203 protein-coding genes, 3 tRNA genes and 4 pseudogenes (1 of these 210 only partly in view) are annotated in these 230,686 nt (G+C 66.3%); 97 read left to right on the forward strand and 113 right to left on the reverse strand.

Annotated features, from left to right (window positions below):
* The first annotated feature begins 349 nt into the window (after nt 1-349).
* The 24 genes from EBN1_RS18680 (at nt 350) to EBN1_RS18795 (ending at nt 23,667) form a co-directional block, all read left to right on the forward strand.
* The gene (locus EBN1_RS18680; RefSeq protein WP_197531831.1) at nt 350-1,258 is read left to right on the forward strand and encodes an AAA family ATPase; all 909 of its coding nucleotides are present in this window, start codon (nt 350-352) and stop codon (nt 1,256-1,258) included.
* Nucleotides 1,258-2,460, forward strand: a complete 1,203-nt coding sequence (gene mcrC / locus EBN1_RS18685) for a 5-methylcytosine-specific restriction endonuclease system specificity protein McrC (RefSeq protein WP_011239545.1) — start codon at nt 1,258-1,260, stop codon at nt 2,458-2,460. Before EBN1_RS18680 ends, mcrC begins: the two co-directional genes overlap by 1 nt.
* Before the next feature lie 119 nt (nt 2,461-2,579).
* Complete coding sequence (locus tag EBN1_RS18690; RefSeq protein ID WP_011239546.1) at nt 2,580-3,107, forward strand: hypothetical protein; 528 nt, start codon at nt 2,580-2,582, stop codon at nt 3,105-3,107.
* A gap of 157 nt (nt 3,108-3,264) precedes the next feature.
* Nucleotides 3,265-3,801 (forward strand): lytic transglycosylase domain-containing protein, encoded by a 537-nt coding sequence (locus EBN1_RS18695; protein ID WP_011239547.1) that lies wholly within the window; start codon nt 3,265-3,267, stop codon nt 3,799-3,801.
* Nucleotides 3,798-4,478 carry an OmpA family protein gene (locus EBN1_RS18700; protein ID WP_011239548.1) on the forward strand — a complete coding sequence of 227 codons (681 nt, stop codon included), beginning with the start codon at nt 3,798-3,800 and terminating at the stop codon, nt 4,476-4,478. The genes EBN1_RS18695 and EBN1_RS18700 overlap by 4 nt, the downstream gene beginning before the upstream one ends.
* 134 nt (nt 4,479-4,612) lie before the next feature.
* Nucleotides 4,613-4,960: a hypothetical protein gene (locus EBN1_RS18705; RefSeq protein ID WP_041646593.1), complete on the forward strand. Its 348-nt coding sequence runs from the start codon at nt 4,613-4,615 to the stop codon at nt 4,958-4,960.
* Between the two features lie 28 nt (nt 4,961-4,988).
* The gene (gene traL / locus EBN1_RS18710; protein WP_041646594.1) at nt 4,989-5,288 is read left to right on the forward strand and encodes a type IV conjugative transfer system protein TraL; all 300 of its coding nucleotides are present in this window, start codon (nt 4,989-4,991) and stop codon (nt 5,286-5,288) included.
* 15 nt (nt 5,289-5,303) lie between these two features.
* Nucleotides 5,304-5,870 (forward strand): type IV conjugative transfer system protein TraE, encoded by a 567-nt coding sequence (traE, locus tag EBN1_RS18715; RefSeq protein ID WP_011239550.1) that lies wholly within the window; start codon nt 5,304-5,306, stop codon nt 5,868-5,870.
* Nucleotides 5,871-5,904: 34 nt separating this feature from the next.
* Nucleotides 5,905-6,729, forward strand: a complete 825-nt coding sequence (locus EBN1_RS18720) for a type-F conjugative transfer system secretin TraK (RefSeq protein ID WP_241762769.1) — start codon at nt 5,905-5,907, stop codon at nt 6,727-6,729.
* Nucleotides 6,726-8,087 (forward strand): TraB/TrbI/VirB10 family type IV secretion system protein, encoded by a 1,362-nt coding sequence (locus tag EBN1_RS18725; protein ID WP_011239552.1) that lies wholly within the window; start codon nt 6,726-6,728, stop codon nt 8,085-8,087. The genes EBN1_RS18720 and EBN1_RS18725 overlap by 4 nt, the downstream gene beginning before the upstream one ends.
* Nucleotides 8,074-8,877, forward strand: coding sequence for a DsbC family protein (locus tag EBN1_RS18730; RefSeq protein WP_011239553.1), 804 nt, complete (start codon nt 8,074-8,076; stop codon nt 8,875-8,877). Before EBN1_RS18725 ends, EBN1_RS18730 begins: the two co-directional genes overlap by 14 nt.
* Nucleotides 8,874-9,461 carry a type IV conjugative transfer system lipoprotein TraV gene (gene traV, locus EBN1_RS18735; protein ID WP_011239554.1) on the forward strand — a complete coding sequence of 196 codons (588 nt, stop codon included), beginning with the start codon at nt 8,874-8,876 and terminating at the stop codon, nt 9,459-9,461. Before EBN1_RS18730 ends, traV begins: the two co-directional genes overlap by 4 nt.
* 7 nt (nt 9,462-9,468) lie before the next feature.
* Nucleotides 9,469-12,027 (forward strand): type IV secretion system protein TraC, encoded by a 2,559-nt coding sequence (gene traC / locus EBN1_RS18740; protein ID WP_011239555.1) that lies wholly within the window; start codon nt 9,469-9,471, stop codon nt 12,025-12,027.
* Nucleotides 12,024-12,404: a hypothetical protein gene (locus tag EBN1_RS18745; RefSeq protein WP_011239556.1), complete on the forward strand. Its 381-nt coding sequence runs from the start codon at nt 12,024-12,026 to the stop codon at nt 12,402-12,404. The genes traC and EBN1_RS18745 overlap by 4 nt, the downstream gene beginning before the upstream one ends.
* The gene (traF, locus tag EBN1_RS18750; protein ID WP_011239557.1) at nt 12,401-12,991 is read left to right on the forward strand and encodes a conjugative transfer signal peptidase TraF; all 591 of its coding nucleotides are present in this window, start codon (nt 12,401-12,403) and stop codon (nt 12,989-12,991) included. The genes EBN1_RS18745 and traF (EBN1_RS18750) overlap by 4 nt, the downstream gene beginning before the upstream one ends.
* An 11-nt stretch (nt 12,992-13,002) precedes the next feature.
* Entirely contained in the window at nt 13,003-13,404 is a 402-nt protein-coding gene (locus EBN1_RS18755; protein WP_011239558.1) for a hypothetical protein, read from the forward strand.
* Nucleotides 13,401-14,033 carry a type-F conjugative transfer system protein TraW gene (gene traW, locus EBN1_RS18760; RefSeq protein ID WP_173361278.1) on the forward strand — a complete coding sequence of 211 codons (633 nt, stop codon included), beginning with the start codon at nt 13,401-13,403 and terminating at the stop codon, nt 14,031-14,033. The genes EBN1_RS18755 and traW overlap by 4 nt, the downstream gene beginning before the upstream one ends.
* Before the next feature lie 17 nt (nt 14,034-14,050).
* Entirely contained in the window at nt 14,051-15,055 is a 1,005-nt protein-coding gene (gene traU / locus EBN1_RS18765; protein WP_085938658.1) for a conjugal transfer pilus assembly protein TraU, read from the forward strand.
* Nucleotides 15,042-15,791 (forward strand): type-F conjugative transfer system pilin assembly protein TrbC, encoded by a 750-nt coding sequence (gene trbC, locus EBN1_RS18770; protein WP_011239561.1) that lies wholly within the window; start codon nt 15,042-15,044, stop codon nt 15,789-15,791. The genes traU and trbC overlap by 14 nt, the downstream gene beginning before the upstream one ends.
* Nucleotides 15,792-15,881: 90 nt before the next feature.
* Nucleotides 15,882-18,233 (forward strand): type-F conjugative transfer system mating-pair stabilization protein TraN, encoded by a 2,352-nt coding sequence (gene traN, locus EBN1_RS18775; RefSeq protein ID WP_011239562.1) that lies wholly within the window; start codon nt 15,882-15,884, stop codon nt 18,231-18,233.
* Nucleotides 18,224-18,601, forward strand: a complete 378-nt coding sequence (locus EBN1_RS18780; protein ID WP_241762770.1) for a hypothetical protein — start codon at nt 18,224-18,226, stop codon at nt 18,599-18,601. The genes traN and EBN1_RS18780 overlap by 10 nt, the downstream gene beginning before the upstream one ends.
* Nucleotides 18,602-18,610: 9 nt before the next feature.
* Nucleotides 18,611-19,456, forward strand: coding sequence for a conjugal transfer protein TraF (gene traF, locus EBN1_RS18785; protein WP_011239564.1), 846 nt, complete (start codon nt 18,611-18,613; stop codon nt 19,454-19,456).
* Between the two features lie 11 nt (nt 19,457-19,467).
* On the forward strand, nt 19,468-20,928 hold the full coding sequence (locus EBN1_RS18790) for a conjugal transfer protein TraH (protein WP_011239565.1): 1,461 nt from the start codon (nt 19,468-19,470) through the stop codon (nt 20,926-20,928).
* A 33-nt stretch (nt 20,929-20,961) separates the two neighbouring features.
* A complete protein-coding gene (locus EBN1_RS18795; protein WP_011239566.1) occupies nt 20,962-23,667 on the forward strand; it encodes a conjugal transfer protein TraG N-terminal domain-containing protein in 2,706 nt (901 codons plus the stop codon).
* Nucleotides 23,668-23,738: 71 nt separating this feature from the next.
* On the opposite strand, the gene EBN1_RS18800 is transcribed toward EBN1_RS18795, so the two are convergent.
* The 4 genes from EBN1_RS18800 to guaB form a co-directional block, all read right to left on the reverse strand.
* Entirely contained in the window at nt 23,739-24,059 is a 321-nt protein-coding gene (locus tag EBN1_RS18800) for a hypothetical protein (RefSeq protein ID WP_041646596.1), read from the reverse strand.
* Nucleotides 24,060-24,192: 133 nt separating this feature from the next.
* Complete coding sequence (locus tag EBN1_RS18805; RefSeq protein ID WP_011239569.1) at nt 24,193-25,470, reverse strand: tyrosine-type recombinase/integrase; 1,278 nt, start codon at nt 25,468-25,470, stop codon at nt 24,193-24,195.
* A 218-nt stretch (nt 25,471-25,688) separates the two neighbouring features.
* Nucleotides 25,689-27,254 carry a glutamine-hydrolyzing GMP synthase gene (gene guaA / locus EBN1_RS18810; RefSeq protein ID WP_011239570.1) on the reverse strand — a complete coding sequence of 522 codons (1,566 nt, stop codon included), beginning with the start codon at nt 27,252-27,254 and terminating at the stop codon, nt 25,689-25,691.
* A gap of 57 nt (nt 27,255-27,311) precedes the next feature.
* The gene (gene guaB, locus EBN1_RS18815; RefSeq protein ID WP_011239571.1) at nt 27,312-28,772 is read right to left on the reverse strand and encodes an IMP dehydrogenase; all 1,461 of its coding nucleotides are present in this window, start codon (nt 28,770-28,772) and stop codon (nt 27,312-27,314) included.
* 89 nt (nt 28,773-28,861) lie between these two features.
* On the opposite strand from guaB, the gene EBN1_RS18820 reads away from it, so the two are divergent.
* Complete coding sequence (locus EBN1_RS18820; RefSeq protein WP_041646597.1) at nt 28,862-29,356, forward strand: DUF4124 domain-containing protein; 495 nt, start codon at nt 28,862-28,864, stop codon at nt 29,354-29,356.
* Nucleotides 29,357-29,374: 18 nt separating this feature from the next.
* Here EBN1_RS18820 and EBN1_RS18825 read toward each other — a convergent pair whose 3' ends face one another.
* Together EBN1_RS18825 and EBN1_RS18830 are read right to left on the reverse strand one after the other, a co-directional pair.
* Nucleotides 29,375-29,698, reverse strand: a complete 324-nt coding sequence (locus tag EBN1_RS18825; protein ID WP_011239573.1) for an RnfH family protein — start codon at nt 29,696-29,698, stop codon at nt 29,375-29,377.
* Nucleotides 29,699-29,700: 2 nt separating this feature from the next.
* Complete coding sequence (locus EBN1_RS18830; RefSeq protein ID WP_011239574.1) at nt 29,701-30,138, reverse strand: type II toxin-antitoxin system RatA family toxin; 438 nt, start codon at nt 30,136-30,138, stop codon at nt 29,701-29,703.
* 108 nt (nt 30,139-30,246) lie between these two features.
* Here EBN1_RS18830 and smpB point away from each other — a divergent pair, with 108 nt between their 5' ends.
* Nucleotides 30,247-30,693, forward strand: coding sequence for an SsrA-binding protein SmpB (smpB, locus tag EBN1_RS18835; protein WP_011239575.1), 447 nt, complete (start codon nt 30,247-30,249; stop codon nt 30,691-30,693).
* A 75-nt stretch (nt 30,694-30,768) separates the two neighbouring features.
* Here the strand turns inward: smpB and EBN1_RS18840 are convergent, their stop codons facing one another.
* From EBN1_RS18840 to EBN1_RS18865, 6 genes are all read right to left on the reverse strand, one after another.
* On the reverse strand, nt 30,769-32,340 hold the full coding sequence (locus tag EBN1_RS18840; RefSeq protein WP_011239576.1) for a protein adenylyltransferase SelO: 1,572 nt from the start codon (nt 32,338-32,340) through the stop codon (nt 30,769-30,771).
* A gap of 26 nt (nt 32,341-32,366) precedes the next feature.
* Entirely contained in the window at nt 32,367-34,595 is a 2,229-nt protein-coding gene (ligD, locus tag EBN1_RS18845; RefSeq protein WP_011239577.1) for a DNA ligase D, read from the reverse strand.
* Nucleotides 34,592-35,125, reverse strand: a complete 534-nt coding sequence (locus EBN1_RS18850) for a Ku family protein (RefSeq protein WP_011239578.1) — start codon at nt 35,123-35,125, stop codon at nt 34,592-34,594. The genes ligD and EBN1_RS18850 overlap by 4 nt, the downstream gene beginning before the upstream one ends.
* 66 nt (nt 35,126-35,191) lie before the next feature.
* Nucleotides 35,192-36,622: an ABC transporter permease gene (locus EBN1_RS18855; RefSeq protein WP_011239579.1), complete on the reverse strand. Its 1,431-nt coding sequence runs from the start codon at nt 36,620-36,622 to the stop codon at nt 35,192-35,194.
* 4 nt (nt 36,623-36,626) lie between these two features.
* Nucleotides 36,627-37,604, reverse strand: coding sequence for an ABC transporter permease (locus EBN1_RS18860; RefSeq protein WP_011239580.1), 978 nt, complete (start codon nt 37,602-37,604; stop codon nt 36,627-36,629).
* On the reverse strand, nt 37,604-39,775 hold the full coding sequence (locus EBN1_RS18865) for an ABC transporter substrate-binding protein (protein WP_011239581.1): 2,172 nt from the start codon (nt 39,773-39,775) through the stop codon (nt 37,604-37,606). The genes EBN1_RS18860 and EBN1_RS18865 overlap by 1 nt, the downstream gene beginning before the upstream one ends.
* 153 nt (nt 39,776-39,928) lie before the next feature.
* On the opposite strand from EBN1_RS18865, the gene EBN1_RS18870 reads away from it, so the two are divergent.
* A complete protein-coding gene (locus tag EBN1_RS18870; RefSeq protein WP_011239582.1) occupies nt 39,929-40,720 on the forward strand; it encodes an enoyl-ACP reductase FabI in 792 nt (263 codons plus the stop codon).
* A gap of 76 nt (nt 40,721-40,796) precedes the next feature.
* Here EBN1_RS18870 and EBN1_RS18875 read toward each other — a convergent pair whose 3' ends face one another.
* Together EBN1_RS18875 and clpB are read right to left on the reverse strand one after the other, a co-directional pair.
* Entirely contained in the window at nt 40,797-42,698 is a 1,902-nt protein-coding gene (locus tag EBN1_RS18875) for a SurA N-terminal domain-containing protein (protein ID WP_011239583.1), read from the reverse strand.
* A gap of 210 nt (nt 42,699-42,908) precedes the next feature.
* Nucleotides 42,909-45,491 (reverse strand): ATP-dependent chaperone ClpB, encoded by a 2,583-nt coding sequence (clpB, locus tag EBN1_RS18880; RefSeq protein ID WP_011239585.1) that lies wholly within the window; start codon nt 45,489-45,491, stop codon nt 42,909-42,911.
* A 279-nt stretch (nt 45,492-45,770) separates the two neighbouring features.
* On the opposite strand from clpB, the gene EBN1_RS18885 reads away from it, so the two are divergent.
* A complete protein-coding gene (locus EBN1_RS18885; protein WP_011239586.1) occupies nt 45,771-46,280 on the forward strand; it encodes a phasin family protein in 510 nt (169 codons plus the stop codon).
* Between the two features lie 146 nt (nt 46,281-46,426).
* Here EBN1_RS18885 and moaE read toward each other — a convergent pair whose 3' ends face one another.
* The 18 genes from moaE to EBN1_RS18975 form a co-directional block, all read right to left on the reverse strand.
* A complete protein-coding gene (gene moaE / locus EBN1_RS18890; protein WP_011239587.1) occupies nt 46,427-46,912 on the reverse strand; it encodes a molybdopterin synthase catalytic subunit MoaE in 486 nt (161 codons plus the stop codon).
* A gap of 3 nt (nt 46,913-46,915) precedes the next feature.
* Nucleotides 46,916-47,170, reverse strand: coding sequence for a molybdopterin converting factor subunit 1 (moaD, locus tag EBN1_RS18895; RefSeq protein ID WP_011239588.1), 255 nt, complete (start codon nt 47,168-47,170; stop codon nt 46,916-46,918).
* Between the two features lie 4 nt (nt 47,171-47,174).
* Nucleotides 47,175-48,380: a molybdopterin molybdotransferase MoeA gene (locus EBN1_RS18900; protein ID WP_011239589.1), complete on the reverse strand. Its 1,206-nt coding sequence runs from the start codon at nt 48,378-48,380 to the stop codon at nt 47,175-47,177.
* Between the two features lie 3 nt (nt 48,381-48,383).
* On the reverse strand, nt 48,384-48,881 hold the full coding sequence (gene mobB, locus EBN1_RS18905; protein WP_011239590.1) for a molybdopterin-guanine dinucleotide biosynthesis protein B: 498 nt from the start codon (nt 48,879-48,881) through the stop codon (nt 48,384-48,386).
* 43 nt (nt 48,882-48,924) lie between these two features.
* Entirely contained in the window at nt 48,925-50,265 is a 1,341-nt protein-coding gene (locus EBN1_RS18910; RefSeq protein ID WP_041646598.1) for a hypothetical protein, read from the reverse strand.
* Nucleotides 50,266-50,297: 32 nt separating this feature from the next.
* Nucleotides 50,298-52,253 (reverse strand): DNA repair helicase YoaA, encoded by a 1,956-nt coding sequence (locus EBN1_RS18915; protein ID WP_011239592.1) that lies wholly within the window; start codon nt 52,251-52,253, stop codon nt 50,298-50,300.
* Nucleotides 52,254-52,437: 184 nt separating this feature from the next.
* Nucleotides 52,438-53,055 (reverse strand): class I SAM-dependent methyltransferase, encoded by a 618-nt coding sequence (locus EBN1_RS18920; RefSeq protein ID WP_011239593.1) that lies wholly within the window; start codon nt 53,053-53,055, stop codon nt 52,438-52,440.
* A gap of 107 nt (nt 53,056-53,162) precedes the next feature.
* Nucleotides 53,163-54,275, reverse strand: a complete 1,113-nt coding sequence (gene zapE, locus EBN1_RS18925) for a cell division protein ZapE (protein WP_011239594.1) — start codon at nt 54,273-54,275, stop codon at nt 53,163-53,165.
* A gap of 88 nt (nt 54,276-54,363) precedes the next feature.
* Nucleotides 54,364-55,794 carry a dihydrolipoyl dehydrogenase gene (gene lpdA, locus EBN1_RS18930; RefSeq protein ID WP_011239595.1) on the reverse strand — a complete coding sequence of 477 codons (1,431 nt, stop codon included), beginning with the start codon at nt 55,792-55,794 and terminating at the stop codon, nt 54,364-54,366.
* An 80-nt stretch (nt 55,795-55,874) separates the two neighbouring features.
* A complete protein-coding gene (odhB, locus tag EBN1_RS18935) occupies nt 55,875-57,059 on the reverse strand; it encodes a 2-oxoglutarate dehydrogenase complex dihydrolipoyllysine-residue succinyltransferase (RefSeq protein ID WP_011239596.1) in 1,185 nt (394 codons plus the stop codon).
* Nucleotides 57,060-57,108: 49 nt separating this feature from the next.
* Nucleotides 57,109-59,937, reverse strand: coding sequence for a 2-oxoglutarate dehydrogenase E1 component (locus tag EBN1_RS18940; RefSeq protein WP_011239597.1), 2,829 nt, complete (start codon nt 59,935-59,937; stop codon nt 57,109-57,111).
* A 138-nt stretch (nt 59,938-60,075) separates the two neighbouring features.
* A complete protein-coding gene (gltA, locus tag EBN1_RS18945; protein ID WP_011239598.1) occupies nt 60,076-61,371 on the reverse strand; it encodes a citrate synthase in 1,296 nt (431 codons plus the stop codon).
* A gap of 61 nt (nt 61,372-61,432) precedes the next feature.
* Nucleotides 61,433-61,669, reverse strand: a complete 237-nt coding sequence (locus tag EBN1_RS18950) for an FAD assembly factor SdhE (protein WP_011239599.1) — start codon at nt 61,667-61,669, stop codon at nt 61,433-61,435.
* Complete coding sequence (locus EBN1_RS18955) at nt 61,666-62,376, reverse strand: succinate dehydrogenase iron-sulfur subunit (protein ID WP_011239600.1); 711 nt, start codon at nt 62,374-62,376, stop codon at nt 61,666-61,668. Before EBN1_RS18955 ends, EBN1_RS18950 begins: the two co-directional genes overlap by 4 nt.
* A gap of 19 nt (nt 62,377-62,395) precedes the next feature.
* Nucleotides 62,396-64,189, reverse strand: a complete 1,794-nt coding sequence (sdhA, locus tag EBN1_RS18960; RefSeq protein WP_011239601.1) for a succinate dehydrogenase flavoprotein subunit — start codon at nt 64,187-64,189, stop codon at nt 62,396-62,398.
* Nucleotides 64,190-64,191: 2 nt separating this feature from the next.
* A complete protein-coding gene (gene sdhD, locus EBN1_RS18965) occupies nt 64,192-64,539 on the reverse strand; it encodes a succinate dehydrogenase, hydrophobic membrane anchor protein (protein WP_011239602.1) in 348 nt (115 codons plus the stop codon).
* A complete protein-coding gene (gene sdhC, locus EBN1_RS18970) occupies nt 64,533-64,922 on the reverse strand; it encodes a succinate dehydrogenase, cytochrome b556 subunit (RefSeq protein WP_011239603.1) in 390 nt (129 codons plus the stop codon). Before sdhC ends, sdhD begins: the two co-directional genes overlap by 7 nt.
* Before the next feature lie 106 nt (nt 64,923-65,028).
* Nucleotides 65,029-65,757 (reverse strand): GntR family transcriptional regulator, encoded by a 729-nt coding sequence (locus EBN1_RS18975; protein WP_011239604.1) that lies wholly within the window; start codon nt 65,755-65,757, stop codon nt 65,029-65,031.
* 217 nt (nt 65,758-65,974) lie between these two features.
* Here EBN1_RS18975 and EBN1_RS18980 point away from each other — a divergent pair, with 217 nt between their 5' ends.
* Together EBN1_RS18980 and EBN1_RS18985 are read left to right on the forward strand one after the other, a co-directional pair.
* The gene (locus EBN1_RS18980; protein ID WP_011239606.1) at nt 65,975-66,964 is read left to right on the forward strand and encodes a malate dehydrogenase; all 990 of its coding nucleotides are present in this window, start codon (nt 65,975-65,977) and stop codon (nt 66,962-66,964) included.
* Between the two features lie 115 nt (nt 66,965-67,079).
* Complete coding sequence (locus EBN1_RS18985) at nt 67,080-68,066, forward strand: HpcH/HpaI aldolase/citrate lyase family protein (RefSeq protein ID WP_085938659.1); 987 nt, start codon at nt 67,080-67,082, stop codon at nt 68,064-68,066.
* Between the two features lie 37 nt (nt 68,067-68,103).
* Here EBN1_RS18985 and infA read toward each other — a convergent pair whose 3' ends face one another.
* Nucleotides 68,104-68,364 (reverse strand): translation initiation factor IF-1, encoded by a 261-nt coding sequence (gene infA / locus EBN1_RS18990; protein ID WP_011239608.1) that lies wholly within the window; start codon nt 68,362-68,364, stop codon nt 68,104-68,106.
* Nucleotides 68,365-68,621: 257 nt separating this feature from the next.
* Between infA and EBN1_RS18995 the strand changes: the two genes are divergently transcribed.
* Complete coding sequence (locus EBN1_RS18995; protein ID WP_241762771.1) at nt 68,622-69,641, forward strand: adenylate/guanylate cyclase domain-containing protein; 1,020 nt, start codon at nt 68,622-68,624, stop codon at nt 69,639-69,641.
* A 77-nt stretch (nt 69,642-69,718) separates the two neighbouring features.
* Here EBN1_RS18995 and EBN1_RS19000 read toward each other — a convergent pair whose 3' ends face one another.
* On the reverse strand, nt 69,719-70,186 hold the full coding sequence (locus EBN1_RS19000; protein ID WP_157866654.1) for a hypothetical protein: 468 nt from the start codon (nt 70,184-70,186) through the stop codon (nt 69,719-69,721).
* A gap of 260 nt (nt 70,187-70,446) precedes the next feature.
* Here EBN1_RS19000 and EBN1_RS19005 point away from each other — a divergent pair, with 260 nt between their 5' ends.
* Together EBN1_RS19005 and EBN1_RS19010 are read left to right on the forward strand one after the other, a co-directional pair.
* Nucleotides 70,447-72,243: an ABC transporter transmembrane domain-containing protein gene (locus EBN1_RS19005; RefSeq protein ID WP_041646600.1), complete on the forward strand. Its 1,797-nt coding sequence runs from the start codon at nt 70,447-70,449 to the stop codon at nt 72,241-72,243.
* A 401-nt stretch (nt 72,244-72,644) separates the two neighbouring features.
* On the forward strand, nt 72,645-74,840 hold the full coding sequence (locus EBN1_RS19010) for an FAD-dependent oxidoreductase (RefSeq protein ID WP_041646601.1): 2,196 nt from the start codon (nt 72,645-72,647) through the stop codon (nt 74,838-74,840).
* A gap of 159 nt (nt 74,841-74,999) precedes the next feature.
* Here the strand turns inward: EBN1_RS19010 and EBN1_RS19015 are convergent, their stop codons facing one another.
* From EBN1_RS19015 to EBN1_RS19050, 8 genes are all read right to left on the reverse strand, one after another.
* Complete coding sequence (locus EBN1_RS19015; protein ID WP_041646602.1) at nt 75,000-75,935, reverse strand: mechanosensitive ion channel family protein; 936 nt, start codon at nt 75,933-75,935, stop codon at nt 75,000-75,002.
* A gap of 258 nt (nt 75,936-76,193) precedes the next feature.
* Complete coding sequence (locus tag EBN1_RS19020; RefSeq protein WP_011239616.1) at nt 76,194-76,925, reverse strand: hypothetical protein; 732 nt, start codon at nt 76,923-76,925, stop codon at nt 76,194-76,196.
* Nucleotides 76,926-76,939: 14 nt separating this feature from the next.
* The gene (locus tag EBN1_RS19025; protein ID WP_011239617.1) at nt 76,940-77,812 is read right to left on the reverse strand and encodes a hypothetical protein; all 873 of its coding nucleotides are present in this window, start codon (nt 77,810-77,812) and stop codon (nt 76,940-76,942) included.
* Nucleotides 77,813-78,360: 548 nt separating this feature from the next.
* Nucleotides 78,361-78,828 (reverse strand): RES family NAD+ phosphorylase, encoded by a 468-nt coding sequence (locus EBN1_RS19030; protein WP_011239619.1) that lies wholly within the window; start codon nt 78,826-78,828, stop codon nt 78,361-78,363.
* Nucleotides 78,828-79,253, reverse strand: a complete 426-nt coding sequence (locus tag EBN1_RS19035) for an antitoxin Xre/MbcA/ParS toxin-binding domain-containing protein (RefSeq protein ID WP_011239620.1) — start codon at nt 79,251-79,253, stop codon at nt 78,828-78,830. The genes EBN1_RS19030 and EBN1_RS19035 overlap by 1 nt, the downstream gene beginning before the upstream one ends.
* 275 nt (nt 79,254-79,528) lie before the next feature.
* Entirely contained in the window at nt 79,529-81,829 is a 2,301-nt protein-coding gene (locus EBN1_RS19040; RefSeq protein ID WP_011239622.1) for a hybrid sensor histidine kinase/response regulator, read from the reverse strand.
* Nucleotides 81,826-82,749 (reverse strand): ABC transporter substrate-binding protein, encoded by a 924-nt coding sequence (locus tag EBN1_RS19045; RefSeq protein WP_083783001.1) that lies wholly within the window; start codon nt 82,747-82,749, stop codon nt 81,826-81,828. The genes EBN1_RS19040 and EBN1_RS19045 overlap by 4 nt, the downstream gene beginning before the upstream one ends.
* 63 nt (nt 82,750-82,812) lie before the next feature.
* Nucleotides 82,813-83,523 carry a response regulator gene (locus EBN1_RS19050; RefSeq protein WP_011239624.1) on the reverse strand — a complete coding sequence of 237 codons (711 nt, stop codon included), beginning with the start codon at nt 83,521-83,523 and terminating at the stop codon, nt 82,813-82,815.
* A gap of 307 nt (nt 83,524-83,830) precedes the next feature.
* Here EBN1_RS19050 and EBN1_RS19055 point away from each other — a divergent pair, with 307 nt between their 5' ends.
* The 4 genes from EBN1_RS19055 to EBN1_RS19070 all read left to right on the forward strand — a co-directional run bounded on the left by EBN1_RS19055 (nt 83,831) and on the right by EBN1_RS19070 (nt 87,969).
* Complete coding sequence (locus EBN1_RS19055; protein WP_011239626.1) at nt 83,831-84,766, forward strand: hypothetical protein; 936 nt, start codon at nt 83,831-83,833, stop codon at nt 84,764-84,766.
* Nucleotides 84,767-84,867: 101 nt separating this feature from the next.
* Nucleotides 84,868-85,404 (forward strand): DUF3455 domain-containing protein, encoded by a 537-nt coding sequence (locus tag EBN1_RS19060; RefSeq protein ID WP_011239627.1) that lies wholly within the window; start codon nt 84,868-84,870, stop codon nt 85,402-85,404.
* Between the two features lie 77 nt (nt 85,405-85,481).
* Complete coding sequence (locus EBN1_RS19065; RefSeq protein ID WP_011239628.1) at nt 85,482-86,342, forward strand: class I SAM-dependent methyltransferase; 861 nt, start codon at nt 85,482-85,484, stop codon at nt 86,340-86,342.
* Between the two features lie 241 nt (nt 86,343-86,583).
* On the forward strand, nt 86,584-87,969 hold the full coding sequence (locus EBN1_RS19070) for an FAD-binding oxidoreductase (protein ID WP_011239629.1): 1,386 nt from the start codon (nt 86,584-86,586) through the stop codon (nt 87,967-87,969).
* Nucleotides 87,970-88,104: 135 nt separating this feature from the next.
* On the opposite strand, the gene EBN1_RS19075 is transcribed toward EBN1_RS19070, so the two are convergent.
* Complete coding sequence (locus EBN1_RS19075) at nt 88,105-88,797, reverse strand: TetR/AcrR family transcriptional regulator (RefSeq protein ID WP_049780387.1); 693 nt, start codon at nt 88,795-88,797, stop codon at nt 88,105-88,107.
* A 201-nt stretch (nt 88,798-88,998) separates the two neighbouring features.
* Between EBN1_RS19075 and EBN1_RS19080 the strand changes: the two genes are divergently transcribed.
* From EBN1_RS19080 to EBN1_RS19090, 3 genes are all read left to right on the forward strand, one after another.
* The gene (locus tag EBN1_RS19080) at nt 88,999-90,066 is read left to right on the forward strand and encodes an HlyD family secretion protein (protein ID WP_011239631.1); all 1,068 of its coding nucleotides are present in this window, start codon (nt 88,999-89,001) and stop codon (nt 90,064-90,066) included.
* A 101-nt stretch (nt 90,067-90,167) separates the two neighbouring features.
* Entirely contained in the window at nt 90,168-92,981 is a 2,814-nt protein-coding gene (gene rbbA, locus EBN1_RS19085; RefSeq protein WP_173361295.1) for a ribosome-associated ATPase/putative transporter RbbA, read from the forward strand.
* A 42-nt stretch (nt 92,982-93,023) separates the two neighbouring features.
* Nucleotides 93,024-94,163: an ABC transporter permease gene (locus EBN1_RS19090; protein WP_041647666.1), complete on the forward strand. Its 1,140-nt coding sequence runs from the start codon at nt 93,024-93,026 to the stop codon at nt 94,161-94,163.
* A 161-nt stretch (nt 94,164-94,324) separates the two neighbouring features.
* Here the strand turns inward: EBN1_RS19090 and EBN1_RS19095 are convergent.
* Nucleotides 94,325-94,453, reverse strand: a pseudogene (locus EBN1_RS19095) (IS3 family transposase); the annotation flags it as partial.
* Between the two features lie 44 nt (nt 94,454-94,497).
* Nucleotides 94,498-94,779 (reverse strand): annotated as a pseudogene (locus EBN1_RS22915) (hypothetical protein); the annotation flags it as partial.
* Here EBN1_RS22915 and EBN1_RS19100 point away from each other — a divergent pair.
* Nucleotides 94,778-96,907 carry a molybdopterin-dependent oxidoreductase gene (locus EBN1_RS19100; RefSeq protein ID WP_011239635.1) on the forward strand — a complete coding sequence of 710 codons (2,130 nt, stop codon included), beginning with the start codon at nt 94,778-94,780 and terminating at the stop codon, nt 96,905-96,907. The pseudogene EBN1_RS22915 and the gene EBN1_RS19100 overlap by 2 nt on opposite strands.
* Before the next feature lie 336 nt (nt 96,908-97,243).
* Here EBN1_RS19100 and EBN1_RS19105 read toward each other — a convergent pair whose 3' ends face one another.
* Nucleotides 97,244-98,467, reverse strand: a complete 1,224-nt coding sequence (locus tag EBN1_RS19105) for an IS110-like element ISAzo28 family transposase (RefSeq protein ID WP_011239636.1) — start codon at nt 98,465-98,467, stop codon at nt 97,244-97,246.
* A gap of 238 nt (nt 98,468-98,705) precedes the next feature.
* Between EBN1_RS19105 and EBN1_RS19110 the strand changes: the two genes are divergently transcribed.
* Nucleotides 98,706-99,119 carry a cupin domain-containing protein gene (locus tag EBN1_RS19110; RefSeq protein WP_011239638.1) on the forward strand — a complete coding sequence of 138 codons (414 nt, stop codon included), beginning with the start codon at nt 98,706-98,708 and terminating at the stop codon, nt 99,117-99,119.
* Here EBN1_RS19110 and EBN1_RS19115 read toward each other — a convergent pair.
* From EBN1_RS19115 to EBN1_RS19125, 3 genes are all read right to left on the reverse strand, one after another.
* Nucleotides 99,112-99,309 carry a hypothetical protein gene (locus tag EBN1_RS19115; protein WP_157866655.1) on the reverse strand — a complete coding sequence of 66 codons (198 nt, stop codon included), beginning with the start codon at nt 99,307-99,309 and terminating at the stop codon, nt 99,112-99,114. The genes EBN1_RS19110 and EBN1_RS19115 overlap by 8 nt on opposite strands.
* Nucleotides 99,310-99,346: 37 nt before the next feature.
* Nucleotides 99,347-99,787, reverse strand: a complete 441-nt coding sequence (locus tag EBN1_RS19120; RefSeq protein ID WP_011239640.1) for a carboxymuconolactone decarboxylase family protein — start codon at nt 99,785-99,787, stop codon at nt 99,347-99,349.
* Between the two features lie 65 nt (nt 99,788-99,852).
* Entirely contained in the window at nt 99,853-100,314 is a 462-nt protein-coding gene (locus EBN1_RS19125) for a carboxymuconolactone decarboxylase family protein (RefSeq protein WP_011236103.1), read from the reverse strand.
* Nucleotides 100,315-100,422: 108 nt separating this feature from the next.
* Here EBN1_RS19125 and pdxR point away from each other — a divergent pair, with 108 nt between their 5' ends.
* Entirely contained in the window at nt 100,423-101,829 is a 1,407-nt protein-coding gene (gene pdxR, locus EBN1_RS19130) for a MocR-like pyridoxine biosynthesis transcription factor PdxR (protein ID WP_011236102.1), read from the forward strand.
* A 133-nt stretch (nt 101,830-101,962) separates the two neighbouring features.
* On the opposite strand, the gene EBN1_RS19135 is transcribed toward pdxR, so the two are convergent.
* A complete protein-coding gene (locus EBN1_RS19135; protein WP_011239641.1) occupies nt 101,963-102,607 on the reverse strand; it encodes a rhomboid family intramembrane serine protease in 645 nt (214 codons plus the stop codon).
* A gap of 196 nt (nt 102,608-102,803) precedes the next feature.
* On the opposite strand from EBN1_RS19135, the gene ilvD reads away from it, so the two are divergent.
* From ilvD to EBN1_RS19160, 5 genes are all read left to right on the forward strand, one after another.
* Nucleotides 102,804-104,507 carry a dihydroxy-acid dehydratase gene (gene ilvD, locus EBN1_RS19140; protein ID WP_011239642.1) on the forward strand — a complete coding sequence of 568 codons (1,704 nt, stop codon included), beginning with the start codon at nt 102,804-102,806 and terminating at the stop codon, nt 104,505-104,507.
* Between the two features lie 48 nt (nt 104,508-104,555).
* Complete coding sequence (locus EBN1_RS19145) at nt 104,556-104,789, forward strand: hypothetical protein (protein WP_241762772.1); 234 nt, start codon at nt 104,556-104,558, stop codon at nt 104,787-104,789.
* 62 nt (nt 104,790-104,851) lie between these two features.
* On the forward strand, nt 104,852-105,940 hold the full coding sequence (gene istA, locus EBN1_RS19150) for an IS21-like element ISAzo17 family transposase (protein ID WP_011236050.1): 1,089 nt from the start codon (nt 104,852-104,854) through the stop codon (nt 105,938-105,940).
* On the forward strand, nt 105,937-106,716 hold the full coding sequence (istB, locus tag EBN1_RS19155) for an IS21-like element ISAzo17 family helper ATPase IstB (protein ID WP_011236051.1): 780 nt from the start codon (nt 105,937-105,939) through the stop codon (nt 106,714-106,716). The genes istA and istB overlap by 4 nt, the downstream gene beginning before the upstream one ends.
* A gap of 179 nt (nt 106,717-106,895) precedes the next feature.
* A complete protein-coding gene (locus tag EBN1_RS19160) occupies nt 106,896-107,807 on the forward strand; it encodes a cytochrome P450 (RefSeq protein ID WP_011239643.1) in 912 nt (303 codons plus the stop codon).
* A gap of 341 nt (nt 107,808-108,148) precedes the next feature.
* Here the strand turns inward: EBN1_RS19160 and tnpA (EBN1_RS19165) are convergent, their stop codons facing one another.
* From tnpA (EBN1_RS19165) to EBN1_RS19195, 7 genes and pseudogenes are all read right to left on the reverse strand, one after another.
* A complete protein-coding gene (gene tnpA, locus EBN1_RS19165) occupies nt 108,149-108,583 on the reverse strand; it encodes an IS200/IS605 family transposase (protein WP_011239644.1) in 435 nt (144 codons plus the stop codon).
* A gap of 511 nt (nt 108,584-109,094) precedes the next feature.
* Entirely contained in the window at nt 109,095-111,908 is a 2,814-nt protein-coding gene (gene acnA / locus EBN1_RS19170) for an aconitate hydratase (RefSeq protein ID WP_011239646.1), read from the reverse strand.
* 183 nt (nt 111,909-112,091) lie between these two features.
* A complete protein-coding gene (locus tag EBN1_RS19175; protein WP_197531833.1) occupies nt 112,092-112,631 on the reverse strand; it encodes an FAD-dependent oxidoreductase in 540 nt (179 codons plus the stop codon).
* Between the two features lie 73 nt (nt 112,632-112,704).
* Nucleotides 112,705-112,977: pseudogene (tnpA, locus tag EBN1_RS19180) on the reverse strand (IS200/IS605 family transposase); the annotation flags it as partial.
* Nucleotides 112,978-113,207: 230 nt separating this feature from the next.
* Nucleotides 113,208-114,343, reverse strand: a protein-coding gene (locus EBN1_RS19185; RefSeq protein ID WP_085938645.1) for an IS3-like element ISAzo18 family transposase whose coding sequence is annotated in 2 segments (ribosomal slippage) — nt 113,208-114,091 and nt 114,091-114,343 — 1,137 coding nt in all. Because the reading frame shifts where the segments join, the coding sequence is not laid out codon by codon here.
* A gap of 90 nt (nt 114,344-114,433) precedes the next feature.
* Nucleotides 114,434-114,604 (reverse strand): annotated as a pseudogene (locus tag EBN1_RS19190) (transposase); the annotation flags it as partial.
* 346 nt (nt 114,605-114,950) lie between these two features.
* Nucleotides 114,951-116,057 (reverse strand): MraY family glycosyltransferase, encoded by a 1,107-nt coding sequence (locus EBN1_RS19195; protein WP_011239650.1) that lies wholly within the window; start codon nt 116,055-116,057, stop codon nt 114,951-114,953.
* Nucleotides 116,058-116,531: 474 nt separating this feature from the next.
* On the opposite strand from EBN1_RS19195, the gene EBN1_RS19200 reads away from it, so the two are divergent.
* The 3 genes from EBN1_RS19200 to EBN1_RS19210 all read left to right on the forward strand — a co-directional run bounded on the left by EBN1_RS19200 (nt 116,532) and on the right by EBN1_RS19210 (nt 118,801).
* The gene (locus EBN1_RS19200) at nt 116,532-116,810 is read left to right on the forward strand and encodes a type II toxin-antitoxin system RelB/DinJ family antitoxin (RefSeq protein ID WP_011239651.1); all 279 of its coding nucleotides are present in this window, start codon (nt 116,532-116,534) and stop codon (nt 116,808-116,810) included.
* Between the two features lie 155 nt (nt 116,811-116,965).
* A complete protein-coding gene (locus tag EBN1_RS19205) occupies nt 116,966-118,228 on the forward strand; it encodes a hypothetical protein (protein ID WP_011239652.1) in 1,263 nt (420 codons plus the stop codon).
* Between the two features lie 60 nt (nt 118,229-118,288).
* Nucleotides 118,289-118,801 carry a hypothetical protein gene (locus EBN1_RS19210; RefSeq protein WP_011239653.1) on the forward strand — a complete coding sequence of 171 codons (513 nt, stop codon included), beginning with the start codon at nt 118,289-118,291 and terminating at the stop codon, nt 118,799-118,801.
* Nucleotides 118,802-118,931: 130 nt separating this feature from the next.
* Here the strand turns inward: EBN1_RS19210 and EBN1_RS19215 are convergent, their stop codons facing one another.
* The 8 genes from EBN1_RS19215 to EBN1_RS19250 form a co-directional block, all read right to left on the reverse strand.
* Nucleotides 118,932-120,503, reverse strand: coding sequence for a J domain-containing protein (locus tag EBN1_RS19215; protein ID WP_011239654.1), 1,572 nt, complete (start codon nt 120,501-120,503; stop codon nt 118,932-118,934).
* Nucleotides 120,500-122,785: a GumC family protein gene (locus tag EBN1_RS19220; RefSeq protein WP_157866656.1), complete on the reverse strand. Its 2,286-nt coding sequence runs from the start codon at nt 122,783-122,785 to the stop codon at nt 120,500-120,502. The genes EBN1_RS19215 and EBN1_RS19220 overlap by 4 nt, the downstream gene beginning before the upstream one ends.
* 33 nt (nt 122,786-122,818) lie before the next feature.
* Nucleotides 122,819-123,523 carry a polysaccharide biosynthesis/export family protein gene (locus tag EBN1_RS19225; RefSeq protein WP_011239656.1) on the reverse strand — a complete coding sequence of 235 codons (705 nt, stop codon included), beginning with the start codon at nt 123,521-123,523 and terminating at the stop codon, nt 122,819-122,821.
* A 90-nt stretch (nt 123,524-123,613) separates the two neighbouring features.
* Nucleotides 123,614-124,414 (reverse strand): tyrosine-protein phosphatase, encoded by an 801-nt coding sequence (locus EBN1_RS19230; protein ID WP_011239657.1) that lies wholly within the window; start codon nt 124,412-124,414, stop codon nt 123,614-123,616.
* A gap of 73 nt (nt 124,415-124,487) precedes the next feature.
* A tRNA-Leu gene (locus tag EBN1_RS19235) sits at nt 124,488-124,572 on the reverse strand.
* 73 nt (nt 124,573-124,645) lie between these two features.
* Entirely contained in the window at nt 124,646-125,758 is a 1,113-nt protein-coding gene (locus tag EBN1_RS19240) for a lipocalin-like domain-containing protein (protein ID WP_011239658.1), read from the reverse strand.
* Nucleotides 125,758-128,304, reverse strand: coding sequence for an ABC transporter permease (locus EBN1_RS19245; RefSeq protein ID WP_011239659.1), 2,547 nt, complete (start codon nt 128,302-128,304; stop codon nt 125,758-125,760). Before EBN1_RS19245 ends, EBN1_RS19240 begins: the two co-directional genes overlap by 1 nt.
* Nucleotides 128,305-128,335: 31 nt before the next feature.
* Entirely contained in the window at nt 128,336-129,013 is a 678-nt protein-coding gene (locus EBN1_RS19250) for an ABC transporter ATP-binding protein (RefSeq protein WP_041646604.1), read from the reverse strand.
* Nucleotides 129,014-129,263: 250 nt separating this feature from the next.
* Here EBN1_RS19250 and hpnC point away from each other — a divergent pair, with 250 nt between their 5' ends.
* The 3 genes from hpnC to hpnE are packed head-to-tail and all read left to right on the forward strand — an operon-like array spanning nt 129,264 to nt 132,284.
* Entirely contained in the window at nt 129,264-130,097 is an 834-nt protein-coding gene (gene hpnC / locus EBN1_RS19255) for a squalene synthase HpnC (RefSeq protein WP_011239661.1), read from the forward strand.
* Complete coding sequence (hpnD, locus tag EBN1_RS19260; RefSeq protein ID WP_011239662.1) at nt 130,094-130,927, forward strand: presqualene diphosphate synthase HpnD; 834 nt, start codon at nt 130,094-130,096, stop codon at nt 130,925-130,927. The genes hpnC and hpnD overlap by 4 nt, the downstream gene beginning before the upstream one ends.
* A gap of 34 nt (nt 130,928-130,961) precedes the next feature.
* Complete coding sequence (gene hpnE / locus EBN1_RS19265; RefSeq protein WP_041646605.1) at nt 130,962-132,284, forward strand: hydroxysqualene dehydroxylase HpnE; 1,323 nt, start codon at nt 130,962-130,964, stop codon at nt 132,282-132,284.
* On the opposite strand, the gene EBN1_RS19270 is transcribed toward hpnE, so the two are convergent.
* Nucleotides 132,281-133,006: an ABC transporter ATP-binding protein gene (locus EBN1_RS19270; RefSeq protein WP_041646606.1), complete on the reverse strand. Its 726-nt coding sequence runs from the start codon at nt 133,004-133,006 to the stop codon at nt 132,281-132,283. The genes hpnE and EBN1_RS19270 overlap by 4 nt on opposite strands.
* Between EBN1_RS19270 and EBN1_RS19275 the strand changes: the two genes are divergently transcribed.
* Nucleotides 132,990-133,601, forward strand: coding sequence for an arylesterase (locus EBN1_RS19275; RefSeq protein WP_011239665.1), 612 nt, complete (start codon nt 132,990-132,992; stop codon nt 133,599-133,601). The genes EBN1_RS19270 and EBN1_RS19275 overlap by 17 nt on opposite strands.
* A gap of 30 nt (nt 133,602-133,631) precedes the next feature.
* Here EBN1_RS19275 and selD read toward each other — a convergent pair whose 3' ends face one another.
* Nucleotides 133,632-134,672 (reverse strand): selenide, water dikinase SelD, encoded by a 1,041-nt coding sequence (gene selD / locus EBN1_RS19280; protein WP_011239666.1) that lies wholly within the window; start codon nt 134,670-134,672, stop codon nt 133,632-133,634.
* Between the two features lie 55 nt (nt 134,673-134,727).
* On the opposite strand from selD, the gene mnmH reads away from it, so the two are divergent.
* A complete protein-coding gene (mnmH, locus tag EBN1_RS19285) occupies nt 134,728-135,822 on the forward strand; it encodes a tRNA 2-selenouridine(34) synthase MnmH (protein WP_011239667.1) in 1,095 nt (364 codons plus the stop codon).
* On the opposite strand, the gene EBN1_RS19290 is transcribed toward mnmH, so the two are convergent.
* Complete coding sequence (locus EBN1_RS19290; protein ID WP_011239668.1) at nt 135,791-136,357, reverse strand: class I SAM-dependent methyltransferase; 567 nt, start codon at nt 136,355-136,357, stop codon at nt 135,791-135,793. The genes mnmH and EBN1_RS19290 overlap by 32 nt on opposite strands.
* Before the next feature lie 329 nt (nt 136,358-136,686).
* Here EBN1_RS19290 and EBN1_RS19295 point away from each other — a divergent pair, with 329 nt between their 5' ends.
* The 13 genes from EBN1_RS19295 (at nt 136,687) to EBN1_RS19355 (ending at nt 155,746) form a co-directional block, all read left to right on the forward strand.
* The gene (locus tag EBN1_RS19295) at nt 136,687-138,336 is read left to right on the forward strand and encodes a sensor histidine kinase (RefSeq protein WP_162014371.1); all 1,650 of its coding nucleotides are present in this window, start codon (nt 136,687-136,689) and stop codon (nt 138,334-138,336) included.
* 235 nt (nt 138,337-138,571) lie between these two features.
* Nucleotides 138,572-141,259 (forward strand): bifunctional acetate--CoA ligase family protein/GNAT family N-acetyltransferase, encoded by a 2,688-nt coding sequence (locus tag EBN1_RS19300; protein WP_011239670.1) that lies wholly within the window; start codon nt 138,572-138,574, stop codon nt 141,257-141,259.
* An 86-nt stretch (nt 141,260-141,345) separates the two neighbouring features.
* Nucleotides 141,346-142,194 (forward strand): D-hexose-6-phosphate mutarotase, encoded by an 849-nt coding sequence (locus EBN1_RS19305; protein ID WP_011239671.1) that lies wholly within the window; start codon nt 141,346-141,348, stop codon nt 142,192-142,194.
* A gap of 118 nt (nt 142,195-142,312) precedes the next feature.
* The gene (locus tag EBN1_RS19310; RefSeq protein ID WP_011239672.1) at nt 142,313-144,661 is read left to right on the forward strand and encodes a Tex family protein; all 2,349 of its coding nucleotides are present in this window, start codon (nt 142,313-142,315) and stop codon (nt 144,659-144,661) included.
* Between the two features lie 31 nt (nt 144,662-144,692).
* Nucleotides 144,693-145,574, forward strand: a complete 882-nt coding sequence (hslO, locus tag EBN1_RS19315) for an Hsp33 family molecular chaperone HslO (RefSeq protein ID WP_011239673.1) — start codon at nt 144,693-144,695, stop codon at nt 145,572-145,574.
* Nucleotides 145,575-145,717: 143 nt separating this feature from the next.
* Nucleotides 145,718-146,500, forward strand: a complete 783-nt coding sequence (gene minC, locus EBN1_RS19320; RefSeq protein ID WP_011239674.1) for a septum site-determining protein MinC — start codon at nt 145,718-145,720, stop codon at nt 146,498-146,500.
* A 31-nt stretch (nt 146,501-146,531) separates the two neighbouring features.
* Nucleotides 146,532-147,347, forward strand: a complete 816-nt coding sequence (gene minD, locus EBN1_RS19325) for a septum site-determining protein MinD (RefSeq protein ID WP_011239675.1) — start codon at nt 146,532-146,534, stop codon at nt 147,345-147,347.
* A gap of 1 nt (nt 147,348) precedes the next feature.
* The gene (gene minE, locus EBN1_RS19330; RefSeq protein ID WP_011239676.1) at nt 147,349-147,615 is read left to right on the forward strand and encodes a cell division topological specificity factor MinE; all 267 of its coding nucleotides are present in this window, start codon (nt 147,349-147,351) and stop codon (nt 147,613-147,615) included.
* 242 nt (nt 147,616-147,857) lie between these two features.
* Nucleotides 147,858-149,366, forward strand: a complete 1,509-nt coding sequence (gene lysS, locus EBN1_RS19335; RefSeq protein WP_011239678.1) for a lysine--tRNA ligase — start codon at nt 147,858-147,860, stop codon at nt 149,364-149,366.
* Nucleotides 149,367-149,434: 68 nt separating this feature from the next.
* Entirely contained in the window at nt 149,435-151,348 is a 1,914-nt protein-coding gene (gene mnmC, locus EBN1_RS19340; protein WP_011239679.1) for a bifunctional tRNA (5-methylaminomethyl-2-thiouridine)(34)-methyltransferase MnmC2/FAD-dependent 5-carboxymethylaminomethyl-2-thiouridine(34) oxidoreductase MnmC1, read from the forward strand.
* Between the two features lie 450 nt (nt 151,349-151,798).
* Nucleotides 151,799-154,282: a PAS domain-containing protein gene (locus EBN1_RS19345; protein ID WP_011239681.1), complete on the forward strand. Its 2,484-nt coding sequence runs from the start codon at nt 151,799-151,801 to the stop codon at nt 154,280-154,282.
* Nucleotides 154,279-154,926, forward strand: a complete 648-nt coding sequence (locus EBN1_RS19350; protein WP_011239682.1) for a response regulator — start codon at nt 154,279-154,281, stop codon at nt 154,924-154,926. The genes EBN1_RS19345 and EBN1_RS19350 overlap by 4 nt, the downstream gene beginning before the upstream one ends.
* Before the next feature lie 199 nt (nt 154,927-155,125).
* Entirely contained in the window at nt 155,126-155,746 is a 621-nt protein-coding gene (locus tag EBN1_RS19355; RefSeq protein ID WP_241762773.1) for a phasin family protein, read from the forward strand.
* 219 nt (nt 155,747-155,965) lie between these two features.
* Here the strand turns inward: EBN1_RS19355 and gltX are convergent, their stop codons facing one another.
* The 6 genes from gltX to EBN1_RS19385 all read right to left on the reverse strand — a co-directional run bounded on the left by gltX (nt 155,966) and on the right by EBN1_RS19385 (nt 160,187).
* Nucleotides 155,966-157,363 (reverse strand): glutamate--tRNA ligase, encoded by a 1,398-nt coding sequence (gene gltX, locus EBN1_RS19360; protein ID WP_011239684.1) that lies wholly within the window; start codon nt 157,361-157,363, stop codon nt 155,966-155,968.
* A 137-nt stretch (nt 157,364-157,500) separates the two neighbouring features.
* Nucleotides 157,501-157,575 (reverse strand) — tRNA-Val (locus EBN1_RS19365).
* A gap of 28 nt (nt 157,576-157,603) precedes the next feature.
* Nucleotides 157,604-157,678: transfer RNA gene (locus EBN1_RS19370), tRNA-Val, on the reverse strand.
* Between the two features lie 96 nt (nt 157,679-157,774).
* Nucleotides 157,775-158,245 carry a hemerythrin domain-containing protein gene (locus EBN1_RS19375; RefSeq protein ID WP_011239685.1) on the reverse strand — a complete coding sequence of 157 codons (471 nt, stop codon included), beginning with the start codon at nt 158,243-158,245 and terminating at the stop codon, nt 157,775-157,777.
* Between the two features lie 179 nt (nt 158,246-158,424).
* Nucleotides 158,425-158,898: a DUF2269 family protein gene (locus EBN1_RS19380; RefSeq protein WP_011239686.1), complete on the reverse strand. Its 474-nt coding sequence runs from the start codon at nt 158,896-158,898 to the stop codon at nt 158,425-158,427.
* The gene (locus EBN1_RS19385; protein WP_011239687.1) at nt 158,880-160,187 is read right to left on the reverse strand and encodes an NAD(P)H-binding protein; all 1,308 of its coding nucleotides are present in this window, start codon (nt 160,185-160,187) and stop codon (nt 158,880-158,882) included. The genes EBN1_RS19380 and EBN1_RS19385 overlap by 19 nt, the downstream gene beginning before the upstream one ends.
* A gap of 95 nt (nt 160,188-160,282) precedes the next feature.
* On the opposite strand from EBN1_RS19385, the gene EBN1_RS19390 reads away from it, so the two are divergent.
* The 3 genes from EBN1_RS19390 (at nt 160,283) to serA (ending at nt 162,657) form a co-directional block, all read left to right on the forward strand.
* Nucleotides 160,283-160,768, forward strand: a complete 486-nt coding sequence (locus tag EBN1_RS19390) for a hypothetical protein (protein ID WP_011239688.1) — start codon at nt 160,283-160,285, stop codon at nt 160,766-160,768.
* Between the two features lie 88 nt (nt 160,769-160,856).
* The gene (locus EBN1_RS19395) at nt 160,857-161,357 is read left to right on the forward strand and encodes a CinA family protein (RefSeq protein WP_041647673.1); all 501 of its coding nucleotides are present in this window, start codon (nt 160,857-160,859) and stop codon (nt 161,355-161,357) included.
* Nucleotides 161,358-161,427: 70 nt separating this feature from the next.
* Nucleotides 161,428-162,657 (forward strand): phosphoglycerate dehydrogenase, encoded by a 1,230-nt coding sequence (gene serA / locus EBN1_RS19400; RefSeq protein ID WP_011239690.1) that lies wholly within the window; start codon nt 161,428-161,430, stop codon nt 162,655-162,657.
* Nucleotides 162,658-162,755: 98 nt separating this feature from the next.
* Here the strand turns inward: serA and EBN1_RS19405 are convergent, their stop codons facing one another.
* From EBN1_RS19405 to EBN1_RS19480, 16 genes are all read right to left on the reverse strand, one after another.
* A complete protein-coding gene (locus EBN1_RS19405; RefSeq protein ID WP_011239691.1) occupies nt 162,756-163,415 on the reverse strand; it encodes an FAD-binding oxidoreductase in 660 nt (219 codons plus the stop codon).
* 160 nt (nt 163,416-163,575) lie between these two features.
* On the reverse strand, nt 163,576-163,863 hold the full coding sequence (locus EBN1_RS19410) for a type II toxin-antitoxin system RelE/ParE family toxin (protein ID WP_041646609.1): 288 nt from the start codon (nt 163,861-163,863) through the stop codon (nt 163,576-163,578).
* Nucleotides 163,853-164,089 carry a CopG family ribbon-helix-helix protein gene (locus EBN1_RS19415; protein ID WP_011239693.1) on the reverse strand — a complete coding sequence of 79 codons (237 nt, stop codon included), beginning with the start codon at nt 164,087-164,089 and terminating at the stop codon, nt 163,853-163,855. The genes EBN1_RS19410 and EBN1_RS19415 overlap by 11 nt, the downstream gene beginning before the upstream one ends.
* Before the next feature lie 111 nt (nt 164,090-164,200).
* The gene (locus tag EBN1_RS19420; protein WP_011239694.1) at nt 164,201-165,430 is read right to left on the reverse strand and encodes an AfsR/SARP family transcriptional regulator; all 1,230 of its coding nucleotides are present in this window, start codon (nt 165,428-165,430) and stop codon (nt 164,201-164,203) included.
* 48 nt (nt 165,431-165,478) lie between these two features.
* Nucleotides 165,479-165,685: a hypothetical protein gene (locus EBN1_RS19425; RefSeq protein WP_011239695.1), complete on the reverse strand. Its 207-nt coding sequence runs from the start codon at nt 165,683-165,685 to the stop codon at nt 165,479-165,481.
* Nucleotides 165,686-165,786: 101 nt separating this feature from the next.
* Nucleotides 165,787-166,266: an MgtC/SapB family protein gene (locus tag EBN1_RS19430; RefSeq protein WP_011239696.1), complete on the reverse strand. Its 480-nt coding sequence runs from the start codon at nt 166,264-166,266 to the stop codon at nt 165,787-165,789.
* 125 nt (nt 166,267-166,391) lie between these two features.
* Nucleotides 166,392-166,955 carry a hypothetical protein gene (locus EBN1_RS19435; RefSeq protein WP_011239697.1) on the reverse strand — a complete coding sequence of 188 codons (564 nt, stop codon included), beginning with the start codon at nt 166,953-166,955 and terminating at the stop codon, nt 166,392-166,394.
* A 54-nt stretch (nt 166,956-167,009) separates the two neighbouring features.
* Entirely contained in the window at nt 167,010-169,730 is a 2,721-nt protein-coding gene (locus EBN1_RS19440; RefSeq protein WP_011239698.1) for an ABC transporter transmembrane domain-containing protein, read from the reverse strand.
* A 110-nt stretch (nt 169,731-169,840) separates the two neighbouring features.
* The gene (locus EBN1_RS19445) at nt 169,841-170,290 is read right to left on the reverse strand and encodes a PRC-barrel domain-containing protein (protein WP_011239699.1); all 450 of its coding nucleotides are present in this window, start codon (nt 170,288-170,290) and stop codon (nt 169,841-169,843) included.
* Between the two features lie 75 nt (nt 170,291-170,365).
* Nucleotides 170,366-171,337 (reverse strand): BON domain-containing protein, encoded by a 972-nt coding sequence (locus EBN1_RS19450; RefSeq protein ID WP_011239700.1) that lies wholly within the window; start codon nt 171,335-171,337, stop codon nt 170,366-170,368.
* 199 nt (nt 171,338-171,536) lie between these two features.
* Nucleotides 171,537-174,527: a hybrid sensor histidine kinase/response regulator gene (locus tag EBN1_RS19455; protein WP_241762774.1), complete on the reverse strand. Its 2,991-nt coding sequence runs from the start codon at nt 174,525-174,527 to the stop codon at nt 171,537-171,539.
* 113 nt (nt 174,528-174,640) lie between these two features.
* Nucleotides 174,641-175,045, reverse strand: coding sequence for a hypothetical protein (locus EBN1_RS19460; protein WP_041646611.1), 405 nt, complete (start codon nt 175,043-175,045; stop codon nt 174,641-174,643).
* Complete coding sequence (locus EBN1_RS19465; protein ID WP_085938661.1) at nt 175,042-175,434, reverse strand: phage holin family protein; 393 nt, start codon at nt 175,432-175,434, stop codon at nt 175,042-175,044. Before EBN1_RS19465 ends, EBN1_RS19460 begins: the two co-directional genes overlap by 4 nt.
* Nucleotides 175,435-175,456: 22 nt before the next feature.
* Nucleotides 175,457-175,756 carry a hypothetical protein gene (locus tag EBN1_RS19470; RefSeq protein WP_011239703.1) on the reverse strand — a complete coding sequence of 100 codons (300 nt, stop codon included), beginning with the start codon at nt 175,754-175,756 and terminating at the stop codon, nt 175,457-175,459.
* A gap of 93 nt (nt 175,757-175,849) precedes the next feature.
* The gene (locus tag EBN1_RS19475) at nt 175,850-176,218 is read right to left on the reverse strand and encodes a hypothetical protein (protein WP_041646612.1); all 369 of its coding nucleotides are present in this window, start codon (nt 176,216-176,218) and stop codon (nt 175,850-175,852) included.
* Between the two features lie 157 nt (nt 176,219-176,375).
* Entirely contained in the window at nt 176,376-177,803 is a 1,428-nt protein-coding gene (locus tag EBN1_RS19480; protein WP_011239705.1) for a sigma-54-dependent transcriptional regulator, read from the reverse strand.
* 196 nt (nt 177,804-177,999) lie between these two features.
* Here EBN1_RS19480 and EBN1_RS19485 point away from each other — a divergent pair, with 196 nt between their 5' ends.
* From EBN1_RS19485 to EBN1_RS19510, 6 genes are all read left to right on the forward strand, one after another.
* On the forward strand, nt 178,000-178,527 hold the full coding sequence (locus tag EBN1_RS19485; RefSeq protein WP_011239706.1) for a DUF421 domain-containing protein: 528 nt from the start codon (nt 178,000-178,002) through the stop codon (nt 178,525-178,527).
* A 161-nt stretch (nt 178,528-178,688) separates the two neighbouring features.
* Complete coding sequence (locus EBN1_RS19490; RefSeq protein WP_011239707.1) at nt 178,689-179,948, forward strand: glycosyltransferase; 1,260 nt, start codon at nt 178,689-178,691, stop codon at nt 179,946-179,948.
* Nucleotides 179,945-180,682 (forward strand): SDR family oxidoreductase, encoded by a 738-nt coding sequence (locus EBN1_RS19495; protein ID WP_011239708.1) that lies wholly within the window; start codon nt 179,945-179,947, stop codon nt 180,680-180,682. The genes EBN1_RS19490 and EBN1_RS19495 overlap by 4 nt, the downstream gene beginning before the upstream one ends.
* Nucleotides 180,673-181,320: a D-glycero-alpha-D-manno-heptose-1,7-bisphosphate 7-phosphatase gene (locus tag EBN1_RS19500; RefSeq protein WP_011239709.1), complete on the forward strand. Its 648-nt coding sequence runs from the start codon at nt 180,673-180,675 to the stop codon at nt 181,318-181,320. The genes EBN1_RS19495 and EBN1_RS19500 overlap by 10 nt, the downstream gene beginning before the upstream one ends.
* Nucleotides 181,308-182,459, forward strand: a complete 1,152-nt coding sequence (gene waaF, locus EBN1_RS19505; protein ID WP_011239710.1) for a lipopolysaccharide heptosyltransferase II — start codon at nt 181,308-181,310, stop codon at nt 182,457-182,459. Before EBN1_RS19500 ends, waaF begins: the two co-directional genes overlap by 13 nt.
* 20 nt (nt 182,460-182,479) lie before the next feature.
* On the forward strand, nt 182,480-183,433 hold the full coding sequence (locus EBN1_RS19510) for a glycosyltransferase (protein ID WP_011239711.1): 954 nt from the start codon (nt 182,480-182,482) through the stop codon (nt 183,431-183,433).
* Between the two features lie 53 nt (nt 183,434-183,486).
* On the opposite strand, the gene glgA is transcribed toward EBN1_RS19510, so the two are convergent.
* The 8 genes from glgA to EBN1_RS19550 all read right to left on the reverse strand — a co-directional run bounded on the left by glgA (nt 183,487) and on the right by EBN1_RS19550 (nt 199,018).
* Nucleotides 183,487-184,971, reverse strand: coding sequence for a glycogen synthase GlgA (glgA, locus tag EBN1_RS19515; protein ID WP_011239712.1), 1,485 nt, complete (start codon nt 184,969-184,971; stop codon nt 183,487-183,489).
* A complete protein-coding gene (locus EBN1_RS19520; protein ID WP_011239713.1) occupies nt 184,968-190,343 on the reverse strand; it encodes a malto-oligosyltrehalose synthase in 5,376 nt (1,791 codons plus the stop codon). Before EBN1_RS19520 ends, glgA begins: the two co-directional genes overlap by 4 nt.
* Nucleotides 190,344-190,399: 56 nt before the next feature.
* Nucleotides 190,400-192,226 carry a malto-oligosyltrehalose trehalohydrolase gene (gene treZ / locus EBN1_RS19525; RefSeq protein WP_041647679.1) on the reverse strand — a complete coding sequence of 609 codons (1,827 nt, stop codon included), beginning with the start codon at nt 192,224-192,226 and terminating at the stop codon, nt 190,400-190,402.
* 113 nt (nt 192,227-192,339) lie between these two features.
* A complete protein-coding gene (locus tag EBN1_RS19530; RefSeq protein ID WP_011239715.1) occupies nt 192,340-193,554 on the reverse strand; it encodes a glucose-1-phosphate adenylyltransferase in 1,215 nt (404 codons plus the stop codon).
* A gap of 3 nt (nt 193,555-193,557) precedes the next feature.
* Complete coding sequence (locus tag EBN1_RS19535) at nt 193,558-194,703, reverse strand: DNA topoisomerase IB (protein ID WP_011239716.1); 1,146 nt, start codon at nt 194,701-194,703, stop codon at nt 193,558-193,560.
* Nucleotides 194,687-196,990, reverse strand: a complete 2,304-nt coding sequence (gene glgX, locus EBN1_RS19540; RefSeq protein WP_011239717.1) for a glycogen debranching protein GlgX — start codon at nt 196,988-196,990, stop codon at nt 194,687-194,689. The genes EBN1_RS19535 and glgX overlap by 17 nt, the downstream gene beginning before the upstream one ends.
* Nucleotides 196,991-197,081: 91 nt before the next feature.
* Nucleotides 197,082-198,203 carry a mechanosensitive ion channel family protein gene (locus EBN1_RS19545; RefSeq protein WP_011239718.1) on the reverse strand — a complete coding sequence of 374 codons (1,122 nt, stop codon included), beginning with the start codon at nt 198,201-198,203 and terminating at the stop codon, nt 197,082-197,084.
* A gap of 128 nt (nt 198,204-198,331) precedes the next feature.
* Complete coding sequence (locus EBN1_RS19550; RefSeq protein WP_011239719.1) at nt 198,332-199,018, reverse strand: DUF4142 domain-containing protein; 687 nt, start codon at nt 199,016-199,018, stop codon at nt 198,332-198,334.
* A 423-nt stretch (nt 199,019-199,441) separates the two neighbouring features.
* Here EBN1_RS19550 and EBN1_RS19555 point away from each other — a divergent pair, with 423 nt between their 5' ends.
* Genes EBN1_RS19555 through EBN1_RS19570 form a run of 4 tightly spaced genes read left to right on the forward strand, consistent with a single transcriptional unit; the run spans nt 199,442 to nt 203,485 of the window.
* Nucleotides 199,442-200,884: an RNA polymerase factor sigma-54 gene (locus EBN1_RS19555; protein ID WP_011239720.1), complete on the forward strand. Its 1,443-nt coding sequence runs from the start codon at nt 199,442-199,444 to the stop codon at nt 200,882-200,884.
* A 15-nt stretch (nt 200,885-200,899) separates the two neighbouring features.
* Nucleotides 200,900-201,475, forward strand: a complete 576-nt coding sequence (locus EBN1_RS19560; protein WP_011239721.1) for a hypothetical protein — start codon at nt 200,900-200,902, stop codon at nt 201,473-201,475.
* Between the two features lie 55 nt (nt 201,476-201,530).
* Nucleotides 201,531-202,637: a glycosyltransferase gene (locus EBN1_RS19565; RefSeq protein ID WP_011239722.1), complete on the forward strand. Its 1,107-nt coding sequence runs from the start codon at nt 201,531-201,533 to the stop codon at nt 202,635-202,637.
* Nucleotides 202,638-202,663: 26 nt separating this feature from the next.
* Nucleotides 202,664-203,485, forward strand: a complete 822-nt coding sequence (locus tag EBN1_RS19570) for a DUF2334 domain-containing protein (RefSeq protein ID WP_241762776.1) — start codon at nt 202,664-202,666, stop codon at nt 203,483-203,485.
* Here the strand turns inward: EBN1_RS19570 and EBN1_RS19575 are convergent.
* Both EBN1_RS19575 and EBN1_RS19580 read right to left on the reverse strand, forming a co-directional pair.
* Nucleotides 203,404-203,952, reverse strand: a complete 549-nt coding sequence (locus tag EBN1_RS19575) for a phosphatase PAP2 family protein (RefSeq protein WP_041647685.1) — start codon at nt 203,950-203,952, stop codon at nt 203,404-203,406. The two genes, EBN1_RS19570 and EBN1_RS19575, sit on opposite strands and share 82 nt — an antisense overlap.
* Entirely contained in the window at nt 203,930-205,111 is a 1,182-nt protein-coding gene (locus EBN1_RS19580) for a glycosyltransferase family 4 protein (RefSeq protein WP_157866657.1), read from the reverse strand. Before EBN1_RS19580 ends, EBN1_RS19575 begins: the two co-directional genes overlap by 23 nt.
* Before the next feature lie 301 nt (nt 205,112-205,412).
* Here EBN1_RS19580 and EBN1_RS19585 point away from each other — a divergent pair, with 301 nt between their 5' ends.
* The 5 genes from EBN1_RS19585 (at nt 205,413) to EBN1_RS19605 (ending at nt 210,584) form a co-directional block, all read left to right on the forward strand.
* Nucleotides 205,413-205,985: a ferritin-like domain-containing protein gene (locus EBN1_RS19585; protein ID WP_011239726.1), complete on the forward strand. Its 573-nt coding sequence runs from the start codon at nt 205,413-205,415 to the stop codon at nt 205,983-205,985.
* Between the two features lie 20 nt (nt 205,986-206,005).
* Nucleotides 206,006-208,228, forward strand: a complete 2,223-nt coding sequence (locus EBN1_RS19590; protein ID WP_241762880.1) for a VTT domain-containing protein — start codon at nt 206,006-206,008, stop codon at nt 208,226-208,228.
* Nucleotides 208,200-209,015, forward strand: coding sequence for an endonuclease/exonuclease/phosphatase family protein (locus EBN1_RS19595; protein ID WP_011239728.1), 816 nt, complete (start codon nt 208,200-208,202; stop codon nt 209,013-209,015). The genes EBN1_RS19590 and EBN1_RS19595 overlap by 29 nt, the downstream gene beginning before the upstream one ends.
* A gap of 50 nt (nt 209,016-209,065) precedes the next feature.
* Complete coding sequence (locus tag EBN1_RS19600) at nt 209,066-209,467, forward strand: ChaB family protein (RefSeq protein WP_011239729.1); 402 nt, start codon at nt 209,066-209,068, stop codon at nt 209,465-209,467.
* Nucleotides 209,468-209,783: 316 nt separating this feature from the next.
* Nucleotides 209,784-210,584 (forward strand): apolipoprotein A/E/C3, encoded by an 801-nt coding sequence (locus EBN1_RS19605; RefSeq protein WP_011239730.1) that lies wholly within the window; start codon nt 209,784-209,786, stop codon nt 210,582-210,584.
* A gap of 72 nt (nt 210,585-210,656) precedes the next feature.
* Here EBN1_RS19605 and EBN1_RS19610 read toward each other — a convergent pair whose 3' ends face one another.
* The gene (locus EBN1_RS19610; RefSeq protein WP_041646614.1) at nt 210,657-210,932 is read right to left on the reverse strand and encodes a hypothetical protein; all 276 of its coding nucleotides are present in this window, start codon (nt 210,930-210,932) and stop codon (nt 210,657-210,659) included.
* Between the two features lie 456 nt (nt 210,933-211,388).
* Between EBN1_RS19610 and EBN1_RS19615 the strand changes: the two genes are divergently transcribed.
* Nucleotides 211,389-212,912, forward strand: a complete 1,524-nt coding sequence (locus EBN1_RS19615; RefSeq protein ID WP_157866659.1) for an NAD(P)/FAD-dependent oxidoreductase — start codon at nt 211,389-211,391, stop codon at nt 212,910-212,912.
* 24 nt (nt 212,913-212,936) lie between these two features.
* Here EBN1_RS19615 and EBN1_RS19620 read toward each other — a convergent pair whose 3' ends face one another.
* Nucleotides 212,937-213,110, reverse strand: coding sequence for a DUF1328 domain-containing protein (locus EBN1_RS19620; protein WP_041646615.1), 174 nt, complete (start codon nt 213,108-213,110; stop codon nt 212,937-212,939).
* A gap of 268 nt (nt 213,111-213,378) precedes the next feature.
* On the opposite strand from EBN1_RS19620, the gene EBN1_RS19625 reads away from it, so the two are divergent.
* Together EBN1_RS19625 and EBN1_RS19630 are read left to right on the forward strand one after the other, a co-directional pair.
* On the forward strand, nt 213,379-213,894 hold the full coding sequence (locus EBN1_RS19625; RefSeq protein WP_041646616.1) for a hypothetical protein: 516 nt from the start codon (nt 213,379-213,381) through the stop codon (nt 213,892-213,894).
* A 12-nt stretch (nt 213,895-213,906) separates the two neighbouring features.
* Entirely contained in the window at nt 213,907-215,088 is a 1,182-nt protein-coding gene (locus tag EBN1_RS19630) for an AI-2E family transporter (protein WP_011239735.1), read from the forward strand.
* Between the two features lie 46 nt (nt 215,089-215,134).
* Here EBN1_RS19630 and EBN1_RS19635 read toward each other — a convergent pair whose 3' ends face one another.
* The 4 genes from EBN1_RS19635 to EBN1_RS19650 form a co-directional block, all read right to left on the reverse strand.
* On the reverse strand, nt 215,135-216,502 hold the full coding sequence (locus EBN1_RS19635) for a phospholipase D-like domain-containing protein (RefSeq protein WP_041646617.1): 1,368 nt from the start codon (nt 216,500-216,502) through the stop codon (nt 215,135-215,137).
* Between the two features lie 61 nt (nt 216,503-216,563).
* Nucleotides 216,564-216,869: a BON domain-containing protein gene (locus tag EBN1_RS19640; protein WP_241762777.1), complete on the reverse strand. Its 306-nt coding sequence runs from the start codon at nt 216,867-216,869 to the stop codon at nt 216,564-216,566.
* A 195-nt stretch (nt 216,870-217,064) separates the two neighbouring features.
* Nucleotides 217,065-217,442 (reverse strand): BON domain-containing protein, encoded by a 378-nt coding sequence (locus EBN1_RS19645; protein ID WP_011239738.1) that lies wholly within the window; start codon nt 217,440-217,442, stop codon nt 217,065-217,067.
* Nucleotides 217,443-217,507: 65 nt separating this feature from the next.
* Complete coding sequence (locus EBN1_RS19650) at nt 217,508-217,669, reverse strand: DUF1328 domain-containing protein (RefSeq protein ID WP_041646618.1); 162 nt, start codon at nt 217,667-217,669, stop codon at nt 217,508-217,510.
* A 114-nt stretch (nt 217,670-217,783) separates the two neighbouring features.
* On the opposite strand from EBN1_RS19650, the gene EBN1_RS22920 reads away from it, so the two are divergent.
* On the forward strand, nt 217,784-218,089 hold the full coding sequence (locus EBN1_RS22920) for a DUF3309 family protein (RefSeq protein ID WP_011239739.1): 306 nt from the start codon (nt 217,784-217,786) through the stop codon (nt 218,087-218,089).
* Between the two features lie 108 nt (nt 218,090-218,197).
* Here EBN1_RS22920 and EBN1_RS19660 read toward each other — a convergent pair whose 3' ends face one another.
* The gene (locus EBN1_RS19660; protein ID WP_041646619.1) at nt 218,198-218,623 is read right to left on the reverse strand and encodes a CBS domain-containing protein; all 426 of its coding nucleotides are present in this window, start codon (nt 218,621-218,623) and stop codon (nt 218,198-218,200) included.
* A gap of 157 nt (nt 218,624-218,780) precedes the next feature.
* Here EBN1_RS19660 and EBN1_RS19665 point away from each other — a divergent pair, with 157 nt between their 5' ends.
* The 5 genes from EBN1_RS19665 to EBN1_RS19685 are packed head-to-tail and all read left to right on the forward strand — an operon-like array spanning nt 218,781 to nt 223,273.
* Nucleotides 218,781-218,999, forward strand: a complete 219-nt coding sequence (locus EBN1_RS19665; RefSeq protein ID WP_041646620.1) for a hypothetical protein — start codon at nt 218,781-218,783, stop codon at nt 218,997-218,999.
* A gap of 20 nt (nt 219,000-219,019) precedes the next feature.
* Nucleotides 219,020-219,757, forward strand: coding sequence for a cysteine peptidase family C39 domain-containing protein (locus EBN1_RS19670; RefSeq protein WP_041646621.1), 738 nt, complete (start codon nt 219,020-219,022; stop codon nt 219,755-219,757).
* Nucleotides 219,754-221,223 carry a RimK family alpha-L-glutamate ligase gene (locus EBN1_RS19675; RefSeq protein WP_011239741.1) on the forward strand — a complete coding sequence of 490 codons (1,470 nt, stop codon included), beginning with the start codon at nt 219,754-219,756 and terminating at the stop codon, nt 221,221-221,223. The genes EBN1_RS19670 and EBN1_RS19675 overlap by 4 nt, the downstream gene beginning before the upstream one ends.
* Nucleotides 221,220-222,527 (forward strand): carboxylate-amine ligase, encoded by a 1,308-nt coding sequence (locus EBN1_RS19680; protein ID WP_011239742.1) that lies wholly within the window; start codon nt 221,220-221,222, stop codon nt 222,525-222,527. Before EBN1_RS19675 ends, EBN1_RS19680 begins: the two co-directional genes overlap by 4 nt.
* Nucleotides 222,488-223,273 carry an N-formylglutamate amidohydrolase gene (locus EBN1_RS19685; protein WP_011239743.1) on the forward strand — a complete coding sequence of 262 codons (786 nt, stop codon included), beginning with the start codon at nt 222,488-222,490 and terminating at the stop codon, nt 223,271-223,273. The genes EBN1_RS19680 and EBN1_RS19685 overlap by 40 nt, the downstream gene beginning before the upstream one ends.
* Here the strand turns inward: EBN1_RS19685 and EBN1_RS19690 are convergent.
* The 5 genes from EBN1_RS19690 to EBN1_RS19710 all read right to left on the reverse strand — a co-directional run bounded on the left by EBN1_RS19690 (nt 223,270) and on the right by EBN1_RS19710 (nt 227,650).
* A complete protein-coding gene (locus EBN1_RS19690) occupies nt 223,270-224,109 on the reverse strand; it encodes a hypothetical protein (protein WP_041646622.1) in 840 nt (279 codons plus the stop codon). The genes EBN1_RS19685 and EBN1_RS19690 overlap by 4 nt on opposite strands.
* Before the next feature lie 193 nt (nt 224,110-224,302).
* The gene (locus EBN1_RS19695) at nt 224,303-224,647 is read right to left on the reverse strand and encodes a four-helix bundle copper-binding protein (RefSeq protein ID WP_011239745.1); all 345 of its coding nucleotides are present in this window, start codon (nt 224,645-224,647) and stop codon (nt 224,303-224,305) included.
* 92 nt (nt 224,648-224,739) lie between these two features.
* Complete coding sequence (locus EBN1_RS19700) at nt 224,740-225,606, reverse strand: SDR family oxidoreductase (protein WP_011239746.1); 867 nt, start codon at nt 225,604-225,606, stop codon at nt 224,740-224,742.
* Nucleotides 225,607-225,668: 62 nt separating this feature from the next.
* Nucleotides 225,669-226,418 (reverse strand): ferritin-like domain-containing protein, encoded by a 750-nt coding sequence (locus EBN1_RS19705; protein ID WP_011239747.1) that lies wholly within the window; start codon nt 226,416-226,418, stop codon nt 225,669-225,671.
* 71 nt (nt 226,419-226,489) lie between these two features.
* Complete coding sequence (locus tag EBN1_RS19710; RefSeq protein ID WP_011239748.1) at nt 226,490-227,650, reverse strand: hypothetical protein; 1,161 nt, start codon at nt 227,648-227,650, stop codon at nt 226,490-226,492.
* A gap of 497 nt (nt 227,651-228,147) precedes the next feature.
* On the opposite strand from EBN1_RS19710, the gene EBN1_RS19715 reads away from it, so the two are divergent.
* On the forward strand, nt 228,148-228,702 hold the full coding sequence (locus EBN1_RS19715; RefSeq protein ID WP_011239749.1) for an acyloxyacyl hydrolase: 555 nt from the start codon (nt 228,148-228,150) through the stop codon (nt 228,700-228,702).
* Between the two features lie 127 nt (nt 228,703-228,829).
* Here EBN1_RS19715 and treS read toward each other — a convergent pair whose 3' ends face one another.
* Nucleotides 228,830-230,686, reverse strand: the 3' portion of a protein-coding gene (treS, locus tag EBN1_RS19720; protein WP_011239750.1) for a maltose alpha-D-glucosyltransferase. It continues 1,488 nt past the right edge of the window; 1,857 of the gene's 3,345 nt are visible here — the last part of the coding sequence; its start codon lies off the right edge, out of view — the gene reads right to left on this strand; it ends in the stop codon at nt 228,830-228,832.

Raw genomic sequence — 230,686 nt, forward strand, 5'->3', positions numbered from 1 at the left:
TCCGTGGATTTATGGACGATGCGCTTCGCGCACCGGGCCGCTTGCCGTGGAAAAGTCTGACGACTTTCCCACCGCGCAGCCCTTCGCCCACAAGCTCCACCGAGCTCGAACCGATTTTTATAAAATATGAGAAAGTCAAAACCAACCCAGACCTCGGGCCCCCGGCCCTAACCGGCAAGGCTCCACTTATCGAACCGGATTCCCTGTCCAGACAATCGGGGCCACCTCTCTGTCTCTGGCTTCCTGGCTCTACAAAGATCCCGCCGACGAGGCTGTTCCAGCCGGTAATCTTGTCGATGATGTCGCGGAGGATCAGGCAGCTGTAGGTGAGGTTGGCGAAGCCGTCCAAGTGGCTGCGCCGATCGTTCCGTATTCGGTCGAGGACATTCTCAAGGACGGATGCTTCCTCGAGCGGCCCGAGATCGATCTGCTGCTCGATCGGCTGCGCACCAAGAAGAACTTGATCCTTCAGGGCCCTCCGGGCACGGGCAAGACCTGGCTCGCCAAGCGGCTGGCGTTTGCGTTGATGGGACAGAAGGACGACAGCAAGGTCCGCGCTGTGCAGTTCCATCCCAACCTGTCCTACGAGGACTTCGTTCGGGGCTGGCGCCCGACCGGCGAAGGCAAGTTGTCGCTGGCGGACGGCGTTTTCATGGAGGCGATCAAGGCTGCGAGCAAAGACCCGTCCGCTAGGTTTGTAGTGGTGATCGAGGAGATCAACCGTGGCAACCCGGCGCAGATCTTCGGGGAGCTGTTGACGCTGCTGGAGGCTGGGAAACGCACGCCCAACGAGGCCTTGGAACTCTGCTATCCCGATGCAGATGGCAAGCGTCGTCCCGTCCACATTCCCGAGAATCTCTATGTGGTCGGCACCATGAACATCGCCGACCGATCACTTGCGCTGGTCGATCTGGCACTGCGTCGCCGCTTTGCTTTCGTTGGACTGGAGCCGAGGTTGAGCCCTGCTTGGCGGGATTGGGTGGTCAAGGAGTGTGCTGTCGATCCAGCCCTGGTGGCGGATATCGAACGCCGAATCGCCGAGCTGAACGACCAAATCGCGGCGGATGCGCGTCTTGGTAAGCAGTTCCGGATTGGCCACAGCTATGTCACACCTGCGCATCGGCTGGAAGCAGGAGACACGAAGAACTGGTTCCGGCAGATCGTGGAGACGGAGATCGGCCCGCTGTTGGATGAATATTGGTTCGACGCGCCCGACGAAGCACAAAAGGCAATTGCACGGCTGACGCAGGGCTGGTGATGAACGCTGTCGCAGAAGAGGCAGAAGATTCGTCCGCGACTGCTGAGGGGTTCATCGGACACATTCCGGTGCGCAACATCTGGCTGCTGATGCTCTATGCCTCGGACCTGTTCCGCACTCACGGTATCGGCAAGGTCGGTCTGGAAGACAGCCCGGACGAGCTGCCAGACCTGGTCGCCGAGATTCTTGCCCATGCGGTTGAGGTTCGACAGCGTCGTCGCTTAAGTCTCGGCTATCGATCTCGTGACGCCGTGCTCAACCGCGTGCGTGGTCGCATCGATGTTCTGGCCACCGAGCGTCATCAATTGCTGGATCGGGGTTTGGTGGCATGCCGGTTCGACGAGCTCACCATCGACACCCCGCGTAATCGCTTTGTCCGTGCAGCTTTGGAATCCGTATCCAGGGTCGTGCGGAGGAAGGACGTTGCCCATCGGTGCCGGTCACTTGCAAGCGGCATGAAAGCAATGGGTGTATCTGGCGATGCGCCGACACGGGCCCAAATGAGCACAGATCGTTTTGGCCGTAACGATGTGGACGACCGGTTCATGGTGGCAGCTGCGAAGCTGGCGTTCGATCTGGCGCTTCCCACGGAGGCATCGGGCGCGAATGTGCTCTCTTTACCGGATCGTGAAGCGACCTGGGTACGTCGACTGTTCGAGCGAGCGGTGGGCGGGTTCTACGACGTGGTGTTGAGCCCACGAGGATGGCGGGTGCTGTGCGGCGGCACTATGGGCTGGCAGATTGAGCAGAAGACTGCTGGGATCGAAAAGATCCTGCCGACGATGCGAACCGATGTCGTGCTCGACCATCCGTCATCTGGACGGCGGATCGTCATCGACACTAAGTTCACGTCGATCGTGACAACTGGCTGGTACCGTGAGGAAACCCTGCGTAGCGGCTATGTGTACCAGATCTATGCCTACTTGCGTTCTCAGGTGGGGCGCGGCGAGGCGCTTGCCGATTGCGCCAGCGGGTTGTTGCTGCATCCAGCGATCGGTCAGATGGTCGACGAGACGGTGGTGATCCAAGGACACCATATTCGGTTTGCCACCGTGAATTTGACGGCGTCGCCGGCGGACATTCGATCGCAACTGCTGCGACTCTGCGAGCCAACTGCGACTCTGCGAGCCAATCCAGTCAGTGACGACGGGTTCGTGAAAATCATGGGCAGAATCAGCATCGACACCTCGACCTCGCACTGATACCGAAACCCCCCTCAGAAGGCCTTCATTCCTGGGAGACTCCTCAAGCCGGCAAGACCTACTCTTCGAGCCATACGATTGCAGCAGCGATCGACAGCCATCGACCCGAGGTCAACATCATGCTCATCGATACGCCGAAGGAATATCCGAGCAAGGCCAAGTCTGAGTCACCAAGAATCGATCGGCAGGACATCGTCGAAACGCGACTGTGGCTCGAGGAACACGACTGGCTCTACAGCCTGCTGCGCAGCGACAAGAACGTGTCACCGACGTTCCGCTTCCCGGACCTCATCAGTTCCTGCGTCTCGCTTGTCTTCACGCGCCAGGATGCGTCTGCGTGCATCTTCCAGTTTCTCGGGACCGAACTCATTCTTCGATCTCCCCAGACACCGCGCCGCCGTGAATCGATGTGGCGGCAGCAGTACCAGTTGCTGTTGGAGCTACAACGTTCCCCCGCCAACCGACACCCCAACCCCAAGTTTCAACTCGACCAACTGACGACGGCCTGCGTCGCCCTGTGCCGGACAGCGGATCCGTCAGGTGCCGCCATTCTGCAGCAGGCGCGCCGCAACATGGCCGAAAGAGCCCATCACGGGTGGGATGCGCCGCCCGGTCGAGGTTTCGCTCACCTCAACGGTTGTTCCTGATCGGCATCTACCCGTTCCTGACCCGCTCGCTCACCTCGCCCGGCCAGACGCCGGACCGACCCGAACCCGACCCTGACCGTCTGCGCACCGCCGACGGCCCAGACCTCGCTGCCCGCTTCCCTGCGGGCCGTTCCGGTTTCGTTTGGAGAGGTGATCCATGGGTCGACTGCCGCAATTTGCTGCCCTGGCTGCCTTCGCCTTCCTGGCGCTCGCGCCCACCGGGGCGCAAGCCTGCTGGGAGGAGGCTGCCAAGCGCTACGGCATCTCGGCCGACCTGCTCTATGCCATTGCCCGGGTCGAGTCGAACCTGAATCCCCTGGCGGTCAATCGCTCACACGTCCGGCGCACCGGGTCCTACGACATCGGGCTCATGCAGATCAACAGCGGACACCTGCGGACCCTATCCCGTCACGGTATCCGGGAAGCCGATCTCTTCGAGCCCTGCACCAACATCCATGTCGGTGCCTGGCTGCTCGCGGACAGTTTTTCGCGGCGAGGCGCGACGTGGGATGCCGTCGGCGCCTACAACGCGGCCTGCTCGCAACTCAGGGGCCAGGACTGCGCCGAGGCCCGCGCCAAATACGCCTGGCGGGTGTACCGCCAGTTGCCTCGGCAACGCGGCCCACGCTCGAGTTCGCAGACGGTATCGACGGTGGCGACCCCCGGCCTAATGTCGGCGAGGGTCTCGCCATGATGGCTCGCGTTATGCGTCGCACCGGTTGGCTCGCCGTTGTCGGCTGCTGCACGGCCCTTGCAGCGTCGTGCAGCCTGTTCCGCGCGCAGGAGCCGCTCGATTCCACAACCGGACGGCACCCGACAGCACCCGCACGGTTGGCCCAACTCGACTTCGGCCGCGACGCCGTGTTCGCGCAGTGCGTGCCCCCAGCCTGCCCCACGCGCACGCCCAAGAGCCTGGCCACCGAAGCGCCCAAGCAGTCGATCGACCCTGCCGCGTCACCCGCCCCAGCCGAACCCGTCGCGCCCACCCCCGTGCAGCCCGCTCCTGCGACGACGGCGCCGTCCTCGCGCACGGTCATTGTGCAGTTCGCCCTGGGCAGCGCGAAGCTGAGCCGCGCCGCGCGTTCCCAGCTGAATGCGGCCATGGACGATCTACTCCAAGTGCGCCGCATCACGATCATCGGCCGCACCGATAGCACGGGGCCCCTGGCGTTCAACCAGGACCTCGCCCTGGCGCGCGCCCTCGCGGTTCGCGACCACCTTCGCAGGACGCATCCGGCGCTGGCCGCGACGCTGACCCTGCGCGCCCGTGGCGCGTGCTGCTTCATCGCCCCGAACGACACCCTGGCCGGGCGCGCCCAGAACCGCCGGGTCGAGGTGGTCTTCCAGATGAACGAGGAGCACCAGCCATGACCTCGTGCCGGTCGTTCGCCGATCTCGAACTCCTTCACCCGTCGAGCGCTCGCGCTCCCACCCGCCGGCGCCCTCACACGCCCACCCGTCTCCCCTACCCCCGTTCAACGCTCAATCCATTCCCGGAGGTTTTCATGAACACTGCAGTGCTCATTGCTCCCCGCGTTTCTTCGCGCAAGCCGGCGACCGTCGCGATGCTGTTCGCGACCATCGTGCTCGGCCTCGGTGCCGCCTTCCCCGGCTACGCCCTGGACCTGGTCGCCTTCACCGGCATCACCGGACCGCTCACCTCGGCCCTGACCCAGCTCGCCGATCTGGGGCCGGGAATCAAGGCGCTGGTCGGCTTCATCGGCTTCGTCGTCGCGCTGATTTCTCTCTCCGCGCTGCGCAACTTCGGTCCCGTTCTGTTCTACGTCGGCCTCGCCATCTTCGGCGCCGTCGGCCTGGTGATCGCCGGCGCGATCATGGGCGCGGTGGTCTGACGCCTGCCTCGACCCCTGGGAAACCGGCATGCGCACCGACACCTACATTCCCCGTCGTCTGGACGACCAGTGGAAGATCGGCTTCTGGGACGTCGATGTCGCGGCGCCGGTCGTTCTCATGTTCTTCGTCGGCTACCTGTCCGGCACGAGGATGTCCTTCGCCATCTGCCTGGCGACGGGCATCTTCCTCTCGCGCTGGATCTCGCGGCTGAAGGCAGACAAGCACCCGGCCTATGCCATCCACTGGCTGTACTGGCATCTGCCCGCGAGCCCCCTGACCGCGATGCGGGCCACCCCGCCCTCGCACCTTCGCCGCATGGTCGGTTGAGCCCGGAGAGCGCCCATGGACTTCGAACGGCTCAACGGCGACATCAAGGAGATGCGGCGCCGCAATCGCGGGCTCGGCCTGGCGGTCGGCGTGCTGGCTGCCGGCCAGATCCTTGCCCTGGTGGTCATCCTCAATCTGCTGGGAACGGTGCGCACGGTCGTCGTGCCGCCCGCCCTCAACCAGACTTTCTGGGTCACCCGCGACCAGGCCAGCCACGAATATCTAGAGCAGATGGGCAGCTTCATCGCCTGGCTGATCCTCGACGTAACGCCGGCGTCGATCGACTGGAAGAAGGGCGTCCTCTTGGGCTACGTCGAGCCCGAGCAGTACGGCCCGCTCAAGACGCGGCAGGAAGTGGAGGCCGAGCGCCTGAAGCGCATCAACGCGGCCACCGTGTTCGCGCCCCAGCAACTCGTCCCCAGCGAGGCGGCGCAGAGCGTCGTCATTCGCGGGCGCCTGCGCACCCTGGTCAACGGCTTCGAGACGGCCAACGAACTCAAGGCCTACCTGATCGAGTTCAGCTATGCCGGCGCGCGCATGCACCTGAAGGCCTTCAAGGAGGTGCCCTATGCGAGCAAATAGATCAGCAAGTCATCCAGCCACGACACCGCTACCAGTGCAGCGCATCGGACAGGCATTGTCGGCGATCGCTACGGTCGCCGCGGTGATCCTGGCAGCGCCCGTCCATGCCCTGCAGCTCGTCGAGGCCAGCGACGGCGTTTCCGTCGAAGCCATCCTCTCGATCAAGGAGCCGACGCGCATCCGCATCGAGAACGCGCCGATCACCGACGTATTCGGCAACATTCTGTCGAGCAACTGCGGCCCGTCTCCGGCGCTGCCCACGAACCCCGGCACCACGGCGCCCGGGGCCGGCCTGCCGACGATCAATCCGGGCGGCGAGATCGTGCTGGAGTGCGACCGCGACAAGGGCGAGGTCTATATCCGCCCGGTGGGCGACTCGGCAAAGCCGGTCAACCTGTTCGTCTCGTCGGCCGACGCCACCTACACGCTGCTGTTGCGCCGTGCCGACACCCCAGCCGACACCATCGTCATCCGCGACAAGACGCCCAAGGCGTTCAGGGCGACGGGGGCGGCTCAGGCGGCGGCCGGGCCGTCGCCGAATCCCATCCGGGCGATGAAGGCCCTGCTGGTGGCGATGACCACGGACCGTGTGCCGGCGGACGTCCAGGTGGAGGAAGCCCACCGCACGATCCAGCTTTGGACGGAAGTGCGCTTCTCGTTGGTACGCCAGTACGAGGGGCGCGGTCTCATCGGGGAGAAGTTCCTGCTGCAGAACGTCGGCACCGAACCCATGGTGTTGGCGGAGCAGGAGTTCGACCGAGACGGCGGTGAGGTCGCCGGAATCGCCATCGAGCACCACAACCTGCGCCCCGGCGAGAGCACCAGCGTTTACGTGATCCGGCGCGGAGGTGGGCGATGAACGCGCCGCGCCAACCCGCCCACGCCCTGCGCGCCCTGGCGGAACGCCTGTCGCCCAAGCAGCGCCAGTACGCGATGCTGGGGACCATCGTCGCCGGCGGCGTCGGCATCCTCTGGCTGATCTTCGCCTTCACCGGCTCCAGTGCCAGGAACGGCGAGGCCCGCACTGCCGCTGGGCAACCCGGCACCGTCACCAACATAGGCGTCATGCCGCCCGGCGGCCAGGTCAACCCGGTGGACCAATGGGTCGGCACGGCAGGACGCAAGCTCGCCCAGTACGAAGCCGAGCGCGAGGAGCAAGCACGGCTCAACAAGGACCGCCAGGCCTTCGAGGCGAAGACCCTGCAGCGCTTCGCGGAGCTGGAACAACGGCTCACCTCGGCCCAACAGGCCGCCGCCACACCGGCTCCGCCGAAGCCGGCAGATCCGCCGACATCCATGCCGCCGGCGCCACCGCCGCCCAAGGCAGTATCGGCGGGCGCGATGCCTCCCGGCGCCCCGGGGAATCTGCCCCCACCCGCGATCGCGCCGGCCATACCCACGATCACCCGCATCTCCCTGAACGATCGATCCGGGGTCAGCACCGGTTCCCGAGCGACGTCGAACACAGAAACGGCCTTGGCGTCGGGCGCCGGGGCGCTGACCCCACCTACCCTCTCCACCTTTCTGCCGGTGAGTTTCACGCGCGGCACCTTGTTGGGCGGGCTCGATGCGCCCACCGGCGGCCAGTCCCAGGCCAACCCCCACCCGGTGCTGATCCGCCTCTCGGACAACAGCGTGCTACCGAATCGCTTCCGCGGCGAATACCGCGAGTGCTTCGTGATCGCGGCCGGCTACGGCGACATCAGCTCCGAGCGCGCCTATCTGCGCACCGAGAGCCTGTCCTGCGTGCGGGCCGACGGCGCCACGCTGGAAGTGAAGATCCAGGGCAGCGTCTACGGCGAGGACGGCAAGGTCGGCATGCGCGGGCGCCTGGTCACCAAGCAGGGGCAGATGCTCGCCAATGCGCTGCTGGCCGGCGTGGTGAGCGGGATCGGCCAGGGCCTGGCGACCTCGTCGACTGAATACAGCACCTCGGCGCTGGGCACTGTCGCCAGCGCCACCGGTGCCGAAGCCTACCGTGCCGGCCTCGGCACCGGGGTCGGCAAGGCGCTGGACCGCCTGGCCCAGTACTACATCAAGCTCGCCGAGAACACCTTCCCGGTCATCGAGGTCGATGCCGGCCGCGAGATCGACGTGGTGATCACCAAGGGCGTGCGCATCGACGTGCCGATGGCCGCGAATGCCGCCCCGGCATCGCGCTTCCCCGCCTCTCCCGAAACCCGCTACCTGGAGACCTCCGACGATGGCAACTACTGAAGCCGTGCGCGGCCGCCTCGCGGCGATCGCGCTGATCACGGCGTTCGCGGGCGCATTCCCGCCGGCGCTCGCCGCGACGTCTGACGAATCCCGCCTCCTGACCGCCTTGCAGAAGGCCCATCCCGGCACGCGCTTCACCGAGGTCACGCGCTCCCCGGTGGCCGGCCTTTTTGAAGTCTGGATGGACGGCAACGTCGCCTACGTCCCGGCGAGCGCCCCGCGCTATTTCCTGTTCGGCCGGCTGTTCGACACCGAGACCCTGCGGGACCTCACCGGCCCGAAGCTGGCGCAGGCCGCGCGCACCAGCAGCCCGGCAGACTCTGCCGACGTGCAAACGCCAATCCCTCCAGTTGCCTTCGACCAGTTGCCGCTGGGCGATGCGATCAAGACGGTGCGCGGCAAGGGCGAGCGCCGGCTCGCCGTCTTCAGCGATCCCAACTGCCCCTACTGCCAGCAGTTGGAGCCGGAGTTGGCGAGCCTCGACAACGTCACCGTCTACACCTTCCTCGTGCCCTTCCAGGGCGAGACCAAACCGATCGCGGTGTGGTGTGCGGCCGATCGTGAGCAGGCCTGGGAGCGCCTGATGCTCCAGGGCGACGAGACACTCCTCAGCCCCGGCGCAACCTGCGACCACCCCATCGCCCGCAACCTGGAGTTGGCCCGCCGCCTCGGCGTGCAAGGCACGCCCACCCTGGTCTGGGCAGATGGCACGCGTACAGAAGGCTTCGTGGGGCGCACGGTATTGAAGGCGCGACTCGCCCAGGCCGGCATCCCGGAGCGGCAACCATGAAGACCCTCATCCTGCGCATCGCCACGGCCTGCCTGCTCCTCCCTCTGGGTGCCTGCATGAACATGTCGGGACTGGGCGGCGACTCAAAGTACGCCTGCAAGGCGCCCGAAGGGGTCGCCTGCGATTCGGTGTCTGGCACCTATGCCAATGCCCTTCATCATAACCTGCCCAGCCAGCGGGCGCGGCGCTCCCCCGCCGCCCGCCAAGAGGAATCCGACGAGCGGGCTCCCCAAGCGACGACGCGCGCTGCATCTCCTGCAACGGCCGGCGATGCCGGTACCAGCGTGACGCCCAGCCCCTTGCGCTCGCAGGCCCGCGTCCTGCGCCTGTGGATCAAGCCTTGGGAAGACGCGGACGGTGACCTGTACGACCAGGGCTACGTGTATGTGCAGGTGGACAACGGCCAATGGCTGATCGACCACGTGCAGCGCCAGATCCGCGACGCCTATGCGCCACTGAAGCCACCGCCCAAATCCGCTCCGGATACCGCCACCGAATCGAACCCCGGAGGCAACTCGCCGGCCGCGCCGAGCTTGCTGCAGCGGCCAACCGTCACCGGACCCGGCGCCAGCCGCGCACAGTGAGGACGCCATGAGCACCCCGTATCGCGACACCCCTACACCCCGCCGCCCCGAGGCGCCGCGCTTCCCCTTCGGCCGGCCGGTGGAGACGTCGGCCGAGCAGTTCGCCAACTGGCTGCCCTACTCCGCCTACCTCTCTGCCGAGAAGATCTTCGTCAACCGCGACAGCATGGGCTTCCTGCTGGAACTCATGCCCCAGTCCGGCGCCGACGAGCGCATGGCGGAAGTCCTGGTCTCGCTCTACGCCAACTGCCCGACCGGCACCGGCATCCAGTTCCACCTCTTCGCCTCGCCCCAGGTGCGCGAGCCCTTGCGCCGCTACGCCAATTTGCGGGTCGAGGACGCGACCCAGGCCGAACAGGCCAAAGCTTGGGGCCGCCCGGCCCGCAACGGCAACCTTTTCAGGAAGCTCGCCCGCCAGCGCGTCGGCCACCTGCTGCAGGGCGCGCAGAAGTCCCTCACGGCGGGCTTCCACTACACGATCCGGGACTTTCGCCTGATGCTCTCCGTCGCCTTCCCGGGCGACGCAGAAGACCTCAACCGGCGCGACGAATTGATGGCGCTGCGCGACTCGATGTCCTCGACGCTGCGCTCGGCCTCCCTCCCGAACCGTGTCTGCGACGCCGCCGACCTGATCAACTGGTGCGCCCTCTTCACCAACCCGGATCGCATTTCGCAGACCGACGCTCCGGACCTTCACTACGACGACGGGCGCGAGCTGCGCGACCAGATCGTGGACTTCGACACCATCCAGGACCCGCACCCGGGCGGCCTCACCTTGTGGAAGGAAGCGAGCTCCGACGTGCTGGAGGCCCGCTTCTACTCGATCAAGAGCTTCCCGGAACGCTTCGCGCTCTGGCAGATGGGTTCCCTCATCGGCGACCTGATGCAGCCGGCGCTGCAGTACAGCGCCCCCTTCCTGCTGACTCTGGGCGTGCATGTGCTCGACCCCAACGTCACCAAGTCGGTGGTGACCGCTAACCATGTGCGGGCGACGCAGAACGCCAAGTCGAAGATGGCCGACGTCATGCCCGACGTGAAAAAGAAGCTGGACGACTGGACGGCCGCGGCGGATGCCATCGACACCGGCGGCAGCCTGGTGAGCCTCTACCACCAGCTGGCGCTCTTCACAGCCCCAGACAAAGCGGTCGCCGCCCACGAAGCCGCCAACGCCATCTGGCGCGGCCGCGGTTTTCAGCTCAACGCCGACGCCTACATGCACCGCCAGGCGTTGCTGGCCAGCCTTCCCATGACGCTGACCGAGAAGTTCCACAGGGACCTGGTGAAGATGCGCCGGGTCACGCGCAAGACGATGGCCAACGCCATCCACATGGCGCCACTGATCGCCGAGTGGCGCGGCACGCGCACCCCCGCCTTGGTCTTCGGCGGCCGGCGTGGCCAGTTGATGACCCTGGACATCTTCGACAACGACCTGGGCAACTACAACTTCGCCATCATCGGCGCCCCCGGCTCCGGCAAGTCGGTGCTGATGAACGAGATGGCCTGGTCCTACCGTGCCATCGGCGCCAAGGTCTGGATGCTCGACCTCGGGCGCTCCTTCGAGAAGCTGTGCCGCAAGGCCCAGGGCACCTACATCGAGTTCCGCCCGGACGTCGACATCTGCCTCGACCCCTTCACCCACATCGTCGACATCAATGAAGACATCGACATGCTGGTGCCGGGCATCGCGAAGATGTGCTCGATGCAGCACGCCCTCGAAGAGGTCCAGTACAAGGCGATCTCGGCGATGGTCTTGAAGCTCTGGCGCGAATACGGCAACGGGCTGCGCATCACGGGACTGCGCGATGCCTTCAAGGGCGGGACCATCGAGGAACTCGGCGTGGTCAATGATCAGCGCATCAAGGACCTCGCCATCATGCTCAACCCCTATGCGCGTGGCGGGCAGTACGAGCGCTTCTTCGAGGGCCGCAACAACGTCGACTTTTCCAACGACTTCATCGTCATCGAGAACGAGGAGCTGAAGCGCCGGCCCGACCTCCATGCGGTAGTCAATATCCTGCTGCTGCACCGGATCACCGGCGAGATGTATCTGACCCGCAACCGGCGCAAGGTGCTGTTCGTCGACGAGCTGAAGCAGCAGTTGGGCGACATCGGCGCCGACGATCCCGTCAAGGCGGCCGTGATCGAGGAGGCGGCTCGGCGCGCCCGCAAGTACGGCGGCGCGCTCGGCACGGCGACGCAAAGCGCCGACGACTTCTATGGCTCGGCCCAGATGGAAGCCGCCTTCAACTGCTCCGACTGGGTCTTCCTGCTGCGCCAGAAACCCGAGTCCATCGAGATGCTCGACCGCAAGGGCCGGCTGACCATGGACGAGCCGAAAAAGCGCCTCTTGAACTCGCTGCGCACCGAGGCCGGCGTCTTCTCCGAGCTCTACATCTCCTCGCCGGTGGGCGAAGGCGTGGCCCGCGCCATCCTCGATCCGGCCACCCATCTGCTGTTCTCCAACAAGCTCGAGGACAACGCCCCCATCGACGAGTTGCGTGCCCGGGGCCTCTCGATCGATGAGGCGATCAGCGAACTGTTGCGGCGCCGGGGGCACGCGGTATGAAAGCGAGCGTTCTCCACTGGCTCGCCCACGGCTTGGTGACGCTGTTCGTGGTGGCCGCATCGCTCGCGGCATACGACCGCTGGGTGTTGCGGCCGGCCCTGGTCATCGGCGTGGTGGATGTGGCCGAGGTGTACCGCGCCAAGGAAGCCGAGTTCACCCAGATCCTGACCAAGACGCTTAGTCAGCCCCACTCGGAGGAAGACCGGCAGAAGGCGCTCTCCACGGCGAAAACCTTCGCCCAGCGCCTGCCGGCCGCCCTCGACGAGCTGCCGCGGGAATGCGGCTGCCTGGTCCTTCTCAAGACCGCCGTCGCCGGACCGACGCCGAACACCGTCGACCTGACCGCCCAACTGCGCAGAAAGGTGGAAACCCCATGAAAGAACTGATCTCCCCGGTGGTACCGCAAGTCGCGACCCGCTCCCTCGGGCGGCGTGCCCTCGACGATTTCTCCGACTTCCTGCGCCACATGCGTAGGCGCTGGTATCTCTACCTGCCGGTCTTGGCGATCTGGGGCCTCGCCTATGTGCGGCTCTTCATCGATGCGACACCACGGCTGCCCGTGCTGTTCAACTGGACGCCCAGCCTGCCTTACCGGGTCGCACTGCTGGTCGAGGATGCCGGTGAACTGCATCGCGGCGACTACGTGGTGTTCGCCTTCGACGGCCGAGCGCAGGCCGACTACCCCGGCCTGCGCGGCCAGCCCTTCTTCAAGATCGTCCGTGGGCTACCCGGGGATGCGGTCACGGTGCGCGGCCGGGTCGTCGCCATCAACGGGATGACGGTCGGGGTCGCCAAGGCCCACGCCCACGACCGGCGCCCCCTGGCACCTATCGCGCCCACGGTCATTCCGCCCGGCTACTTCTACGTGCAAGGCACCAGTCCCGACTCCTTCGATTCGCGCTATGCCGCGAGCGGCCTGGTTCGCGCCGATCAGGTGATCGGCCGCGCGGTGCCGCTGTTCTGACGGAGGCGCGCATGAAGCATCGCACCGCACTGATGTCGCGGCTCGCCCCCCGGCTCACCGCCGTCGTCCTGGTCGCCACCTCCGCCGCTCTGCCGGTTTGGGGACAAACCAGTCCGGCGCACGGCGCGCTGCCGAACTCGAAGGCTCACGCCGACGAGATGCCGCTCGACGACTACCTGGGCTTGCTGCAGCGGATCGCCCCCGCCGCCGAAGCCGGTGCCCGGGCCTACCTGGCGGCATTCCAGCAGCGTTGCGGCCGCCCGATGCGCACCAGCGAGTTGCGCCGCGCCTTTTCCCAGGGCGACGGCGACCCGGTGCTGCTGGGGCTGATCCGTGCCAGCCACCTGCGGGATGCGGCGGGAGAAGCCCAATGGGCCGGGCAGGTGCGCTGCCCGGGTGGGAGCACGCCATGACCATACTCAAGATGCTCGTCGTCGCGGCGGGTCCGAGCCTGTTCGTGGCCCATGCCGCCGCCATGGAGCTGGGCGTGATTGGCCCGACCTACGACGTCACCGAACCCCACCTGCTGCAGATGATCGAGCAACGCCTCCGGGAGAAGGAACGCAGCGGGGAACTGAAACGCCTCGAAGAGCATGCCCGATCCCGCGGCATCGAGACCGTGAAGCATCCGCTGCCGGTGGCGGGCCTGCACGCCACCGAAACCGCGCGGACCTTCTACGTCGATCCGAGCTTCACCCTCGATCGCAACATCCTCGGCCCCCAGGGCGAACTGCTGTTTGCCGCCGGGACGCGCAAGAACCCGCTGGAGGTGGTGTCGCTGTCCCGGCACCTGCTGTTCTTCGACGCCCGCGACCCGCGCCAGGTGGGCCGGGCGCGGCAGCTGATGGCGTCGTACCGGGGACGCGTCAAGCCGATCCTGGTCGGCGGTTCCTACCTGGAGCTCATGAAATCCTGGCGCATCCCCATCTACTACGACCAGCACGGCCTGCTCACGCGCCGCCTGGGCATCGCCCAGGTGCCGGCCCTGGTCTCCCAGGAGGGACTGCGGCTGCGGATCGATGAACTGGAGCTCGCGCGATGACCCGGCGACGTCCGCCCATGCTGCCCTTCGTCCTGGCGTTGCTCCTCGGCCTCGCCACCCTGCCGGCCCGGGCCGCCGGCGCCGCCACCTGCACGGGCAAGTTCCCCAACCCGATTACCGACATCTGCTGGTCCTGCATCCTGCCCATCAGCATCGGTGCCGCACGCGTCGCCAACTTCGGGGACCAGGAAGACACCGACAACCCGTCCAGCCCAGTCTGCAGTTGCGGCGTCAATCCGGCCATCGGGCTCTCCATCGGCTTCTGGGAGCCCGCACGGCACGTCGAAGCGGTTCGGAAGCCCTTCTGCCTCGTCTCCTTGGGCGGCGTCGATCTCGACCCGGGCATCCCGGCGCCGGAGGCCGCGCGCTTCACCCGCCCGGAAGGCGATGGCGACGGCGGCAGCTTCTACCAGGCGCACTTCTACGTGAACCCGGTGATGTACTGGCTGGAGGTGGTGACCGACTTCCCCTGCCTGGAAAAGGGTTCGTTCGATCTCGCCTACCTCACCGAGGTCGATCCGCTGTGGAACGACGACGAGCTCACCCTGATCCTCAACCCGGACGCCGTGCTCTTCGCCAATCCCATCGCCATCGCCGCCTGCGCCGCCGACTGCGTCGCCGCCTCGGTGGGCTTCGGCCTCAAGGAGCTCTTCTGGTGCGCCGGCTGTCAGGGCGGCATCTACCCGCTCGACGGCCACGTGCCCTACCACCTGGGCGGCGTGCGCACCGCCGCCCTCATGGCTCAGCGCCTGACCGCGAAGATGCACCGCGAACTGATCGCCTGGGGCTGGCACGGCACGCCCGGCCTGTGCGGACCGTACTTCGAGCCCGTCATGGACAAGACCGCCTACAAGACCCAGCTCACCTATCCGATCCCCAACACCGCGAAGGAGGCTGGCCGTTGCTGCCAACCCTTCGGCCGCACCACGGTGCTTTGGGGTGCGGGCAAGGAATACCCCGTGCGCGGCGAGGACTTCGCCTTCATGTTGTTTCGCAAAAGGAACTGCTGTGTCGGCTTCTAATCCCGTCCTTCCCGCCCTCCCCTTCGCTGTTGTGCTGGCGGCGAGCGCCCAGACCCTGGCCCAGAACCCGCCGCTCGTCACCGACGCGGACATCGAACGGGTCCGTCGCGAACAGCCGACGATCTCCGATCAGGATATCGAGCAGGTGCGGCAGCGACATCGCATGCCGAGCGACGCCGAACTGCAAGCCGCGCCGGTGCCGACCCCACCCCACATCGACGCACTGCCGACGCCGGCGGCCCGTGCCCCGATCGATCTCGATGCGCTCGCGCGGGGCTATGCATCGCAAGCGCAGGAGATAAGCCGAGCAGAGGGACTGGCGTCCGGGCCGGGACTCCTGGTGTTCGTCAGCCTCTCCATGCCGCAGCCCACGCTGCAGCGCCTCATCGACCAGGCCGCACGCGCCCAGGCTTCGATCGTCCTCCGGGGCTTCGCCGACGGGTCGCTGCGCACCACCGTCGCCCGGGTGCAGCGCCTCATCGGCGACCGACAAGTGGCGGTGCAAATCGATCCGCAGGCCTTCGACCGCTATGCCGTCACCCGGGTCCCGGCCTTCGTGCTGGTGCGCGATGGCGCCCGACCGGTCGCCTGCGCCGGTGGCAGCTGCGCGCCGTCCGAGATCTTCCTGCGGACCTCCGGCGACGTGAGCCTGGACTACGCGCTGGAATACATGCAGCGGTCGGCACCCGGGTTCGGCTCGGCAGCCGACACCTTCCTGAAGCGGATTCGGGGATAGGAGGCAGAGATGAACGGCCCCCACGCTCACGTTCGTTCGCTGCCCCCCGAGGGGGCACCAGCCTCCTTGAGGCGGCTCGGCGGAGGCTGGATGCGTCGCTGGGTCATCTGGATCACGCTCTTCTGCTTCGTCACGACGCAGACCGCTGCCGTGGCCGGCCCGTTCGAGGAAGGCACCGCTGCCGGCCAGGCGGCCAACCCGGTGATCCGGGGGACGGTCAATGCGCCGAGCGCCTCGAGCACCGTCCCGGGTTATACCAGCACGCCGCCGGAAACCACGTATTACGGCCAGCCCAGTCTGTCGGGGTCGGCCAATGCCCGCCTGACCGCCTGCGCCATCGCGACCGGCGACCCCGTCTGCGAGGCTCAGCGCGGGGCGATGACGTCGGCCAACACGCCGCGCGAGGCCATCTCGCCCTACGACCCGGCAGTGAGCGCCGCCCGAGCCATCGCCACCTATTACAGCGGCTGCCAAGTGGATAGCGTCGCCACACCCGCCACCGAAGACCGCGTCTGCCGCCAGTACAGCGGCACCTCGCCGTACTCGTGCACGCGCTCCGTGAGCGTATCGGTGTCGCGCACCAGCAGTTGCACACCGGGCAACTGGTTTGCCAACGCCGCTTCGGGCCGCACCGGACTGGATGTGCAGTGCATACCGGACAGGCCTGCCAGCCAACAGCATTTCCGCGTTACCGACCGGGGTACGCCCCTGACGTACTTCGACCTCGATATGACCACGCTGCTGACGTTTCCCCGCATGGTCGCGACGCTCCGCAGCGGCTCATGGTCGTGGTGGGGCAGCGGCCAGAACGGACTTTGGGTCGCCGACAACCAGTGCGTCGGCGACAGTTGTCGGCTGACCGCCATGGTTGCCCAGGAATACCGGCGCGTCTGCACCGACGGAGGTGGCGACTCGGGACTCGGGGACTGCACGCTGGAGCGCCCCTTCCTCGAAGTCTATGGTGCCTGCCCGTCCGGGACCCAGAGTGGCGACAACATCCTGCCCTGGTGGGGCTGGGGCGGCGACAGTTCCGCCTTCGAGGCGTCCGCCTGCTATGCGCCGTCCGCGACGGCGTCCGGACTCATCGGCTATGACGTGACGGGCACCGTGCCCGGCTATTTCTGGACCAAGGACGCGCAACGTCCCGTGGTCGGCTGGCGGATCAATCCGGCCTATCGGTCGATCCCGCAGATGGTCCTGAACTACGAACGTCCCCACACCACGGTGACCGAAACCGATCGATGGGACGACCAGTGCCCTGCCCTGGACGCCGGTGGCCGCTGCACGGTGGCGGGAACCGCGCGCTGCGTCGACGGCCCGGCCACCAAGGAGGTGAACGGCGCGTTCGTATCGCGTGACTGCTGGCAGTACGAGACGACGCTCGCCTGCGCGCAAGCCGCCGCGACTGACGAGTGCGCCCCCCTCATTGCCGCCGGTTGTGCCCCCGCAGGCACCGTATGCCGGCAGATGAACGCGGCCACCGGCATCTGCGAGATCACCGAGAACACCTACACCTGCCCGGTGCCGCCGGGCAATACCGTCACTGCAACGAACTGTCCGGCGAACGTCTTCTGCCTCGCCGGAAACTGCTTCAACACCACCTACACCAACGACGCCGACTTCGCCCGTTCGATGTCGCTGATGGAGGCCGCACGCGAAGGGGGCGTGTACCTCGACACCGACAACATGCAGGTGTTCAAGGGTGAGGGTAACCGCTGCCGCGACCGGCTGTTCAAGAACTGCTGCTATTCCGACTCGGCTGGTGCCGGCATGACCAACCAGAGCCTGTTCGGCACCGGCTCGCGCCTGGTTTACGACGTGCTGATGAACGCCGACAACCGCGAGTTCCTGTACCAAGGCATGCAGGCGCTGCTCCTCGGCGGGGGCTTCAGCGGCACCTTCACCACCTACGGCGTGACCGTGGCGGTCAATGGCGCCGCCCTGCCCGCCGGCTCAGCGGTCCTCTATGCGGGGGACAGCCTGGTGATCGCCTTCGATCCGTGGTCGCTCGCCATCGCCGTGGTCATCTACATCGTCATGTCCATGTCGTCCTGCAACGAGGAGGAAGGCAAGCTCGCGATGAAGGAAGGGGCCGGACTCTGCCACAAGGTTGGCACTTGGTGCTCGTCGTGCATCCGCGTTTTCGGCAAATGCGTCGCCTGCATCGAGCACACCACCGGCAAGTGCTGCTTCAACAGCAAGCTCGCGCGCATCGTCAACGAACAGGGCCGCGTACAGGTGGGCAAGGGCTGGGGCTCCGGCAAGAACCCCGACTGCTCGGGCTTCACCATCGCGCAGCTCCAGCGCCTCGATTTCGCAGCGATGGACCTCACGGAATTCTATGCCTCCATCGTCCCGACGCTCCCCAATGTCGGAACGATCCAGGGCAGCAATGCTGCGCGCCTCACCACCTGCTACTACGGACAGGGGAAATGCCAATGAAGCTTGTCTATGCTGCAGCGCTGGCCACGTTCGCGTCGCCCGTCCTCGCCGACGACGTGCTCCGCACGCGGGTGCCCGATGCGCGCCCGGTGATGCTGGCCGCCCTCCAGGCGACCGACGGGCAGGCTCACGGGATCCTCACCGGCGAGATGGCCGACGCGATCACCAAGCGCTTTGGTGCCACCTCGCCGATCTACATCGACGTGGCGACCGAGAAGCGCTACGCCCAGGCCGGGTGCAGCCGTCTGAAGGTCACGTTTTGGCAGGACGGCGTCCGCCTGCCCGGCGCCACGACCCCACGCCGGCAGACGATGGACTTCGGCATCGACTACTGCCTCGACGGCCGTCCGCCGCAATCCCTGAAGTAGCGGTCCGGCATGAAACGCTTCGCGTTCCCCGCACCCTTGCGATTGCTGCTGGCGCTGGCCTTGCTGCTGGGCGCCGACGCGGCGTCGGCCCAGGATGCCACTGCGCGCTACTGGTCCGACAGTTGGCGCGGCTGGCATTTCTATGAGGACCCACCGGCCGCGGAACGAGAACGCCCGACGTTGCCGGAGCAGACTGTGCCCTTGGCTCCGACCTCGGGAGCGCCGGAACTGGTCGAGTTCGAACGTCTGCAGAAAACCCTGGAGGACACGCGCAACATCGCCATCATGCGACCGACCGAGGCGAACGTGCGGCGCTACATGGAACTCGAGTCCCAGGTCGTCGCCCGTGCCTCCTATTTCGCCGACGTCGCCCAGCGGGTGGCCTGGGCGACGCCCGAGCTCGATCCGACCCTGCAGGGTCGACCGGTCAACGCCAAGGCGCTGGAGGTGTTCGAGCAGACCCAGCAGGTCGGGCGTTCCCGCGCGATCGCCGATCTGGGCAAGGACCATGTGCTGCTCTTCTTCTATCGCTCGGACTGCCCGTACTGCCATGCCTTCGCACCGATCCTGGCCGCCTTTCAGGCGCGCCACGGCATCCAGGTCGTCGCCGTCAGCATGGACGGCGGTCCGATGCCGGGCTTCCCCGAGGCGCGCCCGGACAACGGCATCGCCACCACCCTGAAGGTCACCCAGGTGCCCGCCATCTTCCTGGCCCAACCCTTCACCGGAAGGATCACGCCCATCGGCTTCGGCGTGCTCTCCGAATCCCAGTTGCTGGAGCGTCTCGCCGTCGTCTCGACTCCGCAGGGCGAGGCAATGCTGCCCAGCGCGACGCGGCAGATCGACCTTCGTTAGGAGTCCACAACATGTCCACCCTGCCACGCCCGACGCTCCCTTCCATTACCCGCTGGACGAGCGCGTTCGCGCTGGCCGCGGTGCTGGTCGCCACGTCCGCTCCCCTGCACGCCGGCGACCTCAACGCGGAGGTTAACGACATGTTCAACAACCTCGGCGCCATCGGCAATTACACCGCGCCCGGCGCCTTCCGCGGCCAGACCTTCAACACCTATGCCGGCGGCAACCTGATGATGCGCTCGCCCAACAAGGTCTATCAACTCGCCGCCATCCAGTTCCCCAGCGCCAAGGCGGGTTGCGGCGGCATCGACGTCTTCGGCGGCAGCTTCAGCCACATCTCGGCCGAGGAATTCAAGAACATGCTGAGAAACATCACCGCCGCCCTGCCCGGCATCGCCTTCCAGTTGGCGCTCGAAGCCGTCTCGCCGCTACTGGGCGGTCTCACCAAATGGGCCAAGGGCCTGGAGACCTGGATCAACAATGCCCGCATCAACTCGTGCGAGACCGCCAAGGCCATCGTCAGCACCGCCGCCGAGTCGCTCGGCTACAGCTCGCAGGAAACCTGCGCCGACCTCGCCATCGAGATGGGTCTGGAGAGCGACCGCGATGCGGCGCGCCGGCGCTGTGCCACCGACCGGCCCAGCATCCTGTCCTCGGCGCGGGCCTCCAGCGATCCGAATGTGAAGAACAAGGCCCCCTTCGTCGGCAACCTCACCTGGAAAGCGTTGCAGTACACCGGCGCCTATCTCGACGATCAGGAGCGCGAGCTGATCATGAGCATGGTCGGCACGATCATCTACTACCCGGAGGAATCGGCCCGTGATCCCGAGCCGATCGCGCCCACGCTCACTTCGATCAGCCAGTTGCTCTATGGCCAGAGCGCAGCGAGCGGCACGGACGTCATCCAGCACATGCTGAAGTGCAACGACTACACCAACTGCGACGTGGTCAGCCTGAACACCACCTATACCCACACGCCCTTCACCGCCAAGGTCGAGACGATGATGCGCTCCATCGCGGAGAAGATCGCCTCGCGCACCGCCATCCCCAACAACTCGGCCGAGGTCGGCTTCGTGAACCAGACCACTGAGCCGGTCTACAGGATGCTGTCCATCGGCACCAGCATCCCGGGTTCGGGGCTGTCCGACAGCCTGATCGCCCAGTATCGCGACGTCATCGCCGCCGACTACGCCTACGTATTCCTCGAACGCAACCTGCGTCTGGGCATGGCCGCCCTGGACAAGAACTACACGCTGCAGCAAACGCAACGCGAGCAGGCCAATCAGGTCCGCCAGCGCGCCCAGGCGATGCTCCTGCAAATCTCGCAGGAGAAGAACCTGCTGTACCAGAAGGTGGGCTCCTTCCGGGCCGTGTCGAGCCACCTGGAACAGCTCGAACGCCAGCTGCGTTCCAGCATGCCGCAGCACGTGATGGACATGCTCGGCCAGCAGGCCGCCTATCTGGCGCAGTAGCGCCAACGGGATCGAGCGAGGAGACGGACGGCCATGTGGGAGATCTATGCCTACCAGAATGCCGACAGCCTGTTCGGCGTCTTCAACGCAGCGGCGGCCATCCATGCGTCGGGCGACTACGCGGCGGCAGTGGCGGCGGTGGCCTTCTGCGGCTTCGTCGCCGCCCTCATCGCCTATGCCTTCGCCCCCGAGAAACTGCAGGGCTGGAAGTGGCTGGGTACGGTGGTACTGGTCTTCTCGGTGCTGATCGTGCCCAAGGTGACCGTCGGCATCGTGGACAAGACGGGCGGCTCAGCGGTCAAGGTGGTCGACAACGTGCCCTTCGGCGTGGCCTTGCTGGGCAGTCTCACCAGCACCATCGGCCACACCCTGACCGGGTTGTTCGAGACGGCCTTCCAGGTCATCCCCGGCATCGGGGCGCTTCCGGCCGAGCTCGCCTACCAGCAGAACGGACTGATGTTCGGTAACCGCCTGATCCGCGAGACCGGCAACGTGGTATTCCAGGACCCGGCGTTCCGCACCGACCTCATCAACTTCATCCACAACTGCACGACCTACGACCTCATCGACGGCACCCTCGATCCGGCCGCATTCTCCACGTCGGACGATGTCTGGCCGTTGATGGCTTCGCCCAACCCTGCGCGCTTCAGCACTCTCACCAGCACGGGCGGCAGTGTCGGCGTCGACACCTGCCCCAACGTCTATCAGAGCCTCAACGGGCGACTGCCGGCTCAGATCACTCGTATCGAGGGGCGACTCGCCCTCCAGCTCAATCCGACCTTGCCGGGCGCCGCGGCGGCGGCGGCCATCGCCGGGCAGATCCAGCAGGCCTATCTCAAGAACAGCATCGCCACCGCCGCGGCGACCGCCGCCGATCTCATCCGGCAGAACGCCATGCTCAATGCAATCGACGACACCAGCAAGATCGTCGGCCAGAAGGTGAATGACCCGGCGGCCATGGTGCTGGCGGTCGGCCGTGCCCAAGCCGTGGCCCAGCAGAACGCGACCTGGCTCAACTACGGGAAGGTGGCCGAGCAGGCCTTGCCGGTGTTCCGCAACGTGGTCGAGGCGGTGACCTACGCGATGTTCCCGCTCTTCCTCCTGCTCCTCCTGCTTACCAGCGGCCGCGAGACCATGATCGCCTTCAAGGGTTACGCGGCGGTGCTGATCTGGATCCAACTCTGGCCCCCGCTCTACGCCATCCTCAACTACATGGCCTCGATCTACGCGGCCTACGATCTGGCGGCCGCGGCGGACCTCGGTACCGGCGCCAAGGCGCTGGCCCTGCAGACCGCCTCCACGATCTATTCGCGTGCGATCTCGGGCGAAGCCGTCGTCGGCTACTTAGCGATGAGTATCCCCTTCATTGCCTGGGCGGCCTTGAAGCGCATGGAGAATTTTGGGACGGCGCTGGTCGGCGGCCTGTCGGGCCTGCAGGCGATGATCTCGGGTGGCACCTCGGCCTCGGCCGTCGGCAACATTTCCATGGGGAACGTGGGGATGGACCAGATGCACCTGGCGCCCAACCGCACCTCGGCCTTCATGCACAGCTGGCAAAACGACCTGAGCGGGAACACCTTCTCGTCGAATGTGCTGACCGGACGGACGGCCGTCAGCCTGCTGCGCAACCAGGGCTTTGCGTCGCGGATGGTCTCGATGCGGGTGTCCGAGCAGGACGTGGTGCAGGCCAGTCGGCAAGCCGATGCCGCGCGCGGCGAAGCAATCTCCGCAAATACCGAGCGATCGGCGGCGCTCACCGAGACCTTTACACGAGGCCTGGCAAAACTGCGATCCCTCCGCAGCAGCAGCGGCACAGTCTCAAGCAGCTTCGAGCAGATAGGCGAGACACTCAACCGGCTGGATCAGATCTCGAAAAACGTGGCGGACAGCACGGGCCTGACCCAGAGCCAAGTGGCGCAGATTGCCTTCGGTGCTGCCGGCCACCTGGGGATCAATACCCCCGTAGCGGGCGCGGAACTTCAGGCCCGCGCCGGGAAGAACTACATGTCGGGTCTATCGGCTGCCCAGCAGAAGGTGCTCAACAGCCTCACACAAGAGCAGATTGCAGAGTTCAAGCAGTTTGGCGATCGGGTGTCGAGGGATTCGAGCCTCATCAACAGCTTCGCCAAGGACTCCCGCGAGGCCCAGGACATGTCGTCGCGGCTCGCCAGCGTTATGTCTCGAGCCGAGCGGCCGATGCCACTTTCGCCGAAAGAACGGCCTTTGCAGAGCGTCTCTCACTGGCCAGGGACCGCGGAGAATCCCTTTCCATTGATATCGCCCAGGACCCGCACAACCTGGAGATGTTCCTGCGCTACGCCGAGCAGTATGGCGGCGACAGCGCCTCGGCGCTCTCCATGTTTGAGGCAGAACTCGCTCGCCAAGGCCTCAGGCCAAACCGGGTGTTTTCCGATGGCACGGCTCTACCCACTTCCTTCGACGACGTGCGCGTCCTGCACGACCGGCATGCCTCGGACCCGACTCTGTCGCCCGATCTCTCGGCCTCGGATCAACAGCACCGCGCGACAGTTGCGCGCTCTAACCGACCCACGCCGAGCGCTCACTCGGACACGAGCCCGCCTTCGCTGCGAAACGACGTACAGACTGAGGGCAAGGCCATCAGGAATGAAACCGCTTCGGCCAGATCCACCTTTGACCGAAAGGCAGAGATCGTCGACACCGCAGATGGCACCTTGGCCACCAAGAAATCCCTGCTCAAGCAATCGGGCAAGCAGGTAGTCGATGATGGCGCAGCATCGATCGACAATGCGAAGGAAGTGGTGAAAGATCTGCTTCGAAAGGACGAGTGATCAATCGGCCATTCCGCCAGTTCCGCCGAACTGTTTGCTGTCCGCGGATGGCGGCTTCATGAATTGTGGATGGCCCTCGTCGCGCCAGTAGTTGTCCATGATGTCTTCGGAGGTGGTACCGAGCCCACGGAGGGCGTCGTCCCGACGAGGCGTCGGGCGGCCACTTTGACCGATTCTGGACAGGGCCGCCCCAGCGATTGCACCGACAAGGCCGCCAAGCCCCATCATGAACACTTTGAGTGCCCACGTCTCGCCCAGCGACGACAACAAGCCAATGGCCGCCCCGGTTATAACGAATCCGATGACAACGAGCTTTCTCATTTCGGCCTCCTGGCTTTCAGCCTACATCGGACCGTACAGATTTCAACGCCTTAGCCTGATCCTGACTTGCATTGCCACCGCCAAGGCTGAGGCGGGAAGAGTCATATCCATTGGATAAGGCAAAGGCACGAACCTACGCCACCTTCCCAGTGCGTAGGGGTACTACTTTGGCCCCGGCAATCCATCCATCAACCATGTCGGCCCAGCTTTGCAGCATTTCCCGGCGCTGCTCGGCGTACTCAGCCTTGTTATAGACGGCGCGCACGCCTCGCTGCTCGTGTGCCAGGCATTTCTCGATCCAGTCGGTATTGAAGCCCGCCTCATGCAAAAGCGTCGAGCCTGTCCGGCGCAGGTCATGAACGCAGAAATGCGGTAGTTCATGGCCCTCCTTTTGGGCTTTTTCGACGACAGCGGCAATCACTCGATTGAGGGTTGCCTCGCTCATCGGCTTGTCGGTCTCGTATCGGCCGGGGAGCAGGTACGGGCTGCTGCCCGCGCACGTCTTGAGCCCTACCAGCAGATCGAGCGCTTGCTGGCTCAGGTAGACCACATGCGGCCGACGGGCCTTCATGCGTTCGGCTGGGACTGTCCAAGTGGCCGCCTCGAAATCAACCTCTTTCCACGTCGCCTGAAGCAGTTCCCCCTTGCGGCACATGCTCAGGAGGATGAACTTGAGCGCCAGCTTGAGCGTGGGCAGCGTCCCGACGCTATCCAGGACAGTGAAGAAAGTCCTGATCTCCCCCGGCGTCAGCGCCCGCTCTCGCGGCTTGAACGTCGCGATGGCCGATGCTTTCACATTCTCGGCCGGATTTTCGATCTTGAGGCCGCGTGCCATAGCGTGACGGTAAACCTGCTGGATGATTTCGCGGGCATGCACCGCCGTCGCCGGCGCTCCCCGCTCCTTGATCTTCTCGCACAAGTCGAACACCTGGCTGGACGTGATTTCTTCGAGCTTGCGTTTGCCCAACTTGGGCAGTACGTCACGATCGAGAATGCTCTTGCGCATCGCTACTGTACTGTCGGCCAGGCCGGCGTCGCGCAGCCAAATCTCGGCAAATGCCTTGAAGGTGCCCGATTCCCGCAATTCCCGTTTACCGTCAGCCTTGTCTCGCGCCGGCGATTCCCCGCGGCTGACGGCATTCTTCGCCCGCGCCAAAAGCTCGCGCGCATCGGCCAGCGACAAGGGATCGCCGTACTTGATGGTCTCAGGGTCACGCTTGGGCTGGCTGGCTTGGAACTCGTCGTACTGGCCCAAGCTAAGGGTTTCGCGCCGGCCCGCCAAGCGGTAGTCGTAGCGGAAGGTCACGGTGCCCTTTGGCGAAACCACTACGTACATGCCGTCACGGTCTGGAACCTTGTAAGCCTTTTCCTGGGGCTTGAGGTTCTTCAGTTTCATGTCGCTCAGGGCCATCGCCTTGTCCTCCACGTCGTTCGCGTTTACCGTCAGCGCATCAAGACGGTAAACGGTTCGCTGATCAGCACACCCCAAACTATACCGTCATTTTTACCGTTGAAAAGTGTGGGATTTGTATGCACGTCATGGGACGACAAAAACACGAAGGCCCTTGAAAAATCAAGGGCCTTCGGCGGTTGGCGGGTCGTTGTGGGACCCTGTGAAACGCTACCGAATCATTCCCACTCGATCGTCGCCGGCGGCTTGCCGGAAATATCGTACACGACGCGATTAATGCCGCGCACTTCGTTGATGATCCGGTTGGACACTTTGCCGAGCAGGCTGTGCGGCAGCTCCGCCCAGTGCGCCGTCATGAAGTCCTGCGTTTCTACGGCTCGCAGCGCGACGACGTACTCGTAGGTTCGGCCGTCGCCCATGACGCCGACGCTCTTGACCGGCAGGAACACCGCGAACGCCTGGCTGGTCTTATCGTACCAGTCGGCGGCGCGCAGTTCGTCGATGAAGATCGCGTCGGCGCGGCGCAGGAGCTCGGCGAACTCCTGCTTCACTTCGCCGAGAATGCGCACGCCCAGGCCGGGGCCGGGGAACGGGTGGCGGTACACCATCTCGTGGGGCAAGCCAAGCGCGATGCCGAGCTCGCGCACTTCGTCCTTGAACAGTTCGCGCAGCGGTTCGAGCAGTTTCAGATTCAGCGTCTCGGGCAGGCCGCCGACGTTGTGGTGGCTCTTGATCGTGTGCGCCTTGCCGGTCTTCGAGCCGGCCGACTCGATCACGTCGGGGTAGATCGTGCCCTGCGCGAGCCACTTCGCGTTCGGAAGCTTGTTCGCCTCGGCCTGGAAAACTTCGACGAATTCGCGGCCAATGATCTTGCGCTTCGCTTCCGGGTCGGACACACCCTTGAGGTGGCCCATGAACTGCTCGGTCGCATCGACGTGGATGACCTTGACACCGAGGTTGCGGGCAAAAGTCAGCATCACCTGTTCGGCCTCGTTGAGCCGCAGCAGGCCGTTGTCTACGAACACGCACGTCAGCTGCTCGCCAATCGCCCGGTGCAGCAGTGCAGCAACGACGGAAGAATCGACGCCGCCGGACAGGCCGAGGATTACCTCTTCCTGGCCGACCTGCGCACGCACCTTCTCGATCGCCTCGTTCACGTAGTCGGGCATGTTCCAGTCGCGTCCGCAACCGCAAATCTCATGCACGAAGCGCGCGAGCATATCGCGCCCCTTGATCGTGTGCGTGACCTCGGGATGGAACTGCACCGCATAGAACTTGCGCACCTCGTCGGCCATGCCGGCAACCGGGCAGGATTCGTTGCTGGCGATGACCTTGAAGCCCGGCGGCAGAGCCGTGACCTTGTCGCCATGGCTCATCCACACGTCGAGCAGGCCGTGGCCTTCGTCGTTCGTGCGGTCCTCGATACTGCGGAAAAGTTCGGAATGGCCGCGCGCACGGATCTCCGCGTAGCCGAACTCGCGCTTGCCCGAGCTTTCGACGCTGCCGCCGAGCTGCTGCGCCATCGTCTGCATACCGTAGCAGATACCCAGCACCGGCACGCCGAGCTCGAAAACCGATTGCGGCGCGTGCCAGCCGACCGCCTCATAGACCGAGTTCGGGCCGCCCGAGAGGATCACGCCGGCCGGCGCGAACTCGCGGACGAAGTCGTCGGAGACATCGAACGGATGGATCTCGCAATACACCTGCTGCTCGCGCACGCGTCGCGCGATGAGCTGGGTAACCTGGGAGCCGAAATCGAGGATGAGGATTTTTTGGTGTGCCATGACGGGACCGGAAATGAGAAGGGCGGCCGCAGCCGCCCCAAGAACGTCTGAGCCGAATCAATCGACGTGGTAGTTCGGCGCTTCTTTCGTGATCTGCACGTCGTGCACGTGCGATTCGCGAACGCCGGCGGAGGTGATCTCGACGAATTGCGCCCGCTCGTGCATCGCGGCAATGCTTTCGCAGCCGAGATAACCCATCGATGCGCGCAGGCCGCCGATCAGTTGGTGGATCACCGCGGTGACCGAGCCCTTGTACGGCACACGACCTTCGATGCCTTCGGGCACGAGTTTGTCGGCGTTGCCGTCGGATTCCTGGAAATAGCGGTCGGCCGCACCCTGCTGCATCGCGGCGAGCGAACCCATGCCGCGGTACGACTTGTACGAACGGCCCTGGTACAGCACCGTTTCGCCCGGCGCCTCTTCCGTGCCGGCAAAAAGTCCCCCGAGCATCACGACGTTGGCCCCGGCGGCGATCGCCTTCGAGATATCGCCCGAATAGCGTATGCCGCCGTCGGCGATCAGCGGCACGTTCGTGCCAGCGAGCGCTGTCGCGACGTTGTCGATCGCCGTGACCTGCGGCACGCCGACGCCTGCGACGATGCGCGTCGTGCAGATCGAGCCGGGACCGATGCCGACCTTGACCGCGTCGGCGCCGCAATCGACGAGCGCCTTCGCTGCCGCGGCGGTCGCGATGTTGCCGCCGATCACTTCGACGTGCGGAAAGTTCTTCTTGACCCAGCGGATGCGATCGAGCACGCCCTGCGAGTGGCCGTGCGCGGTGTCGACGACGACGACATCGACGCCCGCCTCGACGAGCGCTTCGGCGCGCTCCTCGGTGCCCGCTCCGACACCCAACGCCGCGCCGACGCGCAGCCGGCCGAGGTCGTCCTTCGCCGCCAGCGGATGCTCGGTCGACTTCATCATGTCCTTGACGGTGATGAGCCCGCGCAGTTCGGCCGCGTCGTTGAGGACCAGCACGCGCTCGAGGCGGTGCTTGTGCATCAGGCGGCGCGCTTCCTCGAGGCTGTCGCCCTCCTTGACGGTGACGAGACGCTCGAACGGCGTCATGATCGCCGCCACCGGCTGATCGAGATTGGTTTCGAAACGCACGTCGCGGTTCGTCACGATGCCGACGACCCGCTTGTTTTCGACGACCGGCAGGCCGGAGAACTTGTGCAGGCGGGTCAGCGCCATCACATCGCGCACGCTCATCGTCGGCGGAATCGTGATCGGGTCTTTCAACACCCCGGATTCGAAGCGCTTCACCTTCGCAACCATCGCGGCCTGCTGCTTGACCGCGAGGTTCTTGTGCAGGATGCCGATGCCGCCTTCCTGCGCCAGCGCGATCGCGAGGCGGGATTCGGTCACGGTATCCATGGCGGCGGAAACGAGGGGAATGTTGATCCGGATATTCCGCGTCAATTGCGCCTTGAGGCTGACATCGCGCGGCAGAACGGTCGAGTGCGCAGGCACGAGAAGGACGTCGTCGAACGTCAGCGCCTTCTGAATCACTCGCATGGCTTCTTTCCTTTCGGCCAAAACCGTATTATACAGATCGCGCCCGCGCGTTGTAAGCGTGTAAGCGGCGCTTTCACGGAGTCCGCCCGATGCGCCGCATCAACCTCTTTGTCATCACCCTGCTCGTCGCGCTGCCTGCCGGAGCCGACATCTACCAGTGGCGGGATGCGCAGGGCCGGGTGCATTACTCCGACACGCCCCCGGCCGGCGAGAACGCGACGACGCTTCGCCAGGCCGTTGCGCCCGCCGCCGGCGAGCAGCCGGGCAAGGATGCGGCGACCGGGACTGCAGCGGGCGGCAGCACAGAAGCGGCAAAACCGAAGACGCTCGCGGAGCGGGACCTCGCTTTCCGGCAGCGCCGCGCCGAAGCGGCCGAAGCCGCCGCGAAGGCCGAGCAGGAACGCCAGCAGTCGGCCGAGCGACAGCGCGATTGCGAGCAGGCGCGCAACCAGCTCGTCGCGCTGCAATCCGGCCAGCGCCTCGCGCGCTTCAACCGCGACGGCGAACGCGAAGTGCTCGGCGACGAAGGCCGGGCCGACGAGATCGCCCGGACGCAAAAGTTCGTCGAATCAGCCTGCAGGTAACCTCCGGCTGCCGCGGCCTTATTCCTCGCCTGCCGGCCCGCCGCCTTTTTTCATGGCCTTGCCTTCCTCAGCGCGCTTCTTGCGCACTGCCTTCGGGTCGGCGATCAGCGGACGGTAGATTTCGACGCGGTCGCGGTCGCGCAACGTAGTGTCGAGCCGGCTCAGCTTGGCGAAGACCCCCACCTTGTTCGGCCCGTCGAGGTCGATTTCCGGATGCTTGGCAAGAATCCCCGACGCTTCGATCGCATCGCGCACGGTCGCACCTTCCGGCACGCGCACTTTCAGTAATTCCTGCACCTGCGGCAACGCATAGGTGACTTCGACATTGATCAGATCGGCCATGCTCAGCTCTTTGGATAGACTTGGTGCGCCCGTTTCACGAACGAATCGACGAAGGTGTTCGCGATGTGATTGAACACCGGCCCGAGCGCCTTTTCCAGCAGCCGGTTCGAAAATTCGTAGTGCAGATTGAACTCGACCTTGCACGCGCTCTCGCCGAGCGGCGTGAAATGCCAGTTGCCGTCGAGATGCTTGAACGGACCGTCCCTGAGCCGGATCAGCATTTTCACCGGCGCGAGCTTTTCGTTCTGTGTGCTGAAATGTGCCTTGAGCCCGTGATAGTTGATGTGCAGCGTGGCGACGGTAACTTTTTCGGTGCGCGCATGCACCTCCGTGCCGCCACACCACGGCAGGAATTGCGGGTAATCCTCGCAGCGGTCGACGAGTTCGAACATCTGCGCGGGGGTGAACTCGACCAGGACCAGCTTCTTGACGTCAGCCATTGGGGATAGGGACGGCCTCGGCGCCGAACTGCTAAAATCCGCGATTCTACCGCAAGCCGCGCGGCCGGCGCCGGCCTGAAGCACACCCCAAGGATCCACGACAAGCCCATGAGCATCATCGACAACCGCAAGGCCTTCCATGACTACTTCATCGAAGAGACGTACGAGGCCGGGCTCGTCCTGGAAGGATGGGAAGTCAAGGCGATCCGGGCCGGGCGCGCGAACATCAAGGAAGCGTACGTGATCCTGCGCGGCGAGGAGCTGTTCATCCTCGGCATGCACATCAGCGCGCTGCAAAGCGCCTCCACTCACGTCGAGACAGATCCGGTGCGCACACGCAAGCTGCTGATGCACGCGAAGGAGATCGCGAAGCTGATCGGCAAGGTCGAGCGCGCCGGCTTCACGCTCGTGCCGCTCGACCTGCACTACGCGAAAGGTCGCATCAAGGCGACGATCGGGCTGGCGAAAGGCAAGAAGCAATACGACAAGCGCGAATCCGAGAAGGAACGCGACTGGGAGCGCGACAAGGCGCGCCTGATGCGCGTCAAGACCTGAACGTCGCCGTTTCGCGGGGTCGCGCGACCGCTTCGACGCCGGGCCCGTCGTCGCGCCTGAACCGGACCCGCACTGTCATGAACTGCACGACAGCATCGAACAGCCGGCGCGGTTGCGCGCCCAGTCCGGCCTTCGGGCGGCGAACCGCTCGCGCCCCGGCTGCTCGTCGTAGGGGTGGCGCATGACGTCGAGCAGCTCGGAAACCAACGCATATTCCCCTTGTTCAGCGGCATCGATCGCCTCCTGCGCCAAGTAGTTTCGCAGCACGAAGCGCGGATTGACAGCGTTCATGCGAACGCGGCGTTGATCGCCAGGCGTCCGCTCCTGCTTCGTCCGCTTCGTGTACGCCGCAAGCCAGCTGTTCATTTCGGGCTCGGCCACAGCGGCTTTCTCCGCCGAATAGAACGCGTCGCGCAACGGATCGATCGAAGGCGCCTCGAGATCGAGCGACGCGAGGCCGCGGAAGAAGATCGTCATATCGACTTCGGCTCGCGTCAGCAGGGCGTGCAGCGTCTCGACGAGCGTGGCATCCTCGTCGCCGAATGCCTCGAAGCCGAGCTTTGCGGCCAGCATGCGGCGGTTTTCTTCGTCGAAGACCCGGGCGTAAAGGTCCAGCCCCTCGTGCAGCGGTTCGGCGGCGCCGAACACGGGATACAGCGCATTCGCGAGCTGGAGCAGGTTCCAGTGGGCGATGTGCGGCTGGTTGCCGAAGCGGTAGCGCTTGCCGCCGGCATCGGTCGTGTTCGGTGTCCAGCCCGGATCGAAATTGTCGATCCAGCCATATGGGCCGTAATCGATCGTCAGGCCGAGGATCGACATGTTGTCGGTGTTCATCACGCCGTGCACGAAACCGACGCGCATCCACTGGGCGATCATTCGCGCCGTGCGTTCGCACACCTTGCAAAACCACTCGGCGCGGCGCGTTGCCGGTTCGCCACCGAGCTCCGGAAAGTCACGCGCGATCGTGAAATCGACGAGGCGCGTCAGCAGCGCCTCGTCGCCGCGCGACGTGAAGATCTCGAAATTACCGAAGCGGATGAACGACGGCGCGACACGGCACACGACCGCTCCCGGCTCGGCTTTCGGCCGGCCGTCGTAGAACATGTCCCGGACGACTTTTTCGCCAGTGCCGACGAGGCACAGCGCGCGCGTCGTCGGCACGCCCAGGTGGTGCATCGCCTCGCTGCAGAGGAATTCGCGGATCGACGAGCGCAGCACCGCGCGGCCGTCGGCGTGGCGCGAATACGGCGTGGGGCCGGCACCCTTGAGCTGCAGCTCCCAGCGCCCGGTGTGTCCGTCGCCCCGCGTAGTGACCGCTTCACCGAGCGTGATCGCGCGGCCGTCGCCGAGCTGGCCGGCCCAGTTGCCGAACTGGTGACCGCCATAGCACGCGGCATACGGCTCCATTCCCGGCATCAGCGCGTTGCCGGCAAAGACCGCGGCGAATTCGGGCGAGCGCACGTCCGACTCGTCGAAGCCGAGCAACGCCGCGACTTCGGGCGACCATGCGATCAGGTGCGGCGCGCTGACCGGCGTCGGCATCACGCGCGAGTAGCAGGCGCCATGGACCTGACGCACATCCGGTGACGGGTTCGGATCACCCGGCAGTTCGTGGACGAAACGGTTGTCGAGTACGAGATTTTTCATGTAGCTGGCGGGTTCCGCAGGTGGTTTCAGTCAGAGTGGCGTTGCTCCGCTTGGTTCGGTGTCTTGCGCGGCGGCGTCTCGCCGAGTGCCTCCCACATTTTGCCGGTCAGCACGAAGCGCTGCTTGGCGTAATCGCGCCAAGGATCTTCGCGCAGCCGGGCGAGCCGGTCCGCAACGGTGAGGACCGTGAACGCGCCGGGTTTCAGTTCCGGTCCGAGCTCGTCCCATGCGAGCGGAGTCGATACCGGAGCGCCCGGGCGCGCCCGTGCGGCATACGCGCAGATCGCCGACGCCCCCGCGTCGTTGCGCAGGTAATCGACGAAGATCCTGCCAGCTCGCTGGTTCCTGGCCATGTTGGCGGTGAAGCGATCCGGCAGGATGCGTGCGAGGTGAGTCGCGACGGCTTTTGCGAAGCGCTTGACGTCGGCCCACTGGGGACCGCGGCGCAACGGCACGACGACGTGCAGGCCTTTACCGCCGGTCGTCTTCACGAAACTCGCGATCCCGAGCTCCCCGAGCAGCCCGCGCACCAGCTGCGCCGCTTCGACGACTCGCGCCCACGCCAGCTCCGGCCCCGGATCGAGGTCGATCGTGATCCGGTCCGGCCGGTCCGCGCGCGGCATCGTCGAGCCCCAGGTATGGAATTCGACGACGCCGCGCTGGACCATGCCGATCACCCCTTCGAGACTCGTCACGTACAGATAGCTGCGGCGGTCTTTCGACGACGCTTCCCAGATGAAGCTTTCGACTCCGTCCGGCCGCTCCTGCCCCATGTGCCGCTGGAAAAAACACTCCGCCTCGCTGCCATCGGGACAGCGCAGCAGGCTCAGCGGGCGGCTCGCCACGTGCGGCAGCAGCCACGGCGCGATGTCCTCATAGTAGCGGGCGAGATCGGCCTTCGTCAGGCCCGCATCCGGCCAGACGACGCGCTCCGGGTGCGTGATGACGATGCCGGCAACGCGCACTTCACCCGACTCCGAAGACGCCCTCGGTTTCGCCGGCCCGCCACGCTCCGTGGACGGTTTTTTCTTCTGCCGTCGCGGCGACTTCGCCTGCGACGGCGGTTGTTCCATTTCCGCTGCCACCTGCGGACTTAGCGGGATCTCGTCCTGCACCGTATTGGCCGGCTTGTCCTCGCGCAATCCGGCGAATGCCGCCTGGCGCAGCAGGTTGTCACGCGTCCAGCCAGCGTATTCGACTTCGGCGACGAGCGCCGGACGCACCCAGTGCTGGCCCGCGCCACGCGGCTTGCGCGCGAACGGCGAGTCCTTGCGCTCGAGCGCGGCAAGCTGGCGGGCGAGCCGCTCGAGCGTCTCCCGATCGAAGCCCGTGCCGACCTTGCCGGCGTAATTCAGGGCCCCGGCGTCGTCGTACAGCCCGACGAGCAGCGCGCCGAAGCCTTCCCGGGCGCCTCCCGGCTCGGTGTAGCCGCCGATAACGAACTCCTGCCGCGGCCGGCATTTCAGCTTGATCCAGCTGCAACTGCGGCCCGACCCGTAGCGGGCGTCGCCGCGCTTGCCGATCAGCCCTTCCAACCCGAGGTGGCAGGCCTGCTCGAGCGCCGCCCCGACATCGCCGGCGAAATGCTCGCTGTACACGCTCGCCCCGCCCTCCCCGCCGGCGAGCGCAGCGGCAAGCCGGTGCTTGCGCTCGACGAGCGGCAGGGCCGCCAGCTCGTCTCCGGACAGCCACGGTGCGTCGAACAGGTAATAGACGATCCGGCCGGACGCACCCTGTGCGAACGCGTTCTGCAGCGCCTGGAAATCCGGCAAGCCATCGTCGCCATTGACGACGATCTCGCCGTCGAGCCAGCTGTCGTCGAGTTGCAGCGCCGCCAGCGCCGTCACAAGCTGCGGCATGCGGTGCGTCCAGTCCTGGCCGTTGTCGGTCGACCAGCGCCCGCGATCCCACAGAACGACTTCGCCTGCGCCGTACTGTCTGGCTGGAATCACGCCTTCGAAGTCGCCGTAGTCGAGCGGATGGTCCTCGGTTTCGACGGCGAGCCGGCGCTCGGACGGGTCGAGGCTCGGACCTTTCGGCGCCGCCCAGCTCTTGAGCACGCCGTCGAGTTCGAGACGGAAGTCGTAATGCAGGCGGCGCGCGGCGTGACGCTGGACCGTGAACGTCGGCCCGTCTCCGGCCTTGACCGCAACCGTATCGCCGCCCGGCTCCGGCGTCGTGCCGAAGTCGCGCATCGCGCGGTAGCGCGCGAGCGGATCACCTGCGCGGGCCTTGTCGGATTCGCTTCGCTTCATGCGCGCCGACGCCGCGTTTCACCCGCCGCCCGACCTCCGCCGTCCTTGCCCGGCTCGCCGGCGGGATTGCGGGACGCGGTCTTCCCGACGCCAGTGCTCCGTCCGGGAGGCACCGGTTTCCTCGCCGATGCCCCGCTCGACGCGGATTTGCGCGCAGCGCTGCGCGACGGTCGGGCCGCAGACTCCCCGGCGGCGACAGCCCCCTCCTCTTCATTTTCGCTGCGCGCCTTATCACCTGCGCGCTTGGGGGAGCGTCCTTCGAGGCTGCGCTTGAGCAGCGCCATCAGGTCGACGACCTCGGCCCCGGCCTCGGCCGGCTCCTTCGCTGGCGTCTCCGCGAGGACGTGGGTGCGCCCGGATTTGATCTTGCCCTCGATGCGTGCCATCAGGTCATCGCGGTAGGTGTCGCGGTACTGTTCGGGCGCCCAGTCCTCGACCATGTCTTCAACTAGGCGCTCGGCCATCTCGAGCTCTCGTGCGGTCACACCGAGCTTCTTCAGGCTCTCGTCCGGCAACTTCAGTTCGTCCATCGAGCGGATCTCGTCGGCGAGAAGAACGGGGCGGCGGCGCTGCGAACTTCAGCCGCGCTGCGAACTTCAGCCGCGCCGCGGATCGAACGCGTCGCGCACGACGTCGGCGAACAGGTTCGCCGACAGCACGAGCACGAACATGAACGCGAACGCCGCCAGCAGCGACCACCATACCATCGGCTCGCGGGCGAGCTCGGCGCGCGCCATGTTGATCATCGTGCCGAAGCTGATCGTGCCCGGGTCGACGCCGATGCCGACGTAGGACAGCACTGCCTCGGCAAGCACCAGCCCGGAGAAATCCATCACGAGCGCGATCATCACGATGTGCATGACGTTCGGCAAAATGTGGCGGCGCAGGATCGCGGCCGTGCCGACGCCGAAGGCGCGCGCGGCATGCACGTAGTCGAGCTCGCGCAGCTTCAGCGTCTCGCCGCGCAGCAGCCGGCACAGGCCCGTCCAGCTGGTGATGCCGAGGATCAGGCACAGCGCCAGCAGCCTTGCATCGGCCCGTTCGGCAGCGGTCGCGAACCACTGCGGATTGGTGTCGATGACGACCTGCATCATCAGCACTGCCGCGGCGATCAGCAGCACGCCGGGGATCGCGTTGAGCACGGTGTAGAGGTACTGGATCACGTCGTCGACCCAGCCGCCGAGGTAGCCCGCCATGATGCCGAGCGCGACCGCGAACGGCAGCATCACCAGCGTCGTCAGCGTGCCGATGATCAGCGCCGTGCGCACGCTCTTCAGCGACAGGTACAGCACGTCCTGCCCGACCTTGTCGGTGCCGAACACGTGGTAGTGCGAACCGAGCGCGATCGCGGCGCCGGCCACGAGCAGGATCGCGCCGAACGTGACGAGCGCGGCCCGCCATGCGAGCACGGTTTCGCCACGCACGAGCGCAGAGGCGGCTTCGGTCCAGCCTCGACCCCGACGCCGCGCGAGCGAAGCCGTCACCGCGACCGCGGCGACCAGCCACACACCGAACGCAGCAGCGGCGCCTTTGCCGAGACGTGTGGCGATGTCCTGCGCGCGCTCGCTTTCGGGATCGTCCAGATGCGCCGCGCCGTATGTCAAACGGGGATGAATGCGCGTCTGTTCGCCGTCTGGCAGCTCGACGGTTTCACGTGCGTACAGTTCTCCGGCGAAGGGCGCGGAGTAGGTTTTTTCGAGGCGGGTGCGCAGCGGTGCGAGCAGCGCATCGAGCGCGCTCAGGACTTCGGACGAATAGGCGGCATCCCGGGAATCCGCAGGCGCTTCCCCGCCATTGGCTGTGGCGGCCGGCAGCGCCGGGCGGTAGTGCAGGCTGTCGGCGAGCCCGATCGCGAGGAACGCGAGCAGGATCGTCGCCGTGGCCATCCCCGTCGCACGGCTGCCGACCTTGCGCCACGCGGCGCGCAATGGCTGGCTGCGCCGCACGTACACGATCGTCACGATCCCCAGCGCAATCAGCACGAAGAACAGCGCATCGGTCCACAACAGCACGAAACGAAAATCCATGCGCCTACTCCAGCCTTACGCGCGGATCGACGAGCGTGTAGGAAATGTCGGTCAGCAGCAGGCCGACGATGTACAGCACCGAACCGATGAACACCATCGCGCGCACGACGGCGAAGTCCTGCGCATTGATCGCGTCGATCGTGTAGCTGCCGAGGCCCGGAATGCCGAAGAACGACTCGACGATCAGGCTCCCCATGAACAGCAGCGGAATGACGACGACGACGCCGGTAAGGATCGGGATCATCGCGTTCTTCAGCACGTGGCGGAACAGCACGGTCAGTTCCGACAGGCCTTTGGCGCGGGCGGTGCGCACGTAGTCCTTCGAGATTTCCTCGAGGAAGATCGTGCGGTACCAGCGCGCGTTCGCGCCGACGCCGGCGACGACGCTTATCAGCACCGGCAGCACGAGGAAGCGTGCGGCATCGAGCCCCGGCGCGTAGCCCGAGATCGGCACCAGCGCCCACACTTTGGACACCAGCCACTGCCCGCCGATGATGTAGAACAGGCTCGATATCGACATCATCGCGACGCACAGCACGACCCCCCAGAAATCGAGGTAGCTCGCGCGGAAGAACACCAGCATCAGCGCGAACGACACCGAGACGAACAGCCCGAGGACGAAGGTCGGCAGCGCGATCGCGAGCGACGGGCGCATGCGGTCGCGGATCTCCTGCGCGATGTCGCGGCCGTCGTCGGCGCGGCCGAAGTCGAACGCGAACATGCGCAGCGAATTGTCGAAGAAGATCGTGTCGGTCAGCTTCTGCGTGCCGTCCGCCTGCGTGTTGACGAACAGCGGCCGGTCGTAGCCGCGCTCGGCCTTCCAGCGCTCGATCGCCTCCGGTGTCACGCGCTTGACGCCCAAGTGCATGCGCGCCATGTCGTCGGGCGAATTGACGACGAAGAACAGCGCGAAAGTGATGAGGTTCACGCCGATCAGGATCGGCAGCGCGTACAGCAAGCGGCGGACGATATACGCGAACATCAGGCGGCGCCTCCGACGCCGGTCGCGCGCTCACGTCGGCGGTAATGCAGGAATGCGGGCGCCACGATGACGACGAACAGCAGCGCGACGAGCCCGAGCGGCCACACGACGGGCTGGTTCCACTGCGCGCGCAGCGCCTGCCGGCGCTCGAGGTCGACGCGCTGATATTTCAGCGTGTTGCGGATCATGCTCCCCGGCTTGCGGTTCTCGACCCAGCCGTGCTGCAGCGAATAGGCTTTCGGGTGAAAGCCGAAAATCCACGGCGCGTCGTGCTGCAGGATCGCGACCATGCGGTCGATGATCTTCTGGCGCTCGGGCCCGTCGGGCATCCCCTTCATCTGCTCGAACAGGCGGTCGTACTCGTCGTTCTGGTAGTTCGCCGCGTTCTGGCCCGACTCCCTGACCTTGGCTTGCGGGCCGTGCAGCAGGAACAGCATGTTCTCCGGGTCGGGATAGTCGGCGTTCCAGCCGAAGAAGAAGAGCTGCGCATTGCCTTCGCGGATCTTGTCCTGGAAGCGGTTGTAGTCGGTCGGGCGGACGACGAACTGCACGCCGAGTTCGCGGAACTGCTTCGCGAGCCAGTCCGAGCGCGCCTTGTCGCCGAGCCCGCCCGGCGTCGTGTCGAGGTTGATGATCAGCGGTTCGCCGGTCTTCGCGTCCCGCCCGTCCGGATAGCCGGCCTCGGCGAGCAGCCGCCGCGCGACGTCCTTGCTGCGGCGCACGGCCTTGCCGTCGCGCCATTCATAGACGACCGGGTTGATGCCCGCTTCGCCGTCACGCGCACCGAAAATGCCCGGCGGGATCGGATGCATCGCCGGCACGCCGCGGCCATTGAGGAAGATCGACACGAACTCCTCCATGTCGAGCGCGACCGAGATCGCCTGGCGCAGCTTGCGCGCGCGCTCGCGCCCTGCTGCCGTGTCGCCGCCGCCGACGACCGGATCGAGCATGTTGAAGCCGAGGTAGAACACCGACGGCGACACCGAAGTCAGCAGTTCGATGCCACGCTCGACCATGTCGTCGGACAGCACGACTTCCCCCTGGCTGCTCATATTGACGGCCTGATCGAAGTTCTCCGACGACACGCCGGAGGCGTCGTAATAGCCCTGCAGGAATTTGTTCCAGTACGGGATTCCTTCGCGTTCGCGCGAGAACACGACCTTGTCGAGGAACGGCATCGGCTTGCCGCAATCGGCCAGCAGTCCCGCATCGCGGTCGGCCGCGTCGCCTTCGCACGGGTAGGGATCGCCGCGGTAGTTCGGATTCCTGACCAGCACCATGCGCGCGTTCGGGTTGTTCTCGGCGAGCATGAACGGGCCGGTGCCGATCGGCCACCAGTCGAGCGTCAGGTTGCGCTCGGCCATGCCGGACTGGCCGAAAAAGCGGTCCGCCTCGGGCGGCACGGGCGCGAAGAATGGCATCGACAACCAGTACAGGAACTGCGGGTAGGCGCCTTTCAGCGTGATGCGGTAGGTATGACGATCGACGACTTCGACGCCCGGCAGCGCGTGCGCGGTGAGATCGATCCAGCCCGGGTTGCGCTGTGCCTCGTCGGCAAGGCGCTTTTGCAGCCCCTTCAGGCCGGGAATGTACTCGGCCATCAGCTCGAAGATCGGCGAATGCAGCCGCGGGTGCGCGAGGCGCTTGATCTGGTGGACAAAGTCGCCCGCTTCGAGCTCGCGCGTGCCGGTCTCGGGAAAATCCCCGAGGCCGCGCACGCCTTCCAGGTCCTCCGGGCCGAGTTCGAGGTAGCGCGGACTGCCGTCGTCGGCTTTGGCGAAAGCCGGGTGAGGTTGATAGAGAATGCCGGGCGTGATGCGGATCTCGTACTCGCTGCGAGCGACGCGCCCGGCCGGCGCATCGGCGGGAAGCTCGCGGCCGCGCGCGTCGTAGCGGCGCACGACGGGCAGCTGCGCGGCGCTGCCGGGAATGAGCGTGTAGGGCCGCTTGAGGTAATGGTATTGCAGCGGCGGTTCGTAGATCTGGTACAGGAAGGCCGCCTCGTCCTCGCTGTACGACTGCACCGGGTCGAGGTGTTTCGGGCGATCGGTGAACGCGGTGTACATGACGTTCTGGTCGCGCTCGGCGACGGGATAGGGGTCGTTCCACACCTGCCCGCACGCGGCGAGCAGGACGCATGACAGCAGCAGTAGGCAGGCGCGCGAAAACATGCGCCGATTCTACCTGCTGCGGCAGCCGCGCCGCGCATATCGCCCGCGACGCGGTTTCGGCGCCAGGGCCCCCGCCTGGGGGTTGTCGAAACGCACGTCGAACGGCGGACCCAGCTATAATCGGCGCCTCAACAAGACGGAGCATTATCAAAAATGGGCTTTCTCGCCGGAAAACGGATTCTGATCACCGGACTGCTCAGCAATCGCTCGATTTCCTACGGCATTGCAAAAGCGATGCACCGTGAAGGCGCCGAGCTCGCTTTCACGTACCAGAACGAGCGCTTTCAGGAACGTGTGGCGAAAATGGCCGCCGAATTCGGTTCCGACCTGATTTTTTCATGCGATGTGCAGAACGATGCCGAAATCGCAGGCCTGTTCGAACAGCTCGGGCAGAAATGGGATGGCCTGGACGGCCTCGTGCATTCGATCGCGTTCGCGCCGAGCGACGCGCTCGAAGGCGATTTCCTCGACGGGTTCTCGCGTGAGGCCTTCCGCATTTCGCAGGAAGTCAGCGCAGGCAGCTTCCCGCTGCTCGCGAAAGGGGCTCGCCCGATGATGAAGGGCCGCAAGGGCGCGCTGCTGACGATGTCCTATCTCGGCGCGGTGCGCACGATGCCCAACTACAACATCATGGGCCTGGCAAAAGCGAGTCTCGAAGCCGCGGTGCGCTACCTCGCGGTCTGCCTCGGCCCGGAGGGGACACGGGTCAACGCGATCTCCGCAGGCCCGATCAAGACGCTCGCCGCGTCGGGCATCGGCAACTTCAGCAAGCTGCTGTCGTTCAACGAGCACAACGCCCCGCTGCGCCGCAACGTGACGATCGAGGAAGTCGGCAACGCGGCCGCGTTCCTGTGCTCGGACCTCGCCAGCGGCATGACCGGCGAGATCATGTACGTGGACGGCGGCTTCAACACGACCGCGCTGGGCAATTCCGAACAAAACTGATCCCGGGTTCGGGCAGCAAAAAAACCCGGCCAGATCGCGCCGGGTTTTTTTCGCCCCCGAAGGGACTCTCCTGCCGTTACGGCTGCTGCGCCACCCGCAGCACCGCTTCGTTGATTTCGACCTCGTACCGCTCCCGCAACGACGCGAGGAAAGCGTTGAAATCGCGCTCCGCGATCAGCCGCTGGTACTGCTGCGACACCGCCTGCAGACGGGGATCGTCCTTTGCGAGTTCCGGCCGCGTCACACTCTCGATGCGGAACACCGAATACCCGCCTTCCGGCATCGCCACTCCTGCGTACGCCGGCAGCTTGCTCTCCGCGGCACCGAACACCGCATCGATTGCCGCCGGAGCGAGTTCCGGACTTCCCCGGCGCACGACGCGCGCCTCGCTCCACGCCCCGCTCGCCTGCTCACCTTTCGCGAGCGCCGCCAGCGCAGCTTCACCGCGAGCGACGGCAAGTTTGCTCGCCTCCTCGGCACGCAGCTGCTTCTCGATCGAAGCCTTGACCTCTTCGAACGGCAGTCGCTGCGCCGCTTCGAAATCGCGCACCCGCGCCGATACGAGCGTGCCGCGCGACACCTCCACCGCCTCGACGTTGCGGCCGTTCTTCACCGCTTCGTCCGAAAACAGTCCGTTGAGGAGCTTTTCGTTCTTGAAGCCGCCGATCGATCCTTCCTCGCGGGAGATCCAGTCCGTCTGGCGAATCTCGAGGCCCAGCTCCTGCGCGGCCGGCTGGAGGCTGTCGGCCTGCTCGTAGACGAGGTTTGCGAAGTGCTCGGCCTGCTCGGCCAAGCGGCGGCTTGCCGCCTGTCGCTTCAGCTCCTCGGCGATCTCGTCGCGGACCTCTTCGAACGGACGGGCTTTCGCGGGCTTGATGTCGACGACCTGGATGATGTGAAAACCGAAATCCGAGCGGACAACGTCGCTGATCTGGCCTTTTTCGAGGCTGAACACCGCGTCCTCGAACGACTTGACCATCGCCCCGCGGCCGAAGAAACCCAGTTCGCCCCCACGTGCGGCCGACCCGGGATCCTGCGACTCGGCCTTCGCCAGTTCTGCGAAGCGCTCCGGGTTCGCACGCACCTGCGCGAGCAGCGCCGCCGCCTTTTCACTTGCCTTCGCAACCTCTTCGGCCGGCGCATCGGCTGCCGCCTCGATCAGGATATGGCGTGCGTTGCGCTCTTCCGGCTGGCCGAAGCGTGCAGTATTCGCCTCGTAGAACTTGCGGATTTCATCGTCGGACACCGAAACCTGCTTCAGCAGCGCGTTTTCGTCGAACACGAGATACTCGGCGCGCAACCGCGCCGGGCGCTCGAAACGCTCCGGGTTGGCATCGTAATATTTCTTCGCTGCATCGTCCGGGAGCTCGACCTGGGCAAGGAACGCGTCGGGTGAGAACTTCAGTTCGCTGACTTTGCGTTCTTCGAGCTGTGCCTCGAGGAAGCGCTGCACGGACGCCTGCGCCGTGAAAGCGGATTGACCGACCGCCAAGGCGACCTGCTGGACGCGCAGGTCCTGCCCGAGGCGCGCCTCGAACATCGCCGGCGTCATCCCCTGCGCCCGCACCGCGGCCTCGTAACGCTCGAGCGAAAAACGTCCGTCCTCCTGGAACGCCGGCACCGTCGCGATGACCTGCTGCAGCTGCTGCTGCGTCACGACGAGGCCGCTGTCCGCGGCGTGCATTGCCAGCAGGCGCTGGTTGACGAGGTTCTCCACCACCGAGCGGCGCATTGCTTCCGATTCGAGCATCGCCCTATCGACCTGGCCGCCCATCGACTGACGCAGCCGGTCCTGCTGATCACGCAGCGCCTGGTCGAATTCATTCATCGATATTTTCGACCCGCCCACTGTCGCGATCTCGTTCCCGCCGGGCCCACTGGTGAAGTATGAATCGAGCCCGAAAAAAGCGAACGGGACGATCAGCAGCGCCAGGATGATCTGGGCGATGCGCTTGTTGTTGCGGACGGCATCAAACATCGTGTTTTTCCGTGGAAACCAGGGGAAGGGCGTTCGGCCTGCGCCGAAAACGCAAAGGCGGCATTATCGCATCGCCGCGGGCAGCAGGCCACCGCGGCGGCCGGCGTCGCGGCCACCGGTGATGAATGCCGGAAATCTGTCCTTCCCGGAATGGCGCCGGCGGGCGACGAGAAAACCCCGCCGCCCGCCGATAGAAAGCACCGCGTTTTGTCAGTCGCCCTTCGCAAAGACTATCCGCCCGCCTTCGACATCGACGAGCACCTTGTCCTTTGCGCCGAACTGCCCTTCCAGGATCGCCTTCGCGAGCGGATTTTCGATGCGCTCCTGGATCGCGCGCTTGAGCGGGCGCGCGCCGAACACCGGATCGAAACCGGCCGACGCAAGCTCCGCAAGCGCCGCGTCCGATACCTCCATCGACATGTCCAGCCGCGCCAGCCGCTTGTCGAGGTACTGGAGCTGGATGCGCGCGATGCTCGCGATGTGCTTCTCGTCGAGCGCGTGGAACACGACGACCTCGTCGATGCGGTTGACGAACTCCGGACGGAAGTAGGTCTTGACTTCGGCCATCACGGCAAGCTTGATGACTTGATGATCATCGCCTGCCATTTGCTGGATCATCTGGCTGCCGAGGTTCGATGTCATGACGATGACGGTGTTCTTGAAGTCGACGGTGCGTCCCTGCCCGTCTGTCATGCGGCCGTCGTCGAGCACCTGCAGCAGCACGTTGAACACGTCCGGGTGCGCCTTCTCCACCTCGTCGAAGAGGATCACGCTGTAGGGCTTGCGGCGCACCTGCTCCGTCAGGTAGCCACCTTCCTCATAGCCCACATAGCCCGGCGGGGCGCCGATGAGGCGGGCAACCGAGTGCTTTTCCATGAATTCGCTCATGTCGATGCGGATCAGGTGCTCTTCCGAATCGAACAGGAACTCGGCGAGCGTCTTGCAGAGCTCGGTCTTGCCGACGCCGGTCGGGCCCAGGAACAGGAACGAGCCGTACGGGCGGTTCTCGTCCGAAAGGCCGGCGCGCGAGCGGCGGATCGCATCCGCGACGAGCCGCACCGCCTCGTCCTGGCCGACGACGCGCTGGTGCAGCCGCTCTTCCATCTTCAGCAGCTTCTCGCGCTCGCCCTGCATCATCTTGCTGACCGGAATGCCCGTCGCGCGCGACACGACTTCGGCGATCTCCTCGGTGCCGACCTCGGTGCGCAACAGCTTGAACTTGCGCTCGCCGCTGCCGGCCGATTCGGCCGCCTTCAGCTGCGCCTCGAGCTGCGGGAGCTTGCCGTACTGCAGCTCGGCGAGCTTGTCGTACTGGCCCTTCCGCTGCATCTCGGCCATCTGCGTGCGCAGCGCCTCGATCTCTTCCTTGATGTGCTGGCTGCCCTGCACGCTCGCCTTCTCCGAGCGCCAGATTTCGTCGAGGTTCGCGTATTCGCGCTCGAGCTTGTCGATCTCGTCGCGGATCAGCACGAGACGCTTCTGCGACGCCTCGTCGGTTTCCCGCTTCACCGCTTCCTGCTCGATCTTGAGCTGGATCAGGCGACGCTCGAGCTTGTCCATGACTTCCGGCTTTGAGTCGATCTCCATCTTGATTCGCGCCGCGGCCTCGTCGATCAGGTCGATCGCCTTGTCGGGCAGGAACCGGTCGGTGATGTAGCGATGCGACAGCTCCGCTGCGGCGACGATCGCCGGGTCGGTGATGTCGACGCCGTGGTGCAGTTCGTATTTTTCCTGCAGGCCGCGCAGGATCGCGATCGTCGACTCCACGCTCGGCTCGTCCACCAGCACTTTCTGGAAGCGCCGTTCGAGCGCGGCATCCTTTTCGATGTACTTGCGATATTCGTCGAGCGTCGTCGCGCCGATGCAGTGCAGCTCGCCGCGCGCAAGCGCCGGCTTCAGCATGTTGCCGGCGTCGATCGCGCCTTCGGCCTTGCCGGCGCCGACCATCGTGTGCAGCTCGTCGATGAAGACGATGATCCGCCCTTCTTCCTGCGCGATCTCCTTCAGCACGGCCTTGAGCCGTTCCTCGAATTCGCCGCGGTATTTCGCCCCCGCGAGCAGCGCCGCCATGTCGAGCGACAGCACGCGCTTGCCCTTGAGCGTCTCGGGAACCTCGTCATTGACGATACGCTGCGCGAGGCCTTCGACGATCGCGGTCTTGCCTACCCCCGGCTCGCCGATCAGCACCGGATTGTTCTTCGTGCGGCGCTGCAGGATCTGGATCGCGCGGCGGATCTCGTCGTCGCGCCCGATCACCGGATCGAGCTTGCCCGCTCGCGCGCGATCGGTGAGATCGAGACAGTACTTGTTGAGCGCTTCGCGCTGTCCTTCGGCATCCTGGCTGCCGACGCCGGAGCCGCCTCGCACCGCGGTGATCGCCGCTTCAAGCGGCTTGCGCGACAGGCCGTGCTCCTTCAGCAGGCGCCCGGTCTCGCCCTTGTCCTCAGCGAGCGCGAGCAAGAACATCTCGCTGGCGATAAACTGGTCGCCGCGCTTCTGCGCTTCGCGATCGGCGATATTCAGGAGATTCGAAAGGTCGCGCCCGATCTGCACCTCGCCGCCGTGCCCTTCGACCTTCGGCAGCCGCGTCAGCGCCTTGTCGAGCGCAGCCTTGAGCGGCGGCACGTTGACGCCGGCACGCTGCAGCAGCGAGACGATGCCGGCATCCTCCTGGCCGAGCATCGCCAGCAGCAGGTGCTGGGGTTCGATGAACTGCTGGTCGTTGCCGACTGCGATGCTCTGGGCATCGGAGAGAGCCTGCTGGAACTTCGTCGTGAGCTTGTCGAAGCGCATGGTGGGCGTTCCTGTTCTGAGTGGATTGCCATCGAAGATGGGGGCACGGACAACAAAGTCAACGGTTTGCCGAAACCGGTAACCACGTCCAGCCAATGCCAGCGGGAAGCATGCGAGCAAATGTTGCTACAGTGCAACGGGTACAGGCACTGCGGTATTACGCCGATTCCATCCTCCTGTAATATATCCGGATACCGGGGCGAGGGAACCGCGGCGCACGTACGCCGCCCGCAGCGCTTGGTAGTTCCAGTATTCAAACTTTGCGCGTGGAGAAGAAATATGGCAACGAAACAGGACCAGATCAACGAGCTTCAGAAGAAAAATCTCGAAGCGGCAGTGCGTCTGGCGCAGATGTCGATCGAAAACTCGCAGCGCATCATGGAACTGCAGGTTGCGGTGGCGAAGAGTCTGTTCGAAGAGGGGGTGGAGAACGCCAAGGCGCTGTCCAGCGTCAAGGATCCGAAACAGGCGATCGAACTGCGCACCCAGTACGCCCAGAGCACGACGGAAAAGATGCTGTCGTGCGCACGTGAAATGGCGGAGCTGACGAACCGCACCCAGGCCGAAGTCGGAAAGCTCGTCGGCGAACAACTGTCCACCGGCGGCAAGGACATGTTCGAGGCGATGCAGAAGATGTTCACCGGCATGCCGATCACCGACCAGAATGCGATGACCGCGCTCCAGACCGCAATGGACACGACGCGCTCGGCTTTCGAGCAGATGACGCGGGCTTCGTCCGAAGCGTTCCAGATGTTCACACAACCGGGCGGCACCAAGACCAAGAAGTAAGGCTGGTCCGGTCTTGCGACAACGGCGCCCTTGGCGCCGTTTCTCTGTCGCACCGTTTTTCCGACGCTTTCCCGGCGTTTCCGGATTTTCCCGGCGCTTGCAGATTCAACGGTGGCGTCCGCTCGTGCCGCAACTTTGCAGGCGGGTCAGCGCTCCGGTGACGACTCCGACTCCACCGACTCCGTATCCCAGCGCGCCGCTGCGCTGTCGTCGCTGTCCCGCGCATCGACCCAGTGCGCACCGTCCGGTGTTTCTTCGAGCTTCCAGAATGGCGCGCGGGTCTTCAGATAGTCCATGACAAATTCGCATGCGGCGAACGCCTCGCCGCGGTGAGCCCCGGCGACGCCGACGAAGACGATGCGGTCTCCCGGCTCGAGCCTGCCGTAGCGGTGGATCACGCGCACGCCATCGAGTTGCCAGCGCCGCCGGGCTTCACCGACGATGTCTTCGAGCGAGCGCTCGGTCATTCCCGGATAGTGCTCGAGGGTCATCGCCGCGACTTCGGCACCGCCGCTGACATCCCGCACCAGCCCGACAAAGCTCGCCACGGCCCCGACCTCGTGGCGCCCCTGCGACAGCGCGGCAATCTCGGCGCCGACATCGAAATCTGCTTGCTGGACGCTTACCGACATGTTTCAGCCTCCGGTGACCGGCGGAAAGAATGCGATCTCGTCGCCGGGCCCGACCGGATCAGTCGGGCCCGCCATGCGCTGATTGCGGGCCGCACGCACGTTGCGCCCCTCTGCGAGCGCGTCCCACTTGTCGCCCCGGTCGGCAAGGAAAGCGCGCAGATCGCCGACCGTGGCGACCCCGGAGGGCAGCACGAACGATTCTTCGGCACGCCCGACGGCGTCCCTGAGCGCCGCGAAATAAAGGATTTTGATGTTCATGATTTCAGTATAACAACTCGCCGTAAGGCAGAAAGCGGACCGTCTCGCCGCGCGCGATCGGCGTGTCGGCCGGCACATCGACGAGCCCGTCGGCCCACACGATCGACGACAGCGCTGCAGCACCCTGGTGAGTATAAAGTTCGACGCCTCCCGTGTCGTTGAAGCGCGCGCGCAGGAACTCGCGCCGGCGATCCGGCCGCGGCCAGTCGAAATCCGCCCGCAACGCGACGGCTCGGGGTTTCAGCGCGCTCGCCCCTTGGGTCGCGAGGATGAAAGGCCGCACCATCATCAGAAAGGTCACGAAGCTCGACACGGGGTTGCCCGGCAGGCCGATGAACGCGGCTGCTCCGACGCGCCCGTACGCGAGCGGCTTGCCCGGTTTCATCGCGATCTTCCACAGATCGAGCGAGCCTTCGGCCTCGACCGCGGGCTTCACGTGATCTTCTTCGCCGACCGAGACGCCACCGCTCGTGAGGATCAGCTCGTGTCCCTGCGCCGCGTCGCGCAGCACTGCGCGCGTGGCCTCGAGACGGTCGGGCACGATACCGAAATCGGTGACTTCGCAACCGAGCTGCAGCAGCAGCGCACGCAGCTGGAAGCGGTTGGAGTTATATACGCCGCCCGGTGGCAGCGTTTCGCCCGGCATGACCAGTTCGTCGCCAGTGGAAAACAGCGCGACGCGCATGCGTCGCACGACCGGCAGTTGCGCAATGCCGACCGAGGCGGCGAGTCCGAGTTCCTGCGGGCGCAGCCGCGTGCCTGCCGCCAGCACCGTATCACCCCGGGCGATCTCGCTGCCCGCCAGCCTTACCGCCTCGCCGGCGCGAGGTTGATGGTTGATCACCACCGCCTCGCCCTGGTGCTCGCACATCTCCTGCATCACGACGACATCAGCGCCGGCAGGCAGCGGCGCTCCAGTGAAGATGCGCGCGGCGGTGCCCGGTTGAAGCGGATGGCCGACACTGCCCGCAGGAATCCGCTGCGACACCGGGAGGGACACTCCCGGGGCCGTGACGTCGGCGGCGCGCAGCGCGTAGCCGTCCATCGTCGAGGTGTCGAGCGCAGGCACCGAGACTGGCGAATGCAGATCGGCGGCGAGAACCCTGCCCTGCGCGACGAAGGTGTCGGCCATGTCGATTTCGCGGATCGGCTGGGCCTTGCGGATCAGCGTCGCGAGCGCTTCGTCGAAGGAGAGCATGTTGGCGTTCATGATTTACGGGCGTAAATGTGAGTGGGCGAGAATGAATTCGGCAATCGCGTCGGCATCGTCGAGCGCGAGCGTCGGCAGCGGGCAATCGATCCCGGCGTTCGTCGCGACCGCGACGACGTGGGGATTGTCGGTCCACAGCGGCGGCTTGCCGTGCGCCGGACGATGCACTTCGATCTTCGGCACGGCGGCGGCCTTGTAGCCCTCGATCAGCACGACGTCGCACGGCGACAACAGGCGCAGCTGCTCTTCGAGCGTCGGTTCGGGCGCGCCCCGAAGCTCGTGCATCAGCACCCAGCGATCGTTCGACAACATCAGCACCTGGCTGGCTCCCGCCTCGCGGTGGCGAAACGAGTCCTTGCCGGGGCGGTCGAGGTCGAAACCGTGGTGGGCGTGCTTGATGACGGACACCGAGATCCCGCGTGCGGTGAACTCGGGAATGAGCTTTTCGATCAGGGTGGTCTTGCCACAACCGGACCAGCCTGCGATGCCGAATACGATCATCAGTGGTTCGCTCGATTCAAATGTTGAGGAGAATACAACATGCTCAGGATTGTGCGCAGGGAAGCGCCACCACCGCGGCGAAACCGCCGCCGGGAGTGCGGAAATTCGTCGTCTGGCCGCGATACAGCCGCGCCACGAGGAGTTGCACGCGGCCGCGGTACACGTAATTTCGCAGGTCCATCTTCAAGTCGGTCGCCGTACCCCCGACCGACAGGCGCCGCGCGCTGGGCGGGACGAGTCGCTGTGCGATGTAGTCGCCGGCGAGGATTTCGTCGAACACCCTGCGCGTCAGCTTGCCGCCGCGATACGTCGCGCGGCTGCCGAACCCCGAAGCGGGCTTGAAGAACAGGTCTCTGCGGTCGCGCCACAACGCTTCGGCGTCCTCCGGGCGGACCTGGCGCGTGGCCGGGATGCCAGCGGCGAGCACGGCCCGCGTGTCGGCGTCGACGCCGATCCCCCGCAGCACCGCGTCGTCGGCGAGCAGCGCCAGATTGCGCTTGTCGGCATACAGCGCATGGGCGCGCGGGTGCGGAGTGATCACCGCTGCCCGGGCGCCCCACGCGTCGGCGAGCGCCGCGCTTTCCGGCTCGCTCAACGCAAAGTCGGTGAGTCGGTTATAGACGAGATCGACGACGGTTTCGCCGAGCCACAGCCGCCCGTCGGCGAATTCGAGCTCGGCCGGATCGCAGATGAACGCAGCGAGCCCGTGGCGTTCGAACAGGCGCTGGAACAGCACGAATTCGGGCAGCAGATACTGGGACTGCGGTTCGCGGTCGACGATCACGACAGTGCGCAACACCTGCTCGCCGCGCATCGCGTGCCATTCACTGCGGAACATGTCGATGAATGCGGCTTCCGGATCGTTCGGCCCGCCTGCGGCGATGGCTGCCTCGAGCGGCGCGACCTCGGCACAGCACGCACGCTGGGCGCGGGCCAACGCAACATTGAGCAGCGCACCGCCTGCGTTGGTGTTGATTTCGATGAGCTGCGGCCCATCGGGGCCGAGGTGAAAGTCGTAGCCGAGAAACACTCCCGCCGCGGCGGTCGGCACCTTCGCGGCCGCCGGCGCGTGCTCGAATGCGAGCGCCTCCCAGCCCGGCAGCGCGACCACGCGCTCGACCGCGGCAATGATCCGGGCCATGCGCACCTGATGATGCGCAGCGACGAAGGCGACCGAATCGGCAAACAAGTGCGGGCGGGTCGAGACGATCATCGACAGGAGCGCGCCGTCACGCGCATCCCGTTCGAGTTCGCTGCGCAGGCGCTCGTGATCGAGCGAGACGCACTGGCAGCCGCGATTGAGGCGTTCGGCGACGTCCAGGCCGTCGCCGTCGGACAACGCGCGCAGCAACGGATCGAGCCCGGCGTCGACAGCTGTACTCATCGGCATCTCCATCGTATTCCCCACCCTGCGACTCACGTGCCGGGGGGTGGCGGCAGTTGTTCGAGAAACGCGACCACCTCGGCCTCGAGACGGGTGCGTCGCATCGGTGGCAGGCTGCGCCAGATGACTCTGCCATAGGGCTTGTCGATCATCCGCGGGTCGCAGATGCACAGCACGCCGCGGTCCCGTTCGCTGCGGATCAGGCGGCCGGCGCCCTGCTTCATGTTGATCACCGCGCGCGGCAACTGGTAATGCATGAACGGGTTGCGCCCGCTCTTCTGCAGGTGCTCGACGCGTGCCGCGAGTACCGGATCGTCCGGCGGCGCGAACGGCAGCTTGTCGATGACGACCAGCGACAGCGCATCGCCCGGCACGTCGACCCCTTCCCAGAAGCTCTGGCTCGCGACCAGCACCGCATTGCCGAGACGACGGAAACGTTCAAGCAGTTCCGTGCGCGAGCCTTCACCCTGCAGCAGCATCGGCAACCTGTCGCCGGCGCGCTCGAGACCCTCGGCGAGCAGGCCGTGGATGCGCCGCATCGCGCGCAGCGAAGTGCATAGCACGAACGTCCGTCCGTGCGCCGCGCGTATCAGCGGCAGCGCAGTCCTCGCGACGGCTTCGACATAGTCCGGATGATTCGGATCGGGCAGGCCGGCCGGCGCATACAGCAAGGCCTGCTCGGCATAATCGAACGGGCTGCCCCACACTTCGGTCAGCGGCGGCGGCTCGAGCTGCGACAGCCCCAATTCGTCACAGTAGTGGCCTAAATCGCTGCCGACGGCGAGTGTCGCCGAAGTGAAGATCCACGCCCGCGGATGACTCTCGAGCTGGCGGCGGAACACCTGCGACACGTGCAGCGGCGTCGCGTTCAGCGCGGCCGACTGGGGGAACACTTCGACCCAGCGGATCAGTTCGGCCGAATCCGGCGTACGCCAGCGCCCGAGGCGTTGCCGGATTTCGTCGCCGCGGCGCAGGCAGTTCGCGAGCCCTTCCGAGCGCTCGGCCTGGGTGCCGAGGATCGCGGCGAAGCGGCCCAGTTCGTCGTCGAGCGCCTTCAGTGCATCGTCGAATTGCGGCAGCGCGGCGGCCTGCGCGGCCGAGAGTCGGGCAGGCTCGGGACCGAACGCGAGTCGCAGGTCGCGCGCCGCCTTCTCCAGCGCCCGGCTCGCGTCGATCAGTTCGCGGCAGTCACGCGCCCCGGCGAGGGTTTCGGAGCGCGTGTCGCGCGCGAGTTCGAGGAGCTGTGCCGTGGACACGTTCTCGCCGAAGAACAGGCTCGCGGTTTCCGGGAGCTGGTGCGCTTCGTCGAAAATCACCGCATTGCACGCCGGCAGCAGCTCGCCCATACCTTCGTCGCGCAACATCACGTCGGCGAAGAACAGGTGGTGATTGACGACGACGACATCGGCGTCCATCGCTGCACGCCGTGCCGAGAGCACGAAGCATTCCTTGACGTTCGGGCATTCCTGGCCGAGACAGTTGTCGCGCGTCGAAGTGGCTGCCAGCCACGCGGCAGAGTCTTCGCCCACTTCCGTGCATTCGGCCTTGTCACCACTCTGCGCCGTTTTGGCGAAGCGCGCGATCGCGCGCAGATCGGCCGCATCCTGAGCAGTGAGGAAGCGGCCATCATGCGAATTGCGTTCGAGGTGGTACGGGCAGACATAATTCGCGCGGCCTTTCAGCAGCGCCACGGTGACCGGCACTTTCAGCGCGGCCCGCACCGTCGGCAGGTCGCGATTGAAAAGCTGGTCCTGCAGCGTCTTGGTCCCGGTCGACAGGATCACCTTGCCCCCGGACAGGAGTGCCGGCACCAGGTACGCGAACGTCTTGCCGGTGCCGGTGCCGGCTTCGGCGACGAGGACGCGGTTTTCCGTCAGAGCTTCGGCGATGTGCCGTGCCATCTCGAGCTGTTGCGGGCGCGGCCGGAACGACGGCACTGCCGTGGCAAGCAGTCCATCGGGAGAAAAGGCGGAATCGAGATCTGGCATGGCGCAAAACAGGAGCAGTCGGTAATGCTATCACCTGTGGAGGCGCACGACGGCTTTCGCTGCCGGCCGCTTCACCGCGCGCGCAGCAGCCGGCGGCCGACCGCTTGATGACGGACGATTGACATTACGCCAGCGGCGTACGAACGCTGTCAACCGTCGTTGACGATCGCCTGCCGCCCCCGGCTCAGGCGCGGCTACGAAAGCGCAGCAGCGTCCAATATCCGAAGGCGTTCACCGGCGTGGTCTCGGTCAGCTCGAGATGCGTCAGGCCGATGAACGCATCGAGCGGAAACAGCGGCCGGAACCCGAGTGAACGTGCGAGCGGTGCGAGGCTGCGCTCGATGTGCGACGCAAAACCATTGCTGCGGGTGAAATGATTGACGACGACAACTTCGCCACCGGGCCGACAGACCCGCTCGAGCTCCTGCATCATGACTGCCGGATCGGGGACCACCGAGGCGACGTACAGTGCGCTCACCTTGTCGAAGCTCGCATCCGGAAACGACAGCCGCTGGACATCCATCGCCATCAGCGCGACATTGCGCAGATCATGGCGCTGTACCTGCAGGCTCGCACGCGCAAGCATGTGGGGGGAAAGGTCGATGCCCGTGACCCGGGCGTAGCGGGGGTAATGCCGCAACGACAGGCCGGTGCCGACGCCGACTTCGAGGACCTCCTCGCCCGGCCGGCAGTTCAGCGCCTGCACCAGCCGCCGTCGCCCGGGCTCGAAAACCGGACCGAACAGGATGTCATAGACCGGAGCATAGCGACGGTAGGCGGCAGTAATGGCTTGCTGGTCCATGTCACTCGCAACGGGTCGGATGATCAGCTCATGTTAGCAGCCGCCCGGGGATTATGCGCGCTCGAAACTGGCGCGAGGCGGGTGCGCGGCAGGCGCCTGATGCCCCGTCACTCCGTGCGGTGGGCCTCGGCAAGGTAGTCGCGGCTGCGCATTTCCATCAGCCGGCTGACGGTGCGGACGAATTCGTGCGCGTTGTGGCCGGTCGTGTACAGCTCGGGCGCCTCGACTTCGGCGCTCATCACGAGCTTGACGCGATGATCGTAGAGAACGTCGACGAGCCACGTGAAACGCCGTGCTTCGGACGCATTTCCGGCGCTCATGCGCGGCACGCCGGAGAGCAGCAGCGTGTGGTGCTCGCGCGCGATCTCGAGATAGTCGTTCTGCGACCGCGGTCCCCCGCACAGCGTCGTGAAGTCGAACCAGATGACGCCGGGGGCGTGGCGCACCACCGGCAGCTGGCGGCCGAGCAGGTCGATCGGGCCGGTTTCGCCGTCGCTCGCAGCCAGGCGGCGGAAATCCTTGCGCATCTTGTGCTCGGCCGCGTCGTCGTCGGGAACGAGGTAGATCTCGATCTTCTCCAGCGTACGCAAGCGGTAGTCGGTGCCGTGGTCGACCTCGATGACGTCGAAGCGGCGCTTGATCATCTCGATCGCCGGCAGGAAATTGATGCGCTGCAGCCCGTTCGGGTAGAGGCCTTCGGGCGGATAGTTCGAGGTCATGACGAAGATCACGCCGCGCGCGAACAGCGCGTCGAGGAGGCGTCCGAGGATCATCGCGTCGGCGATGTCGGAGACGTGGAACTCGTCGAAACACAGCAGGCGCGTCTGGCGGGCGATGCGATCGGCGACGCGCTGCAGCGGATCGGGCGCGTCGTTGAAATTCTTCAGGTCGTTCTGCACTTCCTGCATGAACGCGTGGAAATGCACGCGGCGCTTGCGCCGGTACGGCACTGCGTCGAAAAAGCAGTCCATCAGGAAGCTCTTGCCGCGTCCGACACCGCCCCAGAAATAGACGTTGCGCGGTAACCGCGGCCGGACGAGGAGCTTGCGCAGCGTTCCGCGGCGCGCGGCCTTGAATCCGATCAGGTCGGTATAGAGCTGCTGCAGGCGCTGCACGGCGGCGCGCTGCTCGGGGTCGGACTTGTAGCCGCGGACCTTGAGCTGCGCCTCGTAGGCATCGAGCATTCCGTGCTGGGCGACTTTGAGAACACGATGGGGCATGGTGGCACTGAAAAAAGCGATGTTCGGAAACGAAATCAGGGGTGGCCAGGATATCCCGCGCCACCCCTGTCCTGCGGCAGGCCGACGATCAGAAGTGCAACGGCCGCTTGTCCACCGCCAGCGCCGCTTCATGCACGACTTCCGACAGCGTCGGGTGAGCGTGGCAGATGCGCGCCAGGTCTTCCGCGGCGCCGCCGAACTCCATCGCGACGACGGCCTCGGAGATCAGCTCCGACGCATTGGCACCGATGATATGCACGCCGAGGATGCGATCGGTGTCGGCGTCGGCGAGCATCTTGACGAAGCCGGTCGGATCGCCGGAACCCAGCGCGCGCCCGTTCGCCATGAACGGAATCTTGCCGGCACGGTAGGCAACGCCTTCGGCTTTGAGCTGCTGCTCGCTCTTGCCGACCCAGGCGATCTCGGGCGACGTGTAGATGACGCCGGGGACGGTGTCCAGATTCGCGTGGCCGGCTTGGCCCGCGATGATCTCGGCGACCATGACCGCCTCTTCCATCGCCTTGTGGGCGAGCATCGGGCCGCGCACGACGTCGCCGACAGCGTAGACGTTCGGCAGGTTCGTGCGGCAGTGCCCGTCGACGACGATCTGGCCCCGATCGCTGACGTCCAGCCCGACCGTGCTCGCGTTCAGGCCCTCGGTGTTCGGAACGCGGCCGACCGAGACGATCAGCCGCTCGCATTCGAGCCTCGCTTCCTTGCCGTCCTTGCCGGTGTAGGCGAGCGACACGCCGTCCGCGCCGACCTTGGTCTCGCCGATCGTCACGCCAGTCCGGATATCCAGCCCCTGCTTGGTGAAGACTTTCAGCGCTTCCTTCGCGACGTCCATATCGGCGAAAGGCATGAAGTCCGGCAGCGCTTCGAGGACCGTCACTTCCGCGCCGAGGCGGCGCCACACCGAGCCCATCTCGAGGCCGATGACACCTGCGCCGATCACACCGAGCTTCTTCGGCACCGAATCGAAATCGAGCGCGCCGACGTTGTCGCAGACGATCCTGTTGTCGACCGGGATGCCCGGCAAGTGACGGGGCTTCGAGCCGGTCGCGATGATGACGTGCCTGGCTTCAACGGTTTCTGCGCCGACCCTGACGACATATCCTGCCGGCCCGTTGCCTTCGAAGCTGCCGTGCCCGGCGAGGAAAGTGACCTTGTTCTTCTTGAACAGGCCTTTGATGCCGCTGGTGAGCTGGTCGACGACCTTGTTCTTGCGGCCGATCATCACCGGCACGTCGATGCTCACCTTGCCCTCGAGCCTGATGCCCTGGGTCGGAAACGCATGCTCGGCTTCCTCGAACAGGTGCGAGGTGTGCAGCAGCGCTTTCGACGGGATGCAGCCGACGTTCAGGCAGGTGCCGCCGAGGCGCGGCTCGCCTTTCGGATCGGCATAAGGGTTGGACTCCGCGCACGCGGTCTTGAAGCCCAGTTGTGCAGCGCGGATCGCTGCGACGTATCCGCCCGGTCCGCCACCGATGACGAGGACGTCGAATTGCTTGTCAGCCATTATTCACTCCGGAAAAAGGGAACAGCGTGGCCCGCCGGCACGATGAAGCTGCCGTGCCGGTGCGCCACACAGCCGGTCGATCAGACGTCGAGGATCAGGCGCGCCGGATCTTCCAGCGCTTCCTTCATCGCCACCAGGCCGAGCACCGCTTCGCGGCCGTCGATGATGCGGTGGTCGTAGGACAGCGCCAGGTAGTTGATCGGGCGGATGACGATCTGGCCGTTCTCGACGACCGGACGGTCCTTGGTGGCGTGGATGCCGAGGATCGCGGACTGCGGCGGGTTGATGATCGGCGTCGACAGCATCGAGCCGAACACCCCGCCGTTCGAGATCGAGAACGTGCCGCCGGTGAGCTCTTCGAGCGACAGCTTGCCGTCCTTCGCCTTCTGGCCGTACTCGGCGATCTTCTTCTCGATGTCGGCGATCGACATCTGGTCGGCGTCACGAATGATCGGCACGACGAGACCGCGGGGGCTGCCGACGGCGATGCCGATGTCGATGTAGCCGTGATAGACGATGTCGTTGCCATCGACCGACGCGTTGATGATCGGATATTTCTTCAGCGCGGCGACCGCGGCCTTGACGAAGAAACCCATGAAGCCCAGGCGCACGCCGTGCGCCTTCTCGAACTTCTCGCCGTACTGCTTGCGCAGCGCCATCACCGGCGCCATGTTGACTTCGTTGAACGTCGTCAGGATCGCGTTTTCGTTCTTCGACTGGATCAGGCGCTCGGCGATGCGCGCGCGCAGGCGCGTCATCGGTACGCGCTCTTCGGCCCGATCGCCACCTCGAACTGCCGCCGCGACCGGCGCAGCAGCGCGCGGCTGGGCGGCAACCGCGTCTTCCTTCGTGACGCGACCGCCGCGGCCGGTGCCGGAAACGTCGCCGGCAGCGACGCCCTTCTCCTCGAGGATCTTGCGTGCAGCGGGGCTCGGCGCTCCGCCGGTTGTCGCCGCCGCCACTGCCGGGGCCGGCGCGGCCACGGCCTGGACCGCCTCGGCGGGCTTGGCCCCGGCCGGCGCTTTCGCTTCGGTGTCGATCTGGGCGATCAGGTCGCCGCTGGTCACGTTCTCGCCGTCGGCCTTGACGATCTTCACCAGCACGCCATCGGCCGGTGCCGGGGTTTCCAGCACGACCTTGTCGGTTTCGATATCGATGAGGTTCTCGTCGCGCGACACCGCGTCGCCTTCCTTCTTGTGCCACGATACCAGCGTGGCTTCGGATACGGATTCCGACAGTTGCGGCACTTTCACTTCAATCAGCATGAATTTCTCTCCCCGTGTTGTCCGGTATTGTTCGGCGTTATGAGTTGAATCAGTCCTGAAGCGGGCCGAAGGCGTTCTCGATGACCGCTTTTTGCTGCGCGTTGTGCTTCGCGTAGTAGCCGACCGCAGGCGATGCGGCTGCCGGACGCGACACCAGCAGAAGCTTGCGCTTCGATCCGAGCACATTCACGAGGTGCTGGCGCGATGCGAGCCAGTACCAGGCGCCCTGGTTGCGCGGCTCCTCCTGTGCCCACACGACTTCCCGGGCATTCGGGAACTGATCGACGGCGGCGCCGAAGGCAGCGGCCGGGAACGGATAGAGCTGCTCGATCCGCACCAGCGCGGTGTCCTTGATGTTGTTCTCGCGTCGATAGGCGAGCAGCTCGTAGTAGAGCTTGCCCTGGCACAGCACCACCCGCTTGACCTTCTTCGGGTCGAGCGCCTCCGTTTCGCCGATGACGGTGCGGAATTTCCCGTCTTCCAGTTCGGCCAGCGTCGAAGTGGCTTCCTTGTGGCGCAGCAGCGACTTCGGCGTGATGATCACCAGCGGCTTCCTGACCTTGCGCAGCATCTGCCGGCGCAGCAGGTGGAAGATCTGCGCAGGGGTCGTTGGCACGCAGATCTGCCAGTTGTTCTCGGCGGCGTTGTTCATGAAGCGCTCGATCCGGGCCGACGAGTGCTCCGGACCCTGGCCTTCGTAGCCGTGCGGCAGCATCAGCGTCAGCCCGCACAGGCGGCCCCACTTCGCTTCGCCGGAGCAGATGAACTGGTCGAGCACGACCTGGGCGCCGTTGACGAAGTCGCCGAACTGGGCTTCCCAGACGACAAGCTCGTTCGGCTCGGCGGTCGCGTAGCCGTACTCGAACGCGAGGACCGCCTCTTCCGACAGCACCGAATCGAAGATCTGCAGCGCGGCCTGGCCGTCCTGGATATGCTTCAGCGGCACGTAGGTGCCCTGGTCCCAGCGCTCGCGCTTCTGGTCGTGCAGCACTGCGTGGCGGTGGAAGAACGTGCCGCGGCCGACGTCCTCGCCGGAGATGCGCACGCCGAACCCTTGCGCGAGCAGGCTCGCGTAGGCGAGGTTCTCGCCCATCCCCCAGTCGAGTGGCAGATCGCCCTGGCCCATCGCGATGCGGTCTTCGAGGATCTTCCTGACCCGCGGGTGCACGTTGAAGCCTTCGGGCAGCGTCGTCAGGCGCTCGGACAGGCGCTTGAGTTCGGTCAGCGGGATGGCGGTCTCGCCTTCATCGGTGTAGGACTGGCCGATGTAGGGCGTCCAGTCGACGGCGTACTGGCGGTTATGGCCGGACAGCACCGGGTTGTACAGCAACTGCCCCTTGTCCAGGTGTTCGCGGAAGTCCTTGATCATCTTTTCCGGCTCGCCAGGCGCGCATGTCCCTTCGGTCACCAGCCGGTCGGCATACAGCTTGCGCGTGCCGGGGTGGCTGGCGATCTTGCGGTACATCAGCGGCTGCGTGACCATCGGCTCGTCCTGCTCGTTGTGGCCGAGCTTGCGGTAGCAGACGATATCGACGACGACGTCCTTCTTGAACTCCTGGCGGAACTCGACAGCCAACGCGGTCGCGAACGCGACCGCTTCAGGGTCGTCGCCATTGACGTGGAAGATCGGCGCTTCGACCATCTTGAAGATGTCGGTGCAGTAGAGCGACGAGCGGTAGTCGCGCGGATCGGATGTCGTGAAGCCGATCTGGTTGTTCACGACGATATGCACCGTGCCGCCGGTGCCATAGCCGCGCGTCTGCGAGAAGTTCAGCATCTCCTGGTTCACGCCCTGCCCCGCCACCGCGGCGTCACCGTGGATCAGCACCGCGATCACCTGGCTCTTGGCCTCGTCCTTGCGGCGCAGCTGGCGCGCATACACCGAGCCCTCGACGACAGGATTGATGATCTCGAGGTGCGACGGGTTGAACGACAGCGTCAGATGCACCGGGCCGCCCGGGCTCATGACGTCGGACGAGAAGCCGAGGTGATACTTGACGTCGCCCGCGGTGAGATCGGCCGCGGCCTTGCCTTCGAATTCGGCGAACAGCATCGACGGCGACTTGCCGAGCGTATTGACGAGCACGTTCAGGCGCCCGCGGTGCGCCATGCCGATGACGATCTCCTGCGCGCCGAGCGAGCCGCCGACACGGACGATCTCGTCCATCGCGACGATCGTCGACTCCCCGCCTTCGAGCGAGAAGCGCTTCTGGCCGACGTATTTCGTGTGCAGGAATTTTTCCAGCGTCTCGGCGGCGGTGGTGCGCTCGAGGATGCGTTTCTTCATCTCCGCGGAGAAGCGCGGCGTGCCGCGGACACTCTCGAGACGGCTCTGGATCCAGCGCTTCTGGCCGGTATCCGAGATATGCATGTATTCGGAGCCGATCGAGCCGCAATACGTCTGGCGCAGCGCTTCGAGAATTTCGCGCAGTGTCGCGTGATCGGCAGAAAAACCGTGGAACGACCCCACGTTGAAGCTCTGGTTGAGATCCGCTTCGGTAAAGCCGTAGAACGACGGCTCGAGTTCGGCCAGTTGCGGCCGCTCGGTGCGCTTGAGGGGGTCGAGATTCGCCCAGCGGTTGCCGAGGAACCGATAGGCGTTGATCAGCTGCAACGTGCTGACCTGACGACGATCGTCGCCGCCTGCGGTCACGGTGCGCACCGGGCCGCGCTTGGCGAGTTCGGTGAATGCGGCGATGACCGGGCCGTGCGCGACGTCCCGCACCGCGGCACCGGCCTGCGCCTGCAGGGCATCGAAATAACCGCGCCAGGCTTCCGGCACCGCCGCCGGGTCGGCGAGGTAATTCTCGTAGAGCTCTTCGATGAATGGCGCATTGGCGCCGAACAGATACGAAGTCGATCGGAGCTGCTTCATCATGTTGATTGCCACCTGTATCTTGTTATCGCTGCAATCGGCGAATTGTTCCGGCGGCCCCGAAAAAAACGGGATGGCCACAGCGTGCCATCCCGTCGAGGTCGTGGTCGGACTGGTTCGCCGCCTCTCCCTGTTCGTCTCTTACGGACGTTGTGCGAGCGTCGGTACGTCGCGCCGCGCTGCACCGATGTACAACTGGCGCGGACGACCGATCTTGTATTCCGGATCGGTGATCATTTCTTCCCACTGCGTGATCCAGCCGACGGTCCGTGCCAGCGCGAAGATGCAGGTGAACATCGACGTCGGGATCCCCAGCGCCTTCTGCACGATGCCGGAGTAGAAGTCGACGTTCGGATAGAGCTTCTTCTCGACGAAGTACTGGTCTTCCAGTGCGATCTTCTCGAGTTCCATCGCCAGCTTGAAGAGGCGGTCGTTCTCGAGGCCCAGCTCGCCCAGGACGTCGTAGCAGACCTGGCGCATCAGCTTCGCGCGCGGGTCGAAGTTCTTGTAGACGCGGTGACCGAAGCCCATCAGCTTGAAGCTGTCGTTCTTGTCCTTCGCACGCGCGATGTATTCGCCGACGCGCGACACGTCGCCGATTTCCTCGAGCATGTTGAGGCATGCTTCGTTCGCGCCGCCGTGCGCCGGGCCCCACAGGCAGGCGATGCCGGCCGAGATGCACGCGAACGGGTTCGCACCCGACGACCCCGCGAGCCGCACGGTGGACGTCGAAGCGTTCTGCTCGTGATCGGCGTGCAGCGTGAAGATCGTGTCGAGCGCACGCACCAGCACCGGATTGGGCTTGTACTCTTCGCACGGCGTGCCGAACATCATGTGCATGAAGTTCGCCGTGTAGTCGAGCTCGTTGCGCGGATACATGAACGGCTGGCCCATGTTGTACTTGTAGGCCATCGCGACGATCGTCGGCAGCTTCGCGATCAGGCGGTTGATCGAGATGTTGCGGTGCTCGGAGTCGGAGAAATCCATCGCTTCATGATAGAAGGCCGACAGCGCGCCGACGACGCCGACCATCACGGCCATCGGATGCGCATCACGACGGAAGCCCGTGAAGAACTTCGTCATCTGGTCGTGCAGCATCGTGTGGTTCTTGATGGTGTTCTCGAACTCCACTTTCTGCGTCCCGTTCGGGAGCTCGCCGTTCTTCAGCAGATAGGCGACTTCGAGGAAGCTGCACTTGTCGGCCAGTTGCTCGATGGGATAACCGCGATAGAGCAGTTCACCCTTGTCACCGTCGATGAACGTAATCGTGGACTTGCAGCTCGCGGTCGACAGGAAGCCCGAGTCGTAAGTGAAGAAACCGGTCTTGGCCCCCAGCGTGCGAATATCGATGACGTCATTGCCATGGGTGCCGGTCATTACCGGGAATTCGACGGTCTTGCCATCGACGGTTAGCGTTGCAGTGCGTTCAGTGCTCATAGGTCATCCCTTTTGCTTGCCGGTAGTAACTACTAGCTCCCTGTAACGAACGTCCTGCTGGTCATTGCTGACGCAACAGGCCGATCATCTCCTTCCACCGGTCGTTCCCGCAGGGCTCGCTGCCGTTGACCATGGCCCAAAGCTCATGATCCTCGCAGCGCAGCAAGTCCTCCAGATCCGCCAGTTGACCGTCGGTGAGACGGTCGAAATCCCTTTCCAGAAAGCGTGCGAAAACAAGGTCGAGCTCGAGAAAAGCGCGACGGCATTGCCAGCGCAAGCGTCCGCGGTCGATGCTCATACTGCGCGGCTGACCATCATGTCCTTGATCTTGCCGATCGCACGCGTCGGATTGAGATTCTTCGGACAGACGTCGACGCAATTCATGATGCTGTGGCAGCGGAACAACCGGTACGGGTCCTCGAGGTTGTCGAGGCGCTCGGTCGTGGCCTCGTCGCGCGTGTCGGCGAGGAAACGGTACGCTGCCAACAGGCCGGCGGGGCCGACGAACTTGTCCGGGTTCCACCAGAACGACGGGCACGAGGTCGAGCAGCACGCGCACAGGATGCACTCGTAGAGGCCGTTGAGCTCCTCGCGCTCTTCCGGCGACTGCAGCCGCTCGCGCTCGGGCAGCGGCGTCTCGTTGATCAGGTACGGCTTGATCGAGTGGTACTGCTTGAAGAACTGCGTCATGTCGACGATCAGGTCGCGGATCACCGGCAGGCCCGGCAGCGGGCGCAGCACGATCGGCTGCGGCAGGCCGTCGATGTCGGTCAGGCAGGCCAGGCCGTTCTTGCCGTTGATGTTCATCGCGTCCGAACCGCATACACCTTCGCGGCACGAGCGGCGGAACGACAAGGTGTCGTCCTTCGACTTCAGGCGAACCAGCGCGTCCAGCAGCTTCTTGTCGGACGGTTCGAGTTCGAGGGTGTAATCCTGCATGTACGGCTTGTCGTCCTTGTCCGGATCGTAGCGGTACATCTTCAGTTTGACGGTGCGCTTGCTCATTTCTGTCCTTCTCCCGCGCTCAGTAGGTGCGTTTCGCGAGTGCGATCGGCTCGACATCCTGCGACAGCGGCTCCATCGTCACCGGCTTGTAGTCGAGCCGGTTGCCTTCGCTGTACCACAGGGTGTGCTTGAGCCACTGGTTGTCGTTGCGGCCGTTCGGGAATTCCGCAGTGTCGGGCGCGTCGTCCCGCACATGGGCGCCGCGCGATTCCTTGCGCGCCTCGGCCGAAACCATCGTGGCCTTGGCCACTTCGATCAGGTTGTCGAGCTCCAGGGCTTCGGTCCGCGCGGTATTCCACACCTTCGACTTGTCCTTGATCTCGGTGCGCTTGGCACGTTCGGCAACTTCCTTGATCCTTGCGACGCCTTCCTTCAGCAGGTTGTCGAAGCGGAACACGCCGGCGTGCTTCTGCATCGTGCGACGCATCTCCAGGCCGACTTCGAACACGCTCTCGCCGTTCTTCTGCCCTTCGAGGCGGGCGAGCCGCGCCAGAGACACGTCGGCGGCATCCGCGGGCAGCGGCTTGAGGCTCAGGTCGCCGCTCTGGAAATCCTCGACGACCGACTCGCCGGCCGACTTGCCGAACACCAGCAAGTCGAGCAGCGAGTTCGTGCCGAGCCGGTTCGCGCCGTGTACCGACGCGCATGCGCACTCGCCCGCGGCGTAAAAGCCGGTGATCGGCGTGTTTGGATTCCCGTCCTTCGGCGCCACGACCTGGCCCTTGAAGTTCGTCGGGATGCCGCCCATCTGGTAATGCGCGGTCGGCACGACGGGGATCGGTGCCTTGATCGGGTCGACGCCGGCGAACTGGATCGATATCTCGCGGATGCCGGGCAGCCGCTTCATGATCGTTTCCGGCGACAGGTGCGTGATGTCGAGCAGCACGTGATCCTTGTCCGGACCGCAGCCGCGACCTTCGTTGATCTCGGTCACCATCGAGCGCGATACGATGTCGCGCGACGCGAGGTCCTTCAGGTTCGGTGCGTAGCGCTCCATGAAGCGCTCGCCGGACGCATTGCGCAGGATGCCGCCTTCGCCGCGCACGCCCTCGGTGATCAGCACGCCCGCACCGAACACGCCGGTCGGGTGGAACTGCCAGAACTCCATGTCCTCGAGCGGAACACCCGCACGCGCAGCCATGCCGAGGCCGTCGCCGGTGTTGATGAACGCGTTCGTCGAGCTATAGAAAATGCGTCCCGCCCCGCCGGTCGCGAAAATCGTCGCCTTCGCGTGGAAGATGCAGACTTCGCCGGTTTCCATCTCGATCGCGGTCACGCCGAGCACGTCGCCGTCGGCGTCGCGGATCAGGTCCAGCGCCATCCATTCGACGAAGAACTGGGTGTTCGCGCGCACGTTGCGCTGGTACAGCGCGTGCAGCATCGCGTGGCCGGTACGGTCCGCCGCCGCGCACGAGCGCGATACGGGGGCCTGGCCGTAATTCTGCGAGTGACCGCCGAACGGCCGCTGGTAGATCTTGCCGTTGTCGGTGCGGTCGAACGGCATGCCGTAGTGTTCGAGTTCGACGACCACCTCGTTCGCCTTGCGGCACATGAATTCGATCGCGTCCTGGTCGCCCAGCCAGTCCGACCCCTTGACGGTGTCGTACATGTGCCAGTGCCAGTTGTCCTCGGTCGTGTTGCCGAGCGAGGCGGCGACGCCGCCCTGGGCCGCGACGGTGTGCGAGCGCGTCGGGAACACCTTGGTCAGCACGGCAGTTTTCAGTCCGGACTCGGAAAGTTGCAGGGCGGCACGCAGCCCTGCTCCACCGGCACCCACGATGACCGCGTCAAAAGTACGCTTTGCGACGTTCACGCTCACAGCCTCCAAAGAATCTGGGCAGCCCATCCGGCATAGCCGACGAGCACGAAGATCGTTACCACATGCAGGACCAGGCGGACGCCGACCGGGTTGATGTAGTCCATGAAAATGTCCCGCACGCCAATCCATGCGTGATAGAACAATGCGAGGAAAAACAGGAATGTGAAGAAGCGCATCACGCCACTGCGGAACAGGCCGGACCACGCTTCATGGGTCATTTCCGGCAGGCGGAGCGCGGCAATCGCGAACAGGATGGTGAAGATCACCATGAACACGGCCGTGGCACGTTGCCCGATCCAGTCGCGCAGGCCGTAGTGAGCACCGACAACGATACGCTTTACCATAGCTTCACCCCGATGATGATGGTCAGCGCGATGCTCACGACCAGGACGATGCGCGAACTGTTGCGGGCGGACTTCAGGTCGGTCCCTTTGTTCAGGTCGAGCAGCAGGAAACGGATGCCGGCGCAGAAGTGGTGCAGGTACGCCCACAGCAGGCCGAGCAGCAGCAGCTTGGCGAGCGGGTTCGCCACCACACTCTTGTATGTTTCAAAGGACTCCGGCGATCCCAGGCTGCGGTCGAACAGGAACAGCAGGAACGGCAGCATCAGGAACAGTCCCGCTCCGCTCACCCGATGAAGAATCGAGACGAAACCCGGCAACGGGAGCCGGATTTCGTGCAGGGCCAGGAATTTCGGCCGCTGCTTGCGCACTATGGCTTCTGACATATTGTTTTACCCCTCGATGAGCGACGGTTTCCCGACGCGGTTCTCCCAGATTGCAAGGAGCCGGGATTATATACGCGGAACATGCTCCGTCCCGACTCCGGCCCCGTCAGTTCAGTTCATTCAGATAAAAATGCTCCGCCGTCGAATAAAGCCCGCGCCGCCACTCGACCGGCCGGTCCCCGTACGTATAGGTGACCCGCTCGACCGACAGCAGCGGGGTTCCTTCGGGCACTTTCAGCGCCTCGCTCGTCGAGCGGTCCGCCGCCACGGCACGCAGGCGTTCCTGGGCACGGATCATGCGCAAGCCGAAACGGGTTTCGAACAGGCTGTAGAGCGAGCCGTTCCAGCTTTGCAGCACTTCCAGCGTGAGCCCGGGGAACACTTCGCCCGGCAGGTAGATTTCGTCGATGACGATGGGCTTGGCGGCGAATTTCAGCACGCGCCGGACGATGATGATCGGATCACCCAGCCCGATGCCCAGCATGCGGGACGCTTCCTGCCCCGCCTTCGCCCGCCAGCAGTCCATCGGCACGCTCTGTGGAGGCGCAAGATCGCCATCCATCGGCACGAGCCGCAGGAAGCGGAACAAAGCCCGCGGATCGTTATGGGATGCAACGAAAGTGCCTTTTCCCTGCTTGCGGATCAGCAGGTTGTCCGCCGCCATTTCATCGATGGCCTTGCGCACGGTGCCTTGCGAAACGCTGAAGCGGGCAGCAAGTTCCTGCTCGCTCGGAATCACCTGGCCGGGACGCCACTCGCCAGACTCGAGCGCCTGCAGGATCAGGCTCTTGATCTGCCGGTAAAGCGGACTGAATGTGGGGGATTCCTGTGCCATTCGCGCATTTCATCATAAAAGTTTTCCAGCGTCCATCGTCTGTCTCATGTCTTATATAAGACACCAGAGGCGAATTGACATGGCTGATACTTGCTTTTAACATCTTTCGGCCCCGGCGGCTGGCCTTCAGGCCCCGGAGTCGAACGTTGAACTGAAATCGCGGGCGACAGACCAATCATTCTCACTGTCTTCAATTCGCTTTAGAGGGAGTACTCACATGAGCAAAGCCCCTGTGCGCGTCGCCGTCACCGGCGCCGCCGGCCAGATCGGCTACAGCCTGCTGTTCCGCATTGCCAGCGGCGAGATGCTGGGCAAAGACCAGCCCGTGATCCTGCAACTGCTCGATCTTCCTCAAGCCCAGAAGGCGGTCAAGGGCGTGATGATGGAACTCGAGGACTGCGCGTTCCCGCTGCTCGCCGGAATGGTCGCCACCGACGACCCGAACGTCGCCTTCAAGGATGCGGACTACTGCCTGCTCGTCGGCGCCCGCCCGCGCGGCCCCGGCATGGAACGTGCCGACCTGCTGACCGCCAATGGCGCGATCTTCACCGTGCAAGGCAAAGCGATCGCCGAGAACGCGAACGAGAACGTCAAGGTGCTGGTCGTCGGCAACCCCTGCAACACCAACGCCTACATCGCCGGCGCCGCTGCCCGCAAAGTCGGCCGCACGAACCCGAACAACTACCACGGCATGCTGCGCCTCGATCACAACCGCGCGCTGTCGCAACTGGCTGCGAAAACCGGTCGCCCGGTGTCGAGCCTCAAGAAGATGGTCGTGTGGGGCAACCACTCGCCGACGATGTACGCCGACTACCGCTTCTGCACGTCGAACGGCGACTCCGTAAAGGCGCTGGTGAATGACCACGCGTGGAACAACGACGTGTTCCTGCCGACCGTCGGCAAGCGCGGCGCCGCGATCATCGACGCGCGCGGCCTGTCGTCGGCCGCCTCTGCCGCGAATGCTGCGATCGACCACATGCACGACTGGGCGCTCGGCTCCGATGACTGGGTGACGATGGGCGTTCCGTCCGACGGTTCCTACGGCATTCCGGCCGGCGTGGTGTTCGGCGTCCCGTGCGAGTGCAAGAACGGCGACTTCAAGATCATCCAGGGACTGGAGATCGACGAATACTCGCGCGAAAAGATCAACAAGACCCTCGGCGAACTGGAAGACGAGCGCGCGGCAGTCGCCGACATGCTCAAGTAATCGTTTCCGGTTCTTTGCGAGAAAATGCCGCGGGAGGATGCCGCGGCATTTTTTTTGATGGTGGAAGGCTGTAGTTCCCTGGAGAATCGGGCACTTTCCTCACCCACGGAGATGTGTGATGCGACACCCTGCTGACGTCCTGTTCGCCGGCGAAAAGCCGTTTCCCGTCCTCGCCGCGGTCGATCACTACGCCGGCTCGGAAAAACTGATGAGGAAAGCACTGGCGCTTCAGCACGAAATGGGTCCGGTCTTCGATCTGACCTGCGACTGCGAAGACGGCGCGCGCACCGGTGCCGAAGCCGAGCACGCCGAGATGGTCGCCGAGATCGTGGCATGCGCCGACAACCGCTACGGCCACGTCGGCGCGAGAATCCATGATGTCACGCACCCGCACTGGCAGCGCGATCTCGAAATCCTCATCACCCGGGCCGGTAGCCGACTGGCGTTCGTCACCTTGCCGAAAGTGCGCGGCGCTGCCGATACGCGCCACCAGATCGAAACCTTGCGCAGGCTCGAAGCCACTGCCCGGACCGGGCGGGAAATCCCGGTCCACGTCCTGGTCGAGACGCATGGCGCCCTGCGCGAAGCGTGGGATATTGCGGCGCTGCCGGGAGTCGAATCGCTCGACTTCGGCCTCATGGATTTCGTCTCCGGCCACCACGGCGCGATTCCCGGCGCGGCGATGAAAAGCCCGGGCCAATTCACGCATCCGCTCGTCGTCCGCGCGAAAGTCGAAATTGCCGCCGCGGCGCTCGCCAACGGCGTCGTTCCATCACATAACGTGACGACCGAACTCAAGGATCTGGAACTCATCCGCCACGACGCCGAGCGGGCGCGACGCCAATTCGGATACTTGCGGATGTGGAGCATCCATCCGAACCAGATCGTTCCGATCATCGAAGCGATGCGGCCGGATTTTTCCGAAGTCGAAGAAGCCAGCGGCATTCTCGCCGCCGCCCAGGAGGGTGGTTGGGGTCCGATCCAGCATCGCGGAAAGCTCCACGACCGTGCCTCCTACCGCTACTACTGGGAATTGCTGCAGCGTGCACACTCGACCGGCATGGTCCTGCCGGACGAAGGGATGCGGCGCTTTTTCTCGTAGTCCCGAGGTGGCAGCCCATTTGCTGCCACGATCGCCATCAGCGGCGGCGAAACTGGGAGGGAGCACCTGCCGGCCGCTCGTCCTTGTGACGGAAGCTGATGCGCGCCTTGGTCAGGTCATACGGAGACAGTTCGACACTGACCTTGTCTCCGGCGAGGATGCGGATGCGGTGTTTGCGCATTTTTCCCGAAGCGTAAGCCTGTACCTCGACTCCATTCTCGAGCGTCACGCGAAAGCGCGTATCGGGCAGCACTTCGTTGACGACCCCTTCCATTTCCAGCAGCTCTTCCTTGGCCATTTCCTTTTCCTTTCAGTCATCCATCCGGCGAGGAATTCCCCGCGTTCGCCCCTCCTCGCCTGTCGACCGGACATTCCGCATTTCTGGGAACGCCTGCGCCTTCAGCGCCGGCCTGTCGAGCGCTGCGACGAAGCCTTTTCCTTTCGGCGGCAGGAGGACGACGAATCCGACACCGGTGCAACGCCCGATCTGTCGAGGCGTCTAGAATACCGGGACATGGGAGATGGCACAGGGCGCCCGCTGCAATCGAAGCGTATATGCCGGCGCTTGGGTTATCGCGATCACTATACAGGATTACCTCCAAGCTCCCCAAGCGTAGGCAAGAGCCGAGCCCCAGCAGAAGAATCCAGAAGCGGGGGCCAATTCCTTATAATTCCTCCATGACTCACGCTCCGCCTCACCCGCCCGAACGCACTGTGCTTTTTGTGGATCTCGCCGGGAGCACCCGCCTTTACGAACGCGTCGGCGACTCCCTGGCCTTCCGGCTGGTCGATCGCTGCGTACACGAAATGCGGGCCGAAATCGAACGGCGTCGCGGACGGGTCGTCAAGCACACCGGAGACGGTCTGATGGCAGTCTTCGGCGAAGCCGATCACGGATGCGAGGCTGCGCTCAGGATTCACCAGGTGGTGCGGGAGCTGCCGCTCTCGGCCGGGCAGAAACTGGCCGTGCGCATCGCGTTTCACTACGGACCCGTCGTCGAAAACGACAGCGACGTGTTCGGCGACACGGTCAACATCGCGGCGCGCCTGCTGGAACTCGCATCGCCGGGGCGCGCCATCACGTCGATGGAAACGGCGCGGCAACTCAGCGCCGAGTGGCGCCCGCTGCTCCGCCCGCTGCAGGCGCGCAGCCTGCGTGGTGCGTCGCGGCTGACCGAGCCCTTCGAACTGTTGTGCGGCGGAGCGCCGGGTGACCTGACTGTGGTGCAGACAGTCGATTTCGACGCCGATGAAAAACCGGAACTGCGGCTTTATCTCGGCACACAATCGCTTGTGCTCAATGCACAGATGCCGAGCGCGCGGCTCGGCCGGGATGCCTTGTCGGACCTGCGCCTGAGCGATACCCGCGCCTCGCGCCAGCATGCTGAAATCGAGCTGCGCGGCGACAAGTTCGTGCTGGTCGACCGCAGCAGCAACGGTACTTTTGTATTGATAGACGGCGAAAAGGAATTCGTGCTGTCGCGTGAGGAAGTCGTCCTCAGGAAACACGGGCACTTCGCCCTCGGCAGGACGTGTATCGACAATCCGCACCTTATCGGCTTCGTTTGCCTCTGACCGGAAGCCGACGGTCCCGGCAAGCGCCTCGGCTTCGATGATCCGGCATTCGGGCGGGGACGTTTGACGCGGCCGATTCACCCCTGCGTTTTGCGATTCTCGTCCGGACCGGCTGAATCTGCCCCGTCTTGCGACTCGCCATCCTTGCTGCTGCGACGGCCGACGATCGCCTGGAGCGAAATCACGTCCGCCCCGCCGATCGGCCACGGCATTGGCACGCGCATCGAGATGCGGGTCGCTTCGGCTCCGGGCTGGTCGGTCTTGCGCCGCAGAGGAATGACTTCGGCTTCGAGATGCGGAATCCATGGCATATCCGACACGCGGCGCAGATCCTCATTGCCGGCGACGGGACGTCCGAGCGTCCTGAACCCGGCACTCCAGAACCGCTGGGTTCCCTGGAGCCACACGTCGAACCATTTCATGCTTTCGAGCATCGCCGCTTCCGACCACTTTATCCACAAGGCCGGGTCGACGCCGGGGCGCCCCCCCGAAACACTCTCCCGTTCACCCGCGCGTCTGCGCTTTTCATCTGATGCGCTCTTCATTACGGCTCCGAGTCACTGGATAGGTGTTCCCAAGCATAAACATTGCGGCTTCCGCGCGAAAGACCTGATTGGTAACAGGTGGAAGCCGCACTGCAGCAGATTTCGACCGTGGCGGCCGGCAGATGAAGTCTGAGCATTCCCTCTGTCAGCCAGGCGCCGCGGTGGTCACGGCATGCGCCTTGCCTTCTGTACCTTCCGCCAAAAGGGGGACAACATCGAGCAGCTCCTCCACCTCGCCTCGAGAAGAACAATAATTGCGGATGCCCGGCGATACCCTGAAACAGGCCTCGACGCCGCGCCCCTTGTCGGCGCTGACAGGCCTGTGGCCGTTCCTGCAGCCCTATCGGGGGCGAATTGCGCTGGCCTTCATCCTGCTCTGCCTCGGTTCGGCAATCATCCTGCTGCTCCCGCTGGCGTTCGGCGACCTCGTCGACCTGGGGTTTGGCGCACGCGAGCAGGCCGATGGCGGTCTGCTCGGTGAGCTGAACCTGACCGGGCATTTCATCGCCCTGTTCGGATTGGCGAGCGCCTGGGCCTTGACGGTATCGGCCCGTTACTACACCGTGTCTTGGATCGGCGAGCGGGCAACCGCGGATCTGCGCTGTGCGGTATATAGGCGCGTACTATCCCAGTCGCCCCAATTCTTCGAGACCTTGCAGACTGGCGAAGTCCTGTCCCGGCTGACCGGCGACACGACGCTGATCCAGACAGTGATCGGCAGTTCCGTGTCGATGGGATTGCGCAGCCTGTTCCAGTTCACTGGTGGCATGGTCATGCTGGCCGTCACCAGCCTCTACCTGTTTTCCTTGAACCTTGGCCTCATGGCCTTGCTGACGCTGCCCATCATCGCCATCGGCCGCAAGGTCAAAAGACTTTCGCGCGAATCCCAGGACAGGATTGCCGATGCCTCGGCACTGGCCGGTGAAATCCTCAATGCCATGCCGACGGTACAGGCCTATACGCAGGAGCGGCACGAAGCGGAACGCTTTGCCACTGCTGCGGAAACCGGGTTCACGACGGCGATCCGGCGCACGCGCGTGCGCGCTGCGCTCACGACTTTGATCATCACCGCGGTGATGGGAACGATCATTTTCGTGTTGTGGGTCGGTGTGCGTCAGATGCACGACGGCATCCTGACCCAAGGCCAGTTGGCGTCCTTTGTCCTTTACGCGGCCCTCGTCGCCGGTGGCGTCGGGACCATGGCAGAAGTCTGGGGCGACGTCATGCGCGCGGCCGGGGCAGCAGAGCGTCTGCTGGAACTGCTGCACGCGGACTCCGCCATCCGTGAACCGAGCTTGCCACAATCGCCTGCGCATCCGGCGCAGGCAGCGATCAGTTTCGAGCAGGTCACGTTCCGCTATCCCGCTCGCCCGCACCCGCGTGCGCTCGACGACATCTGCCTGACGATTGCGCCGGGCGAGAGCGTCGCGCTTGTCGGTCCGTCCGGCGCGGGCAAGACGAGCATGTTCCAGGTCCTGCTGCGCTATTACGAAATATCCGGCGGCGCGATACGGATCAACGGCCAGGATATCCGCCAGCTGAGCCTGCACGACCTGCGCAAAGGCATCGCGATCGTGCCGCAGGACCCGGTGATCTTTTCCGCCAGCGCGCTGGAGAACATCCGCTACGGCCGTCCCGCGGCGAGCGACGCCGAAGTCATCGCAGCGGCGCAGGCGGCTCTGGTTGATGAGTTCATCGAGCGACTGCCGGAGAGCTACCGTACATTCCTGGGCGAACGCGGCACCCGACTGTCCGGGGGACAGCGCCAGCGCATCGCGATTGCGCGCGCGATCCTGAAAGGCGCGCCGATGCTGCTTCTCGACGAAGCCACCAGCGCTCTCGATGTGGAATCCGAAATCCTGGTGCAGCAAGGACTCAACGCCGCCATGCAGGGGCGCACCACGCTGATCATCGCCCATCGGCTTGCAACGGTGCAAAAAACCGACCGGATCGTGGTGATGGATCGCGGCCGCATCGTCGAGACCGGCACTCCGGAGGATCTGCGTCATGGAGGCGGCCTTTACGCGCGTCTGGCCGCGCTCCAACTCGACCTTTGACCGTCTGACGGTTTCCGGTCTGGCGACGGTTCGAGCGGTAGCGCGAATTGGAATTGGGCTTGATAAAGGACGCTGGGCGAGGCGCCGCTGCGCCTCGACACCAGCTGGATCGCCTGTCCGCCGAAGCGATCCTGAATCGCTGTCGTGGTCGCTGCGGTCGCAGCCCTGCCGGCGGACGGAATCGAGCAAATCGTGAAGGTCGCGCTGAAGGCGGTGCGATAAATTTTTTGGTTCATCGCGCCTTCCACGGAAAGGCACGATGAACCATAAGAATTCCTCATCGCCGGCTTTTCGCCGCCACACCGAGGACGCTCGATCTCCCGGACGCTGTAAGCTATTCACGCGGGTCGACGACCAATCGGCATGCGGCGTTCGAGTCGCCCACGACACCGGGTCCAACAATGAAAACCAGCCGCCTGATCATCCTGAGCACGCTCGCCCTCGCGACCGCGCTGTTCTTCGTGTTCGATCTCGATCGATACTTCAGTCTCGACTTCTTCAAGACTCAGCACGCCGCGCTCGAAGCATGGCGGGAGGCGCGACCGGTTGCGGCGGCACTCGCCTTCTTCGCGGTGTACGTCGCGGTCACGAGCCTGTCGCTGCCCGGCGCCGCGGTCATGACGCTCGCGGTTGGCGCGATCTTCGGGCTGGCGTGGGGCACCCTGATCGTCTCCTTTGCTTCCACGATCGGCGCGACGCTGGCCTTCCTCGCCTCGCGCTTCGTGCTGCGCGAGGCCGTGCAGGCGCACTTCGGCGAGCGGCTGCGCGCGATCAACGAAGGCGTCGCGAAGGACGGCGGCTTCTACCTTTTCACACTGCGTCTGGTGCCGGTGTTTCCGTTCTTCGTCATCAACCTCGTGATGGGGCTCACGCCGCTCCGCACCTGGACCTTCTACTGGGTGAGCCAGCTCGGCATGCTCGCCGGCACGGTCGTCTATGTGAACGCCGGCACCCGGCTCGCGCAGATCGACTCGCTGTCGGGCATCCTGTCGCCGGGCCTGCTCGCCTCGTTCGCGCTGCTCGGCGTGTTCCCGCTGATCGCGAAGAAGCTCGTCGAGGTCGTGAAGGCACGGCGGGTGTACGCCGGCTGGCCGAAGCCGGCGCACTTCGATCGCAACCTCGTCGTGATCGGTGCCGGTGCGGCCGGCCTGGTGAGCAGCTACATCGCCGCCGCGGTCAAGGCGAAAGTCACTCTGGTCGAAAAGCACAGGATGGGCGGCGACTGCCTGAACACCGGCTGCATGCCGTCGAAGGCACTGATCCGCTCGGCGAAGCTGCTCTCGCACATGCGGCGCTCGAACGAATTCGGCATTCGCTCTGCGCGGGCGGAGTTCGATTTCGCGGACGTGATGGAACGCGTGCACGCGATCATCAAGACCGTCGAGCCGCACGACTCGGTCGAGCGCTACACGAGCCTCGGCGTCGAGGTGATCGAGGGCCGGGCGAAGATCGTCTCGCCCTGGGAAGTGGAGATCGCGCGTAACGATGGCCGGCACGAGACGCTCACCACGCGCAGCATCATCATCGCCGCCGGCGCCCGTCCCACCGTGCCGCCGATTCCCGGCATAGAGGACGTCGGCTACTACACCTCGGACACGATCTGGACCCTGCACGCGCTGCCCCGCCGGCTGCTCGTGCTCGGCGGTGGCCCGATCGGTTCGGAACTGGCGCAGACCTTCGCGCGTTTCGGCGCCGCGGTAACGCTGGTCGTCAAGGGCAGGCGGATCATGCCGCGCGAGGATGCGGAGGTCTCCGAGATGGTCATGGCACGCTTCCGCGCCGAAGGCATCGATCTGCGCACCGGCCACGACACCCGGCGTTTCGTCGTCGAGAATGGCGAGAAGATCCTGATTGCCGAACACCAGGGGCAGGAAGTCCACGTCCCGTTCGACGTACTGCTGGTCGCCGTCGGGCGGTCCGCACAATTGAAGGGCTACGGGCTGGAGGAGCTGGGCGTTCCGACCGGACGTACGATCGACGTCAACGAATACCTGCAGACGAGCTTTCCCAATATCTATGCCGCAGGCGATGTCGCCGGTCCGTATCAATTCACCCACACCGCCGCGCACCAGGCCTGGTATGCGTCCGTCAACGCGCTGTTCGCGCCGTTCAGGAAGTTCCGCGCTGACTATTCGGCGGTGCCGTGGGCGACGTTCGTCGACCCGGAAGTCGCCCGGGTCGGCCTCAACGAGCAGGAGGCGAGAGAGCGCGACATCCCCTTCGAGCTCACGCGCTTCGACATCGCGGATCTCGACCGCGCGATCGCCGACGGCGAGGCGCACGGCTTCGTCAAGGTGCTCACCGTGCCCGGCAAGGACAGGATCCTCGGTGTGACGATCGTCGGCGAGCACGCCGGCGACCTGATCGCCGAATACGTGATGGCGATGCGCCACGGACTGGGGCTCAACAAGATCCTCGGCACGATCCACATCTACCCGACGCTCGCCGAAGCCAACAAGTACGCGGCCGGTGAATGGAAGCGCGCGCATGCGCCGCAAAAACTGCTCGAGTGGGTCGGACGTTTCCACGCCTGGCGCAGGGGCTCGGGTGGGCGCCCCACAGCGGCGGCACGCCCGGCAACCCCCTCGCAGCGCTGACTACGAGGAGAACCGGAAGCATTCTTCTTCAGGTGCAGGGGGTATCCAGCTCATCAGCGAACCGGCCAGCACGCTCCACCACATCCACTTCGCCTGGCCCGATGGCAGGCGGGGCCTCCGGTGCCGGAGATCGAACCCAAACCTTGCCCGGACCGCAGGCTACGCCGCCTCGTCCCGCCCCATTTCCTGCAGAGCGCAGGAAGAGGTTATCTGAGTTTGGGCGAGGGAAATACCGCTCTCGCGCAGCGCGGCGTCAACCAGGCTGAAGACCTCGTTACGGCATTCCGGCTCTCGGTCATGCTGCGGCACCCAGTATTTCACCCGATAGGTGATTCCCTGGGGCCCGTACTGCACGACCTGCACTTCAGGCGGCTTTCCCTCCACGATGCTTTTAGCCCCCGTCAGTGCCTGGCGAATCAGTTTCTTGGCCTCGGCCACCGGCAGATCGATCGGCAAGGTCAGTTCGGCATGCCCGCGGTACTCCTTCCGTGGCGCGCTGAAATTGGTGATCCTCTGCCGCGAAATCTGACTGTTGGGCAGGATCACATAGGTGCTGTCGCGCGTGACGAGCCTCGTCGTCCGCCAGCCGATCTCCTGTACACGGCCCTGGGCCAGTGTTTCGACACGCACCCAGTCGCCCATGCGGAACGGCGCCTCGATCCCGAGCGCGATGCCCGAGAGTGTGTCCGCCACCACATTTCGGATGGCGAATCCCAGCACCGCCAGCACCAGACCCGATCCGGTCAGGATGCCCGACAGATCCTGCCGAAAGAACAGCGACAGACAGATCAGCGTGGCCAGCACGAAGAGGAATACCCGAAGCAGGTCCAGAAGCACCTTGGGCACCGGCTTTCCCTCCTTGCGACGCTGCGAAAGCTGCATCGCGGCGAGCGCATGCGCAAAGTGTGCGCCGATAAACATTGCCAATGCGATGGCTGCATTGCGTAGCGGATCAAGCCAGCCCTGCAAGGCGTGATCCAAGGGCAGCAGCTGCACCAGCGGCTCCGCGAACACGGCAATCAGCACCGGAAGGGTGAAACCAGCCGCAGCGCGCAGCCAGGACGGAATGGGCATGACCGGATCGAGCGCCTTCATTTCACCTCCCTTTCGCGTCTGGCTTCCCCGCGGGGAAAAGGTACGGGGCACAATTTGCAGGTGTGAAGGTGTGAGGCAAACCTGCTGACCTCGGGCTTAAGGAGCATCATCGTGATGGTTCCGGCAAAAGCATGGACGGGCGAACCCGCTGGACCGGGAAACCCCACTCCACCGGTCCGCCCCCTCAGGACACTCCGGCCCTTCGGCTTCGCTTGGAACGAAGCTCGCTGAAGGGCGAAACAGATGGGACTGCGCGACCTATGCGCGCCGCCGCATCCCCTCGTTGGCCGCCTCGGCCGCAGGCTGCAGCAGACCGCGGACATGGAGTTGGGCGAGGCTCCAGCCGTGGCCGAGCAGCAGCATGCGGGTGTCGAGCTCCGCCCTGCGAGTCGTCGGAATCGCGTTTCCGAGGTCGTGCATGCGCTTGGCGCGCAGGGCAACCCAGCGCAACGAGTGGCGGCGGGCAAGAGCGTGCCAGAGGGCGTGCGCGCCTGCCGACTGGCGAGCGCCGCTGAGCAGGCAGAAGCCGCGACCGAGCGCCCAGTCGTACACCGCGCTGGCGATGCCGCGGCCCTGGTAGGCGGGGGCGTACTTGGAGTGCGGCGAGCGCAAATGGCGGTCGGTGCGTCGGTCCACCTCGATCAGGCGGTTGAACACGGTGTAACCGGCAAGGCGGCGACACGCAGTGTCCTCGACATACACGTAGTGCTCGCCGTCGGCCTCACGCTGATGGAAGACCAGGCCAGGCCGCAGTGCGGGAAGACAGGTGCAGGCGTTCATCGCGTCGCCCGCGGTGTGGAGCCGGCGATAGAGGGCGTCGAGCTCGGCCTCGATGCTTCCGTCGGGATGGTTCACGTCGATGCGCAGTTCCATGTGCCGCGGCTGCATCATTCGCCCGAGGCGGACAAGGAGTGCGGCGCCCGGCAGACGCAGTGGTGGCGGCTGCGGGAAGGCAATGGGGGAGCGCGCGCAGAGGGTGATCTCATGCATGTCCGTTCGCTCCTTCAGCACGCGGCGGGGCCGGCCCACCAGCCGCTCATGAGGCCATCGGGCCGCTGGGGGGCGCTCACGCGCGCACTGCTCTCCCAGGCTTCCATCTGCACGTCGAGGCCGGCGAACACGCCGTAGCCGATGCCGGCGCGGATCGACTCGCCGGCCGCCAGGCTCTCTCCAGCGCGGATCGCGCCTTCGGCGCCGATCACCCCGCCAGCCTTGATGCCCCAGCCGGCCTCGAGATGCATGCCGGCCTGGATCGAGCCGCCCGCGACGATGCCCTGCGCAGCGCACAGGCTGTGCGCGACCCGGATGTCGCCGCCCGCCTGCAGGCCCTTGGCACAGCGCACGCTTTCGTCCGCCTGCAGGTCGAGGCCGATGGACGCGTTGCCGGCAATGCACAGCCCGCCGCCGCAGCACAGGTCCCAGCCGGTCCGCAGTTCGCCGTCGCAGCGCAGCTCACCCGCGCAGTCCACGCCCCAGCCGGCGCGCAGGTCGCCACCTACCTTCAGATGACCTTCGGCGCGCATGCTTCCTTCCACGCGCAGATCGGCCCCGACGTTCAGATCGCCGCCCGCGCGCAGGCCACCCCTGGCGTGCAGCACGCGACCGACACGGACGACGCCGTCGACGTCCACGCCACCGCGTACCTCGAGTGTGCCCGCGAACACGATCGCATCAGCCTCGATCGCATCGACCACGCGCACCTCGTCCGTGGGCCCGAACTGTTCGAGCAGCCAGCAGGCGTCGCCGACGCGTCCGGCAGCCACCATGGTGTCGAGGAGTTCCTGGTAGTTGCCGCCTTCGCCGAACTGGCGGACGAACCAGCGGAATCCATCGGTGCAGGGCCGCTTCGCCCTGACGAAACTTCGTGTGAGAACCATTGCATCACCCTCGTGCGTTGCACCGCCGCGTACGGGACGCGGCGCTTCGGATGCAGCCCTGCGGGGGAATGCCGATGGCCGGGGCGGTCCGGATGGGCCTTGGCCGGACCGCCGGAGCGGTCGATGGGCGGGAGTCTGGATAATGGCCCGCGGCGGCTGCACGTTGAACGGGATCCGCGGCGTGCGCGTCCCGGGCAAGGTGCCGTGCGGGGGTGAGGCTTCAGCCTCGGTGGTAGCCCCGCACGGCCCGGAAAAGCACGGCGGGAGACCCTGTAACCTTGAATCGGAGCGGAGTCGGCAGATCGTGCAGCGGTGAGATCATGCAGCGCGCACGCACGCGATCGCACGCGCGCAGTTGTGCGCGACAGGAGGCGAGGCGGTGGTGGGCTGGCATGGGCATGCGCTGCTCGATCAGGGGGAAGGCCGCATTGTAACCCAGGATGCGAATGCTGTCCGCTTCGGGCGGCCAGGCTGTGAGAGCTGTGTGGATCAGGAGATCAATCGACAGGTTTCGAGTTGAAGCGACGTTGCCACAAAGGTCCGGTCGCTCATTGTCGAGGAGGACGCTCGAAAAGACGGCGGTCCCAGACGACTGGTTGCGGGGGAGCAATGACGAGCTGCCGCGCGTCCGGGTGCGCCGGATTGACCAGTACGTTCCATTCGAGATGCGCGACCACCGATGGGATAAACAGCAAGGCGCTGCGCGCTTCGCGCAGCCAGGCATCACCGAAAGCCCGCGCTTCGATGCTTTCGGGCTGATCCCACCCTTGCGGGAGCCGTTCTGTGGGCCAACGTTCCCGAGAGACCTCAGTGGGCACTTGGGCAACCAGGTATTGATGGGTTCGGGGCACTCTCCCGACCGCCGAATGCGCGAGGATCTCGAGCATTGCACAAGCATAGGACTGTGCCCCGTAAATGACCGGCGTCCCGGGACTGTTCCATCGACCGCCAATGAGCGCCGCACCGGTTCCGTCCCAAATGGGTAAGCGCCCGTCGGCGATTCTGAAAATCTGCATCAGGCGGAAAGGCCGTAGAACAGGCGTCCGAGCAGTTCCTCAACTCGTCGCGCGCCGAGCTCGGTCAGGGATACGTCGAGCGGCGTGCGTCCGTTGAGCATTGGGTGAGGCCCGTTCAGAAACTCGCGCGCATCGTCGTCAGAGTCCCATACGAACTGTGCCGTTGCGAAGACCCGAGCAAGCCGCTCCGCGCGTTCAGACTCTTCGGCGCTCAGGAGGTCACGCCGCCGCTTGAAGGTCGCCTCAGGGACGATCCGATAGAGCAGTTCGCGTCGTGCCTCCGTCGACTCGGCGATTCGCGCGATGCTCGCCCGCAATGCCTCTTTGGGCAAGCCGCGTGAAACCTGGTCATCGAGCTCCGCAAACGAGTGGGGCGTGGTGGAGAGGGCCATCACTGCCGCGATGCGGTCTGGCGTCACTAACATGTTTCCTCACCTCTTGGTATCAATTGCTCTATTAGCATGGATCAAGTGATACTCGAATGCAAGGCAGCGACTCACGGACGAATTGTCTTTTCGCGTAGCCCCTATCCCCGCCCTGCACAGATACGCATACGTCCTTATCGTCCGTGGCGCCGCCGCAGGGCACACCCAAAACCGAAGTGGCCTGCTCACGGGCAGGCCACTTTTGTAGAATGTTTATAACCGTTTGGGATACTACGTTTTGCTGACCACTTGAGTCTTTAGGAGGACACACCGGTTCACACGAGGTCGGCAATTGCGGCGACGACCCCGCGCACATCGCTTGGCAGGAAGGGTTTTTCGATTACCGGACGGCCGCACGCGGCGGCAAACTCGCGCAAGCCATCGGTCAAGGTATCGCCGGTCACGAAAACCACGCGACCGGCCTGCTCGGGCCAGCGTCGCTCGACCTCCTGATACAATGCTCGCCCATCGAGATCGGGCATGCGGATGTCCGTGAGGATCACGTCGTAGCACTCTGTGGCCATGCGGTCCAACGCTTCTCGCCCGGAACTGGCGGTGACCACGCGATGCCTCGCATCGGTCAGCATCTCGGCCAGAGTCTCGCGAATTTCCGCTTCGTCGTCGACGACGAGTATCGCACGTTCGCTCGGGCTCTTCTCCACAGGCGGCGGGGCAGCGGCAACGCCTGCGTCGGCACTGCTCACGGGCAGTGCGATAGTGAACTCGGCACCGCCTTCGACCGGACAGTCGACGGTAAGCGTGCCGCCATGGGCCTCGACGATACCCAGACACACCGCCAGGCCGACGCCAGTGCCGACGCCCACAGGCTTGGTGGTGAAGTAAGGCTCGAAGACCCGTGCGCGAAGACCCGCCGGAATGCCGGGCCCGTTATCGGCGACGATGATGCGGATCACGTCGCCGGTCGGGTCGTAACGGCTGGTCAAGCGAATTCGGCGCGGCCCCGGCTGATCTTGCAGCGCTTGCTGCGCGTTGATGATCAGGTTGAGGAACACTTGGTGGAGCTGGTCGGTGTCGGCGAGCACTGCCGGGAGATTATCTGCAAGATCGAGCGACACGTCGATTCCACTGGTACGAACAGCGTAGCTGGTGATGTCTAGCGCTGCCGATACGACCTCGTTGATGGCTACGGACACCCGCTCGGGTTGTTGCTGCCGAGCCATGGCGAGGAAGGTTCGCACGATGCGCGCGCATCGCTCCGCGGCAATACGGATTTTTGCTGCAGCGGCCTGGGTCGCCGGATCCCCTTGCTCCTCCAGCATGACTGCCCGCGCCACGACCACGGAAAGCGGATTGTTGAGCTCGTGAGCGACGCCGGCGAGCAGCGACCCGAGCGCAGCCAGTTTCTCGCGTTGATGCAGGCTTTCGCGATGGCGTGCCAGCTCCTCTTCCGAGCGCTTCTTTTCGGTGACATCGCGCGTGATCATCAGCACATGCGGCTTTCCCTGATATTGCATCGGAATGCCGTGAACCTCGACTTCAATCGTGGCGCCATCCTTGCGCAAATCGGTGAGCTCCACATGCAAGGGCTCGCCGGCAACGATCGATCGCAGCAGATCCGGATGGTAGGACGGGCCGACGAATTTGCTCAGCGGCGAAGCCCGGTGCTCCGCTTCGCTGTAGCCGTAGATCTTCCATAGCGCCGGATTGGCATCGACCATTTCCGCGGCGGCATTCCACAGGGCCAGCCCGTCGATCGACGCATTGAACATGGATCGATACTGCTCTTCGCTATTCTCCAGCGCTTGCTGCACGCGGGCGCGTTCGGCAATATCCTGACGCAAGCGGGTTTGCGTCTCGGCCACGTCGTCCGCCATCACATCAAAAGCTCGACTCAGCCGGCCGAGCTCGTCGCGACCACGCAGGTTGCTGCGGGCGGCGAGATTTCCGGCCGCGAGTTGTTCGGCGGCGCCTACCAATCGCGCAGTGCGCCGCGTCAGGAGGAAATGGAACGCCAGCCACATCGTCAGGGCAAGCGCGATCACCCATCCGGCCCAATAGATCGACTGCTGCAGCACCCGGGCTCGCGCCTCCGCCGTGGACCGCTTGAGATCGTAGGCGAGGAACAGGCTGCCGGCCCGCGAGGGACGGAGTTCCTCGCGCTCGCTCCCCATCAGGATTCCGGCGTAGGCGAGCAATGCATTGTTTGCGGCATCGTGGGTGACTCTCGCCCGGCGTTCGCGAATCGCCCCGGCCGCCTGCTCGAGATCGAACTGCGGCAGCACGTCGGTGATCGGCTGGCCCAGCCACGCTCGACGCGTCGTCGCGATCACTGACTGCCGGTCATCCGTGAGGACGACGACGATGTAGTCGTGGTTGTGTGCGAGCACCGCAATCTCGCGTTGCGCGGTCACGTCGTCGCCCTTGAGCAGCATGTACTCCAGCGTGCTTTGCAGCCGCGACATCTCCTGAGCGAGACGTTTGCGGCTCTCCTCCTCCGCGGCCAGTTCGGCACGCGGCACGTGGTAGACGAAATTGAAAGCACTCAACGTCGCGGCAAACACCAGCAGGATGAGCGGGACCGTGAGCCTGAGCGAGGCCGGAATGCGAATGCTCACGGCGGTGAGCTCGCCAAGGGGCCCGGTGCAAGCACTTCATTGATTTCAATCGGGGCACGCAGCAACTTCTCTTCCTGCATCAAGGCCATCAATCGGCGCCCGGTGACCGCCAGCTCGGGTGTCGGGCCCCCGAGCATCCTGAGGTTTTCCTCGCGGGACGGGATGTGGAGACCCTTCAGCGCGTCGAGGAACTGCTCGCCAGTCGTCTGTTGGCGTATGCCCATGCGGCGCGCCGCATCCCTGGGCTCGCGCTTCAGATAATCGAGCGCGCTGAACCAGCCGCTCAGCAGGGCCTGAACCGCGTTGGGCTGTTTTTCGAGTACGGTCGCTCGCACCGCGACGAGATCGACGATCTCGCCGGGAATCTGCGTGCTGTCGAACAGCGTCGTCGCGCCGGCGCGCAGCAACTGCGTGCGGTACGGGTCGAAAGTGACGGCCCCATCCACCTGGCCTTTCACGAAAGCGCTGGGCTGCTCGTTCGACTCGAGGTGGACGACATCGACGTCGCTCGCCCGCATTCCGTTGAGCGCCAGGGCCCGGCTCAAGACGTAGGCACCCAGTGCACCGCTTTCCACCGCGACCGGCTTGCCCTTGAGATCCGTCATCGAGCGCATCCCAGGACGGCCCACGACGACATCCGCACCATGGGACACGTCCACGACCAGGATGATCCGTGGTTGCATCCCATCCACAGCGAGCCCGAAAAGCTCGTCGAGGCTGATCACCATGCCGTCGATCGCCTCGTTGCGAAAGGCCCGCAGCACTTCGCTCGCCGACGGATATTCGACGAGTTGCACGACCTCGGGATTCAGGTGACCCAGTTCCCGCGCCAGGTAGAGCGGTTCGCTACCGATCCACACGTTGGTGCCGATGCGCAGCGCGGATTCCGGCTCGCGCATGCACCCGGCAAGGGGGAGCATGAGCGCGATGCACGCCAGAGCGACCCAATGTTTCCTAATCCAAAGCCACGTTTTCACTTGGCTTCACTCTCCGCTTGGGACGAACACATAACCCGCGTTGCGCACGGTCCTGATGAACCGGGGATGCTCGGGATCAGGCTCGATCTTCTTGCGCAGGCGCATAACGCGCAGGTCGACGCTGCGGTCGAAAGGGTCCATGTCGCGCTGCTGGCTCAGATTCAGGATGCGTTCGCGAGACAGCGCGCGGTTGGGGTTTTCCACCAGCGCCTTCAGCAGATCGAACTCCAGTGGCGACATTGGCACGTCATTGGCCACCTCGTCGGTGAGCCGATGCGCGCCGAGGTCGAACACGCAACGCCCGACGCGCACGCGGGCAGCGCCAAGGTCGGCGCTCGCAGCCAGCGACGTGCGACGCAGCACGCTCTTGACGCGGGCAAGGAGTTCACGCGGGTCGAAGGGCTTGGATACGTAGTCGTCTGCGCCCATCTCCAGTCCGACGATGCGGTCCACAACGGTACCAGCGGAAGTCAGCATCACGATCGCGATCCTCGCGTAGTGCTCGCGCAGGTACCGCGTCAGGCTCAGGCCATCCTCGCCGGGCATGGAGATGTCTACGAGCGCCACGTCGACCGGACTCCCGGCGGCGATCTCGCGCGCATCGCCGGCGTTGGCCGCGCACAGAGCCGCGTAGCCCTGCGCGACGAAGTATTCCTCCAGCACCTCGCGCACGCCCGGCTCATCGTCGACGATCAGGATAGTGGCTTTGGGGCTCATGGAGGCACGCCCTCTCCTTTGGCCTTGCGGGTACGGCAACGATCGGTTTCGAGACTGCCTGCTGCATGGGCCTTATTTCCCAAGCTAGCACATGCAATCACTCATTGCCCCTTGGACGGGACGCACGCACCGTGGAACGAAAGCCTGAAACAAACGAAACAAGAACGGCCCCGCGCTGAAGTTCGCCTGCCATGGCGGCTCAATAGACTGGCCCTCAATCCAGACGCCAGCCGATTCACCGCGACATCGCCCGCGGTTCCCGGGAGGCCGATCGGAGGGTGAGCCCACGCAACTCAAGGAGAAGACCATGGAGGCCATGCAGCACACAGCCAGCAGCGATCGCTACGCCAAGTGCATCGAAGCATCGAAGCGCGTCCGCTGGGACATCGATCGCGACGTGATTCGCGGCCGCAAGTTCGACCTCTCGAAGAAGTTCCTGCCCGACGGACTGTCGAAGATCGAGCGTCTGTCCTTCCTCGATGCCGATGAAAGACGGCTGGTGAGCCAGATCCAGGGGCGTACGTACGCCAACCTTTTCCGGCTCGTCGAACGCTACATCGGCGCCAAGATGCTCGAGATCAGCCGCGAGCATTCGCTCGGCGACCAGACCGCACTCGAGGCGCTCGTGCGCTTCACCGATGAGGAATTGAAGCATCAGGAACTGTTCCGCCGCATCGAGGCGATGATTGCCGAAGACATGTCTCCCGGCTACACCTTCCTTCCAAGGCCAAACGACGTCGCGACCGCCGTGCTCAGCAAATCGACCTGGGCAGTGCTTGGACTAACTTGCCATATCGAGCTCTTTACGCAGGCGCACTACCGCCAGAGCATCGAACCGGACATCGCGCTGTCCGAGCTTTGGAAGGACGTTTTCCTGTTCCATTGGAAAGAGGAGTCACAGCACGCGATTCTCGACGAACTCGAATGGCGGCGCGAGAACGCCAAGCTGACGCCTGAAGAGCGCGATTCAGCCGTAGCCGATCTCATCGACCTGGTCACTGCGGTCGACGGCCTCCTGCAGGTGCAGGCAAAGGCCGACGCTGAGTATTTCCTGCGCGTGTGCGACCGGACTTTCGACGATGCGCAGGTGGAGCAACTGCACGAGACGATGCTGCAGGCCTATCGCTGGCAGTACATCGTTTCGGGCGTCGCGGACAAGCGCTTCCAGAAGATCCTCGGCGGCCTGATCACAGAGCCGCAATTCGACCGCATCGGCATGGCGCTCGCACCCATCATGCAATGACCGCGAGCTGCGAACCCGGGTTCGTGGCCGGCAATTGCCCCTTTCTGCTTGGCCGCAGCACCGGCCCGTCTTCAAACCTTTGGCATTGACAGGATACTGAGATGAAAGACCGAACGGTAATGAGGCTGTCCCTTGCGGGGCTTGTCCTGGGCTGCACAACGTCCCAGGCCGGCACGCTTCCCGCCATCCCCGAAAGTCTGCGTCCGCCGGCGACCGAAATACTGGCGCTGGAGCTTGCCGCGAAGGGGGTGCAGATCTACGAATGCAAAGCCCGCGCGGATGAGCCGACGCGATTCGAGTGGACGTTCAAGGCGCCGGAGGCCGACCTGTTCGACAGGGCCGGTCGCCGGATCGGCAAACACTATGCCGGCCCGACCTGGGAATCCGATGACGGAAGCAAAGTGACCGCTGCGGTGAAGTCTCGGGACAACGGTCCGGACTCCAGTGCCATTCCATGGCTGCTGCTGGAGGCCAAATCCACGACGGGAAGCGGCGTCTTCAGTCGGACGACCAGCATCCAGCGCGCCCACACCGCCGGCGGCAATTCACCGGCGGAAACCTGCAGCGAAGCGCAGGCGGGACAAGTATCGAGGATTGCTTACAGCGCGACCTACTACTTCTACGTCCCGAAGCCATAGCCGCGAAGTCGCGACCGGCCGCGTCGCCGGCGCAATCGGCCACTGCAGCTTCCTGTCGATTCACCCTGGAGAAGATCATGTCCATCGTTGAAACCATGCCCATGCAAACTGCAACTGCCACCCCGTCACCTGCCCCACCCGACTTTGCCGCGATCAAGGCGAAGCAGCAGGCCACTTGGGCGAGCGGCGACTTTGCCGTGATCGGCGTTACCCTGCAGATCGTCGGCGAGTCACTCGCGGAAGCTGTCGATGTCAGGGCCGGTGAGCACGTCCTCGATGTGGCTGCCGGCAATGGCAACGCCACACTGGCGGCGGCGCGCCGCTTTGCATACGTCACTTCGACGGACTACGTGCCGGAACTGCTGGCGAAAGGGGCCACGCGTGCGAAGGCCGAGGGGCTCACCGTGACCTACCGGGTCGCGGATATCGAGGAGCTGCCGTTTGCCGATGCCAGCTTCGATGTCGTGCTGTCGACCTTCGGTGCGATGTTCGCCCCGCGCCATGCCCGCACGGCCGACGAGATGCTGCGCGTCGTTCGCCCCGGCGGCCGCATCGGCTTGGCGAGCTGGACGCCGGAAGGGTTCATCGGGCAGTTGTTCAAGGTAATCGGCGCACATCTCCCGCCGCCGGCGGGCCTGAGCTCTCCCGCGTTGTGGGGGACCGAGCCACATATGACTGAATTGTTCGGTACGCAGGCGGCGGAAATCCGCAGCGAGCGCAAGCACTTCAATTTCCGCTACGCATCGGCGGCGCACTGGATTCAGGTCTTTCGCGACTGCTACGGGCCGACGCACAAGGCATTCGCAGCGCTCGATCAAGCCGGCCAGGCAAAGCTCGAGGCCGACATTACGGCACTGCTGGAACGCCTGAACGTGGCGGGACCTGCTTCCCTTGTCGTGCCGGCTGAGTACGCTGAAGTCGTCATCACAAAGCATTGACGAGGCCACCGTAAGGCGCTTGCTGATCCGCACATGCCGCTGGTCGGGCCAGTCGCAGGCAAGGAGACGCCATGGGCGAAAGGCTGGTGGGCTGCACCTTGCTTGCCAATCGGAGGCGTCTACGCTGAAACGAGCTAGGGGCTGGTTCATGCAGGTCACAAGCGGTTAGTGCGACATTTCATGTTCGGGTATGTGCATCGCAATTGAATGTCATAACACGTTAGGCGAAACGGAGGAACACATGGATCGGTTACAAAAAGCAGAGGTCGAGGACTTCAAAGCGCACTTTCAGGGGGAAGTGCTTCTCCCTGACGACGCGGCCTACGACGAGGTACGCCAAATCTGGAATGCGATGATGGACCGGAGACCCGGGCTGATAGCCCGTTGCGTATCCCCTGAAGATGTCGTTCAGGCCGTCAGGCTCGCGCGCAAGCACAACCTGCTCGTCTCAATCCGAGGGGGCGGGCACAACATCGCGGGCAATGCCGTCTGCGACGACGGTCTCATGATCGATCTCTCGTTGATGAAGAAGGTCCAGGTGGACGGAAACGCCCACCGGGCGAGTGTCGAGCCGGGCTGCACCCTTGCCGACTTCGACGCGGTCGCGCAGGCGCACGGCCTTGCCACGCCGCTGGGCATCAACTCGACCACGGGCGTCGCCGGCCTGACGCTCGGCGGCGGCTTCGGCTGGCTGAGCCGAAAGCACGGCATGACGGTCGACAACCTGCTCTCCGCCGACGTCGTCACGGCGGATGGCAACCAGGTGCACGCCAGCGAAACGGAAAACGAGGACCTCTTCTGGGGGCTGCGGGGTGGCGGTGGGAATTTCGGTATTGTCACGAGCTTCGAGTTCCAGCTCCATCCCGTCGGGCCGGACGTGCTGAGCGGGCTCATCGTATTCCCGTTCGACCAGGCGAAGTCAGTGCTGACGCAGTTCGCCCGCTTCACGGAAACGATTTCGGACGACCTCACTGTCTGGATGGTCACCCGCAAGGCGCCCCCGCTGCCCTTCCTGCCCGAAGACGTCCACGGGAAAGAGATCGTCGTGCTCGCACTGTGCTATGCGGGTGACCCGGTCGAAGGCGAGAAGCTGATCGAGCCGCTGCGCGGATTCGGCACGATGCTCGGCGAGCACATCGGCGTGCAGCCGTACACCGCCTGGCAGCAGGCTTTCGATCCGCTCCTGGCGCGGGGCGCGCGCAACTACTGGAAGTCGCATAACTTCTCGCAGCTCAGTGCTGGCGCGATCGACGCCATCATCGAATACGCAGGCAGACTGCCGTCGCCACAGTGCGAGATCTTCATCGGCACGATCGGCGGCCAGACGGCGCGCGTAGCGCCCGACGCAATGGCCTACTCGGCCCGAGACGCCAACTACGTGATGAACGTGCACGCCCGCTGGGAGTCGGCTGCCGAGGACGAACGCTGCATCGCCTGGGCGCGCGATTTTTTCGCCAGCTCTCAGCCGTTCGCCAGCGGCGGCGCGTACATCAACTTCCTCACTCAGGACGAAACCGACCGCATCGCGTTCGCCTACGGTGCAACGTACGACCGACTGGTGGAGCTCAAGAAAAAGTACGACCCGACGAATCTCTTCCGGATGAACCAGAACATCAAGCCGGTTTGAGAGGAGTCATGCGCCAACAATTGCGCCGACGCCTGACGGCGCCGCTCATCGGCACAGCTTCGGCGCCTGCGGCGAGGTGTTCGGGGATCGGGTGAGCGCCACCGCGAGCCACCGCCGCGCGCTGCTTGCATGTGCTCATCGCCTGCCTCCCGAAACCGTCGGCCCGCATGTCGTCGCGGGGTAGGTGAGGCGGGCGAACAGACCGTCCATGAATTCACTGCGCAGGCGGTCGAGGTCGACCTCGCCGGCGCTCAGCCGTGCCAGCAGCGGCGCTGAAGCGACCGCATACGCGATCGCACCGAACAGCAGCGTATGCAGCACAAGTGGGCTGCGCATGCTGAAGATGCCGGCGTCGATCGATTCCTGCCACAGCGGCAGGAACACCGCATGCACGGGTTCGATGACGCGCCCGACGAGATCGTCCAGCCGATCGCTGCCATCGGCCTGTTCGCGCATCACGAAGCGCATCGCCTGCGGCTGGCGTATCGCCTGCTCGAACATCGCCCCGACCGCGACCGTCACACGCGCCTCGATCGGCCCCGCTGCGGGCACCACATTGTCGAGCGCGGCGAGTTCGGCACGCACCTGCCCCTCGATACGCTCGACAACCGCTCCCCACAACTCGGCCTTGGAGCCGAAATAGTGCGCAACCATCGACACGTCGCAACCCGCGCTTGCGGCGATCGCGCGCAGGCTCGCGGCCTCGAAGCCCTGTGCGCCGAAAGCGTCGAGCGCCGCATCGAGCAGGCGGGCGCGATAGTTCGCGTTCTGACCGCGCGGACGGCCGCGGCCGCGGGCAGGTCTGGCGGGTTCGGCAAGATCGGGCATGCTGGGTTCGAAGGAGAAATCGAGCGGGGATATTACAACATGCGTTGAATTGCTCCCGATTTTCTCGGCCGCGGACAAGCGCATGCGCCAGATATCCAGTTGTCTTGCTTGACGAGATATCCAACAAATGTTGAAATAATACCCGAAAACCGGCTGCCACCTGCACAACCACATAAACATGCCCCGGCCGAGGAGAATCGCATGAGCAACAGGACGCGCAGCCGGCTGGTATGGGTCGCTAGCTGGGTTCTCGTCATCGCAGCCGCTGGCGTCTGGCAGTTCCTTCGCCCAGCGTCGGACGACGGCAGTTTCGTACGCGGCAACGGCCGCATCGAGGCCACCGAGGTTGACGTCGCCGCCAAGGCGCCCGGCCGGGTGGACTCGATCCTAATCAACGAAGGCGACTTCGTGACCCAAAACGACGTGGTCGCCCACATGGACGTCAAGGCGCTGCAGGCCCAGCTCGCCCAAGCGCGGGCCGAAGTAGCCAACGCCGTCAGCGCGCGTGAAACAGCCCGCGCCCTAGTTGCCCAACGCCATGCCGACGTCGCGATGGCCGAGGCGATACTGGTGCAGCGCCGTGCCGACGTCGACGTCGCGCGCAGTACCGCAGCCCGTTCCCGCGCCCTGCTCGCCGACCGCGCAACTTCCGCGCAGAAGGTCGAGGACGATGCCGCCCGCGCGCGCAGCGCCGAAGCCAACATCACGGTCGCCCAGGCGCAGATCGCCGCCGCCCGCGCTGGCGTGCGTGCCGCCGAGGCTCAGGTGCAGCAGGCCGAAGCCTCGATCGTCGCGACCGAGGCGGTGGTCGCGCGGATCGAAACCGAGGTCGCCGATGGGGCGTTGCGCGCCCCGCGCAGCGGCCGCGTGCAATATCGCGTGGTGCAGCCGGGCGAGGTGGTCGCCGGGGGCGGCAAGGTGGTGAGCCTGATCGACGTCGGCGACGTATACATGACCTTCTTCCTGCCCGAGATGGCCGCCGGCCGCGTCGCGCTCGCCACCGAGGTGCGCATCGTGCTCGACGCCGCGCAGGCGTTCGTGATTCCGGCAAAAGTGTCCTACGTCGCAAGCGTCGCGCAGTTCACGCCCAAGACCGTCGAGACCCAGAGCGAGCGCCAGAAAATGGTGTTCCGCGTCAAGGCACGCATCGACCCGGAACTGCTGGCGAAGTACCCCGAACAGGTCAAGACCGGCCTGCCCGGCATCGCCCATGTGCGCCTGAATGCCCAGCGCGAGTGGCCCGCCGAGTTGCAGGTAAGGCTGCCGTGAGCCAAGCGCTCGGCGACGCAGCCCCGAGCGCTGCGCCGCGCCCCACCTCGCGGACGACCCCGACTGCGCCCACGCAGGCGAACGCGTCGGCGCCGCCGGTGGTGCGCTTGATCGACGTCCGCCACCGGTACGGCGACACGCTTGCGGCCGACGGCATCACGCTCCACCTTCCGGCCGGGCGAATGATCGGCTTCATCGGGCCGGACGGCGTGGGCAAGTCCACCTTGCTGAGCCTGATCGCCGGCGCGCGCAGGATCCAGCACGGCACGGTGGAAGTGCTCGGCGGCGACATCGCCGATGCACGCCACCGCACACGGGTGTGCCCTCGCATCGCCTACATGCCGCAGGGGCTGGGCAAGAACCTCTATCCCACGCTATCGGTGTTCGAGAACATCGACTTCTTCGGCCGCCTGTTCGGCCAGTCGCGCACCGAGCGCGCACGCCGCATCGCCGAACTGCTCGCCGCCACCGGCATGTCGGCCTTCGCCAACCGCCCGGCCAACAAGCTCTCCGGCGGCATGAAGCAGAAGCTCGGCCTGTGCTGCGCGCTGATCCACGACCCCGATCTGCTGATCCTCGACGAGCCCACCACCGGCGTTGATCCGCTGTCGCGCCGCCAGTTCTGGGAACTCATCGCGCGCATCCGCGCAGGCCGCCCCGGCATGAGCGTGCTGATCGCCACTGCATATATGGAAGAGGCCGAAGGCTACGACTGGCTGGTGGCGGTGGACGCCGGCCGCGTGCTCGCCACCGGCACGCCCGACGAATTGCGTACCGCCGGCGGCGCCGACACCCTGGAAGAAGCCTTCATCGCGCTGCTGCCCAAGACCCGCCGCCAGGACCACCGTCGGCTCGAGATCCCGCCACACACTGCAGGCGAGATCGTGATCGAGGCGCGTGCACTGCAGATGCGCTTCGGCGACTTCGTCGCGGTCGATGATGTCAATCTCGCGGTGCGGCGCGGCGAGATCTTCGGCTTCCTCGGCTCCAACGGCTGCGGCAAGTCGACCACGATGAAGATGCTCACCGGCCTGCTCGAGCCCAGTGCGGGTGAGGCCCTGCTGCTCGGCGGTAAACTGGACGCGAAGAACCTGGAAACCCGCCGTCGCGTGGGTTACATGTCGCAGGCCTTCTCGCTGTATGGCGAATTGTCCGTGCGGCAGAACCTCGACCTGCACGCCCGCCTGTTCGACCTCGCCGACGACGAGGCCGAGTCCCGCATCGGCGAGCTCGCCCGCCGCTTCGACCTCGACCCGGTGATGAACGTGCCGCCGGACGCGCTGCCGCTCGGCATCCGCCAGCGCCTGCAACTCGCGGTGGCGGTGCTGCACCGACCGGATGTGCTGATCCTCGACGAACCTACCTCGGGCGTCGACCCGGTGGCGCGCGATCATTTCTGGGAACTGATCGTCGACCTGTCGCGCAACGACGGCGTGACCATCTTCATCACCACCCATTTCATGAACGAGGCGCAGCGCTGCGACCGCATCTCGCTGATGCACGCCGGTCGCATCCTCGCCAGCGACACCCCGGCGGCGCTCGTCGAACGCCGTGGCACCGCCAGCCTGGAGGACGCGTTTGTCGCTTGGCTGCAGGACGCGATCGACGGCGAACCGCCGTCTCGGGCAACGCCCGACCCCCACGCCACGCTGCCGCAAGCAACGCTGCCGCCCGCGACCGTCCCGCAAGCCGGGGCTGCCACCGTATCCGTGCCCGCACCCGTACCGGCCGCACCGCATCCGACGCCAGACTCAGCCCAAGCCTCATCCTCAACCAGCAAACGCCACGCCGGCTTCAGCCTTGCCCGCCTGCTCAGCCTGTCGGCGCGCGAAGCGACCGAGTTGCGCCGCGACCCGGTGCGGCTCACGCTCGCACTGGTCGGCACGCTGGTGCTGATGCTGGTCATGGGCTACGGCATCAACATGGACGTGGAGAACCTCAGCTTCGCGGTGCTCGACCACGACCGCAGCGTGGCCAGCCAGCGCTACACGCTGCGCATCGCCGGCTCGCGCTACTTCACCGAACGCCCCGCACTCGACAGCCATGTCGACCTCGACCAGCGCATGCGCAGCGGCCGGCTGACGATGGCGATCGAGGTCCCGCCCGGCTTCGGCCGCGACCTCGCGCGCGGCAAGGCGCCACAGATCGCAGTGTGGCTCGACGGCTCGATGCCGCTGCGCGCCGAACTCGCACGCGCCTACGTGAGCGGCGTGCATGGGCAGACGCTCGCCGACGCGGTCGCCGAATCGGGCGCGAGCGCCTCTGCCGCGCCCGCCACTATCGAAGTGCGCTACCGCTACAACCCCGAATTGCGCAGCCTGGTGTCGATGGTGCCGATGGTGATCCCGCTGCTGCTGGTGTTCATCCCGGCGATGCTGACCGCGCTCGGCGTAGTGCGCGAGAAGGAGCTCGGCTCCATCCTCAACCTCTACACCACCCCGGTGACCCGCTTCGAATTCCTCGTCGGCAAGCAGTTGCCCTACATCGGGCTGTCGCTGTTCAACTTCGTGCTGCTCTTCATCTTCGCGGTCACGCTATTCCAGGTGCCATTCAAGGGCAGCTTCCTCGCCCTGGCCTGCGGCGCCCTGCTCTACGTCACCGCCACCACCGGACTGGGCCTGCTCGCTTCGACGATGACCAGCAGCCAGGTGGCCGCGCTCGCCGGCACCTCGATCGGCACCTTGCTGCCGGCGATCCAGTTCTCCGGGCTGATGGACCCGGTGTCCTCGCTCGAGGGCGGCGGCGCGCTGATCGGCGCGATCTACCCGACCACGCACTTCCTCACCATCTCGAGCGGCACCTTCTCCAAGGCGCTCGGCTTCGCCGACCTCGGCGGCTCGTTCCTGCCGCTGGCGACGGCGATCCCGGTGCTGACCCTGCTGTCGGTCCTGCTGCTGAAAAAGCAGGCCCGATGAGTGCGAAGCGGAACCGAAACCGAAACCGCGAAAGACCAGACCATGACTCGACGCTCGACCCACCTGCGCAACACATGGCACCTCGGCATCAAGGAGTTTCACAGCCTGGCGCGCGACATGGCGCTACTGTTCCTGATCGTGTTCATGTTCAGCGTGTCGATCTATGCCGACGCCCGCGCCAAGCCCGAGAGCCTCAACCGCGCCTCGATTGCCGTCGTGGATGAAGACCGTTCGCAGCTATCGACCCGTATCGTGGCCGCGCTGCAGCCGCCGCAGTTCATCACCCCCGAACACGTCGGGCTGGCCGACATGGACCGTGGCATGGACGCCGGCCGCCATACCTTCGTGCTCGACATCCCGCCCGGTTTCCAGCGCGACGTGCTCGCCGGCCGCAGCCCGGCAGTGCAGCTCAATGTCGACGCCACCCGCCAGAGCCAGGCGCAGACCGGCGCCGGCTACATCCAGAACATCATCGGCGACGAGATCAGCGCCTTCGTGCAGCGCGTGCGCGCGCCGGCCCCACAGCCTGTGGAACTCGTGCCGCGCGCAATGTTCAACCCCAACCTCAATGCCTCGTGGTTCGCCGCGATCAACGCCCTGATCAACAACGTCACCATGCTCGGCATCCTGCTCACCGGCGCCGCGCTGATCCGCGAACGTGAACACGGCACGATCGAACACCTGCTGGTGATGCCGGTCACGCCGCTCGAGATCATGCTATCGAAGATCTGGTCGATGGGCGTGGTAGTGCTCGTGGCGTCATCCTTCTCGCTGCAAGTGGTGATCAAGGGTTTCCTCGGCATCAGCGTGGCCGGCTCGGCCGCCCTGTTCGCGCTCGGCACCCTGCTCTACCTGTTCGCCGCGGCCTCGATCGGCATCTTCATGGGCACGGTCGCGCGCAACATGCCGCAATTCGGCCTGATGTCCATCCTCGTGCTGCTGCCGCTGCAGATCCTGTCCGGCGGCGTCACCCCGCGCGAGAGCATGCCCGAGACGATCCAGTACCTGATGTCGCTGGCGCCGACCACGCACTATGTGTCGCTCGCGCAGGCCATCCTGTTCCGCGGCGCAGGACTGAACGTGGTATGGCCGTCTTTCATCATGGTCGCGGCCATCGGCGCGGTGTTCCTGACGCTGGCCCATCATCGCCTGCGCCATGCGATCGGAACGATGCAGAACTGAACCCACAGCCCACAGGTGCGCGACAAGGAGAACGCTCACAAGCGCGACTGAGGTAACCTGACGAAAATGGACACTCCCGGTTGGTAGACTTGCCGAACGGGAGCCAGCAGATACAAAGAAAATGTCAGCAGCACACGCCGGAGTTCCGGGCCGAGGCGGTCAAATTGGCGATCGATGAGGTTCCGCGCCGCCGGTAGATTGTGCTTCGAATCCGTCGTCGCCTTGAACTTGCGCTTTTGCTTGCAGCGCAATCCGAGCTTCTTGCGGAGTCGCTTGATGCGGTGGATGCCAGCTTGCCCGCCCGGGCCGCATTCACCCAGTTCTTCCGGCTGCCCAAGGGCATCGACAGCCGCCGCGCAGCCTCTCTCATCGACAGCCCTTCGGTCTGAGCCAGCTCGACCGCCTGCTCTCGAAATTCCTGCGGATAGACCCCTCGCGGCATCCGTTCCATCTGTGTCATCCGTTCGTGCAATTCTACGAAACGTCGGACTCCATTTTTCCAGCCTGCGTCACTCGGAGCCGGGTTGGCCGCCGGCGTGTTCGCCAGTAAGCTCATGCGACGCGTCGCACCGGGATCGAACGCCCCGTTCGCCTCGCCCCGCCAGGAGACCGACATGAGCGCCCCATCAACCCGGCAGCGTATCCCCACCTACTGCGCCCTCTGCATTTCCCGCTGCGGCTGCCTGGCGGTGGTCGAGGACGGCCGTCTGCTCGGCGTCGAGCCGGACCCCGGGCACCCCACCGGCAAGACGCTGTGCATCAAGGCGAAGGCCGCGCCGGAACTGGTGCATCACCCCGACCGCCTGACCATGCCGCTACGCCGCACCCGCCCCAAGGGCGAGGCCGATCCCGGCTGGCGGGCGATTTCCTGGGACGAGGCGCTCGACGAGATCGGCGACCGGCTGCGCGCCATCGGCCCGCTCGCCACCACCTTCGCGGTGACCACGCCGAGCGGCACGGCCATCGCCGACAGCTTCGGCTGGATTCACCGCCTGGCGCACGCCTTCGGCAGCCCAAACCTGATTTTCGCGACCGAGAACTGCAACTGGCACAAGGACTTTTCCCCGGCGCTGACCTGGGGGGCCGGAATCGGCATGCCCGACTACGAGAACACCGGCTGCATCCTGCTCTGGGGCTTCGACCCGGCCGCCACCTGGCTGGCGCAGACCGAGGAAATCCGCCGCGCCCAGAAGCGCGGGGCGCGCCTGGTGGTGATCGACCCGCGCGGCGCCGGCCTGGCGCGCGGCGCCGACCTCTGGCTGGCGCCGCGCCCGGGAAGCGACGCCGCGCTGGCGCTCGGCCTCATCCACCTGCTGCTCGAAGACGGGCATATCGACCGCGATTTCCTCGCCCGCCACAGCGACGCCTTCGACCCCGCCCCCGACGGCCGGGGCACGGTGCTGGAGCGCCTCGCCGAGCGCGCCGCCGGCTTCCCGCCGGAGCGGGTGGCCGAACTCACCGGGGTCGACGCCGCCGCCGTGCGCCAGGCGGCCCGGCTCATCGCCACCTCTGGCCCGCTCTCCTTCTTCACCTGGACCGGCACCTGCCAGCAGGCCAACGCCACCCAGACCACGCGCGCGATCAACCTGCTCTACGCGTTGACCGGCTGGCTGGATGCGCGAGGCGGCAACGTCTGGTTCGCCAGGCCGCCGCTCGCCGACATCGCCGGCTTCGAACTGGTCGACGCCGCCACCCGGCAACACACCTACGCCCGCCAGGAGCGCCCGCTCGGCCCGAGCAGCAAAGGCTGGGTGACCAGCCGCGATTTCTTCAACGCCGTCCTCGCTTCACCGGTGCCGCACGCGCTGGTCTCCTTCGGGGGCAATTTCCTGCTCACCAAGCCGGGAGCGGCGCTCGCCGAGAAGGCGCTGGCCGGGCTGGACTTCTTCGTGCAGACCGAGCTCTTCCACACCCCCACCACGCGCTGGGCCGACCTCGTGCTGCCCGTCGCCTCGTGCTGGGAACGCCCCGGCCTGCAAGGCGGCTTCATGGTCAGCCAGGCGGCTGAGAACCACGTCCAGTTGCGCCCGGCGGTGGCCGCTCCGCCCGGCGAGGCGCGGGCCGATACCGCTATCGTCTTCGCCATCGCCCGCCGCCTGGGGCTGGACCGGCATTTCTTCGGCGGCGACCCCGCCGCCGGGCTGGCCCACATTCTCGCGCCCGCCGGGCTCACCCCGGAAGCCCTGCGCGCCGCGCCGCGCGGCCTCACCGTGCCGCTCGCCACCCGCTATCGCAACTACGAGGACGAAGGCTTCGCCACCCCGAGCGGCAAGCTGCAGCTGTGGTCAGCGGCCCTCGCCGGCGCCGGGCACGACCCCCTGCCCGATTACGCGCCACCCGCTGTCGACCCGCAATTCCCCTGGCGGCTGACCTGCGGCAAGATCGCTCCCTACTGTCACAGCCAGCAGCGCAACCAGCCGGCGCTGCGCCGCCACGCCCCGCAGCCGGTGGCCGAACTGGCGCCCGACGTGGCGGCGGCGGCCGGCGTCGCCGACGGGGATAAGGTGGCGATCCGCGCGGCGAGCGGCGAAATGCGCGCCGCCGCGCGCATCAACCGGCACTTGGCAGCAGGCACGGTGTGGGCGCAGTACGGCTGGTGGAGCACGCAGGAGGCGGTCAATTACAACGCCTGCAGCGACGCCGAGTGCTTCGACCCGGTGGCCGGCTCCAACGCCCTGCGCGGCATTCCCTGCGCGGTGGAGCGCCTGGCCTCGGACCGGGGTCCTGGATCGACCCTGGGATGACACAAAGGTAGGCTGACTCGTTTTCTGGTCGTAGCAGGCGTGGCATCGATGCTTGTCGCGGTGATCCGCAATCCGAGTGCGCAGATTCTGGGAAAGCTGCTGGCAAGGCTCTCCGAGACCTGCCCGGAAGTCGAGGTGGCTCTGAGCATGGCATTTCCTGTATGCCCGTTCGGGGAGGTTTGTGACGCCTGCTCGATCGCGATTGGAAGCCGGGAAGACATGCATGGTGCATCAATTCAGAGCCTTTCTGGTTCACGACTTTGCACCAAGCACTCGGCACAATACCTGTGCAATCGCTTCTCGAACAGGAGTAACCCTAGGATGAAACCCAGTCTTTTAAACGGGCACGACGCTCACGGCGTAACCGATCTGTTGAAGCCTTCGGATCAGTCGGTTGGCGGTCTTGTGAGCATCGGCACGATCGAAGTGTGTGGCGCCCAGGTCCTGCCATTCGGTGCCGTCTCGCAGCATGTGCCAAGCGGCGGTGAGCATCGAGGCGGCCACGCCGATGATGGCCTTCTTGGCACCGCGGCGAGCGCGCAGGCGATGGAACTGCGCCTGCAGGTAGCTGCCCTTGACCTTGATGGCGGCCCAGGCCGCTTGTACCAGCGTGGTCTTGAGCCAGTTGGCACCGCGACGCAACCGGGTGCTGCGGCGTTTGCCGGCGCTCTCGTCGTTACGCGGGCACAGGCAGGCCCAGGACAGCAAATGGCCGGGCGTGGCGAAGCGCGACATGTCGATGCCGATTTCGGCCACCACCACGTGGGCGCTGACCGCGCTCAAACCCGGCATCGTGCTCAGCAGCGCGGCCGCCTGTCGAAAGGGTTCGAGCCCCTGGCCGACCTCCTTCTCGATGGCGGCAATGGCGTGATCGAGCGCATCGATGTGCGTGAGGTGCAGCTTGAGCATGAAGCGGTGGTGCGGGCTGACGTGGCCGCGCAGGGCTTCGAGCAGCTCGGTGCGAGTCGCCTTCACGCGCGTGCTCACGCACGCGAGCAGGCGGAGGGGATCGTCCTGCCCCGCGATGATGGCCTGCAGCACCGCGCGCCCGCTCTGGCCGAGTATGTCGCTGAGCACGACGCCGAGTTTGAGATTGGCGTCTTCGAGCACTTTCTCGATGCGCTGGATGTGCGCACTGCGCTCGCGCACGAACTGTTTGCGGGTGCGGGTGAGCGAACGCAGTTCCTGCACCGCCACGGGCGGCACGAAGCTCGCGCGGATCAGGCCATGGGCCAGCAGGTCGGCCAGCCACGTCGCGTCATTGACGTCGGTCTTGCGCCCGGGCACGTTCTTGACGTGTGCCGCGTTGGCCAGTACCTGCTCGAAGTGGCCTTCGAGCACGTGCCACACCGGCTTCCAGTACACCCCGGTGGCCTCCATCGCGACCTGCTCGACGCCAAAGCTCTCGAGCCAGTCGGCCAGGGCCAGCAGCCCCGAGGTGGTCGTGACGAACGTGCGCACTTGCTGCAACGGCGGGCCGTCGCCAGCGATACGGGCGCAGGCCACCACTGTTTGTTTGTGCACGTCGAGTCCCGCGCAGCGCGGATAGATGACTTCCATGATCGCCTCCATGTCGCGGCGACATCGGCGTGCGGCCCACGTCATCGAACTCTAGGATGCGTGCTCAGGGGCGCGAAGCTCCAGGCGACAGTACGGGGTGCTCGTGTGGCCGCGGGTCCAACTGACATACGGGTTCAAGACACCAAGGATGAACCGACCTCTGTGCCGGACGCCGCCCCACTATTTAACGCCCGTTTCATGCGTCGTGGGACGCGTGCAGCGCGGTGGAGCAACTGAAATGAACTTCCGTATCGCGATCACTGCGCTGGGCTCCGCCGCACTGCTTGCGTGGGCCGCCCCGTCCCTGGCAGATGGACTCGGCGACAAGATCACGCCCAATTTCGAGCAAAATATTCCCAACATCCCTGGCAAGTCCTTGGTGGCTGTGGAAGTTGATTACCCGCCGGGCGGGACATCACTTCCGCACGTTCACGCCAAGTCCGCATTCATCTACGCCTATGTCGTGTCCGGCTCGATCGAGTCGAAGGTCAACAACGGCGAGAGCCGTATCTACAAGGCTGGGCAGAGTTGGTCGGAGCCACCGGGCTCCAGTCATCCAGTGAGCCGCAACGCGAGCAAAACCAAACCCGCAAAGCTGCTTGCGATCTTCGTAGTGGATACCGACGACAAGGAACTGACGACGTTCAAGTAATCAACTTGACCGGGTGGTCGGGGGCCTTGGGCGCCACCGGCATAGTGAAACTGCGGGACGGGGTCGAGCCCTGAGCCCCACGCCCGATGAGTGCCGTGATCGCCGACAGCAGCGGGAAACCGAACTCGCTGCTCTTCGCCTTGTCGCCGCGGGAGCTGGATTCGAAGAACGGTAGTACGGTCGCACTCACTGCAAATCGTTTCTGAAACGATCGGCCGACGCCGCCCTTACAGCGCTGGCGGCGTGCGCGACGCAATCATGAGGCGATTCCAGGTGTTGATCTCACCAATGCACAGCGTGAGGTTGGCAATCTCCTCAGGGCTGAACTCGGCCTTCACTTGTTCATAGACCGTATCCGGCACCTCCTGTCCGGCAAGTGCTGTCACCGCATCGGCCCAAGCCAGTGCCGCCCGCTCGCGAACACTGAAGACCGGCGATTCCTTCCAGGTGGCGACAAGATTGATCTGATGTTCGGTGATGCCGTACTTTCGCGCGAGCGGAATATGCATGGCGACGCAGAAGCCGCAACCGTTCGTCTGCGACACGCGTAGGCGCACCAGTTCGAGCAGGCCGAGATCGAGACCGGCGCCCTGCACGTAGGTGTGCAGCGCGTACATGGTTTTATAGCCCTCGGGGATAAGTTTGGTGATGTCGAATCGCTGTTCCATGTGTTCAACCTGTAATTGAAGCGACGCGAACTGCCGTCGTCGGGTAGAAAAAATTCGAACCCTTTTCAGGACCTGGCTGCAAGAACCGCTTCCGGTGTGCGACGGAAGCTGATCGCGAGGCGGTTGTAGGCGTTCATCAAGCCGATGGCCATCGTCAGGTCAGCCAGTTCCTTCTCGTTGAAGATGCGGCTGACGGCTTCGAGCTCGGCATCCGGAACGCCGGTCTGCGCCACCCGGGTCACCGTTTCCGCCCACGCAAAGGCTGCCCGTTCGCGATCGCTGAACAGTTCCCCGGCCTCCTGCCACACCTGCACGAGCGCCAACTTCTCGACCTTCACCCCTTTCTTGACGAGGTCGCGAGTGTGCATGTCCAGGCAATAGGCACATCCATTGATCTGGCTCACGCGCAGATAGACCAGGTCGACCAGCACGTCATCGAGCCCGGATTGCATGACGTAGCCGTAGACGCTGCCGAAGGCTTTCACGCCACCGGGCGAGGTTTTCGTGTAATCCAGTCTTTCACTCATTTCAAAAACCTATTTCTCGGGAGCACGGGATCGTGTGGACAGGAGTATGTAGTCGCTGAGGTTCATTAAAAAGAACCAAAAACGTATATTCAGGATGTACCATGGAGCATGGCGAAGATCCTCGATCTCAAGCTCGATCGAACGGCCGGGACCTCCCTGGCCGAACAGATCCGCATCGGCGTCACGGCAGCGATCGACAGCGGAGTGCTCGCGCCCGGCGCACGATTGCCCTCGTGGCTGGACCTCGCCGCACAACTGGGCGTCGCACGGGGCACCGTCAAGACCGCTTACGAGCGATTGGCGGATAAGCAGCTCGTCGTCTCGTCGCGTTCCGGCGGTACGCGAGTGGCGGACCATCCGGCGAAGCGCGCAGCTCCGGACCCGTCCAGGACGGCGGATGCGTTGCCGCAGTTGTACCAGGACTTCCTTAGCGGGACAGCCGTGTTCCAGAACGGCGTGCCCGCCTCGGACAGCTTTCCGGTCGCACTTTTCGCCCGATTGCGCGCTCAGGCCGCCCGCGCCGAAGTCGCCGCTCCGCTCGTCTATCCTGATCCGCGCGGCGAACCCGAACTCAGACGCGAGATTGCGGCGCATCTGGCACTTTCGCGGGGTATCGAATGCCGTCCGTCCCAGATCTTCATCACGGCGGGTTTTTCCGGCGCACTCGGCGTCGCGCTCAGGGTCCTCCAGCCGGAAGGGCGATCCGCCTGGGTGGAGAATCCCGGTTTTCCTCCCAGCCGCAAAGCGCTTGAAATCGCTCGGCTCGCCCCGGTCCCGATCCCCGTTGACGACGACGGCATCGACGTTGCTTACGGCATGCAGCATGCGCCGGATGCGGCCTTGGCGCTGGTGACGCCCGGGCAGCAGGCTCCGACCGGAGTCCCGCTGTCGCTCGCCCGCCGGGTTCGACTGATCGAATGGGCAACGCGCGCCGGCGCATGGATTATCGAGGATGACTATCTCGGTGAGCTCCAGCTAAAGCGCCGGGCGGCCCCCGCGCTGGCATCACTGGACAGCAGCGGACGTGTGGTCCACATCGGCTCGTTCAGCAAGACGATCAGTCCCACGCTGCGGCTCGGCTTCGTCGTCGTGCCTCCTGCCTTGGTGCCGCAATTTGCCGAAACGGTCCTGTGTCTCGCTCCCGCTCCCGGTCCCGCGGTGCAGTGGGCAACGGCGGAGTTCATGCGCGACGGGCACTACATGCGGCATCTACGTCGCATGAAGCGCGTATATGCTGGTCGGAGTAATGCGCTCCTTGCAATGGTGCAGTCCATGGGATATCCCGCCCGTCCGGCAGGCCTCGGCGTACTGCTATGGCTACCCGAAGGGGCGCGCGACAGCGTTATCGCCCGAGAAGCACTGGCCTTCGGGCTGGCGCCGTCTCCACTGTCTACGTGGTTCAGTCCCGCCGGAATTCAACGCCCGGGGCTTCTTCTCGGTGTCGCCACAACACCCGAAGCTCATCTCCCCGTCGCATGCGATCGTCTACGTCAACTCATCCAGACGTTCTCCTGACGCAGCGTGATGTTGTCGTGAATACGAGTGGGGGCGATCCATCGCGGCGGCGCGGCGGCAGAAGTGACCGCAAGGGACGCTCTCGCGGCGCTTCACGCGCGGGTGGCCGGTTTTCGTCGCGCCATGCAATGGATCATTCGCGCCCGCCTTCTTCGTCCTCCCAGGCATAGCGGCGGCGAGGCGGGATATCGAGACGCCGCAGCGCTATCGCCGACAGCGCGCCGATCAGGCCACCTGCCAGGTGAGTTTCCCACGACAGCCCCTGCTGAATCGGTAGGACTCCCCAGGCCAGACTGCCGTAGAGAAAGTACACGAGCAGGGACGCGGCGAATGCGCGCCGATCGCGTCGGATCACGCCGGCCAGGAAAATGTGGGCGACCAGGCCGTAGACCACCCCGCTCGCACCGATATGGACCGATGCGCGGCCGAGCAGCCACACCGCGGCGCCAGGGCCGAGGAAGATCGCCGGGAGTGCCCGGACGGCCGAGCCCGGATAGAGGTGCAGCATCGCCGTAAGCAACACCAGCAGCGGCGCCGTGTTGGCGATCAGGTGGCCGAAGCTGCCGTGCAGCAGCGGCGCCAGGACGATGCCGGGCAGTCCGCTCAATTCGCGGGGGCGCACGCCGAACCGCGCGAGGCCCAGGTCGAGCGCCGTGTTCACCGCCTGGATCAGCCACAGGAAAGCGACCAGGCAGAGCGCGATCCTGAACGCAAGGCGGAAGCTCGCGCGGGCGCGCTCGGAGCTCGTGTAGGCCGGGTCGGGAATGTCTACGTCCATCGTCCTTGCCTCATCGGCCGACTTCGGCCCGCTATGTGCACGTCTTGCTTCATTCTAGGCTCGCTCTCGACCTGGGTGGGCGGCGCAGCCGGCCAGTGCGGCCGAGGGCGCCCCGACCTATGATTCTCAGGAAACGTCGGGGCACGGCCGATGCCCTGAAGCCGGGGATGCGAACCGCTACCAGCAAGGAGACGATATGTCCGACCCCACCCGTCCAGCCCGGATCGATGAACGTTCGCGCAACGTGACCGAAGGCGTGATGCGCGCGCCCAATCGATCGATGTACTACGCGATGGGCTATCGGGAAACGGATTTCAGCAAGCCGATGGTCGGCGTGGCGAGCGCACATTCGACGATCACGCCCTGCAACAGCGGGCTGCAACCGCTGGCCGATACCGTGGTCGCGGCCTTGAAGGAGGCCGGGGCCAATCCGCAACTGTTCGGCACTCCCACCGTGTCCGACGGCATCGGCATGGGCACCGAGGGCATGAAGTATTCGCTGGTGTCGCGGGAAGTGATCGCCGACAGCATCGAGACCTGCGTCAATGGGCTGTGGCAGGACGGGGTCGTCGTGATCGGCGGATGCGACAAGAACATGCCCGGCGGCATGATGGCGCTTGTCCGCACCAACGTGCCTGGAATCTATGTCTATGGCGGCACGATCAAACCGGGGCATTACCAAGGCAGGGATCTGAACATCATCTCGGTTTTCGAGGCGGTGGGGGAATTTACCGCGGGGCGGCTCGACCCGGTCGATTTCAAGGAAATCGAAAAGCGCGCCTGCCCTGGCAGCGGCTCGTGCGGCGGGATGTACACGGCAAACACGATGAGCGCCGCGTTCGAGGCGCTCGGCATGAGCCTGCCGTATTCCTCCACGATGGCCAACGAAGACGCCGAGAAGCTCGCGAGCGCCGCCGAGTCCGCCCGGGTGCTGGTGGAGGCGATCAAACGCGGCCTTCGTCCGCGCGACATCGTCACCCGGGAGGCGATCGAGAACGCCGTCAGCGTGATCATGGCGACGGGAGGCTCGACCAACGCGGTGCTGCACTTTCTGGCAATTGCGCACGCAGCCGAAGTGCCGTGGACGATCGACGACTTCGAGTGCATTCGGCGTCGCGTGCCGGTGATCGTCGACATGAAGCCCTCCGGGCACTACCTCGCGACCGATCTCCATCAGGCAGGCGGCATCCCGCAGGTGATGAAGCTGCTGCTCGAAGCCGGGCTGCTGCACGGCGAGTGCGTCACGATCACCGGGCGGACGATCGCGGAGGTCCTGGAGAACGTGCCGGCGGCGCCGCGTGCCGATCAGGGCGTCATCCGTACGCTGTCCGATCCGCTGTACGCGGAGGGCCATCTGGCAATTCTCAGGGGCAATCTATCGCCGGAAGGTTGCGTGGCGAAGATTTCGGGTCTGAAGAATCCCGCCATTACCGGCCCGGCACGCGTCTTCGACTCCGAGGACGACGCGATGGGGGCGATCATGGCGCGCCGGATCGTGGAGGGTGACGTCGTGGTGATTCGCTACGAGGGGCCCAAGGGCGGCCCCGGCATGCGCGAGATGCTCGCCCCGACGTCGGCGCTCGTCGGACAGGGGCTGGGAGAGTCGGTCGGGCTGATCACCGACGGCCGGTTCTCGGGAGGCACCTGGGGCATGGTCGTCGGCCACGTTTCCCCCGAAGCGTTCGTCGGTGGCCCGATTGCACTGGTCCGCGACGGGGACTCGGTCACGATCGACGCGCACCGGCAGCTCGTCCAGCTGAATGTCGGTGATGAAGAGCTCGCGCGCCGAGCCGCCGACTGGACGCCGCCGTCCCCGCGCTACACTCGCGGGGTGCTGGCGAAGTTCGCAAAGCTCACCAGTTCCGCGAGCAAGGGTGCGGTTACCGATCTGGACTTGTAGGTGTCGGCATCGACTGCCGTCTGCCTGGAATGCATGGAGGGGATAGGGATGACCGACCACATGCCTGATGATCTGTCTGCCACTGGCAGGGACCTGAGGGCCTACACCGACGAGCTGCGTCCCCGGCACGGCGTGGTGCGCAACGTCCATGGCGAGTGGGTGTTGCTGAGACACGAACTGGTCGCGCAGGCTGCGCTGAGCGATGACAGGTTTTCCAGCGCGGTGTCGAGCCATCTCCACGTCCCGAACGGCATGGACTTGTCACTGCCGGATGTAAGTTGATACGGGCTGCCGATTGAAAGTTGATACACCGAGTTGAGAAGATCGGGCCATTTGGAGCCCGGGTGATCACAGACGAGGTGTATGTGGAAATCGAACTGTTGAGGCGTCACGGGTTGAGCCTTCGGCGGATCGCCGCCGAGGTGGGGTGTGCGGTGAACACGGTGCGTGCGCACCTGGCGTCGCCGGAGCTGCCACGCTACGCGCGCAAGGTCCAGCGGGTGACGAAGCTGGCGCCCTTCGAGGCGTACTTGCGCGAACGCCAGGCGGCGGCGCATCCGCACTGGATTCCGGCCTCGGTCCTGATGCGTGAGATCGTGGCGCAGGGCTATCAGGGTGGCGCCAGCCAGCTGCGCGCGTTCATGCACATGCTCAAGCCGGCGCAGCCATCGGAGCCGGTGGTGCGCTTCGAGACGGCGCCGGGCCACCAGATGCAGGTCGACTGGGTGGAGTTTCGCAAGGGCGCGCAGCCGCTGTACGCGTTCTGCGCCACGCTCGGCTACAGCCGCATGAGCTACGTCGAGTTTGTCACCGACATGAAGGTGACGACGCTGATCGGCTGCCACGAGCGCAGCTTCGCGGCGTTCGGGGGCGTGGTGCGCCAGGTGCTGTACGACAACATGAAGACCGTGGTGCTCGAGCGCGATGTCGACGGCGAAGGCGCGCACCGCTACCACGCCGGCTTTCTGGACTACGCCCGTCACGCCGGGTTCGTGATCAAGCTGTGCCGCCCCTATCGGGCACGGACCAAGGGCAAGGTGGAGCGCTTCAACGGCTATCTGCGGCGCTCGTTCTACGTGCCGCTGGTGGCGCAGTTCAAGCAGGCCGGTCTGGTGCTCGACGCCGCCACGGCCACGGTGCAGGTGCGCCGCTGGCTCGACGAAGTCGCCAACGTGCGCGTGCATGGCACCACCGGCGAGCAACCGGTAGCGCGGCTGGCGGCCGAACGGGCTGCGCTGCAGGCGCTGGCACCGCCGTGGCGGGGCGACATCGAGGGCGCCCGGCCGCAGGCTGAGGCGGCACACGACGAGGGCCCCGTGCGCCCGCCCGCCGTGCGTGCGCACCTCGAAACGGCGCAACCCGCCCAGCATCCGCTGGCCGTCTACGACGCGTTGCTGCAGACGCTGCAACAGGCGCAGGAGATCGGCGCATGAACCTGCAATACGAACGGATCCAGGCGCTGTGCCAGACGCTGAGCCTGCCGCTCACCGCCCAAGGCTATGCCGCAGCGGCCCAGCAGGCGGCCACCGATCAACTGGCCTACAGCGACTTCCTCGAACAGTTGCTGCGGGCCGAGGCGGCCGGTCGTCAGAGCCGCAAGCAAAGCATGCTCACGCGCCTGGCGGGCTTCCCCGCGATCAAGACGCTGGAGGATTTCGACTATGGCTTTGCCAGCGGGCTCAAGCGCAGCCAGATCGAGGAGTTGGCCAGCCTCGCCTTCGTCGAGCGTGCCGAGAACGTTGTGCTGGTGGGCCCCAGCGGGGTGGGCAAGACCCATCTGGCCATCGCGCTGGGCTACCGCGCCACGCAGGCCGGCATCAAGACGCGCTTCACCACCGCCGCCGACCTGCTGCTGACGCTGGTCCTGGCGCATGAGCGCAACCAGCTCAAGAACGTGATGCAGCGGGCGATCAACGCCTACCGGCTGTTGATCGTCGACGAGATCGGCTACCTGCCGATGACGCGCGAGCAGGCCAACCTGTTCTTCCAGGTGATCGCGGCGCGCTACGAGCGGGGCAGCCTGATCGTGACCAGCAATCTGTCGTTCGGGCAGTGGGACAGCACCTTCGCCCAGGATGCGACGCTCACGGCGGCGCTACTGGATCGGCTGCTGCATCACGCGCACATCGTGCCGATCAGCGGCGAGAGCTACCGGCTGAAACACCAGCGCAAGGCCGGGATGGTGCAAGCGCTGGCGGTCGCCGGCTGAGGGCCGCGCGACGGAGCGCCCCTGCGGTCGGGCCTTCGGCCCTCCCTTCGGGGCGCTCCGTCGCACATGTCAATGGGATAGAGGTGTATCAGTTTTAAATCGGCAACCGCCGGGAAAGCGTGTCAGTTTTAAATCGGCATTGACAGGACTCGGCCGAGCACACGGCATACCGGGAGGCCTTGGACCGCTTCCTCACCCCGGAGGCGCTCGCCCCCTTCCGTGAGCGATTCCGTCGGGTGGCGGCCGGCTTGGTCGCGTCGCTGCCCAGGGGCGTTGCCGTCGACGCCGTGTCCCAAGTGGGCGTCCGGTTCGCGGTCCGGGCGCAAAGCGCGTGGCTGGGCTGGCCGGCCGATCTCGAAGATCGCCTCGTGGACTGGGTTGCCGAGAACCATGCCGCGACGCGCTCGGGCGATCGGTCGTGGACGCAGCGGGTGGCGGAGTCGTTCGACGACCTGATCCGCTCCGTGCTCGAGCCGCGCCGCGGCGCTGCGCACGAGGACGGCGCGGACGATGTCACCGCCCGGCTCATGCGCACCGAAGTGAACGGCCGGCCGCTGACCGACGCGGAGATCGTGTCGGTTCTGCGTAACTGGACGGGTGGGGACCTGGGTTCCATCGCACATTGTATCGGCGTGCTGGCCCATCACTTGGCGACGCACCCAGCTGTGCAGGATCATCTGCGCTCGGGCGTGCCTGACGCCGAGATCGATGCCATCATCGACGAGATCCTTCGGATCGACGACCCGTTCGTGTCCAATCGCCGCGTGACGACGTGCCCTGTCACGATCGGTGGCGCGGAACTGCCGCAAGGTGCACGCGTGAAATTGAACTGGACGTCCGCGAACCGGGACGAGGCGGTCTTCGGCGACCCGGACGCCATGGATCCGGAGCGCAACGCCGACCGAAACCTGGTGTACGGCATCGGAAGGCACGCGTGCCCCGGACGCTTGCTGGCGACACTGGAAATGCGCATAGCGATGCAAGAACTCCTCGCCGCGACGTCGTCGATTGCACTCGACTCGCAGCGGCCAGCCGAGCGGGCCGTGTCTCCAGTTGGCGGCTGGGCCCTGGTACCGATCGTGCTGACGTAACCCCGTTCACCTTGGCGCATGAGTTGGATGCTGGCACGTGCCACCTACCATTAACTCGGCGCCCGCAGATGCTGTTGCCGTGGGATTTCAGGTTGGACCAGCGACCAGACTGAAACGGACCGCCTGTGGAATGCGGCTGTAGAAAACGACGGACAGGAAAGTATATGCGGCTGAACGGCAGCTCTTGATCGAGGCTGTGTAATAAGGGCTTCCGATGCGTCAGCGGCGGATGGCTTCGCTGCGCCCAGGGCAATCCAAGTCAAATACCACCGGCAAAGCCGGTGGCTTGATTTTGTGAGCGCCTCAAAGGCGCCCATGAAACCGTGGGCCGCCCCTGGCGGCTACGCCATCGGAAGCCTCATCTGATCGTAACGCTCGTCCTCCTCTTCCTGAGCGCGGATGTACGCCCGCACGATCGCTTCGTCCAGACCGACCGTAGAAACGAAGTAGCCGCGCGCCCAGAAGTTCTCGCCAGTAAAGTTCTTCTGTCGGCCGCCGAACCGTCGCGCGATCTGGATCGCACTCTTGCCCTTCAGATACCCGACCACGTTTGAGACCGCATACTTGGGCGGAATGCTCAGGCACATGTGCACGTGATCGCCCATCAGATGCCCCTCCACAATCTTCGACTCCTTGTGTGCCGCCAACTCGTGGAGCATCTCCCCAAGATGCCGACGTAACGCCCCGAACAGCTTCTTCTTGCGCCTCTTCGGTATGAACACCACCTGATACTTACACTCCCATCTCGTGTGACTCAGGCTCTGATACTCTTTCATCGTGAATCTCCTTCTCTTGGCGGAGATCGAAAATTCACGCTGACCGTCGTATAGGTCAAACCTCTGTGAGTCCCCCGGCAAAGCCGGGGGCTTACCTCATTACCGAGTCATTCGGTGACGACGATGACGATTTGTTGAGGTCGCAAAAGGCTGCTTCAGGCCTTCATCGCCGCCATCAGTGCCTGATTTCCCATCAGCTTCATTACCGGCGACTCACGGTGCCCCGGCATCTGCTCGCAGCGGTGCTCGACGAACCGATCTGGGGCCGGGTCCCGGAGATGCTGACGAACATGGGGCCTGGAGAGGCCCCCCACGGAGCTGCATTCGGGCCCCTTGCTTCTCCTATTGCGTGCAAGTTCAAATTGCTTGCATCTTCGGCCAGGAGACACCGAACGCCGCACACGATGCAATGATTGCAATGGACTGGAGGCATGCCCGAGTAGCGCGATCGCATGCGTGATGCGGTGAAGCCACGGCAGCCCGAGCCGGGAAAGACTTCCCGGCCCTGCCTCTACCGCAGCAGGTTGCGCAGCACGTACTGCATGATTCCGCCATGGCGGTAGTAATCCGCCTCGCTGGGCGTTTCGATGCGGACGGTCGCGTCGAACTCGACGTCTCCGGCCTTCACTTTCACCGTGGCCGGAGTGCGGCCTTCGTTGAGCGCGGTGACCCCGACGATGTCGAAGGTTTCCTCTCCGGTCAGGCCGAGCGAGCCGGCGTTCTCGCCTTCGGGGAACTGCAGCGGCAGCACGCCCATGCCGAGCAGGTTCGAGCGGTGGATGCGCTCGTAGGATTCGGCGATCACCGCGTGCACGCCCAGCAGCAAGGTGCCCTTGGCGGCCCAGTCGCGCGAGGACCCCGAGCCGTACTCCTTGCCGGCGAGGATGACCAGCGGGGTGCCGGCAGCGATATAGGATTGCGAGGCGTCGAAGATGGTCGTGACCGGTGCATCGCGCTTCGTGAAGTCGCGCGTGTAGCCGCCCTCGGTGCCCGGTGCGAGCTGATTGCGCAGGCGCACGTTGGCGAACGTGCCGCGGATCATCACTTCATGATTGCCCCGGCGCGAGCCGTAGGAGTTGAAGTCGCGTTGCGCCACGCCGTGCGAGAGCAGGTAGGCCGCGGCCGGGGAATTTTTCGCGATGGAGCCGGCGGGGCTGATGTGGTCGGTGGTCACCGAGTCGCCCAGGAGCGCCAGCACGCGGGCGCCGGTGATGTCGGCGACCGGCACGGGCTGGCGCGGCATGTTCTCGAAATACGGCGGCTTGCGCACGTAGGTCGAGGCCGTGTCCCAGGCGAAGAGATCGCCGTGCGGCGTGGACAGGGACTTCCAGCGTTCGTCGCCCGCGAACACGTCGGCATAGCCGGCTTTGAACATGTCCGGGACGATGGACGATTCCACCACCGCCTGGACCTCGCTCGCCGTCGGCCAGACGTCCTTCAGGAACACATCCCGGCCGTCGCGGCCCTTGCCGAGCGGCTCCCGGAACAGATCGATGTCCATCGTCCCCGCGAGCGCGTAGGCGACCACCAGCGGCGGCGACATCAGGTAGTTCATCTTGACTTCGGCGTGGATGCGGCCCTCGAAGTTGCGGTTGCCCGAGAGCACCGACACGACGGACAGGTCGTGCGCCCTGACCGCCTCGCTCACCTCGGGAATCAGCGGTCCCGAGTTGCCGATGCAGGTCGTGCAGCCGTAGCCGACCAGGTTGAAGCCGAGCGCATCGAGGTAGCGGGTGAGGCCGGCGCGCTCGTAGTAGTCCGTCACCACCCTGGAGCCGGGAGCGAGGCTGGTCTTCACCCACGGCTTGCGGGTCAGCCCCTTCTCGACCGCCTTCTTCGCAAGCAGGGCGGCGGCAAGCATCACCGCCGGATTCGAGGTGTTGGTGCAGGAGGTGATGGCGGCGATGGCCACTGACCCGTGATCGATCTCGCACTCGGTGCCGTCGGCCAGCGTGACCGGTACCGGGTCGCGCGAGCGGTAGCCCCCGGCGGGCGCCTCGGCGAGGTGATCGCTCGGGGAAGGCGAGTGGACCGTCGAGTCTTCGTAGGCCGGTGGATCGGAAGCCGGAAACGACTCGGCGACCGCATTATCGTATCCCTGCTGCTTCTGCTCCGGCTGGTGAATGAATGTCGCCAGCGCGCCGTGAAAGGCTTCCTTCGCTTCGGACAGGGGGACGCGGTCCTGCGGGCGCTTGGGTCCGGCGATCGAGGGCATCACCGTGGACAGGTCGAGTTCGAGCAGCTCGGAGTAGCGCGGCTCGGCCTGCGGGTCGTGCCAGAGGCCTTGCGCCCTGGCGTACGCCTGCACGAGTTCGATCTGCTCGGGCGAGCGCCCGGTCAGTTCGAGATAACGCAGCGTTTCGTCGTCGATCGGAAAGATCGAAATCGTCGAGCCGTACTCGGGGCTCATGTTGCCGATCGTGGCACGATTGGCTAGCGGGACGGCGCTCACACCGGGGCCGTAGAACTCGACGAACTTGCCGACCACGCGGTGGCGGCGAAGCATCTCGGTGATGGTGAGCACGAGGTCGGTAGCGGTGGAGCCTTCGGGCAGCTTGCCGGTCAGCTTGAAGCCGAGCACCTGCGGGATCAGCATCGACACCGGCTGGCCGAGCATCGCGGCCTCCGCCTCGATGCCACCCACGCCCCAGGCGACCACGCCGAGGCCGTTGACCATCGGGGTGTGGGAGTCGGTGCCGACGCAGGTGTCGGGATAGGCGACCGTGGCCCCGTTCTCCTCGCGCGTGAAGACCACCCGGGCGAGGTGCTCCAGGTTGACCTGGTGGACGATGCCGGTGTCGGGAGGAACAACCTTGAAGTCGTTGAAGGCGTCCTGCCCCCAGCGCAGGAACTGATACCGCTCCAGGTTGCGCTGGTACTCGATCTCGACGTTGCGCTCGAGTGCCTCCGGCTTGCCGAATACATCGACGATCACCGAGTGGTCGATGACCAGCTCGACCGGCGCCAGCGGATTGATCAGCCCCGGATCGCCGGCGAGCGAGCCCATGGCTTCGCGCATCGCAGCCAGGTCGACGACGGCGGGCACGCCGGTGAAGTCCTGCAAGATCACGCGGGCGGGGGTGAACGCGATCTCCCGGTCGGACTTCCCGCCCGCATCCCACGCGGCCAGCGCCCGGATGTCGTCCGCGGTGACGTTGCCTCCGTCCTCGGTGCGCAGCAGGTTCTCGAGCAGTATCTTCAGCGCATACGGAAGGCTTGCGACGTCGGCCCCCTCGCCGCTGACCGCGTCGAGCCGGTAGATTTCGTAGGTTTTCGCTCCCACCTGCAACGTTCCACGGGCCCCGAAGCTGTTCTTGCTTGTCATGACGCGATCTCCTCCTGATAGGGTTGTGCCGGCCCCCGCCTGATGTTCACACCGTACCGTAGACCAGCCGCCGCTTGATCTCGGCGATTGCCTTGGCAGGATTCAGACTCTTCGCGCAGGTATTGGTGCAGAGACGCGCTACGGACAAGAGTTGCCGGACCTGCGCGCGGTCACCGCGCGCAATCAATAACCGGCAAATTCTTCGGTGCGGATGTTGTCTTCGCTGACCTCGAGGCTCACCAGCAGTGCTCGCATGGCCTTGACCATGCCGTCCGGACCGGACAGGTAGTAAATGGGCCGATGCAAGTCCGGTACGTATTTCCTCACCATCGCGGCATCGACGCGGCCGTGCTCTCCGGGCCAGCCATCCGGCGCCGAGCTGAAGGTCGGGACGTAACGGAAATTCGGATTCTCCTTGGCCAGTCGCTCGAAATCACTTTTCAGCGGCAGGTCGTCCGGCGTGCGGCTGGCGTGCAGCAAGGTGATCTGGTGCGCGGTCCTGTCATGAGTAGCCTGGGCGATCATGCTGCGCACCGGGGTGACGCCGATGCCGCCGATGATGAAAACCGCCGGGGTAGATTCGGTCTTGTGCAGCGTGAAGTCACCGTACGGCGCATCGAGCTTGACCTCGGTGCCGATCGGCAGATTCTTCAGCACTCGTTTGAAGGCGGTGTCGCGCATGCGGGTCGCTGCGACCAGGTCGGACTCGTAAGGCGCCTGCACCAGTGAAAACCCGCGCGTATTGCCTTCGTCGTCGGTCTCGGGTGGGTCGATCAGCGTGTAGTCGGCGAATTGTCGGAAGCCTCATCTGATCGTAACGCTCGTCCTCCTCTTCCTGAGCGCGGATGTACGCCCGCACGATCGCTTCGTCCAGACCGACCGTAGAAACGAAGTAGCCGCGCGCCCAGAAGTTCTCGCCAGTAAAGTTCTTCTGTCGGCCGCCGAACCGTCGCGCGATCTGGATCGCACTCTTGCCCTTCAGATACCCGACCACGTTTGAGACCGCATACTTGGGCGGAATGCTCAGGCACATGTGCACGTGATCGCCCATCAGAGAGGTGGCCCCGATTGTCTGGACAGGGAATCCGGTTCGATAAGTGGAGCCTTGCCGGTTAGGGCCGGGGGCCCGAGGTCTGGGTTGGTTTTGACTTTCTCATATTTTATAAAAATCGGTTCGAGCTCGGTGGAGCTTGTGGGCGAAGGGCTGCGCGGTGGGAAAGTCGTCAGACTTTTCCACGGCAAGCGGCCCGGTGCGCGAAGCGCATCGTCCATAAATCCACGGAGCCAGCCTTTGTGCCGTCATGCCGCCAGCGGCGTCTCATCGCGGAGCGCGCCGAAGTACGCCTGGTCGGGGGTGCGCCCGTCGTGAGCGCGGTGCGGCCGGCGTTCGTTGTAGAAGCGCAGGTAGGCGCCCAGGTGGGCCTTGGCCTCGGCGACGCTGTCATAGGCCTTGAGGTACACCTCTTCGTATTTCACGCTCTTCCACAGCCGCTCGACGAAGACGTTGTCGCGCCAGCAGCCCTTGCCGTCCATGCTGATCTGGATGCCGTTGTCTTTGAGCAGGTCGGTGAAATCGGTGCTGGTGAACTGGCATCCCTGATCGGTGTTGAAGATCTCCGGGCGGCCGTAGCGATGCAGCGCTTCGCGCACCGCATCGAGGCAGAAGTCGGTGGTCAGCGTGTTCGACAGCCGCCACGCCAGCACTCGGCGCGAGGACCAATCGATGATGGCGAACAGATACACGAAACCCTTGCGCATCGGGATGTAGGTGATGTCGGCGGCCCACGCCTGGTTGGGGCGTTCGATCTTCAGATCCCGCAGCAGGTACGGATAGATCTCGTCACCGCGGCGGCGCCGGGACGTGTTGGGCTTGCGATAGAGCGCCTCGATGCCCATGCGGCGCATCAGCGTGCCGACGTGCTTGCGCCCGATCGCATGCCCCTCGGCGCGCAGCAAATCCCGCAGCATCCGCGCTCCGGCAAACGGGTGCTCGAGATGCAGTTCGTCCATCCGGCGCATCAGCGCCAGATCGTGCGCCGACACTTCTCGCGGCGTGTAGTACATCGACGAGCGCGCCAGACGCAGAATCCGGCATTGCTGCGTCAGCGGCAGTTCATGGGTGCGGTCGATCATTTTCTTGCGCTCAGCAGGCCCGCCTTGGTGAGCGCGCTTTCTAAAAAATCATTCTCCAGCGTCAGCTGCCCGATCTTGGCGTGCAGCTTCGTCAGATCCGGTGCGGCGGTCGCGGTCGCCGAGGCGTCACCGAACACGTGCGCGGCGCGCTCCATCAACTGGCTCTTCCAGTCGGCGATCTGGTTCGGATGGACGTCGAACTGCTGCGCCAGCTCGGCCAGCGTCTTGTCTCCTTTGAGCGCGGCCACCGCCACTTGCGCCTTGAACGCCGGCGAGTGGTTTCGCCGTTTCCTTCTCGTCATGCTCTTGCTCCATTTCAGGGCCGCTCACGCGGCCATCGCTGGGGCAAGGCTACCACCTATCCGGCTGTCCGAATTTCCGGGGCCCGCTCTCAGATGCCCCTCCACAATCTTCGACTCCTTGTGTGCCGCCAACTCGTGGAGCATCTCCCCAACATGCCGACGTAACGCCCCGAACAGCTTCTTCTTGCGCCTCTTCGGTATGAACACCACGTGATACTTACAGTCCCATCTCGTGTGACTCAGGCTCTGATACTCTTTCATCGTGAATCTCCTTCTCTTGGCGGAGATCGAAAATTCACGCTGACCGTCGTATAGGTCAAACCTCTGTGAGTCCCCCGGCAAAGCCGGGGGCTTACCTCATTACCGAGTTACTTGGCGGGATCCGACAGGAATACTGATATCACTGGGATTCGGCGCAGCCCGGTCTGACCCCGATTTTCTGCGCGTTGTCGGTCACGTCGCGGAGATTGCCGCGGAAGGGATCAGCGGCGATGACGGCGAGGTTGATGTCCGAAAGGGTGTGTATGTCTCTGGATGGCGCGGGGGTTGTGTCGCTGGCGCGGCTGGAAGCCGGGGCGGGATTATCGCCGGAAAGGGTGGAAAACGCTCAGACGCGGTCGAGCGCTTCGGCGTTGTCCAGCGCGGCGGAGGCGGAAGACCACGGCCAGCGGAAACGCACCAGTCGCAGGTAGCACAGCAGGTAGGCCGCGGACGTGAGAAGGACCACGGCCAGGCACTGGCTGCGGCTGTGCCAGACGAACTGCGCGAAGCCGGCGGGGACGAGCGCGAACAGCCACATCAGCGGCGAGACGGCTGCATTGCGCAAGGTGGGGCGGTCGGCGGGGACAAAATGGCGTACGACGCGCGCATGCACGAGGCTATGCAGGTGCAGACGGTCGGCCGCGCCGGGATGGTGCTCGCGATAGCGCCGGCGCGCGATGCTGAAGATCAGCTCCATCACGGGGTAGGCGCAGATCAGCAGGCTGACCCACGGGGAGACTGCGGTGTTGCGCTCGGGCAGCAGGATGGCGAGCCAGGCGAGCGCGAAGCCCCCGAGATAGGCGCCGCCATCGCCGAGGAAGATCTTGCCGGCGGGAAAGTTGATCGCGAGGAAGCCGGCGAACGCGGCGGCGAAAGCCCAGCACACGGACGCGAGGACGACATCGTCCACCTGGAAGGCCACGAGGCCGAGCGCACCGAACATGATGACCAGCGCGCCGCCGGCGAGGCCGTTGAAGCCGTCGATCATGTTGACCGCGTTGGCGATTCCGCCCGCTGCGAACGCGGTGAGGATCACCGCTGCCGGCAGCCACTGCAGGATGAAATCGACCGGCGCGAGGTCGAGGTGATCGAGCGCGATGCCGGTGAGCTGCCACGCCAGCACGCCGCTACACAGCGTCGCCACCAGCCGCCGAGTGACGCTGACTTTCTTGGTGAGGTCTTCGGCAATGCCGAAGGCGAACGCCGGCACTGCGGCCAGCAGGAGGGGAAAGAGGATCGCCTGCTCGTCCGCGCCCGCCGTGAAAGCGCCGACGACGAGCGCCGCCACCACTGCGAGGCCTCCGACGCGAGGCGTCGGCGCGACGTGGAACTTCTGGATTCCATGGTCCGAATCCAGCGTGAAGCGGCCGTGCAGATTCTTGGTGAGAACGATGACAAGGGCAACGAGGCAGGAGGTTGCTGCGATGGCGAAAAAACTTTCCGGAAAACTCATCAGGCGTTTCTCGTTTTTGGCTTGTTTGCTTGTGGTCTGTGCCCTCGCCTCCCCGCCCAAAAAGTTTTCGGATTGGCGGGAATGCCCTTGGGGCGCGGCGCTGCGGCTTTTCCCGAAGCACGGGACGCGATGTTATCAACATGAACATGCGCTGCAAGCAAATATTTCACGACTGAACGCAGGTACTTATCGGTAGGCCATCCAAGGTATTGTCATGAATGTTGGCGTTACCGTATATATGGTATTGGCAGTGCTGGCATGCACTTGAGTATGGAGCTGGTGGCAGGGTTATTACGGACCCGAACCAGGAGACGATGATGCAAATGGCGCCGCCCCCGCTCGGTGGTCATTGACAGGCTGGCGGACTGCGGGGCAGCAAGAGCGTATGTCGCAAGTTCGCGCAGATAGGCGGCACTGTGGCTTACGCTCGATTCACTTGACTGTGTCGCAAACGAGACACAGAAGGATCCAACCATGGCTCGTTCCACGATGCTGCACATCCGGGTAGACGACGAAATCAAGACGCAAGCCAGCGAGGCACTGGCAGCGATGGGACTGTCCATGTCGGATGCCGTGCGCATCCTGCTCAAGCGCGTGGTCAACGACCAGGCTTTTCCGCTGGAGCTGAAAGTGCCCAACGCCCGGACCCGTGCGGCGACGGAAGAAGCCCGCGCAATGACGAAGGCCCGTGCCGCCCGTTCTGGCTCTGCTGATGCGCTGATCGATGACCTGGAAAAAGCCCGCCAGCAGTAAGCGGGCGCTGCTGCCGAGGGCGTGTGACTACACCAGGAAGGGCTTGACGGATAACACCTTCGGCTCATCCGCCCTACGCGGTGGGCGCTGGCGTCAAGCTGAGTCTCGAGCTCCAGAATCAGTCGCCAAAGGTGCGGCGGGTATACTCCGCCCCCATGTCGAAACGCCTGCCCCCCTTCACGCATCCGCTCAAGCTCGCCAGGTGGCTCGCTTTCGCGCTGTTCGCGGCGCTCGCGGCGTGGCGGATCGTCACGCTGAACCTCGCCGATCACTACATCGACACCGGCGAAACGGTGGCCGCGACAGAACTGCCCAGTGTGGAACATCCGGTCGCGCTGACCCGCGAGGCGCGGCAGCTGCTCGACGCCGAGCCGCAACGGGCGGTCGCGCTGCTGCAGCGGGCGGTGCGCGCCGACCCGACGTACGGTTTGTCGTATGCGTTGCTCGGCGCGCTGTGGGAAAAAGCCGGCGACGCGCGGCGGGCGAGAAGCGCGATCGACGCGGCGGCGGCTTTCGCGCCGGCGAAAGTGGATGTGCGCCTGATCGCGGCCGGGTTCGAGCTCGGGCGCGACGATCTCGCCGCGGCGCTGCGCCATTCGAGCGTCGCGCTGACGCGTCGCGGCAGCCTGCGCGCAGCGATGTTCCCGGAGCTGCTGCGCATTGCGGACGAACCCGCGAACCGCGAGGCGTTCTCGGCGCTGCTTGCCGAACCCGTCGCGTGGTGGCCGGCGTTCGTCGGCTTCGCAGCGAACAAGGGCGAGCGGCTCGAAACAGTGATGGCGCTGTATGCGCTGTCGGAAGCGAGCGCGGCGAATGCGCTGCAGGGCCACGGCTTGGCAGCAGTGCTGCGGCGCCTGCAGCGCGAAGGGCTGTGGCTCGATGCGCGGCTGGCGTGGATGAATGCGCTGCCGGTCGAGCAGCTCGAAGGAATGGGCAACGTGTTCAATGGCGGCTTCGAAGAGCCGCTGTCGGGCGTTGGCTTCGACTGGGTGAGCGCGAAAGCGGGCCACGTGCTGGTCGAGCCGCTGCCGACTTCCGGCGCGACCGGCGCCGCTGCGCTGAACGTCGTGTTTCGCGGCCCGCGCGTGCGCTTTCGTCACCTCAGCCAGCAGCTGATGCTGGAACCCGGAAGCTACGCGCTGCGCGGCCGGGTGCGCCCGGACGGGCTGGAAGCGGAACCGGGACTGGCATGGGCGGTTTCGTGCATCGGCGCGCGCGAGCGGCAGGTCGGCATCACGGAGCATTTTTCCGGCCGCTCGGCATGGCGCAAGTTCGAGACGACGTTCACCGTCCCCGCCGCCGATTGCGCGGCGCAGGTACTGCGGCTGCAGCTCGGCGGCCGCGTCGCGCTGGATTTCGAAGCCAGCGGACCGATCTGGTTTGATGACATCGTGATCGAGCGCCTTGACGCTCGCTGACCCGCCGTGTACCTTTCGTCCCAAAGTTTTGTTACATCGAATTCACCTAGAGGTTGAAAAATGAAGAAGATCACCGGAGTTGCCGCCGCACTCACCCTGAGTGGCGCGATGGGTGCCGCCCACGCCGCCGAACCGCTGCAGGTCGCGGCGCTGACGAACGTCGACGGTAAAGTGCTGATCCACAAGGGCAAGGACTACACCATCGCCAAGGCCGGTTCTCCTCTGATCGAAGGCGACCGCGTCATCACGCTGAAGGGGTCGAAAGCCGACGTGGCGTTTGCCGAAGGTTGCGTGACCAGCCTGAAGGAAAACGCGGTGCTGGCGATCGGCGGCGTGGATGTCTGCGCGACCGGCCCGCTGTCGGCGAACCCCGAACCCGTCAAGTATGCGCAGGCAATCGGCGCCCCGGTGCCGACCTCGGCGTTCACACTTGGCAGCAGCACGGGCTTGGGTCTGAGTACCGGCATGGGCGCGCTGATCGGCGGCGGCACGGTCCTGCTGACCGCCGGAGGCGAACTCGGCACCGCCCACGAGGACGACGACAACGACGACCGCCCGATCAGCGGGCAATAAGCCGGGCGGCCTCGCGCCGCACCGGACGAACTTCCGAAGGGCTCCGCACAACGCGGGGCCTTTTTCAATTGTGCAGGGGGAAAGCACGCAGGGCGGGGCAGACGGTTTCCAGGCCGCCCCGCCCTGCCGGTCAATCGGACGGCTTGTGGAACAGGCCGCTGATCAGCACGTCCCGGCCGCGCCGGATGAGTTCCAAGCGGATCGATCCGGCGAACACTTCCTCGCCGACGCCGTCTTTACGCCGTATGCGCACCAGATAGCCGCCTTCGCCGTGCGCCGAGGCGCTTTCCGGCGACCAGCGCATGTCGAGGAGTTCGATGCGACGCGCCTGGGTCGAGCCGAACAGCTCCTCGTAGTCCTTGCGGATCTCCGCCCTGCGGCCGGTTCCGGAGCGTACATCGTCGGTGAACAACTGCATGAAGCGGTCGATGTCGCCGAGCTGATAGGACGACGAGAACTGGTCCAACACACGCGCTGCGTCCGATACCGTCAGGCCGGCCGGAACGGGCGCTTCGGCCGGCGGGCTCGCGGGAGCGGACGCTTCCGCGGCACCTGCGGGGGCGGGAATGAGTTCGACTGGCGCGGGCTGCGTTACTGGCTGCTTTACCGCCTGCGTTTCCGGCTGCGGGAGCGGGCGCGGCGGCGGAGGTGGGACAGGCGCCGCGGCGACTTCGAGCGGTCTGTCGACGACGACCGGCGGGGGCTCGGCGGGAACGGGTTCGGGCACTTCGGGCACGTGTTCGCGAACCGGGGAGAGGGCTGCGACGGGCGGGGTTTTTCCCGGTGTGGGGATTGCGCTCGCGGAGCTTGCACGCGCCGCGGTGTTTGCGGCGGCAGGCGGCAGCTGCGACGCGGCGCGCATTGCCTTGGCAGGTGCGGCTTCTGCCACCTTTTCTGCCACCTTTTCTGCCACCTTCGCCGGCACGGCTTCTGCCCCCTTGGCCGGCGCCGCTGCGAGGGGGGCCTGCGGAACCGGGGCCTGCGGAACCGGGGCGGCACGTTCGGCGGGAGCGACGGCGAGCGGAGCTTTCGGCGATGCTCGCGACGCGCCGATCGCGCCGGCCGGGGCGCGATTGAGATAGACCGCGAGGACGGCGATGAAGCCGACGAGCGCGATGCTGCCGAGCACGTACTGCGGGAAATTTCGCCGCACGGTCAGGGGCAACCTTTCGGTCAAGGTGGGAGCGGCGCCGGCGGCGCGTTTGCGTTCCGCCTGCGAGACGATCCTGATCGAGACCGACATCCGCGGCGAGCGGGCCTGCCTCCGCTCCAGATCAAAAGCCGCGCGGCGCTGATCGTCGCGCAGCACGTGGTGCGCGAGGTTGATCCGCGCCGAGAGTTTTTCCCGGTCGCTGTCGGCCCATCCCTGACGGTCCGGATGGAAGATGCCCATCATGACGCGGTAGTGCTCGCGGATCTGGTCGGCGGTCGCGTCCCGGTTCAGCCCGAGAACACGGTAATGATCCGCTTCGTACGCCAGCAGCACGTGCTCGACGAAGAACAGCGCTGCGCGCCGGGGCTCGTCCAGCCCGTATTGCCTGCCGTTGCGCACTGCTTCGGCTGCGGTGCGCATGACGACGAGGGTGTCCGCGGGCAGCGCACCGCCGCCGCGCACCAGCTCGCCGAAGCGCGTCGGCTCGGCGAACACTGCCAGCGCGAGCGCCGCTGCGCCTCCCCTGCCCCCCTCCCCGGCCGCACTCATGCTGCGGAACGACTGCCTTCTTCGTCGCCGTGCTGGTAGTAGGAGTTGTAGTAGTAGCCCTGCGCGCCGCTGCGGGCCGCGATCTTCGTCAGCACGCCGCCGATGACGCGAGTGCGCGTGCTGCGCAGGCGCTTGAGCGCGCCGGCGAGGAAGTCCTTGCGCGTGCCGCCCGCTTCGACGATGACGACGGTGGCATCGGTGATGCTGCCGAGCAGCGGCGCATCGGCGAGGCCAAGCACCGGCGGGCCGTCGACGATGACGCAGTCGAAACGGTCCTTGGCGACGTCGAGCAGCGCGACCATCTTGGCGCTGCCGAGGAGTTCTGCCGGGTTCGGCGGCAGCGGCCCGGACGTGATGACGAAGAGCTTGTCGTACGGCGTTGGCTGCGTGACATCGACCGGCCGGGAGTCGCCGGCGAGGTAGTTCGTCAGCCCCGCCCTGTTGGGCAAGCCGAGCTTGCGGTGCACCGAGGCCTTGCGCAGGTCGGCGTCCACCAGCAGCACTTTGAGGCCCATCTGCGACAGGTTGATCGCGAGCGCCAGCGCGGTCGTGCTCTTGCCTTCGCCTATCGACGCGCTGGTGACCATCAGGACTTTCGGGATCCCTTCCTGCGTCGAGAACTGCATCGCGGTCTGGAGCGAGCGATAGGCTTCGGAGAAGCCCGAGCGCGGGTCGTCGAGCTGTTCCAGCACGAGCTCGCGCGCCGCGTCGCCGGCGCGCTTGACCAGCGGCACCATGCCCAGCACCGGCAGGCCGAGCAGGCGTTCCATGCTTTCGCCGTCCTTGATCGTGTCGTCGAGGTGTTCGAACAACAGCGCCAGGCCGATGCCGCCGAACAGCCCGAGCAGCGCGGCGATCAGCGCGTTGAGCAGCGTCTTCGGCTTGAATGGCTGGAGCGGGACTTCGGCCTTGTCGACGACCGACACGTTGTTCACGCCGACGCCGCCGGCGACGCCGACTTCCTTGTAGCGCTGCAGCAGGCCGTCATACAGCTGGCGGTTGGTGTCGACTTCGCGCTTGAGGATGTTGTACTGGATGCTGCGGTCCTGCACGCCGAGCACGGTACGCTTGCTCTCGTCCATCTTCGTCTGCAGCATCGCCTCCTGCGCGCGCGCCGCCTGGTAGGCGCTGCGGATGCCGCTGCGCACGTGGGCGAGTTCCTCGGCGATCTTGGCCTGCATCTCGTCGATCTGGCTCTGCAGCTGGACCATTTTCGGATAGGCGGGCTTGTAGATCTTGAGGTTTTCCTGGTATTCGGTTTCGAGCTTGGCCTTGTGGCCCTTGAACTCCTGGATGACCTTGTTTTCGAGCACCTGCGGCATGCCTTCGACGCTGCCGCTTTCGAGCTGCTGGTATAGCGCTTCGGCGCGGATGCGCTCCTGCTGCGCCTTGGCGAGCGCCGTCGTGAATTCCTGCATCACCTGGGTGTCGACGCTCGCTTCCTGCTCGCCGCCGCGGACGATCTGTTCCTCGCGCGCGAACGCGACGAGTTCCCGCTCGGTTTCGCCGAGCTTCACCTTGAGCTGCTGCAACCGCTCTTCGAGGAACACTTTGGCGAACGACGACGCGTCCATGCGCCGCTCGAGGTTCACGTTGATGAAGGCTTCCGAGATCGCGTTGACGATGCGGCTCGCGAGCACCGGGTCGGAGCTGTCGAAATGGATCTTGACGAGGCGCGAATTGCGCACCGGCTCGATCGTCAGGTTTGCGAGGAAAGCTTTCGTCAGCTTGAGCTTGCGAATCTGCTCGGCGTCACCTTCGACGGGTTCTTCTTCCCCGCCCGCGAGAAGGGCCTTGAGGCTCGCGAGCAGCGACGGATTAGCTGCGGCGAAAACCGGGTGGTCGCCGAGGTTGAGCTGGTCGATGACGCGCTGCGCGAGCGAGCGGCTTCTGAGCAGCTCGTACTGCGTCTCGTAGAAGTCCTTGGTGTCGCCCTGCATCTCATTGGGCGTGACGCCCTGGTAGTCGAGCACCTTGGCTTCCTGGCGTTCGATCTGCAGCGTGAGGCTGGCGCGGTAGATCGGCGTCATCAGGAAAGTCGCGGTCAGCACCGACACCATGACAATGGCGAAGAACGTGATCACCGTCCATTTGCGCTTGACGATGGTGTCCCAGATCGCGCGCAGGTCGATCGTGTCGTCGTCGTCCTCCTCGACATGGGAACGCCATTCGGCGGGATGCGCGAGCGCAGTGCTTTCGCGGCGCTCGACGAGCGCGTTGCGGCGCGGGACTTCCTGCCCGCGCTCGTCGCCGGCGTCCGGCTTTTCTGTGTTATCCATCATTTCCGGGGATTTTTTTGCGAATTGTTCGGAAGACTAGCGGACGGTGCCGAAGCCGATGAAACCGCGCAGCGTGTCGGTCACGCCCTTGACCATCGAACGGGTTGTCGAGCTGCCGACGACGACGACGTCGTTGCCCTGGATGAGCGGGTCATCGACTTTGCCGGAGCGTACGGCTTCGAGGTCGAACACCAGCTGCTCCTTGTTGCCGTCGGCGAGAGTGCGGAAGATGCTGACCTGGTTGATGTCGGCGATCTCGCTGACGCCGGCGGCGAGCGCGATCGCCTGCAGGAGCGACGTGCGCCCGGACAGCGGGAAGATGCCCGGCTTGGTCACTTCGCCTTCGACGGTGACGCGCTGGCTGACGAACTCCTTGATGAAGATCGTGACCTGCGGGTCCTGCAGGCAGCACTCCGTGAGGCGTCGCGCGATCTCCTCTTCGACGACGCGGGCGCTCAGGCCCGCTGCCTGGACCTGCCCGATCAACGGCAGCCCGATGAGGCCGCGCGCGTTGACGCGCACCGTGCGCGACAGGTCGTCGACCTGGAAAACGGTAATTTCGAGCAGGTCGTACGGCCCGATGTAGTAGTCGTCGAACAGGGGGCCGGGGTCGTTGAGCGCAGTGCCTGCCGACGGGAGGACCGACGCCACGGGCGCCGGCGCGGACACCTCCTGGGCATGAACGGGGGACGACGAAATCATTGCGCAGGACAACACTGCGCCTGCAAGGTAAACACGCATTTACAACCACTCCCCGGACGACGAAGCCGAGACTCTAGGGCAAGAGCCTGCTGCCGGCGCGGACAAATCTGACGTTTTCGACAAGGCAGGCTAATGCCGTCGAAACAGCCGGTTGAAGAAGCCGGCACGCCCACTCGCCGAAGAACGGCGGGTTTGCGGCAACGGCGGCAGTTTCTCGGGCGAAAGGTCGCGGAGTATACCCGCAGGCCGGACCTCGACCAAATTATATGCTTCCTGGGTACCGACCCGGCGCTCGGCTGCCGCCCGGCCCTCCGCGAGCAGCGGCGGGCGGCGTCGCGCGCTGTGGGCGTCGGTCGCGAGAACATGCACGAGCCCTTCGTCGAGCATGCGTTCGCCCCAGTACTTCGCCTCTTTGCCGAAACGTCCGGTGAGGCTGCCGGAAGTCACCTGCATCCACGCCCCCGAGCGGACGAGTTCGCCGAACATCGGGTAGCGGCTTTCGATCCAGGTCAGCCGCTCCGGGTGGGTCACGACCGGGACATAGCCGGACGCGAGCAGGTTGAAGACGAATTCCTCGAAGCGCGGCGGCGCCACGTGGTGCGGCGGTTCGAGGAGAAAATAACGACTGTCACCGAGCCGCGGCACGCTTCCCGCCTTGAGCCGCGACAGCAGCTCCGGCGTGACGTGCGCGTCGGCCCCGCAGGTCAGCCGCAGGGGGATTCCGGCGGCGTCGATTTCCTGCTGCAGCGCATGGATCGCCGCGGCGATGCCGACGCTGTTGTTGTCGAACATGCCCGGATAGATGTGCGGCGTGCAGGCGACGACAGTGATGCCGTCGGCCGCGGCGATGCGCGCCATTTCGAGCGCAGTCGCAAGATCGGCCGCCCCGTCGTCGATGCCCGGGAGCATGTGGCAATGCAGGTCGATCATGCCGCGCGGGAGTCGAAAAAGACGCGGGAAAGAGTGCTGATGCGGATGCGGATGCGGATCGGGAAAAACCGGGTGGTGCGAGGGAAGAGACTCGAACTCTCACGCCTTGCGGCGCTGGAACCTAAATCCAGTGCGTCTACCAATTCCGCCACCCTCGCCCGCCGGGCATTCGAACGACGCCCGGAGCGCGGATTATACATAGAAGGGGGGATGCTCGACGTTACATCGACGCTACATTCGCAGGCGCTCGCCATAGCCGGTCATCTCCAGGTAGCCGCGGCCGATCTCGCGGCCGTCTTCGAGAAGGCGCACCGCACCTTCCCAGTACACGGCGCCGGTCGTGCCGCGGCTGTCGAGTTCCTGGTCGTCCATCAGCGGCTGCAGTGCCAGGCGGCGGCCGTCGATGTCGAGCTGCCATTCGACCGGGTATTCGGTGCCGGTGCGCGGCGAGCGCCAGCGCCGCCCGGGGATGAACGTGACCTGCGCGGGAGCGAGCGCGCGCGGCATGCCGTCGCCGCGGCGCAGCGTGCCGGCGGTCCACGTCGCTTCGCCGGTGGCGGTGCGCATGCGAAACGCCATCAGCGCGCCGCCGTCGGAGAGGTTGATGCCGATCCAGTCCCAGCCGCGCGCTTTTTCCGGCAGGTAGGCGCTCGACCATTCATGATCCAGCCATGCGCGGCCGGTGACGCGGTGCGTTTTGCCCCGCACGCGCAGGCTGCCGCTCACGCCGAGCTGCGGACGGCTGTAGTAATGGCTCGCGTGCTGCGGGTCGGGCGCTTTCTGGCTGAAGCCGTCCTGGCCGTTGGGCAGCGGCGGGCCGGCGGAGTCGAAGCGCAGGTCGTACGCGAAGCTGTCGGCGTCGACCGAAGTGCGGTAATGGTCCTGCGACCATTCGAGCGCCCAGTTGCCAATCCACGCGCGGGTGTGTCCGGTCGCGGCGCCGGCCAGCGGGTCGAGCGCACGTTCGCCGCGTTCGGCGTGCAGCAGCCGGCCTTCGGCGGGATCGGCGACCGCGGCGTGCGCGAGGATCAGCTGGCGCGGCGCGAAGCGGCTCGGGTTGTCCTCGCCGATGCGCGTGCGCACGCGAAAGAACGTGACCTGGAAGCCGCGCTCGACGCCCTCCTCGTCCGTGACCCAGCCGGTCACGTACCACCACTCGGTGCGGTAATCGGGGTGCGCGCCGTGGTCGGCGGGAAACTGCAGCGGCCGGCCGGCGACAACCGGCGGGTAGTCGGGCCGATCGCTCCCGTTAACGCTCTCGTCATTGCTCCCGTTCCGCACCGACGGTGCGGCCGCCAGGCTCGACGCGAGCCACAGCAGCACTGCGGCGACGAATGCGCGCATCACCAGTCCTCCCGCACCGCGAGCACCGCCGACTGGCGCATCGCCTGGTAGCCTGACAAGCGCGCGGCGACAGCGGCGAGCAGCACCACCGCGACGGCGAACGCGGCGAGCGCCGCCAGTGGCCACCGGATGTCCATGCTCCAGTGAAAGCTCTGGCGGTTGACGACTTCGACCAGCACCAGCGCGACCGCGCCGCCTGCCGCCAGGCCGACCGCGACGCCGACTGCCGCGCCGAGTGCCCCTTCGAGCGCGAGCAGCCGGCCGATGTCCCGCCGCGTCAGCCCCAAGTGGCGCAGCATGCCGAATTCCTTGCGCCGCGCGGTCGCGAGCGCGGCAAAGCTGGTGCTGACGCCGAACAGGCCGATCAGGATCGCGACGGCTTCCATCAGGTATGTAACGAGGAACGTGCGATCGAAAACCGCCAGCGTCTTCGTGCGGATCTCGCCCGGCGCGACGAGCTCGAAATTCTGTCCGTCGAACTGCGCCTGCAACGCCACCGCGACCGCTTCCGCCTCCACGCCGGAGGCGACGCGGATCGCGACGTTGTTCGAGCGGGAATCGCCGGTCAGCGCCCGATAGTCGGCAAGCTCGACGAGCACGGCACCGTGCTGCCGCGCATAGTCGCGCCACACGCCAGCGACGCGGAAGCGGTGCGGCGCGCCGCCGAGCGGCAGCGACAGCGTGTCGCCGACGGCGACGCGGAAAAGATCGGCCATCGCTTCGGATACCCACGCGGGCGGCAGGTCGTCGGGTTTGCGCAGGTTCGCGGCCTCGCCTTCGACGAGCGGCACGGCGGCCCCGTCGGCGACGGGACGGGCGATCAGCGTTACGGGAAACTGCGCTTCGTCGAGCCGCAGCGTGTCGTAACGCACCGGCTGCACCGACGAGACTCCGGGCGTCGCGGCAACTTGGCCGAGGACTTCGGGCGTCAGGAACGCGCTCGCGCTGGAGCCCGACGACGATGCGCGCAGGTAGAGGTCCGCAGACAGCACGTCGGACAGCCAGTCGTCGACCGAAGTGCGGAACGAACTCACCATGATCGCCATCGCCGCGGCGAGCGCGACGCTGGCGACGACGCCGGCCCCGGCGACCACGACCTGTCCGGGCGCGGCGGCGAGCCGGGCGTGCGCGAGGCGCAACAGGACGGAACGCCCGCCGTCGAGGGCGCACATCGCGAGCCGCACGACGGCCGGCAGGACCAGCACCGAGCCGGCGAGGATCAGCGCGATCGCCGCATAGCCGAACACCGGGACGCCGCCGAGCGGCGGCAGCAGGCACAGCAGCAGCGCGAGCCCCAGCGACGCGAGCGCGGCAGGCCAGCGCGGGCGCGCCCGCAACACTTCGACGTCGTCGCCGGCGCGCAAGGCCCGCGCCGGCGCGACGCGACTCGCTTCGCGCGCCGGCAGCCACGCGCCGCCGACGCCGGCTGCGATGCCGAGGACGAGATAGGCCGCGGTCGCGAGCGGTTCGAAGCGCAGGCCGGGTTCGACACCTTCGAAATAGCCGGCCCCGAGGTCCGCGCCGACGATCGAGAACGCGAGCCCGCTCAGCACGTAGCCCAGCGCGACACCGACCAGCCCGCCGACCAGCCCGAGCACCGCGCCTTCGGCGAGCAGGCCGCGCAGCAAGGTGCGGCGGTCGAGGCCGAGCGCGCGCAGGAACGCGAGCTCCTGGCGTCGGCGCACGACCGACAGCAGCTGCGTCGAGAACACGAGGAAGCCGCCCGTCAGCAGCGCGATCGCGGCGAGCATCGTGAGGTTCACGCGGTACGCGCGAGACAGCCCGGCGACCTGCGACGCGGCGGCTTCGGGCGCGAGCAGCTCGACGCCGGCCGGCAGCAGCGGACGCAGCCGCTCGATCGCCGCCGCGCGGTCGACGCCTTGCGCGAGGCGCAGGTCGATACGCGTGACGCGCCCCACCTGATCGAACAGCCGCTGTGCGGCGGCGATGTCCATGACCGCGAGGCGCTGGCCGCGGCCGGCGCCGGGCACGCTGCCGAGGATGCGCAGGTGTTCTTCGCGCGGACCGGCGAAGACCGCAAGCGTGCCGTCCGTGTCCACGCCGGTGCCCCTGCCGGAGCCCACTCCGAGCGCGAGCGCGGCTTGCGCGGCGGGGCTGAGGAACACCGCGTCCGCGGCGAAGACGGCGAATTCGCCGGCAGTCTCCGCATCCGGCACCGGCATCAGCGCCGGCTGCACGCGCCGCACGCGCAGCGCGTCGACGCCGAACACGCGCAAGGTGTCGTCGCGCTGCGGCAACGACGCTTCGACTTCGAGGATCGGGCTCGCATCGGCCACTTCGGGCCGCTGCGCGAGCAGGACGTAGAGCGTGTCGTCGAATCCGGTGCGCGGCCCCATCACCTGCAGGTCCGCTTCGCCGGCGACGAGGCGCATGCCGCGGCCGAATTCGTCGAGCGCCGCGCCGTGGATCAGCTGCACCGCAAGGCCGAGCGCGACGCCGAGCGCGATCGCGAGCAGCGACAGCGCGGTCGCGAGCCGCCGCCGGGCGAGGCTCGCGAGGAATACGTGGCGCAGCCCGGCGTTCATTGGCGCTTCCTGGGGCGACGCGGCGAAGCGCTCACGCGGGGACCGCCTCCTCGGCAAGGCCCGTCGCGGTCAGGCGCAGCACGCGGTCGGTGCGCGCGGCCGCGGCGCGGGAATGCGTAACGAGAATCCCGATCGCGCCGGCGCTGCGGATGCTGCCGAGCAGCAGTTCGAGGACGTCGACGGCGCGCTCGGCGTCGAGGTTGCCGGTCGGCTCGTCGGCGAGCACCAGCGCCGGCCGATGCACCAGCGCGCGAGCGATCGCGACGCGCTGCATCTCGCCGCCGGACAGATGCCGCGGCCAGTCGCCGGCGCGCTCGGCGAGCCCGACCTGCGCGAGCATCGCTGTCGCCCGCTCGCGCGCCTCCGCGCCGGCGCAGTCGAGCAGCCACAGCGGCAACGCGACGTTCTGCGCGAGCGTCAGATGCGGCAGCAGGTGAAAAGCCTGGAACACGAAACCGTAGCTGCGCCGCCGCAGCCGCGCGAAAGCGTCGTCGTCGAGCGCGACGAGCTCGGTGCCGTCAAGCCGGATGCTACCCGCATCGACAGCTTCGAGCCCGGCGATGCAGTTCAGGAGCGTCGACTTGCCGACACCGGATTCCCCCATGATCGCGACGCACTCGCCGGGCGCGAGCCGCAGCGACACGTGCGAGAAAAGCGCCCGCCCGGATTGCCCGTCGAAGCGTTTCGCCAGGCCGTCGAGTTCCAGCATCGGTTCAGCGTCCCCTCGTTGACGAAGAATGCCGCACACCCCGCTCCCGCTTCGGCTCCCGCCTCCGTCGCGGGACACGCCGCTCGCATGCAGCCTCGAACAATAATCCGAACGGCGGTGCTTGTCGCCCTGCTGTCCCGCTCGATGCGGCAGGCAACGCGGGGGCCAATCGAACAAATAGGCGCCGAACAAATGGGCGCCGAACACCGGAAGGCGCTGCGCCGATCGCGTATACTCCCGGCGCCCCGCCATGCCCGTCGATCACTACGAGAACTTTCCTGTCGCGTCGCTGCTGCTTCCGGCCCGTTTGCGCGAGCCGGTGGAAGCCATTTACGCGTTCGCGCGCAGCGCCGACGACATCGCCGACGAAGGCGACGCGCCGGCCGTCGCGCGCCTGGCGCGGTTGAACGACTACCGCCTCGAACTCGACGCGATCGGGCGCGGCGCACCGCCTCGCGATGCCGGGCTCGCGCCGATGTTCGACCGCCTCGCCCGCAACATCCGCACCCACGCGCTGCCGCTGCCGCTGTTCCGCGACCTCCTCGACGCGTTCAGCCAGGACGTCGGCAAGACGCGCTACGCCGACTTCGCCGAGTTGACCGATTATTGCCGCCGCTCGGCGAACCCGGTGGGGCGCCTGCTGCTGCATCTGTACGGCGCGGCAACGCCGGACAACCTGCGGCTGTCGGACAGGATCTGCACCAGCCTGCAGCTGATCAACTTCTGGCAGGACGTCGCGGTCGACCGGGCGAAGCGCCGCATCTACGTGCCGCAGGACGACCTCGCGCGCTTCGGCGTCGGCGAAGCGGACATCGACGCCGGCCGCTGCGACGAGCGCTGGCGCGCGCTGATGACGTTCGAGGTGCAGCGGGCGCGCGCGACGATGCTCGAAGGCGCGCCGCTCGCACGCCGCCTGCCGGGCCGCATCGGCTGGGAGCTGCGCCTGATGGTCGCCGGCGGCCTGCGCATCCTCGAACTGATCGAAGCTGCGGACTACGACGTGTTCCGCCGCCGCCCGATGCTCGGCCGCACCGACTGGCCGCGGCTCGCGTGGCGCGCCCTGCGATATGAAGGAATCGGATGAGCCCTCATGAGTACTGCCAGGACAAGGCTGCAAAAAGCGGCTCGAGCTTCTATTACAGCTTCCTGTTCCTGCCGCCGGAGCGGCGGCAGGCGATCATCGCGCTGTATGCGTTCTGCCGCGAGGTCGACGACATCGTCGATGAATGCAACGACGTGCAGGTCGCGCAGAACAAGCTGGACTGGTGGCGCCAGGAAATCGCGCGGGTGTATGCCGGCGCCCCGAGCCATCCGGTCGGCCTCGCGCTGAAGGACGTGCTTGCCCGCTTCAACCTGCCGCGCGAGCAGATGTTCGAAGTCATCGACGGCATGGAGATGGACCTGCGGCAGACGCGCTACCTCGACTTCAAGGGGCTGCAGCTGTACTGCTACCGCGCCGCGAGCGTCGTCGGCCTGCTCGCGGCCGAGATCTTCGGCTACCGCGACCGCCAGACGCTGAAGTACGCGCACGACCTGGGCATCGCGCTGCAGCTCACGAACATCATCCGCGATGTCGGCGAGGACGCGCGGCGCGGGCGGATCTATCTGCCGATCGAGGACCTGCAGCGCTTTGAGGTGCCGGCGAGCCAGATCCTCGAAGGACACGGCGGCGACAACTTTCGCGCGCTGATGCAGTTCCAGGCCGACCGGGCGCGGACGTTCTACGACCAGGCGTTTCAGCACCTGCCCGCGGTCGATCGCAAGGCTCAGCGCCCGGGCATCGTGATGGCGGCGATCTATCGCACGCTGCTCGACGAGATCGCGCGCGACGGCTTCCAGGTGCTCGACCGGCGCACGTCGCTGACACCGGTGAGAAAACTGTGGATTGCCGGGTCGACGTGGGTGCGGGCGTGACGCGCGGCGCGGGCGAACCGGCGACGGCGGTGGCGTGACGCAGCAGCCCGTCGCGATCATCGGCGCCGGCTACGCGGGGCTCGCATGTGCGGTCGAGCTCGCGCGGCGGCACGTGCCGGTGACGGTGTTCGAGCGCTCGCACACGCTGGGCGGGCGCGCGCGGGTCGTCGCGAAGGACGGCTGGCGCGTCGATAACGGCCAGCACATCCTGATCGGCGCCTACACCGAACTCACCCGCCTGCTGCGCCTCACGGGCGGCTCGCCGAAACTGCTCGAACACCTGCCGCTGACGCTGCACACTCCCGGCCACATGCACCTGCAGGCGGCCCGGCTGCCGGCGCCGCTGCATCTGGCGATCGGGCTGCTCCGCGCGACCGGCCTGGGCTGGGCGGACCGGCTCGCGATGCTGCGGCTGATGCGCTTCCTCAAAAAACAGCGTTTCCGCGTCGAAGCGCAGCTGACTGTCGCAGAGCTGCTGCGCGACACGCGCCAGTCCGAGCGGCTGTCGCGCCTGGTGTGGGAGCCGCTGTGCGTCGCGGCACTGAACACGCCGGTCGCCGAAGCGTCGGCGCAGGTCTTCGCGAGCGTCCTGCGCGACAGCCTCGCGGCGGGCGCTTCGGCGAGCGAGCTGCTGATCCCGCGCGTCGACCTGTCCGAACTCTTCCCGGTGCCGGCGGCGCGCTATCTGGCCGTGCGGCGCGGCAAGCTGCGCACCGGCACCGCGGTCGAGGCGATCCGCCCCGTCGCCGGCGGATTCCGTCTCGAAGGCGATCCGGCCGACCAGCGCTACGCGCACGTCGTCGTCGCCGCCGCGCCGCATCACGCCGGCGCGTTGCTCGCCCCGCTCGACGGCTGCGCCCGGCTCGCGGCGAAGATCGACGCGCTGTCGAGCGAACCGATTACGACCGTGTACCTCGCGCTCGGCGCGCCGCTGCGGCTCGCGCACGCGATGATCGGCCTCGTCGACGGCCCCGCGCAGTGGGCGTTCGACCGCGGCCGGCTCGGCGGCCCGGCGGGCCTCATTGCCTGTGTGATCAGCACGCACGGCACACACGAGGCGCTGTCGCGCGAAGCGCTCACACTCGCGGTGCACGCGCAGCTCGAACGCCAGCTCGGACGCCGCCTGCCCGCGGCGGAATGGTCGCAGGTCATCACCGAGAAGCGCGCGACTTTCGCGTGCCGCCCGGGCCTCGCCCGCCCCGGCCCGCAGACGCCGCTCCCCGGGCTGTGGCTTGCCGGCGACTATCTCGACCCGGACTATCCGGCTACGCTCGAATCCGCGGTGCGCTCGGGCGTCGCGACCGCGGCGCGCGTGCTGCAGGCGCTCGAGCCGACAGCCCCCGAGGCGAACCGCTAGCTTGCCGTACCGAGCTCAATCGCGGGCTCGCTCAGCGCGCCGTTGTGCATCCGCAATATCCGCCCGCAACGGCGCGCCAGCGATTCGTCATGGGTCACGAGGATCAGCGTCGTGCCCGCTTCGCGGTTCAGCGAAAAGATCAGCTCGATGATCGCCTCGCCGGTCGCCGCATCGAGGTTGCCGGTCGGCTCGTCGGCGAGCAGCAGCCGAGGGCTCGGCGCGAACGCGCGGGCGAGCGCGACGCGCTGCTGTTCGCCGCCGGAAAGATGCTTCGGGTAATGGCGCACGCGCGCGGCGAGGCCGACCCGCCCGAGCCACTGGCGCGCGATGGCGTCGGCATCATCGGCGCCGGCGAGCTCGAGCGGCAGCATGACGTTTTCGAGGGCGGTCAGCGCCGGCAGCAGCTGGAACGACTGGAACACGAAGCCGACCGATTCGCCGCGCAACGCCGCGCGCGCATCCTCGTCGAGCGAGAAAATGTCGGTGCCCTGGAGACGCACGGTGCCGGCGCTGGGAACATCGAGCCCGGCGAGCAATCCGAGCAGCGTGGATTTGCCGGAGCCGGACGCGCCGACGATCGCGACCGACTCGCCGGCGCCCACGCTGAACGAAACATCCTGCAGAATGCGCAGGACCCCCGCGCCATCCCCGAGCGGGACGCTTTTGGACAGGCCGGCGACCTCGATCACCGGAACGGAGAACTCCATGCTGCTGCGATCCATCGTGATCTTCTTCTTCGCAATAATGGTTTCAGGCGCCGGGCAGGCGGCGACGATACTGGTGTGGGGCGACAGCCTCTCGGCCGGCTACGGCCTGCGTGCGAAGCAGGACTGGCCCACCCTGCTCCAGACGCGCCTCGAACGCGAAGGGTTCCGCCACACAGTGATCAACGGCAGCGTCAGCGGCGAGACGTCCTCGGGCGGGCGCTCGCGCCTGCCGGCGGCGCTCGACCGCCACGAACCGGACCTGCTGATCCTCGAACTCGGCGCCAACGACGGCCTGCGCGGCCTGCCGCCGCGGCTGCTCGCGGAGAACCTCGCCGCGATGATCGAGGCCGCGCGCAGCCGTGGCACCCGCGTGCTGCTGATCGGCATGCAGATGCCGCCGAATTACGGCCCCCCTTACAGGCAGCGCTTCGAGCAGACTTTCGCCGACGTCGCACGCGAGCACAAGGTGCCGCTGGTGCCGTTCCTGCTCGACGGCTTCGCCGAGCGTCACGAGATGTTCCAGTCCGACGGCATCCACCCGACGGCCGAAGCGCAGGAACTCATCGTCGACACCGTCTGGAAGCAGCTCGCGCCGATGCTGAAGGGATAGCCGGGGCGCGCGCAGCCTGCGTCGCCGTCGTCAAACGATCCGCAGCAGCGGTTCGCCCACCTCCATCCGGCCGATGACGCGGCCGTCGCTGCCCTGCTCCGCGCGGATCGCCGCGAGCACTTCGTCCACGGCGTCGGGCGCGCACGCGATCAGCAGCCCGCCGCTCGTCTGCGGATCGGTGACGAGCTTGCGCTGCCACTCCGGCGCTTCGGGCGCGAAGCGGATCGATTCGCCGTAGCTCGCCCAGTTGCGCGTCGAGGCGCCCGTCGCGATGCCGTCGCGCACGAGGCGCAGCGCCGCGTCGATCGTCGGCACTTCGCCGAACGACACGCTCGCCGTGAGGTTCGAGCCGCGGCAGATTTCGAGCAGGTGCCCGGCCAGGCCGAAACCGGTGACATCGGTCACCGCATGCACGCCCGCCATGCCGGCCAGGTGCATCCCGACCCGGTTCAGGAGCGTCGTCCAGTGCAGCATTGCGGCATAGTCGGCCTTTTCGAGCAGGCCTTTCTTGAGCCCGGCCGACAGGATGCCGATGCCGAGCGGCTTGGTCAGGATCAGCACGTCGCCGGCCTTCGCGCCGGCGTTGGTCTTGACCTGGGCGGGGTCGACGACGCCCAGGCCGACGAGCCCGTAGATCGGTTCGAGGACGTCGATCGAATGCCCGCCGGCGATCGGGATGCCGGCGTCGCGGCACACCGACGCGCCGCCTTCGAGGATGCGGCCGATGACTTCGGGCGGCAGCTTGTCGATCGGCATGCCGACGATCGCGAGCGCCATGATCGGGCGCCCGCCCATCGCGTAGACGTCGGACAGCGCGTTGGTCGCGGCGATGCGGCCGAAATCATACGGGTCGTCGACGATCGGCGTGAAGAAGTCGGTCGTCGCGACGATCGCCTGGCGGTCGTTGAGGCGATACACCGCGGCGTCGTCGGCGGTCTCGGTGCCGACCAGCAGATCCGGCGGGACCAGGCCCGCCGGGGCGTGCGCGAGCAGCTTCGACAGCACGGCGGGAGCGATTTTGCAGCCGCATCCGCCGCCGTGGGAGAATTGCGTGAGTTTGATCTGATCCATGGATTCCAGGGGGAGAAACGGTTGCCCGGCGCAGGCCGGAGCACCGCGACAACGCATGAAAAAAGGCATCGCGACCGTAGCACAGCTGTCCGCCTTTGACGAGGTCATCGACGCCCGCAGCCCGGCCGAATTCGACGAAGACCGCATTCCCGGCGCGATCAGCTGCCCGGTGCTCGACAACGCCCAGCGTGTCGTCGTCGGCACGATCTACAAGCAACAGTCCGCGTTCGAGGCGCGGCGCATCGGCGCGGCGATGGTCGCCGAGAACATCGCGCATCACCTGAAAACCCGCTTCCACGATAAACCGAAGAACTGGCGGCCGCTGGTGTATTGCTGGCGCGGCGGCCAGCGCAGCGGCGCGTTCGTCACCTGGCTGCGGCTGATCGGCTGGGATGCGTGCCAGCTCGAAGGCGGCTACAAGACGTGGCGCCGGATGGTGGTCGCGGAACTCGAAGAACTCCCGGCGCGCTTCGACCTGCGCGTCGTGTGCGGGGCCACGGGCAGCGCCAAGACGCGCGTCCTCGACGCGCTGGCAAAGCTCGGCGCGCAGGTGCTCGATCTCGAGCATCTCGCCGCGCACAAGGGCTCCGTGCTCGGCGCGCTGCCGGACCGTCCGCAGCCGACGCAGAAATCGTTCGAAACCGAACTGTTCCGCACCCTGCACGCGCTCGACCCGGCGCGGCCGGTGTTCGTCGAGGCCGAAAGCCGCAAGATCGGCCGCATCCAGGTGCCCGAGGCGCTGATCCGGCAGATGCGCGCGAGCCCTTGCGTCGCGATCGAAGCCAGCCGCGAAGCGCGCCTCGAGTTCCTCGTGCGCGACTACGCGTACCTCGGCGACGACATCGCCGACCTGCAGAAGAAAATCGACTTCCTCAAGGGCCTGCAGAGCAACGAGACGCTGGAACGCTGGAAGACCCTTGCCGCGGCGCACGACCTGCCGACGCTTTTCGCCGAGTTCATCGAGCTGCACTACGATCCGCTCTACCACCGCTCGCAGAACAGGAATTTCACCCGCTTTCCGAGCGCGCCGATCTTCACGAGCGACGACCTGTCGCCGGCCGGGATCGAGGCGCTGGCACGGCGCATACTCGCTGCCGCCGCGGCGCAGCCCGAAGCGCTTACTCGGGTGGCCGATCCGGCAACACCGTGAGGCCCTGCCCCTTGACGGCGCACACGCGCTGCACGACCGCCGGCCGCGGCCGGGCGACTTCGCCCTGCTCGAAGGCGACGATCGTGTAATCGCCGGCGAGGCGTTCGAGCAGTTCGCCGGGGCGCAGCAGAAATTCGGGGTTGGCGGGCCTGCCGAAGCGCTCGTTGCCGAGCATGAAGGTTTCGTAAATCAGCACGCCGTCCGCGGCGAGGCAGTCGAGCAGCAGTCCGAGACGCGGCCGGTAGAGATAATTGGTCACGACGATCGCGTCGAAGCACGCCGTCCCGTAAGGCCAGTCCCCGTTTTCGAGGTCCGCCTGGGCGACGCTGACGCGCGGCTCGCCGGCGAACGTCGCCAGCGCCGCCACGTCCCGGTCCACCGCCTCGACTTCCCATCCATGGCGGGCCAGCCAGCGCGCATGCCGGCCATGGCCGCACGCGAAATCGAGCACGCGGCCGCCGACGGGGATCAGTGGCGCAAAGCGCGCGACCCACGCCGAAGGATCGGCAACGGCTGAATCAGGGAAGGTTGTCATCGGTTTCCTTTGTGTCGTTTTCCGGTGCGGGCGGCATGGATTCTAGCCGGCCCCCCGAGGCATGACGAGGCCTCTTCGGCGACGACGCCGGTAGCGCGTTCACAACCCGTTTCGGGCAGTCGACTCGGCCGCCCGTCCGGCTTATGCGTAACAATTCAGAGCAATGGCACGCCGAGTCCCCGCCCCGGCAGGTAAGATCCCCTGAAAAGCGCGGGCCACCCGTGGTTCCGACCCCGACTCACTCCGACGAAAACGCTGTGAAAACGTCTCATGAGTCTTTTCAGGCGTGGGCGCATCGACTTGCCGGTGCGGCACTCGCGGCGGCGCTGATGACTTCCTCCCCACTGCTGGCCCACCCGCCACTGTTCGCCTCCGCGTTGCCGCTGGTCGCGCCGCTCGCAGGCCTGCTCCTGGTTCTCGTCGCGCTGTTCGCCTGGCATGTTTTCCGGCGCCGGCCGGCGGCCCGCGAGGCGCCCGGCGTCGCCGGCTTCGATTCCGCCGAACTCGTCGAACTGCTCGACCTGTCGTCGGACTGGCAATGGAAGACCGATGCGCAGCACCGCTATGTTCACATCACCGCGGGCCTGCAGGAGCACTCGCGGATCGACCCGCTCGAATTCCTCGGCCGCACGCCTTGGGAACTCGACTCCGGGGAGGCCCTCGCGCACAGGGACGCATGCCAGGCGAGCCTTGCGCAGCAGGCACCGCTGAACCTGACGCTGTGCCGCCACGACAATACCGGGAGGCGCCGCTATCTCGAACTGGTCGGTCGCCCCCTCTACCGCGACGGAAACTTCGCCGGCTACCACGGCATCGGGCGGGACATCACGCAGCGGGTCGAGTCCGACCAGTCGCTGCGCGAGAACCAGGTGCGCTATCGCGAGCTGATCGAGTCGGTCAACGAGATCCTCTTCCGCACCGATGAAAAGGGCCGGCTGACGTTCCTGAACCGTGGCTGGGAAACGATCACCGGCTACACCCTGGAGGAGAGCCTCGACAGCGCGCTGATCGATCACTTCCACCCCGACGACCGCGCCGCGGCGGAGCACCAGATATCGCTGATCCACCGGCTGGAACTCCCGGCCTGGACCGCCCAATTGCGGTTGCTGACGCGAAACGGCGAGATACGCTGGGTCGAGGCGACTGCGCATCGCGTGGACCGCGGCGACGAAGACGACACGGCGCCGCGCGGCCTGGCGGGAACGCTGTTCGACATTTCGGCGCGCAAGATCGCGGAGATGACGCTGCGCAACATCAACCGGGAACTCGAAGCCCGGGTGCGCGCCCGCACTGTCGAGCTGGAAGCGGCGAACCGCGAGCTCAAGGCGTTTTCGTATTCGGTGTCGCACGACCTGCGCGCGCCGCTGCGCGCGATCGACGGGTTCGCCCGCATCCTCGAGGAAGAACTCGGCGAGCGCATCGATCCTGACGCACGGGAACACATCGTGCGCATCCGCAAGGCCGGCATGCGCATGTCGCACCTCATCGACGACCTGATCAAGCTCGCCCAACTGGCGCGCCACTCGCTGCAGAAGGAAACCTTCGATCTGTCGGAACTCGCGATCCAGGTCATCGACGAACTGCGCCGGAGCGAGCCGGAGCGATGCGTCGAAGTGGAAATAACGCGGGACCTGATCGTGACTGCCGACCGCGGACTGATGCAGCGCGCGCTCCAGAACCTGCTCGGCAACGCGTGGAAATTTTCTTCGCGCAACCCGGTCGCCCACATCTCGCTGACCGCCAGGCGGGATCTGGACCAGCGCGTGTTCTGCATCACGGACGACGGCGCCGGCTTCGACATGACGCTCGCCGGCAACCTGTTCCGCGCCTTTCATCGCCTGCACCGCAGCACCGATTTTCCGGGCTCCGGGATAGGCCTCGCGACGACCTGCCGCATCATCGAGCGCCACGGCGGGCATATCTGGGCGAAATCGAAACCTGACGAGGGCGCGAGCTTCTATTTCACGCTCGGCGGCTGAACGCCCGCGCCGTCCGATGGACCACCCGGATTGCGGAAAATCCCGATCGGAATGCCTTGCCACTTATGTCACAATGGTTCATGGTGCACTGCAGTAAGCTTGCACTCGGCTCAGATTCGACCAGACTGTAACGACTGCAATTCCGGTACTCACCGAAGCGTGGCCAACGAAGGTTTCCATGGCTTCGCGACCCATGGCCAGCGGTTACGGACCCTGTATATTCAGGCGATAAAAAATGAAAGAGAAGCACTACCTCAGTCCCCTGCTCGAACCCAAATCGGTCGGCGTGATCGGCGCGAGCCAGCGTGAAACATCGCTGGGCAACGTGGTAATCCGCAACATGCAGAACGCGGGTTTTCGCGGCCGGCTGTTCGCCGTCAACCCGAAGCACGAATCGGTGCTGGGAGTGCCGTGCTACAAGTCCGTCGAGGACGTGCCGCACCGGCTCGACCTCGTGGTCATTGCGGTGCGCGCCGACCGGGTGCTGGCGATCGTCGAGGGCTGCGGCCGCGCCGGCGTGAAGGCGGTCATCATCATGTCGACGGGATTCTCCGAGACCGGCCCGCGCGGCGCGCTGCTCGAACGCCACGTCGTCGAAGCGGCACGCCGCTACCGCATTCGCCTGCTCGGCCCGAACTGCCTCGGCATCATGCGTCCGGTGCTGGGCCTGAACGCGACTTTCGCACACGTCAGCGCGATCAAGGGCACGATCGGGCTGATCTCGCAGTCGGGGGCGCTGTGCACGTCGATTCTGGACTGGGCCGAACCGAACAACATCGGCTTCTCGGCAGTCGTCTCGCTCGGCTCGTCGAGCGACATCGACTTCGGCGAAGTGCTCGAATACATGATCTCGGACCCGCGCACCGAGAGCATCATCATGTATGTCGAAGGCATCCGCGACGCACGCCGCTTCATGAGCGCGCTGCGCGGCGCGGCGCGTGTCAAGCCGGTGCTGCTGATCAAGGTCGGGCGCCACCCGGACGTGTCACGGGCGATCCGCTCGCATTCGGGGTCGATGAGCGGCAACGACGCGGTCTTCGATGCCGCGCTGCGGCGGGCCGGCGTCATCCGCCTGTACAACATGGGGCAGCTCTTCGCCGCGGCCAACGCGCTGTTCTCGCACTTCCGCCCGCGCGGCAACCGCCTGGCGATCGTCACCAATGGTGGCGGACCGGGCGTGATGGCGGCCGACCGCGCGGCCGATCTCGGCATCCCGCTTTCCGAGTTCTCGGAGGGCACGATGGAAAAGCTCAATGCCGCGCTGCCGGCCGGATGGTCGCACGGCAACCCGGTGGACGTCCTCGGCGACGCGGACGTCGAGCGTTATCGCAAGGCCGTCCAGGCGGTGCTCGAAGGGCCGAACGTCGACGGCGTGCTGGTGATGCTGACGCCGCAGGCCAACACCGATCCGACCGCGGTCGCCGAGGCGGTTGTCGAGCTCGAGAAGACCGCTGACAAGCCGGTCGTGACGTGCTGGATGGGCGAGCAGCTGGTCGGCACCGGGCGCAAGACTTTCGAAGCCGCCGGCATCCCGACTTTCCGCACCCCGGAGCCGGCGGTCGAGCTGTTCAGCCACCTGTCGGCGTACTACCGCAACCAGAAGCTGCTGATGCAGACGCCGGCGTCGCTGTCGCACCTCAATCCGCCGAGCGTCGAGAGCGCGCGGCTGGTCATCGAGACCGCGCTGGCCGAGCGCCGCAAGGTGCTCAACTCGATGGAATCGAAGGCGTTGCTCGCCGCGTTCCGCATCCCGATCGCCCAGACCGTGGTCGCGCGTTCGGCGACCGAGGCGATGGTGCTCGCCCAGGAGATCGGCCTGCCGGTGGTGATGAAGATCGACTCGCCGTCGATCATCCACAAAGCCGATTCAGGCGGCGTGCGGCTCAATCTCGGCAGCCTCGCGGCGGTGCGCACGGCGTACCAGGAAATCCTCGAGGAAGTGCGCAAGAACAAGCCCACAGCGACGATCAACGGCGTCGCGATCGAGCCGATGATCCTCAAGCGCAACGGCCGGGAACTGGTCGTTGGCGTCAAACGCGACGCGGTGTTCGGCCCGGTGATCACTTTCGGCGAAGGCGGCGACCGCGTGGTCGCGAACCGCGACATGGAAATCGCGCTGCCGCCACTGAACCACTACCTCGTGCGCGACCTGATCAAGTCGTCACGCGTGTCGGTGCTGCTCGGCGAATTCCGCACGATGCCAGCGGTGAAGATGGAGTCGCTGGAGTTCGTGCTGCTGCGCGTCTCCGAGATGGTCTGCGAACTGCCGTGGATCACGGAGCTCGAGATCAATCCGCTGATCGTCGACGAGAACGGCGCGGTCGCCGTCGACGCGCGCGTGACGGTCGAGAACGTCTCGCCGTCGGTCGATCGCTACGCGCACATGGCGATCCATCCGTATCCGTCGCAGCTCATCACGAAGTGGACGACTCTCGACGGCGTCGAGGTCACGATCCGGCCGATCAAGCCGGAAGACGCCGAACTCGAAGTCGAGTTCGTGCGCACGCTGTCGGCCGAGACGAAGTATTACCGCTTCATGAACACGATGCGCGAGCTGCCGCCGGCGATGGTCGCGCGGCTGACGCAGATCGACTACGACCGCGAGATGGCGTTCCTCGCGACGATCCCGGAAGACGGCAAGGAAATCGAGATCGGCGTATGCCGCTACGCGGTGAATCCGGACGGTGAGTCGTGCGAATTCGCGATCGTCGTCGCCGACGCCTGGCAACGCCACGGCCTCGCGCGCAAGCTGATGGGCATCCTGATCGAAACCGCGCGCAACAAAGGCATCATGTACATGAACGGCGTCTTCCTCGCGAACAACGAGCGGATGCTGAAGTTCGTGCAGGGGCTCGGCTTCACGCTGTCGAACGATCCGGAAGACAGCACCGTCAAGATCGGCGTGCTGCCGCTGCAGGATTGAACCCCCAGAACTGACCCCCAGGACTGACCCCCAGAACTGACCCCCAAAACGCTGCTCTCCCGCGGCCGATCCCGCTTTTTCCGCTCATGACCGCATCCATCGAAACACGCACTTTCCACGATCAACCCGCGCTCGTCCTGCGCACGCCGGGCGGCGCGCAGGCGGTCGTCTCGCTGCTCGGCGCCCAGGTGCTGTCGTGGACACCGGCCGGCGGCAGCGAGTGGCTGTACCTCAGTCCGCAGGCGCGCCACGATGGCAGCACGCCGATTCGCGGCGGCATTCCGGTGTGCTTTCCGCAGTTCGCTGCGCTCGGCAGGCTGCCGAAGCACGGCCTCGTGCGCACCCGGCGGTGGACCGTCGGCGAGCAGCGCAGCGGCGACGACTTCGCGCTGGTGACGCTGACGACGAGCGAAGACGATGCGAGCTACGCAGCGTGGCCGCAGCGCTTCTCCGCCGAGATCACGGTGATCATCGAAGGCGAGCGCCTCGGCGTCGAGCTGGAAGTCGGGAACACCGGCCACGCGCCGTTTGCGTTCACCGCCGCGCTGCACACCTACCTGCGCGTCGGCGAAGTCGAGAACGCCCGTCTCGAAGGCCTGCACGGCCACGAATACCGCGACGCCGCGGACAACGACCGCATCAAGCGCGACAGCGGCGATGCGCTCGTCGTCGAAGCCGAGACCGACCGCGTCTATCACGACGTGCAGCGCCCGTTGCTGCTGCGCGACGGCGGGCGCAGCCTCGGCATCAACGTCGAAGGTTTTCCGGACGTCGTGGTGTGGAACCCGTGGGAACAGCGCTGCGCGCAAATGCCCGACCTGCCGGCCAACGGATTCCGGCACATGCTGTGCGTCGAAGCCGCAGCCGCGCGCCACAGGATCGAGCTCGACGCCGGCGAGCAGTGGTACGGGCGGCAAACCCTGATCGCGCTGTAACGGCGGCGAGCGCCGCGGCCACGGAGCGTTGGCGCAGCGCTTGCGGCGATGCGGCCGGTTGTTGCACCATCGCGTCCTTTGCCCGGCGGCCGCTTGCCGCCTTCACGGCCATCCCCTCATGCTCCCGCCCATCGAACACCGCATCGCCACCGAACTCGCCGCGCAACCCCGCCAGGTCATCGCCGCGATCGCCCTGCTCGACGAAGGCGCGACCGTGCCTTTCATCGCCCGCTACCGCAAGGAAGTCACCGGCGGGCTCGACGACACGCAGCTGCGCACCCTCGAGGAACGCCTCGGCTACCTGCGCGAACTCGAAGACCGCCGCGCCACCGTGTTGGCGTCGATCACCGAGCAGGGCAAGCTGACCGACGCGCTGCACGCGCAGATCGCGACCGCCGACACCAAGCAGCGCCTCGAGGACCTGTACCTGCCGTACAAGCAAAAGCGCCGCACGAAAGCGCAGATCGCGCGCGAAGCCGGCATCGAGCCACTCGCGCTCGCGCTGCTCGGCGACCCGACGCTGGCGCCCGAAAGCGAAGCGCAGCCTTATCTGAACGCCGATGCAGGCTTCGCCGACACGAAGAGCGTGCTCGACGGCGCGCGCCAGATCCTCATCGAGCGCTTCGCCGAAGACGCCGAGCTGCTCGGCACGCTGCGCACGTGGCTGCAGGAACACGGCCAGGTGAGCTCGGGAGTCGTCGAAGGAAAGGAGAACGACGGCGCGAAGTTCCGCGACTGGTTCGACTTCCGCGAGCCGATCGCCGCACTGCCGTCGCACCGCGCGCTGGCGCTCCTGCGCGGACGCAACGAAGGCGTGCTGCGCCTCGCGCTGACCGTTGACCAGCCGGACCCGGACGCGCCGCACCCGTGCGAAGGGCGCATCGCCGCCCGCTTCGGCATCCGCGACCAGGGGCGGCCGGCCGACAAGTGGCTGCGCGAGACGGTGCGCTGGGCGTGGAACGTGAAGATTTCGCTGCACCTCGAACTCGAGCTGATGAACGCGCTGCGCGAGCGCGCCGAGGAAGAGGCGATCCGCGTCTTCGCGCGCAACCTGAAGGATCTGCTGCTCGCGGCGCCGGCCGGCGCGCGCACGACGATGGGTCTCGATCCGGGCATCCGCACCGGCGTCAAGGTCGCCGTCATCGACGCCACCGGCAAGCTCGTCGACACCGCGACGATCTACCCGTTCGAGCCGCGCCGCGATCGCGACGGGTCGCTCGCGACACTCGCCGCGCTGGCGAAGAAGCACGCCGTCGAGCTCGTCGCGATCGGCAACGGCACGGCGTCGCGCGACACCGACAAGCTCGTCGCCGACCTGATGGAGGCGGCCCCGCAGCTGCGGCTGACGCGCGTCACGGTGTCCGAAGCCGGGGCGTCGGTGTATTCCGCGTCCGAACTCGCGGCGCGCGAGTTCCCGGATCTCGATGTGTCGCTGCGCGGCGCAGTGTCGATCGCGCGGCGCCTGCAGGATCCGCTCGCCGAGCTCGTCAAGATCGACCCGAAGTCGATCGGCGTCGGCCAGTACCAGCACGACGTCAACCAGTCGCGGCTGGCGAAGAGCCTCGACGCGGTCGTCGAAGATTGCGTCAACGCCGTCGGCGTCGATGTGAATACCGCGTCGCCGGCGCTGCTCGCGCGCATTTCGGGGCTGAATGCGACGCTGGCCGGCAACATCGTCGAACACCGCAACGCGAACGGCCCGTTCCGCAGCCGCAATGCGCTCAAAGGCGTGCCGCGCCTCGGGCCGAAGACATTCGAGCTGGCGGCCGGCTTCCTGCGCATCCCGAGCGGCGACAACCCCCTCGATGCGTCCGCGGTGCACCCCGAGGCGTACCCGGTCGTCGAGCGCATTCTCGCGCGCGTCGCGAAGAGCGTGCGCGAGCTGATGGGCAACCCGGCGTTCGTCAAGACGCTGCGTCCGGCCGAATTCACCGACGAGCGCTTCGGCGTGCCGACAGTCCTGGACATTCTCGCGGAGCTGGAAAAACCCGGCCGCGACCCGCGCCCCGAATTCCGCACCGCGACTTTCCGCGAAGGGGTCGAGACGCTGAAGGATCTCGCCCCGGGGATGATGCTCGAAGGCACGGTGACGAATGTCACGAACTTCGGCGCGTTCGTCGACGTCGGCGTGCACCAGGACGGGCTCGTGCATATCTCGGCGCTCGCCGACCGCTTCGTCAAGGATCCGCACAGCGTCGTCAAGGCCGGACAGGTCGTGAAAGTCAAAGTGCTGGAGGTCGACCTGGCGCGCAAGCGCATCGCGCTGACGATGCGCATGAGCGACGAGCCGCCGGCCATCGCCGGCGCCGCCGCGAGCGACACCGGGACGCGCGGCAGGCACGGCGGCGGAGCGCGGCCGGAGCGGAACACGGGACGCAGCGCCGGTCGCAGCGAAGGACGCAACGACGGACGCGGCACTGCCGGCGGCGCGATGGCCGACGCGCTCGCTCGCGCGCTGCGCAAGTAGAATGAGCATGCGCAACAACAGGAATTCGTGCATGACTCCCAATCCGAGCTACGTCCGTGGTTTCCTGCTCGACGACCTCGACATCCGTGGCGCGGTGGTGCGTCTCGACGACGTCTGGAAAGCGCTGCAGGAAGGGCGCGACTACCCTGCCGAAGTGGCGCGCCTGCTCGGCGAAATGAGCGCCGTGTCCGCGCTGATCACCGCAAACCTGAAGCAGGCCGGCCGACTGACGTTCCAGATCCAAGGCGAGCGGGCGCTCAGGCTGCTGGTCGTCGACTGCACCGAGACGCTTAACCTGCGCGCGTTCGCCGCAACCGACGGCGACATCCCTGCGGACGGCGGCCTGAAGGATCTGATCGGCGACGGCATCCTGCAGCTGACGCTCGACATCCCCGCGCTCGACCAGCCTTACCGCAGCCTCGTGCCGCTCGAAGGCGACAGCATCGCGGCGACGTTCGAACACTACCTGATGCAGTCCGAGCAGCAGCCCGCCGGCATCTGGCTCGCATGCAACGAGGATGCCGCCGCCGCGTTGTTCCTGCAGAAGCTGCCCGGCGCCGACACGCGCGACGAGGACGGCTGGACACGCGCCCACCTGCTGGCCCAGACCGTGCAGCCCGGCGAGCTGCTGACGCTCGCGCCGGAAACCCTGCTCGGGCGGCTGTTCGCCGAAGAGAACGTCCGCCTGTTCGACGCCCGCCCGGTGACGCACGACTGGCCTGCCGACCGCGACAAGGTCATCGGCATGCTGCGCAGCCTCGGCGAAGCGGAAGTCAGGCGGATCATTGAGGAGCATGGCGAGCTGGTCGTGCGCGACGACCTGTCGAACCACGACTACCGCTTCGAGCCCGCCGAGATCGACGCCCTTTTCGCCTCGCATCCCGAACCGGGCACGCCGCCGACCCTGCACTGACGAAGTGTTCTCCAAGGGGCCGCGGCAGCCCTGCGCGACCTGTGCGAAGGTGTTGCAGAGGGCGCGGCCGGCATATCCCGCCAGCCTTGCCCGAATCCCTGCCGCTCAGTAGACTCCCAGCCTTTCAGCCACCCATCTCGCCCATGCCCGCGTCCTCTCCTGCCATCCGCCCGATCGAGTTCCGCAACGCCAGCCTCGGCGCGACCATCGCGGTGCTGCGCGAGGCCGAACCGGCCCGCCTCGCGGATGCGCTGCACATGATGCTCGGCGGGATGCCGGATTTCTTCAGCGGCGATGCCGTCGTGCTCGATTTTGCCGATCTCGCCGACCTGCCCGCGCGCATCGACTGGACCGGGCTGATGAGCCTGCTGCGCCGTTACCAGCTGCAGCCGATCGGCGTGCGCAATCTCCCGCCGGAGCTTGCCGCGGCAGCGCGTCAGACAGGACTGGCAATCCTCGACGGCGCCGAGCTGCGCGACCGCCAGAACGGGACGGCCGACGCTCCGCGCTCCGCCGCCGCGGCCCCGGCCCCGGCAGCGCACCCTGCCCCCCCGCCTCCCGCCCCGGAGCCCCGGGCGGCGACCCTGTTCGTCGACCGTCCGCTGCGCTCGGGCCAACAGGTCTATGCTCGCGACGGCGACCTGGTGCTGTTCGCCGGGATGAGCAACGGCGCCGAAGTCATCGCCGACGGCAGTATCCACTGCTACGGCCCGCTGCGCGGACGCGCGATCGCCGGGGCGCAGGGCGACGCTTCGGCTCGCATCGTATCGACCAACTTCGGCCCGGAGATCGTCTCGATCGCCGGCATTTTCCGCACTTTCGAACAAGGTATTCCGGAAGCGGTCGCCGGGCGTGCAGCGCTCGTCCGGCTGCTCGCGAGCGAATCCGACTACAAGCTTGGCATCGAACCGCTGCAGCTCGATTGAGCGCGGCTCCATCTTAAGAAAAGGGTATACCGTGACTCGAGTCGTCGTCGTGACATCAGGCAAAGGTGGCGTGGGCAAGACCACCACCAGCGCGGCATTTTCTTCCGGGCTCGCACTGCGCGGCTTCAAGACCGCGGTGATCGACTTCGACGTCGGCCTGCGCAACCTCGACCTGATCATGGGGTGCGAGCGCCGCGTCGTGTATGACCTAATCAATGTCATCAACGGCGAAGCGAAGCTCAACCAGGCGCTGATCAAGGACAAGCACTGCGACAACCTGTTCGTGCTACCGGCTTCGCAGACGCGCGACAAGGACGCGCTGACCGAGGAAGGCGTCGAGAAAGTGCTGAAGGAACTCGAGCACATGGGCTTCGACTACGTCGTCTGCGATTCGCCCGCCGGCATCGAGCGCGGCGCCGTGCTGGCCTTGACGTTCGCCGACGAGGCGATCATCACGACGAACCCGGAAGTCTCGTCAGTGCGCGACTCGGACCGCATCCTCGGCATCCTGCAGTCGAAGTCGCGCCGTGCCGCCGAGAGCGACGAGCCGATCAAGGAACACCTGCTCGTCACGCGCTATTCGCCCAAGCGCGTCGACGACGGCGAAATGCTGTCGTACAAGGACGTCCAGGAGCTGCTGCGCGTGCCGCTGATCGGCGTCATCCCCGAATCGGAATCGGTGCTGCAGGCGTCCAACCAGGGCCTACCGGCGATCCACCTGAAAGGCAGCGACGTTGCCGAAGCCTATTCCGACGTCGTCGCCCGCTTCCTCGGCGACGAACGCGAGCTGCGCTTCGTCAACTACGAAAAGCCGGGGCTGATCAAGCGCCTCTTCGGAGGCAAGTGAAATGACATTCCTTGCGCGCCTCTTCGGCGAGAAGAAGAAGACCGCGGAGATCGCGAAGAACCGCCTGTCGCTGCTGATCGCCCACGAGCGCGGCGACGGTGTGCCGAAAGTGGACTTCCTGCCGGCCCTGCAGCGGGAGCTGATCGAGGTCATCTCGAAGTACGTCCCGGTCAATTCGGACGACATCAAGGTGCATCTCGACAAGCAGAACAACTACGAAGTCCTGGAAGTCAATATCGTCCTTCCCGAGCAGAATCAGGGACGCTGATTCTCACCCTCACGCCCGGGCCGGCGGCGAAGGGTCAGGCCGCGAGCAGCGACTCGACCTGCCCCCGGAACGCGTACGTTGCCCCAGTGCCGCCCGGCGACCCTGAGCGACATCGCGATGTCGCACACAATGTCGCCGGCATCGTCCCCTGAAGCACGTTCGACACGCTGCGTGCCCGGCGCCAATTTGCCCGCGCTACGTCCGCGTGCCACAATCACTGCTTTTATGCCCCTTGCCGATTCATGAGCGACCAGAACAACACTCCCGCCGCCTCGCAGGACGAGAATCACATCATTTCCGAGCGGCGTGAAAAGCTGGCCGCGTGGCGTGCCGGCGGCCGAGCTTTCCCGAACGATTTCTCGCGCGAGAACATCGCCGGCAAACTCGATGAGATCTACGGAGAAAAGGAGTCGCAGGAGCTCGACGCGACGCCGGTCGAAGTGAAAGTGGCCGGGCGCATCATGCTCAAACGCGTGATGGGCAAGGCGAGCTTCATGACGATCCAGGATCTCTCCGGACAGATCCAGCTGTACGTCACGCGCGACGCGGTCGGCGAGGACGTCTACGCCGACTTCAAGCACTGGGACATCGGCGACATCGTCGGCGCCGTCGGCACGCTGTTCAAGACGCGCACCGGCGAGCTGTCGGTGAAATGCACTGACATCCGCCTGCTGACGAAAAGCCTGCGCCCGCTCCCCGACAAGTTCCACGGCCTGACCGACGTCGAGCAGAAATACCGCCAGCGCCACCTCGACCTGATCATGAACGAGCAGACGCGCTTCACGTTCGTCGCGCGCAGCCGCATGGTGCAGTCGATCCGCAACTACATGGTCAGCCACGGCTTCCTCGAAGTCGAGACGCCGATGATGCACCCGATCCCGGGGGGGGCCGCGGCGAAGCCCTTCACGACGCACCACAACGCGCTCGACATGGAGCTGTTCCTGCGCATCGCGCCGGAGCTGTATCTCAAGCGCCTCGTCGTCGGCGGCTTCGAGAAAGTCTTCGAGGTGAACCGCAACTTCCGCAACGAAGGCCTCTCCCCGCGCCACAATCCCGAATTCACGATGATGGAGTTCTACGAGGCCTACGCGAACTACAAGAGCCTGATGAACTTCACCGAAGGGCTGCTGCGCCAGGCCGCTCGCGAAGCGCTCGGCACCGAAGTGTTCGTCTACCAGGGTCGCGAGCTCGACCTGTCGAAGCCGTTCGCGCGGCTGACGATCGTCGAGGCGATCCACCAGTTCCACCCAGGCTTTTCGATCGCGCAGTTGAACGACGAAGCCTGGCTGCGCGCGAAGCTGACCGACCTCAAGGCGAAGCTGCGCGACGACGCGGGCCTCGGCACGCTGCAGCTGATGCTGTTCGAGGAGACCACCGAAGCCGAGCTGTGGGAGCCGACGTTCATCATCGACTACCCCGCCGAAGTGTCGCCGCTCGCGCGCCGCAACGACGCGAACCCGGAGATCACCGAACGTTTCGAACTCTTCATCGTCGGGCGCGAGATCGCCAACGGCTTCTCCGAGCTGAACGACCCGGAAGACCAGGCCGCGCGCTTCCTCGAGCAGGTCAAGGCGAAGGAAGCCGGCGACGAGGAGGCGATGTTCTACGACGCCGACTACATCCGCGCGCTCGAATATGGCCTGCCCCCGACCGGCGGCTGCGGCATCGGCATCGACCGCCTCGTGATGCTGCTGACCGACAGCCCGAGCATCCGCGACGTGATCCTGTTCCCGCAGATGCGGACGGAGTGATCCCGGCCGCTCCGCCCCATCGTCACCCGGGCGCCGCAAGGCGCCTTGTCGTTTCCGAGGCTGTACCCATGCCGATCGACCCCGCCCGCCTGGCTTTCACCGACGACGGCACGCCCTGCTCGGCGGCCTTCGGCGACGTTTATCATGCGCGTGGCGGCGGGCTCGAACAGGCGCGCTTCGTCTTCATCGCCGGCAATGGCCTGCCGGCGCGCTGGCAGGGCCGCGAGCATTTCGCGATCCTTGAAACCGGCTTCGGTTTCGGGCTGAACTTTCTGGCCACCTGGGACGCGTGGCGAGCCGATCCAAAGCGTTGCGAGCGCCTGCATTTCGTCTCGGTCGAACGCCATCCGTTCACGCGGGAAGACCTCGCGACCTTGCACGCGCGCTGGCCGGAGCTCGCGCCGCTGGCTGCCGAACTGGCGGACCACTGGCCGACGCTGACGCCCGGCATGCACCGCCTGCATCTGAATCGCGGCCGCGTCGTGCTGACGCTGCTGTTCGGCGACGCACGCGAACTGCTGCCCCGGCTCGAATGCGGTGCCGACGCGTTCTTTCTCGACGGTTTCTCGCCGGCCTGCAACCCGGAACTGTGGTCCGCCGCGCTGCTCGCAGAACTCGGCCGGCTGGCGGCATCCGGTGCAACGCTCGCGACCTGGTCGGTGTCGGGCGACGTGCGCCGGGCACTGGCCGCGGCCGGCTTCGACTGCGAAAAAGCGCCCGGCTTCGACGGCAAGCGCCAGATGTGCCGGGGGCGTCACCGCGACGTCGGCACAGGGCCGGCGCCAGCGGCCGCGGCTGCGAGGCATGCGCTGGTGATCGGGGCCGGGCTCGCCGGCAGCAGCACCGCCGAACGGCTCGCGGCACGTGGCTGGCATGTCGACGTCATCGACGCGGCAGACGGGCCCGGCGAAGGCGCGTCCGGCAACCTGACCGGTGTGCTGCGCCCGCTGCCGAGCCTCGACGACAACCGGCTGGCGCGCATCACACGCGCCGGCGCACTGTACGGCCTGCATCACCTGCGCCAGCTGACCGAAGCCGGCCTGCCGGTGCGCTGGGACGCGTGCGGAGTGCTGCATCTCGCGCGCGACCCGGTCCATGAAGACAAGCAGCGCCGCGTCGTCGAAGCCCATCGTCCGCCGTCCGACTACCTGCGTTTCGTCGAGCGCGACGAAGCCTCGACGCTCGCCGGCTGGCCGCTGCCGGTGGGCGGCTGGTGGTTTCCGCAGGGAGCGTGGGTCTCTCCGCCGAGCCTTTGCGCAGCGAACCTGATGACGCATCCCGACCTCATCCGCTGTCACTTCGGACGTGCGATGCAGCGGCTCGAAGCGAGCGCCGATGGCTGGACCGCGTTCGACGCCGACGGCAAGGCGATCGCCAGCGCCCCGGTCGCCGTGCTTGCGAACGGCGTCGGCATCCGCGCCGTACCGCAGGCGGCGGCGCTTCCGGTGCGCAGCGCGCGCGGCCAGGTGACGCATTTTCCCGCCGCGGCCGGCAGCCCGCCGAACGTCGTGGTATGCCGGCTCGGTTACGTCGCCCCGGCGCTCGACGGCGTACGCAGCGCAGGAGCGACGTTCTCGGTCGACGACGACGAGCCGGCGCTGCGCGACGCGGACCAGCGCGAAAACCTCGCGAAACTCGAATTCATCCTTCCCGGCTACGCTGCGGCGGTCGACACCGCGGCTCTCGCGGGGCGCGTCGGTTTCCGTCCCGCGTCCCCCGACCGCCTGCCAATGGTGGGGGAAGTTCCCGCCGTCCTGCGCGCCGACCGGGCCACGCCGCTGGCGCAGATTCCCCGCCACCCCGGGCTGTATGCGGTCGCCGGCTTCGGCGCGCGCGGCCTGGTGTGGGCGAGCCTTGCCGCCGAGTTGCTCGCCAGCCACATCGCAGGCGAACCGCTGCCGCTCGAGCGCGAGCTCGTCGACGCCCTCGACCCCGCCCGTTATCTGCTGCGGCCGGCGCGCGGCATGACCCGGGAGGGGTAATTTGCATTTATCATGGGGCACCTTTTGCCGGCTCATGTACACGCTTTACGGTATTTGCACCCCCTCCCCCCTTGCGTAAGATCGCACGGCTTGAAGCTATTAAAAAAACAGCAGGCCGATTTCCCGAGCTGCCGGTACAGGCGGCATCGCACACCGGAATCATGATGTCCGGATGAAGGTCGGGCGATGGGATTATCGAGCCGCATGATGACCGGCCTGCGGGTCGGACCGATTCGGGTGGAGGAGACAACCGGATCCCGGATGCCCACACTGCGGGTTTCCCTGAAATCGGCATTTATTTCGTTTGACCGCACCGGAAGCATGAAGCGCGAACGCGCCCGTGCGGCCGAGCGCGGTCGATGCGACGAGAGTGTGCGAGATGAGCGGCGAAAGACGAGTCGACCTCTCCTGTAACCGACGCCGCACAACCGTTCGAAAAGTGGGTACTTGATGACCGGGAATAATCGGGCGGCACGGATCGCTCCCGCAAATGTAGACGCCGCCCTCGTCGACAGCACCGACCAGATGCTCGGCCTGCTGAGCTGCGACGGTACGGTGCTGCGGGCAAACCGGAGCCTCGTTGCGTTCTTCGACGTCCCGGCGGACGAAATCCTCGGAAAGCCGCTATGGTCGGCTCCGGGATGGGAGAAATGGGGGATCGGCGCGCTGAACATCAAGCGCGCGGTCAGGGAAGCCGCGGCGGGCAAGGCGAGTCATGTGCTCGGGATCCTTGCCGACGAGTCGAACAGGGGGCACAGCGCCGAGTTCGATCTCGAACGGGTTGCCGAACATTTCGGCCTCGAGCCGTCGATCGCGTTGATGGGCCAGTTCGACGCTATCGGAAAACAGCTTTCGAGCGCTCGGGCGCTGCGCCTTTCCCAGCTTTACGGTGCGATCTCCGACACCAACAAGGCGGTGATGCGCAGTTCGGGGCCGGAGGAGGTGTATCGCGCAGTGTGCGACGCCTGCGTCCGCCACTGCGGTTTCAAGCTCGCGTGGATCGGGCTTCACGATCCGCTGAGCGGTTACATCATCCCGGTCGAGGCCGCAGGCCCGGCCGCCTCCTACGTGGATGGCATCAGGACAGCGGTGAGTCCCGGCAACATGGAGCGTTACGCCCCTGCCGACCCGGCAGACCGCGACCTGGTGGCGTCGATCGTGCCGGACATCGCGGCGGATCCCAACCTCGCTGCGTGGCATGCCGCCGCAGCCGCTCACGGTCTGGCATGCCTCGTTTCCCTGCCACTGCAGCGCAACGGCGCGCTGTTCGGCACGCTCAACGTCTACGGCGGCAAGGCGCATCGTTTCGACGACGAATCAGTCGCGCTGCTCGAAGAGATGGCGGACAACGTTTCCTTTGCGCTCGACCATTTCGACCGCGAGGCGCTGCGCTGCCAGACCGAAGCGGCGTTGCGGGCAAGCGAGGCCCGCCTGCAGGAAGCGCAGGCGGTCGGCCGGATCGGCGACTGGGAACTGGACCGCGAAAGCGGCGCGATGACGTGGTCGCCTGAACTCTTCCATCTCTTCGGACGCTCGCTGGAAATGGGCGCGCCAGACCTCGACGAAGCCCTCGCCTACTATGAGCCGGACACGCGTGAACACACCCGCACCTGCTTCCGCGATGCGATGAACATCGGCGAGCGCTGCGAACTCGAACAGACGATCATCCTTCCGTCCGGCGCGGTGCACCACCATGCGACCCAGATCGTCCCGCTGAAGGACGCCGACGGGCGCGTGTACAAGCTGTTCGGCACCGTCCAGGACATCACCGAGCGCAAGCTCGCCGAACAGCAGCTTCGCCGCAAGACGCTCGAAATCGAGGACCTCTACCAGAACGCGCCGTGCGGCTACCAGTCGATCGACGCCGACGGCGTCATCATCCGCATCAACGACACTGCGCTGGACTGGCTCGGCTACACGCGCGAGGAGGTCGTCGACAGGATGAGGATGATCGACATCCTGAGTCCCGACAGCCAGCCGATCTTTCTGGACCAGTTCCGGCGCCTGAAGGAAAGCGGCCGCTTGCAGAGCCTGGAACTCGAGCTGATCCGCAGCAACGGATCGAGGCTGCCGGTGCAGGTCGACTCGACGGCGATCCTCGATGCTGCCGGCCATTTCGTCGCGACTCGCACGATGTTGTCGGACAACTCGGCGCGCAAGCAGCTCGAGATCGAGCGCGTCGCACATGAAGCGCGCCTCGCCGAACTGTCGCGGCACATGGTCGACGTGCAGGAAAACGAACGACGCAAACTCGCCGGGGAACTCCATGACCGTGCGAGCCCGAACCTCGCTGCGCTGCAGCTGACGCTGTCGAACCTCGCGTGCGCGCTGCCGGCGTCGGTACTGGCCGAGTTCGAACCGATGCTCGGTGACGCCCAGGCCCTCCTGCTCGACACCGCCACCGGCATTCGGGAGATCTGCACGAACCTTCGCCCGGCGACGCTGGATTACGCCGGCCTGATCCCGGCGCTGCAGGATTACGCGCAACAATTCACGCGCAGGACCGGCACCGCGGTACGCCTCGATCTGGCACCTCTGAAAACCCAGCTTCTGCCGAACGTTCAGTCACTGCTGTTCCGCATCGCCCAAGAAGCGCTGACGAACTGCGCCAAGCATGCCGATGCGGGAACGATTCACCTCCAGCTGGCGGAGACCGACGACGCCCTCATCCTGAAGATTTCCGACGACGGAGTCGGCTTCGACTCCTGCCTGCTGGGCGAAAGCGGTTCCAAGCCCGGCCTCGGACTGATCACGATGAAGGAACGGGCGGAGTTCGCGGGCGGCCGCTTCACCATCACATCAAACCCTGAATCCGGAACGGAAATCACCGTGACCTTCGACCTTCATGCCCTGAACACCCTATGGAAAACACGCCAGCATCCTTCGCGACGCGCCAGCGACCGCCTGTTCCAGGCAGAACCGGGGACCTTATGACGATCCGCATCGTACTGGCCGACGACCACCAGATGTTTCGTCACGCGCTGCGCGCCATGCTCGAGAAGGAGCCGGGAATCCGCATTGTCGGCGAAGCGAGCAACGGCGACGAACTGATCGACCTCATCAGCCACCAGCCGGTCGATATCGCGTGTGTCGATATCGGCATGCCGGGGATGAACGGCATCGAGGCGACGCGCCGCCTGCTCGCGATCCGCCCGCACGTGCGCGTGATCGGGCTCTCGGCATTCTCCGACCGCCAGTTCGTGCTCGACCTGCTCAACGCCGGCGCGACCGGCTACGTAACCAAGGCCGAGGCCGGCGAAGAGTTGTTGCGCGCGATCCACACCGTGCAGCAATCCAAGACCTACCTCTGCCCCGACGTCGCCGCGACGGTCACCAACGCCCTGCTCGACAACGCGCCCAAGGACATCTCGGCGCCGCGCATCACTGCGCGCGAGCGCCAGGTGCTGCAGCTGATCGCCGAGGGCTACACCTCCACCCGCATCGCCGACCGCTTGCACCTGGCGCCGTCGACCGTCGAGGTGCACCGCCGCAACATCATGCGCAAGCTCGATCTGCACAGCGTCGCCGAACTGACGAAATACGCGATTCGCAGCGGGATAACGACCGTTTCGGGCTGACTGGAGGTTGTTTTGCGCAGATTACCGGCTTTCGGGGACGCCAAACACGCCGATCTCCGTATATCCCCAAACTGGGTCAGCAAGTAGCATTCCTTCTGCCCGGAGCGATCGTCGTTTTATGCATTCGAACTCGACCCTCGACCCTCGAGATTGACGGAGGGCCAGGTGCGGAAAGAAGGGCGCCGGTTTCCCGAAAAATTTGACGCCGGGCAACGAAGCTCGCTTCGGCGAGATCAGAATGAATATGTTTTCAGGAACTCAAAACATGAATACTCTTCCTTCCGTACAGAAACTGACGCAGGCAGCAAACGGCAACCTCCAGGCTTTCCAGTCGTTCGCCGACATCGTCCTGAATGCGTCGGAGCGGCTCGTCGCGCTCAACATCGAGACGGCCCGCACGCTGTGCAGCACCGCGACGGCGAACGCCGCCCCGTTGACGGCGAGCAATGACATGCGCGACCAGATCGCGGCGCGCATGGGTACGCAAGGCAAGATGTTCGAACAGGCCGCGGAATACTTCCGCAGCTTCAACGACGTTTGCGCCAAGACCCAGAGCGAGATCGCGGAGCTCAATACGCAGCGCCTGAACGAAGTGTCGGAATCGATGCACGAGCTGCTCGACAGCGTTGCCAAAACGGGCCCGACCGGCGCGGCCGACATCGTCGCCGCGATGAAGACCGCGATGAGCAATGCCAGCGCCACGTATGAGAACATGATCAAGACGACTCGCGACGTCACTGAATCGAACCTCGCTGCGGCCAGCAACGCCCTGCAGCCCATCGTGACTGCAACAACGAAGCAGACGCGCAAGGTCGCCTGACCGGCAGCAGCCGGAAAGCGGAAAGAAATCCTCCGCAAGTCCCGGGGAACCCCCGGGTTGGGTACGAAATGACCCCCTCCCCGCGAAACCGTCCAGGTGCGCGGGGATTTTTTCGTTTCGCGCCTGCGCCTGCGCCTGCCGGTGTCGGTAAGGGAAGGGGCCGGGAGGGCGCCCTGCCCTGCGGCCGGAGCAGGAGGATCCTGCAGTCGACCGCTCCGCTCAGATGTAGCGGCCGATTCGCATCAGCACCCGTTCACGCCCCAGAACTTCGAGCACGGCGTCGATCGCCGGTGTCTGGGCGACCCCGAGCGTGGCGACGCGCAGCGGAATCGCGACCTGCGGCATTTTCAGGCTGTGCTCGGCCATCGTGTCCTTGATCGCCTGGTTCAGCCCCGGTTTTTCCCATGCCACGTCGGCAAGACGCGCTTTCAGGCTTGCCAGCGCCGCCCTGCCTGCGTCGGTCAGGTGCTGTGCGAGCAGCTCATCGGACGGGTGGACTGCGACGCAGTAAAGTTCAGCGGCATCCGCGAGCTCGTTCAGGTTCGCGACCCGCTCCTTGTACAGCGCGACGACCGATTCGAGGCGCGGCCCGGCTTCCGGGTCGACGCCGCGCCGCGCGAGCCGGCTGGCGACATCCGCGGCGAGCCGGGCGTCGTCGCTGTGCTTGATGTAGTGCGCATTGAGCCAGTTGAGCTTCTCGGTGTTGAACTGCGCAGCCGAAGGAGTGATGTGGTCGAGATCGAACCAGGTGACGAACTGTTCGCGCGTGAAGATTTCGTCGTCGCCATGACTCCACCCGAGACGCGCGAGATAGTTGATGACCGCCTCCGGCAGATAGCCGTCATCGAAGTACTGCATCACGCTGACCGCACCGTGGCGCTTCGACAGCTTCGTGCCGTCGTCGCCGAGGATCATCGACAGGTGCGCGTACAGCGGCACTTCCGCGCCGAGGGCTCGCAGGATGTTGATCTGGCGCGGCGTGTTGTTCACATGGTCGTCGCCGCGGATCACGTGCGTGATGCCCATGTCGCAGTCATCGACGACGACGCAGAAATTGTAGGTTGGCGTGCCGTCTGCGCGCGCGATGACGAGGTCGTCGAGTTCGGCATTCGCAATCTCGATGCGCCCTTTCACGAGGTCGTCCCACGCGACGACGCCCTCCACCGGATTGCGGAAGCGCACGACCGGCTCGACGCCCGCGGGCATCGCGGGCAGCACCTTGCCCGGCTCCGGTCGCCAGCGCCCGTCATAACGCGGCTTTTCGCCGCGCGCGCGCTGCTCTTCGCGCATGCGGTCGAGTTCCTCCGTGGATGCATAGCAGTGGTAGGCGCTGCCGGCGGCGAGCATCTCGCGGATCACCGCCTTGTAGCGGTCCATGCGCTGCATCTGGTAGAACGGCCCTTCGTCGGCGTCGAGCCCGAGCCAGCTCATGCCGTCGAGGATCGCCTGCACCGCTGCGGGCGTCGAGCGCGCGACGTCGGTGTCCTCGATACGCAGGATGAAGGTTCCGCCATGCCGGCGGGCGAATGCCCACGAGAACAGGGCGGTACGCGCTCCGCCGATATGGAGATAGCCGGTCGGGCTCGGGGCGAAACGGGTGCGAACGTTGGAAGCCATGGGGATAGGGGCGCGGAGCCGGGTCGAAAGTTCTGGATTCTACGCCTTCGCCCGGACGTCCCCTGTCGTGACGGGACTACGGCGGGCGGAGGCATAAAAACAAAAACCCCGAAGCCGGGCAGCTTCAGGGTCGTGTCTGGTGGGCGGTACTGGGATCGAACCAGTGACCCCTGCCGTGTGAAGGCAGTGCTCTACCGCTGAGCTAACCGCCCCGGGGGCTGCGGTGTCTTCGCCGGAAACTGGTGGGCGGTACTGGGATCGAACCAGTGACCCCTGCCGTGTGAAGGCAGTGCTCTACCGCTGAGCTAACCGCCCGTCGGCGAAGAGCGCGAATTGTAGAAGGAGCCCCCTGCCGCGTCAAGGCGACAATCACGGCAAATCGGGCCCCTGTCCTGCCGCCCCGGACCCTGGCTATGCTGCCTTCGACAGCGTCGGACGGCGTGCCTCCATTTTCTCGGCAATCGGGCGCAGGTCGCATTTTTCCTCGACGAGTTTCGGAAACAGCTCCTCTTCTTCCTCTTTCACATGGTGTTTGACATATTCGCCGAGCACCGTGACTTTGGCATCGAACAGTTCGTCGTCAGGGCCCATCGACTCGATCTGCGCGATCAGGTCCTTCGCGGCGGCGTGCTCGACTTTCGCCTCGTCGAGCAGATCGCCGAACTTCCCGGGGTCGATTTCCCGCACCGCGGGATAGAACAGCTCTTCCTCGAGCGTTGCGTGGACCGTCAGTTCATTACAGACGGTGCGGGCGATCCCGGCTTTCTCCTCGCTCGTCTTCGCCTTTTCGAAGTCGCCGAAGAGCTTGTTGACCTTGCGGTGATCCTCGAGCAGGGCGCCGAGGGCGTCCTTGAGACCGGTGGGCAGGCTCGACTTGTTCATGCTGTTCTCCTCGATCGGATTGATGAAGCGGCCGCGAAGACCGCGGCGGGATCGACCCGGAAGGTCGTCACCGAAAGCCCGGATCGGTCCCCTTGCGCCACTGGCCCGGGAACGATCCGCAGCCGATGGAGCAAGGGCCGGTCCCGCGGCAGCGGAAGGCTGCCGGCGTCCGGTCAATGTCATATCGGCTTGGCGACCATGAGGTAAAAGATACCGACGAATGCAAGAAATGCCGGCACGCCGAGCGCGAACCACGCGCGGAACAGTCGCCAGTAGCGGGGCGGGAGCAGCGGACGAGCGTTTTCCGCCGCTTCGACGGCGACGTCACGCAGGCGGATCTGGATCACGACGACGGGAAGCCAGCACGCGACCGCGAGCACGTACAGCACGAGCGACCAGGCAATCCAGCGGCTGTCGAGCGGGACGTCGGCCAGCGCGGTCAGCCAGAATCCGGTCAGCGGCTGCAGCACGACGGTAGTGCCGGTGAACAGCCAGTCGCCGACGACGACGCTGCGCGTGACCGACGCGGCGACGAGCGGATTGCGTTCGAGGCTCGCGCGCAGCAGGTAGAACGCGCTGCCGATGCCGGTGCCGAACAGCACCGTCGACGACAGGATGTGCACCCACTTGACGATCAGGTACTGGTATTCCACCGGTGCGATTCCAGTTCGTACAGCAGCCAGATTGCGGCAAGCATCGGCAGGTTCTTCGATACCGGGCCATACGGGTGGAGCCAGAACTCGGGGAGCTTCCAGCTGATGATCGCGGTATAGGCGAGGATCAGGCCCGCCTGCACGACGAGCACCGCTGCGCGCCCTCGCCCGGCAAGCATCAGCACGCCAAGCGCGAGGTCGAGCAGCGCGGCGCCGTACAGTGCCGCCGAACGCAGCGCTTCCGGCACGCCGGCCCGCGCGAGCAGCGCATGGCTCTCGGCGACCGGGAAGACGCCGAGCGAGACGATGCCGGTCAGGATCCAGACGAACGCAAGGCTCGCCCGCAGCACCGGCAGCAGCCATTGCAGCTGCACGCCGAGGCGCGCCGCGCCGGCCTCGCGACGCGGGATGAAGTCCTCGACCCCGCGCGGCTCGCGGCCAAGCAGCCGGCGCATCATCGACGGGTCGGCAGTGTTGCCCCGCCGCAGCATCGCAAGCGCCTCGACGTCGAGCAGCGCGCCGGGCAGCATCGAGGCGACTTTTGCCGCACTGTCGGTCAGCACATCGGGCACCGGGATGAAATGGGGCGGACGCGCGATGCCGAGCGCCTGGCGCAGCGCCGCGAGAAACTCGCGCAGCGTCAGCGCATGCGGGCCGACTGCGGCGATGCGCGGGTTGTCCGGCAGCTCGCCGTCGACCAGCCGCACGACGAGTTCGACCAGATCGTCGATATGCACCGGCTGCACCCGCTGGTCGCCGCGTCCCGGCAGCGGGATCAGCGGCAGCGACGCGAGCACGCCGAAAAGCCGCGCGCTCGTGCCGCCGGCCCCATACACCAGCGAAGGCTGCACGATCGCGGCCGCAACGGGCAGCCCGAGCAGCACTTCGTCGGCGGCGCGCTTGCTCAGGTGGTAGCCGCTTTGCGCATGCTCGTCCGCACCGAGCGCGGAAATCTGGATCACCCGCTTCACGCCGGCTTGCGCGCACGCCGAGAACAGCGCCGCCGGCGCCTGCCGATGCAGCAGGTCGAACGTCTGCCCCCCGCTTTCACGCAGAATGCCGACCGCGTTGATGACGACGTCGATTCCGCCGAGCATCGGCAGCCAGTCGGCGCTGCGCGTCGCGCGCCTGAAATCGATTGCAGCATAGTCGAACGCGCCGGCGGTCGAGCGGGTGCGGGCGCTGGCCGGGTCGCGCACGGCAAGGGTCAGCCGGTGGCCTTCGCGTGCGAAGCGGGTGGCGAAATGGCTGCCGAGGAATCCGGTTCCGCCGGTGATCAGGATGTTCATCGTGCTTCTCCTGCACGCGGGCTTCGCGCTTGCATGCGCCTGGCACAAAGCCGGGCTCCCGCCCTTCTCCATTATCCAGACTGACGGAGCGAACAATGATCGACTGGCTGCGCGTGCTGCGCCGCGCCCTTGTTTCCGGAAGCGGTGCGGGGATCGTCTCGCTGGTCGCGCTCGCCTGCGGCGGCCAGCGCGACTGTCGCAGCGTGTTCGCGCCGGTCAATGCGGTCAGTCACTGGATCTGGCGCAGCGTCGCGCTGGGCCAGCAGGAACCTTCCCTGCGATATACGCTCCCGGGCGCCGGCATCCACCACGCGATGTCGATCCTGTGGGCGCTGCTGTTCGAGGAACGCATCGCCCGCGCCGGATCGCGGAGCGGTCCATTGCGCACGATCGCCACCGCACTCGGCGTGTCGGCCGCCGCATGCTTTGTCGATCTGCGTCTGACGCCGGAACGGCTGACGCCCGGGTTCGAACGCCGCCTGAGTCCGGAATCGCTGACCGTGGTCTATCTCGCGTTCGCGCTGGGCCTAGCGTTGCCGTCCATCATCGAAATGCAGCACAGCGACCGGCGGCGTCGATAACCGGCATTCCGTGGCGCTTGGCGAGGCACCGCAATTGCTCGACCGGGGTACGACGCGGAGCCGTGCGACAACGGGATACATGATGAAGATGGAACCGATCGAAGATATTGCAGCATTCATGAAGCAGAACGGCCTCGTGCTGGTGACTGCCGAATCCTGCACCGCGGGGTTGATCGCGGCACGCCTGGCGGACGTCCCGGGCGCCGGCGCGCTGCTCGACTGTGCTTACGTGGTCTATTCGTGCGAAGCGAAGGAGCAGTGCCTCGGCGTGAAGCGGGAGACGATCGAGCGCTTCAACCTGACGAGCGAAGAGGTCGCGCGCGAAATGGCTGAAGGAGCGCTGGAAAAAAGCGCCGCGAACCTCGCGATCTCGAATACCGGAGTGGCCGAAGCAGTCGACGATGAAACTCCGCCCGGAACCCAGTGCTTCGCGTGGGCGTTCCGCACCGGCCAAAACGACGACGGTTCGGCGATATTCAGCGAAACGCATCGTTTTTCCGGCGGTCGCAACGAAGTCAGGGATGCGGGCGCACACTATGCGCTGATGCGCGTACCGTATTATTTCGCCCGCCTGCACGAATCGTCCTGAGCCCCGCTGCAGGGCTTGCCGACGCGAGGCGGGCTCGGCGAGCATTCACCGGACGGCGGGAGGCCCGATCATGCAAAATTCACCACTGCACCACTTCGATTTCAGGTTCGTGCTGCTCGAAGGCATTCATGCCACTGCGGTCGAGACGCTCGGCACGAGCGGCTATTCGCGCGTTGATGCGCGTCCCGGTGCACTGACCGGCGACGACCTCATCCACGCGGTCGCCGACGCGGATTTCGTCGGCATCCGCTCGCGCACCCGGCTCACCGAGGAAGTGCTGACGCACGCGCCGAAATTGCTCGGCATCGGCTGCTTCTGCATCGGCACGAACCAGGTCGACCTCGAGGCCGCGGCGCTGCTCGGCATCCCGGTATTCAACGCGCCGTTCTCGAATACCCGCAGCGTCGCCGAGCTGGTGCTCGCCGAGATCGTCATGCTGATGCGCGGCATTCCGGAGAAAAACGCGCTGCTGCATCGTGGCGGATGGATGAAAAGCGCGAGCAATTCGTGGGAGATCCGCGGCAAGACGCTCGGCATCGTCGGCTATGGCCATATCGGCACGCAGGTCGGCGTGCTCGCCGAGCACTTCGGCATGAAAGTCGTGTACCACGACATCGAGGCCAAGCTGTCGCTCGGCAACGCGCATCAGCTGGGGTCCCTCGAAGACCTGCTGGCAGCGTCGGACGTCGTCAGCCTGCACGTCCCCGAAACCCCGGCGACGCGGAACATGATGGACGCGGCCCGCCTCGCCGCGATGAAGCCGGGCAGTTTCCTCATCAACGCGTCGCGCGGCACGGTCGTCGATATCGACGCCCTCGCCGATGCGCTCGGCTCCGGCCATGTGCTCGGTGCGGCAATCGACGTGTTCCCGGCCGAACCGAAGTCCAACGACGAGCCTTTCGTCTCGCCGCTGCTGCGCTTCGACAACGTCATCCTGACGCCGCACATCGGCGGCTCGACGGCCGAAGCGCAGGCGAACATCGGCCGCGAGGTCGCCGCCAAGCTCGCCCGCTATGCGAACAACGGATCGACAGTTTCTGCAGTGAATTTCCCCGAAGTGTCGCTGCCCGCGCACGAAGGCCAGTGCCGCGTGATGCACATCCACCACAACGTGCCGGGCATGCTCGCGCGCATCAACGAGCGGATTTCGAAAGCCGGGCTCAACATCGTCGCGCAGTACCTGCAGACGACCCAGCACGTCGGCTACGTCGTCATCGACGTCGACGCCGAAGCGCGTCAGGTGGCGTTCGACGAACTCAACGCGATCGACGGGACGATACGCTGCCGACTGATCTGCTGAGTTTCCGTCGCATCAGTAAAACGCGAGCGCCAGCATCCCGGCCCCCCAGACGTCGATAACGATCTGGGGTTTTTCGTACTGAATGAACGCCGCGATGCTCAGCGTCCCTTCGCCGGAGCGATGTTCTGGTTGAGGTGGAAGAGGTTGTCCGGGTCATAGGCCGCCTTCACCGCCGCGAGCCGCTCGTAGTTGGCGCCATAGTTTGCCGGCGCACGGTGATCGTCGTCGCCGGACATGAAGTTGACGTAGCCCCCCCTCGCCGCCCGAGTGGGGATGAACGGCAGCGGCGGCGCAATGTGCCAGCCGAAAAAGCAGCCGAGCTGCTCGGGCGCCGTCGCGATGAGCTCGCGGTAGCACTGCAGCACTGCAGCGGCATCGTCGAACTCGTAGAACAGCGGCCCGCCGACGATGTCGCCGACCTCGTGGAGCTGAAACTCGAAGCTGGTGACGACGCCGAAGTTGCCGCCGCCGCGCAAGGCCCAGAACAGGTCTTCGTGCTGGTAGTCGCTCACAGTGACCTGCCGGCCATCGGCGAGCACGACGTCGGCCGACAGCAGGCTGTCGATGGAGAGACCGACACCGCGGGCGGCATGGACCACGGCCATCACGTCGGCTGCGTCCGTGCACTGGATCACGGCGCGGGGCCTGTGGTCGTGCGTGGCGTTGTAGACGGCGCGCGCGTCGTCGTAGTCGGAATCGGCAGGGGTGATGACGCGACCGCGTACCGCTTCGGTCAGTGTCTTGATCGTGTCGCTCATGGCGTGCTCCTCCGTTTCACCAAGGTGCGCAGAAGATGCGCCCTCGGGCGTTCCGGAAGCGTTCCCGACCTGCTCGGATTAGTTCTCCATAGCGGACGCTCGCCGAAGCATGAAAGCCGACTGCACGCTGCGGCCCGGACCCGGTTTTGGCAAAGGGCGGTCAGTTGATCCGCCTGGGCCATTTTCGGGCAGTATGGAAGACGCGCAGAACTTCCACGGTACCGCCTCGCACGCGATAAGGAAGGATGTACGGGAAACGGGTCACGACAAGTTCCCTCGTTCCGGTAATGCGGCCCGGGCGCCCCCTATTGGGGTGATCCGCGAGCATTGCGGCACTGTTTCGCATGTGCCGAACGAACTCCGCCGCCACGCGCGGGTTGTCTTCCGCGATGTAGGCCGCTTCGTCGTCGAGGTTCTCCAGAGCACGGCGCAGCCACTTAACCGGCATACTTCCTCATGACCGCATCGACTTCATCGTCGGATGCGAAATCATTGCCATCCGCTTCCTTGAGCGCCTGTTGTATTTCACCGATTTGCCAGCTCTCAAGTTCAAGATATTGCCGAATGGCTTCGCCAGCCAGGTAAGACTTGGAGCGGTGGGTCGCGTCAGCCAGTCTGTCGAGCTGTTCCTTCATCTCCGCCGGAATGCGCAAGGTCAGTGTCGTGGTTTCCATCGTCGTACCTTGTGTTGCCATGTACACAACTGAACGCTAGCACGAAAAATTGTGAGAAAAGCACTTTGAAAAACACATCGGGCACGGCCCGGATCGAGCACGACAAGGCGCTCAAGCCGGTGATCGCAGCGCGCGAAGCTCCAGCCAGCCAGCCCCTTGCGGGCGGGCGATCTCGACGGCACGGCGCAGCGAAGCGGCGGCGGCTTCCCTTTCCCCGCTGCGACAGGCCAGCTCGCCGTCGAGGCGCCACAGCTCGGCCTCGAGATAGCGCTGGCTGCAGCGCTGTGTCCACGAGAGCGCCTCGCGTGTGGCGGCGCGTACCGGGCGGAACTCGCCGAGCATGCCGCGCGCCCGGGCGAGCAGCACCGCCCGCATCGTCGGGGTGAGCACGGCCTCACTTCCGTCCGACGAGATCCCGGCGCGAACAGCTTCGATGACGAAGAGTGGATTGCCTTCGGTCTCGCGCCAGAGTCGTGCCGCGAGCGTCGCAGTGGTGGCTTCGTCGAGTCGGTCGAGTGGCACGGTGGTCACTGCCTGGTCGTGGCCCAGGGCGTCGACGAGTCCGACGAGGGGATGATGCGATGGGATCTCCTCCCAGCGGACCGTACCGACGATCGGAGCAGGTCGATGACGGGACCCGATCCCCTCGCCCGGTGCCACCCCGAGCTCGCGCTCGAGCACCTCCGCATAGCGGTGGTAGGCGCGCAGCGCCGCGGCTCGATCGCCAAGCGCGAGGTGTGCTGCCATCTGAAATCGAACGGCCGCTTCGTCGGTCGGCTCCAGACCGATGATGCGTTGGGTATGCCTGAGCGCAGCCTGGTGGTCGTTGCGCCTCGCGGCCTCTTCGGTCAGCCGCACGAGGACCCGATATGCCTCGGCGCGAAGTGTCGCTCGCTCATCAACGACACAGTCGTCATAACAGGCGGGAAGGAGATCGCCCCCATAGAGGCGCGCGGCGAGCTCGAAATCGCCGGCCGCCACGGCATCCCGGAACCTCAGCACGTCGACCTCGCTCGGCCCGGTCGCGATCCACCGCACCGGCTCGTTGTCGATCTCGACGAACTCGCCGCTGTCCGGAAGGGCATGACGGAAGTCGTGGAGCAGCTTTCCGAGGTTCGTGCGCGCCTGCGCTTCGTCGGAGTCGGGCCAGAGCTCGAACGCGAGTCGTGAACGATGCTGCGGGTCGCGGCGCAACGCGATCAAGCCCAGAAACCGTTGCAGGCGAAGCGAATTGAAGGCGCGAAGACGCCGGCCGTCCAGGATGATCTCGACTGCACCAAGCAGTCGGACCTGTAAGCGCGTCGGCCGTTCGCCACCGATGCCGCTCGTGTCACTCGGCATAGGGGCCCTCTGGCTGCCGTCCCTTGGCCGGTCGCGGACCTTCCCGGCTCACGGGCTTTCGTTCTTCCCCTTGTCGTCCCGCCCGCCAGTTTCGCCGGTCTTCGGCGCGACCGGATCGCGCTTCGGCGACACGGCCGGCGGATCGCTCGCCGGGAAGCTTTCTTCGCTCGACTCGTCGATAAGATCCTCGACATGCGAATCCTTCGGCTTATGCACCGAAGGATCGGTGCACGGCTGCTGTTCTGTGTCGGTCATCGAGTTTTCTCCTTGTCGAATACGATCAGGGGCGTCCCCGTACGACGCCCGGTCGGCCGGGGGGTTCCAACTGCATGGCCACACCCGGCGGATGCCGGGGGTCAGGGACGTTCGTTCCCTTCAGTGTCGGTCCAGATTTCGATCTGGCGCAGTACCGAAAGCACGATCCACGTGATCACGGTCGCGGCGATCGCAACGCCGAAGCGCCCCAGCCCGATCGTCACGCCGATCGCAGACGTCATCCATATCCCCGCGGCGGTCGTCAGCCCGCGGATGTTGTTTTCCCTTTCGCGCTTCAGGATCGCGCCCGCGCCGAGGAAACCGATGCCGGTGACCAGCCCCTGGATGACGCGCGACAGGCCGGAACTGTCCATCCCTCCCTCCACCGCCGCGATGACGAACAGCGTCGAGCCGGCGGCGACGAGGATATGCGTGCGCAATCCGGCAGCCTTTCCCGCACGTTCGCGCTGCATGCCGATGACGGCGCCGCACAGCAGCGCGACCATCAGGCGCAACATCGGCCTGACGAGTTCATGGAACCCCCCCAGCCCGGCAGTGAGTTCGGCGAGAATCGTATCCAAGGCTGCCTCCATGGCCCCGCGGATGCGCGGCGCCGGGAATGAGTGCAGCCCGCATGCACGTGCCACGCATGAACCAGCAATTGCAGTGCCTCGGGCCGTTCTCGCCCGAACGCGTATTCAACGACTCAACGCGACCGCAGCAGCGACGGCGGTTCCGGCTCGGGCGCACGTGGCGCCAGCTGCAGCGTGTCGCGCTCCGCCTCTCGCGCTTCCCGCGCCAGCGCCCGCAAGCACAGCGCGACGGTGCCGGCGAAGACCTCGTCGTACCACGGGAACGCGCCGCTCGCGGCGACGACGATGCCGTCGAGGCACACGCCCCCCGCGAGCAGCGTGTCGCCGGTGCACAGCAGGTGCGGGAACTGGTGCTGCACGACTCGGCCGTCCCTGCCGGTCATCCAGCTCAGACGCGCCTTGGCGCAGGCGAACGCGGCGTAGTCGGCGTCCCACGCGGCGCGATCGCCGAACGCGTGCTCGTGCAGGATCGCCTCCTCGAACGACGCGGTGCCGGGCGGCCGGCACGGGTCCATGACGACGACGTGGAGAAAGCCGCTGCCGACGACGCTGCGGTCGCGCATCGCGTGCTCGATCATCGGCGCTGCCAGCGCGATCGCGCGGCGGGCGGCGGCAGGCGTGAGGTAATGGCTGCCGGCGCCGGGGGCGGCAGGCACATCTTCATTCAGTGTCGTCATGTCGGGCTGCTCCGGGGTGGGTTTCGGGGAAGCGCTGGGGCCGCCAGGTGGAGGTCATGGCGGCGGCTCGAGGGCCGGTGGCGCAGGCACATCGGTACGCCGTCCGGCAAGGTTCGCGATCACGGCGACGAGCTCGTCGGCATCGACCGGCTTCGCGATGCACACCTGGAACCCGGCTAGCATCGCGCGCATGCGGTGATCACCGCGATAGGCGCTCAGCGCGACCGCGGGCAGACGCTCGGCGAGGCCGAACCCGTGCTCGACCTCGAAGCGGCGCAGCTGCCGGATCACCTCGTAGCCGTCCTCCTCGTCGCCGAGCGCGACGTCGCAGACCAGGATGTCCGGCCAGCGGGAACGCGGCAGCGCGAACAGCCCTTGGAGCGCCGCGGCGCCAGACGGGCTGGAACGCGACAACGCGCCGTGCCGGTTCAGCAGCGCCTCGAGCTGCGCACGTATTTCGGCGTTGTCATCGACGACCAGCACGTTGATTCCTGAAATCGACGGCGCCGCGAGCGCCGGAGTGCCCGCGACAGGCTCTGCGCCGCCTTGCGCTGCGGCGGCCCCGATCGCTGTCGTCCCCCGCAGCGGAAACTCGACGACCGCCCGCACGTCCCCGTCCGGGTCGCGCCGCAGCTCGATCGTGCCGTGGTGCTGCTCGACGATCGCACGGATCCTCGTCAGGTCGAGCTGCGGGACCCCGGCGGCAGGTGGAGGCTCCGCGTCGGCCGTCTTCCCGGCGTGGATGAAGCTCACACGCAGGCGCTCGCCGACGCGCTCGATGCGCCACTCGGCGCGACCGCCCGGCGGCGTGGAGGCGATCGCGTTCTCGGCCAGCGCCCACATCACCTGCTGCAGCAGCCCCGGATCGCCGGTGATGCGCACCGGATCGGCGGTGATCGTGCTGTAGAAGCCGATGCCGCGCGCATCGATCGCGGCGCGCAGGCCGTCGACGACGCCCGCGAGCAGCGCGACGAGGTTGATCTGCTGCGTCGCGAGACCGCGTTCGGCGCGCTCGACTTCCTGCTGCTGGCGCTGCAGCTGCCACAGCTGCGCGTAGATCCCGCCCTGGCGCAGCAGGTGGTCGTGCGAGCCGCGCTCGACGACGCGGCCATGTTCGAGCACGAGGATCTCGTCCGCGTCGACGACCGTCGACAGGCGGTGCGCGATGATCAGCGTCGTGCGCGTCTTCGCCAGCCGGTCGAGCTCGTCCTGGATCGCCCGTTCGGAGCGCGTGTCGAGCGCCGACGTCGCTTCGTCGAACACCAGGATCGGCGGATTCTTGAGGATCGCACGCGCAATCGCGATGCGCTGCTTTTCGCCCCCCGACAGCATCACTCCGCGTTCGCCGACTTCGGCGTCGTACTGGTTCGGCAACGCCGAGATGAAATCGTGCACGTGGGCGGCCTTCGCCGCGTCGATCACTTCGGCGAGCGAGACGCCGGGACGCCCGTAGGCGATGTTGTATGCGACGGTGTCGTTGAACAGGATCGTGTCCTGCGGCACGATGCCGAGCGCCGCGCGCAGGCTGCGCAGCGAGACTTCGCGGATGTCCACACCGTCGATCAGGATGCGTCCGCCGCCGACCTCGTAGAAGCGGAACAGCAGCCGCGCCAGCGTCGATTTGCCCGACCCGCTGCCGCCGACGACCGCCACTGTGCCGCCGGGAGAGATCGTGAAGCTCACGTCCCACAGGATCTGCCGGTTCGGCTCGTAGCCGAAGTCGACGTGCTCGAAGCGCACCTCACCGCGCGAAACCGCGAGGTCCGCGGCCTGCGCCGCTTCGCCGATCTCGGGCTTCTGTTCGAGCAGGCGCAGCATCTTCTCGGCGTTGACCGCCGCATCACGCGTCTGGCGAAAGACGAAACCGAGCGAGTTCAGCGGCAGGCAGATCTGGATCACGTAGGCATTGACCAGCACCAGGTCGCCGATCGACATCGTGCCCTGCACGACGTTCTGCGCCGCCAACAGCATCACGACGGCGACACCCACCGCGATGATCGCGCTCTGGCCGATGTGCAGCATCGACAACGCCTTCTGGTTCTTGACGCCGACGTCGACCCAGTCGTCGAGGATGGTGCCGAAGCGTCGCTGCTCGTAATGCTCGTTGGTGTAGTACTTGACTGTCTCTTGGTTCAGCAGGCTGTCGACGAGCCGGCCGTTGGCGCTCGAATCGAGCTCGTTGAGCGCACGCTGGTAGATCGCCCGGCGCTCGGTGAACAGCACCGTGAAGCTCGTATACACAAGAAAGGTCGCGAGGATGACGCCGGTGAACCAGTCGCTGTAATTGAGCGTCATGATCACGATCACCGCGATGATCTCGATCATCGTCGGCAGGATCGTGAACAGCCCGACGCCGAGCAAAAACCCGATGCCCGCCGTGCCGCGCTCGACGTCGCGCGTGACGCCGCCCATGCGGCGCCTGGCATGGAAACGCGAGCTGAGGCGGTGCAGGTGCTGGAATACGTCGAGGAGGAATCCCGACACCGTTTTCTGCGTGACGAGCACGAACACCACGTCGCGCACTTCGCTGAAGAACGTGCCGAGAAAGCGCAGCAGCGCGTAGCCGAGCAGCAGGAAAACCGGCAGGACGGCGACCGGTGCGGCGCCGAGGTTGTCGATGATCGCTTTCAGCGCCAGTGGCACCGCGACCACGGCGAGCTTCGCGAGGACGACCAGGCCGAGCGCAGCGGCAGTGCGCTGCGGATAGCGAAGCACCGCTGCCGACAGCAGGCGCAGGACGAAGCCGCGCGTCGAGGGCGGCGAGGAAGCTCTCATCGGGGCGACGGTCCTGTGCTCGGCGCCCGCGCTGCGGGAGGCCGATCGTTCGGCAAAAAAACAGGGCCGGGGCGAAATCCGCCGCCGGCCCTGGCCTCTCATGCAGCGGATCAGTGGCTCGGAGGCTGCCAGTAGTTCTGCTGGCCGTAATAGGCGTGTATTTCACTCGCCCAGGTGGTGTCGGCCATGCTCGGCCAGTGGTCCTTGTCGAATCCCGGAGCGTTCTTCAGCCGTTCGGCGTCCACGTCGAGGATGAAGCACTTGCGGTCCGTATCGAGCGTCAAGGCGCCCCACGGGATCGCAAAGAGCTTGCGCCCGAGACCGAGGAAACCACCCGTCGACAGCACTGCGTACGCGACCCGGCCGCTCTGCACGTCGATCATGACCTCCTTGATATTGCCCAGGTCTTCGCCGGCACGATTGACGACGTCATCGCCTTCCAGCGTGCTCGCCGCCATGACCTGGGGGCCGGGTCCGCTGCGGTCTTCGTTTCCCGAACCGACGATGTCGGCGTGTTGAGTGGTAGTGGTGGTGGTGCCGGGAGGATTGATGCTTGCCATGTCATTGCTCCTTTTGGATGAAAGTTCCACGATGAAGACGGCCGGACACCGCGCGCGACGTCCGGCCGGCCCTGCTCACTCCCTGCTTTGTCCTTTCGACTCGCCGGAGGAGCTTCCTCGTCCGCCCGAATCGCCCGGCTCCGGTTGCCCGGATACCGATCGCCCGGACGAAGCTCCGGTTTCCTGCGCGGCCCGATTCGACGATGCCTCGAAACGGGCGAACGACTCCGCTCCCGCCGGAGGCTCCGGAGCGCGGATGCGCAGGTGGTTTTCGATGTCCTTCACGCCCCAGCAACTGTCCGCGACGTCTTCGATCACGTGCTTCATGTAGCGCTCCGGAACGGTCCCTTCGAGCGTGACGCAGCCGTCCGAAACATTCACCGAGACCTCGGTGACGTCGAGCGACCGGTCCTGCATGAGGCGCTCGCAGACGACTTCGCGAAGACGCTCGTCGGAACGCGAATAGCCTTTCGGCCCCTGCCGGCCGCGCCCGGCGCCGCTCCACAGCGGCATGCCGCGGTATTGCGGGGTGCGGCTGCAGGACGGGCTGCCGACGTACGGCAATTCCTGGTCCTGAATCCACTGGCCTTGCGACGACCCGTAGTCGCCCGCGCCGAAGCCGCCGCGCAGGCCGCCCTGCTGGAAGCGCCCCGGAGTGGGGTCCACCGGGCCGTAGTCCGCGTCGCCGGAAACCCCGTGATACGGCCGGTTGCCGCCGTACCCACCCCCTTCGAGACTCCCGCCCGGGTTGCCCCTGCGCCAGTCCTGGAGGTTAGGGTCCTGGCCGGACCGTCCGTATTCCTGGCTCGTGCGTCCGCCGAACGAGCCTTCCCGCACCGAGCCATAGCCTCCTGCCGAACCCCCGTCGTCGAAACCGCGCTGGCTGTCCTGCAGCTGTTGCGGCTGGCGCGATCCGCTGCCCTCGCCCTGTCCGTACACAGCGGGGGGTTTGCCATAACCCGGCCCCGGCATGCCGGGGCCACCTTGTCCGCGGCGGACCTCTTCGTCGTGCTGCCGTGTTGGTTGCGAACGATGTCGTTTCATCATCGTGCTCCTCCTGCGCGATCGGTGAGGGGCCGGAGCGCCGCCTTGCGCCGGCGACCCTGCTCCATCTTCCGCGGAGAGTGGCAAACGTCGTGCCCACGGTGGGCGCCCCGCCGAACGGCCCGATGGCCGTTACGGCAGCGCAAGGCGTGCAACGATTACAGGAGGGTGCAATTAGCGGCGCGAACCGGCGCGGCCAGTGTCACGCCGCCGATGCCTGGCGGCGTTGCGCGTCGAGGTCCGCGACGTCGAGTGTCGCGGCGATGGTCTCGATCAGGATCCGCGCCTCGACCGGTTTGCCGACGCATTCCTGGAAGCCGGCGAGTTCGAAGCGCGTGCGGTCGAGGCGACTCAGGGCGGTCACTGCGACTGCCGGGATGAACGGCAGCGAAGCCAGCTCGCGCACGCGCTGCAGCACGCTGAAGCCGCTGTCGCCCGGCATCGCTATGTCGAGCAGCAGGATTGCCGGCAGGCTGACGGCATCCGGCCGGGCGAGCTCCGCGAGGAGCTCGGTGCCGGAACTGAAGGTGCGCACGTGCGCACCGGCCTGCGACAGGATCAACGTCATCACTTCGCGCGCGTCCGCCTCGTCATCGACAACCAGCACGTCGACACCTTCGAGCGCAATGCGCGGCGGACGGCCTTCCCGCGCCTCGGGCGATTCGCCCGGCAGGGCGTCCTGCACCGGGCGGGGCAGTTCCACCGTGAATACCGACCCGCAGCCCGGCCCGGCGCTCTCGACGCGCACTGCGCCGCCGTGGAGTTCGACCAGATTGCGCACCAGCGCAAGCCCGATCCCGAGGCCCTGGTGACGACGCGTCATCGACGTGTCGGCCTGGCTGAAGCGGTCGAACACGTGCGGCAGAAAGCCGGCCTCGATGCCGACCCCGGAATCCGCGACCGACAGGATCACCGACGTCTCGCCCTGGGCCAGGCGCAGCTCGACCCAGCCGCCTTCGGGCGTGAACTTCAGCGCGTTCGCGAGCAAGTTGATGACGATCTGCTGCAGCCGGTCGTGGTCGCCATTGATCATCAGCGAGGGGCAAGCGGTATCGACGCGCAGCTCGATCCGTTTCGCCTTCGCCGTATCCCACGAAAGGTCGATCGCCGCGTGGACGATTTCGACGAGATTCACGCGGCGGCTGTTCAGCTCGAGCTTGCCGCTGATGATCCGCGACGTGTCGAGAAGGTCGTCAATCAACCGCGCCTGATGGTCGATGTTGCGCTTGATCGCCTCCGCCGCGCGCAGCACCGTCGCCGGTTCGGGATTGCCCGACGCGGTCAGCACCTGGCTCCAGCCTTTGAGCGCGTTCAGCGGCGAACGCAGCTCGTGCGAAACGATCGCGAGGAACTCGTCCTTCGCGCGGTTGGCGCGTTCGGCCTCACCGCGCAGACGGTGTTCGGCGACGAGCAGCTGTTCGAGTTCGCGCTGCGCACGCTTGCGCTCGGTGATGTCCTTGGACACGCCGACGAGCCCGAACACGTGCCCCTGGGAGTCGCGCAGCGGCGACTTCGTCACGAGGAAAGTGCGCGTGCCGGCGCGTGTCGTGCGCGATTCCTCGACGACGATCGGCCGGCGCGTCTCGATGACGCGGCGGTCGTTTTCGAGGATGCGCCGCATTTCCTCGGAGCTGCCGAAAAGACTCTCTTCCTTGTGCCCGACGACCTGCGCGCGACTCAACCCCATCGCCTGCAGCGCGGCTGGATTGACCATCATGATGCGGCCTTCGCGACTTTTCGCGACGATCAGCTCCGGGGTGCTTGCAGCGATCGTGCGCAGCAGCGTCGTGCTCTCGCGCAGCACCGACATGGTTCGTTCCAACGCCCGCGTGCGGTCGCCGACGCGCCGGTCGAGAGCGGCGTAGGCCTGCCGGTCCGCATGTTCCCGCGCGCGATGGGCGCGCGCGTCGCGGAGCACCAGCACACCGCCGTTGATTCCGCCTTTCCAGTCGCGGATCGGCGTCGCGGTCGCCTCCACCGCGCGCACGCTGCCATCGCGCATGCGCAGTCCCGGTTCCCCGCTGATCGTCACCTGGCCCAGCTCGGAAAATGCCCTCGCGAACGGTGATCCCATCGGCTGGTCGGTCGCTTCGTCGACGAGCACGACCAGCTCCTGCAGATCGCGGCCGATCGCGTCGCCGACCTTGACATCGAGCAACGTCTCCGCTGCAGGGTTGAGGAACCCGACACGCATCTCGTTATTGACGGTGATGACCGCGTCCTCGATGGTGGCAAGCGTGACCTCCAGCCACTGCTGCTGCGTGTTGGCGCGGATCTCGGCAATCGAACGGTCGGTGTTCATCTCGTCGAGCCGGGCAGCAGTCCACAGGATCAGGACCGTGCACGCGACGATCATCGCAACTGCCACGACCCCTTCGCCCTCGATCACGCCGAACCATCCGAAGCGCTGACCCAGTGCCTGCAGCCAACCGGCCAAGAGCGGCACGGCGATGGCGACCGGCAGCAGGCGGCGGAAAATCACCGCGCCGGGCGAATCGTGCTCGAGCAACTGTATGAACCGCGGCGGCGGATTCCTCAACAGCAGGCTGAAGCTCGTGATCAGCAGCGCCAGCGCCACCGGCAGCGCGATGCCGACCGAAGGGATCGCGAGGTTCAGGCGGACGAAATGGAAAGTCAGCCCGACTACCGCCACCAGCGCGACGCCGCCGACGGCCACCGCGAGCAGCCGCGAGATCGCGACCAGGCGGGAGTCGCTCAGGGGCGCGAGCGCCAGCGCTGCGGAAAGGAGGAGGTAGGTGGTGGCTGTCCCGACAGCCGGCCCGGAAGGGGAATAAATGGATTCGGATTCGGCCGGCGGCAGCAGGGGCGACAGGACCATGCCGACCGGATCCGGTCCGATCGTCAGCGCCATCATCGACATCAGCGCGACGGCAACGGCCGCGAAGGCGACGGTGAAACGTGCGCGCGCGGCCGGCGCGCGATCGAGCTCGCGCAACGCGAAGGCAATGAACAGGAGCTTGACGATGCTGGTCGGCAAGAACGGCACGAACTCCGCTCCCAGCGTTCCCAGAGCGGGCATCCCGACAAACCACCCCACTGCGCCGATCAGCGCCAGCACCACGACGGCGGGACTGGCATACGCGGAGATTTGCCGGAGCCGCATCCCCCAGACGCTCGGGACCCGTTCCGCGGCAGCGGGAAGGAAGACGCTATCGCCCATTCGAATCGTCATCGGCATGGTCTCCGGTCTTGCGTCACCCTCGCGCAAAGACGGCCATGAGATGGCCATCCGGCTCACTCATGTTAAGACCGTGATCTGCTGGCAGTGTTCTTTTTTGCAGATAATTACCGTTTCGCCGGGAAGCGCGACCACTGCCAGGATTGCCGCGGGTCGGCGGCTGCGCCTGACGAAGCGGTCCTGCCTGTACCGCGTTGCTGCACCCACCCCATCAGATGCGGGACCGCGGCCCACGGGCTGCCGTAGCGCCAGCGCAACGCCGACAGCGCCAGGCCCGTTGCCACTGCGAGAAAGCCCTTGCGCACCGGCGCTCCCGCCTCCTGTCGGCGAGGACGTCGCCGTATCAAGTTGCCGACGACAAACCCCGTCATCAACGCTGCACCCAGGCCGCGCGGGGAGGCGACTTCAGTGCGCACATGCCCGCGCCACGCGGCGAACTGCGCATGCAGCAATCGGCGCTCGAGCGCGACCCGTGCTTCAGCCTCCGCGAGCGACTTTCCACGTGTGTTCATTGTCTGTCTCCGCGCAGCGGCTCGCCTTCGACTTGCCGCAACGTTGCGGCAAGCGGCGGATTGCGCTTGAGCTGATGCCACAGCCACGTGCCCGCGAGCGCCGCTGCGACGATGTTGAGCAGTCCCGCGCACGCCAGCACTCCGGGCCACGAAATGCCGTCCTGGAGCAGCCAGCCGGCGACGGCGACGACGAATGCGAGCCACGCCGTGACGACCAGCACCGCGGCCACGATCGCGACGCACAACACTGCGATGACCTGATGCACCGCATGGCGGGCGTCGACGACGACCAGCGATACGTACGCTTTGACCAGACTTTTGACCCGCCGCAACAGGCCTGGCAGCGAAGGGTCCGCAGGGCCTGTCTCGTACGTTTCCGCCGCCATCATCGACTCTCCCGCTCGCGGACGATCAGTGCGACGTGAAGCGACTGAACAACATCCCCACTCCGACCGCGATCATCACCGAGGCGACCGGATGGCGCCTGACGCATTCGCGCGCACCTTCCAGCATATGGTCCTGCGTCACCATCCACTCCTGCCCTTTTTCTCCGGCCTGCCGCAGCGTGGAAGCTGCCGCACCCGCAAGACGATCTACCGTGTCATGAGCGGTGCTCGTGAATTGCTCGATCTTCTGCGCCCCCTTCTCGGCGCCCGCGCCAACTGTGCCCTGTGAACCCACGCCTTGCATGCCCGGTGTCGTATTTTCCATTTTGAATTCTCCTTTGACTGATCTGCCGAAGCCGTTGCCAAGGCAAAGCCGCTGGCGTACTCGCCGGGTAGCAAACGGCGTGCCCGATGACATTCAACGCCGACGCTCGTCCTCGCGCGGATCCCGGTTCGTTGCCTCCGACGTCTCGCGCGGCACGTCTGCACCGGGCGAGCGTTCGGGCGGCACGCCTGGACCGGGGACGTCCGACGGAATACCGCGTCCGGTGGTGTCGCGCAGACCGCGGCGGATATCGCGCGCCGCCTGTTCGATCACCTTGCGCGGGAGCTTCCCCTCCGGCTCGGGGCGGTCGGGCGACTCGTCCCTTTCGTGGGGCAATGGCATTTCGTCGGCGACGGGAGGACGCGCGACGTTCGTGTCTTCGGCGTCGGGAACCGGGTAACGGGGGTTCGACGGATCGGCTGGGGGAGGCCTCGTCGGGTCGCGTCTGCTTTCCTTGCTCATTGGCACACCTCCGGGGAGTTAGCGTGTTCTTCCCTGCAAGCACATTTCATGCAGGGGGAAACGCGCCCTGCTGCAGGAAATGCAATGCGAATGTCCAGTAAGACTTACGCCAGCCTGTAAGACTTACATCGAAGCAGCGTGTTTCGCTGCTGCCGCCTCACCGGAGCCCGTTGGTCGAGGAGGAACGGCCCTCGTCCTCACTCGCCCCGCCCGCGAACTCCTCGGCATCCTCTTCGTCATAGAGATCCTCCTTGCCGGCGTTATAGACGGCGAGGCGGTTGTACAGCGTCTTGAGGCTGATGCCGAGCATCTCGGCCGCCTTGCGCTTGACGTTGCCGCATTCCATCAGCGTGGCTTCCATGACCCGCCGGTTGACTTCGTCGAGCGGCGTGCCGACGCGGATCGTGATCACCGAGCTGTTCGATTTCTGCAGGGAATTCTCCGGCGCGTGGTCCGGTTCGATGACGTCGTCGGCGAGGATGAAGGCGCGATGGACGTAGTTCTTCAGCTCGCGCACGTTGCCCGGCCAGCTGTGCGCGTACAGCGCGGCGATCGCCGCGGGCGAGAATCGCTTGTTCGTCTGCTCCTGCTCGTTGAGCTCGGCAAGGAAATGTTCCGCGAGCAGTTCGATGTCGGTGCCGCGTTCGCGCAACGGCGGCAGGTAGATCGGGAACACATTGAGGCGGTGGTAGAGGTCTTCGCGCATACGGCCCTCGGCGACCGCTTTTTCGGGCGAGCGGTTCGTCGCGGCGATCAGCCGTACATCGGTCGAGATATGTTCATTCGTGCCGACCCGCATGAACGTGCCGGTCTCGAGCACGCGCAGCAGCTTGACCTGCAGCTCCGGGCGCATCTCGGTGACTTCGTCGAGGAACAGCGTGCCGCGGTTGGCCCGTTCGAAAAAGCCGTGGTGCTGGCGATCGGCCCCGGTGAAGCTGCCTTTCTCGTGTCCGAACAGCTCGCTCTCGACGAGCTGCGGCGACACGGCGCCACAGTTGAGCGGCAGGAACGGGTGGCGCTTGCGCCGGCTCAGGTCGTGGATGCTCTGCGCGACCACTTCCTTGCCGGTGCCGCTCTCGCCGATCAGCAGCACCGAGGCCGAAGTCGGCGCGACCCGCGATAGCTGGTCGTACAGGCGGTGCATCGGCGGGGAGCTGCCGAGAATGTGGCCGACCCGCCCGAGCTTGCGCAGTTCGTTGCGCAGCTCGCCGATTTCCTGGCGGAAATGCTCCGCTTTCGGGATCCGCTGCAGGATGCCGCGCAGACGCTCGATGTCGACCGGCTTGACGAGGTAGTCGGTGGCGCCGGAGCGCAGCGCGTCGATCGCAGTCTCGACGCTCGCGTGCCCGGTGATGAGGACGACTTCCGTGGTATCGCGCGATTCGAGCTCGCCGACGAGTTCGATTCCCAGCCCGTCGGGAAGCATCAGGTCGGTGAGCACGACATCGGGAGTCGAGCGGGTGAGATGGATGCGTGCAGCCCGCAACGAATCGGCGGTGGCCACGCTGTAGCCTTCGCCCTTGATGAACTCGGTGAGCCAGCCCAGGGATTCCGGGTCGTCATCGACCAGCAGTACGTTGGACATTTCTCCTCCGTGGCACGACGCTAGCTTGATACTAGTCCTCCCCACCTCGGCCCATTGTGGGAAGTTGTAATTTTTTCAGTCAATTGCCCGTGAGCTGTCGTGCGTTGTGCCGCCTGGGGCCGGGAAAGCCGATTGCAGTGGTTCGTGAAAAGGCGACGGCTGCGGGATGGGCGTCGCCGGTGCGCGGGAGACCATCATGGCGATCGACTGGAACGAAATGTTTGCGCTGACGATTTCACCGCTCGAGATCATCATTCGCGGCACGATCATGTATTGGGCGATCTTCGCGATGTTCCGCACGATCCTGCAGCGCGACATCGGCGCCGTCGGCGTCGCGGACGTGCTGCTGCTGGTGCTCATCGCCGACGCGGCGCAGAACGCGATGGCGGGCGAATACCGCTCGATCACCGAGGGGCTGATACTGGTGGCGACGCTCATCGCCTGGAACGTCATCTTAGATTACCTCGCGTTCCGCTCCGAGCGCCTGCGCCGCCTGCTGCAGCCGCCGACGCTGCGGCTGGTGCGAGAAGGGCAGATCCTGCACCGCAACCTGCGGCGCGAGTTCATGAGCGAAGCGGAGCTGCGCTCGAAGCTGCGCGAACACGGCATCGAGGACCTGGCGGAAGTGCGCTCCGCGTTCATGGAAAGCAATGGCACGATCACCGTGCTGCGGCAGGACGGCGGCGAACCTGACAAGGCGCCGTCGGATCCACGCCCGCTGTAACTCCTTCCCGCACTCCACGCGAACTTACATCGCCCCGCCGTGCCGGACCGCCGCATTCGTCCGCTCGTCGATGGCCCGTCCCTATTCCGTCCGGGCACAGAGCTTGCCGATGCGGGTGCAACACCGGCAACACCCCGTACGACAGCATAGGCGGCGACAACATGAAAATTGCACTCATCAGCGAACACGCCTCCCCCCTCGCGACCCTCGGAAGCGTCGACAGCGGCGGCCAGAATGTGTACGTCGCCTACGTCGCTCGCGAACTGGGACGTGCCGGGCACAGCGTCGATGTCTTCACGCGCCGCGACAGTCCGGACCTGCCGCCGGTCGCGCGCTTCGGCCAGAACGTGCGGGTGATCCCGGTCCCCGCCGGGCCGCCGCGCTTCATCGCGAAGGAGGCCCTGCTGCCGCACATGGACGAATTCAGCGAAAGCGTGATCGCCTGCTGCGCGGGGAGGAGACCGTACGACGTCGTCCATGCAAATTTTTTCATGTCCGGCATCGCTGCGCTGAGGATGCGCGAGGAATACGGCACGCCGTTCGTCATTACCTTCCACGCGCTCGGAAAAGTGCGCCGCCTGCATCAGGGCAGCGCGGACGGGTTCCCGGCGTCGCGGACGGACATCGAGGAGCTGCTGGTCGCTTCGGCCGATCGCATCGTCGCCGAATGCCCGCAGGATCGCTGCGATCTCATCGACCTCTACGACGCGCACCCCGAGCGCATCGCGGTCGTGCCGTGCGGCGTCGACACCACTGAACTGGGGCCGGGAAGGCGTGCGCTGCGCAAGGAGTTCGGGATCGGTGAGGACCGGTTCGTGGTCCTGCAGCTGGGCCGTCTGGTGCCCCGCAAAGGCATCGACAACGTCATCCGCGGCATCGCCGAACTGCGGTGGCAGCACGGGGTCGAGGCGACGCTGCTGGTCGTCGGCGGCGAGTCGGACGAACCCGATCCCGCGCTGACCCCCGAGATCGGCCGTCTCGCGGACATCGCCGAGGCCGAGGACGTTGCCGAACGCGTGATCTTCACCGGGCGGCGCTCCCGCGCGGCGCTTCGCGACTTCTACTGCGGCGCCGATGTGTTCGTCACGACGCCGTGGTACGAGCCCTTCGGCATCACGCCGCTCGAAGCGATGGCCTGCGGCTGCCCGGTGATCGGCGCGAAAGTCGGCGGCATCAAGCACACCGTGGTCGATGGAGTGACGGGATTCCTCGTACCGCCGAACGACCCGCAGGCGCTCGCCGCGCGTCTCGCCCGCCTGCATCGCGAACCGTCGCTCGGGCGGATGTTCGGCCGCGCCGGCATGCGGCGCGTGCGCAGCGGCTTCACGTGGCAGCGCGTGACGAGCGCGCTCGAGACCGTCTACCTCGCAGTGCAACCCGCTCCCGCGTTCCAACTCATCGAAAGGACGATCGGCTTATGACTCTCCAGACCACTTCCCTCGATGGCCGGACCGCTCTCGTCACCGGGGGCGGACGCGGGCTCGGCAAGGCGTTGTGCGAGGCGCTGTGCGCGGGCGGCGCACGCGTCATCATCGCCGACGTGCGGGCCGATCTCGCCGAGCAGGCCGCACTGGCGCTGACGGCCAAGGGTTACCAGACGATGCATCACGCCGTGGACGTCGGCGACGAGCAGCAGGTAGCGGACTGCCTCGACGCCGGACGCGAGCGCTTCGGCGCGATCGACATCCTCATCAACAACGCCGGCGTCGACTACACGCTGCCGCTCGCCGAGCTCGAAGTGGCGCAGTGGGACCACGTGATGGCGACGAACCTGCGCGGCCCGTTCCTGTTCTGCAAGCGCGTGCTCGAGCAGATGCGCCCGCTCGGCAGCGGCCACATCATCAACATCACCTCGACCGCGGCCAAGCGCGCGTGGCCGAACGCCTCGGTGTATCACGCCAGCAAATGGGGCCTGCTCGGCTTCTCGCACGCGCTGCACGCCGAGCTGCGCCCGCTCGGCATCAAGGTCACTGCGGTCATTGCCGGCGGGATGCGCACGCCTTTCCTGCTCGACCGCTTTCCGGACATCGATCTTGCCACGCTGCAAGATCCCCGCACCGTCGCCGCGGCAGTCGTGCAGGTGCTGCAGATGCCGCCGGACAGCGTCGTGCCGGAGATCACGGTGCTGCCGATGGGGGAGACATCGTGGCCCTGAATGCTGCGGTTTTCATCGACAAGGACGGCACGCTCATCCACGACGTGCCGTACAACGTCGACCCGACCAAAGTGCGCCTGCGCGACGGTGCGGGCGAAGCGCTCGCCCGGCTGCAGCGCCATGGCTATCACCTCATCCTGGTGACGAACCAGCCGGGGGTGGCGCTCGGTCTGTTCGAACCCGACGCGCTCGAAGCGGTGTGGGCCGCAATCGCCGCGCTGCTGTCGCCGTACGGCGTGGTGTTCGACGCGATCTACCACTGCCCCCACCATCCGCAAGGCACCGACGCCCGCTTCACCGGCCAGTGCGAATGCCGCAAGCCCGAACCCGGACTGCTGCTGCAGGCCGCGCAGGACCACCGCCTCGACCTGCAGCGCTCGTGGCTGATCGGCGACATCCTCGACGACGTCGAAGCCGGGCGGCGGGCTGGCTGTCGCACCGTGCTGCTCGCGGTCGGATCGGAAACGGAATGGCGCCGCGGGCCGATGCGCGAGCCCCACCTCGTGGCATCGAGCCTCGCCGAAGCGGTCGACGGCATCCTCGAATGGGTGCCGGCCGAAGTGCCCGACGATATCACGGCGGAATCCGAGAGCGGATTCACGGTGTGGCAGACGGACGAGCCGGAATGGACGCGCTGACGCGTGCCGCGCGCTGGAAAGAGGCGGGACGCATCCTCGCCGTGCGGCTCGACAACCTCGGCGACGTGCTGATGACCACTCCGGCGCTGCGGGCCTTGCGCGAATCCGTGCCGGGCCGGCACATCACGCTGCTCACGTCGGCCTCGGGGGCGGCCGCAGTCCCGTTCGTGCCGGAAGTCGACGCCGCCATCGTCGCGTCCGGCGCGCCGTGGATGCCGGGCGTCGACAGCCCGCCGGATCGCCTGATCGAAACCGCGCAGCTGCTGCGCGAGCGACGCTTCGACGCCGCCGTGATCTTCACCGTCTATAGCCAGAGCGCGCTGCCGGCGGCGATGCTGTGCTGGCTCGCCGGCATTCCGCTGCGGCTCGCGCACTGCCGCGAGAACCCGTATCAGCTCCTGACCGACTGGATCGAGGACCCGGAGCCGCAGGAGCTGTTGCGCCACGAAGTGCGCCGCCAGCTCGACCTGGTCGCCGCGGTCGGGGCGAGCTGCGATGATCGCCGCCTGTCTTTCCGGCTGCGCGACGAGGACAAGGCGCATGCACGCGCGCTGCTGCGCGGCGAGGGCATCGACCCCGAGCGACCGTATGTCGTCATCCACCCCGGCGCGTCGGCGCCGTCGCGCCGTTATCCGGAAGAGCATTTCGCCGCAGTCGTGAAGCGCGTGCTCGGTTTCGCGGCCGGCGGCCAGGTGTTCCGGGTCCTCTTCACGGGAGACGAATCCGAGCGCGCGCTGGTCGACACGATCCGTTCGCTCGCCGGGAATTGCCTGCCGTCGCTCGCCGGCCGGCTCAGCCTCGGCGAGCTCGCCGCGGTCATCGATTCGGCCGCAGTGCTGATCGCGAACAACACCGGCCCGGTGCATCTGGCCGCCGCGGTCGGCACGCCGGTCGTCGACATCTACGCGCTGACGAACCCGCAGCACGCGCCGTGGAAAGTCGCGCACCGCGTGCTCTACGAGGACGTGCCGTGCCGTTTCTGCTACCGCAGCGTGTGCCCGCAGGGGCACCACAACTGCCTGCGCCTGCTCGACCCGCAGCGCGTTGCCGAAGCCGCGCGCGAGCTGCTCGAACTGGGCGCCGAACAGTCTTCCGTCCCGCTGCCGGCGATCAGCGCCGGCAAGCACGACCTCTTCTGACTGCACGCGGAAAAAACCTCATGCGATCGTCCGCCCCGCTGCGCATCTTCACGTGGCATGTGCATGGCAACTACCTCTACTACCTGAGCCAGGTCCCGCACACCTTCTACATCCCCGTCGATGCGGCGCGCTCGCCCGGCTACGCGGGGCGCGCCGGCGCGCTGCCGTGGGGCGACAACGTCGTCGAACTGCCGCTCGAACAGGTTGCGACGACCGAATTCGACTGCATCCTGTTCCAGTCGCGCAGCCACTACGACGACGACCAGTACCGCGTGCTGTCCGCGTCGCAGCGGCGCCTGCCGCGCATCTACCTCGAACACGACACGCCGCAGGTGCATCCGACGAACACGCGCCACCCGGTGGACGACCCGGCGACGCTGCTGGTGCATGTCACGCCGTTCAATGCACTGATGTGGGACAACGGCCGCACGCCGACGCGCGTCATCGACCACGGCGTGATCGTGCCGCCGCACGTGCGCTACGAAGGCGGGCTGCCGCGCGGCATCGCGGTGGTGAACCATATCGCGCGCCGCGGCCGGCGCCTCGGCGCGGACGTCTTCGCGATGGCGCGAGCACAGGTGCCGCTCGACCTCGTCGGCATGGCGTCCGAATGCAGCGGCGGGCTCGGCGAGATCCCGAACCCGGAGCTGCCGCAATTCCTGTCGCACTACCGCTTCTACTTCCATCCGGTGCGCTGGACGAGCCTCGGGCTGGCCGCGATCGAAGCGATGATGATCGGCCTGCCGGTCGTCGGGCTCGCGACGACCGAACTCGTGACCGTGATCCGCAACGGCGAATCCGGTTTCATCGACACCGATCCGCAGCGTCTCGTCGAGGCGATGCGGCACCTGATCGAGGCGCCCGACGAAGCCGCGCGGCTGGGCGCCGGCGCACGTCGCATCGCGCTCGAGCGCTTCAACATCGAGCGCTTCGTCGATGACTGGCTGCATGTCCTTGCCGAAATCACGGCATAGACGGGCGCGCGAGCGCGTCCGGCCGCCGCGCGAAGCGGCGTGGGCAGCACGCCTCAGGCTGCCGCCGCTGCTCGCATCGCCACGTAAAGCCGCGCGTATCGGCCGGCGCTGCCCCCCCAGCTGAAGTCCCGCGCCATGCCGTTGCAGCACAGCGTGCGCCACGCCACACGGTCGGCAAACACTTTCAGCGCGCGGTCGACCGCTTCGACGAGCGCCGCCGGTGTCGCTTCGGCGAACAGGAACCCCGACGCTTCACCGCGATGCAGGCCATCGACGCTGAAGTCGCCGACCGAGTCGACCAGCCCTCCCGTCGCGCGCACGATCGGCGGCGTGCCGTAGCGCTGGCTGTACATCTGGTTCAGCCCGCACGGCTCGAAGCGCGACGGCATCACGAACGCATCGGCGCCGGCCTCGATGCGGTGCGCGAGCCGCTCGTCGAAGCCGATCACCGCAGCGATACGGTCCGGCCTCGCGGCCGCGCGTTGGCGCCACGCCTGCTCGAAGCGCGCATCGCCTCCTCCGAGCAGCGCGAGCTGCACCGGCCGCGCCAGCAATTCCGGCAGCGCATCGAGCACCAGGTCGATGCCTTTCTGGTCGGTCAGGCGGGTGACCATGCCGAGCAGCAGCGCATCGTCGTCGGCCGCCAGGCCCAACTCGGCCTGCAGCGCGCGCTTGTTCGGCGCCTTGTCTTCGAGCGTGTCCGCGTCGTAGTTCGTGTCGAGGTGCGGATCGGTGCGCGGGTTCCAGGCATCCATGTCGATGCCGTTGAGGATGCCGGCGAGGCGGTTCGCGCGCGTCTCGAGCAGCCCCTGCATGCCGCAGCCGTGCGCTTCGGTGCGGATCTCGCGCGCGTACGTCGGGCTGACGGCGACGATGCGGTCCGCATAGTAGAGGCCGGCCTTCAGGAACGACAGCTTGCCCCAGTACTCGACGCCTTCGGACTTCAGGCTCTCGGGCGGCAGTCCGAGCCGTTCGGCGACGTCGAGCGGGAAGATCCCCTGGAACGCGAGGTTATGGACGACGATGAGGCTGGGCGCCGCCCCGGGCAGGCCGAGCTTCAGGTACGCCGGTGCGAGCGCCGTGGGCCAGTCGTTGCAGTGCAGGATGTCCGCGCGCCACACCAGCGGGCTCGCGGCGCTCGCCAGCCGCGCGGCGACGTGCGACAGCAGGCCGAAACGCAGCGCGTTGTCAGTGTAGTCGACGCCCTCACCGTCCTGGTACGGACCGCCTTCGCGCCGGTACAGCGACGGACAGTCGAGCACCAGCGCCGGCACGCCGCTCGGCAGCCGACCGCGCAGCAGGCGGGCGGACGGCAGGCCGTGCGCGGAGCGGATGTCCGCGACCTTGCGCGCATTTCGCGCCGCCTGACGCACCGACGGATAACCCGGCAGCAGCACGCACACGTCGAGTCCGAGCGCCGCCAGCGCAGCCGGCAGGCTCGCGCTGACGTCGCCGAGCCCGCCCGTCTTGGCCCATGGCGCGCACTCGGGCGTCGCGAACAGCACGCGGAGTCGGGCGGCTTTCCTGGTGGCATTCATTCCGCCTCCCGGGCGCCGGCGGCACGCATGCGTTGGGGCACGAGCAGGGCCAGCGGCAGCGCACCGAAGAGGCGCGCGACATCGAGATGGCAGCGGTTGCCGGCGCACTGCGGCCGCACACCCTGCCCGCACAGCGCGTCGCGCCATTGCCGGCCTTCCGAGAACGCCGGCAGCTCGACGAACGTGTCCTGCCAGATCGTCGGGTCGCGCAGCAGCGCGGCATCGCCGCGGCACAGCGTAAACAGCAGGCGCGAGGCGACGACGACGACGATGTCGTCACCGAGCACGCGCGCGAACGCGACGACGTGCAGCGCCGCCGGCCCGTCCGTCTCCAGCGCAACGTAGCGGCCGAAACGCATCGTCTGCTCGAACTCGCGCCGCACCGCGAGCGCTCGCCACAGCACATAAAGCTTGATGCGGCCGTCGTCGCGACCCTCGGACATCGCGTCGAGCATCGTGGCGAGCGCGCTGCGCCGCCTGGCCTCGTCCGCGCCGTCCGGGCACTCCTGCTTCAGGCCGTGCAGGAGGTCGCGCGCGGCAGCGAAATCGACCGGGAAGCGGTTATCGGGGTCCACGAGCCGGTAGTTCCAGGTCTCGCAGCCCTGGTAGATATCCGGCACGCCGGGGGCGGTGAGCTTGAGCAGCGCCATCGCGAGGCTGTTGTAGCAACCGAAGCACGACACCCGTGCGTGAAACGGCAGGAAGTCGGCGACGAACGGGTTGTCGAGCCCGCCGGCAAAGAGGCGCCGCACGAAGCCCGAAAGCGCCGCCTCGTAGCCGGGCTCGGGGTTCATCCAGCTGGTGTGCCGTTTCGCCTCGCGCGCGGCTTTCAGCATGTACGCATCGACGCGACGCGCGAGCTCGGCCAGGCCGCGGCTCTCGGGCGGCGTCGCCGGCCACACGCCGAGCAGCGTCTGGTACAGCAGGTACTCATCGTTGCACGACGGCGCGAGCGCGTCATTGACCCGACGCTTGTGGCGCTCGTTGAGCTTGCGCCAGCGCCGCAGCGCGAGCCGCCACGCGCCCGGCATCTCGGACAGCACGTCGATGCGCGCACGCACGTCCTCCGAGCGCTTGCTGTCGTGGGTCGAGCTGCCGACCAGGCCGAACGGGTGGCTCGCCGCGACACGCTCGTTGGCGGCGTGGAAATCCTGCACCGCGATGCCGAACGTGTGCGGGTCGCCGCCGACGTCGTTGAGCGACACCAGCCGGTTGTAGCGGTAGAACGCGGTATCTTCCATCGACTTGGCCATCACCGGCGCGGTGAACTGCTGGAAGCGCCGCACGAAGCGCAGCTTGAGCAGGCGCAGTTCGGCGGCGGTTTCGCTCGGCGCCGAAACCAGCACGTCGCGCACGAAGCGCAGCACGGTCGCGTCGCCGGCACGCGTGCGCGCGGCAGCGGTCGCGATGGCGCGCTCGATGTAGCGGCGGTCGGTGTCGGAGACTCCGCGCGGCCCGATGTAGGTGCGATAGACCGGGAAGCCGGCGACGATCTCCTTCAGCGCGCCGCGCAGCCGGCTGCGCGTGAAATCGCGCGTGCGCCGGTCGTGCTGGGCGATATCGTGGAGCAGCCCGGCCAGCCCGCTGACTTCGCCCGGCAGCGAATGCGTCATGATCAGCAGCTTCGCTTCGTGCAGCACTTCGCTGAAATTGCGCGCTTCGCCGGTGAAGGCGCGGTAGATCCGCGAAAAGCGCGATTCCTGAGCTGAATCGACGAACAGCCCGTTGCACAGGTTCGCGAAGCGGTAGCCGGTATCGCCGTGCACCGGCCAGTCGGCCGGCAGCGGCTCGAACTCGGCGAGGATTTTCTCGACGACGAGGTACAGCGCAGGCTCCGGGCCCGCGGACGGCGTCCCGCCGGCGAGCGCCAGCTCGCGGCAGATGGCCGCGTGGCGGGCCTGCAGGCGTTCGAAATACGCGACCGGCTCGGCGAGCCCGTCCGGGTGGTCGATACGCAGGCCCGACACGCGCCCTTGTGCGAGCCAGCGGAAGATCTGCGCGTGCGTCGCCTCGAACACGCTGTCCACTTCCATGCGCAGCGCCGCCAAGTCGTTGATGTCGAAGAAGCGGCGGTAGTTGATATCGTCGGCGGCGACGCGCCACGACGCGAGCCGGTATGCCTGGCGCGCGAGCAGCGCGTCGAGCGCATCGAAGCTCGCCGGTTCGCCGACGCGCCCGTTGAACGCCGCAAGCCGTTCCCCGATACGCGCCCGCACCGCCGGGAGCCGCTCGTGGAGCGCCGCGAGGTGCTGCTTGAAGAGGTTCTTGTTGTGGCGGCGCTCGGTCTGCAGCGCCGGGTCGGCGACGTCGCGCGGCGGCAGGTGGCGCAGCGCCGCGAGCAGCGTCTCGAGTTCGACCTGCTCGGCGTCAACGACGCTCTGCGCGCCGCGCGCCGACGCTGCCGGAGTGAGAATAGACGGGTAGTCGCACGGATCGACGGGGAAGCGGTGCTCGAAGTAATGCACGCTGAATTCGCCGCGCTCGGCGCTGAAACCGAGCGTAAGCTCACCGGCTTCGAGCACCAGCCCGTACTGGTCGCCGAGCACCGGCAGCAGCACTTTGCCGCGCAGCTCGGGGAAAGGCGGGTGCCAGTCGATGTCGAAGTGATCCGCGCATTCGGACGCCTCGCCGTTCTCGAGCACGTCCAGCCACCACTCGTTGTCGGCGCCGAGCACGCCGACGTGATTCGGCACGACGTCGAGAACCTGCCCGAGTCCGAGCTCGGCCAGACGGGCACAATAACGGTCGAAGTCGGCTTCGCTGCCGATCTCGGGATTCACCGCCTGGTGGTCGATGATGTCGTAGCCGTGCCGGCTGCCGGGGCGCGCCTTCAGGAACGGGGCGGCGTAGACGTGGCTGATGCCGAGCTCGGCGAGGTACGGCAGCACCGCTTCGGCCGCAGCGAAGCCGAAGTCGGCGTGGAACTGCAGCCGGTACGTCGCACGCGGGATCGCCGCAGTTTCCGGGTGGAAGTCGGGCGGGCCCCCGCTCAACTCGCGCAGCGGGCACGGCCGTTCCGCGTCCACTGCGGCACTGACCGCGCGCCACCGCGGATCGACTTCGATGTCGGCGAGAGCGGCGCCGAGCTTGCGGCGCCAGTTCGGGTATTCGGACTCGCTCGTCCCCGGCAAATTGACGCCTTCGAGCTGTCCCAGGACGTCCTCGAACTGCACCACGGCGATTGCCGCCGGCGTACGTGCGATGAAACGATGCACCGCGACCGCGAGGTGCGGATCGTCGTCTGCGACGCGCGCCGGATCGGTGCCGAGCACCTCATTTGGCTCATCTCCGGAGCCCTTTTCGGCGGCCAGTGCAGCGAGCAGCGCGCAGCGGTCGGCTTCGCGGCGTTCGAACTGGCGATCGCGCATCCCCGGCTCGCGGTACATGCCTAGCCTGTCGCGCAGCTGCAGGTCGAAGCCGCTCCAGTAGCTGCGCAGCGTCGGCAGGTCGTGCGTCGACACCGCCGCGACTGCCTGCGCCGGCCAGTCCCGCGGCGCCCGGAAGCCGCCCGCGTCCCAGTCCTGCTCGAAATACAGCGGGCGGTACGAAAGGATCGCGTGGCGCGCCATCGCGTCGCGGACTTCCTGCGGCACGATGCCGAGGTCCTCGCCGATGACGACGCAGCGATGGCTGCGGCTCTCGAGGCACAGCAGCCCGAGCAGCTCCTCCATCGGGTAGGCGACGTAGGCGCCGACCTGGCGCTGCCCGTCGCCCGGCAGCCAGAACAGGCGCATCAGGCTCATCACGTGATCGATGCGCAGCGCGCCGGCGTGGCGCATGTTCGCGCGCAGCACCGCGAGGAAAGGTTCGAAGCACTCGGCCGCGAGGCGCTGCGGGATGACTGGGGGAAAACCCCAGTCCTGCCCTGCCGGGTTAAGTTCGTCGGGCGGCGCGCCGGCATGGATGCCGAGCGCGTGCAGCTTCGGCCGCGCCCAGCTTTCCGAGCCGCCTTCGTTCACGCCCACCGCCAGGTCGCGGTACAGGCCGATCGCCATGCCGCGCGCCTGCGCCCGCGCGGCGACGCGGCGCAGCTGCGCTTCGGCCTGCCACTGCAGGTACTCGAAGAACTCGACGCGCTCCTCGTTGGCGAGGGCGAACGCTTCGACTGCCGGAGCGTCGATGTCGCGGTACGCCTCGGGCCACACTGTCCAGCCCCAGACTGCGGGATCGATGCGGAAGAACCGTTCCTGCAGCGCGTCGAACAGCGCGTGCGCGCGCAGGCTGCGCCCGCCCTCGCGCTGGAAGTCGCGGAACAGCCCGGCACGCTGCGTGTTGCGCTCGAGATGCACGGTGCGGAAATGGCGGTACAGCATCTCGAGCACTTCGAACTTCGCCTCGGCGACGCCGCCGTAGTCGACGAATTCAGTCGCCCGCAGCGCGTCGAGGCGATGCTGGAACACAGGCTCCTCGACGCGCCCGCGCGCCGCGGCGCATTCGCCGTAGTCGCGCGTCGTCTCGATCTCGACGTACAGCACGTTGAGCCATTCGCGGCTCGACGGGCTGTACGGGCTCGCGCGCACCGGGTCGTGCGGGAACAGCGCATGCAGCGGATTGACGCCGACAACGTGCGCGCCGGCATCGGCGGCGAGGTCGACGAGGCGCAGCAGGTCGCCGAAATCGCCGATCCCCCAGTTGCGCGACGAGCGCAGCGCATACACCTGCACGGCTGGTCCCCACAACCGGTCGCCGAGGCACTGGGGCGCCGGGCGAGGCAGCTGGAAACACGTGGCGGGGCAGATCGCGAGCGCCGCGGTGGCCAGTTCGCGCGGCGGCTGCGCAGGCTCGAAGAGCCGCAGCCGGTGGTGGCCCGGAGGCACGTCGATAGGCAGTTCCAGCAGCGCCGGGCGACGACTGTCGTCGCCACTCCCGTCGGCTTCCGGCAGGGGAGCATCGGGCGAGGCGGAATCGGGCGAAGCGGAATCGGGCAAGGGGGTGTCGGCCGAGGCGGGGCGCGGCACGACGACACCGGAACGCTCGCCGCCGTCCTCGAGCACGATGCGCCACGGCAGCGTGCGGCCGATGAACTCCACCGGCAGGTTCGCCGCCAGCCGCAGCGGTGGCGTGCCGCCCTGCACGACCAGCAGTGGCGGCAGGATGCGCCGGCGCGCGGCGGCGCGCAGGTCCGCGAGACAGGCTTCCGCCTCCGCCTGGTCGGCGACCGGATAGCCGAGCGCGGCGACGATGTCGCGCTTCTTCGCCTCGGGCACGACCGTGCGCCGGCCCCAGGCGTCCTCGTACTCGAGCGCGACGCCGAGATACACGCACAGCGCGTCGAGTCCCGTGCGCGCCTCGCCGCCCCCGTCGTGCCCCCTGCCGGAGTCCCCGGCCTCCCCCTTCTCGATCCCTCTCTCGCTCGCCGTTTCGCCGTCCATCTTCCCCCCTTGTTGCAGCCCGGTTGCTACGCCTCGCTTGCTGCGCCTCTTTTCAGCTATGTGCCGGCGCGGCCCGACGGCACGACATATGCCCGCACCGAGCATGGCGCGAACTGCCGCAGTTCGTCCGCGTCCGGCCCGAGCGACGCGAACGGGGCGACTTCGAGGCGATCGAACGTCACCGGCGTGTCGGAAAGATTGGCGCGCAATACGAGCGCGGCGCCGTCGGCGCATGGCCAGCGGATTTCGAACGCCTCGTCGCCGTGCATCGTCGTCGTGCAGGCGCCGGCGACGATCTGCGGCACGCGCGGTACGACAAACTGGTGGCGCAAACCGAGCAGCTCCCGATAAAAGCTTAGCCATTGCTGCCCCGCTTCGCTTTCGCGCGCGCTCCAGTCGAGCTTGCTCGCAACGAATGTCTCCTCGGCGCACGGATCGGGGATTTCGTGCCTGCCCTCGCCGGCCGTGGAAAAACGCTCGAAACCGGCGAACTCACGCTTGCGTCCCTCCCGCACCGCAGTCGCCAGCTCGCCCTGGTAGTCGCAGAAGTACAGGAAAGGCGTCGTCACCCCGGCCTCCTCGCCCATGAACATCAGCGGCGGCGAAGGGGCGAGCAACTGCAGCGCGACGACCGCGCGCAGCCGCTCGGGCGGCGCCAGCGTCACCAGCCGCTCGCCGAACGCGCGGTTGCCGACCTGGTCGTGGTTCTGCAGGAAATTGACGAACGCGGTCGGCGGCAGCGCGGCGCTGGGCTCGCCGCGGGGCCTGCCGTGGAACGGTGACAATTCGCCCTGGTAGGCGAAACCTTCGGCGAGGCAGCGCACGAGGTGGCGCACGGGATGGTCCGCATAGTCGGCGTAATAGCCGTCGCGCTCGCCAGTCAGCAGCACGTGGGCGGCGTGGTGGAAGTCGTCGTTCCACTGCGCGTCGTAACTGCCTGTGGCCTGCGGCACACCGAGCCGCGACGCCTCGTTGTCGACGTGTTCGAGAACCAGGTGGAGCTGGCGGTGGATCGCGCGCGCACGTACCCACATCGACAGCTCCTCGAGGATGTGGCTGGGCGACGCGTCGAAGATGCTCTGCACCGCGTCGAGCCGCAGGCCGTCGAAGCGATACTCCTCGAGCCAGTACAGCGCGTTGTGGATGAAGAATTCGCGCACCGTCGCGCTCGCGACACCGTCGAACGCGATCGCGCCGCCCCACGGCGTGGCATGTTCCGTGGTGAAGAACTGCGGCGTATAGACCTGCAGATAATTGCCGTCCGGGCCGAAATGGTTATAGACGACGTCGAGCAGCACCATCAGGCCGAGCCGGTGCGCGCTCTGCACGAAATGCTTCAGTTCGTCGGGGCTGCCATACGCTGCGTCGGGCGCGAACGGCAGCACGCCGTCGTAGCCCCAGCCGCGACTGCCGGGGAAATCCGCGAGCGGCATCAGCTCGATCGCGGTGACGCCGAGCCGCGCCAGTTCGGCGAGCCTGCGCTCGGCAGCGTCGTAGCGTCCTTCCGGCGTGAACGTGCCGACGTGCAGTTCATAGATCACCGCCTCGTGCCACGGTCGCCCGTGCCAGGCGCCGTCCTCCCAGCCGAACTGCCGCGGGTCGACGAGCAGGCTCGGGCCGTGGACATCCTGCGGGTTGAAGCGCGACGCCGGGTCCGGCACTTCGAGCTGGCCGTCGAGCCGGAACATGTAGAGATCGCCCGCCCGCGCCTCTCCCACCCGGCAGCTGTGCCACCCTTCGGACTTCGCGCACGGGACGTAATGCTTCGCTCCCGACGGCGTGACGAGGCACAGCTCGACGTGTTTGGTCGCCGGCGCCCACAGGCGGAAGCGGTAGCCGGCGCTCTCGTCGTGTTCGTCGATGCGCTCCGGTCCGAACGGCATGCGGTGCATATGGTGCGATGGCCCATGGTGCGATGGCCGCCCCGGACGGAGGCCACCGTATTCCAGCTCCGGGGATTTTCGGGCGGGGATCCCGGTATCGCGATAATGCATGTTCATGGCTTGAGCTGTCCCTTGCCGACGACGACGACGCCGGATTCGCTGATGTGGAAACGCTGGCGGTCGGCTTCGGGGTCGTAGCCGATCTTCATGCCGGGGGGAACGAAGTTGTACTGGTCGATGATCGCGCGACGCACCCGCGCGCCCTTGCCGATGACCGAGCGGTCCATGATGATCGAATCGACCACCTCGGCCCCCTCCTCGACGACGACTTCGCGACGCAGCAGCGAGCGCTCGATGACTGCGCGGCGGATCACCACCCCGGCGCCGAGCGACGCAGTGCGGATGTGTCCGTCATGGACCTGGGCGGCCTCGGTCTGGTCCGGGTTCGCGTAGATCGGCCAGTGCGGATTCGACATGCAGAATTTCGGAAATTCGCCGAGCGTGTCGAAGTTGGCGTCGTAATACGCATCGATCGTGCCGACGTCGCGCCAGTACGCCGGCTCCTCGTAGTCGCGGATGCCGCGCATGCGGTTCGTCGTGAAGTCGTACGCCATCACGCGGTTGCGCTCGGCCATCGCCGGCAGCAGGTTCTTGCCGAAATCGTGGCCTCCTCGCGAATGCGCGCGCCTCAGCGCGTCGACGAGGAGATCCGCGGAAAACACGTAGTTGCCCATCGACGCCAGCGCGTGGCCCGGCCGCCCGGGCATCGGCTCGGCCGATTCCGGCTTCTCGCGGAAATCGCGGATGCGCCCGGCGCTGTCGGTGCGGATGATGCCGAACGAACTCGTGTGCTCGAGCGGCACGGGAAGCGCCGCGACCGTCGCGTCGGCCTGCGTCGCAATGTGGAATTCGATCATCTGGCGCAGATCCATGCGATATACATGGTCCGCGCCGAACACGACGACGAGATCCGGCTTCACCAGCTCGACGAGGTGCAGGTTCTGGTACACCGAATCCGCGGTCCCCTGGAACCACTCCGGCCCGTGCTGCATCTGCGGCGGCACGACCGTGACAAAGTGGTGCGGAAGCAGCGGACTCATGACCCACGCACGCCGGGTATGTTCGATCAGCGATTGGGACTTGTACTGCACCAGCAGGTAGATCGAATAGATCTCGGAGTTGACGAGGTTCGACAGCACGAAATCGACGATGCGGTGGCGTCCGTTGAAAGGCACCGACGGTTTCGACCGCTCCGCCGTCAGCGGGTGCAGGCGGCTACCTTCCCCACCGGCCATGACGAACGCAAGCACTGATTTGCCGGCAATCATGATTCACCTCCACTCAAGCACATGCCGCGGCGCAAGCACCGCGGACAAGGAAATGGGAGCGCAGCCGCACGGGGCGGCACCACGGCCCGCCGAGCCGGACGGGCTTGGCGCGGGCCTCGCCCGGACAGCGCGCCGCGGCGCGCGCAGGCGGCTTTCGAGCAAGCGGCGCAGCGCGAGCTCGTTGCGCGACAGGCCGCATACGCCGTCGTCCGCAGCCTCGACCTCGGGGACGTAGTCGTCGAGCACCTCGCCGCCAAGATAGCGGTCGAAGATCACCGGACAGATGTAGCTCGAGCGCGTCACCGCCGCGGTGTTGCCCAGTTCCGCCGCCACCGACTTGACGCAATCGACGAGCACCCGCGACGCCGCGCGTTCGCTGTCGGCCGGACCCGCCGCGGCGAGGAATTCGGCTGCGCGCAGCGTTCCGCCCCAAGTGCGGAAATCCTTCGCGGTGAAAGGACCGATAGCCTCGCGCAGATACGCGTTCAGATCGGTCGCCTGCACCGCGCGCAGGGTGCCGGGCTCGTCCTCGTACTGGAACAGCGCGCTGCCGGGCAGCGCGAGCAGGCGTGCGATGCTGGCGGCGAGGCTGCGGTCGCGCAGTTCCCGGTACTGGTGCACGCCGTGCTTGCCGCGATACGAGAAAACGATGCGGTGGCCTTCCAGGCGCACGTGCCGCTTGCGCAGCGTCGTCAGCCCGTAACTGCGGTACTGGCGCAGGTAGCTCGTGCTGCCGACGCGGAAATGCACGCGGTCGAGCAGCCGCGTCAGCAACGCGAGAACCTTGCGGCGCGGCATCCCGGACAGGCGCAGGTCGGCAGTCGTGACTTCACGCAGCCTCGGCAGCGCGGCGGCGAAGCGGGCCAGCCGGCGCCATTTGCGCATCGCGTTGTTCTGCACGAAGTCGGAGTGATAGCGGTACTGCAGGCGCCCGCGCGCGTCGCGTCCGAACGCCTGCAGCTCATCGTCCGCGTCCGGGCTGACGAACACGTCGGTGTAGGCCGGCGGCACCGCGAGCGATGCGATGCGCGCCAGCCCTTCGGCGTCGCGATACGCCGTGCCGTCCGGCCGGGCATAACGGAACCCGCCTTCATCGAGCGGGATGCGGCGCAGATAGCTCGCCTGGAGCACTTCAGTCCGGTTGGGCATCGCCGCCCCCTTGCCCTTGACCGCCCCCTTGACCGCCCCCTTGCCCGTCCCCTGCCCCGTCCCCGTCGGTCTCATCGACCTGCAGGCGTGACCTCGTGCCGCGTGCCGTCAGGCCGACGAGCAGCCCGTCGATGAAGATCGCCGAAGGCTTGTCCGCCGCGGCCGCGAACAGCAGCAGCGAGCGCGCACCGAGCGGGACACGGTGGCCGGCGACGAACGCGGGAAACGCCGGATCGTCCGGAGATTCGGTGTTGACGAGGCGCGTCCAGTGCCCGGCGCCGCGCACGTGCGGCAGCGTCCATTCGACCGCCTCGTGTCCGGCGTTGACGACCAGCAACACGATGACGTCGCTGCCCGGATGCGGCACCACCGTGTGCTGGGCGCGGCCGTCCGCGAGCATGCCGAAGCAGCGCATCTGCGGATCGGCCCACTCCTTTTCTTCCAGCTCGGCGCCGGCCGGGGTCAGCCACGCGACGTCGCGCACCTCATGCACCGGATGCATCTCGCCGGTCGAGAAACGCCCGGGGCGCAGCACCGGCAGGGCATCGCGCAGCACCAGCAGGTGGCGCGCGAACGCCAACAGGCGCTCGCCTCGCGCGTCGATCTCCTCCCAGTTCGCCCAGCTGATGTCGTTGTCCTGGCAGTAAGCGTTGTTGTTGCCGCGCTGCGTGCGGCCGAACTCGTCGCCGGCGAGCAGCATCGGCGTGCCGTGCGCGAACAGCAGCGTGGCGAGGAGGTTGCGCTTTTGCCGCTCGCGCAGCTCAATGATGTCCGGATCGTCGGTCGGCCCTTCGGCGCCGCAGTTCCACGAACGGTTGTCGTCGTGGCCGTCGTTGTTGTCCTCGCCGTTGGCCTCGTTGTGCTTGTCGTTGTAGGAAACCAGGTCGTGCAGCGTGAAACCGTCGTGCGCGGTGATGAAGTTGATGCTCGCCCACGGCCGCCGGCCACGGCGGTTGAAGCGGTCCGCCGAGGCCGACAGCCGCGTCGCCAGTTCCGGCGCGCGCCCCTCGTCGCCTTTCCAGAACGAGCGCACGGCGTCGCGGAAGCTGTCGTTCCACTCGCCCCAGCCCGGCGGGAAAGCGCCGAGCTGGTAACCGCCGGGGCCGCAGTCCCACGGTTCGCCGATCAGCTTGATGCGGTTCAGCACCGGGTCCTGGCGGCAGGCATCGAAGAAACCGCTGCCGGGATCGAAGCCGTGCGCCTCGCGGCCGAGGATCGTCGCCAGGTCGAAGCGAAAGCCGTCGACGCCCATCTGCAGCACCCAGTAGCGCAGGCTGTCGAGCACCATCTGCAGCACGCGCGGATGGTTCACGTCCAACGTGTTGCCAGTGCCGGTGTCGTTGATGTAGTAGCACGGCTCGTCCGGGTTCAGGCGGTAGTACGACACATTGTCGAGACCCTTGAACGAGAATGTCGGGCCGAGCTCGTTGCCTTCGGCAGTGTGGTTGTAGACGACATCGAGAATCACCTCGAGGTCGGCGTCGTGCAGGCGGGCGACCATGTCGCGGAACTCGACGACCGCACGTCCGGCGAGATAGCGCGGATCGGGCGTGAAGAAGCCGAGCGAGTTGTAGCCCCAGTAGTTGCGCAGCCCTTTTTCGGTGAGATGCGTGTCGTCGACGAACAGGTGGATCGGCAGCAGCTCGACCGAGGTCACGCCGAGCGACTTCAGGTGCTCGATGATCACCGGCGACCCGAGCCCGGCGAAGCTGCCGCGCAGCCGCGCTAGCACCGCCGGATGCAGCCGTGTCAGGCCGCGCACGTGCGCTTCGTAGAAGACGGTGCGCTCCCACGGCACGCGCGGGCGCCCCGGCAGCGGCAATTCCGGGGCGGGGGCCACGACGCGCGCCTTGAGCATGAAGGGGGCGCTGTCGCGCTTGTCGAAGCCGTGGCCCGGTTTCTTGCCGCGCAACTCGTATGCGAACAGCGCCGACCCCCACCTGAGCCGGCCGACGACTTCGCGCGCGTACGGGTCGAGCAGCAGCTTGTGCGGGTTGAAGCGGTGTCCCTGCTCGGGCACGTACGGTCCGTGCACGCGGTAGCCGTAGACGAGACCCGGCCCGGCGCCGGGAAGGTAACCGTGCCAGATTTCGTCGGTGAACTCGGGCAGATCGACGCGCGTGACTTCGATGCGCCCGCTGTCGTCGAACAGGCACAGCTCGACGCGCGTCGCGTGCGCGGAAAACAGCGCGAAGTTGACGCCTTCCCCATCCCAGGTGGCGCCGAGCGGATACGGCAACCCCTCCTTCATCGAAGCGAGAAAGCCGTGCATCAGTCCGCCCATCATCGCGCCACCTCGCTGCTCGCGGTCGATGCTGCCGATCGTTGGGATAGCCCGTTGAAGTGCCGTTGTCGCAGCACCGGGAGGAGACGGCGGTTCATGGCGTGATCGGCTCCTCGCGCACCGCCGGGCCTTCCGGCATGCCGACGCGCACCGCTGCGGGCTCGCCCGCCTCCGCGTCGCGCAGCAGCACCGTGCGCAGCTGGGGCAGATACTGCGGATAGTCCTGCTGCATGTACGCGATCAGCTGCTCGCGGACCTTGCAGCGCAACTCCCAGCCGTTTCCCGCATCGGCGGTGCTGACGAGCACGCGCAGCTGCATCGCCCGATCCGAGACGTCGGTGACCTGCAGCACGCACACGCGCTGGTCCCATTCGGGCGCGGCCTCGACGATGCGCTGGAGCTCCTCGCGCAGCGGCGGCATCGGCATGCGGAAGTCCACCCACAGGAACACCGAACCGATGAGGTCCGACGTCTGGCGCGTCCAGTTCTGGAACGGATGCTGGATGAAATACTCGAGCGGCACGATCAACCGCCGGTCGTCCCAGATGCGCACGACGACGTAGGTCTCGGTAATTTCCTCGACGCGCCCCCATTCGTTCTCGACGATCAGCACGTCGTCGATGCGGATCGGCTGTGTCAGGGCGATCTGCAGGCCGGCGATCAGGTTGCCGAGCACCGGGCGCGCGGCAAAGCCGGCGATGATGCCGGCGAGGCCCGCCGATGCGAGCAGGCTCGCGCCGAGCTGGCGCACGTTCGGAAACGTCATCAGCACCGAGCCGGCGCCGAGGACGCCAACGATGAACATCGCGATGCGCGCGAGCACCCGCACCTGCGTCTGCACGCTGCGCGCGCGCAGGTTGTCCGCCGCGGTGGTCGGGTGACGCGTGACGATGACGTCGGCCACGGCCGCGATGAGCCGCACGACGAAAACCGTCACCAGCAGAATGATGGCGATCGACAGCGCCTGGCGCAGGCCGATGAGGAACCCGGCCGGCAGCGGCGCGTCGGCGAGTGAAAGATGAACCAGCAGCAGCGGAATCAGGAACTGCGACGGGCGCCGCGTATACGCGACGATCCGCTCCGCAAGCACGAAACGCGCTGCCGCACGACGGGCGACGACGTGCAGCACGAAGTGCAGCGCCAGGCCAACCAACGCCGCGCCGACGATTTGCAAAGTCACAGCGATCCATGGATGGCTCGCCAGCACATCTCTCATCGCCGCCTCCCCCGAGCGACCGGCATGGCGGCTGGGCCGCGCGTCCAGCCGCCCCCATGCGATTCAACGACCCCTGTGCAACTCATCGGCCCTTCACACGAAGGCCGAGCGGGATGCGCTCACCGTTCTCACTGCGCCGCCGCGCCGGCCGGCTGCAGTTGCTGCGCCAGTTCGAGGTGGCTGCGCAGCACGCCCAGCGTCTCTTCGGCGAACGCCTTCAGGTCCGGGTCCTGCCCGTCCCGCGCCTGGCGTTCGAACAGCGTGATCGTCTCCTGGTGCGCGCTCGCGCCGAAGTTTTCGAGATACGCGCGGTCGAACTCCGCACCCGACAGTTTCTCGAGCTCGTCGAGCTTGCCCTGGACCGCGGGATCGATCGTCGTGCTCACCGTCATGCCCTTGCTCGTGGCAAGGCTCTGCAGCTTCGCGTTGGCTTCGGTATGGTCCTTCTGCAACTTCTCGGCGAAAGACTTCACCTTCGGATCGGCCGCCTTCGTCGTCGCGAGCCGGCTGGCCTCGACTTCGGCGAGTCCGCGCGACATCGCTTCGGAAATGAACGAACGGTCGACTCCGGCGATCGGTCCGGCAGTGGCCTCCCCAGGCGCCGGCGCGGTGCCGGCTGTCCCGTCCGGCGGAGGCGTCGGCGTCGGCGTCGGGCTCGGCACGGTCGCGGGGTTCACGGGTTCCGGAACGTTCGGGGTGTCGGTCGGATTCGGCGGCGGAACTTCGTCCGCCTGATCGCACGCTGCCACGCCCACTACCAGACCGGCGGCGAGCGCCAGGATCTTCGCTCGGGCTTGAATTCGACTTTTTTCCATGGGACCTCCTGTCGTTATTCCGGATCCGGCCGTTGCGGCCGCCGTGGCGGGCCCTAAGGCCGTGAACGCTCATGCACGGGGCGGTCCACGCCTGGCAGAGCAGCAGCAATGCTGCATTTCGCGTGCCCGCCGTTGAGGAGGCGCAGAAAGCATCGCCCATATCGGGCAGTATTCGCGTTGCGCGACGCGGTCTTGCAGCCGCGCAGAACCGGCTCCGCCGGCCGGTTCGCTGGCCGGGCCGCAGCGAGGCAATTCTTACTCCCGGAATGTAAAACGTGCGTGCGAGAAGTGCGCTGGCGGGTCGGCCGGCGTCCCCAGGCAGCGGTACGACGAAACCTGGACTGCTCGGCACGGTTTTTGCTGTGAAAGCGGCGAGCGCCGGGCGGAAAAAGGCGCATTTTTTCCCAGCCAGCAGGAGATCCCATGAGTCTTGGAATGGAACTTCGTTTGCGCCAGCACCTGGCGATAACGCCCCAGATCCAGCAGGCGCTTCGTCTTCTTCAGCTCTCGTCGCTGGAATTCGCCCAGGAGGTCGAGCAGGCCGTTTCGACGAACCCCTTCCTCGAGGACGAGAACGAAGCTCCGGCAATGCCGACGGAATCACGCGAAACCACGCCTTTGTCCACTGCCGAGGGCGACGAAACGGCGCGAGAGCCGGAGGAGCCCATCCCCGTGCCCGCTTATGACGAACGGCGCCAGACGCAGTCGCACGGAGACGAAAACGACTGGACCGAATGGACCGAAGCGCCGGTGAGCCTGCGCGAGAACCTGCGCACCCAGTTGCTGCTGTCGCCGATGAGCGAGCGTGACCGCACTCTCGCGCACATGATCGTCGACGAGCTGACCGACGCCGGCTACCTGGAAACGCCGCTCGAAGAGCTTGCCGAGATGATCCTCCCCGAGGAACACGTCGATGTGCGCGAGCTCGGCGCCGCACTGCGCTACGTGCAGCAGCTGGAGCCGGCCGGCATCGGCGCGCGATCGCTGCAGGAGTGCCTGCTGCTGCAACTGCAAGCGCTCGACTCCGAAACCGTCGGGCGCGACATCGCGCTGGCGATCGTCGCCGACCACCTCGAGCTGCTCGCACACCGCGAATTTCCCCGTCTGCAGCAGCTCCTCGGTTGCAACGAAACCGCGCTGCACACGGCGCGCGCGCTGATCCGCACCCTCGACCCGCGCCCGGGGCGCACATTCGCACCCGACAACACCCGCTACGTCGTGCCCGACATCATCGTCAGGCAGGTCCGCGGGCGCTGGGTCGCGACGCTCAACCCGGCGGTGCAGCCGAACGTGCGCCTGAACCGCGCCTATGCCGAGATCGCCGCCGGACGCAGCTCGGGCGACGCATCGTTCCACCGCCTGCTGCAGGAGGCGCGCTGGCTGTTGCGCAACGTCGAGCAGCGTTTCAGCACGATCCAGCGCGTCGCGAACGCGATCGTCGCGCACCAGCGCGTGTTCTTCAGCTACGGCGAAGTCGCGATGAAGCCGCTCGCGTTGAAGGACATCGCGAGCGAGCTGAAGCTGCACGAATCGACGGTCTGCCGCGTGACCAACGGCAAGTACATGGCGACGCCGCGCGGCCTGTTCGAGTTCAAGTATTTCTTCTCGCGCCAGCTCGCCACCGACGACGGCGGCACGTGCTCGGCGATGGCGATCCGTGCGCTGCTCAAGGAGCTGATCGCCGCCGAAGATCCGCTGCACCCGCTGTCGGACGCCCAACTCGCGCGGCTTCTTGCCGAGCAGGGGCTGCGACTCGCGCGGCGCACGGTGACCAAGTACCGCACGCTGATGCGGGTACCGAGCGTCGAGTTGCGGCGCGTGGCGCAGCGGCCAGTAATGCCGGTCGGCGTCGTTGGCAATGCCTGAAACGGAGAACGTCAAATGTCGTCGATCATCATTGGCCATTTTGAGCAGGCCGAACAGCTCGAACAGGCCGGGGCGGCAATCGCTGCGCGGGACTTCGCCGCTGACGAATACTCGTCGTACTACCTGAATCCGCCGGGCCAGCACGGCCTGCGGCGCTTCGGCGGGGATTCCGCCAGCGACGAGGGTGCGAGCGAGGCCGGCAAGGGCGCAGCGACCACCGCACTGATCGGCGGCGCCGCGGGGCTGGCCCTCGGCAGCATCGGCGGACCGATCGGCGCCTTGGCCGGTGCCGGCGTCGGAGCCTACGTCGGATCGCTCGCGGGTGCCCTGGGCCGCACCCACTCGGCGCATCCCGAACAGGCCAGCGTCGAGCACCCGGCCGAGCCGCCGGCCGGACCGGTGCTGTGCGTGCGCGTCGACCGCCCCGGCAGCGAGGCCGTCGCGGTGTCGGTTCTCACCGACTGCGGCGCGCGGCAGATCGAACGCGCGACCGGGACGTGGGCGGAAGGCGACTGGCAGGACTACGATCCGCGCCGCCCGGTCGAAATCCTGTACCGCGCGACGCCGCCGGGGCAGGCAGCCGGAGCGTGAGCGACAGCGGCGGCGATTTCGATTTCCGCCGGCCCGCCGAGTCCGGAGCACGGCGATGCACGTTTGCGACGTGACGATGTTCTATGCCCCGCAAAGTGGCGGCATCCGCCGCTACCTGCAGGAAAAACGGCGCTGGCTGCAGGCGCGGGCGCAATACCGTCATTCGCTCGTGCTGCCGAGCCGAGCGGCGGCGGGCGAATGGGTCATGGAAATCCCGAGCGTGCCGCTGCCGTTCTCGCACGGCTACCGCCTGCCGATCGCGACGCAACCCGCAGTGCGGGCACTGCTCTCGCTGCGCCCCGACATCATCGAGGCCGGCGATCCCTACCATCTCGCGTGGGCGGCGCTCGACGCAGGCCAGGCACTCGGCGTGCCGGTCACCGGCTTCTATCACTCCGATCTGCCCCGCCTCGCGCGCAAGCTCGGCGGCGCGCCCGCCGAGCGGCTCGCCGAAGCGTATGTGCGCCGGCTGTACTCGCAGTTCGACGCAGTCCTCGCGCCGAGCACGTGCATGGTCGAGCGCCTGCGCGCGCTCGGCGTCGGGCGCGTCCATCGGCAGCCGCTCGGCGTCGACACTGCGGTATTCCGCCCGGAGCGCCGCGACGATGCCTGGCGCATGCGCCTCGGCGTGCGAGCAGGCGACAGGCTGCTGGTTTTCGTCGGCCGCTTCGCCCCTGAAAAGAACCTGCCCGACCTGTACGCCGCTCTCGACCGGCTCGGGCCGGGACACGTGCTGGTGCTGGTCGGCAGCGGGCCGGCAGCTTCGCGGCCTGACGTGCGCGTCGTGCCGTTCATCGGCGACACGCCGCGGCTCGCCAGCCTGATCGCAAACTGCGACGTGTTCGTCCACGCCGGTGACCAGGAAACGTTCGGCCTCGCCGCGCTCGAGGCGATGGCCTGCGGCGTCCCGGTCGTGGCGGTGCGCGCCGCAGCGCTGGCCGAACTCGTCGATGACGAAGTCGGCGCAGCGGTACCCCCGGAAGTGCCGCGCGGCGCCGCGATGGCCGACGCGGTCAGCGCCATTCTGGCGCGCGACCTCGCACCGCTGCGGCTCGCTGCTCGCCGTCGCGCACAGCGCCACGACTGGCAGCGCGTGATGCCGGAAATCGTCGCGCGTTACGCCGCGCTGTGCGGCCAAGCGACCCACACCGTGACATGTTGAGTGACATCGCGCCTGTCCGCGCGGCTGTGTGCGTTTCGCTCCATGACGTCGCGCCGCCGACCTGGAGCCGTTGCGAGACCTTGCTCGCAGCGCTCGCGCAGGTCGCCCCCGTGCCGCATACCCTGCTGGTCGTGCCGGACTACCACCGGCGCGGAGACGGGCTGCCGCCTTGGTATCGCGCAGCGCTCGCAGCACGCTTTGAAGCCGGCGACGAACTGGCGCTGCACGGCTTTTTCCATCTCGACGACGCGCCGGCGCCAGGATCGCCGCGCGGCTGGCTGCGGCGCCGCGTACTGACCTGCGGGGAAGGCGAATTCGCCGCGCTGGGGCGCGACGAGGCGTCGGCTCGGCTACGCGCTGGCGAAGCGTGGTTCCGCCACGCCGGCTGGCCGCTGTACGGCTTCGTCGCGCCGGCGTGGCTGCTCGGTGCCGGCGCCTGGCAGGCACTCCACGATTCGGCCTTCACCTACACGACGACGCACCGGCACTTCCACCTGTTGCAACCGCGGCGCGCGGTGGCCGCGCCGTGCATCGTCTATAGCACGCGCAGCCGCTGGCGCCGGGCGCTGTCGCTGGCGCGCAACGCGGGCCTGACGCAGCGCGGCGCCCTGCTCGCGCGCCTCGCACTGCACCCGGACGACGCGCTCCATCCGGCCGTCGTGCTCCAGGCGCAGCGGCTCCTCGAAAAGCTGCTGCGCGAACGTGTCGCGATGACGAAAATCGGGTTTGCGAACGCGCTCGGTGCGGCGCTGGCACCGGGCGCGCCTCAGATCGGCGGCATGACCACCAGCGACAGCGCCGCGACCGCGCCTCCCACGGCGACACCCGCGAGCACGTCACTCGGGTAATGCAGGCCGAGCACGACGCGCACAATTCCGGTCAGCACCGCGAAGAGCACCAGCACCACGCCCAGCGCAGGGAAATAGGCCGACACGACGACCGCGAACGCAACCGCATGGAGCGTATGGCCGGACGGGAAGCTGAACTCGTCGAGCGGCAGCGTGCACAGGTGCAGCCCCTGCAGCCGGACGTACGGCCGCGGGCGGCACGCGCGGCGCTTGATCAGCAGGTACAGCATCAGTCCGGCGGCGCCCACCGCGATCAGGTGCAACGCACAACGCGCCCCGAGCGGCCCCTGCAGCACCGCCAGCGCGACAACCAGCACGACCCACGATTCGCCGTCGCCGAGCCGGCTGACCCACCGCGCCCACTGCGTGCAGCGGCGGTGCGCCAGCACGCGATTGAGGGCGACCACGCAGGCGCAGTCCAGCGCCAGCAGGCGATCGACCCGCTCAGGCCACCGTTGCGACGTCACCGGCGGGAACATTGCGAGCGACCTGTGCGGCAAGGTGGGCTTCGAAGCGGTCGAGGATGCGCGGCCACGCGAGCTGCTCGGCAACCTGCCGGGCCGCGGCGCCGAACGCCCGGCGCGCCTCGCCGTCCCCCGCCAGGGCGCACGCCGCTTCGATGAAGCCTTCGGCACCGGCGGGCGGCAGCACGCGCGCGCAGACTCCGTCGACGAGGTGTTCACGCGCGGCGCCGAGGTCGTAGGCGACGATCGGCAGCCCGCTCGCCATCGCTTCGAGCGTGACGTTGCCGAACGTCTCGGTCAGGCTCGGAAACAGGAACAGGTCGGCCGACGCGAAATGCTCGGCGAGCGCGACGCCGCGCTGCACTCCGGCGAAAACCTGGTCGACTGCGTCACGCTCGAGCTGCCCGCGCAGCGGGCCTTCGCCGACCCACACGAGCCGTGCGCCGGGATGGGCTCGGCGCACGGCGCGAAACGCCTCGAGCACGACGGCGGGATTCTTCTCGGGCGCCAGGCGGCCGACATGGAGCACCGCCAGCTGCCCCGCTCCCACTCCCCAGCTCGCCCGCAGCGCGGCGCGGCGCCGGCGGGCGGAAAAGAGGTCCGTGTCGACACCGCGGCCGACGCACGCGAGATGGCGGTAGCCGCAGCCGCGCAGCTCGTCGGCCAGCGCAGCGGTCGCGACGAAAGTCAGGTCGGTACGGTTGTGAAAGCTGCGCAGCGTCGCGTCGATGACTTGTGCGAGATGCCCCAGGCGGTAATAGCCGCTGTATTTCTGGAAATGCGTGCGGTAATCGCTCGTCACCGGAATGCCGAGCTGGCGCGCCGCGAACAGCGCGGACCAGCCGAGCGGGCCTTCGGTGACGACATGCACGACATCCGGGCGGGTCTGCCGCCAGTGCCGCAGCAACTGCAGTGGCGCCGGCAGCCCCAGCTGCAGGGCCGGATAGCGCGGCAGCGGCAGTCCGCGCACGCACAGCGTATCGGCCGGAATCGTCGCTGCCGGCATGCCGACGCGATCGGCCGCCTGCCGCGGACGCACCAGGCCGACGCGATGGCCGCGTTCGAGCAGGTGATGCAACGCCCGTTCGACGGTCAAGGCGACGCCGTTGAGCTCCGGAGGATAGGTTTCGGTGACCAGCGCGATCGACAGTGCTGTTTTCATTCGCATTCTCCTCGACGGCGGCGTGGCGCTCCCGCTCGTCCGGCACGGAAGCGTTCCAAGGCGTGCAAGGCCCGTGCCCGGCCACGAGCTGCCCCTCCCCCGGGCACGCTGTTCGCATGGACCATCGCGAGGGCTCCGGGAACGAGCACGACGAGTCTGGCCAGGTCGTCCAGCGACGCCACGCGATTGCCGTCCTTCCCCCGGGACGCCAATCGCAGCCGGACCTGCTGGAAGCCGGGAGTCGTGCTCGCTGCCGGGTGCCCTCGCTCCATTTCATCCTCATACCCGACAGGAGCTCTAAATGCCCAGCCAGCCCGACCCGCAAACCTCCCCCGCCCCCGCCATGCTGTCCGACGTGAAAACGCTGCGCGAGCGCGCGCGGCGGCACATCGAGGAAGGTGCCCTGACCGAGAACTACTCCGGCGACCGGGACACGATCCTGCGGCTGCTCAACGAAGCGCTCGCGACCGAGATCGTGTGCACGCTGCGTTACAAACGTCATTACTACACGGCGAAAGGCCTGACCTCGGCCGGCGTCGCCGAAGAGTTCCTCGAGCACGCGCACGAGGAAGAGGAGCATGCCGACCGCTTCGCCGAGCGGATCACCCAGCTAGGCGGCGAGCCGGATTTTTCGCCCGACACGCTGACCGCGCGCAGCCACGCTGAATACATCGAAGGCACGTCGTTGATCGACATGATCAAGGAAGACCTCGTCGCCGAGCGGATCGCGATCGACAGCTATCGCGAGGCGGTGCAGTACATCGGAGCAACCGACTCGACCACGCGGCGCCTCTTCGAGGACGTCCTCGCCGTCGAGGAGGAACACGCCGACGACATGCAGTCGCTGATCGAACAGATCGGCCGGCGGGCCTGACGGAGCATGCCTTGCAACCGGTGGACGCGCCCACATTGAGCGAAAGCCGGAAACACCGGGACCCCGGGGAGAGCCTGTTCCGGCCGGGCGTCAATTGCTTCACCGTCGCGCGGGCCGCCCGGGTCGGACTGCTCGTCGATGGCGAGGCGTACTTCAAGGCCTTCGTCGCCGCTGCCGAGCGCGCGACGCGCTCGATCCTGATCCTGGCGTGGGACTTCAACAGCAACACCTGCCTGCGCTTCGACCCCGAGACTCGCGACGACGGCCCTCCGGCCCGTCTGGGTGACTTCCTGAACTGGCTCACACGGCGCCAGCGCGAGCTGCACGTGCACATCCTCGACTGGGATTACCCGCTGGTGTTCGGTGTCGACCGCGAGCTGCCGCCGACCTACGGCTTCGGCTGGCGCGCACACCGGCGCGTGCATCTGGCCTACGACAACACGCATCCGGTCAGCGGTTCGCACCACCAGAAAATCGTCGTCATCGACGATGCGCTGGCTTTCATCGGCGGCTTCGACCTGACCGAACGACGCTGGGACACTCCCGCCCACAGCCCCGACGAACCGCACCGCGTATGCGGCGAGGCACGCTACCCGCCGTTCCACGACCTGATGATGGCGGTGGATGGCCAAGCGGCGCTCGCGCTTGCCGGGATCGCACGGGCGCGCTGGATGGGCGCGACCGGCCACGCCCTGCCGCCGCCGGCGCCAGCGCCGTCACGCTGGCCGGCGTCGCTGGACATCGATTTCACCGACATCGATGTCGCGCTCGCCCGCACCTTGCCCGAAACTGCGCTGCAGACAGGCATTCACGAAGTCGAGGCGCTATACCTCGACATGATCGCCGCCGCGCGCGGGCTGATCTACATCGAGAACCAGTACTTCACTGCGTACCGCATCGGCGAGGCGCTTGCCGCGCGGCTCGCCGAGCCGGACGGGCCGGAGATCGTCGTCGTGGTCCGGCTGTTCAGCCACGGCTGGCTCGAGGAACACACGATGCACGTGTTGCGCACGCGCCTCATCCAGCGCCTGCGCGTCGCCGACCACTACGGGCGGTTCCACATCTTCTACCCTCACATCGACGGCCTCGATGAAAACATCTGCATCGACCTTCATTCGAAGCTGATGATCGTCGACGACGAAGTCCTGCGCATCGGTTCGGCGAACCTGTGCAACCGCTCGATGGGCATGGACACCGAATGCGACGCAGCGCTCGAAGCGCGCGGCGACCCGCAGGTGGCCGCGACGATCCACGCGTTTCGCAACGAGCTGCTCGCCGAACACCTCGCCGTCGCGCCGCAGCAAGTCGAGGACGCGTTCCGCCAGCAGGGAACGCTGCGCGGCACGATCGACGCCCTCGCCGGCCGCACCCGCACGCTCAAGCCGATCGAACGCCTGCCGGAGTGGCCCGAGACCGTCATCGAACTGGCGAGCGTGGGTGATCCGGCAGCGCCGGTTTCGCTCGACCGCCTGATCGAGGAGTTCAGTCCGGAAGTCGCGGTCGAGGAAGAGGTCGCCCCGCGCCACCGGCGCAAGCTCGTCAAGCGCGTTGCACTGAAAGTCGGGCTGTTCTTCGCGGTAGTCGGGGCGCTCACCGCGATGTGGCGCTACACCCCGCTCGCCGCTTGGGTCGACGCCTCGCGCATCACCGCCTGGGCGGAGGAATTCGCTGGCCGCCCGTGGGCGCCGCTGGTGATCCTTGTCGCCTACACGCCGGCATGCATCGTGATGTTCCCGCGACCGCTGATCACGCTCGCAGCGGTGGTCGCGTTCGGTCCTTTCCTCGGCTTCGCCTACGCGCTGTCGGGCATCCTGATCGCGGCGCTGCTGACGTACGTCGCCGGCCTGTACCTGCCCCGGCACACCGTGCACAGCTTCGCCGGCCGCCCCCTGCGGCGCATCACCGACACGCTGCGCCGCCGCAGCCTGCTGGCGGTGACGGCGCTGCGGCTCGTGCCGCTGGCACCTTTCGCGGTCGAAGGCCTGGTGGCTGCGGCGATCGGCATCCGCCTGTGGCACTTCATGCTCGGCACGCTGATCGGCATGCTGCCCGGCACGCTGGCGACGACGATTTTCGGCGACCAGCTCGAAGCCGCATTGCACGATCCGACGCAGATCAACTACACCGTGCTCGCCGCTGCCGTCGTCGGCGTGAGCCTGCTGACGCTGGCGGTCCGCCGCTGGCTGGTAAGCCAGCACAGGGAGGCCGTACCGCATGGCGACACAGGCAACCGGGCTCGCTAGCTGGCGCAACCTCGACGAAGCTCTCGGCAGCGACTGCCTGAGGATCTCGACGTACAACATCCATCGCTGCGTCGGAGCCGACCGCCGCGAGGACGCCTCGCGCGTCGCACGCGTCATCGCCGAGCTGAACTGCGACACCATCGGCCTGCAGGAAGTCGATAACCAGCCTGACCGTCGCCACGATTCGATGCAGCTCGACTTTCTCGCGCACGCCGCGTCGATGACCGCGATTCCGGGCCACACCATCGTGCGGCACGAAGGCGTATTCGGCAACGCGCTGCTGACGCGGCGGCCGGTGCTCGGAGTGCGCCAGCACGATCTGAGCTTCAACCGGCGCGAGCCGCGCGGCGCGCTCGAAGTCGACCTCGACGTCGAGGGCGAGGTCGTGCGCGTCATCGTCACGCATCTCGGCCTGCGGCCGGCGGAGCGCCGTTTCCAGGTACGCAAGATGCTGAAGCTGCTGCACGACCTGCCGATGGACCAGCTTGTCGTCGTCCTCGGCGATATCAACGAATGGCTGCCACTCGGGCGCCCATTGCGCTGGCTGCACGGCATTCTCGGCCACGCTCCCGGGGAGCGCTCGTTCCCGGTATGGCTGCCGATGTTCGCGCTCGACCGCGTGTGGGTGCGGCCGCGCCATAACCTGCTGGCGTTCGAGACGCACCGTTCGCCCACTTCGCGCAAAGCCTCCGACCACCTCCCCGTGAAAGCGATCATCGCGACCGGCAGGCGTCCGGTGATCCCCCACGTCCGGCTGCGCGACGTCGCGAGCGCAACCCTGGCATGAAACTTGAACGCGAAACCATGCAGGTTGCCCGAACGCCAGGAGAAACCGACATGCCCAGGAATCGACACGTGGAACTGCCCGGCACGCTGAAGCGCTCGCCGCCGAAAGCGCAGCGCACCTATGCGAAGACGCTCAGGAGCGCAGAGGAAGAATATGGTCCGGGCGAGCGCGCGAGCCGTACGGCGATCGCGGCGCTCAAGCACAGCTTCGAAAAAGTCGGCGATCACTGGGAGCCCAAGGCGAAACCCGGCCCGTCCGATCCGCAAGCCCGCCGCAGCACCGCCGACCGAGAGGGTGGCAAGCGTGCCAGAGGCGAGACTTTCGGCGGCGTGGACGTTCTCGGGCATACGCGCCAGGAGCTCTATGAGCGCGCCCAGGGGCTCGGCATCCGCGGACGTTCGCGCATGACCAAGGAAGAGCTGGCGCGCGCGATCGCTTCCCGGCAGGACTGAGGGCCGCCTGCCTCTCGTCGCGCGCGGCCTGCTTGCGAGGGGCCCGTACGGGCGCAGGCCGCGCGAGTAGGATTTTCCACGAGCTGTATCTTTTTCACGAAAGCTCGCCTGCCGAACCACGACGCGCAACTCCTCGATTCCTCGCGATCCCGGGCGCGGCGCCGGATCGGGACACATTTCCCGCCACTCCCCAAAACGGGCCCTGATGTTGCTATGCAACAGCAACCTTCGACAGCGAGGGTTGACCAGCAGCGAAATGGCCGGACGCCGGCCATTTCGCATCTTTCAACACGTTTTACTGCGCAGGAGTACTCATATGGCCCAGCAACGGCACACAAATGAAGATCCCCGTCGACAAACGGCTGAACGTCCAGGTCGGCAGAATGAAGAGGCAGGTCAGCAGAGAAACGAAGAGATGAGTGCTGAATCCTCTCGCCAGCAAGGACAGCAGGAAAGCTTCGGCAGTCGCGGGCGGGAAGCGGTGGACATGACGGCGACGACGCTGCGCGGGTTCGGCCAGTTTTACGACATGGAGGCGGCGAGCGCGCGGATTTTCATGCGCGCCCAGGCCCGCGCCTTGTCGGCGATGGGTTTTCCCGACTATTCGCATTTCTTCGAGCTCGCTGACGAGCGGGCGAAGCGCCTGTTTTCGACCACGACCGACACACTGCTGCAATCGAATCGCCACGCGAACCGTACGGCAGGGGAGATTCAGCGCCACCTCGGACGTCTGTGGGAACAACAAACGATGGATCTGACCGAAGCATGGCAGACCGGCCTGCAGGAATTGCAGCATCAGGCGACCGAAAGTCTCGACGATCTCAAGGAACTGGTACGCCAGCAGGCCGACGAGCTCGCGATGGCAACGGACTCGTTCAGCGAGTCGACGCGCGAAACCTTGCGCGAAGGGGGTGAACAGTTCCGGGCGACGGTACGCGAAGGTTTCGAACGCAGTCGAGAGCTCACCAGCCGCCAAGCCGAAACGGCGCGGCGTCACAGTGAGGAGTTGGCTGAAGAGACGCGTGAAGCAGGCGAGGAAGCACGGGCCGAGATGTCCCGCGCGGGCGAGGAGGCAACACGCTCCGAGCGTGGTTCACGCTCGCACAAGGCCGCTTGATCGGTCACTCGGACGGCGCGCGCCGGACAGTGGCCGGAGCGCGCCGGCAGATGTCAAAACGGAGGGCGCGGGTTAATTCCCGCGCCTGCGCAGCCGCCGCTCTTCGAAAATGTTCAGCGGAACGACCACTGCGGGACTGGCGTTGCAGCGTCGACGGGAAGGCGCTTCCGGGCGGCTTCCGGTCAGGCCCAATGTTGCGAGTTCCCACCACAACGCCATCGAAATGAATGGCGCGTCCCACATGGACGGCCCCATATCGAGCGTGTCCTCGGCTTTGCGGGACAGCCAGTAACCGCCCGAGTGAAAAACCATCGTCAGGTCTTCGCTCGAAACACCGGCATCAGTCATCCTCGCCATCGTGGGCTGCAGTTCTTCGAGGCGGGAGATCAGGCAATAAATTGAACAATGCATAATGGCCCTCGGCGTTTACCTACACCACGACCCGCGTCGACAGGGCGACCGGTAAATTGGCGCTCGTGAGCGCACCCAAGCAAACGCGCTGCTTCATCGTGCGGCCGGCTCGGGAGCACCGGCTCATACTCAGTTACAGCAGGATTCGAGCCAGCTTCTCTCATCCATCCTGGACGAAGACCCAACTTGGGGCTAGCGTACCGTTACTATTTTTTTGTCACAAGACATGAAAACCAGTATTTGCGCATGATTCCACAACTTTTCGGGTGTCGGCGACGTACTTTCAGAAACGTGTTCGGCACCTCCCGCGGGTTCCGACGCGCCGGCCTCTGCCTGCAGGAACAAGTCTTGCCCAACGGACGGAATTACAATCATTTCCCCTAAGGTGCAGCGATGACGGGACTGGCAGGTAACTTTCCGTACGCTTCACGTCTTCTCGACCTCGCCCGGTCGCACGCGTCCTCGACCACATCGATCGCCGCGTGGTCCGGCGCGATGCAGACGTCCACAGTCGGCACTGCAGCGCTCGCGTATTTCCTCGGCACGCCGGGACAGGACTTTCTACCCGAGGATGACGAAAGGCGCGACAAGCCGACGTCGAACCCCGCCTGGCCCGGCGCCTGCACCGACACCACGTCACACCGCATCGTCATCGTCGGCGGGGGGGCCGGCGGGCTGGAACTGGCGGCGCGCCTGGGCGATGGCGTCGGCCGGCGCGGCGAAGCCGAAGTCGTCCTGATCGATCCGATGCCCGCCCACTTATGGAAGCCGCTGCTGCACGAAATCGCGGCCGGCACGCGCAGTCCGCACGAACAGGCGCTCGATTATCTGCAGCAGGCGCGACAGCACCATTTCCGCTTTCATCCGGGGCGCATCGAAGGACTCGTGCGCCATCGTCGCGAGATCTGGCTTGCGCCGCTCATCGACGAGGAAGGCGTCGAAATGGCGGCGCGCCGGCAGCTCAGGTACGACACGCTGGTGATCGCGATCGGAGCGACCGATGACGATTTCAATACGCCGGGCGTGCGACGCCATGCGATCTCGCTCAACAGCGCTGCGGACGCGGAACACTTTCGCAGCCGGCTGCTGTCGTTGTGCGCCGGCGCCGGACAGGACGCTGCCCGGCCAGTCCAGCTGGTGATCGTCGGCGGCGGCACGACCGGAGTCGAGTTTGCCGACGAACTGACCGGCGCGGTCGAGGAGATCGCCTCGTGCGGGTACCTGCTGCGCCAGGTGGGCGAGCCGGTGAAGATCCGCATGATCGAGGCGAGCGACCGGCTGCTCGCGCCGCTTCCGGCGGAAGCCGCGGAGCGCATCCATCGCGAACTGGTGCGGCGCGGCATCGACGTGCGCTTGAACCGCCGGGTTGCCGAAGTGCGGCACGACAGCGTGCTGCTGGGCAACGGGGAGATCCTCGCCGCGGACCTGGTCGTCTGGACAGCGGGCATCCGGGGGCCGGAAGTGCTCGCGTCGCTGGGCGCCCTCGACACGAACGAGCGGCAGCAGTTGCTGGTCCGCACGACACTGCAGACTTTCCGCGACGACAACATCTTCGCCATAGGCGATTGCGCGAACTGCGTCTCGTCCGAAGGCGACACGCTGGCCCCTCCGCTGGCCCGCGCCGCGCAGCAGCAGGCGAAGCTGCTCGCCCACTCGCTGGAGCGACGCCTGGCCGGCAAATCGCTGATCCCGTTCCGCTACCGCGAGCATGGCGCGCTATCGCCAGGCCGCAACGAAGGACCTGCCGGTGATACGAGCCGGGATCGAAACGGTGTCGGCGGCCTGTTCGCGCGCCTCAGCTACTGGATGCTGTACCGCCGCCACCTCGCGGTCCTGCTCGGTGGCATGCGGACGCTGCTGATGACCGTCGGCGAATGGCTGCCCCGGCGCGCCCGGCCGCGCCTGAAACTCCACTGAAGTGCCGCCGGCGCCGCGCGCGGTTCAGAACACGAGGACGCCAAGCAGCACGCCGAACACCAGCACGATGAGGAAGATCGCCAGCGCAATGTAGAACAGCACTCGCGCGATACCGGCGGCCCCTGCCGCGACGCCCGTGAAGCCGAGCAGGCCGGCGATGACAGAGATGACGAAGAAGATGATCGCCCACTTGATCATTTTATTTACTCCTTGTGGCGGATCGGGGAGCGATCCGGGAATCGCGGTACTGCATTCGCGACGCTGCTTTCGTTTTTTCGACCGGGAAAACCGGGAGAAATTACCGCTGACAGGAAGTTTTCCGCTTTTCGCCGGCACCGAGAACACGACTTGCATCCCGCCTCGTTCCGTAACGGGCAGCAAACGCCGTACCCATTGAAAGCGCTGCGCAGGTGGGCATGGAGCTTGCATCGGGAATGGTACGACGGGTTCTAGCGGAGACGACGTCATGCTAGGGGAAATCATCACGACATTTGCCGGCGCGAGTCTGGTCATCAGCGTGGCGCTCGCGGGCGGAACGATTCATCGGACAATGCCTGCGGCATCGGCCCCGAGCTTCCAGGAGGTATGGGCGGGTGCGGCGAAACCGAAGCGCGTCGGCATGATTCCCGACGAGGACGTTCGTGCGGCGCCGGGCGGTTCGCCTTCGCCCGCCGATCCGCACAACGCAGCGACATCGCCCGAAACACCGGACGGACTGGCGGCGGGACTGATCATCAGCGCCGACATGTTTGTCGGAAATACTGACAGCGACCGGCACACGCTCACGGTCCGCCCCGCCGACGGCAGACGTGAATTCACGGTGAAGGTCGTCGGCATGGCCGATGAGGGCCCGGTCACGCCCGGCGAGCCAATGATCGGTCCGGATACCGCACTGGCCGTCGCGCTGGCTCCTCTTTCGGTGCCGCGACCGGGGGGGCCGTCGGGGATTGACTGGAGACTTCCGGCGAAGATACGGGCCTGAGGAGGCCGCCGCTTGAAATACGGGCGCACCCTGCCGGCTCGCCGCCTCGCACGCGCCGCCGCCCGGCCGACCGAAGCCGCCTTGCCGACGCCGCCGCGAGCCGCGCGCGACGCCGACGCCCGTCGCGCCGACCGCTCGATAGTCATCGTCTCGATGGTTCTGCTGATCGTCGTCTTCGGCCTGCTGGTGTGGACCGTCGCCGACGTATTGCTGCTGGTGTTCGCCGGCGTCCTGGTCGGGGTGTTCCTGCGCGGACTCGGCGACGGCGTGAGTGCCCTGACCGGCCTGTCCGGGAGAGTGTCGTTCGGTGTCGTGCTGGTGACGCTCGCTGCGGTGCTGATCGTCGGAGGGGCTCTCCTCGGCAACGAAATGGCGAGCCAGCTCGACCAGCTCGGACCCAGCCTGCATCTCGCGTGGGAGAAGATGCTGAACGGCGTCTACGGTTACGAGTGGGGACGGATTCTCTTCTCGGAGCGCAACCTCAGCGCGATGCTCCCCGAGGACGGCACGTGGTTGACGCGCCTCGGAGACGCATTCTCGATGACGATCGGTGCAATCGCGGGATTGCTCATCGCAGTGTTCATCGGTGTCTACGGCGCCGCGACGCCCACAGTGTATCGCCACGGCCTGCTGCTGCTGGCCCCCGCCCACGCGCGCTCGCGCGCCCGAGAAGTGCTCGACACGGTGACGACGACGATGCGCTGGTGGCTGATCGGCACGTTTGCGCGCATGGCGGTCGTCGGCCTGAGCGTCACCGTCGGGCTGTGGCTGCTCGATATCCAGCTCGCGCTCGCGCTCGGGCTGATCGCCTTCATACTCGATTTCGTCCCGTACATCGGCCCGGTCCTTGCGGCGCTTCCCGCGCTGCTCGTCGCGATTGCTACCGGTCCGGCGGACGCGTTCTACGTGTTGCTGCTCTATCTGGCAGTGCAGATGGCCGAAAACTATGTCGTCACACCGCTGATCGACCAGTACAGCGTGCATTTGCCGCCCGCGCTGACGATCAGCGCCCAAGTGCTCCTCGGCGCGTTGCTCGGCGCGCTGGGAGTCGTGTTCGCGACGCCGCTGACGGCAATCGCGCTGGTGCTGGTGCGTATGCTGTACGTCGAGGAGGATGCGGAATCGCCCACGGGGACGCAGGAGGTGACGCCCTCGCCGCTGTCGCCGCAAGAAACAGGCCCTCCTGCGCAGTGACCGTTCTTTCCAGCTGCGGATCATGGGAGCTTCCCTTCGCGCCCGGCTACAGGAGATATTCCCAGCGTCGTGCGAGCCATTCGAGCAGCCGGGCGCGCACGCCGCGATCCTTCCACTGCTCGGGCGTCACTTCGTGGGAAGCCGATTGGTCGAGGCGGAAGAGTTCTTCCATTTCTTGTGCGAATGCGCCGTCGAGCACCAGCACGTCGGCTTCGAAGTTATGCACGAAGCTGCGCCAGTCGAGGTTCGTCGATCCGACGCTCGACCACACCCCGTCGATGACTGCGGTCTTTGCATGCAGCAGCGCGTCGCGCCGTTCGTAGATGTGCACCCCGGCGCTCAGCAAGTCCTGGTAATGCGAACGACCGGCGTGGAACGGCGCCCAGAAATCGCTGAAACCGGGCAGCACGAGCCGCACGTCGACGCCCCGTTGCGCCGCGTCGCGCAGCGACTGCAGGGTGCGTTCGTCCGGCACGAAATATCCGTAGGTCAGCCACACCCGCTTGCGCGCATGGTCGAGCGCGGACATCAGCGCGACATACAGCTCACTGCGTTCCGACACTGGATCGGCGGCGACCAGGCGCATTGCCATGCTCCCGGCACGCTCGGTGCGGGTCGCCTGCCGCACTACCGGAGACGGGCAGCGCTGCTCGCGCCATGCGTCGTTGAACAGCTCTTCGAACTGGCTCACGACCGGTCCCCGCACCATCACGTGGGTGTCGCGCCACCCCTCGTCGCGAGTCGGCACGCGGCGCTTGCTGCCGAACGAACCGGCGCGATACACGCCGCTGATGTTGATGCCGCCGGTAAAGGCGATTTGACCATCGATGACGAGCAGCTTGCGATGGTCGCGGTTGTTGAGGCTCAGCCGCGGATCACCTGCGAGTTTCAGCGGATTGACGGGATTGAATTCGCATACCGCGATGCCGGCGGCGACGAGGTCCTCGAAATATCGGGGAGGCGTGTCGAGCGAGCCGACACTGTCGTACAGGACGCGAATCTCCACGCCCTGCCGGCGCTTCGCTGCAAGGAGACGGGCGAGGCGGTCGCCCTGCTCCCCCGACTCGAGGATGTAGGTTTCCAGATGGATGCGGCGCCGCGCTTTCTCGATCGCCGCGAACATCGCCCGATACGTCGCCGGGCCGTCGACAAGCAGGTGCGCGTCGTTGCCGAGAACCAGCGGCGTCGCGAGCGCGTCCTCGACATGGGCGAGATGATGTACGAGCAGTTCCTTCCCGACACGGTCGGCATCGAGCTGCTGCACGACTTTCGGTGACGGATCGGTGCGCAGTGCCCCGTCCGCGTGCTCGACGCGAACTTCGACCGAGGCCGGCGAGGGACGCACCGGGAGACCCACCGTATCGACGGCCGGGCTCGTGGCGCAGGCCGCAAGCGCGAACGGAACGAGCAGCACGCACCACGCGCCGTCGAAGCATTCGCGCCCGCCGTCAAAGGAAGCGTTTCCAAAGCAGCTGTCAGTACGCCGGCTTGACCCTGATGTCATTCTTGACGGACTTGACGCCAGGGATTTTGCGCGCGATCTCGACGGCACGTTCCGCGTCTCCGGACTTTGCGACGAAGCCGCTCAGCTGCACCACGCCCCGCGAAGTCTCGACGTTCACCTCGCGCGCCTTGACTTGCGGGTCGTCGATCAGCGCGGCTTTCACGCGCGTCGTGATCGTCGCATCGTCGATGTATTCGCCAGTCGATTCGCGCGACCGGCTCCCCGCGCACGCACTGACGACGGGCAGGGCAAGCGCCGCGAGAGCGGCAGTCAGCATTGTTCTTCTGCTTGTCATTTTCTGTGGTCCTCCGTTCTGGGAAATCACCGGCATCGCCTGGAACTGCGACGCCTTCACGCTTACCCGGCGCCGAACAGCGCCGCGTTTGCCTCGCCGCAATGTACGGCGGCAAGGACAAACTGGTGGCGGCTGCCGTCCTTGCGTACTTGCGCAGGACAGGAGCCGATATCCGGCTCAAGACGGCGGCGGCGCCGCCAGCGCATTGATCACTTCCTGCACGCCTTCGACCTTGCGCGCAACGGCGTCGGCACGCGGGACCTGGGTGGCCGGAATGCTGCCGGTCAGCGTCACGACTCCTTTTTCCGAGCTGACACTGATTGCGCCGGCGTCCAGGCCTTCCTCGGCCAGCAGCGCCGTTTTCACCTTCGTCGTGAGGACGGCGTCATCGACTGCCTGGCCCGCGCGGTTGGCGTTGGTGTCCACTCTTTCCGTGGTGTCCGCGGTCGTGCCGGGCGCGGCTCCGGTGGTCGTGCCCGGCTCGGCCGGACGGTCGTTGCACCCTGCGAGGGCAAGGCCCAGGCAGGCAACGAGAATCGAGAATCGACGCTTCATGAGCAGACCTCCTTTCGATGTCCGCACTCTGCGCACCTCACCACGGTGAGCGCAGGCGCGACGTTCTATTTCTGCATGATCCCGAGGATCAGGGAGATCACTGCGATCACAAGGAAGATGTAGAAAAGGATCTTGGCGATGCCGACCGCACCGCTCGCGATTCCGCCAAAGCCGAACAGGGCGGCGACGATTGCGATCACGAGGAATATCGCTGCGTAATACAACATGGGACACCTCCGTTTCCAGACAGGGGGAATTTCCCGCTGACACCGTGGGAGAGGCAAACCCTATGCCCGGGCATGCGGCAACATCACCGTCCGAATGCCATCCGGGAGAAGCGCATGATCGCCACCGATGTTGTAACGCTTACATGCGCGGACGCGCCTCGCCGGCCAGACGTGGCTGCATCGATTGCGGTGCGCCGGGCACGGAAGCTGCACGTCCTGATTACCGCGGCATCGGCCGCCTGCCTTCAAAGGACGACGATCATGGCCTTATCGACGATACTTCTCATCCTGCTGGTGCTGCTGCTGGTGGGGGCACTCCCTACCTGGGGCTACAGCAGTTCCTGGGGCTACGGTCCGAGCGGACTGCTGGGGTTCCTCCTGGTTGTACTCCTGGTGCTCGTGCTGCTCGGGGTGTTATAGAGCCACAGTCGTGTCGGGCGCACCAACAAAAACCGGACCCTGCAGGATCCGGTTTTTGTCGGGTGGGGCACGATTTCATTCGTGCCCGCCTCATCCGTAGCGGAGCGTTCAGTGAGTCGAACCGCCCGGTTCCGAAATGCCGCACACCGCTTCGCCGGCCGGCTCCGCGCCTTCCGTGTTCGCGATGTCGGCGAGCGCCACGATCCCCACCAGCCGCTTGTTGCGATCGAGCACGACGAGCCGATGGATCTGCTCGTCACCCATGTTGCGGGCGACGTGGGCGATATCCTCGTCTTCGAAGCAGTATTTGACTTCCTTGGTCATGACGTCGCGGACACGAGTATCGGAATTCTTCCCGGCCGCAACCGCCCGGATCGCGATGTCGCGGTCGGTCACCATGCCGATGAGTTTTTCGCCGTCGTTGACCGGCAGCGATCCCACGTTCCATTCCGCCATCATGCGTGCTGCGTCCTCGATGGTCTGCTCGGGATCGAGCATTCGCACGTCCATCGTCATTGCCTCGCTGACTTGCATGATGCACCTCCTCAATCAGGAAGCAGGCACCGCCTGCGTCCCTGCAGCGATGCAAAAGCGGTGCCCGGAAACTCGCCTGCAGACCGGGGAGCCCGGTGCGAGCAGGCATTGCGTTTGCTCCTGCCGACGATACCCTTCCCTCCCTGTGGAACTCATCATGAAACCAGCCCTGATCGCGATCGGCACGCTTGCCCTGGGCGCGAGCGCCCTGTATTTCCTCGATCCCGCACGCACGCGCGGTGCGCGCGCGCGACGCCTGCCGATCCCCTGCCAGGGGCCGGGCGCGACGACGATGCGCCGCTCGTCGCCCCCTGCCGAGCCGGGCGAAGTCGAAGAGATCACCGGCACGACGGTGCCTCCGCAATCGAGCTATTGACATCCCGAGGATCCCACGCCGTGCTGCCCGCGTCGCTGCGACTGAACGTCGACCTCCTGCCCCAGCCGACCGAAACCACTTGCGGGCCGACCTGCCTGCACGCGGTGTATCGGTACTGGGGCGAGGACATCTCGCTCGACGCGGTGATCAGGCGCACGCGCGCGCTGATCCATGGCGGCACTTACGCAGTGTTCCTCGCGTGCGACGCGCTCGCGAACGGGTTCGAAGCAACGATCTACACATACAACCTCACCGTGTTCGATCCGACCTGGTTCCGCAACAGGATGGACATCGCCGAGCGGCTGCAGGCGCAGCGCGAAGTCAAGGACAACCCGCGCCTGCTGCACGCCACCGAGGGTTACCTCGATTTCCTGCGCCTCGGCGGGCGGTTGCGGTTCACCGACCTGTCGCCGCCGATGTTGCGCGGGCTGCTGCGCCGGCGGTATCCGATCATCACCGGGCTCAGTTCGACGTTCCTGTACCGCACTGCGCGGGAATTCGGCCCGAACGACATTCCGGACGACGTGCGCGGCACGCCCTCGGGGCACTTCGTCATCATCGCGGGATACGATCGGCCGGCACGCCGCCTGCTCGTCGCCGACCCGTACGGCCCCCATCCCTACGGCGGCATGCGCGAATACTGGATCAGGATGGATCGCGTCATTGCTTCGACACTCCTGGGCATCGTCACCCACGACGCGAACCTGCTGGTGATCTCGCCGCGCAAGCCCAAGCCTGCCGACCCGGAGCTGTCGTGAATTCGCTCATCGTCGTCGAAGACCCCGGCGACTGGCCGCTGGGCGAGAGCGGCCCGCCAGTCGTTCCCGCCCGCAGTTACCTGACCGACCCGGCCTACGGCGAAGACCGCTCGGCCCGCGTGTTCAACCTGTGCCAGTCGTTCCACTACCAGAAGCTCGGCTACTACGTTTCGCTGCTCGCCGAGGCGCGCGGGCATCGGCCGTGGCCGCCCGCCGGCACGATCGAGGACCTGCAGTCGCAGAACCTCGTCCAGGTGCTGACGAGCGAGCTCGCACAGCTTGTCGAGCAGACCCTCGCGCCGCTGAAGTCTGCGCAGTTCGAGCTGAGCGTGTATTTCGGCCTGAATGTCGCGCAGCGCTACAACGTGCTCGCCGGCCAGCTCTTCAAGCTGCTGCAGGTGCCGCTGCTGCGAGCCCGCTTCGAGCGCGTCAAGGGCCACTGGCAGACGCGCGCGATCGACCTCATCGGCATCAACGACATCCCGCCGGAGCATCGGCAGTTCGCATTCGACGCCGCCGCACGGCATTTCGCGCGGCGCAGCACCGGCCCGCAGAGCGCCGCGCGACGCTTTCGCATCGCGATCCTGCACAATCCCGAAGAAGCCCACCAGCCGTCCAACGCCGCAGCGCTGCGCAAGTTCGCCGCGGCCGCGACCGCGCTCGGCATGCAGCCCGAGTTCATCCTGCCCGGCGATTTCGGCCGCCTGCCGGAGTTCGACGCGCTGTTCATCCGCGACACGACTTTCGTCCACCATTACACCTACCGGTTTGCACGGCGGGCGAAAGCCGAAGGCCTGATCGTCATCGACGATCCGGACTCGATCCTCAAGTGCAACAACAAGGTGTACCTCGCAGAACTGCTCGCCCACCACAACCTGCCGGCGCCGCGTACGCTGCTGATCCACCGCGACAACATCGACCAGATCGTGCCGTTGCTCGCGCTGCCGTGCGTGCTCAAGCAGCCGGACAGTTCGTTCTCGGTGGGCGTCGACAAGGTCAGCGATGAAAACGAGCTGCGCGCGAAAGTCGCCGAACTGCTCGAGATGTCGGACCTGATCGTCGCCCAGGAGTGGCTGCCGACCGAATTCGACTGGCGCGTCGGCATTCTTGACGGGCGTGTGATCTTCGTCTGTAAATATTACATGGCACGTGGCCACTGGCAGATCATCGACCACAGCAGCGAAACCGGGCGCAACGAAGGTCCGACCGAAGCGCTCGCTATCGGCGAAGCGCCCGAGGACGTCGTGACGATCGCGCTGCAGGCGGCGAACCTGATCGGCGACGGCTTCTACGGCGTCGACATCAAGCAGAGCGGCAATCGCTGCTGCATCATCGAGGTCAACGACAACCCGAACGTCGACGCCGGCAACGAGGACGGGGTGCTGAAGGACGCGCTCTATCGCGAAGTGATGGGCGTGTTCCTGCGCCGCCTGGAACAGGACCGCAGTGGAGGAAATCCGACATGAGTCCGGAACACCCGACCCACGTCCGCACAAGCCCGCACGGTGCCGGGCAGACCTGCGCAAGCCGCGCCCCGGTGCTGGGCGTGTTCGACGGCTACGGCGTCGAGATCGAATACATGATCGTCGACCGCGGCGGACTCGACGTCCGCCCGGTCGCGGACGAATTGCTGTGCCTCGGTGCCGGACATCCGGCGGCCGATGTCGTGCGGGGCGACATGGGATGGTCGAACGAGCTCGCGCTGCATGTGCTGGAAGTCAAGAATCGCGTCCCGTCCGCTGCGCTCGACGCGCTGCCCGAAGCTTTCCATGCCGAGATCACCGCGATCAACACGCTGCTCGGGCGGCACGGCGCGCAGCTCCTGCCCGGCGGCATGCATCCGTGGATGGACCCGCATACCGAGACACGGCTGTGGACGCACGAGAACTGCGCGCTCTACAGCACCTACGACCGCATTTTCGACTGCCGGCGCCACGGCTGGGGAAACCTGCAGAGCGTGCACCTGAACCTGCCGTTCGGCGACGATGAGCAGTTCGCCCGCCTGCACGCCGCGATCCGCCTGGTGCTGCCGATCCTGCCGGCGCTCGCAGCGAGCTCGCCGATCGCTGACGGGCGCGTGACGGGATTCATGGATTACCGCCTCGAAGTGTATCGCGACCACCAGCGCCAGCTGCCCTCGTCGATCGGCGAGTGCATTCCGCGCCCGAGCGCTTCCCCGGCCGAATACCGCGCGCAGATCCTCGCGCCGATGTACCGCGAAGCGGCCGAATACGGCGATGGCGGCGTGCTGCAGCACGAATGGCTGAACGTACGCGCCGCGATCCCGCGCTTCGAGCGCAACGCGATCGAGATCCGCGTCCTCGACGTGCAGGAATGCCCGCAGGCAGACTTGGCGATCGCCGCCGTGACCGCGGCGCTGGTGCAGCGTCTCTATGATTCGTACCACTCCGCGCCCGATGCCGACGCGACGATCCGCACCGCTGCCCTCGCGAGGACGTTTCGCGCGTGCCTGCGCGACGCCGAGCAGACACAGATCGACGACGCGAGCTATCTCGCGCAACTCGGGCTCGACTGCGGCCCATGCCGGGCGCACGAGTTGTGGGCGCGCGTCATCGACCTGCTGGTCGCCGAGGACCGCCTCGCGCCGCGCTGGCACGCACCGCTGCAGCTGATCCTCGAGCGCGGCCCGCTCGCGCGCCGCATCGTCGCCTCGCTCGGCGAGGACGCCGGCCGGTTGCAGATGCGCGACGTTTATCGGGAGCTGGGCGAATGCCTGCGCGACAACCGCCAGTTCGAGGGGACCACGTAGCATCCACGGCACCGGACGCGACAGGGTGCGACGCTCGGGTCGCCTTCGTCGTTTCCTGCGAGCACGGCGGCAACCGCGTGCCGCCGCGTTACCGTGAGCTGTTCGCGAGGGCACAGGCCGCGCTCGACAGTCACCGCGGCTACGATCCGGGCGCCCTCACGGTCGCACGCCAACTGGCACGGGCACTCGTCGCACCGCTCGTCGCGGCGACGACCACGCGCCTTCTCGTCGACCTGAACCGCAGCCCAAGCCATCGGAAGCTCCACTCCGAATGGATCCCCGCCTCGCCGCCCGACATCCGCGCGGGCATCCGGGCGCGCCACTACCTGCCCTACCGGCGCCGGATCGAAGACCTCGTCGCCGCCTCGATCGGCCGTGGACAGCGGGTCGTCCATGTGTCGAGCCACAGCTTCACGCCAGTGTTCGACGGCGTCGTGCGCAACGCCGATGTCGGCATCCTCTACGATCCGGGCCGTCCGGGCGAAGTGGCGCTGAGCGCGCGCTGGATCGCGGCGCTTCAGGCGCGCGCGCCGCACCTGAAAGTGCGGCGCAACTACCCTTACACCGGAAAATCCGACGGATTATGTGCGTGGCTGCGGCGCCACCACGCTGCCGCCGACTACGTCGGCATCGAGCTCGAAGTCAATCAGCGGCATGTCGCGCCCGGGCGCGCCGAGTGGCGCGCGTTGCGGGCTGCGATCATCGCCTCGCTCGCCGAGGCGCTGGAGCTTGAGAAACGCGCTTAGCCCGCAGTCGGCACATGACGACGCCGGGTCGCCGATACGTGACGTTCATGGCGCTCGGGCACGATCGGACGCCGCGCACCGCGCGCACCGAGGAGGCCGCCACCGGCGCCGGCCAGGAGCGACAGCAGGATCGCGGCGCTCAACCAGGCACTCGCCGCCGACGCGGTCTGCGCGACGTCGATGCGCTCCCCGCCGCCGGCCTGTGCATCGGCTCCGGAAGGCGAACGGCCGGTCAGCGCCAGAGCCTGCTCGGCGGCACGACTGGCCTGGTCCGGGCTCATGCCGAAGCGGTTCTGCAGCACATTTACGGTTGCCGCCCGATCACCGCGTTCGAGGCTCGACAACAGCTCGCCGACTCCGGACTCGCCCGGCACTGCGGCTGCCGAGGCTGCCGCCGTCGTCGCCGTGTTCGCCGCCATACCGAACATCCCGCCGAGCGCGTTGCCAGTAACCGATCCGGTGAGGATCGCAAAGAACAGCATCGTCGCCCCCCAGGAGACGACGCCGTGCAGCATGCCGTCGGAAGTTCGCCGCAGGCCGGACGAGCGGGAAGCGACGTAACCGCCGATGAACGCCGCGATCAGCATGCTGACCGTGTTCCACGTCGCCGCGGCGATCGAGATGCTCCCTCCTTCCGGACGCTCTCCCGCGCCGACGACGGCAAGACCGGCGGCGATGCCGATCAGCACGAACAGCACATGCACGCCCAGACCGACGGCAAAACCGGCGATCACCGCGCTCCAGCGGATGCTGTACAGCGGAGTGCCTTCCGGCTCGATCGTTACGCTGCTCACGCCTACGGGGTCCACGCTTCTGGTTTCCGATCTGATTTCCATGGTCTGTCCTTCCGTTTGAGAGGGTGAAATGCTCGTCCGCAAGCGAACGCGCGATTCCATCAGCAACATCCGTACCGCCTGCGGAAACCCTGTCGGGGCAGGCGAAACTCCCCAAAACGGGCGGTCGGATGACACTCCGGAAGCGCAATTCTTACGCCGCGCTGTAACTTCTACTTACGGCACCCACCCTTCCTCACACCGAGGTCATTGCTTCACAACTATTCTTGCACCGCTCGCAGGCGAAGATGCATTCCTCCATCTCGTCGAGATCGCGACAACTGCTGATGCACGCGTCGCAGATGTCGGCACAGACTGCGCACACCTGGCGGTGCAGCGTCGAGTTGGTCGCCATCACGTTCGCGGCCGCCTGGCAAATCTCCGCGCAGACGATCATTGTGCGCAGATGTTCCGGCTCGACATGGCGGCCGCCTTTTTCGAGACAGTGCCCCGTCGCCATGCCGAGGCAGACCATCTGACAGCGCCGGCACAGCTCGATGCAGGCCAGCATTTCAGGCGATAGCGTGGTTTGTTGGGACATCGGAAAACCTCCTCTGAAAAAGGTACGGCACTGGCGCCGGTGACGCGGGTGTTGCAAACACCGTACCGCCAGGTCGCAGTCCCCGCTGCACGTCACCCGTTGACGATCTCGCCACCGTTCGGATGCAGCACCTGCCCCGTCATGTAACTCGAATCGCTGCTCGCGAGGAAAATGTAGCTCGGCGCGACCGCGTCGGGCTGGCCAGCACCGCCCAAAGGCTGCTTTTCGCCGAAATGCTCGACTTTTTCAGCCTCGAAGCTCGCCGGGATCAGCGGCGTCCAGATCGGGCCCGGGGCCACGCCATTCACGCGTATGCGGCGCTTCGCGAGCGACTGGGCAAGTGACCGCGTGAACGACACGATCGCGCCTTTCGACGCCGAATAGTCGATCAGGTGCGAACTGCCACGGTACGCCGTCACCGACGTCGAGTTGATGATGCAGGCGCCCTCTTTCAGGTGCGCCAGCGCGCAGCGGGTAAGGTCGAACATCGAGAACAGGTTGGTGCGGAAAGTGCGTTCGAGCTGCTCGCGGGAGATCGCTGCCAAGTCCTCCTGCGGATGCTGTTCGGCGGCGTTGTTGACCAGGATGTCGAGGCGGCCGAACTTCGCAATCACCTTTTCGACGACGTCCGCACAGAACGCCTCGTCGCCGACATCCCCGGCCAGCAGCAGGCACTTCACCCCCTGCGCCTCGATCTGCCGCTGCGTATGTTCCGCGTCCTCGTGCTCGCACAGATACACCACCGCCACGTCCGCGCCTTCCTTCGCGAAGCCGATCGACACCGCACGCCCGATGCCGCTGTCGCCGCCGGTGACGATCGCGGTTTTTCCGGCGAGCTTGCCCGAGCCGTGGTAATGCTTCATTTCGTCTTCGGGGCGCGGCACCATCGGCTCCTCGTGCCCCGGCTGCGTGTCCTGGTGCTGTGCTGGAATCTGCTCAACGGTTGCCTGGTCGCTCATTGCAAGTCTCCGCGTGCGAATCGCGCCACGTCGCGGCCCGCGGCCTGCGATTCATCGGGTGGTCAGCGCGCTTCCCCGAGGACGACCGTCTGCAGCCAGCCGCGGATCTGGCGCACGTGCGCCTTTTCGTTGTCGCGCGCGCTGCGGAACTGGGGCAAGAACTGGTCCTGGTCCGCTTCCGCCGTCAGGCTGATCAGCAGCTCCCAGCTCGCATCGTCGGCAAGCTCGGCGATCAGCATCGCTTCGAGGCAATGGACGAGCGTCGTGCGCGGGTCGGTGAGGACTTGCATCAGGCCGCTGATCGCGACTGCGGAAACAGCTGCAGCGGGCGTCTGCGCAGTCGAGTCCGCGCCGAGCGAATCGAGCGCGGAAGCGAGCACGTGCATGTGCGCCAGCTCGTCATCGCGCAGGCGCTGCAGATCGTCGACCGAGAACGGCATCCGCTGCTGTCTGGCGAGCGCCGCCGCCTTGTCCATCAGTGCCTGGTAAAGGCGCACGCCGATACGCTCGAAGGCGAGCCGTTCGCCGAGCTTGTCGACCAGTACTTCGGGCTTTCTCGCGCCGAGCTTCGATACCACCGCAGTGAATGCGCTGGTCAGCACGCCGGGCATCGGCACCGAGCCGATGCGTTCGGCCTCGACCGTGTAGTCGCCACGTACGGCAGCGATTTCCTCCTTGCCGTCGGGCATCTCGTCGGCAGCGCTCACCTCTTCCGGCACCCTTTCGTCTGCATACAACTGCATGCTGTGGACCGACAAGGGCGAAGACTGTGCACCGGTGCGGTTGAATCCAGGTTCGGTGCCGTCATCCATGATCTTTCCTTCCACACACTCGGTTTCGCCGAATAACCACCCGAGCAGCGGGTGGATATCCCGTGTCGAGTTCATGCTGCTTTGAGCGACCGGTTGAGTTCGGTGCCCGACGTCCAGTGATAAGCCGCCGCCACTCGCGTCGAGGGCGACCCATCGGCATTGATCCTGCGGCGGTATTCACGGGATACCGAACTCTCGCGGGCGGACTGGACGAAATCCACGCCGTTCGCGCGCAGGTCGACTTCCGCTGCGAGCACGTCGCGGACGAAGTCACGCTGGCTCTTGAACTCGAGCGGCGCCGGCAGCGTTCGCCCCAGCACTTCGGCCGGATCGCGCTTCTCGTACTGCTTGAACAGGTCGCACACGTGATGCAGATGGCCCAGTTCGTAGTCGCAGAAACGCTCCCACATTTCACGGATGCGCGGATTGCTTTCAGACTGGGCGCAGCTGTAGTAGCCGTAGACTTCGGTCGCCTCATGGAGCAACCACAGTTCCAGGAAGCTTTGCCGCGGGTCCAGCAGCGAGCCGTACTGTGTCGTGTGCTGCTCCTCGACCGACGCGATCTCCGCGTACAGCTGCCGCGCGACCGGATCGGCGAACATCGGGCCGATCGTCATGTAGTAGTCGTGCGTCTGGTATTCGGCAGCGGTGATCAGCGTCGCATGCAGCTTCGTCAGGAGCGTGGCATCCCGGCCGTGCGGCAGCCGCAGGTCATCGACCGACGCGCGATGGCCGTCGACGGTCGGACGGCCCGGGGCGATGTCGGTGTGCCCCTGCAGGATGTTGTTCGAATCCTTGCCTTCGAGCCGGTCGAGCAGCGCCGAGTAGCGATAGAGATGATCGAAATCCTCGAGCAGCCCGAAGCGGTAGACCTGGGCGAGATACGCGTCCGGTTCGCGCTGGGCGACCGCGGCAGTCACTTCGACGGCGACCTGTTCGTACGCGATCGTCGTCTCCAGCGGCGAATGGTCGGCCGACAACAACCAGTTCACTGCCGTTGCCTGGTGTTGCTCGATGCGGCGAATCCGGGCAAGCGACTGTCGCAGTTCGCTGTTCATCCGCATCCCCATGTGGGACAGCCGCAGCGCGTCGAGCTCGAGCGCATTCATCAGGAGGATGCGTACGCGCGTGAAAGCCTCATCGTCGAGCTTGCTGATCGGCTTTCCCGCCATGTCCTTCCACGTCAAAGACTGCTTGTCGATCGGTACCCCTTTATTTCCGAGCAGATCCACGGCAATTCCCTCCGGACGATAAGACTTCAGGGGGCTCGGGCCGGACAGGCTCGTGCCTCATCACGGGAAAATCTTGCAAATCCCGTGCCTACGGCATCAGCAGGGCCATGACAGCTTCGCGCCCTGTCGACGTGGGAATAAAGACCACGTCCATCTCTTCCGCGCGCCGTCGCCGCTGCGATGTCGTGGGAATTTTCTCCACGCCGGCTGTAGAAATTACAAGTGCGAGTAAGAAATATGCGTCGCTTCCGCTCAGCGGGCCAGCGTCGACAAGTGAAACAACTCTCTCGGCACGCAGGCAGCGAGGTTGCTAAGGTGAATCATTGCCGTCGCCGTGTGGCGCGAAACAAACAACAACAACGGACAGGAGAGTCATCGTGCAGACGATTTCGCCACTCCCACTCCTACTCCCCGGCGCCGTGCAACGCGTCACCCCGGCAGATTTCCGGTTGCGGGCAATGGCGGCGCGCAGTCGTCCGGCAACACGAGGCAGATCCTTGCGCTTCACGCGCCGCTGGCGACCGCCCGGACTGGCCGGCGGCATGTCGTTCGCGCTGGCGTTGTTCGCTGCGGCGACCACGTGCCCCGCCGCTCAGGGCGTCGCGTTGCAGGCCGGAAGCTACGACTCGGTCGATAGCGTCGGAGTGCAGTGGCTGCTGCCAGTCTGGTATCGCGCCGAATGGAAGAACTGGCGCATTGCCAGTCACCCGGAACTCCAGTTGAACCTCCTCCGCAGCCATTCGGACAAAGCGGCCCAGGCAGGCGCTTTTGCGACGTTCCGCATCTCTCCGATTCGTAGCGGCGCGTACCCCTATCTCGAGGCGGGCCTCGGCCTGCACCTGTTCTCGGAAAAAAAAGTCGGACGCAGGAACCTGTCCACCCGCTTCCAGTTCGGCGAACTGATCGGCGCCGGCATCGCATGGGGAGGCAGGGCCGGGGGCGAAGGCGAGACGTCAGTGGGCTTGCGGCTGAGCCATTATTCGAATGCCGGGCTGAAGCAACCGAATCACGGCATCGAGGTGTTCCAGCTCACGGTCAGCCATCGCTTCTGACAGGACGGCAATCAAATATAACCGTTACAACCGTTCGCTCTGAGCCTTTCGACTTCGCGCAGGCCAGGCTTGTCGAAAGGCGCTGCCAAGGCTTCGACAAGCTCAGCCCGAACGGTATTTGGTCGGGTCAATGGCTTCCCTGCGGCGACGCCGCAATTTCCGCGAGCGCCGAGAGCGGAATGCGTACCCATTCCGGACGGTTGTCCAGTTCGTAGCGCAGTTCGTAGAGCAGCTTCTCGATGACGAACAGCGTCACGAAATCCGCCGCGACGGCCGCGTCCGGCGGAACGGAAGGCAGCGGCGCGACGACCTCGCCGTACGCCTGCATGAAGCTCCGGACCACTCCCTCCTTCCATTCGGGCAGCGCGCGCGCGAGCGCCTCGGCGTGCTCGGGGCGCGCCTGGAGGTGGTGGTATCCAACTGTGCGTACCGCGTAGTCGAACGAACGCAGCATGCCGGCGACGTCCCGCAGCGGCGAATGCCTGCATCGCCGCTCGTCGATCGACCGCGCCGGCTCGCCTTCGAAATCGACGATGACGAAATCGTTCTGCACGATCAGCACCTGCCCAAGATGCAGGTCACCGTGCAGCCGCGTTTTCACGAGGCCGGGTGAAGCCAGGTCGAGCCCGGCGAGGCGTGCGACCAGCAGGTGGTGCGCCGCCAGCACCTGTCTCGCCTCGTCGCGGGCGCGCTCGTCCAGACGCGGCAACGCCGCTTCGAGAAGGCTCAGGGTGCGCTCGACATCGCCGATCACCTGAGCCCGCCACGCTTCGACTTCCGCGTCGCCGAGCGGCTCCGGGACAAACGCCGGATCAGTGCCGTGCGCGAACGCCGCATGCATCTCGCCGATGCGCCGCCCGAGCGTCTGCGCGAGCAGCAGGTAGACCCGGTCCATCCCCTCGGCCTCGGGTTCGTCGGCCGCCGCGGCGGGCCAGGTATCGGGAGAAAAGAGCCGGTCCAGATGATTCAGCGTGTAGTCCCACGCGTTGCCCTGGTTGTCGACGAATTCCTGCAGCATCGCCAGCGCCGCGACCCGGCCGTCGGGCGCGATGTATTCGACCGAGCCGGCGACCGCCGCGACGCGTGAAAACTCCGGCGCGCTGCCGAGGAAATAGCCGACTTCGATTTCCGGGTTGGTGCCGAACTGCAGTCGCCGGTAACCTTTCAGGTACAGCCGCGAGCCGAAGAACACGCCGGTGTTGGTCTGCTCCTGCAGCGGCTGGCGCACCTCGTCGCCGAGCGCCTCGGCGAACCGCGCATAGTGTTCGCTCGCCGTGAAGCGCAGGCTGCCGCCGCCGAGCGGCTGCGGTCCGCCCCCGCCCATGCTCTGGCCGAGCGCGCGGCAATACACCGGATCGATGAACGCGTCGTAGAGGATGCCGATGCGCGCCTTCTCGCGGACACGGGCGAGCGCCGCCGCGCCGAAACGATCGACCGGGTTGTCACCGGCCGTCTCCCACGCGATGCCGAGCGGCAGGAAGTACAGGTGCGACGATCCACTCGCCAGGCTGACTTCGAGCAGCGCGAGCAGCCAGTTGCCGCCGCCGGCGGCCCATTCCTGCTCCTCGACGACTTCGATGCGCGTCACCGTCTCGCCTTTCGCTGCGAACCACCGTCGCGCCTGCAGGTACGGCAGCAGCACTTCGTTCTGCAGCTGGTCACGGCTGCGGGTGGCGATCGCGCGGCGCACCGCGCTGCCGCCCTGGTGGCCGCGGAAGAACGTGCGCCAGCCTTCGGTGAGCACGAGGATCGGCAGCTCGGTCTGCGGCAGCCGCTCCTCGTGCCAGTTCGGCGGCGGCGCATCGGCCGACAGCTCGAAGGCGAAGAAGCCGTGGCCGGCGAGCGTCAGCAGATATGGCAGCTTGCCAACTGGAGGGAACGGCACGCGGCCGACGATCTCGACCGGCACGCGTCCCTCGAAGCGCGCGAGGTCGAGTTCGACCGCCTGCGGCGTGCGCGCGAGGTTCGCCACGCACAGCACGCT

The sequence above is a fragment of the Aromatoleum aromaticum EbN1 genome (genome assembly GCF_000025965.1).
In the GTDB taxonomy this organism is placed as follows: Bacteria; Pseudomonadota; Gammaproteobacteria; order Burkholderiales; family Rhodocyclaceae; genus Aromatoleum; species Aromatoleum aromaticum.

Coding starts and splice junctions, on each gene's coding strand:
- EBN1_RS19455 (WP_241762774.1), bottom strand. CDS start 174,527: ATGACGATTCGAATGGGCGATAGCGTCTTCCTTCCCGCTGCCGCGGAA.
- moaE (WP_011239587.1), bottom strand. CDS start 46,912: ATGTCGGTAAGCGTCCAGCAAGCAGATTTCGATGTCGGCGCCGAGATT.
- EBN1_RS19065 (WP_011239628.1), top strand. CDS start 85,482: ATGTCCATCGTTGAAACCATGCCCATGCAAACTGCAACTGCCACCCCG.
- EBN1_RS19195 (WP_011239650.1), bottom strand. CDS start 116,057: ATGAGTTTTCCGGAAAGTTTTTTCGCCATCGCAGCAACCTCCTGCCTC.
- EBN1_RS18865 (WP_011239581.1), bottom strand. CDS start 39,775: ATGTTTTCGCGCGCCTGCCTACTGCTGCTGTCATGCGTCCTGCTCGCC.
- EBN1_RS19465 (WP_085938661.1), bottom strand. CDS start 175,434: ATGATGGCGGCGGAAACGTACGAGACAGGCCCTGCGGACCCTTCGCTG.
- lysS (WP_011239678.1), top strand. CDS start 147,858: ATGAGCGACCAGAACAACACTCCCGCCGCCTCGCAGGACGAGAATCAC.
- EBN1_RS18850 (WP_011239578.1), bottom strand. CDS start 35,125: ATGGACGAACTGAAGTTGCCGGACGAGAGCCTGAAGAAGCTCGGTGTG.
- EBN1_RS18995 (WP_241762771.1), top strand. CDS start 68,622: ATGCCGGCGCTTGGGTTATCGCGATCACTATACAGGATTACCTCCAAG.
- EBN1_RS19485 (WP_011239706.1), top strand. CDS start 178,000: ATGGCGATCGACTGGAACGAAATGTTTGCGCTGACGATTTCACCGCTC.
- EBN1_RS19550 (WP_011239719.1), bottom strand. CDS start 199,018: ATGGAAAAAAGTCGAATTCAAGCCCGAGCGAAGATCCTGGCGCTCGCC.
- EBN1_RS19640 (WP_241762777.1), bottom strand. CDS start 216,869: ATGCTGACTGCCGCTCTCGCGGCGCTTGCCCTGCCCGTCGTCAGTGCG.
- EBN1_RS19595 (WP_011239728.1), top strand. CDS start 208,200: ATGGCGACACAGGCAACCGGGCTCGCTAGCTGGCGCAACCTCGACGAA.
- EBN1_RS19535 (WP_011239716.1), bottom strand. CDS start 194,703: ATGCCCAACCGGACTGAAGTGCTCCAGGCGAGCTATCTGCGCCGCATC.
- lpdA (WP_011239595.1), bottom strand. CDS start 55,794: ATGGCTGACAAGCAATTCGACGTCCTCGTCATCGGTGGCGGACCGGGC.
- EBN1_RS18950 (WP_011239599.1), bottom strand. CDS start 61,669: ATGAGCATCGACCGCGGACGCTTGCGCTGGCAATGCCGTCGCGCTTTT.
- traE (WP_011239550.1), top strand. CDS start 5,304: ATGGACTTCGAACGGCTCAACGGCGACATCAAGGAGATGCGGCGCCGC.
- EBN1_RS18910 (WP_041646598.1), bottom strand. CDS start 50,265: ATGAGTACAGCTGTCGACGCCGGGCTCGATCCGTTGCTGCGCGCGTTG.
- mnmC (WP_011239679.1), top strand. CDS start 149,435: ATGCCGATCGACCCCGCCCGCCTGGCTTTCACCGACGACGGCACGCCC.
- EBN1_RS19225 (WP_011239656.1), bottom strand. CDS start 123,523: ATGCGTGTTTACCTTGCAGGCGCAGTGTTGTCCTGCGCAATGATTTCG.
- EBN1_RS19450 (WP_011239700.1), bottom strand. CDS start 171,337: ATGATGAAACGACATCGTTCGCAACCAACACGGCAGCACGACGAAGAG.
- EBN1_RS19475 (WP_041646612.1), bottom strand. CDS start 176,218: ATGAGCAAGGAAAGCAGACGCGACCCGACGAGGCCTCCCCCAGCCGAT.
- EBN1_RS19120 (WP_011239640.1), bottom strand. CDS start 99,787: ATGGAACAGCGATTCGACATCACCAAACTTATCCCCGAGGGCTATAAA.
- EBN1_RS18820 (WP_041646597.1), top strand. CDS start 28,862: ATGCGCCGCATCAACCTCTTTGTCATCACCCTGCTCGTCGCGCTGCCT.
- EBN1_RS19250 (WP_041646604.1), bottom strand. CDS start 129,013: ATGCTGGAACTCGACGGCCTGGCGAAACGCTTCGACGGGCAATCCGGG.
- EBN1_RS19045 (WP_083783001.1), bottom strand. CDS start 82,749: ATGCTCCCCCTTGCCGGGTGCATGCGCGAGCCGGAATCCGCGCTGCGC.
- EBN1_RS19585 (WP_011239726.1), top strand. CDS start 205,413: ATGCCCAGCCAGCCCGACCCGCAAACCTCCCCCGCCCCCGCCATGCTG.
- minC (WP_011239674.1), top strand. CDS start 145,718: ATGCCCGCGTCCTCTCCTGCCATCCGCCCGATCGAGTTCCGCAACGCC.
- EBN1_RS19310 (WP_011239672.1), top strand. CDS start 142,313: ATGCTCCCGCCCATCGAACACCGCATCGCCACCGAACTCGCCGCGCAA.
- guaB (WP_011239571.1), bottom strand. CDS start 28,772: ATGCGAGTGATTCAGAAGGCGCTGACGTTCGACGACGTCCTTCTCGTG.
- EBN1_RS19495 (WP_011239708.1), top strand. CDS start 179,945: ATGACTCTCCAGACCACTTCCCTCGATGGCCGGACCGCTCTCGTCACC.
- EBN1_RS19440 (WP_011239698.1), bottom strand. CDS start 169,730: ATGAGAGCTTCCTCGCCGCCCTCGACGCGCGGCTTCGTCCTGCGCCTG.
- EBN1_RS18780 (WP_241762770.1), top strand. CDS start 18,224: ATGCCAATGAAGCTTGTCTATGCTGCAGCGCTGGCCACGTTCGCGTCG.
- EBN1_RS19470 (WP_011239703.1), bottom strand. CDS start 175,756: ATGGAAAATACGACACCGGGCATGCAAGGCGTGGGTTCACAGGGCACA.
- smpB (WP_011239575.1), top strand. CDS start 30,247: ATGAGCATCATCGACAACCGCAAGGCCTTCCATGACTACTTCATCGAA.
- hpnD (WP_011239662.1), top strand. CDS start 130,094: ATGAGCCCTCATGAGTACTGCCAGGACAAGGCTGCAAAAAGCGGCTCG.
- traU (WP_085938658.1), top strand. CDS start 14,051: ATGCTGCCCTTCGTCCTGGCGTTGCTCCTCGGCCTCGCCACCCTGCCG.
- mcrC (WP_011239545.1), top strand. CDS start 1,258: ATGAACGCTGTCGCAGAAGAGGCAGAAGATTCGTCCGCGACTGCTGAG.
- EBN1_RS19305 (WP_011239671.1), top strand. CDS start 141,346: ATGACCGCATCCATCGAAACACGCACTTTCCACGATCAACCCGCGCTC.
- EBN1_RS19015 (WP_041646602.1), bottom strand. CDS start 75,935: ATGAAGGCGCTCGATCCGGTCATGCCCATTCCGTCCTGGCTGCGCGCT.
- EBN1_RS19555 (WP_011239720.1), top strand. CDS start 199,442: ATGAGTCTTGGAATGGAACTTCGTTTGCGCCAGCACCTGGCGATAACG.
- EBN1_RS19420 (WP_011239694.1), bottom strand. CDS start 165,430: ATGCCGAGTGACACGAGCGGCATCGGTGGCGAACGGCCGACGCGCTTA.
- waaF (WP_011239710.1), top strand. CDS start 181,308: ATGGACGCGCTGACGCGTGCCGCGCGCTGGAAAGAGGCGGGACGCATC.
- EBN1_RS19435 (WP_011239697.1), bottom strand. CDS start 166,955: ATGACGACACTGAATGAAGATGTGCCTGCCGCCCCCGGCGCCGGCAGC.
- minE (WP_011239676.1), top strand. CDS start 147,349: ATGACATTCCTTGCGCGCCTCTTCGGCGAGAAGAAGAAGACCGCGGAG.
- acnA (WP_011239646.1), bottom strand. CDS start 111,908: ATGACAAGCAAGAACAGCTTCGGGGCCCGTGGAACGTTGCAGGTGGGA.
- EBN1_RS18705 (WP_041646593.1), top strand. CDS start 4,613: ATGAACACTGCAGTGCTCATTGCTCCCCGCGTTTCTTCGCGCAAGCCG.
- EBN1_RS19410 (WP_041646609.1), bottom strand. CDS start 163,863: ATGCCGGTTAAGTGGCTGCGCCGTGCTCTGGAGAACCTCGACGACGAA.
- EBN1_RS19600 (WP_011239729.1), top strand. CDS start 209,066: ATGCCCAGGAATCGACACGTGGAACTGCCCGGCACGCTGAAGCGCTCG.
- clpB (WP_011239585.1), bottom strand. CDS start 45,491: ATGCGCTTCGACAAGCTCACGACGAAGTTCCAGCAGGCTCTCTCCGAT.
- tnpA (WP_011239644.1), bottom strand. CDS start 108,583: ATGAAAGAGTATCAGAGCCTGAGTCACACGAGATGGGAGTGTAAGTAT.
- guaA (WP_011239570.1), bottom strand. CDS start 27,254: ATGGCACACCAAAAAATCCTCATCCTCGATTTCGGCTCCCAGGTTACC.
- EBN1_RS18870 (WP_011239582.1), top strand. CDS start 39,929: ATGGGCTTTCTCGCCGGAAAACGGATTCTGATCACCGGACTGCTCAGC.
- EBN1_RS19070 (WP_011239629.1), top strand. CDS start 86,584: ATGGATCGGTTACAAAAAGCAGAGGTCGAGGACTTCAAAGCGCACTTT.
- EBN1_RS18830 (WP_011239574.1), bottom strand. CDS start 30,138: ATGGCTGACGTCAAGAAGCTGGTCCTGGTCGAGTTCACCCCCGCGCAG.
- istB (WP_011236051.1), top strand. CDS start 105,937: ATGAACCTGCAATACGAACGGATCCAGGCGCTGTGCCAGACGCTGAGC.
- EBN1_RS19290 (WP_011239668.1), bottom strand. CDS start 136,357: ATGACAACCTTCCCTGATTCAGCCGTTGCCGATCCTTCGGCGTGGGTC.
- traF (WP_011239557.1), top strand. CDS start 12,401: ATGAAAGAACTGATCTCCCCGGTGGTACCGCAAGTCGCGACCCGCTCC.
- sdhC (WP_011239603.1), bottom strand. CDS start 64,922: ATGTCAGAAGCCATAGTGCGCAAGCAGCGGCCGAAATTCCTGGCCCTG.
- EBN1_RS19695 (WP_011239745.1), bottom strand. CDS start 224,647: ATGTCCCAACAAACCACGCTATCGCCTGAAATGCTGGCCTGCATCGAG.
- EBN1_RS19700 (WP_011239746.1), bottom strand. CDS start 225,606: ATGAGCGACCAGGCAACCGTTGAGCAGATTCCAGCACAGCACCAGGAC.
- EBN1_RS19300 (WP_011239670.1), top strand. CDS start 138,572: ATGAAAGAGAAGCACTACCTCAGTCCCCTGCTCGAACCCAAATCGGTC.
- ilvD (WP_011239642.1), top strand. CDS start 102,804: ATGTCCGACCCCACCCGTCCAGCCCGGATCGATGAACGTTCGCGCAAC.
- EBN1_RS18695 (WP_011239547.1), top strand. CDS start 3,265: ATGGGTCGACTGCCGCAATTTGCTGCCCTGGCTGCCTTCGCCTTCCTG.
- EBN1_RS18700 (WP_011239548.1), top strand. CDS start 3,798: ATGATGGCTCGCGTTATGCGTCGCACCGGTTGGCTCGCCGTTGTCGGC.
- EBN1_RS19375 (WP_011239685.1), bottom strand. CDS start 158,245: ATGAACAAGTCGAGCCTGCCCACCGGTCTCAAGGACGCCCTCGGCGCC.
- EBN1_RS19055 (WP_011239626.1), top strand. CDS start 83,831: ATGGAGGCCATGCAGCACACAGCCAGCAGCGATCGCTACGCCAAGTGC.
- ligD (WP_011239577.1), bottom strand. CDS start 34,595: ATGAAGCGAAGCGAATCCGACAAGGCCCGCGCAGGTGATCCGCTCGCG.
- EBN1_RS19405 (WP_011239691.1), bottom strand. CDS start 163,415: ATGAGCGACACGATCAAGACACTGACCGAAGCGGTACGCGGTCGCGTC.
- gltA (WP_011239598.1), bottom strand. CDS start 61,371: ATGAGCACTGAACGCACTGCAACGCTAACCGTCGATGGCAAGACCGTC.
- EBN1_RS19025 (WP_011239617.1), bottom strand. CDS start 77,812: ATGGTTCTCACACGAAGTTTCGTCAGGGCGAAGCGGCCCTGCACCGAT.
- sdhD (WP_011239602.1), bottom strand. CDS start 64,539: ATGGTAAAGCGTATCGTTGTCGGTGCTCACTACGGCCTGCGCGACTGG.
- traL (WP_041646594.1), top strand. CDS start 4,989: ATGCGCACCGACACCTACATTCCCCGTCGTCTGGACGACCAGTGGAAG.
- EBN1_RS19520 (WP_011239713.1), bottom strand. CDS start 190,343: ATGGACGGCGAAACGGCGAGCGAGAGAGGGATCGAGAAGGGGGAGGCC.
- EBN1_RS19460 (WP_041646611.1), bottom strand. CDS start 175,045: ATGAACACACGTGGAAAGTCGCTCGCGGAGGCTGAAGCACGGGTCGCG.
- EBN1_RS19220 (WP_157866656.1), bottom strand. CDS start 122,785: ATGATGGATAACACAGAAAAGCCGGACGCCGGCGACGAGCGCGGGCAG.
- treZ (WP_041647679.1), bottom strand. CDS start 192,226: ATGCCGTTCGGACCGGAGCGCATCGACGAACACGACGAGAGCGCCGGC.
- EBN1_RS19660 (WP_041646619.1), bottom strand. CDS start 218,623: ATGCAAGTCAGCGAGGCAATGACGATGGACGTGCGAATGCTCGATCCC.
- EBN1_RS19010 (WP_041646601.1), top strand. CDS start 72,645: ATGAAAACCAGCCGCCTGATCATCCTGAGCACGCTCGCCCTCGCGACC.
- EBN1_RS19395 (WP_041647673.1), top strand. CDS start 160,857: ATGGAACCGATCGAAGATATTGCAGCATTCATGAAGCAGAACGGCCTC.
- EBN1_RS19000 (WP_157866654.1), bottom strand. CDS start 70,186: ATGAAGAGCGCATCAGATGAAAAGCGCAGACGCGCGGGTGAACGGGAG.
- EBN1_RS18885 (WP_011239586.1), top strand. CDS start 45,771: ATGGCAACGAAACAGGACCAGATCAACGAGCTTCAGAAGAAAAATCTC.
- EBN1_RS19690 (WP_041646622.1), bottom strand. CDS start 224,109: ATGGAAATCAGATCGGAAACCAGAAGCGTGGACCCCGTAGGCGTGAGC.
- hpnC (WP_011239661.1), top strand. CDS start 129,264: ATGCCCGTCGATCACTACGAGAACTTTCCTGTCGCGTCGCTGCTGCTT.
- EBN1_RS19145 (WP_241762772.1), top strand. CDS start 104,556: ATGACCGACCACATGCCTGATGATCTGTCTGCCACTGGCAGGGACCTG.
- EBN1_RS18915 (WP_011239592.1), bottom strand. CDS start 52,253: ATGCCAGATCTCGATTCCGCCTTTTCTCCCGATGGACTGCTTGCCACG.
- traC (WP_011239555.1), top strand. CDS start 9,469: ATGAGCACCCCGTATCGCGACACCCCTACACCCCGCCGCCCCGAGGCG.
- EBN1_RS18800 (WP_041646596.1), bottom strand. CDS start 24,059: ATGAGAAAGCTCGTTGTCATCGGATTCGTTATAACCGGGGCGGCCATT.
- EBN1_RS19545 (WP_011239718.1), bottom strand. CDS start 198,203: ATGAGAGATGTGCTGGCGAGCCATCCATGGATCGCTGTGACTTTGCAA.
- EBN1_RS18690 (WP_011239546.1), top strand. CDS start 2,580: ATGCTCATCGATACGCCGAAGGAATATCCGAGCAAGGCCAAGTCTGAG.
- EBN1_RS19060 (WP_011239627.1), top strand. CDS start 84,868: ATGAAAGACCGAACGGTAATGAGGCTGTCCCTTGCGGGGCTTGTCCTG.
- EBN1_RS19645 (WP_011239738.1), bottom strand. CDS start 217,442: ATGAAGCGTCGATTCTCGATTCTCGTTGCCTGCCTGGGCCTTGCCCTC.
- EBN1_RS19615 (WP_157866659.1), top strand. CDS start 211,389: ATGACGGGACTGGCAGGTAACTTTCCGTACGCTTCACGTCTTCTCGAC.
- EBN1_RS19490 (WP_011239707.1), top strand. CDS start 178,689: ATGAAAATTGCACTCATCAGCGAACACGCCTCCCCCCTCGCGACCCTC.
- EBN1_RS19215 (WP_011239654.1), bottom strand. CDS start 120,503: ATGAGTGCGGCCGGGGAGGGGGGCAGGGGAGGCGCAGCGGCGCTCGCG.
- EBN1_RS19620 (WP_041646615.1), bottom strand. CDS start 213,110: ATGATCAAGTGGGCGATCATCTTCTTCGTCATCTCTGTCATCGCCGGC.
- EBN1_RS19075 (WP_049780387.1), bottom strand. CDS start 88,797: ATGCCCGATCTTGCCGAACCCGCCAGACCTGCCCGCGGCCGCGGCCGT.
- EBN1_RS19110 (WP_011239638.1), top strand. CDS start 98,706: ATGAACTTCCGTATCGCGATCACTGCGCTGGGCTCCGCCGCACTGCTT.
- EBN1_RS19530 (WP_011239715.1), bottom strand. CDS start 193,554: ATGATTGCCGGCAAATCAGTGCTTGCGTTCGTCATGGCCGGTGGGGAA.
- EBN1_RS18730 (WP_011239553.1), top strand. CDS start 8,074: ATGGCAACTACTGAAGCCGTGCGCGGCCGCCTCGCGGCGATCGCGCTG.
- traW (WP_173361278.1), top strand. CDS start 13,401: ATGACCATACTCAAGATGCTCGTCGTCGCGGCGGGTCCGAGCCTGTTC.
- EBN1_RS18855 (WP_011239579.1), bottom strand. CDS start 36,622: ATGGATTTTCGTTTCGTGCTGTTGTGGACCGATGCGCTGTTCTTCGTG.
- zapE (WP_011239594.1), bottom strand. CDS start 54,275: ATGCCCCATCGTGTTCTCAAAGTCGCCCAGCACGGAATGCTCGATGCC.
- EBN1_RS19350 (WP_011239682.1), top strand. CDS start 154,279: ATGACGATCCGCATCGTACTGGCCGACGACCACCAGATGTTTCGTCAC.
- EBN1_RS19445 (WP_011239699.1), bottom strand. CDS start 170,290: ATGGCAAGCATCAATCCTCCCGGCACCACCACCACTACCACTCAACAC.
- EBN1_RS19275 (WP_011239665.1), top strand. CDS start 132,990: ATGCTGCTGCGATCCATCGTGATCTTCTTCTTCGCAATAATGGTTTCA.
- EBN1_RS19035 (WP_011239620.1), bottom strand. CDS start 79,253: ATGTTAGTGACGCCAGACCGCATCGCGGCAGTGATGGCCCTCTCCACC.
- EBN1_RS19425 (WP_011239695.1), bottom strand. CDS start 165,685: ATGACCGACACAGAACAGCAGCCGTGCACCGATCCTTCGGTGCATAAG.
- EBN1_RS19605 (WP_011239730.1), top strand. CDS start 209,784: ATGGCCCAGCAACGGCACACAAATGAAGATCCCCGTCGACAAACGGCT.
- EBN1_RS19385 (WP_011239687.1), bottom strand. CDS start 160,187: ATGAACATCCTGATCACCGGCGGAACCGGATTCCTCGGCAGCCATTTC.
- EBN1_RS19050 (WP_011239624.1), bottom strand. CDS start 83,523: ATGAGCCCCAAAGCCACTATCCTGATCGTCGACGATGAGCCGGGCGTG.
- EBN1_RS18825 (WP_011239573.1), bottom strand. CDS start 29,698: ATGGCCGATCTGATCAATGTCGAAGTCACCTATGCGTTGCCGCAGGTG.
- EBN1_RS19030 (WP_011239619.1), bottom strand. CDS start 78,828: ATGCAGATTTTCAGAATCGCCGACGGGCGCTTACCCATTTGGGACGGA.
- EBN1_RS19345 (WP_011239681.1), top strand. CDS start 151,799: ATGACCGGGAATAATCGGGCGGCACGGATCGCTCCCGCAAATGTAGAC.
- EBN1_RS19705 (WP_011239747.1), bottom strand. CDS start 226,418: ATGGATGACGGCACCGAACCTGGATTCAACCGCACCGGTGCACAGTCT.
- mnmH (WP_011239667.1), top strand. CDS start 134,728: ATGAAAAAAGGCATCGCGACCGTAGCACAGCTGTCCGCCTTTGACGAG.
- EBN1_RS18795 (WP_011239566.1), top strand. CDS start 20,962: ATGTGGGAGATCTATGCCTACCAGAATGCCGACAGCCTGTTCGGCGTC.
- EBN1_RS19650 (WP_041646618.1), bottom strand. CDS start 217,669: ATGTTGTATTACGCAGCGATATTCCTCGTGATCGCAATCGTCGCCGCC.
- selD (WP_011239666.1), bottom strand. CDS start 134,672: ATGGATCAGATCAAACTCACGCAATTCTCCCACGGCGGCGGATGCGGC.
- EBN1_RS19580 (WP_157866657.1), bottom strand. CDS start 205,111: ATGAAAACAGCACTGTCGATCGCGCTGGTCACCGAAACCTATCCTCCG.
- traF (WP_011239564.1), top strand. CDS start 18,611: ATGAAACGCTTCGCGTTCCCCGCACCCTTGCGATTGCTGCTGGCGCTG.
- gltX (WP_011239684.1), bottom strand. CDS start 157,363: ATGGCTTCCAACGTTCGCACCCGTTTCGCCCCGAGCCCGACCGGCTAT.
- EBN1_RS19665 (WP_041646620.1), top strand. CDS start 218,781: ATGAAACCAGCCCTGATCGCGATCGGCACGCTTGCCCTGGGCGCGAGC.
- EBN1_RS18975 (WP_011239604.1), bottom strand. CDS start 65,757: ATGGCACAGGAATCCCCCACATTCAGTCCGCTTTACCGGCAGATCAAG.
- EBN1_RS18980 (WP_011239606.1), top strand. CDS start 65,975: ATGAGCAAAGCCCCTGTGCGCGTCGCCGTCACCGGCGCCGCCGGCCAG.
- EBN1_RS18940 (WP_011239597.1), bottom strand. CDS start 59,937: ATGATGAAGCAGCTCCGATCGACTTCGTATCTGTTCGGCGCCAATGCG.
- EBN1_RS18725 (WP_011239552.1), top strand. CDS start 6,726: ATGAACGCGCCGCGCCAACCCGCCCACGCCCTGCGCGCCCTGGCGGAA.
- EBN1_RS19105 (WP_011239636.1), bottom strand. CDS start 98,467: ATGGAAGTCATCTATCCGCGCTGCGCGGGACTCGACGTGCACAAACAA.
- pdxR (WP_011236102.1), top strand. CDS start 100,423: ATGGCGAAGATCCTCGATCTCAAGCTCGATCGAACGGCCGGGACCTCC.
- EBN1_RS19090 (WP_041647666.1), top strand. CDS start 93,024: ATGACTCGACGCTCGACCCACCTGCGCAACACATGGCACCTCGGCATC.
- EBN1_RS18790 (WP_011239565.1), top strand. CDS start 19,468: ATGTCCACCCTGCCACGCCCGACGCTCCCTTCCATTACCCGCTGGACG.
- EBN1_RS19080 (WP_011239631.1), top strand. CDS start 88,999: ATGAGCAACAGGACGCGCAGCCGGCTGGTATGGGTCGCTAGCTGGGTT.
- odhB (WP_011239596.1), bottom strand. CDS start 57,059: ATGCTGATTGAAGTGAAAGTGCCGCAACTGTCGGAATCCGTATCCGAA.
- EBN1_RS19565 (WP_011239722.1), top strand. CDS start 201,531: ATGCACGTTTGCGACGTGACGATGTTCTATGCCCCGCAAAGTGGCGGC.
- EBN1_RS19240 (WP_011239658.1), bottom strand. CDS start 125,758: ATGCGCGCATTCGTCGCCGCAGTGCTGCTGTGGCTCGCGTCGAGCCTG.
- EBN1_RS18920 (WP_011239593.1), bottom strand. CDS start 53,055: ATGGACCAGCAAGCCATTACTGCCGCCTACCGTCGCTATGCTCCGGTC.
- EBN1_RS19415 (WP_011239693.1), bottom strand. CDS start 164,089: ATGGAAACCACGACACTGACCTTGCGCATTCCGGCGGAGATGAAGGAA.
- glgX (WP_011239717.1), bottom strand. CDS start 196,990: ATGATGGGCGGACTGATGCACGGCTTTCTCGCTTCGATGAAGGAGGGG.
- EBN1_RS18900 (WP_011239589.1), bottom strand. CDS start 48,380: ATGAACGCCAACATGCTCTCCTTCGACGAAGCGCTCGCGACGCTGATC.
- EBN1_RS19625 (WP_041646616.1), top strand. CDS start 213,379: ATGCTAGGGGAAATCATCACGACATTTGCCGGCGCGAGTCTGGTCATC.
- EBN1_RS19005 (WP_041646600.1), top strand. CDS start 70,447: ATGCCCGGCGATACCCTGAAACAGGCCTCGACGCCGCGCCCCTTGTCG.
- EBN1_RS18805 (WP_011239569.1), bottom strand. CDS start 25,470: ATGGCCCTGAGCGACATGAAACTGAAGAACCTCAAGCCCCAGGAAAAG.
- EBN1_RS19205 (WP_011239652.1), top strand. CDS start 116,966: ATGTCGAAACGCCTGCCCCCCTTCACGCATCCGCTCAAGCTCGCCAGG.
- EBN1_RS19125 (WP_011236103.1), bottom strand. CDS start 100,314: ATGAGTGAAAGACTGGATTACACGAAAACCTCGCCCGGTGGCGTGAAA.
- EBN1_RS18745 (WP_011239556.1), top strand. CDS start 12,024: ATGAAAGCGAGCGTTCTCCACTGGCTCGCCCACGGCTTGGTGACGCTG.
- EBN1_RS19680 (WP_011239742.1), top strand. CDS start 221,220: ATGAGTCCGGAACACCCGACCCACGTCCGCACAAGCCCGCACGGTGCC.
- EBN1_RS18755 (WP_011239558.1), top strand. CDS start 13,003: ATGAAGCATCGCACCGCACTGATGTCGCGGCTCGCCCCCCGGCTCACC.
- EBN1_RS18840 (WP_011239576.1), bottom strand. CDS start 32,340: ATGAAAAATCTCGTACTCGACAACCGTTTCGTCCACGAACTGCCGGGT.
- EBN1_RS19020 (WP_011239616.1), bottom strand. CDS start 76,925: ATGCATGAGATCACCCTCTGCGCGCGCTCCCCCATTGCCTTCCCGCAG.
- EBN1_RS19560 (WP_011239721.1), top strand. CDS start 200,900: ATGTCGTCGATCATCATTGGCCATTTTGAGCAGGCCGAACAGCTCGAA.
- EBN1_RS19100 (WP_011239635.1), top strand. CDS start 94,778: ATGAGCGCCCCATCAACCCGGCAGCGTATCCCCACCTACTGCGCCCTC.
- EBN1_RS19270 (WP_041646606.1), bottom strand. CDS start 133,006: ATGGATCGCAGCAGCATGGAGTTCTCCGTTCCGGTGATCGAGGTCGCC.
- EBN1_RS19230 (WP_011239657.1), bottom strand. CDS start 124,414: ATGATCGACCTGCATTGCCACATGCTCCCGGGCATCGACGACGGGGCG.
- EBN1_RS22920 (WP_011239739.1), top strand. CDS start 217,784: ATGATCGCCACCGATGTTGTAACGCTTACATGCGCGGACGCGCCTCGC.
- traV (WP_011239554.1), top strand. CDS start 8,874: ATGAAGACCCTCATCCTGCGCATCGCCACGGCCTGCCTGCTCCTCCCT.
- EBN1_RS19510 (WP_011239711.1), top strand. CDS start 182,480: ATGCGATCGTCCGCCCCGCTGCGCATCTTCACGTGGCATGTGCATGGC.
- infA (WP_011239608.1), bottom strand. CDS start 68,364: ATGGCCAAGGAAGAGCTGCTGGAAATGGAAGGGGTCGTCAACGAAGTG.
- glgA (WP_011239712.1), bottom strand. CDS start 184,971: ATGAATGCCACCAGGAAAGCCGCCCGACTCCGCGTGCTGTTCGCGACG.
- EBN1_RS19610 (WP_041646614.1), bottom strand. CDS start 210,932: ATGACTGATGCCGGTGTTTCGAGCGAAGACCTGACGATGGTTTTTCAC.
- EBN1_RS18875 (WP_011239583.1), bottom strand. CDS start 42,698: ATGTTTGATGCCGTCCGCAACAACAAGCGCATCGCCCAGATCATCCTG.
- hslO (WP_011239673.1), top strand. CDS start 144,693: ATGACTCCCAATCCGAGCTACGTCCGTGGTTTCCTGCTCGACGACCTC.
- EBN1_RS19200 (WP_011239651.1), top strand. CDS start 116,532: ATGGCTCGTTCCACGATGCTGCACATCCGGGTAGACGACGAAATCAAG.
- EBN1_RS19480 (WP_011239705.1), bottom strand. CDS start 177,803: ATGTCCAACGTACTGCTGGTCGATGACGACCCGGAATCCCTGGGCTGG.
- EBN1_RS19685 (WP_011239743.1), top strand. CDS start 222,488: ATGCCTGCGCGACAACCGCCAGTTCGAGGGGACCACGTAGCATCCACG.
- EBN1_RS19210 (WP_011239653.1), top strand. CDS start 118,289: ATGAAGAAGATCACCGGAGTTGCCGCCGCACTCACCCTGAGTGGCGCG.
- EBN1_RS19390 (WP_011239688.1), top strand. CDS start 160,283: ATGATCGACTGGCTGCGCGTGCTGCGCCGCGCCCTTGTTTCCGGAAGC.
- moaD (WP_011239588.1), bottom strand. CDS start 47,170: ATGAACATCAAAATCCTTTATTTCGCGGCGCTCAGGGACGCCGTCGGG.
- mobB (WP_011239590.1), bottom strand. CDS start 48,881: ATGATCGTATTCGGCATCGCAGGCTGGTCCGGTTGTGGCAAGACCACC.
- EBN1_RS18955 (WP_011239600.1), bottom strand. CDS start 62,376: ATGAGCAAGCGCACCGTCAAACTGAAGATGTACCGCTACGATCCGGAC.
- traN (WP_011239562.1), top strand. CDS start 15,882: ATGCGTCGCTGGGTCATCTGGATCACGCTCTTCTGCTTCGTCACGACG.
- EBN1_RS18860 (WP_011239580.1), bottom strand. CDS start 37,604: ATGTTCGCGTATATCGTCCGCCGCTTGCTGTACGCGCTGCCGATCCTG.
- EBN1_RS19295 (WP_162014371.1), top strand. CDS start 136,687: ATGACTTCCTCCCCACTGCTGGCCCACCCGCCACTGTTCGCCTCCGCG.
- EBN1_RS19135 (WP_011239641.1), bottom strand. CDS start 102,607: ATGGACGTAGACATTCCCGACCCGGCCTACACGAGCTCCGAGCGCGCC.
- EBN1_RS19245 (WP_011239659.1), bottom strand. CDS start 128,304: ATGAACGCCGGGCTGCGCCACGTATTCCTCGCGAGCCTCGCCCGGCGG.
- serA (WP_011239690.1), top strand. CDS start 161,428: ATGCAAAATTCACCACTGCACCACTTCGATTTCAGGTTCGTGCTGCTC.